Annotated in this window: 191 protein-coding genes and 1 tRNA gene (1 of these 192 running past the window's edge); 106 read left to right on the plus strand and 86 right to left on the minus strand. The window is 39.7% G+C overall.

Annotated elements, in window-relative coordinates; translation table 11 throughout:
• Both NXS00_RS10330 and NXS00_RS10335 read left to right on the plus strand, forming a co-directional pair.
• Nucleotides 1-843 carry the 3' portion of an AI-2E family transporter gene (locus NXS00_RS10330; protein WP_258099111.1) on the plus strand. It extends 240 nt beyond the left edge of the window, so the window shows 843 of its 1,083 coding nt (coding positions 241-1,083); the start codon falls outside the window, past its left edge; its stop codon occupies nt 841-843.
• Nucleotides 844-899: 56 nt separating this feature from the next.
• Nucleotides 900-1,652, plus strand: a complete 753-nt coding sequence (locus NXS00_RS10335; RefSeq protein WP_258099112.1) for a hypothetical protein — start codon at nt 900-902, stop codon at nt 1,650-1,652.
• Here NXS00_RS10335 and NXS00_RS10340 read toward each other — a convergent pair.
• The 4 genes from NXS00_RS10340 to NXS00_RS10355 all read right to left on the minus strand — a co-directional run bounded on the left by NXS00_RS10340 (nt 1,636) and on the right by NXS00_RS10355 (nt 5,220).
• Nucleotides 1,636-2,658, minus strand: coding sequence for a hypothetical protein (locus NXS00_RS10340; protein WP_258099113.1), 1,023 nt, complete (start codon nt 2,656-2,658; stop codon nt 1,636-1,638). The two genes, NXS00_RS10335 and NXS00_RS10340, sit on opposite strands and share 17 nt — an antisense overlap.
• A gap of 23 nt (nt 2,659-2,681) precedes the next feature.
• Complete coding sequence (locus NXS00_RS10345) at nt 2,682-3,143, minus strand: glycine zipper domain-containing protein (RefSeq protein WP_258099114.1); 462 nt, start codon at nt 3,141-3,143, stop codon at nt 2,682-2,684.
• An 84-nt stretch (nt 3,144-3,227) separates the two neighbouring features.
• On the minus strand, nt 3,228-4,400 hold the full coding sequence (locus tag NXS00_RS10350; protein ID WP_258099115.1) for an MFS transporter: 1,173 nt from the start codon (nt 4,398-4,400) through the stop codon (nt 3,228-3,230).
• 130 nt (nt 4,401-4,530) lie between these two features.
• Nucleotides 4,531-5,220 carry a TVP38/TMEM64 family protein gene (locus tag NXS00_RS10355; RefSeq protein WP_258099116.1) on the minus strand — a complete coding sequence of 230 codons (690 nt, stop codon included), beginning with the start codon at nt 5,218-5,220 and terminating at the stop codon, nt 4,531-4,533.
• A 149-nt stretch (nt 5,221-5,369) separates the two neighbouring features.
• Between NXS00_RS10355 and NXS00_RS10360 the strand changes: the two genes are divergently transcribed.
• Nucleotides 5,370-5,915: an REP-associated tyrosine transposase gene (locus tag NXS00_RS10360; RefSeq protein ID WP_258099117.1), complete on the plus strand. Its 546-nt coding sequence runs from the start codon at nt 5,370-5,372 to the stop codon at nt 5,913-5,915.
• A gap of 71 nt (nt 5,916-5,986) precedes the next feature.
• On the opposite strand, the gene NXS00_RS10365 is transcribed toward NXS00_RS10360, so the two are convergent.
• Nucleotides 5,987-7,627: a MutS-related protein gene (locus NXS00_RS10365; RefSeq protein WP_258099118.1), complete on the minus strand. Its 1,641-nt coding sequence runs from the start codon at nt 7,625-7,627 to the stop codon at nt 5,987-5,989.
• Between the two features lie 534 nt (nt 7,628-8,161).
• Nucleotides 8,162-8,722 (minus strand): TPM domain-containing protein, encoded by a 561-nt coding sequence (locus NXS00_RS10370; RefSeq protein WP_258099119.1) that lies wholly within the window; start codon nt 8,720-8,722, stop codon nt 8,162-8,164.
• A 298-nt stretch (nt 8,723-9,020) separates the two neighbouring features.
• On the opposite strand from NXS00_RS10370, the gene NXS00_RS10375 reads away from it, so the two are divergent.
• The 4 genes from NXS00_RS10375 to NXS00_RS10390 all read left to right on the plus strand — a co-directional run bounded on the left by NXS00_RS10375 (nt 9,021) and on the right by NXS00_RS10390 (nt 17,712).
• A complete protein-coding gene (locus tag NXS00_RS10375; protein WP_258099120.1) occupies nt 9,021-10,646 on the plus strand; it encodes a tetratricopeptide repeat protein in 1,626 nt (541 codons plus the stop codon).
• Nucleotides 10,647-10,750: 104 nt separating this feature from the next.
• Nucleotides 10,751-16,003 carry a choice-of-anchor D domain-containing protein gene (locus NXS00_RS10380; RefSeq protein WP_258099121.1) on the plus strand — a complete coding sequence of 1,751 codons (5,253 nt, stop codon included), beginning with the start codon at nt 10,751-10,753 and terminating at the stop codon, nt 16,001-16,003.
• Entirely contained in the window at nt 16,004-16,906 is a 903-nt protein-coding gene (locus NXS00_RS10385; RefSeq protein WP_258099122.1) for a PorP/SprF family type IX secretion system membrane protein, read from the plus strand.
• A gap of 260 nt (nt 16,907-17,166) precedes the next feature.
• The gene (locus tag NXS00_RS10390) at nt 17,167-17,712 is read left to right on the plus strand and encodes an REP-associated tyrosine transposase (protein WP_258099123.1); all 546 of its coding nucleotides are present in this window, start codon (nt 17,167-17,169) and stop codon (nt 17,710-17,712) included.
• A gap of 113 nt (nt 17,713-17,825) precedes the next feature.
• Here NXS00_RS10390 and NXS00_RS10395 read toward each other — a convergent pair whose 3' ends face one another.
• Nucleotides 17,826-18,338: a hypothetical protein gene (locus NXS00_RS10395; protein ID WP_258099124.1), complete on the minus strand. Its 513-nt coding sequence runs from the start codon at nt 18,336-18,338 to the stop codon at nt 17,826-17,828.
• A gap of 289 nt (nt 18,339-18,627) precedes the next feature.
• On the opposite strand from NXS00_RS10395, the gene NXS00_RS10400 reads away from it, so the two are divergent.
• From NXS00_RS10400 to NXS00_RS10430, 7 genes are all read left to right on the plus strand, one after another.
• Complete coding sequence (locus NXS00_RS10400; protein WP_258099125.1) at nt 18,628-19,521, plus strand: sterol desaturase family protein; 894 nt, start codon at nt 18,628-18,630, stop codon at nt 19,519-19,521.
• Nucleotides 19,522-19,547: 26 nt separating this feature from the next.
• Nucleotides 19,548-20,069 (plus strand): DsrE family protein, encoded by a 522-nt coding sequence (locus NXS00_RS10405; protein ID WP_258099126.1) that lies wholly within the window; start codon nt 19,548-19,550, stop codon nt 20,067-20,069.
• A gap of 7 nt (nt 20,070-20,076) precedes the next feature.
• A complete protein-coding gene (locus NXS00_RS10410; RefSeq protein WP_258099127.1) occupies nt 20,077-20,706 on the plus strand; it encodes a Crp/Fnr family transcriptional regulator in 630 nt (209 codons plus the stop codon).
• A 77-nt stretch (nt 20,707-20,783) separates the two neighbouring features.
• Nucleotides 20,784-22,508, plus strand: a complete 1,725-nt coding sequence (locus tag NXS00_RS10415; protein ID WP_258099128.1) for a SulP family inorganic anion transporter — start codon at nt 20,784-20,786, stop codon at nt 22,506-22,508.
• Between the two features lie 6 nt (nt 22,509-22,514).
• On the plus strand, nt 22,515-22,793 hold the full coding sequence (locus NXS00_RS10420; RefSeq protein ID WP_258099129.1) for a DUF202 domain-containing protein: 279 nt from the start codon (nt 22,515-22,517) through the stop codon (nt 22,791-22,793).
• Nucleotides 22,794-22,875: 82 nt separating this feature from the next.
• Nucleotides 22,876-24,285, plus strand: a complete 1,410-nt coding sequence (locus NXS00_RS10425; RefSeq protein WP_258099130.1) for an MBL fold metallo-hydrolase — start codon at nt 22,876-22,878, stop codon at nt 24,283-24,285.
• A gap of 156 nt (nt 24,286-24,441) precedes the next feature.
• Nucleotides 24,442-25,188, plus strand: coding sequence for a hypothetical protein (locus NXS00_RS10430; protein WP_258099131.1), 747 nt, complete (start codon nt 24,442-24,444; stop codon nt 25,186-25,188).
• 90 nt (nt 25,189-25,278) lie between these two features.
• On the opposite strand, the gene NXS00_RS10435 is transcribed toward NXS00_RS10430, so the two are convergent.
• The 4 genes from NXS00_RS10435 to NXS00_RS10450 all read right to left on the minus strand — a co-directional run bounded on the left by NXS00_RS10435 (nt 25,279) and on the right by NXS00_RS10450 (nt 28,645).
• A complete protein-coding gene (locus tag NXS00_RS10435) occupies nt 25,279-25,563 on the minus strand; it encodes a GIY-YIG nuclease family protein (protein WP_258099132.1) in 285 nt (94 codons plus the stop codon).
• 207 nt (nt 25,564-25,770) lie between these two features.
• A complete protein-coding gene (locus tag NXS00_RS10440) occupies nt 25,771-26,214 on the minus strand; it encodes a hypothetical protein (protein WP_258099133.1) in 444 nt (147 codons plus the stop codon).
• Between the two features lie 14 nt (nt 26,215-26,228).
• Nucleotides 26,229-27,263, minus strand: a complete 1,035-nt coding sequence (gene cydB / locus NXS00_RS10445; protein WP_258099134.1) for a cytochrome d ubiquinol oxidase subunit II — start codon at nt 27,261-27,263, stop codon at nt 26,229-26,231.
• A complete protein-coding gene (locus NXS00_RS10450; protein ID WP_258099135.1) occupies nt 27,263-28,645 on the minus strand; it encodes a cytochrome ubiquinol oxidase subunit I in 1,383 nt (460 codons plus the stop codon). Before NXS00_RS10450 ends, cydB begins: the two co-directional genes overlap by 1 nt.
• A gap of 182 nt (nt 28,646-28,827) precedes the next feature.
• Between NXS00_RS10450 and NXS00_RS10455 the strand changes: the two genes are divergently transcribed.
• The 10 genes from NXS00_RS10455 to NXS00_RS10500 all read left to right on the plus strand — a co-directional run bounded on the left by NXS00_RS10455 (nt 28,828) and on the right by NXS00_RS10500 (nt 36,043).
• The gene (locus NXS00_RS10455) at nt 28,828-29,403 is read left to right on the plus strand and encodes a YeeE/YedE family protein (RefSeq protein ID WP_258099136.1); all 576 of its coding nucleotides are present in this window, start codon (nt 28,828-28,830) and stop codon (nt 29,401-29,403) included.
• A gap of 13 nt (nt 29,404-29,416) precedes the next feature.
• Nucleotides 29,417-29,830 carry a DUF6691 family protein gene (locus NXS00_RS10460; RefSeq protein ID WP_258099137.1) on the plus strand — a complete coding sequence of 138 codons (414 nt, stop codon included), beginning with the start codon at nt 29,417-29,419 and terminating at the stop codon, nt 29,828-29,830.
• A 4-nt stretch (nt 29,831-29,834) separates the two neighbouring features.
• Nucleotides 29,835-30,848 (plus strand): c-type cytochrome, encoded by a 1,014-nt coding sequence (locus tag NXS00_RS10465; protein WP_258099138.1) that lies wholly within the window; start codon nt 29,835-29,837, stop codon nt 30,846-30,848.
• Nucleotides 30,845-32,179, plus strand: a complete 1,335-nt coding sequence (locus tag NXS00_RS10470; RefSeq protein WP_258099139.1) for an OprD family outer membrane porin — start codon at nt 30,845-30,847, stop codon at nt 32,177-32,179. The genes NXS00_RS10465 and NXS00_RS10470 overlap by 4 nt, the downstream gene beginning before the upstream one ends.
• 133 nt (nt 32,180-32,312) lie before the next feature.
• Nucleotides 32,313-32,705, plus strand: a complete 393-nt coding sequence (locus NXS00_RS10475) for a T9SS type A sorting domain-containing protein (protein ID WP_258099140.1) — start codon at nt 32,313-32,315, stop codon at nt 32,703-32,705.
• 405 nt (nt 32,706-33,110) lie between these two features.
• A complete protein-coding gene (locus NXS00_RS10480; protein ID WP_258099141.1) occupies nt 33,111-34,520 on the plus strand; it encodes an MBL fold metallo-hydrolase in 1,410 nt (469 codons plus the stop codon).
• A gap of 145 nt (nt 34,521-34,665) precedes the next feature.
• Nucleotides 34,666-34,962, plus strand: coding sequence for a hypothetical protein (locus NXS00_RS10485; protein WP_308708918.1), 297 nt, complete (start codon nt 34,666-34,668; stop codon nt 34,960-34,962).
• Between the two features lie 100 nt (nt 34,963-35,062).
• Nucleotides 35,063-35,395: a rhodanese-like domain-containing protein gene (locus tag NXS00_RS10490; RefSeq protein ID WP_258099142.1), complete on the plus strand. Its 333-nt coding sequence runs from the start codon at nt 35,063-35,065 to the stop codon at nt 35,393-35,395.
• Between the two features lie 13 nt (nt 35,396-35,408).
• Entirely contained in the window at nt 35,409-35,801 is a 393-nt protein-coding gene (locus tag NXS00_RS10495) for a rhodanese-like domain-containing protein (RefSeq protein WP_258099143.1), read from the plus strand.
• 2 nt (nt 35,802-35,803) lie between these two features.
• Nucleotides 35,804-36,043, plus strand: coding sequence for a hypothetical protein (locus NXS00_RS10500; protein ID WP_258099144.1), 240 nt, complete (start codon nt 35,804-35,806; stop codon nt 36,041-36,043).
• Nucleotides 36,044-36,142: 99 nt separating this feature from the next.
• Here the strand turns inward: NXS00_RS10500 and NXS00_RS10505 are convergent, their stop codons facing one another.
• Nucleotides 36,143-36,520, minus strand: a complete 378-nt coding sequence (locus NXS00_RS10505) for a VOC family protein (RefSeq protein WP_258099145.1) — start codon at nt 36,518-36,520, stop codon at nt 36,143-36,145.
• Nucleotides 36,521-36,690: 170 nt separating this feature from the next.
• Here NXS00_RS10505 and NXS00_RS10510 point away from each other — a divergent pair, with 170 nt between their 5' ends.
• From NXS00_RS10510 to NXS00_RS10545, 8 genes are all read left to right on the plus strand, one after another.
• Complete coding sequence (locus NXS00_RS10510) at nt 36,691-38,541, plus strand: helix-turn-helix domain-containing protein (RefSeq protein WP_258099146.1); 1,851 nt, start codon at nt 36,691-36,693, stop codon at nt 38,539-38,541.
• Nucleotides 38,542-38,640: 99 nt separating this feature from the next.
• Nucleotides 38,641-39,630 (plus strand): NAD(P)-dependent alcohol dehydrogenase, encoded by a 990-nt coding sequence (locus NXS00_RS10515; protein ID WP_258099147.1) that lies wholly within the window; start codon nt 38,641-38,643, stop codon nt 39,628-39,630.
• 10 nt (nt 39,631-39,640) lie between these two features.
• The gene (locus tag NXS00_RS10520) at nt 39,641-40,303 is read left to right on the plus strand and encodes a DUF4386 domain-containing protein (RefSeq protein ID WP_258099148.1); all 663 of its coding nucleotides are present in this window, start codon (nt 39,641-39,643) and stop codon (nt 40,301-40,303) included.
• 4 nt (nt 40,304-40,307) lie between these two features.
• Entirely contained in the window at nt 40,308-41,738 is a 1,431-nt protein-coding gene (locus NXS00_RS10525; protein ID WP_258099149.1) for an amidohydrolase family protein, read from the plus strand.
• Between the two features lie 48 nt (nt 41,739-41,786).
• Nucleotides 41,787-42,218, plus strand: coding sequence for a hypothetical protein (locus tag NXS00_RS10530; RefSeq protein ID WP_258099150.1), 432 nt, complete (start codon nt 41,787-41,789; stop codon nt 42,216-42,218).
• Between the two features lie 68 nt (nt 42,219-42,286).
• Nucleotides 42,287-43,981 (plus strand): GMC oxidoreductase, encoded by a 1,695-nt coding sequence (locus NXS00_RS10535; RefSeq protein ID WP_258099151.1) that lies wholly within the window; start codon nt 42,287-42,289, stop codon nt 43,979-43,981.
• A 2-nt stretch (nt 43,982-43,983) separates the two neighbouring features.
• The gene (locus tag NXS00_RS10540; protein WP_258099152.1) at nt 43,984-44,580 is read left to right on the plus strand and encodes a gluconate 2-dehydrogenase subunit 3 family protein; all 597 of its coding nucleotides are present in this window, start codon (nt 43,984-43,986) and stop codon (nt 44,578-44,580) included.
• 139 nt (nt 44,581-44,719) lie between these two features.
• Entirely contained in the window at nt 44,720-45,439 is a 720-nt protein-coding gene (locus NXS00_RS10545) for a hypothetical protein (RefSeq protein WP_258099153.1), read from the plus strand.
• 142 nt (nt 45,440-45,581) lie between these two features.
• On the opposite strand, the gene NXS00_RS10550 is transcribed toward NXS00_RS10545, so the two are convergent.
• Both NXS00_RS10550 and NXS00_RS10555 read right to left on the minus strand, forming a co-directional pair.
• The gene (locus NXS00_RS10550; protein ID WP_258099154.1) at nt 45,582-46,877 is read right to left on the minus strand and encodes a sensor histidine kinase; all 1,296 of its coding nucleotides are present in this window, start codon (nt 46,875-46,877) and stop codon (nt 45,582-45,584) included.
• Nucleotides 46,878-47,062: 185 nt separating this feature from the next.
• Nucleotides 47,063-47,791, minus strand: coding sequence for a DUF3108 domain-containing protein (locus NXS00_RS10555; RefSeq protein WP_258099155.1), 729 nt, complete (start codon nt 47,789-47,791; stop codon nt 47,063-47,065).
• A gap of 186 nt (nt 47,792-47,977) precedes the next feature.
• Here NXS00_RS10555 and NXS00_RS10560 point away from each other — a divergent pair, with 186 nt between their 5' ends.
• The 6 genes from NXS00_RS10560 to NXS00_RS10585 all read left to right on the plus strand — a co-directional run bounded on the left by NXS00_RS10560 (nt 47,978) and on the right by NXS00_RS10585 (nt 54,901).
• Nucleotides 47,978-49,003 carry a sensor histidine kinase gene (locus NXS00_RS10560; protein WP_258099156.1) on the plus strand — a complete coding sequence of 342 codons (1,026 nt, stop codon included), beginning with the start codon at nt 47,978-47,980 and terminating at the stop codon, nt 49,001-49,003.
• Nucleotides 48,996-49,682 (plus strand): LytR/AlgR family response regulator transcription factor, encoded by a 687-nt coding sequence (locus tag NXS00_RS10565; protein WP_258099157.1) that lies wholly within the window; start codon nt 48,996-48,998, stop codon nt 49,680-49,682. Before NXS00_RS10560 ends, NXS00_RS10565 begins: the two co-directional genes overlap by 8 nt.
• A gap of 160 nt (nt 49,683-49,842) precedes the next feature.
• Nucleotides 49,843-51,663, plus strand: coding sequence for a CPBP family glutamic-type intramembrane protease (locus tag NXS00_RS10570; RefSeq protein ID WP_258099158.1), 1,821 nt, complete (start codon nt 49,843-49,845; stop codon nt 51,661-51,663).
• A gap of 360 nt (nt 51,664-52,023) precedes the next feature.
• Nucleotides 52,024-52,959 carry a hypothetical protein gene (locus tag NXS00_RS10575; RefSeq protein WP_258099159.1) on the plus strand — a complete coding sequence of 312 codons (936 nt, stop codon included), beginning with the start codon at nt 52,024-52,026 and terminating at the stop codon, nt 52,957-52,959.
• 138 nt (nt 52,960-53,097) lie between these two features.
• Entirely contained in the window at nt 53,098-53,487 is a 390-nt protein-coding gene (locus tag NXS00_RS10580; protein ID WP_258099160.1) for a response regulator, read from the plus strand.
• Between the two features lie 232 nt (nt 53,488-53,719).
• The gene (locus NXS00_RS10585; protein ID WP_258099161.1) at nt 53,720-54,901 is read left to right on the plus strand and encodes an acetyl-CoA C-acyltransferase; all 1,182 of its coding nucleotides are present in this window, start codon (nt 53,720-53,722) and stop codon (nt 54,899-54,901) included.
• Nucleotides 54,902-55,243: 342 nt separating this feature from the next.
• On the opposite strand, the gene NXS00_RS10590 is transcribed toward NXS00_RS10585, so the two are convergent.
• Nucleotides 55,244-57,187 (minus strand): extracellular catalytic domain type 1 short-chain-length polyhydroxyalkanoate depolymerase, encoded by a 1,944-nt coding sequence (locus NXS00_RS10590; RefSeq protein ID WP_258099162.1) that lies wholly within the window; start codon nt 57,185-57,187, stop codon nt 55,244-55,246.
• A gap of 396 nt (nt 57,188-57,583) precedes the next feature.
• Here NXS00_RS10590 and fabG point away from each other — a divergent pair, with 396 nt between their 5' ends.
• The 7 genes from fabG (at nt 57,584) to NXS00_RS10625 (ending at nt 67,499) form a co-directional block, all read left to right on the plus strand.
• Nucleotides 57,584-58,318, plus strand: a complete 735-nt coding sequence (gene fabG / locus NXS00_RS10595) for a 3-oxoacyl-ACP reductase FabG (protein ID WP_258099163.1) — start codon at nt 57,584-57,586, stop codon at nt 58,316-58,318.
• A gap of 9 nt (nt 58,319-58,327) precedes the next feature.
• Entirely contained in the window at nt 58,328-59,314 is a 987-nt protein-coding gene (locus NXS00_RS10600; RefSeq protein ID WP_258099164.1) for a 3-oxoacyl-ACP synthase III family protein, read from the plus strand.
• 3 nt (nt 59,315-59,317) lie between these two features.
• Entirely contained in the window at nt 59,318-60,832 is a 1,515-nt protein-coding gene (locus tag NXS00_RS10605) for a sodium:solute symporter family transporter (RefSeq protein WP_258099165.1), read from the plus strand.
• Nucleotides 60,825-62,294: a class I adenylate-forming enzyme family protein gene (locus tag NXS00_RS10610; RefSeq protein WP_258099166.1), complete on the plus strand. Its 1,470-nt coding sequence runs from the start codon at nt 60,825-60,827 to the stop codon at nt 62,292-62,294. Before NXS00_RS10605 ends, NXS00_RS10610 begins: the two co-directional genes overlap by 8 nt.
• Nucleotides 62,291-63,232, plus strand: coding sequence for an alpha/beta fold hydrolase (locus NXS00_RS10615; protein ID WP_258099167.1), 942 nt, complete (start codon nt 62,291-62,293; stop codon nt 63,230-63,232). Before NXS00_RS10610 ends, NXS00_RS10615 begins: the two co-directional genes overlap by 4 nt.
• A gap of 11 nt (nt 63,233-63,243) precedes the next feature.
• The gene (locus NXS00_RS10620; RefSeq protein ID WP_258099168.1) at nt 63,244-64,680 is read left to right on the plus strand and encodes a hypothetical protein; all 1,437 of its coding nucleotides are present in this window, start codon (nt 63,244-63,246) and stop codon (nt 64,678-64,680) included.
• A gap of 362 nt (nt 64,681-65,042) precedes the next feature.
• A complete protein-coding gene (locus tag NXS00_RS10625) occupies nt 65,043-67,499 on the plus strand; it encodes a TonB-dependent receptor (protein WP_258099169.1) in 2,457 nt (818 codons plus the stop codon).
• Nucleotides 67,500-67,725: 226 nt separating this feature from the next.
• Here the strand turns inward: NXS00_RS10625 and NXS00_RS10630 are convergent, their stop codons facing one another.
• Nucleotides 67,726-68,520 carry a TIGR00266 family protein gene (locus tag NXS00_RS10630; RefSeq protein WP_258099170.1) on the minus strand — a complete coding sequence of 265 codons (795 nt, stop codon included), beginning with the start codon at nt 68,518-68,520 and terminating at the stop codon, nt 67,726-67,728.
• A gap of 236 nt (nt 68,521-68,756) precedes the next feature.
• On the opposite strand from NXS00_RS10630, the gene NXS00_RS10635 reads away from it, so the two are divergent.
• The 3 genes from NXS00_RS10635 to NXS00_RS10645 all read left to right on the plus strand — a co-directional run bounded on the left by NXS00_RS10635 (nt 68,757) and on the right by NXS00_RS10645 (nt 78,288).
• Entirely contained in the window at nt 68,757-75,443 is a 6,687-nt protein-coding gene (locus NXS00_RS10635) for an OmpA family protein (protein ID WP_258099171.1), read from the plus strand.
• A gap of 154 nt (nt 75,444-75,597) precedes the next feature.
• Nucleotides 75,598-76,584, plus strand: coding sequence for a LacI family DNA-binding transcriptional regulator (locus NXS00_RS10640; protein WP_258099172.1), 987 nt, complete (start codon nt 75,598-75,600; stop codon nt 76,582-76,584).
• A gap of 102 nt (nt 76,585-76,686) precedes the next feature.
• Nucleotides 76,687-78,288, plus strand: a complete 1,602-nt coding sequence (locus NXS00_RS10645) for a tetratricopeptide repeat protein (protein WP_258099173.1) — start codon at nt 76,687-76,689, stop codon at nt 78,286-78,288.
• 49 nt (nt 78,289-78,337) lie between these two features.
• Here the strand turns inward: NXS00_RS10645 and NXS00_RS10650 are convergent, their stop codons facing one another.
• The gene (locus tag NXS00_RS10650) at nt 78,338-80,731 is read right to left on the minus strand and encodes an endonuclease (RefSeq protein WP_258099174.1); all 2,394 of its coding nucleotides are present in this window, start codon (nt 80,729-80,731) and stop codon (nt 78,338-78,340) included.
• A 243-nt stretch (nt 80,732-80,974) separates the two neighbouring features.
• Between NXS00_RS10650 and NXS00_RS10655 the strand changes: the two genes are divergently transcribed.
• The gene (locus tag NXS00_RS10655) at nt 80,975-82,435 is read left to right on the plus strand and encodes a hypothetical protein (protein WP_258099175.1); all 1,461 of its coding nucleotides are present in this window, start codon (nt 80,975-80,977) and stop codon (nt 82,433-82,435) included.
• Between the two features lies 1 nt (nt 82,436).
• Here the strand turns inward: NXS00_RS10655 and NXS00_RS10660 are convergent, their stop codons facing one another.
• The 3 genes from NXS00_RS10660 to NXS00_RS10670 form a co-directional block, all read right to left on the minus strand.
• A complete protein-coding gene (locus NXS00_RS10660; RefSeq protein ID WP_258099176.1) occupies nt 82,437-83,489 on the minus strand; it encodes an NAD(P)H-dependent glycerol-3-phosphate dehydrogenase in 1,053 nt (350 codons plus the stop codon).
• Nucleotides 83,467-85,149: a 1-acyl-sn-glycerol-3-phosphate acyltransferase gene (locus tag NXS00_RS10665; protein WP_258099177.1), complete on the minus strand. Its 1,683-nt coding sequence runs from the start codon at nt 85,147-85,149 to the stop codon at nt 83,467-83,469. The genes NXS00_RS10660 and NXS00_RS10665 overlap by 23 nt, the downstream gene beginning before the upstream one ends.
• An 85-nt stretch (nt 85,150-85,234) precedes the next feature.
• On the minus strand, nt 85,235-86,131 hold the full coding sequence (locus tag NXS00_RS10670) for a PhzF family phenazine biosynthesis protein (RefSeq protein WP_258099178.1): 897 nt from the start codon (nt 86,129-86,131) through the stop codon (nt 85,235-85,237).
• A gap of 127 nt (nt 86,132-86,258) precedes the next feature.
• Between NXS00_RS10670 and NXS00_RS10675 the strand changes: the two genes are divergently transcribed.
• Nucleotides 86,259-87,233: a polyprenyl synthetase family protein gene (locus NXS00_RS10675; protein WP_258099179.1), complete on the plus strand. Its 975-nt coding sequence runs from the start codon at nt 86,259-86,261 to the stop codon at nt 87,231-87,233.
• 41 nt (nt 87,234-87,274) lie between these two features.
• Here the strand turns inward: NXS00_RS10675 and NXS00_RS10680 are convergent, their stop codons facing one another.
• Nucleotides 87,275-90,808 (minus strand): DUF8693 domain-containing protein, encoded by a 3,534-nt coding sequence (locus NXS00_RS10680; protein WP_258099180.1) that lies wholly within the window; start codon nt 90,806-90,808, stop codon nt 87,275-87,277.
• 308 nt (nt 90,809-91,116) lie between these two features.
• Between NXS00_RS10680 and NXS00_RS10685 the strand changes: the two genes are divergently transcribed.
• Both NXS00_RS10685 and NXS00_RS10690 read left to right on the plus strand, forming a co-directional pair.
• Nucleotides 91,117-91,545 (plus strand): FKBP-type peptidyl-prolyl cis-trans isomerase, encoded by a 429-nt coding sequence (locus NXS00_RS10685; protein ID WP_258099181.1) that lies wholly within the window; start codon nt 91,117-91,119, stop codon nt 91,543-91,545.
• A 124-nt stretch (nt 91,546-91,669) separates the two neighbouring features.
• Nucleotides 91,670-92,077, plus strand: a complete 408-nt coding sequence (locus NXS00_RS10690; protein ID WP_258099183.1) for a hypothetical protein — start codon at nt 91,670-91,672, stop codon at nt 92,075-92,077.
• 6 nt (nt 92,078-92,083) lie between these two features.
• On the opposite strand, the gene NXS00_RS10695 is transcribed toward NXS00_RS10690, so the two are convergent.
• Nucleotides 92,084-92,281: a hypothetical protein gene (locus tag NXS00_RS10695; protein WP_258099184.1), complete on the minus strand. Its 198-nt coding sequence runs from the start codon at nt 92,279-92,281 to the stop codon at nt 92,084-92,086.
• A gap of 182 nt (nt 92,282-92,463) precedes the next feature.
• Between NXS00_RS10695 and dinB the strand changes: the two genes are divergently transcribed.
• The 10 genes from dinB (at nt 92,464) to NXS00_RS10745 (ending at nt 103,632) form a co-directional block, all read left to right on the plus strand.
• Nucleotides 92,464-93,672 carry a DNA polymerase IV gene (gene dinB / locus NXS00_RS10700; protein WP_258099185.1) on the plus strand — a complete coding sequence of 403 codons (1,209 nt, stop codon included), beginning with the start codon at nt 92,464-92,466 and terminating at the stop codon, nt 93,670-93,672.
• A gap of 35 nt (nt 93,673-93,707) precedes the next feature.
• Nucleotides 93,708-94,331, plus strand: a complete 624-nt coding sequence (locus tag NXS00_RS10705; RefSeq protein ID WP_258099186.1) for a Uma2 family endonuclease — start codon at nt 93,708-93,710, stop codon at nt 94,329-94,331.
• Complete coding sequence (locus NXS00_RS10710; RefSeq protein WP_258099187.1) at nt 94,331-94,951, plus strand: Uma2 family endonuclease; 621 nt, start codon at nt 94,331-94,333, stop codon at nt 94,949-94,951. The genes NXS00_RS10705 and NXS00_RS10710 overlap by 1 nt, the downstream gene beginning before the upstream one ends.
• Nucleotides 94,951-95,571: a Uma2 family endonuclease gene (locus NXS00_RS10715; RefSeq protein ID WP_258099188.1), complete on the plus strand. Its 621-nt coding sequence runs from the start codon at nt 94,951-94,953 to the stop codon at nt 95,569-95,571. Before NXS00_RS10710 ends, NXS00_RS10715 begins: the two co-directional genes overlap by 1 nt.
• 52 nt (nt 95,572-95,623) lie before the next feature.
• Nucleotides 95,624-96,547, plus strand: coding sequence for a hypothetical protein (locus NXS00_RS10720; protein WP_258099189.1), 924 nt, complete (start codon nt 95,624-95,626; stop codon nt 96,545-96,547).
• Nucleotides 96,548-96,599: 52 nt separating this feature from the next.
• A complete protein-coding gene (locus tag NXS00_RS10725) occupies nt 96,600-99,533 on the plus strand; it encodes a DNA polymerase III subunit alpha (protein WP_258099190.1) in 2,934 nt (977 codons plus the stop codon).
• A gap of 69 nt (nt 99,534-99,602) precedes the next feature.
• Nucleotides 99,603-100,379: a DUF3050 domain-containing protein gene (locus NXS00_RS10730; protein ID WP_258099191.1), complete on the plus strand. Its 777-nt coding sequence runs from the start codon at nt 99,603-99,605 to the stop codon at nt 100,377-100,379.
• 50 nt (nt 100,380-100,429) lie between these two features.
• Nucleotides 100,430-101,107 carry a response regulator transcription factor gene (locus tag NXS00_RS10735; protein WP_258099192.1) on the plus strand — a complete coding sequence of 226 codons (678 nt, stop codon included), beginning with the start codon at nt 100,430-100,432 and terminating at the stop codon, nt 101,105-101,107.
• A complete protein-coding gene (gene porY / locus NXS00_RS10740) occupies nt 101,104-102,366 on the plus strand; it encodes a sensor histidine kinase (RefSeq protein ID WP_258099193.1) in 1,263 nt (420 codons plus the stop codon). Before NXS00_RS10735 ends, porY begins: the two co-directional genes overlap by 4 nt.
• Nucleotides 102,367-102,435: 69 nt before the next feature.
• Entirely contained in the window at nt 102,436-103,632 is a 1,197-nt protein-coding gene (locus NXS00_RS10745; protein WP_258099194.1) for a porin, read from the plus strand.
• A gap of 63 nt (nt 103,633-103,695) precedes the next feature.
• Here the strand turns inward: NXS00_RS10745 and NXS00_RS10750 are convergent, their stop codons facing one another.
• From NXS00_RS10750 to NXS00_RS10775, 6 genes are all read right to left on the minus strand, one after another.
• A complete protein-coding gene (locus NXS00_RS10750) occupies nt 103,696-105,087 on the minus strand; it encodes a TolC family protein (RefSeq protein ID WP_258099195.1) in 1,392 nt (463 codons plus the stop codon).
• Between the two features lie 46 nt (nt 105,088-105,133).
• The gene (locus tag NXS00_RS10755; protein WP_258099196.1) at nt 105,134-108,286 is read right to left on the minus strand and encodes an efflux RND transporter permease subunit; all 3,153 of its coding nucleotides are present in this window, start codon (nt 108,284-108,286) and stop codon (nt 105,134-105,136) included.
• A gap of 31 nt (nt 108,287-108,317) precedes the next feature.
• Nucleotides 108,318-109,430, minus strand: a complete 1,113-nt coding sequence (locus NXS00_RS10760; protein WP_258099197.1) for an efflux RND transporter periplasmic adaptor subunit — start codon at nt 109,428-109,430, stop codon at nt 108,318-108,320.
• 88 nt (nt 109,431-109,518) lie between these two features.
• The gene (locus tag NXS00_RS10765) at nt 109,519-109,899 is read right to left on the minus strand and encodes a hypothetical protein (protein ID WP_258099198.1); all 381 of its coding nucleotides are present in this window, start codon (nt 109,897-109,899) and stop codon (nt 109,519-109,521) included.
• A gap of 4 nt (nt 109,900-109,903) precedes the next feature.
• Nucleotides 109,904-110,155 (minus strand): hypothetical protein, encoded by a 252-nt coding sequence (locus NXS00_RS10770; RefSeq protein ID WP_258099199.1) that lies wholly within the window; start codon nt 110,153-110,155, stop codon nt 109,904-109,906.
• A gap of 144 nt (nt 110,156-110,299) precedes the next feature.
• Entirely contained in the window at nt 110,300-110,665 is a 366-nt protein-coding gene (locus NXS00_RS10775) for a hypothetical protein (protein WP_258099200.1), read from the minus strand.
• 151 nt (nt 110,666-110,816) lie between these two features.
• On the opposite strand from NXS00_RS10775, the gene NXS00_RS10780 reads away from it, so the two are divergent.
• From NXS00_RS10780 to NXS00_RS10790, 3 genes are all read left to right on the plus strand, one after another.
• Nucleotides 110,817-111,197 carry a BlaI/MecI/CopY family transcriptional regulator gene (locus NXS00_RS10780; protein WP_258099201.1) on the plus strand — a complete coding sequence of 127 codons (381 nt, stop codon included), beginning with the start codon at nt 110,817-110,819 and terminating at the stop codon, nt 111,195-111,197.
• A complete protein-coding gene (locus tag NXS00_RS10785) occupies nt 111,190-112,587 on the plus strand; it encodes a M23/M56 family metallopeptidase (RefSeq protein ID WP_258099202.1) in 1,398 nt (465 codons plus the stop codon). Before NXS00_RS10780 ends, NXS00_RS10785 begins: the two co-directional genes overlap by 8 nt.
• Nucleotides 112,588-112,732: 145 nt before the next feature.
• Entirely contained in the window at nt 112,733-114,658 is a 1,926-nt protein-coding gene (locus NXS00_RS10790; protein WP_258099203.1) for a peptidoglycan DD-metalloendopeptidase family protein, read from the plus strand.
• 93 nt (nt 114,659-114,751) lie between these two features.
• Here the strand turns inward: NXS00_RS10790 and NXS00_RS10795 are convergent, their stop codons facing one another.
• The 8 genes from NXS00_RS10795 to NXS00_RS10830 all read right to left on the minus strand — a co-directional run bounded on the left by NXS00_RS10795 (nt 114,752) and on the right by NXS00_RS10830 (nt 122,715).
• Nucleotides 114,752-115,978, minus strand: coding sequence for a hypothetical protein (locus tag NXS00_RS10795; protein WP_258099204.1), 1,227 nt, complete (start codon nt 115,976-115,978; stop codon nt 114,752-114,754).
• A 1-nt stretch (nt 115,979) separates the two neighbouring features.
• The gene (locus NXS00_RS10800; RefSeq protein WP_258099205.1) at nt 115,980-116,474 is read right to left on the minus strand and encodes a hypothetical protein; all 495 of its coding nucleotides are present in this window, start codon (nt 116,472-116,474) and stop codon (nt 115,980-115,982) included.
• Nucleotides 116,475-116,495: 21 nt separating this feature from the next.
• Entirely contained in the window at nt 116,496-117,698 is a 1,203-nt protein-coding gene (locus NXS00_RS10805) for an MFS transporter (RefSeq protein ID WP_258099206.1), read from the minus strand.
• A gap of 18 nt (nt 117,699-117,716) precedes the next feature.
• Entirely contained in the window at nt 117,717-118,964 is a 1,248-nt protein-coding gene (locus NXS00_RS10810) for a permease (protein WP_258099207.1), read from the minus strand.
• A 122-nt stretch (nt 118,965-119,086) separates the two neighbouring features.
• Nucleotides 119,087-119,581 carry a DUF3347 domain-containing protein gene (locus NXS00_RS10815; protein ID WP_258099208.1) on the minus strand — a complete coding sequence of 165 codons (495 nt, stop codon included), beginning with the start codon at nt 119,579-119,581 and terminating at the stop codon, nt 119,087-119,089.
• Between the two features lie 84 nt (nt 119,582-119,665).
• Nucleotides 119,666-120,034: a heavy-metal-associated domain-containing protein gene (locus NXS00_RS10820; RefSeq protein WP_258099209.1), complete on the minus strand. Its 369-nt coding sequence runs from the start codon at nt 120,032-120,034 to the stop codon at nt 119,666-119,668.
• Nucleotides 120,035-120,044: 10 nt separating this feature from the next.
• A complete protein-coding gene (locus tag NXS00_RS10825) occupies nt 120,045-122,246 on the minus strand; it encodes a TonB-dependent receptor plug domain-containing protein (RefSeq protein WP_258099210.1) in 2,202 nt (733 codons plus the stop codon).
• Nucleotides 122,247-122,313: 67 nt separating this feature from the next.
• On the minus strand, nt 122,314-122,715 hold the full coding sequence (locus NXS00_RS10830; RefSeq protein WP_444701301.1) for an HYC_CC_PP family protein: 402 nt from the start codon (nt 122,713-122,715) through the stop codon (nt 122,314-122,316).
• A 95-nt stretch (nt 122,716-122,810) separates the two neighbouring features.
• On the opposite strand from NXS00_RS10830, the gene NXS00_RS10835 reads away from it, so the two are divergent.
• Nucleotides 122,811-123,431, plus strand: a complete 621-nt coding sequence (locus NXS00_RS10835) for a CPBP family intramembrane glutamic endopeptidase (RefSeq protein WP_258099212.1) — start codon at nt 122,811-122,813, stop codon at nt 123,429-123,431.
• A gap of 53 nt (nt 123,432-123,484) precedes the next feature.
• On the opposite strand, the gene NXS00_RS10840 is transcribed toward NXS00_RS10835, so the two are convergent.
• The 3 genes from NXS00_RS10840 to NXS00_RS10850 all read right to left on the minus strand — a co-directional run bounded on the left by NXS00_RS10840 (nt 123,485) and on the right by NXS00_RS10850 (nt 125,502).
• A complete protein-coding gene (locus tag NXS00_RS10840; protein ID WP_258099213.1) occupies nt 123,485-124,357 on the minus strand; it encodes an arsenite methyltransferase in 873 nt (290 codons plus the stop codon).
• Between the two features lie 47 nt (nt 124,358-124,404).
• The gene (locus NXS00_RS10845) at nt 124,405-124,734 is read right to left on the minus strand and encodes an ArsR/SmtB family transcription factor (RefSeq protein ID WP_258099214.1); all 330 of its coding nucleotides are present in this window, start codon (nt 124,732-124,734) and stop codon (nt 124,405-124,407) included.
• A gap of 399 nt (nt 124,735-125,133) precedes the next feature.
• A complete protein-coding gene (locus NXS00_RS10850; protein WP_258099215.1) occupies nt 125,134-125,502 on the minus strand; it encodes a DUF3703 domain-containing protein in 369 nt (122 codons plus the stop codon).
• Nucleotides 125,503-125,656: 154 nt separating this feature from the next.
• Here NXS00_RS10850 and NXS00_RS10855 point away from each other — a divergent pair, with 154 nt between their 5' ends.
• The gene (locus NXS00_RS10855) at nt 125,657-126,178 is read left to right on the plus strand and encodes a TlpA disulfide reductase family protein (protein ID WP_258099216.1); all 522 of its coding nucleotides are present in this window, start codon (nt 125,657-125,659) and stop codon (nt 126,176-126,178) included.
• On the plus strand, nt 126,175-126,489 hold the full coding sequence (locus NXS00_RS10860) for a DsrE family protein (protein ID WP_258099217.1): 315 nt from the start codon (nt 126,175-126,177) through the stop codon (nt 126,487-126,489). Before NXS00_RS10855 ends, NXS00_RS10860 begins: the two co-directional genes overlap by 4 nt.
• 130 nt (nt 126,490-126,619) lie before the next feature.
• Here NXS00_RS10860 and NXS00_RS10865 read toward each other — a convergent pair whose 3' ends face one another.
• Nucleotides 126,620-127,402, minus strand: a complete 783-nt coding sequence (locus NXS00_RS10865) for a heavy-metal-associated domain-containing protein (RefSeq protein WP_258099218.1) — start codon at nt 127,400-127,402, stop codon at nt 126,620-126,622.
• A 227-nt stretch (nt 127,403-127,629) separates the two neighbouring features.
• On the opposite strand from NXS00_RS10865, the gene NXS00_RS10870 reads away from it, so the two are divergent.
• Nucleotides 127,630-129,549, plus strand: a complete 1,920-nt coding sequence (locus tag NXS00_RS10870; protein WP_258099219.1) for a methyl-accepting chemotaxis protein — start codon at nt 127,630-127,632, stop codon at nt 129,547-129,549.
• Between the two features lie 152 nt (nt 129,550-129,701).
• Nucleotides 129,702-130,427 carry a carbonic anhydrase family protein gene (locus tag NXS00_RS10875; protein ID WP_258099220.1) on the plus strand — a complete coding sequence of 242 codons (726 nt, stop codon included), beginning with the start codon at nt 129,702-129,704 and terminating at the stop codon, nt 130,425-130,427.
• Nucleotides 130,428-130,429: 2 nt separating this feature from the next.
• Here the strand turns inward: NXS00_RS10875 and NXS00_RS10880 are convergent, their stop codons facing one another.
• The 3 genes from NXS00_RS10880 to NXS00_RS10890 are packed head-to-tail and all read right to left on the minus strand — an operon-like array spanning nt 130,430 to nt 131,815.
• A complete protein-coding gene (locus tag NXS00_RS10880) occupies nt 130,430-130,894 on the minus strand; it encodes a MarR family winged helix-turn-helix transcriptional regulator (protein WP_258099221.1) in 465 nt (154 codons plus the stop codon).
• A gap of 5 nt (nt 130,895-130,899) precedes the next feature.
• Nucleotides 130,900-131,379 (minus strand): glutathione peroxidase, encoded by a 480-nt coding sequence (locus NXS00_RS10885; RefSeq protein ID WP_258099222.1) that lies wholly within the window; start codon nt 131,377-131,379, stop codon nt 130,900-130,902.
• A gap of 13 nt (nt 131,380-131,392) precedes the next feature.
• Nucleotides 131,393-131,815, minus strand: a complete 423-nt coding sequence (locus NXS00_RS10890; RefSeq protein ID WP_258099223.1) for a DoxX family protein — start codon at nt 131,813-131,815, stop codon at nt 131,393-131,395.
• Nucleotides 131,816-131,965: 150 nt separating this feature from the next.
• On the opposite strand from NXS00_RS10890, the gene NXS00_RS10895 reads away from it, so the two are divergent.
• The 3 genes from NXS00_RS10895 (at nt 131,966) to NXS00_RS10905 (ending at nt 135,007) form a co-directional block, all read left to right on the plus strand.
• Complete coding sequence (locus NXS00_RS10895; protein WP_258099224.1) at nt 131,966-132,499, plus strand: hypothetical protein; 534 nt, start codon at nt 131,966-131,968, stop codon at nt 132,497-132,499.
• Nucleotides 132,500-132,826: 327 nt separating this feature from the next.
• Entirely contained in the window at nt 132,827-133,693 is an 867-nt protein-coding gene (locus tag NXS00_RS10900) for a mechanosensitive ion channel family protein (RefSeq protein ID WP_258099225.1), read from the plus strand.
• 63 nt (nt 133,694-133,756) lie between these two features.
• Entirely contained in the window at nt 133,757-135,007 is a 1,251-nt protein-coding gene (locus NXS00_RS10905; protein WP_258099226.1) for a serine hydrolase domain-containing protein, read from the plus strand.
• A 57-nt stretch (nt 135,008-135,064) separates the two neighbouring features.
• Here the strand turns inward: NXS00_RS10905 and NXS00_RS10910 are convergent, their stop codons facing one another.
• A complete protein-coding gene (locus NXS00_RS10910) occupies nt 135,065-136,783 on the minus strand; it encodes a glycosyl hydrolase 53 family protein (RefSeq protein ID WP_258099227.1) in 1,719 nt (572 codons plus the stop codon).
• A gap of 214 nt (nt 136,784-136,997) precedes the next feature.
• Nucleotides 136,998-137,924, minus strand: coding sequence for a 2-hydroxyacid dehydrogenase (locus tag NXS00_RS10915; RefSeq protein ID WP_258099228.1), 927 nt, complete (start codon nt 137,922-137,924; stop codon nt 136,998-137,000).
• Between the two features lie 165 nt (nt 137,925-138,089).
• On the opposite strand from NXS00_RS10915, the gene NXS00_RS10920 reads away from it, so the two are divergent.
• Nucleotides 138,090-138,779, plus strand: coding sequence for a cytidylate kinase-like family protein (locus NXS00_RS10920; protein WP_258099229.1), 690 nt, complete (start codon nt 138,090-138,092; stop codon nt 138,777-138,779).
• Nucleotides 138,780-138,781: 2 nt separating this feature from the next.
• Here NXS00_RS10920 and NXS00_RS10925 read toward each other — a convergent pair whose 3' ends face one another.
• Complete coding sequence (locus tag NXS00_RS10925) at nt 138,782-139,348, minus strand: helix-turn-helix domain-containing protein (protein WP_258099230.1); 567 nt, start codon at nt 139,346-139,348, stop codon at nt 138,782-138,784.
• Between the two features lie 51 nt (nt 139,349-139,399).
• Here NXS00_RS10925 and NXS00_RS10930 point away from each other — a divergent pair, with 51 nt between their 5' ends.
• The 3 genes from NXS00_RS10930 to NXS00_RS10940 all read left to right on the plus strand — a co-directional run bounded on the left by NXS00_RS10930 (nt 139,400) and on the right by NXS00_RS10940 (nt 143,126).
• The gene (locus NXS00_RS10930; RefSeq protein WP_258099231.1) at nt 139,400-139,738 is read left to right on the plus strand and encodes a DUF1801 domain-containing protein; all 339 of its coding nucleotides are present in this window, start codon (nt 139,400-139,402) and stop codon (nt 139,736-139,738) included.
• 111 nt (nt 139,739-139,849) lie between these two features.
• Nucleotides 139,850-141,802 carry a glycoside hydrolase family 97 protein gene (locus tag NXS00_RS10935; protein WP_258099232.1) on the plus strand — a complete coding sequence of 651 codons (1,953 nt, stop codon included), beginning with the start codon at nt 139,850-139,852 and terminating at the stop codon, nt 141,800-141,802.
• 10 nt (nt 141,803-141,812) lie between these two features.
• Entirely contained in the window at nt 141,813-143,126 is a 1,314-nt protein-coding gene (locus NXS00_RS10940; protein ID WP_258099233.1) for a gluconate:H+ symporter, read from the plus strand.
• Here NXS00_RS10940 and NXS00_RS10945 read toward each other — a convergent pair.
• Nucleotides 143,123-145,024 (minus strand): DUF294 nucleotidyltransferase-like domain-containing protein, encoded by a 1,902-nt coding sequence (locus tag NXS00_RS10945; protein WP_258099234.1) that lies wholly within the window; start codon nt 145,022-145,024, stop codon nt 143,123-143,125. The two genes, NXS00_RS10940 and NXS00_RS10945, sit on opposite strands and share 4 nt — an antisense overlap.
• The gene (locus NXS00_RS10950) at nt 145,021-145,716 is read right to left on the minus strand and encodes a 3'-5' exonuclease (RefSeq protein ID WP_258099235.1); all 696 of its coding nucleotides are present in this window, start codon (nt 145,714-145,716) and stop codon (nt 145,021-145,023) included. Before NXS00_RS10950 ends, NXS00_RS10945 begins: the two co-directional genes overlap by 4 nt.
• A gap of 112 nt (nt 145,717-145,828) precedes the next feature.
• On the opposite strand from NXS00_RS10950, the gene NXS00_RS10955 reads away from it, so the two are divergent.
• The 4 genes from NXS00_RS10955 (at nt 145,829) to NXS00_RS10970 (ending at nt 148,272) form a co-directional block, all read left to right on the plus strand.
• Nucleotides 145,829-146,680 carry a helix-turn-helix domain-containing protein gene (locus tag NXS00_RS10955; protein ID WP_258099236.1) on the plus strand — a complete coding sequence of 284 codons (852 nt, stop codon included), beginning with the start codon at nt 145,829-145,831 and terminating at the stop codon, nt 146,678-146,680.
• A gap of 98 nt (nt 146,681-146,778) precedes the next feature.
• Nucleotides 146,779-147,330, plus strand: coding sequence for a carboxymuconolactone decarboxylase family protein (locus NXS00_RS10960; RefSeq protein WP_258099237.1), 552 nt, complete (start codon nt 146,779-146,781; stop codon nt 147,328-147,330).
• 35 nt (nt 147,331-147,365) lie between these two features.
• Entirely contained in the window at nt 147,366-147,740 is a 375-nt protein-coding gene (locus NXS00_RS10965) for a cupredoxin domain-containing protein (RefSeq protein ID WP_258099238.1), read from the plus strand.
• A gap of 85 nt (nt 147,741-147,825) precedes the next feature.
• The gene (locus NXS00_RS10970) at nt 147,826-148,272 is read left to right on the plus strand and encodes an NUDIX domain-containing protein (RefSeq protein WP_258099239.1); all 447 of its coding nucleotides are present in this window, start codon (nt 147,826-147,828) and stop codon (nt 148,270-148,272) included.
• Nucleotides 148,273-148,297: 25 nt separating this feature from the next.
• Here the strand turns inward: NXS00_RS10970 and gnd are convergent, their stop codons facing one another.
• Nucleotides 148,298-149,692, minus strand: coding sequence for an NADP-dependent phosphogluconate dehydrogenase (gene gnd, locus NXS00_RS10975; RefSeq protein WP_258099240.1), 1,395 nt, complete (start codon nt 149,690-149,692; stop codon nt 148,298-148,300).
• Between the two features lie 119 nt (nt 149,693-149,811).
• On the opposite strand from gnd, the gene zwf reads away from it, so the two are divergent.
• From zwf to NXS00_RS11000, 5 genes are all read left to right on the plus strand, one after another.
• A complete protein-coding gene (zwf, locus tag NXS00_RS10980; RefSeq protein ID WP_258099241.1) occupies nt 149,812-151,329 on the plus strand; it encodes a glucose-6-phosphate dehydrogenase in 1,518 nt (505 codons plus the stop codon).
• Complete coding sequence (gene pgl / locus NXS00_RS10985) at nt 151,326-152,045, plus strand: 6-phosphogluconolactonase (protein ID WP_258099242.1); 720 nt, start codon at nt 151,326-151,328, stop codon at nt 152,043-152,045. The genes zwf and pgl overlap by 4 nt, the downstream gene beginning before the upstream one ends.
• 91 nt (nt 152,046-152,136) lie before the next feature.
• Complete coding sequence (locus tag NXS00_RS10990; protein ID WP_258099243.1) at nt 152,137-154,002, plus strand: tetratricopeptide repeat-containing sensor histidine kinase; 1,866 nt, start codon at nt 152,137-152,139, stop codon at nt 154,000-154,002.
• A 93-nt stretch (nt 154,003-154,095) separates the two neighbouring features.
• Nucleotides 154,096-155,238, plus strand: coding sequence for a DUF2911 domain-containing protein (locus NXS00_RS10995; protein WP_258099244.1), 1,143 nt, complete (start codon nt 154,096-154,098; stop codon nt 155,236-155,238).
• Nucleotides 155,239-155,348: 110 nt separating this feature from the next.
• Nucleotides 155,349-155,708: a hypothetical protein gene (locus NXS00_RS11000; protein ID WP_258099245.1), complete on the plus strand. Its 360-nt coding sequence runs from the start codon at nt 155,349-155,351 to the stop codon at nt 155,706-155,708.
• Here the strand turns inward: NXS00_RS11000 and NXS00_RS11005 are convergent, their stop codons facing one another.
• From NXS00_RS11005 to NXS00_RS11020, 4 genes are all read right to left on the minus strand, one after another.
• Nucleotides 155,709-156,059 carry a hypothetical protein gene (locus tag NXS00_RS11005; protein ID WP_258099246.1) on the minus strand — a complete coding sequence of 117 codons (351 nt, stop codon included), beginning with the start codon at nt 156,057-156,059 and terminating at the stop codon, nt 155,709-155,711.
• Nucleotides 156,060-156,203: 144 nt separating this feature from the next.
• Nucleotides 156,204-156,878 (minus strand): carboxypeptidase-like regulatory domain-containing protein, encoded by a 675-nt coding sequence (locus NXS00_RS11010; protein WP_258099247.1) that lies wholly within the window; start codon nt 156,876-156,878, stop codon nt 156,204-156,206.
• Between the two features lie 107 nt (nt 156,879-156,985).
• On the minus strand, nt 156,986-157,546 hold the full coding sequence (locus NXS00_RS11015) for a dihydrofolate reductase family protein (protein WP_258099248.1): 561 nt from the start codon (nt 157,544-157,546) through the stop codon (nt 156,986-156,988).
• A 229-nt stretch (nt 157,547-157,775) separates the two neighbouring features.
• Nucleotides 157,776-158,129, minus strand: a complete 354-nt coding sequence (locus tag NXS00_RS11020) for an iron chaperone (protein WP_258099249.1) — start codon at nt 158,127-158,129, stop codon at nt 157,776-157,778.
• 118 nt (nt 158,130-158,247) lie between these two features.
• Here NXS00_RS11020 and NXS00_RS11025 point away from each other — a divergent pair, with 118 nt between their 5' ends.
• Nucleotides 158,248-158,757, plus strand: coding sequence for a class I SAM-dependent methyltransferase (locus NXS00_RS11025; protein WP_258099250.1), 510 nt, complete (start codon nt 158,248-158,250; stop codon nt 158,755-158,757).
• A gap of 50 nt (nt 158,758-158,807) precedes the next feature.
• On the opposite strand, the gene NXS00_RS11030 is transcribed toward NXS00_RS11025, so the two are convergent.
• The 4 genes from NXS00_RS11030 to NXS00_RS11045 all read right to left on the minus strand — a co-directional run bounded on the left by NXS00_RS11030 (nt 158,808) and on the right by NXS00_RS11045 (nt 162,236).
• Nucleotides 158,808-159,728, minus strand: coding sequence for a mechanosensitive ion channel family protein (locus NXS00_RS11030; protein WP_258099251.1), 921 nt, complete (start codon nt 159,726-159,728; stop codon nt 158,808-158,810).
• Between the two features lie 270 nt (nt 159,729-159,998).
• Nucleotides 159,999-160,577: a hypothetical protein gene (locus NXS00_RS11035; protein WP_258099252.1), complete on the minus strand. Its 579-nt coding sequence runs from the start codon at nt 160,575-160,577 to the stop codon at nt 159,999-160,001.
• Between the two features lie 49 nt (nt 160,578-160,626).
• Nucleotides 160,627-161,655, minus strand: coding sequence for an acyltransferase family protein (locus NXS00_RS11040; RefSeq protein ID WP_258099253.1), 1,029 nt, complete (start codon nt 161,653-161,655; stop codon nt 160,627-160,629).
• A complete protein-coding gene (locus NXS00_RS11045) occupies nt 161,655-162,236 on the minus strand; it encodes an ankyrin repeat domain-containing protein (RefSeq protein ID WP_258099254.1) in 582 nt (193 codons plus the stop codon). The genes NXS00_RS11040 and NXS00_RS11045 overlap by 1 nt, the downstream gene beginning before the upstream one ends.
• A gap of 138 nt (nt 162,237-162,374) precedes the next feature.
• Between NXS00_RS11045 and NXS00_RS11050 the strand changes: the two genes are divergently transcribed.
• Together NXS00_RS11050 and NXS00_RS11055 are read left to right on the plus strand one after the other, a co-directional pair.
• Complete coding sequence (locus NXS00_RS11050) at nt 162,375-164,468, plus strand: helix-turn-helix domain-containing protein (RefSeq protein WP_258099255.1); 2,094 nt, start codon at nt 162,375-162,377, stop codon at nt 164,466-164,468.
• Nucleotides 164,469-164,868: 400 nt separating this feature from the next.
• Complete coding sequence (locus tag NXS00_RS11055) at nt 164,869-171,132, plus strand: T9SS type A sorting domain-containing protein (protein ID WP_258099256.1); 6,264 nt, start codon at nt 164,869-164,871, stop codon at nt 171,130-171,132.
• A gap of 4 nt (nt 171,133-171,136) precedes the next feature.
• Here the strand turns inward: NXS00_RS11055 and NXS00_RS11060 are convergent, their stop codons facing one another.
• Both NXS00_RS11060 and NXS00_RS11065 read right to left on the minus strand, forming a co-directional pair.
• Complete coding sequence (locus NXS00_RS11060; protein WP_258099257.1) at nt 171,137-171,913, minus strand: GNAT family N-acetyltransferase; 777 nt, start codon at nt 171,911-171,913, stop codon at nt 171,137-171,139.
• Between the two features lie 4 nt (nt 171,914-171,917).
• Nucleotides 171,918-173,615, minus strand: coding sequence for a carbamoyltransferase family protein (locus NXS00_RS11065; RefSeq protein WP_258099258.1), 1,698 nt, complete (start codon nt 173,613-173,615; stop codon nt 171,918-171,920).
• A gap of 207 nt (nt 173,616-173,822) precedes the next feature.
• Between NXS00_RS11065 and NXS00_RS11070 the strand changes: the two genes are divergently transcribed.
• The gene (locus tag NXS00_RS11070) at nt 173,823-175,049 is read left to right on the plus strand and encodes an alpha/beta hydrolase-fold protein (RefSeq protein ID WP_258099259.1); all 1,227 of its coding nucleotides are present in this window, start codon (nt 173,823-173,825) and stop codon (nt 175,047-175,049) included.
• Nucleotides 175,050-175,053: 4 nt separating this feature from the next.
• On the opposite strand, the gene NXS00_RS11075 is transcribed toward NXS00_RS11070, so the two are convergent.
• The 5 genes from NXS00_RS11075 to NXS00_RS11095 form a co-directional block, all read right to left on the minus strand.
• On the minus strand, nt 175,054-177,396 hold the full coding sequence (locus NXS00_RS11075) for a methyl-accepting chemotaxis protein (protein ID WP_258099260.1): 2,343 nt from the start codon (nt 177,394-177,396) through the stop codon (nt 175,054-175,056).
• A 108-nt stretch (nt 177,397-177,504) separates the two neighbouring features.
• Entirely contained in the window at nt 177,505-177,933 is a 429-nt protein-coding gene (locus tag NXS00_RS11080) for a DinB family protein (RefSeq protein ID WP_258099261.1), read from the minus strand.
• A 6-nt stretch (nt 177,934-177,939) separates the two neighbouring features.
• Nucleotides 177,940-178,668, minus strand: coding sequence for a class I SAM-dependent methyltransferase (locus tag NXS00_RS11085; RefSeq protein ID WP_258099262.1), 729 nt, complete (start codon nt 178,666-178,668; stop codon nt 177,940-177,942).
• On the minus strand, nt 178,665-179,243 hold the full coding sequence (locus NXS00_RS11090; RefSeq protein WP_258099263.1) for a hypothetical protein: 579 nt from the start codon (nt 179,241-179,243) through the stop codon (nt 178,665-178,667). Before NXS00_RS11090 ends, NXS00_RS11085 begins: the two co-directional genes overlap by 4 nt.
• Before the next feature lie 329 nt (nt 179,244-179,572).
• Nucleotides 179,573-181,006, minus strand: a complete 1,434-nt coding sequence (locus NXS00_RS11095) for an ATP-binding cassette domain-containing protein (protein WP_258099264.1) — start codon at nt 181,004-181,006, stop codon at nt 179,573-179,575.
• Nucleotides 181,007-181,318: 312 nt separating this feature from the next.
• On the opposite strand from NXS00_RS11095, the gene ccoS reads away from it, so the two are divergent.
• From ccoS to NXS00_RS11135, 8 genes are all read left to right on the plus strand, one after another.
• Complete coding sequence (gene ccoS, locus NXS00_RS11100; RefSeq protein ID WP_258099265.1) at nt 181,319-181,495, plus strand: cbb3-type cytochrome oxidase assembly protein CcoS; 177 nt, start codon at nt 181,319-181,321, stop codon at nt 181,493-181,495.
• Nucleotides 181,473-183,656: a cytochrome-c oxidase, cbb3-type subunit I gene (gene ccoN / locus NXS00_RS11105; RefSeq protein ID WP_258099266.1), complete on the plus strand. Its 2,184-nt coding sequence runs from the start codon at nt 181,473-181,475 to the stop codon at nt 183,654-183,656. The genes ccoS and ccoN overlap by 23 nt, the downstream gene beginning before the upstream one ends.
• Nucleotides 183,657-183,663: 7 nt before the next feature.
• Nucleotides 183,664-183,855, plus strand: coding sequence for a CcoQ/FixQ family Cbb3-type cytochrome c oxidase assembly chaperone (locus tag NXS00_RS11110; protein WP_258099267.1), 192 nt, complete (start codon nt 183,664-183,666; stop codon nt 183,853-183,855).
• The gene (locus NXS00_RS11115; protein WP_258099268.1) at nt 183,842-184,792 is read left to right on the plus strand and encodes a cbb3-type cytochrome c oxidase N-terminal domain-containing protein; all 951 of its coding nucleotides are present in this window, start codon (nt 183,842-183,844) and stop codon (nt 184,790-184,792) included. Before NXS00_RS11110 ends, NXS00_RS11115 begins: the two co-directional genes overlap by 14 nt.
• 11 nt (nt 184,793-184,803) lie before the next feature.
• Nucleotides 184,804-186,231 (plus strand): cytochrome c oxidase accessory protein CcoG, encoded by a 1,428-nt coding sequence (gene ccoG / locus NXS00_RS11120; RefSeq protein ID WP_258099269.1) that lies wholly within the window; start codon nt 184,804-184,806, stop codon nt 186,229-186,231.
• 99 nt (nt 186,232-186,330) lie between these two features.
• Nucleotides 186,331-186,765, plus strand: a complete 435-nt coding sequence (locus NXS00_RS11125; protein ID WP_258099270.1) for a FixH family protein — start codon at nt 186,331-186,333, stop codon at nt 186,763-186,765.
• Nucleotides 186,762-187,445, plus strand: coding sequence for a sulfite exporter TauE/SafE family protein (locus NXS00_RS11130; protein ID WP_258099271.1), 684 nt, complete (start codon nt 186,762-186,764; stop codon nt 187,443-187,445). The genes NXS00_RS11125 and NXS00_RS11130 overlap by 4 nt, the downstream gene beginning before the upstream one ends.
• Before the next feature lie 36 nt (nt 187,446-187,481).
• The gene (locus NXS00_RS11135; RefSeq protein ID WP_258099272.1) at nt 187,482-188,339 is read left to right on the plus strand and encodes a TolB family protein; all 858 of its coding nucleotides are present in this window, start codon (nt 187,482-187,484) and stop codon (nt 188,337-188,339) included.
• Here NXS00_RS11135 and NXS00_RS11140 read toward each other — a convergent pair.
• On the minus strand, nt 188,336-189,232 hold the full coding sequence (locus tag NXS00_RS11140) for an ROK family protein (RefSeq protein ID WP_258099273.1): 897 nt from the start codon (nt 189,230-189,232) through the stop codon (nt 188,336-188,338). The genes NXS00_RS11135 and NXS00_RS11140 overlap by 4 nt on opposite strands.
• A gap of 427 nt (nt 189,233-189,659) precedes the next feature.
• Here NXS00_RS11140 and NXS00_RS11145 point away from each other — a divergent pair, with 427 nt between their 5' ends.
• Nucleotides 189,660-191,543 carry a PAS domain S-box protein gene (locus NXS00_RS11145; protein WP_258099274.1) on the plus strand — a complete coding sequence of 628 codons (1,884 nt, stop codon included), beginning with the start codon at nt 189,660-189,662 and terminating at the stop codon, nt 191,541-191,543.
• Here NXS00_RS11145 and NXS00_RS11150 read toward each other — a convergent pair whose 3' ends face one another.
• Together NXS00_RS11150 and NXS00_RS11155 are read right to left on the minus strand one after the other, a co-directional pair.
• Nucleotides 191,544-194,228 (minus strand): ABC transporter permease, encoded by a 2,685-nt coding sequence (locus NXS00_RS11150; RefSeq protein WP_258099275.1) that lies wholly within the window; start codon nt 194,226-194,228, stop codon nt 191,544-191,546.
• The gene (locus tag NXS00_RS11155; protein ID WP_258099276.1) at nt 194,219-194,557 is read right to left on the minus strand and encodes a PadR family transcriptional regulator; all 339 of its coding nucleotides are present in this window, start codon (nt 194,555-194,557) and stop codon (nt 194,219-194,221) included. Before NXS00_RS11155 ends, NXS00_RS11150 begins: the two co-directional genes overlap by 10 nt.
• Before the next feature lie 226 nt (nt 194,558-194,783).
• On the opposite strand from NXS00_RS11155, the gene NXS00_RS11160 reads away from it, so the two are divergent.
• Nucleotides 194,784-195,365 (plus strand): porin family protein, encoded by a 582-nt coding sequence (locus tag NXS00_RS11160; RefSeq protein WP_258099277.1) that lies wholly within the window; start codon nt 194,784-194,786, stop codon nt 195,363-195,365.
• A 158-nt stretch (nt 195,366-195,523) separates the two neighbouring features.
• Here the strand turns inward: NXS00_RS11160 and NXS00_RS11165 are convergent, their stop codons facing one another.
• From NXS00_RS11165 to NXS00_RS11225, 13 genes are all read right to left on the minus strand, one after another.
• Entirely contained in the window at nt 195,524-195,844 is a 321-nt protein-coding gene (locus NXS00_RS11165; protein ID WP_258099278.1) for an antibiotic biosynthesis monooxygenase family protein, read from the minus strand.
• 18 nt (nt 195,845-195,862) lie between these two features.
• The gene (locus tag NXS00_RS11170) at nt 195,863-198,469 is read right to left on the minus strand and encodes an ABC transporter permease (RefSeq protein WP_258099279.1); all 2,607 of its coding nucleotides are present in this window, start codon (nt 198,467-198,469) and stop codon (nt 195,863-195,865) included.
• Nucleotides 198,470-198,787, minus strand: coding sequence for a PadR family transcriptional regulator (locus NXS00_RS11175; protein ID WP_258099280.1), 318 nt, complete (start codon nt 198,785-198,787; stop codon nt 198,470-198,472). It lies immediately after the preceding gene.
• 97 nt (nt 198,788-198,884) lie between these two features.
• The gene (locus NXS00_RS11180; protein WP_258099281.1) at nt 198,885-199,307 is read right to left on the minus strand and encodes a DUF3995 domain-containing protein; all 423 of its coding nucleotides are present in this window, start codon (nt 199,305-199,307) and stop codon (nt 198,885-198,887) included.
• Nucleotides 199,308-199,355: 48 nt separating this feature from the next.
• Entirely contained in the window at nt 199,356-202,073 is a 2,718-nt protein-coding gene (locus NXS00_RS11185; RefSeq protein WP_258099282.1) for an outer membrane beta-barrel protein, read from the minus strand.
• Between the two features lie 192 nt (nt 202,074-202,265).
• Complete coding sequence (locus NXS00_RS11190) at nt 202,266-202,682, minus strand: BrxA/BrxB family bacilliredoxin (protein ID WP_258099283.1); 417 nt, start codon at nt 202,680-202,682, stop codon at nt 202,266-202,268.
• A gap of 132 nt (nt 202,683-202,814) precedes the next feature.
• On the minus strand, nt 202,815-203,150 hold the full coding sequence (locus NXS00_RS11195; protein ID WP_258099284.1) for an iron-sulfur cluster assembly protein: 336 nt from the start codon (nt 203,148-203,150) through the stop codon (nt 202,815-202,817).
• Nucleotide 203,151: 1 nt separating this feature from the next.
• Nucleotides 203,152-203,586, minus strand: coding sequence for a SufE family protein (locus NXS00_RS11200; RefSeq protein ID WP_258099285.1), 435 nt, complete (start codon nt 203,584-203,586; stop codon nt 203,152-203,154).
• Nucleotides 203,583-204,818, minus strand: a complete 1,236-nt coding sequence (locus NXS00_RS11205) for an aminotransferase class V-fold PLP-dependent enzyme (protein ID WP_308708967.1) — start codon at nt 204,816-204,818, stop codon at nt 203,583-203,585. The genes NXS00_RS11200 and NXS00_RS11205 overlap by 4 nt, the downstream gene beginning before the upstream one ends.
• Nucleotides 204,815-206,128 carry a Fe-S cluster assembly protein SufD gene (gene sufD, locus NXS00_RS11210; protein WP_258099286.1) on the minus strand — a complete coding sequence of 438 codons (1,314 nt, stop codon included), beginning with the start codon at nt 206,126-206,128 and terminating at the stop codon, nt 204,815-204,817. The genes NXS00_RS11205 and sufD overlap by 4 nt, the downstream gene beginning before the upstream one ends.
• Nucleotides 206,125-206,880, minus strand: a complete 756-nt coding sequence (sufC, locus tag NXS00_RS11215; RefSeq protein ID WP_258099287.1) for a Fe-S cluster assembly ATPase SufC — start codon at nt 206,878-206,880, stop codon at nt 206,125-206,127. The genes sufD and sufC overlap by 4 nt, the downstream gene beginning before the upstream one ends.
• 18 nt (nt 206,881-206,898) lie before the next feature.
• Nucleotides 206,899-208,344: a Fe-S cluster assembly protein SufB gene (sufB, locus tag NXS00_RS11220; RefSeq protein ID WP_258099288.1), complete on the minus strand. Its 1,446-nt coding sequence runs from the start codon at nt 208,342-208,344 to the stop codon at nt 206,899-206,901.
• A gap of 142 nt (nt 208,345-208,486) precedes the next feature.
• Nucleotides 208,487-208,948 carry an Lrp/AsnC ligand binding domain-containing protein gene (locus NXS00_RS11225; protein ID WP_258099289.1) on the minus strand — a complete coding sequence of 154 codons (462 nt, stop codon included), beginning with the start codon at nt 208,946-208,948 and terminating at the stop codon, nt 208,487-208,489.
• A 153-nt stretch (nt 208,949-209,101) separates the two neighbouring features.
• Between NXS00_RS11225 and NXS00_RS11230 the strand changes: the two genes are divergently transcribed.
• Together NXS00_RS11230 and NXS00_RS11235 are read left to right on the plus strand one after the other, a co-directional pair.
• Nucleotides 209,102-209,247 (plus strand) — tRNA-Asp (locus NXS00_RS11230).
• Nucleotides 209,248-211,604: 2,357 nt separating this feature from the next.
• On the plus strand, nt 211,605-213,293 hold the full coding sequence (locus NXS00_RS11235) for an AMP-binding protein (RefSeq protein WP_258099290.1): 1,689 nt from the start codon (nt 211,605-211,607) through the stop codon (nt 213,291-213,293).
• On the opposite strand, the gene NXS00_RS11240 is transcribed toward NXS00_RS11235, so the two are convergent.
• The gene (locus NXS00_RS11240; RefSeq protein WP_258099291.1) at nt 213,290-214,108 is read right to left on the minus strand and encodes a DUF3298 and DUF4163 domain-containing protein; all 819 of its coding nucleotides are present in this window, start codon (nt 214,106-214,108) and stop codon (nt 213,290-213,292) included. The two genes, NXS00_RS11235 and NXS00_RS11240, sit on opposite strands and share 4 nt — an antisense overlap.
• A 75-nt stretch (nt 214,109-214,183) precedes the next feature.
• On the opposite strand from NXS00_RS11240, the gene NXS00_RS11245 reads away from it, so the two are divergent.
• The gene (locus NXS00_RS11245; protein ID WP_258099292.1) at nt 214,184-215,089 is read left to right on the plus strand and encodes a DUF3078 domain-containing protein; all 906 of its coding nucleotides are present in this window, start codon (nt 214,184-214,186) and stop codon (nt 215,087-215,089) included.
• A gap of 142 nt (nt 215,090-215,231) precedes the next feature.
• Here the strand turns inward: NXS00_RS11245 and NXS00_RS11250 are convergent, their stop codons facing one another.
• Nucleotides 215,232-216,131, minus strand: coding sequence for a mechanosensitive ion channel family protein (locus NXS00_RS11250; RefSeq protein ID WP_258099293.1), 900 nt, complete (start codon nt 216,129-216,131; stop codon nt 215,232-215,234).
• A 17-nt stretch (nt 216,132-216,148) separates the two neighbouring features.
• Entirely contained in the window at nt 216,149-217,315 is a 1,167-nt protein-coding gene (locus tag NXS00_RS11255) for an S-adenosylmethionine:tRNA ribosyltransferase-isomerase (RefSeq protein WP_258099294.1), read from the minus strand.
• Between the two features lie 121 nt (nt 217,316-217,436).
• Here NXS00_RS11255 and NXS00_RS11260 point away from each other — a divergent pair, with 121 nt between their 5' ends.
• Nucleotides 217,437-218,513, plus strand: a complete 1,077-nt coding sequence (locus NXS00_RS11260) for an o-succinylbenzoate synthase (protein ID WP_258099295.1) — start codon at nt 217,437-217,439, stop codon at nt 218,511-218,513.
• Here NXS00_RS11260 and NXS00_RS11265 read toward each other — a convergent pair.
• Nucleotides 218,498-221,341 (minus strand): PAS domain-containing protein, encoded by a 2,844-nt coding sequence (locus NXS00_RS11265; RefSeq protein ID WP_258099296.1) that lies wholly within the window; start codon nt 221,339-221,341, stop codon nt 218,498-218,500. The two genes, NXS00_RS11260 and NXS00_RS11265, sit on opposite strands and share 16 nt — an antisense overlap.
• An 87-nt stretch (nt 221,342-221,428) precedes the next feature.
• Nucleotides 221,429-222,076 carry a response regulator transcription factor gene (locus NXS00_RS11270; RefSeq protein ID WP_258099297.1) on the minus strand — a complete coding sequence of 216 codons (648 nt, stop codon included), beginning with the start codon at nt 222,074-222,076 and terminating at the stop codon, nt 221,429-221,431.
• A gap of 208 nt (nt 222,077-222,284) precedes the next feature.
• On the opposite strand from NXS00_RS11270, the gene NXS00_RS11275 reads away from it, so the two are divergent.
• On the plus strand, nt 222,285-224,783 hold the full coding sequence (locus tag NXS00_RS11275; RefSeq protein WP_258099298.1) for a PIG-L family deacetylase: 2,499 nt from the start codon (nt 222,285-222,287) through the stop codon (nt 224,781-224,783).
• A 137-nt stretch (nt 224,784-224,920) separates the two neighbouring features.
• Nucleotides 224,921-226,600 (plus strand): sodium:solute symporter family protein, encoded by a 1,680-nt coding sequence (locus NXS00_RS11280; protein ID WP_258099299.1) that lies wholly within the window; start codon nt 224,921-224,923, stop codon nt 226,598-226,600.
• Between the two features lie 114 nt (nt 226,601-226,714).
• Here the strand turns inward: NXS00_RS11280 and NXS00_RS11285 are convergent.
• On the minus strand, nt 226,715-227,010 hold a 296-nt coding region (locus NXS00_RS11285), incomplete at its 5' end, for a transposase (RefSeq protein WP_258099300.1).

The following is a 227,010-nucleotide window of genomic DNA, read 5'->3' on the forward strand; positions in this document are numbered from 1 at the left end:
GCATTGGGCTTTGTTTTTTACAATGCCGTGAGCAGTTTCATTGCTAATAGAGATCAAATATTAAATGGTGTAACTGCCGAATTGAAACCAGTTATTGATGAAATCTCTCGATTGCTGGGAGCTGAGATGAATGACGATGAATTGAAATCCTATATTTCCAGAGTTATTCCCACTGACAAGGTGTTGTCCATGTCAGGATCGTTCCTAAATACCATCAGTGGGTTTGCTACGGAGCTGCTGATGACCATTTTGTACTTTGCTGGATTACTAAGTGCAATAGCTGAGTATGAAAAAGTGATCGATTACATCATGGGCAAAAATGGCGAGGAACATTCTGTAGCTTCTGATACCTTCCGCAGAGTAAAGGATTCTATCAGTATTTACATCAAGGTGAAAACCATCGTGAGTCTGTTAACTGGACTTGGTATCGGCTTGGTTAGTTGGTTTTTTGGAATTCAATATGCCTTCTTGTGGGGTATTTTGGCATTTGTCCTGAATTACATTCCGTACGTAGGTTCACTTATTGCCATAGTTCCACCTTTGCTCATTGGTGGATTGACTGCTGATAGTGTTTCTGAGTTTGTCTTCTTATTCATTTGTCTGGAAGCGATTCAGATAGTGATGGGTAGCATTATAGAGCCGAAAATGACCGGTGAGTCATTATCGATTAATACCGTGACCATCTTATTTAGCCTGGTATTCTGGTCGTTTATGTGGGGCACTGCCGGGATGCTACTTTCGGTTCCAATGACTTTCCTGATCAAGGTAATCCTGGAGCATGTCTCGGATGCTGGGTTCTTTGTCCGGTTGATGGATAAAAAGACGGGTAAGGAACTGGGATAAATAATATTACAGGTATTGGTGCGTTGATGTGGTGTGATTAACTAAACCATATCTTGATGAAAACTATTGCCACCATTGCTGCTCTATTTATTGCTATTACATCTTATGCACAAGAAGGTCTGAAAGAAGGCTATAAAATGCTGGGCGGAAGCTTCTCTTTCAATGTTTCGGAATCTGACGATGATTATCTGGATTACTTCATGGTTGATAATGAAAATCGTTATACCTCCTTTGGTTTTAGTCCATATTATGGAAGGTTTTATGCGGATAATCAATTGATTGGGTTGAGGTTTGGCGTATTAACGTCAACTTCAGCTAATCAGTATGTTCGTTATCTTGACAGTACTGAACAAATAGAACGACGTAATTCAACAGACAGAAACTCTACCAATCTCTCATTAGGGGTATTTTGGAGATACTATCTGCCTATGAATGATAAAATAGGTTTTTTAGTTGAACCAGCACTAAGTGGGTATTGGGAGCGTAATGAATATCATTACCTGCTTGAGCACTATCACGTACTTTCTTATGAGCAAAATGATGTCAATGAATATGAGGCTAATTCAACCGGGTATGGTGTGTTATTGTCTTTGAACGCTGGTTTTTACTTTTTTCCATTACCACAACTTTCTCTTGAAGTACTTCTTGGAAATTTTGTATCTGATTTTGCCTTTGGTAAATCGACCAATAAGGTTCTTGATGATCTGGAATTGGAAGATGAACGCAATTATTCCAGCTTTAATATCAACTTTAAAGCAGTAAATTCTTTCCGATTTGATGAGTTGATCCGGCTCAATTACTATTTCTAAGAGCAATTTTTTGATCTAACAGTTCTGTAAAGAAGTTTTTGTCATCAATCGAAAGCAGAATAATAGATCCTGTTTTCTTTAAACCATATGCTCCGGTGATGGTGACCATGTCTTTTAAATGAATAATGCAGTTATGAGATTCCATTTCACCAAGTAATGATAACCGCACAGCATTTTTAGATTGAGATTCGTCCAAATCTTTTGAGGTAGGAAGTATTTGATCAATTAATTCTAGGGGGATAGCAATGTCTCCAAAAAGTCCATATTTAAGAATCAGGTTAGCATCGCTTACTTCGATGAATCGTCGTTTCATAGCCTTCGCATGACCTAATATTTGGAGTGCAGTATATAAACTCAACACAAACAGTACCCATGCTACTGCTTCATTCCAGCGAATGAGAAGGAAATGTAGAGCAATGGTCTCTACCAGAATCATGACAATGATGATGAACATTAATGCCATAGCACCATTCTCTTTATGATAAGTGAACTGATTGTTTCTTGGCTTCGACTTCTTCCAACTGATCAAGGCATAGTAGATCATCCCAATCTCTGTAGCGAGGATATTAGCAACTCTTGCGCTTGGAAGTATCTCTTTGGCTGCAGTCTTGAGTTTGAAGTAATAGTCAGATTCTTCGGATTTGGAAAACGCTTTCTTTCCTTGATTGACCTTGTAAATGACAAGACCCAGGACACTTAATTCTACTACTGGAAGTAGGAAATTTTTGATAAGGTTGAGGTGAAATTGCTTATCCTCGGGAATCAGAAATGTGGCTATAACAATGCCTAAAATGAATACTGGAACTGCAGTGATTTTGGGCGTTTTGGTTTTCCAAATAGCAATCAGATATAGGATAGGACTTGTTAGTGTCAGGTCATAGATGATGCCCATGGCCAATGTATCATCTAATTGAATACTTGAGTATGTCACCAGAAATACCGCAAAAGTGAGTATAGAAACAGGTATTGCTAATGGAAGTGAATTCAATAAACGTGTATTCATCATTCTAGGGGTGAAGAGTTAGTTGGTTACTGAGCCACTTCAATATTGAGTTGACGTCCTTCTTTTCTAGCTTTTTCATCCATCTGCGAGCCAATCACTATTCCGATTGTCATTCCAATGGGAATACCTACCCCTAAGAAAGCCATATTGTCCAGTGTAGAACTGAAAACTACTCCAAATGGTACTCCAAATGAGATTCCAATGGCCATGTATAGATTTCGATAGTAGCCTTTTGGAACAATTTTGACTGATTTTTCTACTTGCTTCAGAATTGCTCGAATTGAATTACGGATATTTTTGGTTAGCGCTTTTTCAGATCCGTCAAATTCGTTTAGCAGTGTGATTTGTGCATTGATAAACTCGATATCTGCCTCCGTCAAGCTTCTCTTTTCCAGAGCGGAAAGAATGTTTGTTAACGAATTAATCTGGTTATTGAGTTTGGTGTAACCAGATTGGGAAGGGTTGATTTGAACAGCAATGTATTTCATAAGCGTTTGGTCGATTGGGTTGAAAACAAGTTCTAACCATTTAGTAGACCAAATAGCTTATTTCTTACACTCCCATTAAAATATTTATACACTAGCCAGCTTTTTCTTTTCACTTGACTTCCGCATTTGTACAATTACGAAAGTCAAGATCACCCCAGACAAGGCCATTGCTGCTCCAACCCAGTCTGCGGATGTGAATCCAAAACCTGCTGCTATAGGCAATCCTGCAAAATAGGCTCCAGAAGCATTTCCCATATTGAAGGCGCTTTGATTGAGTGATGAACCCAACATCTCAGACCCTTTGGCAGAGTTGATCATGGCCATCTGGATAGGAGTAGAAACACAGAAAGCGATTACTCCAATAGAGAAAGTCATTACCAAAACCCATACTTGCGAACTCGCCAGGTAGGTATTCAATGCCAATAATATGGCCATTCCGCCTAGTGCCACCGCAACTGCGTAAATCGGTTGCATCTTTTGGGCGAGTTTGGCTCCAATAAAGTTGCCACAGAACATGCCTGTTCCAGCCAGAATCATGGCATAGCTTACTACCGCTGGATCATGTCCGGCTACTTCAGTTATTAATGGAGCGATATAACTGTACCAGGCGAAGAATCCCCCAGTTCCGATAGTCGTGAGCAAAAAGACCATCCAAAGCTCTAGTTTCTTGAAGATCTTAAAATCGGCAGCCAGAGAGCCACTAGACGAAGGAGGCATAGCTGGCATCCAAAGTTTTACACTCAAAATGGTGATTAATCCGATCACTCCGACAATGAAAAACGCAATGTTCCAATGAAATTCCTGGCCCAGATAGGTGCCAATGGGTACTCCAATAATGTTGGCTAAAGTCAAACCAGAAAACATGGCTGCAATTGCTTGTGCTTCTTTGCCTTTAGTGGCAATTCTACTGGCAACAACTGCTCCAATGCCAAAGAAAGCACCGTGCGGAAGTCCTGATAAAAAGCGCATCATCAAAAGTGTCCAATAGCTGTTGGCAAACCCCGAAAGCGAGTTGAATACGGTGAACCAAATCATCAAACCAACAAGCACTTTGTTTGGAGGCCATTTACTACCGATTGCTGTAAGAAGGGGGGCTCCTACTACCACACCCAATGCATAAGCTGCAATAAAATGTCCAGCTTCAGGAATGGTTATGTCAAGAGCTTCAGCGATTTCAGGAAGAATTCCCATAATCACAAACTCCGTCATTCCAATTCCAAATCCTCCTGCAGCTAATGCTAGTAGCGCTTTCTTCATGTGTCGCTTTTTAGTTATTGAAGATACGATCGATGTATCGACATATTTTTAGCGAAGTTCTTGAGAAACTATGAATTATTGGAAGATCATGATATTCTTTTACAAATAATTGAATGATTTGTACAAATGGTTAGGCTTTTTGTTTTTTCTGATCCCAACAGATGTAAAGTCCAAATCCGACCAAACAAACTGCAGAAGCCCAGATGAATCCGGTTTTTAATCGATCGGTAGAATCTCCAAGGTAGGCTATGAAACCTATCAAGGGTAAAATCCCGATGGTAGTTGCTGCCACGAATTTCCAAAACCGCATAGAAGATAGACCAGCCACGAAACTGATAGTGTCATTGGATAGGAAAGGAGCGAATCGGAAAATGGCAATTATCCAGAAGCCATACTGCTCGAGATAAGACTTCATTTTTTTCTCTGACTTTTTACCAAGCAGTTTCTGTAGCGTGTACTCACTGAGGTAGTTTCCGATGCCATAGGCTAGCACAGAAGCTAACAAAACTCCAGTTATTGCCAATAAGCTACCTTTCCAGGGACCATAAGCTAAGATACTTACTACCATCAATAGCCACGATGGTATCACAAAAGCGAACATTTGAATAATGAATCCGGCAAGAATGATGATGGGGCCCCAAAAAGACAGTTCTTTCACCCAGGCTTGAATCTTATCTTGATTTTCACTCGTGAGTACTTTCCATCCTTCATTGGCAAAATCATGAAATGAGGAGTTGAAAAAATAGAACGCAGCAAGTGTACCTATCAAAACGATGGTTACTGCGGCAGGGATTAATTTGCTTGTACTGATTTTACTCATTACTATTAGTAACTATTGTACAAGGGGATAATGTTTATAAATGCATTTATTTATGATCTCATCCTCGTTTGTAACGAGGATGTATAAAGCAGAGCATTTGTAATGCGACTTATACCAACATTATCATCATTAATTAGATATATTGCTAAATGTCTGGCGACCGTTATCTAATATCTGATCAAAATGCTTTGTATTTTCTAACATTCACTGTAGTGGGTTGGATAGATGTCTTCACTCGAAAAGAATATAGGTTAGATATAGTAAACTCACTTAATTATTGCATTCAATCTAAAGGGCTTACGGTTTATTCATGGTGTGTTATGAGTAATCACCTTCATTTGATTATAAGAGCAAATGAAGGTTATAGGTTGTCCGATATCATCCGTGATTTCAAAAAGTTCACAGCAAAACAAATCCTTGATCGAATTGAAAATGAGCCAGAAAGTAGGAGAGATTGGATGTTGAATCAGTTCCGATTTGCAGGACGCAATCTAAAGCGTATTACAAATTTTAAATTCTGGAAAGATGATAATCATGCTATCGAACTTTCAAGCGGGATGATAGCGGCTAGAATGGATTACATCCATCAAAATCCTGTAAAGGCTATGATTGTAGAGGAACCTGAACATTATTTGTTTAGTTCTGCAAGGGACTATTCAGGAGTGAAGGGCTTGGTAAATATTGTATTTATTTAGCCAAGTTTCAAACTTGATAGTTTATGAATCCGCGTTGCAAACGCGGACTAGTTAGGGGGTGATTGTTTGATCTAGCACTCTTTACTAAGACTCATCGCTTCATCAATTACAGCCTGAGGGTATCCTGAAATTTTCAATAGTTTGATTGCATTCCGGGTGGTTAATGGTCCTTCTTTTAGCTGATGATCAAATACCAACTCGTCATTGGTAATGTCTTCAGTAAAGTGATACAGATCAAAACTGTCCTGAAGTAACTCCACTAATTCCAGATCGTGGGTGGCTACCATCACCAGATTGTTACCTTGATTGAGATGTGAGAGTACTGCTTTTGCCGCAGCGATTCGCTCCAGAGTATTCGTTCCTCGAAATACTTCATCCAGCACAAAGAAACTAGATTCGGACGCTGAAGATTGTTTTAGTAGATCACCAATAACATTCACTTCCTGTAGGTAATAGCTCTTTCCCTGGAAGAGATTGTCATCAATACGGATAGAGCTGGCTACCTTGAGAATTGGAGCTTCAAATGAATCTGCAAAACATAAATGTAGAGTCTGCGCAAGAATCGAGTTGATTGTCAATGTGCGTAAGAAGGTAGACTTACCGGACATATTCGATCCGGTGATCAAGACACTTTTACCATGAATGGTGATGGAGTTTCGGACACAGTCCGGAATCAGCGGATGGTAAATATTGGTTGCTGTTAATTGCTTTTCTTCAGAGCTAAATGTTGGATAGCAGAGGTTAGCATCACTAGTTTGCAGTGAGCAGATAGAAATGGCGGTATCCACTTCTCCAACATATTCAAATAATGTCAGGATTGCTTGTTCTTTTTCTTTCAGTTCCTCCAGTAGTTCGAAAAGTGCAAATACTTCCACCATGAAGAAGTTTTTGAACATCTCAAATAGACCAAAAACGAGAGCTGAAAGCTCATCTTGAACATTGCCTCCTGGTCTGAAGCTAATCAAACTGTATTTTCGTTTGAAACCTTTCAATTTTCCTAAAGCATCAGTGACTTCCTCTTGATACAGTTCAGGATTTGATTGATTGAGTTCTTTAGCTACTATCATTAATTGATTGAGCTGAGGTAGGGACTGCATGTAAACCAGCGTATTGTTCTTATTCCAAAAGTGGACAATCAAACTGATGGTGATTGGCATCAATAAGAACAGCAAGCAAACTGGGTATTTGAAGGAGAGTACGATCAAGCAAATGATTGCTGTAAGGTTCAAAAACAATAGGTTATACCATTTAGGTTTAGCCATTTGCTCTTCTGAGAACAAGGACTGCAGGTGGTAAGCATCCCGATCACTTAGTTTGTGCAGTAACACCTGAGTTTTTTCTCGCAGGGCAGTATTGCTAAAAAGCTCAGTCAGTTTCTTCCATGGATTGGTCAAAGAAGTAGAAGGTTCTGTCAAGACTTTGAACAAATACTGCTGGCCTATTCGACTTGTAGTCCGATCTATAAAAGCAAAAATTCCTCTCAGGTCTAGATCGTTAATGGTCTGCTCGCTAAGTTTATGATAGGGTTTGTTTTTAGCTTGCTCATAATTGGAATATCGTTCGATGAGGTAATAATCTGAAGGATCGTCTTTGGGTTGACCCCAGCTTTTGCGAATCGATTGAAGTGTTTTACGAGCAGTACGCCTTCTAGAAATCATTATGCCTGTAACAGCAATGGCTAAAATGATGATAGCACCAAGTAAGTAGATCATTGACGGTTGATTTTGGGAGGTTAGTAGCTGATAGGAGTGGGTTTATTACAAATTAATTTTAATTCGATTTGCTATTACTCTACCTTGAAGGAATTCAATAAGATCATGAATCCTGTTCTCTTTATTTAGTTTTTTGAGCTGTAATACTTCGATCTTTCCATTATTTAACTTTAATACGAGAATCCGAGCTCTTATTACTACTAAGTACAATGCCGAAAGTCCCATTAGCATCAGAAAAGCATAGATCATTAGTCCCGCAATTTGTGCTTTGGGGTGGTTTGTGGGAAATTCAAAATGAAATGGACCGAAGTAGTAAAAGATTGAATTTGAGATTGTAATAAGTATCAAGCCAAATAGCAGCGTACGAATTGGATATTTTGTCTGTGGGCCATATTTAAATTCTACTGTTTGTAAATCAACAAAGTCAATGCTTTTATAGACCTGGCTATTTTTCAGAATCTGAATTCCTAGTTCATTGATTTTAAATTCTTCGGTGGCGAACATCTTTAGTTTGGATGAATTAAAAACCCCTTGTTATTCTTCTTTTTTTTCTGGTGTCCATTTATTGCCTACTAGGTTAGGATTGCCGTAAATTAAGTCAATCAGTACTTGAGATGCTTTAGTTAATCCTGAGTAGAAGTCACCTTTTCGGAACTCAGGAAGCATTGTACTATCGATTATCTTTTTCGCAATCTCATCACGAATGATTTGCTCTAGTCCATAACCAACTTCAATTCGAATTTTTCGATCTTTCATTGCGAGTGTGATGAGAATCCCATCATTATAGTCTGCTCGTCCTATTCTCCAGTCATTGGCAACATCCATGGAATATTCTTCAATGGTGCGTTCATCTAAGGAGTCAATAGTTAAGATGATAAGTTGTGAGCCAATCGAGTCTTCGAGAGATTTGAGAAGGTCATTCAGTTGGTCTTCTTCCGGGTCAGTGAGGATATCTGCATAATCGTTAACCCTGGCATAAAGGTTAGGTACGTTTAAACTTTTAAATGCATTTGCCCTAGGTTGTTGATGTGTTGTGTTGCATCCAAGACTTATTGATAGAATTAAATACAGGAAATAAAGGGTGTTTTTAATCATTCAGGCTAGATACTAGATTTTAATATTCGGCTATCAATGATGAATTAGCCATTCATAAAATTCAAATTTATTTTCTCTTAGCATCCTTAACAAATAGTTAAGTAAATCAATGAGCTTGAACATTATTTGTTTAGATCTGCCAGGAGTAACAAACTTGATAATTTATCAATCAAGGTTACAAATACAGATTGCTGTTGGTTTCTTGCATGAATTTATGATTATGATGGCAATAAAAGTATTGATCTACTACTTTTAAACAATAAATTGTAAATCACGGTAAGCCTCTCTTTCTCAAATCATGTATCGATCAAATCAGGATATTTTATTTTTTAGAATTATCAATAGCATGAAAATGCATCGAATGCTCCTTGTTATTATCGCTTGTTTGGTTGCTCATTTTGGTTATTCTCAAAATCAGTCAATAATAGATTCGCTTCATCAAGAACTAGTTCATGCAGAGTCTAATGAAGAAAGGGTAGAGGTCTACTATGCATTAAGCTATGAATGGGCAGAATTTAGTTTTGATTCGGCCAATTTTCATGCGCAAGAAGGTTTTTTAATATCACGTAAAATCGATAACCCAAAACTGATCAGTCTTGGTTATTCATCCATTGGAAGTGCCTATTACTGTCAATATGAGTTGGATAGTGCAATTGGTTACTATGACAAAGCGAGAGAAGTCTCTCAACAAAATCAAGATACAAGTGGGTTGGTCAAAGCGACATTCAATATTGGTAACATCTACTTGATGAGCGGCAAACTTGAAGACGCTCTCAATGTATACGAGGAAGCTCAGGGTATTTATAAATCAATGGGTGATCAAATGGGAATAGCAAGAGCTTGGAATAATAAAGCGCTTGTTTTTAGAAGAACCAAACAAAATGAAATGGCCAAAAAGGCACTGCTGGAAGCCATCGACATTTATAAATCAATTGATGAACCCAAGAAAACATATAATGCCTCGTCTAATCTGGCGAGTATTTATTTACTATTGGAAGAATACGATAGCGCTATTCAAGTAGCGAAATCAAATATAGATTTGGCGAGGAGCTTGCAAAACCAATCATACGAATTACAGCCTTTGGTAGTTATTGGCCAGTCTTTTGAGAAATTGGAAGAATTGGATAGCTCGTTCAGTTATTACAATAAGGCTAGAGAATTGATCAATGAATATACACCTACAAGCGATAAAGTTTATGTGTATTTCGGACTTGCTACCTATTACCTCAATAAGGATGAACATCGTCCCGCAAAGCCTTATTTAGATAGCTTGAAAGAATTAGGACCTTTTGATAAAATCCTGAATCTGGCCATCCCTTACTATGAAATGACCGCCAAGTTTCATCGATTGAACGGTGATCTTGAATTGGCATATGCTCAACGATTGAAGTATGAGGAAATGAAGGATAAGTATCATGACCAACAGTTGATAGATCGAACTACGGAATTAGAACAAGTATTTGAAAAGGAAAAAAGAGAACTTGAGATCGCTAAACTCCAACTAGAGAATGAGAAGAAATCTCTGCAAACTGTAGCATTGATGATTATTTCTGGTTTAGCATTGCTAGCACTTATTTTCCTGGTTATTCTCTTTTCACAGCGTCAAGCCAAAAACAAACTGAAACACCAACTTCTCAATGAAGAAATTGAAAGTCTAAGGCTGAGAATAAGTAGAATTTATTCGGAAGTGAAGCTTTCAGAAATTGAAACTGACATTAAGAAAATCCAAACGGCTTTTCATAATGACCTCTCAGAACGTGAGGCAGAAATCCTTCAATTGGCAGTAACCAATAAGACCAATGCAGAGATTGCAGAGAGTGTTCATCTAAGTGTCAACACGGTGAAATACCATCTAAAAAATATTTACAGTAAGATTGGTGTATCCTCTCGCCTTGAAGCTAGACAGGTGATGTCAGAATCCTAAAATTCAATATTTTTTGATCAGTTTTTAGCACAACTACCCGGGTAGGGTGGGGAAATATTAGCTAAATCAATGGTTTTTTGAGCATAATTTTTTGCTCGACCACAATGAAAAACCGTTCGCACCAAGTCATTCATTCGAAGGAATGGATGATGCTTATAGGATTATTATTACTGACTATTCAGGTGTTAGCACAGTCAGCTTCGCCCACCCCTTTCATTACCACCTGGGTGACGGATGATGGTGAAATCACTATACCAACCAATACATTATCTGGTACATATAATTATAGTATCACTTGGACCAACCTCTCCAATTCGGGAGTTGGTGACGGATTTATATCTGGTCAAACAGGGGATTACACCATCACTGGTTTAACCATTGGAGATACTTATGAAATAGCTATTTCGGGTGTTTTCCCTCATTTCTATATGAATAACGGTTCTGAGAAGAATAAATTAATCTCTATAGAGCAATGGGGTGCTTTCTTTTTTTGGTCTTCTATGGAAAGAGCGTTCTATGGCTGTAACCATTTGATAAACAATGCCTCAGATACTCCAGAATTATCAGGAGTAACCAATATGTCTCACATGTTTCGATTAGCTAGTTCATTTAATAGTGATATCAGTACATGGGATGTTAGTAGTGTGACTACCATGAGCTACATGTTCACTGAGGCTAGTTCCTTTAACAATGGTGGGGTTGCACTCGACTGGACAACAGAAACAGCCAATGTGACGGACATGTCTCATATGTTCCACAGTGCCACTTCGTTCAATCAACCAATACATACATGGGATGTTAGTAGTGTCATCACAATGGAGTCCATGTTCTCCTCTGCAGATGTTTTTAATCAAGATATCAGTGATTGGGATGTCAGCAGTGTAACAAATATGAGGCAAATGTTTTTTGCTAATGATGGGTTCAATCGCCCTCTCAATTGGACTAATACGTCCAATGTGACGGATATGACGATGATGTTTCGGTTAGCATTTGCATTCAATAGAGATATCAGCGGATGGGATGTCAGCAGCGTCCTCACAATGGAGCAGATGTTTAATGGAGCATTGGCTTTTAACAACGGAGGACAGGCTCTCGACTGGACTGCAGGCACTGGTACGGCGAATGTGACGAATATGAGTTATATGTTTCAATTCTCCCCATTCAATCAAGATATCAGTAGTTGGGATGTGAGCTCAGTTACGCATATGACCTCTATGTTTAGAAATGCCACTGCATTCAATCAGAGTCTTGTTAGTTGGGATGTAAGCAACATCTCTAGTATGTATCTAATGTTTGATGGAGCCTCCTCTTTCAATCAAAACCTTGGGAGTTGGGACATAAGCAGTGTTTCGGATTTTAGGAATATGCTGGATGGGACCAATTTATCAGTAAGCAATTACGATGCAACATTGATAGGGTGGAGTACGCTGGAGGGAGCTGAATCGCAAATTCGCACCTCTCGAACATTAGGTGCAAGTGGGCTGTATTATTCCTCATCTGCGGCGTCCAATCGAGAGATTTTAACTGATACCTATTTCTGGACTATAATCGGAGATAATCAAGTGCCGAGCCCTGAAATAGCTGTTTATAACGGAGCTGATAATACAGCTCCTGAGCTTACAGCTGCTCAATCTGATATCGTCGATTTTGGAACTGAGATCCAAGGGGCTGATATAACACAGACATTCTCCATTGAAAATGTAGGTACCTTAGATTTAACGATTTCAAGTATTACGGTTAATGATGCTAGCTTTAGTATCAATAGCTCTATTTCTACTATAGTGGCAGGAGCCACTGAAACCTTTACAATTACCTTGTCTGGAGCGAGTATTGGAAGTTTTACTGGTGATGTAAGTATTGATAGTAATGATGCGGATGAAAACCCATTTACCTTTTCTGTTTCAGGGGAGGTTGTAGAGCCACCTGCTCCAGAAATCGACCTCTTTGCAGGAGTAGATAACACCGCTCCATCAATCTCCAATAATCAGGACACTGCAATTGATTTTGGAAGCATACTTCTGGGAAGTGATATCGCTCAGACTTTTGCTATTGAGAATACAGGAACTGGAGATTTAATCATTTCGGATATCACTTCAAGTAATGCATCCTTCTCCATAAGTAGCTCAATTGACACTATTGCTGCTGGAGCTTCAGAGAACTTTACGGTTACCTTGTCTGGATTAACCGCTGGGAATTTTAATGCAGACATTACCATCACTAATGACGATGCAGATGAAGGTACATTTGTTTTTCCTGTAGTAGGAGAGATCACAGCACCTGAAATTTCCCTTTATGCTGGAGCAGATAATGCAGGTACTTCCGTTACCAATGGGCAAACCACCATCATTGATTTTGGTACTTCTGTTCAAGGCACAGATATCGTCCAGACTTTTGCCATTGAGAATTTAGGAACTGCTGATTTAACTATTTCAAATATTACTTCTGACGATCCTTCATTTACAGTTAATAACACTGTCACAACCATTGCTCCTGGAGTTGTTGAGACGTTCACAGTCACTTTATCTGGTTCAACAGCGGGAAGTTTTACCGCTGACATTACCATCACCAATGATGATGCGGATGAGGGGACTTTTGTTTTTTCAATTGAAGGTGAGGTTGTTGAACCAGCTCCTGAGATAGACGTGTTTGTTGGATCGGATAATACTGGTACTACGATTGCCAATGGACAAACTTCAAGCATTGATTTCGGTACTTCGGTTCAAGGAAGAGATATTGTCCAGACTTTTGTTATTGAGAATACAGGTACAGCGGACTTATCTATTTCGAATATTACCTCTAGCGAAGCTTCTTTTTCTATTACTAGTTCAATTAATAGCATTGCTTCAGGAGCAACAGAAGTCTTTACCCTCACTTTGACAGGGACATCAGTAGGTGTGTTTTCTGGTGAAATAACCATCGCCAATGACGATGCGGATGAAGGTACTTTTGTTTTCCCTATTAGCGGTGTGATTGTTGCTCCAGCGCCAGAGATCGATTTGTATGCTGGGTCTGATAATACTGGAGCTTCGATTAACAATAACCAAACCGAAGCAATTGATTTAGGGAGTGTTCTTCAGGGAAGTGATCTGGTTCAGACTTTTGCTATTGAGAATACAGGAACTGCAGACTTATTCATTTCGGACATCACTTCAAGTGATCCATCGTTTACACTTTCTAGTTCTATTGGAAGCATCGCTCCCGGAGTTACAGAGACCTTTACAGTTACTTTATCTGGATCAATGGCTGGTACTTTTACAGCAGAGATTACAATTATTAATGACGATACAGATGAAGGCACTTTCGTATTTGCGGTTGTAGGAGAAATCACCTCACCAGAGATTGCACTATATGCAGGAGGCGATAATACAGGTGCCTCGATTGTCAGTAATCAAACCGCAGCAATAGATTTAGGAAGTGTTCTTCTAGGAAGTGATCTGGTACAGACTTTTGCCATTGAGAATACTGGAACTGCAGATTTGTCCATTTCGGATATTACTTCCAGTGATGCTTCTTTCGTCATTACTAGTTCCTTTAATAGCATAGCTCCGGGAGCGACAGAAGATTTTACTGTCACATTATCTGGGACATCAGCTGGCTTAGTTGCTGGTGAAATAACCATCACCAATGATGATATCGATGAAAGCACCTTCACGTTTTCGGTACTGGGAGAAATTACTGCTCCTGAAATTAACCTATATGCAGGGTCTGATAATACTGGCACTTCGATTGAGAGTAATCAAACTGCAGCAATTGATTTCGGTAATTCATCCCATGGAACAGATCTCGTCCAGACCTTTGTCATTGAAAACACGGGTACGGCGGACTTGACCATTTCTGATATTACTTCCAGCGAGTCGTCCTTTGCTATTGATAGCTCAGTTGATGTCATCGTTTCCGGCGCTACAGAGACTTTTTCAGTCACATTATCAGGAATAGTATCAGGAAGCTTTTCTGGTGATATTACAATCATCAGTGATGACCTGAATGAAGGAACTTTTGTCTTTCCAGTCATAGGTGAAATTGAGGAACTAGCGACCCCAGAAATAGCTGTATTTGTTGGGACAGATAACTCAGGTAAGTCAATTATTAATGGCCAGAGCACATTCGTTGATTTTGGAAGTGTTCTTCCAGGAAGTGAAATCCTTCAGACGTTCGCAATTGAGAACACGGGAACAGCGGATTTATCCATTTCTGACATTACTTCTAGTGATCCATCATTCACTATCAGCAGTTCTCTGTCGACCATCCTTACCGGAGATACTGATACCTTTACAGTTTCATTATCAGGTACGTCAGTAGGTGTGTTTTCTGCAGATATCACGATCACGAATAATGATGCGGATGAAGGAACATTTGTTTTTTCAGTATCAGGAGAGGTTTCTGCTATTCTTCAACCGTCTATAGAGCTCCATGTAGGTATGAGTGATCCTCCGGAGGTGATCCAGGAGAATTCATTAGTTGACATAGGCTTATTTAAGCAAGGGATCAATACGGAAGTGCAGTTCATGATAGCTAATGTTGGAACGGATAGTTTAATCATTAACTCAATCGAATCAAGTAATAATGCAATTCAAATCAATACCTCTCATTGGGAAGTGGCTCCAAATAATTCTGGAGTTTTATCCATTATTATCAATGATTTGAATGTAGGTGCTTTTTCCTCATCTATTACCATTCAATCAAATGATCCAAACAGTACCCTATTTGAATTTACAATTACTGGAATAGTTGAGGAGGAAGAAATAGAGGTGATTGATAATGCCACGGAAGAAGTCATTCTTTCCAATGCCATAGTGGATTTCGGAAGTACTACAATTGGAAACCCTAGTACCCGTTCATTTGTCGTTTTCAATCCATCAAAACATGAGACATTGGAAGTAGAAGAGATAGTCATTGAGTCTGAAGATTTTACAATAATCGGAGAACTCTTTTCTATTCTACCTGAATCATCTGCTGAATTTGATATTCAACTATCGGCAGAAAGAGAAGGATCTAATACTGGTGAAATGACCATCGTTAGCAATTTTGCTGATTTTAAGATTTACTTGATTGGTGAGGTTACTCCAGAGGAATCGTCCCTTAAGGTTTATAATGTGCTCACTCCGAATGATGACGGTAAGCATGACTTCTTTAAAATTTCGGGAATCAACAATTATTTTGGTAATGAAATCTCCATTTTCAATAGAGCTGGAAGATTAGTGTATTACACCAAAGACTATAACAATCAAAATGTACGGTTCGAAGGAGATAGTAACCAGGGAAATAACAAGTCTCTAGAATCCGGTGCTTATTACTATGTCATACGACTTGGGAACGGAGATAAGAAAATAGGCTTTGTACAACTAATCAGGAACTAAATGAAAAAATCACTCGCAATAACCTTGTTTATTTTGCTCGCAGAAACCATCTACGGGCAGAATATCATTCCTCCGCATATGTACTTGATGAATCAAACCATGATCAATCCGGCCTATGCTGGCATTCATGATCATGCAAATGTTACCTTGATTAGTAGGGGGCAATGGATTGGGGTAGATGGTGCTCCTTTTACCCATACATTGGTTGGTTCTAGCACCTTTTCTTATCATAGTGCAATTGGTTTTTCGCTTGTAAAAGATAGCTATGGGATCAACTCCGACACTGAAATTAACCTTCAGTATAGTTATCGAATAGAAATGCATAATTCAGCACTTTCATTCGGACTACAGGGAGGAACCATGTTTTCTTCAGAGGATCCATCCAAACTTAATACCGAGGTGTCTGATGATCCGTTGGTAGGAAGCGGAAGATCTACTTCTACAACTCCTTCATTTGGATTTGGAATGATGTATAAATCCAAACGCTTATACCTGGGTGTAGGAATGCCGAGAATCACAGGTTCAAAAGTGGAAATAGAGGAAATCTACACCAAAGGAGTATCACCAGTTTATAACCTCACCGGTGGTTTGTTCATTAAGTTGACGAATGGGTTGTTGATTAAGCCCTCTTTCTTATTGAATTATCAAGATGAAGAATTGCTGGCAGATATCAATGGGCAGTTGCTGATTGGGGAAAAGGTTTGGCTGGGCTTATCTGTTCGTAATTTAAAGAGAGCAGGATTTAATTTTTTGTATTCAGAGGATGGAAAGTATCATTTTGGTTATTCCTATCAGTTTCCGCTCAATGAACTTGAGGCTTCCAGTTACGGGACACATGAACTGGTGTTATCATTCGATATCAAATTAACCAGACGTCAAGAGTTGGAAAATAGGTTGTTTTAAGGACTGTGGAGGTTGAAAGTGTCGAGTCAACTTACAAACTTGAAAGTTTATCAATCCGCGTTGCAAACACGGACTAGCGATGAGTAGTTATTTTTGAGCGTTTATGATTTCGTAGAGTTTCTTATCATGTCGCTTAGTTCGAAGCTCGTTGCTCAGAATCCTTTACCTCATCCTCGTTTGCAACGAGGATGGTTAAATCTTAGCATTTACAATGCGTTTGATGATTCCTATTGTCAAGACAGATTTCATAGTATTGTAAGATGTCTGGTGACCGTTATCTCATATCCGATCAAAATGCTTTGTATTTTCTTACGTTCACGGTAGTGGGTTGGATAGATGTTTTCACTCGAAAAGAATATAAATTAGATATAGTGGATTCACTCAATTATTGTATCCAATCGAAAGGACTTACGATTTACTCATGGTGTCTTATGAGTAATCATCTTCATTTGATTGTCAGAGCAAATGAAGGATTTAGACTATCCGACATCATTCGTGATTTGAAAAAGTTTACTGCGAAACGAATAATAGATCGAATAGAAAATGAACTTGAAAGCAGGAGAGAATGGATGTTGAATCAATTTCGTTTTGCTGGACGTAATCTTAAGCGAATTACAAATTTTAAATTCTGGAAAGATGATAATCATGTCATTGAACTTACAAGTGGTATGATCGATGGTAGATTAGATTATATCCATCAAAATCCAGTAAAAGCTATGATAGTAGAAGAGCCTGAGCATTATTTGTTTAGTTCTGCCAGGGACTATTCAGGAGTGAAGGGGTTGGTTAAAATTGAATTTATTTAGTCAAGTTACAAACTTGAAAGTTTATCAATCCGCGTTGTAAACGCGGATTAGAGAAAGTTACAAACTTCAGAGTTTAGTAGTCCGCGATGCAAACACGAACTAGCGATGATTAGTTATTTTTGAGCTTTTATGATTTCGTAGAGTTTCTTATCATGTTGCTTAGTTCGAAGTTCGTTGCTCAGAATCCACCACATTGCAGTTGAGTAGCCAACCCCTACAATTACGCTAGTCCAATGGAATCGAAGAAAGGAGATAACCACTAGAAATATGAAAGTTAGGATGATATGAATTGAATAATTTTTCTTCTGATCCAATCTACGTTGAATGATCATCTTGTTTCCTCTTCCTTTTCCGATTCGCTCCTTCGTTTTCTTTACGAACTGATCCACAGAGTAGAATCGGTCTTGGTCAGAAAGGGTAAAACAGATCCCAAATGTTAGTTCTACGTCTTCAAAGAATCTATAATACCGTTTAACTCCTTTAAACGAGTTCTTGATATTGTTCTTTGATGTTGGAGGAGTTAATAAAAAGTCGAGAAACCTAGACTCATTAAATTCTGCATTCGGAGTTTGTCTGTTCCGTTGAAATATTTCTAATGTTTGATATTTCAGTTCTTCAGGTGTCATTTGCGAATGGGAACAATTACCTACAATTTCCGGATATGTGACCATGTCGCTTATCCGCCTTATAATTTGACCTATTCATTTGTATTAATGTTTGTAAATGGATAACCCTTTTTTTAACTACCTCCAAAATAACGGAATCTTTTCCAAATCGCAAGGTTAGTATCTGATCGGCATATTCCCCTTCAAAACTTCCGATCAGCCGAACTAAATTGTTAATTTCAGTGTAACAATTGTTACGATCCAGACCAGCAGCTAATCCGTATCTTTATCCAGTAAATGACGCATAAAGATGAAAGAGTTCATAGATGAAATCATCAATGGGTATGTAGGCTATGCCAATTACCTGTGGCAGGAAATCACACACCCTGCCTGGCACAATTACTTCTATTGGTTAGTAGGAGTATCGTTGTTCTTTTTGATGCTGGAGTGGGCCAAGCCATGGCGTAAAGATCAGGCCAGGTTCAGAAAGGATTTCTGGTTGGACTTCTTCTATATGTTCTTTAATTTCTTCTTGTTCTCCCTGATCATTTACAATGCAGCTTCCAATTTGGTGGTACATTTCTTCAATGATTTGTTAGCATCTATCGGCATCCAAAACCTGGTAGCCTTTGAAGTGATGAGCTGGCCGATTTGGGCACACTTGTTAGTTGGGTTTGTGGTTCGAGATTTTGTGCAGTGGTGGACCCATAGATTATTGCATACTAGCCCGAGACTATGGGAGTTTCACAAAGTACACCACTCGGTAGAGGAGATGGGTTTTGCGGCGCATTTAAGATACCATTGGATGGAAACCATTGTCTATCGTTCTATCGAATATATTCCTTTAGCACTAATAGGTATTGGACTAAGAGACTTCTTTATCATCCACATTTTTACATTGGCAGTAGGTCATTTTAATCATTCAAACATCAAAGTGAACTTGGGCTTTTTAAAATACATTTTCAATAACCCACAAATGCACATCTGGCATCATGCTCACAACATGCCGGAGAGTCATAAAAACGGAGTGAATTTTGGGATTACCTTGAGTATCTGGGACTATTTGTTTCGTACGGATTACATTCCCTATGAAGGGCGAGATATCAAACTTGGCTTTCCTGGTGTAGAGAAGTTTCCTAAAGGTTTTATAGGGCAAAACCTTCATGGTTTTGGTAAGGACAAACCCGAAGAAACTGAGCGTTAATAGCTCAAAATCTTTTACATTTAGATATGCGAACACTTTTCATTTTTGCATTGACTTTGGTCAGTATCTCGGCAATAGCACAAGAGTTGGAGTATCCTGTTATCAAAGGATATGGAGGAGTGGTAAGGGCTCCGGAAGCAATAATGCCCACGGAAGGAGGTAAAATCATTATTGATATAGCCAGTGACCAAACAACAGGAGAAGGAACTAATAAATCGTTAGACCGTGTTGCCAGATTGATCAACCTTTATGGTTTGGCTGGTATACAGCCATCACAGTTGGATGTAGCAGTGATTGTGCACGGAGGTGCTACCAAGACGGTGATTAGCAATGCTGGGTTCAATGAAAAGTATGGGACGGATAATCCTGATTTGCTGTTGATCAAGGCATTGAAAGAGCAAGGAGTCAAAGTAATGGTATGTAGTCAGGCGCTACTGAGACGTGGATTTAAACAGGAATGGCTCAATGAAGAGGTAGACCTGACACTATCAGCTATTACTACCCTGGTAGAGTATCAGCAAAAGGGCTACAGCACCCTTATTTACTAGAAAAACTATGCAAGAACTTGTAAATAAAGTACTCAATAACTCTCAGCTTGAACCTAAACTGGCTGATGAGATCATGACAATTGGCCGTCTGAAAAAGGTGAAGGCTGGGGGAGTGGTCATTAGTCCGGAGAGTGACAGTAATGAAATGCCTATTGTGCTCGAAGGTTTGCTGAAAGTGATGAGAAGAGACCCTAATGGCAATGAAGTGTTTCTTTACTTTCTTGAGGGTGGTGAAACATGCGCCATGTCCATTACCTGTTGCATAGAGGGTAAGAAGAAAGCCTTTAATGTGATCGCTGAGGAGGACTCAGTACTTTGGATGATTCCAATGGGGCATATCGATAGTTGGGTAGTAAAATACCCTTCATTCAGAAAATTCGTTTTTGATGCCTATCAGACACGTTTTGATGAGATGCTCAACACGATAGATAGTGTGGTGTTTTTGAAAATGGATGAGCGTCTTTACAAATACCTGCTCGATAAGAAGCAAGCGTCTGGATCGTTTGTAATCAATAAGACGCATGAGCAAATAGCTAATGAATTGAATACATCCAGAGTGGTTGTGTCCCGATTATTGAAGCAATTGGAGAAAGAAGAGAAAATTGAACAGCATCGTAATAGAATAGAGATTCTCTGATCGTGTGTGACAAATGTTACATCGGACGAGACAGTCAAGGTCTAGTTTTGAGCTTGTAAATTTGAAGATGTAACTACATGAACATAATCCAAAAAATACTACCCATTGCCAGCTGGCTACCGGCCTATAAAAAGGAAGATTTGAGCGGAGATGTCTTTGCTGGTATTACGGTGGGAATCATGTTAATACCACAAGGTATGGCCTATGCATTGATCGCCGGCATGCCTCCTGTGTATGGTTTATACGCCTCTATAGTACCTCAGCTCATCTACGCGATATTTGGCACCTCTCGTCAGCTGTCAGTGGCTCCCGTGGCTATGGACTCTCTCTTAGTAGCGGCAGGAGTTTCTGTACTGGCTACAGAAGGAACGGATGCTTATATTGGTTTTGCTATTTTGCTGGCATTTTTCATGGGGTTATTTCAATTGCTCCTGGGAGTGGCCCGTTTGGGTTTCATTACCAATTTACTCGCCAAGCCTGTAATTAGTGGGTTCACCTCAGCAGCAGCCCTGATTATTGGTCTCAACCAACTCAAATACCTACTGGGAGTAGAGCTCGATAAAAGCAATAAAGTATATGAAATCCTGTGGAGTGCTATCCAGAGTGTGGAGCAAACGCATGTCATCACACTCATTATTGGAGTGTTGGGGATTGTGATTATTAAGGGTGTCAATAAAATCAATAACAAAATACCAGGAGCATTGCTGGCGGTGGCTTTGGGAACTATGCTGGTTTATTTCATGAAGTTAGACCAGTCTGGGGTAAGTATTGTGAAAACCATTCCCGATGGACTGCCAGCGTTCAAAATGCCTCAGTTTAGTCTTGGACAGCTTGGAGAACTGGTGCCGCTGGCCCTGACCATTTCGGTGGTGGCATTCATGGAGGCTTTTTCAGTATCCAAAGCTATCGAGGCGAAGAAGAGAAACTATAAAATCATTCCCAATCAGGAGTTAATTGCCTTGGGAGCATCCAATTTGGTAGGGTCGTTTTTTCAAAGTTTTCCGGTGACAGGAGGATTTTCCAGGTCAGCAGTAAATTATCAATCGGGGGCCAATACTCCTCTTTCTTCTATTATCAGTGCGGTATTGGTAGGCTTGACTTTGATATTTCTTACTCCATTGTTTTATTTCTTACCGACAGCAATTCTTGCATCTGTGATCATGGTTGCGGTGGTTGGATTGGTTGATTGGGTATATGCCAAACAACTTTGGAAAGATAGTAAAGTGGAATTTGCGCTGTTGATGGTCACTTTTTTAGTGACTTTGAATTTTAGCATGGTCCCGGGTATTGTGTCGGGTATTGTATTGTCAATTTTGATTTTGCTGTACAAGTTGGCATATCCACATATTGCTCAGTTGGGTCGGGTAAAAGGACATCATGAGTTTAGAAATATTAAGCGCTTTAAAGATCTGGAAAAATGGGAGGGAGTGATGATACTGCGAATGGATGGTCCACTCACTTTTATCAACATTCAGTATTTTAAAGAATACATTGAAGATAGCGTGGAGGAATCCAATGGTCAATTAAAAACCATTATTTTGGATGCAGGTCCAGTGAGTTATTTGGATGCTACAGCAGCGTTGGGATTAAGAGAATTGTTGGTCTATCTGAATGAAAAGAAGGTGGAGCTACTTATTTGTGATTTGATAGGACCAGTACGAGATACACTGAAACGTACTGGTTTGAAAGAAATTCTGAATGAGAACAATGTCTTCTTTGATCTAAGCGAGGCAGTTAAGTTTGTGCAAACGCACCAACACGGCGATTATAAAGAGTATGCATTGCAATCAAATGAAGTTTAATTAGTTATGATATTAAGAGATCATTTAGCATTAGATAGAACAAAGCTTGCAAATCAGCGAACCGTTCTTTCATTTATTAGAACCAGTTTATATTTAGTTATATCTGGTATTGCATTAATGAAAGTGGAGGCTTTGGCAGGTATCAGTTGGTTGGGTTATGGAGTTCTGGGGATTAGCCTGGTCGTTTTAATAATTGGTATTTCCAATTATTTGATATTTAGAAATAAAATCAAAAACGGATATCAGGAGGCAGATGAATTTCAGCAATTAAAAGAGGGTAACTAATGTTACAATCCTAATCATCTGAACATCGTAATTTTGTATCAGTATTACTTAATAAGATCAGTATAGAGCAAAAATATAGAACATGAAAGTAGAACAAATATATACAGGCTGTCTTGCTCAAGGCGCATATTATATAGAGAGCAATGGTGAAGCGGCCATTGTAGATCCATTGAGAGAATCACAGCCATATATTGAAAAAGCGGAGAAGGAAGGAGCTAAGATTAAATACATTTTTGAAACACACTTCCATGCTGATTTCGTGTCAGGCCATGTAGATCTTGCAGCTAAAACTGATGCTACGATCGTTTATGGTCCCAATGCTAAAACCGAGTTCGATATGGTGGAAGCTAAAGATGGACAGGTGTTCGAACTTGGCAAGGTGAAAATCAAAGTGCTGCATACTCCAGGACATACCATGGAAAGTACCACTTTCTTGTTAATTGATGAAGAAGGTAAGGAGCATGCCATTTTCAGTGGCGACACGTTGTTTATAGGAGACGTAGGTCGTCCAGACCTTGCACAGAAAGGATCTTTGACTCAAGATGATTTGGCAGGTTATCTATATGATAGTCTTAGAACCAAAATCATGACATTGCCTGATGAGGTCATAGTCTATCCAGCACACGGTGCAGGTTCTGCTTGTGGTAAAAACATGAGTAAGGAGACTACAGATCTTTTGGGTAATCAAAAGAAAACGAATTACGCTTTGAGAGCGAACATGACTAAGGAAGAATTTATTCAAGAGGTGACAGATGGTCTTTTACCACCACCTCAGTACTTTGCTCAAAATGTAGCTATGAATAAGTCTGGAGCAGTTGGTTTGGATGAGATTCTGGAGAAGGGAAATGTTCCATTGGATGTAGATACGTTTGAAGCAATGGCCAATCATGAAGGTGCGTTAGTGCTGGATACAAGAAAGGCAGTTCAGTTTGCTGAAGCGCATGTGCCAAATTCTATTTTCATCGGTATAGATGGAAGCTTTGCTCCCTGGGTAGGTGCATTGATTCCTGATCTTCAGCAGCCAATAGTATTCATCGCAGATGAAGGAAGGGAAGAAGAGATCGTTACGCGTCTATCAAGAGTTGGGTATGATAATACACTTGGTTTCTTGAAAGGTGGACTTGACGCGTGGAAAGCAGCTGGTAAAGAAGTTGATTCTGTGAAGTCTATTCCTGCTACTGAGTTTGCTGAAGAAATGAAGGCTGGAGACCTGAAAGTGTTAGACGTTAGAAAGCCAGGCGAATTCCAGGCTGAGCATGTAGAAGATGCACAATCACTTCCATTGGATTTTATTAGTGAAAACATGGATAAAGTGAGTAAAAATGAGACGTATCACGTACACTGTGCTGGAGGTTATCGATCTATGATCGCTTCCTCCATTTTGAAGTCTCGTGGCTTTCACAATATAGTTGATATTGCAGGAGGTTTCAAAGCTATTTCTGAAACAGATATTCCTACTACGGACTATGTGTGTCCTAGTACATTAAAATAATTTTCATTCGTACCCTGGTGTAAAAGTCCAGGGAGACTTTTCAAAGTTGAGTAAAAGCGCTGGCCATTGGTCGGCGCTTTTTTATTTTTTATTGATGCGCAATTAAACCTTGGTGTGTAATTGGAATCTAAGGACCAAACGCAACAATAAATAAACATGAAACAAATCAAACTCATCACAAAACTAATAGCAGTATTAACCATCTTCTTTCTAGCATCATGTAGTCAGGAAGATGACTCTACAGAAGAAGTTGTAACGGAACTTGAATCCGCTGAAGATATTGGAGCCACTTTATCAGAGGATCTTTTGCCTATAGTTGATGATGCCGATGAATTGTCTGATAAGGCATCAGATAATGGTAGGTCTTACGAAGTAAAGGCATGTGGAGTGTCTTATGATACCGCATTTACCAGAGAATATGAAGGGGTTTATGTGACAAGTAATGCATCTTTTTCCTACGCATACGAACTGGTCTGTAATGGTGCAATTCCTACTACATTAAATCTGGACGCTACTTCTAGTGGAACCAGAACAACTCAAAGGTTGACTTCTCAAGGAAGTATTACCTCTGAACAGGTTGTGACAGGCATTCAGCCTGGAAGCACCTCTTATGTGGTAAACGGTTTGCTTGAAAGAACTGGTTCAGTAACAGGAGAGAGTAAATCATTTAGCAGCACAATTAACTTGACCATCACTGATTTGACTGTCACAAAGTCAAATCAGCAAATAGCGAGTGGGACCGCTACTGTGACTTATGAAGGAACAACCTCTGCTGGTAATTCGATCAGTAGAACTGCTAATGTGAGTTTCCTGGGAGGAGGAGAAGCTGAATTGACGCTGAATAGTGGAAGAAAATTCCTCGTAAACCTTAGAACTGGTGAAGTAACTGAAATAGAGGATTAAAATTTAGTTAGTTGGATTAGGTTAGGCAACGACGCCAGCTCTTTTGGGCTGGCGTTTTTTATGATGTCACCCTGATCTCGAAAGCTGGCCTTATCTATACCTTTGAGATAATTCTGGAAGTAGATGCCATTGACGATTAATCAAAGCTTCTTTTTTTGCTCTTCTCCAGCCTTTTACTTGCTTTTCGAAAGCTATTGCTTGATTAACATCTTGGAAGTGTTCTTGAATGACCAATTTCAATGGTCTTCTTCTATAAGTGTATGCTTGATGATCGATACCTGATTGATGTTCCCAAAGTCTTCTATCTATATCATTTGTAACACCTACATAATAGGACATATCCGCACACTCAAGAATGTAAACTGTATAGAGCATCCCGATAAATATAGTCTACTATTTTGTCTTATGCTTCGAGAGCCTCAGCATGACAAAATAGGGTTAGTGTTTTTAGAGAGGGTTAATTTCTTCGATCAGCATTAAATAATGCATGCCCGCTAGATAACAAAATTGTCAAAGCAGTTATCGAAATTGTCACCCTGATCCCGATGGCTAACGGGATCGAAGGGTAGACAATTTCTGATCTCAAAAACTAAGTGGTTGATATAAGATGACGACTCTTGTGCGAACGTATTTACCATCTAGCATACCGGGTTTCCATTGAGGCATTCTCGCGACTAACTTTTTTATAGCTATGCCGGTATTGTCTTCATTGTCTTCCAGAATTTTTATGCCGCTTAAACATCCAGAGCGCTCTACAACGGCTGAAATTTTGACGGGATCGGCAATGTCGGTTTTAAGGTTACTTCGTAAATAATTTAAGACGTTAGTGTCAGTACATTCGTATGAGAAGGTGCTGTCATGATCCCACATGGTGAGCTCGGTACATAAGCCAAAGACTGGAGGTTGGTTCACTACGGAATAGATTTCTCCAGATGGGATAGGATCATTACAATTGGTAAGCGCCACCTGAGCAGATGCTATTTGACTGGTTAGCCAGATGATACTTATTAGGATTAAGATTCTCATTTTAGATTGGGTACTTAATAACTCAATTCATCCATTTGAACTTTGCCTCTAAACGTCCAGAATACGAATGTAGTATATGCTGCAACTAGTGGAGTCCCAATAGCTGCAATGACCAACATGATGCCGAGGGTCTTTTCTGATGCAGCACCATTGTAAACTGTGATGTTAAACTCCGGATTACCTTTCGAAATAATAATGACAGGGTACAATTCAATGGCCACCACCATGAGTAACATCGCGATAGATAAACTGGAGAAGAAGAAAGCAAAATTGTACTTCTTCTTGTGAATGAGTCTTGGAATATTGGCAATACTCAAAAATGCCAGTAATGGAACAATGAATAATACCGGAGTTTCCTTGAATCGGTCTGATAAATGTGGAAAGTAGATCAACGTATAAACGGTAGTAATAGCAAAACTTACGATGAAGAAGATCATCGCTTCTTTTACATGTCTGGTCATTTTATCAAACTGCTTGCCTTCAGTTTTCATGATGAGGTAGATGGCTCCATGCATCATGAAAATGGCCAGCGTACATACAGCAACCATTATCGCATACGGATTGATGAATTCTAACCAACTTCCGGCAAATTCCATATCTGCATCTAGAGGCATTCCTTGAAGGACGTTGCCAAGCACAACTCCTAGCAAAATAGCCAAAAACGCGCTGGATAAACTATAAGCAACATCCCACATGTTTCGCCACCATTTCATAGGTTCTTTACTTCTAAATTCAATAGAAATCGCTCTAAAAATCAAGAAGGTTAAGAAGAGCATGAAAGGGATATACATTGCTGAAAACACCGTGGCATATACAATGGGGAAACCAGCGAATAGAGCTCCACCACCAATTACCAACCAAACTTCGTTTCCATCCCATACCGGGCCAATTGCATTTAAGGCAACTCTTCTACTTTTTTCGTCTTTGAAAAATAGATGCCAGGCACCAGCTCCCAGGTCAAATCCATCCAATATGGCATAACCAGAAAACACTGCACCTACTACCAGGTACCACAACGTTGCATAATCAATTCCTAAAAATGTCGCCATTATGAATGTGTGTTTAAAGCTTCAACCATTTCTTTTTGCTTCGGACGTTGATCAATCATCGGACTGTCATCTGGCCCGTGCTTAATCTTCTTATTGAGTAGGTACACAAAGAGTGTGAAGAGCAAACAATAGATTGCCGTGAAAAGTACCAGTGAAAATATCACCTGATTTGCAGTAACTACTTTAGAGAGCGCATCAGATGTTCTTAAGAGGCCATAGACCACCCATGGTTGACGTCCCATCTCAGCAGCAAACCAGCCTGCCTGATTAGCTATTTGTGGGAGCAATACTGCAGCTACCATTACTTGCAAGTACCATTTGTGATCAAAGAGTTTGCCGCGCCACCATAAGAAAGCTCCAAGTAGTGTTAAACCAATTAATGTCATGCCAATAGCCACCATGATGTGGTAAAATTGGAATACTGCATTGACCTGACCAGGAATATCTTCTTTTGGGAAATGATTTAACCCTTTTACAGGCTCATTAAAGTCTTGGTGAATTAAGAAGGAAAGGCCATTTGGAATTTTAATACCAGTTACTTCCTGGTTGTCATGGTCTACCCATCCCATGATGTACATATCTGCAGCCTGCAAACTGTCGTAATGACCCTCCATTGCAGCAAGTTTAGCTGGCTGATTAATGGCAACTCCATCTGCGGATCGGTGTCCAGTAAATAGTTGGGATAAAGAAGCGACTAACGCTACAACTAGCGCTATTTTAAAAGCTCGTTTGGAAACCTCAATATGTCTGTTCTTTAGTAAGTAATACGCATGAACACTTATGATCAAAAATGCTCCTGCTAAGAATGAGCCGATCCAAACGTGGCTCAACCGATCTACACTGGAAGGATTGAAGACCATTGCCCAAAAATCTGTAACCTCTGCTCTGGCTTCCAGCCCTTCTCCTACAATGTGATATCCAGCAGGAGTTTGCTGCCATGAGTTTGCCACTACTATCCAAACAGCAGAGAACATGGATCCAAACCAAACGCCCAAAGTGGCTATGAAATGCACTCGTGGACTTACTCGATTCCAACCAAATAAAAGGATTCCTAAAAATCCGCTTTCCAGAGCGAATGCAAAAATTCCTTCCGCAGCTAAGGCACTTCCGAAAATGTCTCCTACATACCTGGAGTAGGTTGCCCAGTTGGTGCCAAACTCAAATTCCATGACGATACCCGTGGCTACTCCAATACCAAAAGTAAGAGCGAAAATCTTTGTCCAAAATCTTGCTAATCGTTCATATTCGATGTTGCCAGTTTTCAGATAACTCGCTTCGAATATCACCATGATCAGACCCAATCCAATGCTGAGTGGAGGGTATATGTAATGAAATGAGACAGTTAGCGCGAACTGTATGCGGGATAGGATTTCTACATCCATTTTTTTTTGGAAAGTTAATAACCGATCGCCAGAATCTCGAATGAAATTGGGATTGGTTGTACTTAAGAAATTTTGCCTGAATAGAGCTAATCTTTCTCACTTGCTGTGTAACAAATGTTACTTCAAGCGGTAAGTGAAAAATCTACTTTTGAGGCTGAATCACTTGAAATTTTTATCATCACATGAATGAAGTCATAGCGTTTATCAGTCAACCATGGCCATGGTATGTGGCAGGCCCCATCATTTCTTTAGTAATGATCAGCCTCATATTATTCGGTAACTCCTTCGGAATATCCGCAAACCTAAGAACCATGTGCTCTATAGTAGGTGCGGGTAAGAATTGTGAGTTTTTTGACTTTAATTGGAAAAGTCAAATCTGGAATCTGGTATTCGCATTAGGGTTGGTTATTGGAGGTGTTATTGCTCATTTATATTTGACACCAAGTACTGAAGTGAATCTATCTGCTCAAACCATTGAAGACCTGAAAGCATTAGGAATAGAACAACCAGGAACACATCTGGTACCAATGGATGTGTTCTCATGGCAGTCATTATTCACCGTTCGAGGTTTCATTATCCTTGTTGTCGGAGGTTTTTTAATCGGTTTTGGGACAAGGTATGCAGGTGGATGTACATCTGGTCACGCTATCAGTGGATTGAGTGACTTGCAGTTGCCATCACTTATTGCAGTGATTGGATTCTTTATTGGAGGTCTGTTGGTGACCTACCTTGTTCTCCCATTCCTTTATACATTGTAAAACATAGGATAAAATGAAGTTTTTAAGATATATAGTTATAGGAATTGTTTTTGGAATCACATTAGCCAAAGCTGAAGTGGTATCCTGGTATAGAATTTATGAAATGTTCAAGTTTGAATCATTTCATATGTATGGAATCATTGGATCTGCAGTTGTCATTGGAATTGTTGCTATACAAATCATTAAACGATTCAAGATCAAGTCAATAGATGGACAGCCAATTCACATTCACCCAAAGCAGTTTAGCATTCCAAGATATCTGATAGGAGGTATTGTTTTCGGATTGGGCTGGGCGATGACAGGAGCATGTCCAGGTCCAATGTTCATTTTGCTAGGCAACGGAGTAGGTGTTATTTTAGTTGTAATAGGAGCTGCAGTGTTAGGTACGTATACCTATGGACGTCTGCGAAACAAGCTTCCGCATTAAGAAAATGAATACCCAAAAAGCAATCAACACCCTGGTGCAAGCTTCTCTTTTGCTGGTAGTTTCGGTTCTGGTGATTTTCGGATCATTGATGGTTTATTTCATCAATCCAGAATTGTTTCAGACCCAAGAAGTCGCATGGCATGTACCAAATATCAAAACAGAATTGCCAACGGGAAGAGTTGGTGATCAAGTTAAATATGGATATGCACTGGTAACTGAAACTTCCAAGTGGATTGGACCAATGGCGCCTGATGGCAAGCAATATGCTGGCAATAATCTGAATTGCCAGAGTTGTCATCTGGATGCAGGTACTAAAAGAGGGTCTGCATCGTGGATTGGTGTGGTGCAACGATTTCCTCAGTTTGGAGGTCGAGAGAATAAAATCGAAACGATCGAAGATCGAGTGAATGGATGCATGGAGCGAAGCATGGATGGTACAGCATTACCGATTGAGTCCAAAGAGATGCAGGCAATCATTGCTTACATGAACTGGTTAGGGGATGGGATTCCTGAAGACACACTGGATTATTTCAAGGGTTTTGCTAAACTGGAGATACCAGATGAAGCTGCTAGTCCAATAAAAGGTGCTGTGATCTATGAGCAAGAATGTAAAGTTTGCCATGGAGAAAATGGTGCAGGTGTATGGAAGGCAGATTCATCAGGATATCAGTATCCAGCACTTTGGGGAAAAGACACCTACAATCACGGAGCAGGAATGCATAGAGTGTTGACTGCTGCACAGTTTGTAAAAGGAAATATGCCCTGGGGAGTCGCTACGATTGATAACCCTAAACTATCCGATGAGGAAGCGTATCATGTTGCAGCTTATATCAATAGTTTTGAGAGACCTCAAAAGAGCAACACCGATGAAGATTTTCCTAATAGGAAGTTGAAGCCAATGTCTACTCCTTATGGACCTTATGATGATGACTTTTCACAAGAGCAGCATAAGTATGGGCCATTTCAACCTATTGCCAGCTATTACAAAGAGACTTACGATATTAAGAAAAGCAAATGAGATACTTTGGAATCATCGGCTTGTCAATAGTACTAATTGCTAATCTGAAAGCACAGGGCAAATACTGGGGTAAGGTGTCTGGGCAATGGCGCAACTATTACATGGCATCTTGGAACAAAGAAGATTTGAAAGACTTTCAGACTCTTGCAACAGGAGGTAAGCTGAAGTATGAATATAACTTCAAAGAGAAACCCTGGAAAGTGGGAGGAGCTATCTACACAAGTATCAATTTGGGATTGCAGGATTTAGATGTCCCAGATCCGATTACTGGCAAGTACAGCAGATATGAAACTGGGATGTATAATGGTAATAATTTGTCCGATCGATTTATTCTGTTTCCTGGTGAGCTTTATTTGAATTATTCCAAAGGTGGACACATGCTAACACTAGGTAGGATGAAGTTTGTTTCACCTTTTCTAAATCCAGAAGACGGAAGGATGATTGCGACGCTTGAACAAGGATTAACTTATAAGTATTCTAACAAAGGTTTTGGATCTTTTCAATTTGGAGCATTCAATGCGATAGCAGCCCGTTCATCAGACGGGTTTTATGGCATCGGAGAAACCATCGGTTTTTATCCAATAGGTAGAGGTGTGGATGGAAAGGAGGTAAACTATGCCGGGAGTACAGAATCCGATTTTTTATTGACTGGAAACCTGGACTGGAATGTCACTGAAAAAATCAAAATCAATGTTTGGGAGTACTATGCAGACAATGTATTCAATACAACCTATATCAAACCAACATTAAGTTTATCAGACGAGTTGGCCATTGCGGGTGAATGGTTGCATCAGTTTAGAGTAGGAGATGGAGGCAATCAATATGATTCATTAAGATATTTTGCTGATAGAACTTCAAATGTTTTAGGTGCTGAAGTGAGTTGGAAAGCTGCTAAGAAATCCAAGTTTTCCATAGGATACGATCGTATACTTGATGGAGGGAGATTTCTGTTTCCTCGTGAGTGGGGTAGGGAGTTTTTGTTCAGCTTCCAGAAGAGAGAGCGGAGTGAAGGTAGTTCAGACAATCATGCACTGGTTTTTACCTATGATCAACAAATCAAGTTGGGTAACTCCAATCTTAGAAGTATCGCAAGTGTAGGAAGGCATTGGAAAGCTGACTTGACCAACGCAGCAGACAACAAATATGCCGTGCCTGACTATACACACTTTAATTTGGATTTATTCTACACCCACGAAAAATTGAAGTCATTGAAGCCAGAACTACTTCTAGTCTATAAAATGGCGAACGGTACTGTGCCAGATAATCCTAACTTTTACTTCAACAAAGTGGATATGTTTCAAATCAATTTTGTGGTGAATTATAACTTCTAGATTTTGCCTTTTCTCGTAATATATGGACCCTAAAGAGGCATAACTGCAATCAATCTGCGGGTAGGAAATTGGCCCATTTATCTGTTTTAATATTAAAAGAGTCTTGTTGTGGAAAGGTTTAAAGGAAAAGGATATGAGAGCATTATACAACCAAATATCAGGTTTCGCGCTTATGATTGCTTGCATTATAGTTGGGCTTATTCAAATTCAAGCGAATGCTAAAGCCGGAATAGAATCCAATAGCGTGCTCAGGCAGTACCCATTTGTAGGTGGAGAAGACATGAAGAGTTTGGGGATTTATCCAAACCCAGCACATTCATTAGTCCATATTGAAGTTGAAAAACTACTGGATGGGGTAAGCTTACGGGTGATGAACTTAAGTGGCGTTGAAGTAATGCATCAAAACTTTGCTACCTATAACTCATACGAGATAGATTGTTCTAAGTGGTCTAATGGAATTTACATTGTCAATATTCGTGACTCCAATAATACATTATACACAGGTAAATTATTGGTTCATAATTGACGATAAATAAAGGTGATGCATGCAAGTGATGCAAAGTAGCACATGGGTACATGCTAATGAGTAATTAAAATATTTTCAAAAAAATCATTTAGCTCGGTAGGAATTATTGAGACATGCCTGTTTTATAGTTGTCGAGTTATTAAAAATATTTATAACTGATGTTAACCGAACTACACCGTTCCGCATTCATTCATACACGGAATGCGCATAAGTAATCCCTACTTAACGGTGTGTATTTAAGCTGGAGGCCCTGATTTTACCGTCAGGGCTTTTTTTATGGCTTATCAATGATTTTCCTCATTAACTAGCTTGATCCATGTCAGGATTTTGGGTAACATAAGTAACAGGAATACAGTTCGTTACATCCGTATTTTACCATGTGGTTTAACAAATAATATTAATCTCATGAAAGTAGAACAATTATATACTGGATGTCTGGCAGAAGCCGCTTATTACATTGAATCGGATGGAGAAGTTGCGATCATCGATCCTTTGAGAGAGGTGGAGCCTTATATTCAGAAAGCTGAAGAAAATGGAGCAAAGATCAAGTATGTGTTGGAGACTCATTTCCATGCAGATTTTGTTTCAGGACATATAGATCTTGCGAAGAAAACTGGAGCCAGCATTGTTTACGGACCAACAGCTCAGCCCGGTTTTGAAGCCCATGTAGCCACAGATGGAGAGATCCTTCAATTGGGAAGAGTAAAAATCAAAGTATTACACACCCCAGGACATACCATGGAATCTTCCACTTTCTTACTGGTGAATGAAGAAGGAGAGGAAGTAGCCATATTCACAGGTGATACTTTATTCATTGGTGATGTAGGAAGACCAGATTTAGCAGTAAAAACGGATTTAACCAGAGAAGATTTAGCTGGATATTTGTTCGATTCATTACGAAATAAGATCATGACCTTACCAGATGAAGTGATCGTCTATCCAGGTCATGGAGCTGGTTCTGCTTGTGGTAAGAACATGAGCAAAGAAACTACCGATACATTGGGTAATCAGAAAGAGTTCAATTATGCTTTACGTGCTGATATGAGTAAGGAAGAGTTCATCGGAGAAGTAACTAAAGGCCTGGTACAGCCTCCACAATATTTCCCAAAAAATGCGGTGATGAATAAGCAAGGATATGAGTCCATAGATGAGGTGCTACAAAGAGGAGTCATTGGCCTTGAACTAAAGGAATTTGAAGATGTAGTAGCAAGAGATAAAGCGCTTATTCTGGATACTCGTCCAAAAGAGGACTTTGTCAAAGGGTTTATTCCGGGATCATTGTGGGTTGGTATAGATGATAATTTTGCTCCTTGGGTGGGAGCCTTGATCAAAGATTTGAATCAGCCAATTGTGTTCTTGTCACTTCCTGGAAGAGAAGAAGAAGTAGTTACTCGATTGAGTAGGGTAGGATATGATCACGCTCTAGGCTTCTTGGATGGAGGTATCGCCAGTTGGATTGGTGGAGGAAAAGAAGTTGCTACCGTTCAGGAAATCGGACCACACGATTTTACCAATATCTACGACACAGAAGTGTTGGATGTATTGGATGTTCGTAAGGAAAGCGAGTTTGAATCTCAGCACATCAAAGGAGCGAAGAATTTCCCATTAGACTTCATCTATGATAATCTGGATCAACTGGACAAAGACGGAGAATACTACGTGCATTGCCAGGGAGGTTATCGATCAGTCATTGCAACATCTATTTTATTAGCTGCAGGCTTCAAAGAAGTCATCAATATTCAAGGTGGATTTAATGAAATCAAGAAATCCTGCATCAAGGTGACGGCCTATCATGCGCCGGAAACCATGCTGTAGGTAATAGGTTGGTTAGCTTTAGACCGATTGTCGGTTCGGGAGGTTGGTTTGTGGTGAGCCAACCTCCTTTGTTTTATGAGTTAAAATCATAGTACTTTGAAATGCAAAGTAAATTCGTATCTTTGTTTTATTAAATGATAAGAATATGATAATGACTTTTCAAAACAAGCGAATATTAGGAATAGGATTGGCCATCGTATTGTTGCTGATGATTCCTCTGGTTGCTATGCAGTTTTCAGATGAAGTGGCCTGGTCAGCATTCGACTTTCTACTCATGGGAGGTTTATTAACGGCCGTTGGTCTTGCTGTAGAAATTTCTCTCCGTATTCTAAAAACATCTACTCAAAGACTGATAGCCATCGCTGTAGTGTTTATTCTGTTTTTAGTCGTTTGGATAGAGCTGGCAGTTGGTGTTTTTGGTACTCCATTTGCAGGCAGCTGATTTAAGATGGTCTGTGTAACTATTGTTACGCACCAAACCTGTGCAATTGCGTTTCTTTGATTAATTGAATTTGTAAAACAATCATTTAAAGAAATATAACATGTTTGGTCTATTTAAATCTAAGCCTAAGGCCTATCAAAGTGTGAATGTGGATGAATTTAAATCCTTGAAAAAGCAGCCAAAAACGGTTGTTTTGGATGTGAGAACTCCACAGGAAAAAGCGGAAGGAGCTGTGCCTGGTGCTCAACAGATGAATTTTTTCAATCCAAACTTCAAGTCACAAATTGCTAAATTAGATAAGTCCAAGACTTATTTGGTGTACTGCAGAAGTGGTAATAGAAGTAAGAAAGCGTGTGCTACTATGGGAAGTATGGGCTTTGAAAAGATCTATAACTTGTCTGGTGGTATCATCGCATGGAACCTTGAAAACTAAACTAGAGAAGCTGATGAAACTATTGAAATTTGCCTGGATAGCGGTTATTGCAGTGGCTTGTTCTTCTACCTCAACCGAGGCACAGGATTATTCTCGAATAGATAATGCTAAACTTGAAGAATTACTTAAGGATCCCGAGTTGCAGCTCGTAGACGTACGAACTCCAGAGGAGGTAAAAGCCGGATACATAGCTGGTGCAGCGCATATTGATATCTATGATCCTCAATTCATTGATAAGGTTAGTAAACTAGTTAAAACCAAGCCGGTTGCAGTATACTGTGCTGTGGGAGGTAGAAGTGCTAATGCTGGTAGAAAACTTCAGGAACTAGGCTTTACGCAGGTATATGATTTGGCGGAAGGCTATAGAGGATGGGTAAGAGCAGGTAAACCAATTAAAAAAGACTAGTGATGACGAGTAAAACAGAAACTACAGCAGATTCTAAGAAATTGGTTTTTGCTTTTATGTTCGCCATGACTTTGGGTTTGGCACCTTTCGTTCCTGAACCTCATATCTGGGGAAAAATCAAATGGGTGATGGGAGGAGCTGTAGGCATGCAGCCTATGGACTGGTTTGATTTGGTCCTTCATGGCGCACCCTGGGTAAACTTGATTATTCAATTAGTGCTATATATTAAGAGGCGTTTTTAAAACGCCTTTTTTATTGTTCTATTGAACCTTGATGTATAAATTAACTAACTTAATTTAATACATTTATACTTAATGTTGAGAGTTTAGGATTTTAATATTCTACAGCGAAAGACTCACATAACATTTTTCAAAAACGGCTTTTTTCGAGTTGTCTCCTACAATCCACTTCGTGCCATCTGGATCTACAATGCCGATTGAACTATCCAATACTTCACAATTACCCTGGAAGCTGGCGATTGATCTGAACCGGCTCATTCGTTTGTTTATAGCTTCCAATTCTAGTTTGTCAGAGATCTGAAGATGCAGAGTCTGCTCATCCTGCTCCACTTCATGTGATTCTTTGATTTCTAATTGGAAATCATCGAGGTGAAATTGGATATAAAATGGGGTGATTACCTGAGGCATTTTATTGAATAGTGACCTATAAAAGACCAGGCTATTGCTGAGGTTAGTGCTGTTTATTTGGTGTAGAGTCATGGCGAATGATATTCTATAGTAGGATTACGCTACATTGTATTTTATGTTGTACTATTTTCAGAATATTTTTTGTTTTGAGGGAGTGCAAAGTTCTTGATGCCATAGATTCTTTGTTTTTTAAAGAGTGAAATGTTGTGGAATCCTTGGCAAGAAGGAAGTCTGGAGTTTTAATGTTGGATTACGCACCGGAAAACAATAGTTTTAGCTTTCAATCAACCGAATTAGTTCTGAAACCGCCGATTACCTCCATAGTAGTTCTTCCTTTTGTAAACCGTAGTGCAGATGCTGCCAATGAATACTTCTGCGATGGGATGACCGAAGAGATCATTACCGCTTTGGCCAAAGTGGATCAATTGAAGGTGATTTCCCGAACGTCAAGTTTTGTTTTCAAAGGGCAGAATCTCCCTATTTCAGAAATCGCTGCTCAATTGAAGGTAGACGTGGTTTTGGAAGGTAGTGTGCGCATAGGTGGAGATACCCTTCGTGTTTCAGCACAGCTGATCAATGTTGCCGATGATACTCATTTCTGGTCAGAATCGTGGGATCGAAAGATGGACAACTTGTTTGCCGTTCAGGATGAAATCAGCGTGTTGATTGCCGAGAAACTAAGAGAACATGTTGGTCACATGGACATTTCGGATCACCTGGTTCAAAGCCCTACTCATAACCTGGCAGCTTATGAGCATTATTTGAAAGGGCGATTTCACTTGAATAAATGGAACCCGGCTGATATCAATATCGCCATTGATCAGTTTGAATTGGCTATTAAGCAAGATGAAGAACTGATCGAAGCACTATTAGGTCTTGCCGATGCTTACAGCTTTTTGGCTGTTGCTGGATTTGCGCCAAGAGAGGCTTCCTGGATGAAATCTATGGAGGCAGTTGGTAAGGCGAAGAGTTTAGATCCGGATCACGCCGGTCTCAATTACATGCTGGCCAATCAAGCTTTTTTCACTGAAGCTGATTATGCTCAGGCAATGATATATGCATTGAAATCGGTGAAACATCGTCCTAACTATCCGGAGGCGCAGCAATACTTGTCGTTCCTTTTTGGGATAAAAGGGGAGATGGAGAAGTCGAAAGAGCATTTGTTGTTTGCCAAGTCCATCGATCCATTGAATCCTGAAACCCGCTTTTATGAAGCGTATTATCTGTATCGAATGAGAGAGTTTCATCAGTCAACGGTGATATTGAAAGATCTGCTTGCTCAAAATGATAAGAACCTGCCGGCCATGTTTGTCTATATCTACATTCTGATAAAGACAGGAAGATTGAAAGAGGCTAGCGAACAATTAGCAGCTACTTCTGATACACTAATGGCTCCTGATGAGCGATTGGGTATGGCATGTTTGATTTCTGTGCTTTCTGGTGAAATGAATGCAGACGATTTCCAGAAATTGGAAGCATATGGTGATGATCCATCAGCGCATCGGGCACATTCTTATTTGTTTATGGTGTGTGTAGCCAAAAAGGATTTTGATGCAGCCTTTGCGGTATTGGATAAGATCTTTACAGCCAAGTCATCTGTATTGTTACTGACTTTTACTGATCCATTGGCGGATGATATTCAATCGGATGAACGATTTGAAGATTATCATCAACGTATTTATGCACTTGAATCACTTCCTCAAGAACCAATTAAGAAATCGACTGCTGGACCAACCGAACAGGAAGGAAAACAATTATTGGAAAAACTGAAAACCTTCATCAATGAAGAGAAACCTTATTTGAATCCTTCATTGACACTTAGGTCTCTGGCAGAGCAAAATGAGATGCATCCCAATCAATTGTCCTGGCTAATCAATGAATATATAGGCCAGAATTACAATGAATACATCAACACTCAACGCGTAGAACATTTCAAGCAATTGGTTGTGGATCCGGCCAACGCCCATATTTCCCTGGTGGGTTTGGGTTTTGAAAGTGGGTTTAACTCCAAGACTGTTTTCAATACCGCATTTAAGAAAATCACGGGCATGACGCCCAAAGCCTACCAGAAAAGTCAGTCGCAGGAAGAGTAATAAGTTCGGATTTATAATTCCGAACTTCTCCGTTGACATTCCGAACATTCACATTCTTGCTTTTCATTCCCTTTGTCATGAATCTAAAATCAAAAACTCATGACTACTCAGACAATGAAAGCAATTACCGCAACAGGATACGGATCTCCTGAAGTATTTCAATTCACAGAAGTGGCAAGACCAGAACCAAAAGCAGATCAAATTTTGGTGAAAGTGGTGGTGTCCTCCGCCACCACGGCAGATACCATGATGCGAACAGGAAAGCCGTACATCGGTCGTTTATTCACCGGGATTAGCAAACCGAAATTCCCAATACCAGGTACTGGTTTTGCTGGAGTAGTGGAAGCAGTAGGTGCTGACGTGACTACCTTCCAGGTGGGAGATCGCGTATTCGGAGAATCCAAATTAGGATTTAGTGCCAATGCCGAGTTCGTTGCTATTCCTGAATCTGGTGTGGTTTTAAAAATGCCGGATAACATGGAGTTTACAGAGGCTGCTAGTTTTGCTGATGGTCATCTTACTTCTTACCATTTCTTGCATGAGATTGCCAAAGTAAGCCCAGGCCAAAAGGTATTGATCAATGGCGCTTCGGGTGCTTTAGGTGTTTCGGCTATTCAACTGGCGAAGTACTTTGGAGCAGAGGTAACTGCTGTTTGTAGTCAAAAGAATAGTGGGTTGGTGAAGTCGCTTGGAGCAGATTATGTCATCGATTACCAGGTGAATGATTTTACTATAGCTGATAAGCAATATGACTTCATTTATGATACCATAGGGAAGAGTTCTTTTAAAGCATGTCAGTCAGTATTGACTCCTACAGGTACTTATCTTTCACCAGTTTTGGGTTTTGGTTTATTGCTGGATATGCTCAAGTCTTCATTCGGAAAAGGACAGAAAGCCAGGTTTGAAGCAACCGGAGCTAATACGTCTGAAGTTCTGCTTCCTATGCTCCAGGATGTGTTGGAGATATTCAGAGAAGGACGCTTGAAGACTGTAATCGACCGTCAGTTTCCTTTAGAAAAATTGGCTGATGCGCACCGTTACATCGATACGGGTCGCAAAAAAGGAAATGTAATCATCGTTCACGCCTAAACTTACGATCATGACCTTAACCAATAGAAAATATGCAATCATAGCCGGTGCTGCTTTGATGCTCATGGCAGTCGCCGCGGGATATGCTTACGCGTTTGTTTACAGCAGCCTGATTATTGCAGATGACACTCAGCAGACTATCACCAACCTTCAGCAGGAAACAGGTATGTTCCGAAATGGGATCATTGCCTGGGGCTGGATTTTCCTTCTTGATATCATAGTAGCCTGGTCTTGTTATAAGTTTTTTCAGGATACGAACAAAGGCCTATCGATGATGACGGCTATTGCCAGAACTGTTTACACCATATTTCTAGGAGTCGGAATCCTGCAATTGGTGAAAGTGATGGTGCTTTTACCGGCTAGTGATCCACAGGAAATCATGTTTGCGCTTCGCTCTTTTGAGGTGATCTGGTCTTTGGGTTTAATTATATTCGGTGTGCATCTCATCGGACTAGGGAAGCTGGTATTGACAGCCGATTTTATTGCGAATATCTTCGGATGGTTGCTTTTATTTTCAGGATTTTGCTATTTGGGAATCCATTCTGCCAAAGCAGTATTGCCATCCATGGAGGAGGGAATCGCCAAATTGGAAATGATTTTAAGCTTACCCATGGCAATTGGTGAATTAGGATTCGGAGTATGGCTTCTGATTAAAGGGGGAAAGAACAACTAACAACATGAAAATACTCAAATACATAGGAATTGGACTTGGATTAATTGTACTATTGATCGTGTTGACGCTAGGAGTACTAATCATTATTGATGATCTATCCACTAGTTATCTGGAAGTGGATGCCTTGCCTTCTCAAAACAGGAGCTATCTGATCGAACATGTGAATGTAGTACCAATGACATCCGACACAGTATTGCTGAATTATTCAGTAAAAGTAGAGAATGGTGTTATTACAGAAGTTGGTCAACAACTAGCTGATAATGGACTGGAAGTCATTGATGGTGAAGGTCAATATTTATCTCCAGGGCTCATTGATATGCACGTACATGTGTGGGATGAATATGAACTGGGTTTGTATTTGAGCAATGGCGTTACAGCCGTACGGAATCTTTGGGGACAGCCCATGCACTTGCGTATGAAACAAGCCATCAATGAAGGTAAGCTGGTAGCACCGGCATTTTATACAGCAGGACCTAAGTTGACAGGGCCGGAATTCATAGGTGATGACAATCTGCAGTTATTCACTCCAGAAGCTGCTAAGGCTAAGATTATTGAGTATCACGATCGTGGGTATGATCTGATTAAAACCTATTACGGGCTGACTCCTGAGATTTATAATGCAGTGATCGAGCAATGTGATAAAGAGGGTATGGATATTGCTGCTCATCCTAGTCAAAAAGTGCCTTATGGCTATCACTTTCAGCCTCAGATTAAGACGATTGAGCATGCAGAGGATATTGTGCAGCTGGCGCTGGGTTACCAACTGGATAGTGCTGGACTGGAAGAAGTGGTGAAACTGTATGCGGACCATCCTCAGTCTGCTCTGTGTCCCACAACAGTGGTGTATTACAACATTTATCGGTTGCTCACCGAAGAGGGCGTGTTGTCTACCGAAGAAATGGATGGCATCAATCCGTTGATCCGTATGGTCGATAGTCAAGCACAGCTAGATCGCTGGCAAGGGACTAAAAGATATGACTCTACCATAGTGAGTAAGATATTGGCGCAGCACAATTTTCAGGTTATGGCGGTGCAGAAACTCCATGAAGCTGGAGTGAATATTGTGTGCGGAACTGATGCTGGAATTGGGGTAACTCCTGCTGGATATACCATTCACCAGGAACTTCAGTTTTATAAAAATGCAGGTATGAACAATTACGAAGCTTTGAAGACTGCTACTGTAAACGCATCGATAATTCATTCTTTTTTATCAGATCTCGGAACAATTGAATCAGGTAAACGAGCCAATTTTAATTTATCAAAGGAGAACCCATTGGTTAATCTTCAAACATTGCGTAAGCCGAATGTTGTATTCGTTAATGGATTGATGTTGCAAAGAGCAACTCTTGATGAATATGAGATCACAGCCAAAAACAGGTCTAACTTGATCGTATCAGGATTACGCTATTTGGAGAATCTTTTGGTAGAAAAGTAAAAAGTAACTTTTTTAGTGATCTAGACATAATCAACTATCACAAGCCATATGAAACTTATTCCCTATACCTATATAATTGGAGGAATCATTTTTACGATAATCTTCTTACTTAAGATTGACTTTCCTGTAGGTCTGGAAGGCTACTTTCAGCGCACCTATTATATGCAATTTGGAGGAGTAGCACTGGCCGTCGAAATGGGTCTTGCGGGGTATTATTTGCTCCGATTAAGCAAACGAGCCAATTTCATGTTAGCTCTATTCGGATTTTCGGTAGTGCTCGATATCGTTTTTGGTTTGATTGGTGTGTTCTCCAGTATTCTGTCAGGAGTTAATTTTTGGGTTTTTGGACTAATTGCCTTTGAGTCCTTCGTTATTGCATTTTCTAATCAATATAACACTGGGAAAATTGCTGTTTCCAAAGTAGTCATCAGTTTTTTGTTAGGTACTGCTTTCGAGTTATTCTTCAATTATTACTTATAGTCGGCACGACTCTTACTTGGTGTTTTTCTCTTCGAAAAACTGTATCTTGAGGGAAACACAAACCTTTAATGATGCAAGATCAATCGAATACCAACTATTATGATGCGATAGTGGTGGGTTCCGGAATTAGTGGCGGTTGGGCTACCAAAATTCTCGCAGAAGGCGGTATGAAAACCCTGATGCTGGAGCGCGGTAGAATGCTGCGACATGGGGAATACCCCACAGCTGGACTCGATCCCTGGGACATGCCCAATCGTGGCGTCCTCACCCCGGAGCAAAATCAAGAATACAACAAACAGACACGTACAGGCTGGATCAGCTTTGACAATAAGGATATGTTCGTCAAGGATGTGAACAATCCGTATGACGAGGACAAGCGCTTTGACTGGATACGAGGCTATCAGGTAGGTGGTAGGTCCATTACCTGGGGCCGACAAACGTATCGGTTGAGCGATTTGGATTTTGAAGCCAATGCCAAAGAAGGAATAGGAGTGGATTGGCCTATTCGGTACAAGGATCTTGCTCCATGGTATGATTATGTGGAGAAATATGTTGGGATCAGTGGGCAGGCGATGGGTTTGCCACATCTTCCGGATGGACAGTTTTTGCCACCGATGGAGCTCAACTGTGTAGAGCAACATACCAAAGAAATAATTGAATCCACTTTTGATAGCCGCTATCTGACTATAGGTCGGGTAACCAACCTTACCCAGCAGCACAATGGTCGTGGACCTTGTCAATACCGAAATCGATGCATTAGGGGATGTCCTTATTCAGGATATTTCAGTAGCTTGTCTTCGACCATTCCAGATGCAGAAAAATCTGGAAACCTAACGATCAGAGCCAATTCTGTTGTTCTTTCGGTGATCTATGACGAATCTACAGGCAAAGCGTCCGGTGTACGAATCGTAGACGCGGAGACCAAAGAGACTCATGAGTTCTTTGCCAAAGTGATTTTCCTTAACGCCTCGGCCATTGGGTCAACTTCCATTTTGATGAATTCGATATCGGATCGCTTCCCGAACGGAATGGGTAACGATAGTGATCAGCTTGGTCGCAATTTGATGGATCATCATTACCGGGTAGGAGCGATGGGCTTTATCGATGGATTTGAGGATAAATACTACAAAGGTCGTCGCCCGAATGGTATTTACATCCCAAGGTTTAGAAACCTGGATGAAGCCACCAAACGCGATGATTACCTGAGAGGGTTTGGTTATCAGGGTGGAGCAGGCAGAGCTGGATTTGATCAATCTGCTTACACGGATGGTTATGGTGCTGAATATAAGGAGCAACTCATGAAACCAGGTCCATGGAGCATGTCGTTGGTTGGTTTTGGAGAGATGTTGCCAGACCCATCTAATCGAGTGTACTTAAATCATGACAAAAAAGATCCGTATGGCATGCCAACAGTGACTTTTGACTGTGAGTTTAAAGACAATGAGCTGGCGATGAGAAAAGACATGAAAACTTCTGCCGCAGAAATGCTCGAAGCTGCAGGCTTTAGAGACGTACGTGAATACGATGACCTGGGAGCTCCAGGATTGGGAATCCATGAAATGGGTACTGCTAGAATGGGCCATGACCCGAAAACTTCAGTACTCAACAAATGGAATCAGGTACATGGTGCAGAGAATGTCTTCGTGACAGATGGAGCGGCTATGACGTCTTCTGCATGTCAGAATCCATCATTAACATACATGGCACTGACGGCTAGAGCTGCGCATTATGCACTGGATCAAGTAAAAAAGAAAAATCTATAACCATGGAAAGAAGAGAAGCAATGAAAAACATGGCTTTGGCCATGGGTTATACTTTGTCAGCTAGCACTCTGGCTAGCTTAATGACTAGTTGTGGGGAGCAAGTGACCCTGGACTGGCCACCGAAGAATTTTAGCAAGGAGCAAGCTTTGAATGTAGAGACCTTGTGCGATGCGATCATACCTAAAACAGATACTCCAGGAGCGAAAGAACTCGGTGTTCCACAGTTTCTGGATTCGTTTATCGGTGAAGTGATGACAGAAGCTGATCGGGCCGCTTATTTGAAAGAGCTGGATGCGTTCATACAGCTGTGTGTAGACTCGCAAGGAAAACAGCTTTATGCCTGTGATGAAGCGGAGAAAAAAGCCTTTTTGGATGAGCAGAATGCCCAAAACAAAATGAAGTATCCAGGCATCTGGGGAGCGGATATGGTGAAAGCGGATATGCGCAATTTCTTTGGGAAGTTTAAGGATACGCTGGTCTGGGTGTTTTTTACGACGAAAGTAGCAGGAGAGGAGATCTTGCCGTATGATCCGGTACCTGGTGGATATGATGCCTGCTTTACCATTACGCCAGATACCAAGTCCTGGTCATTGGGATAAAAGAGACTTGTTTACTTATTGATTGATAGGAGAGGTCGCAGTAGCGGCCTTTTTGGGTTTTATTAATGGATTGAAAGGGTATATTTGAGTATCTGATAACGTGCACGGTGCTCGTTAGCCGGATGTTGTACACCATCAAATGAAGCACGCAAAATACCTTTTAGCCGTTTTAATTCTCTCCTGCTCTGGTATTAACAGCAAGGAGCTTGCTTTGGAACTGAGTGGAAGGTCATACACGTGGAACATTCAACTAGAAGACTCTGTGATAACTCAACAGCTGTATTTTATCAATGACAGTCTTTTTACATTGGTGACTCAAGGTGAAGAACAGAAATATGCACAATTTGGAAGTTGGAGAGTCACAGGTGACCTGTTTCATGCCTATTTAAATCTAACCGATCCTTTTGGTGAACCCTCATTTCAGGTGAATTCTTGGAACAAGAAAACCTTGAATCTTTCTAATGGCAAGTATTCATACCAAGCTGTCGAGATGAACTATGAAGAATCGACTTTAACTCAAGATATTATCGGTACTTGGATAGAACCATTGGACAGTTTTCCCAGAACATTTCCGGAATTTGAAGAAAGTGGTGAATTTCTAATGAATCCAATTTTCAAATTTAGCATCGACTCTTTCAATATTCGAACAGAAGACTTTAGAAGAAGCGGAACTCTAAAAGTAATTGACGGAACAACCCAACAATTGATTTTGGAATCCGAATCTAATTACATGGACAACAAAATCATTATAGTAGAACAACACTCTCGAAAATTGTTGGAACTCCGATTAAAGAACGACATGGGGCAATGGGATCTCTATAAACTTGAAAACATAAACAGTGTACAACAGGCGCTATGAATGAATGAGGTTTCATCGGTAAGGATATTCTCGTGGGGTTTGGAAAGTCCGCCAAACTGCCTCCTTATGATTTTTGGTGAGGTTCTACTTTGTTAAGTCCTTAAACTATCAATCAATTTATTCTATTGACAGATCATTGATACTAACTCACAGCCGCTTCCACTTGATCTTTTGCAGGAACCTTGATGTGGAAAGAGGTGCCTTCTCCTAAAGTGGATTTCAAAGTAATTTCACCAAGGAGCTTGTGGACTGATTCCTTCACTGTAAACAAGCCAAGTCCAGATCCTCCAGCGGAATTGGAAGCTCTGAAGAACATTTCAAAGACTTTTTCCTGATATTCTGGATCAATGCCACTGCCATTGTCTTCAATGGATAGATGAAGCCAATCGTCTTCTATACCCCCAGATATTTTGATGAATTGGTTGCTCTTGGAATTGTCGTGGTAGCGAATAGAGTTGGTGATGAGATTGTTACATATACCAATCAATCTGCGTTTGTCACTTTCTACTTTCAGTTCTTTTGGGATGTCTAAGATCATTTCTATTCCCTGAGCCTCAGGAGCGTGTCGCAGTAGTTCCCAAATGATCGCAATGGTTTCAGATAAATCAAATTCCTCGTATTTTAATTCGAAGTTTCTATTTCTTGCTTGCTCGGTGACATCTTCAATTAGACCCCATAAGTTTTGAAAACTGTCTCTGATCGTTTCGAGATAATGATCAAAGTTGGTGTGATCAACATTGGGTAAATGAATCAATCTCAGCATGGAGTGAATAGGACCCTTCAAATCATGAGTAATCGTATACGAGTATTTGTCTAATTCATTGTTCAATCGCTGAAGTTCTTCGTTGGTTTTTGTGCGTTGGTTGATGATTTCTTGTAGGTAATCAATCAGTAATTTGATAGTCAAAATGATGGAAATAACGCAGATTACAAAGTCTACCGTTTTGTTAACCTGAAGTGTAGCTTCATCATAAAGTCTAGTTGGTAATAATGAGTATTCTACATAGGCATCCACAAAGTAGAGTCCAAAACTGAGTGTCAAAAGAGCAATTAACCTTGCTCTATTTTCGTGGCCTAAAAGGACATATTCTACTACGATAATGCCCACATAGAAAATTGCAGACATGGAATCCTCAGGTATGCTGGACATCACGATGTAGATGAAGAAATTGAGAGCGACCAGCAAGACTAATAGACCTGCGTTGTGTTTCTCATTTCGAAGTAGGTGCAAAGCAAAACCGAATATCACCACAAAAGGTGTATAGACCCATAGACTATTCGGATAGCCCAAATAGATATCATAAGCTAAGAAGATCAGTGAGCAAATGGTGATTATAACTATAGTGCTAGCTGCAAAGAGAATTCTAGATCGTTCAATATCCGATACAACACGAATATCGCCTAGAAGGAATTTGTGAAACCGATCTTTTTTGAGCATTTAAAATGGCTGACAATTGCTGAATAAATCTATACAAAGATTTTAACTATTGAGGTCTGACTCGACGAATCCAGCTGTCTAGCATGCCATAACCATGAATTTGACTATGAAAAATTGATATGATGCGAAGTAAAATCCGTTAAATGGAAAGTATAAAATAGGTATAGTAAATAACTGAATTGTAGTTATTTAGCCAATAGCAGCTTGTATCTGGTGATGTTGCCATATACTTCTTTCATTTTAAGTACTTTGTGGGTTGTTTGATCGATCCAAAAGTCCGCGCTACTATTCTCTGAATACTTTATGGTCAATATCCAGCAAGTTCGTGCTTCATGATTAAACGTAACATGGCTTTCACTTGTAACCGAATACATATAGTACTGAGGTGGAGTGGATGATCCAGGATGGTAAAAGGAGATTGCAAATTGTTTGTTGTTTTCCAGCGGAAGTAAGGCAAAGGTCTCCAGATCCAATTCCCAATTGAATGAGTGCTTTAAATCAGCAATGTGAGTCGGTTCCCCATTGTGGTGACTGGTATCTGCATGTGAGCGCATTTGATTTTCGACGTATATAAAGTGCTTTTTGTTAGAATTACCATGATCAATAATTTCTTCAATAGGCTCCAGCGTTTTGGCATCTACTGAGATATCATATTGGTATAAGGTTTTGCCTTCTCCGGATCGATTCCATTGTACATTCAATTGATTATCAGCTTTGGAAACGGTTCTGTCCCAGATTTCCATATTGAATTTTGCTTCGCTTTGATCATTTTGAAAATAAACCAAGTAAGAATTAGTCTCGTTGGTGATTCGGTTCATTATCAACTTATTGTTCTGCGTGTTGATCGTCTCGATTTGCGCTGAGCACAAGGTGCTGATAAGGAGAATGGATAAAATGATGAATAGTGATTTCATGATTTTGATTTGTTGATTTGATACAACATTAGCTGGTCGAGAGATTCAGATTAAATCTTTTAAATCCATTAGCCCATATATTCAATGGTTGATGAGATCTATTCATCAACTTGAGTTATTGAATATATCCGGCGAACTGTTGAATATATTTTTGCATGAAGTGATGTATTTCTATTTTGCCAATCGATGTATTCATTAAGTGAAAAGAGACTATTCATACAAGTTCAGATAGGAGCATGGCTGCTGTTACTGCTTGGCTTTTTTGTTTTTTACTGGGCAGAATATCAGGATTACACCAAAAGTCTCTCGCTTGCAGTTCTTAATGTAGGATTCCAAATGCTGGTGATATACAGCGCCTATTGGTACTTAATTCCACTTTTCCTGAAAACCAGGTATCGGATAATTGTGGCCGGCGGAATCGTAATTATTCTGCTTCTGTTGGCTTTTGTTTGGCATGAAATGACCATGTGGCTATATCACCTATTGATGGAAACCAATACGTCTTCCTCTCCATGGTTTATGTATTTATATCGCTTTATTTCTGTTGTATCGATGTTTGCATTCAGTATTTTACTCCAATACACCAGTAGCTATTTTTCTCTTCGTCAGGTACAGCAGGAGCAAGAGTTAGCGCAAAGAAATGCCGAGCTAGATCGATTGAAAATTCATATTCAGCCACATTTTTTGTTCAATACGCTTAATAACATCTACTACATCACCGAGAGCGAATCTCCCAGGTCTGCAGAAATGCTTAGTCGACTTTCAGATATGATGCGGTTTTTTATGGATGAGAGTCAGAAACAAATGATACCCATCAGTGCAGAACTGGCTTTTATTGATAACTACATTGATCTGGAGAATGTGCGTATGAGATTTCCTCTAAAGGTTGAGAAAAACATTTCTATTGACAGGTCGATTAAGGTTGCTCCAATGCTTTTGATTCCGTTTGTTGAAAATGTATTCAAACATGGAATTCAAAAGAATCGGGAAGAGAATTTGCTGAAAATGGAGCTTGTGGAGCAGGATGATAAGATGTGTTATCGTGTGGTTAATATGCAAACCAATGGGTCTAATGCAAATGAAGGCGGGTTTGGGTTGATCAACTTAAGGCGTAGATTAGAACTTCTTTTCGGAGAGGCCTTTGTACTTTCGACTCGCCAAACAACTGAACAATATGAAGCCTATCTAGAAATTCCACTGACTTATGATTAAATGTATAATCGTAGATGATGAGCCTAATGCGGTTGCTCTACTGGAAAAGTACATAGCTCGTTTCGATGAATTGGCGCTGGTAGGGAGCTGTTATGATGGTGTGGAGGCGCTTAGTTTGTTGCGTAATCATACAATAGATGTGGTCTTTTTGGATATCAATATGCCAGAAATCAATGGTATGGAATTGGTGAAGATGCTCTCTCCTAAGCAGCGTGTGGTGTTTACTACAGCCTATTCGGAATACGCCGTGGAGAGCTATGAATACAAGGCGCTGGACTACTTACTTAAACCAATTACGTTTGTGCGGTTCACAGCAGCGGTTCAGAAAATATTGGAAACTGCTCAAGAATCTATTTCGCCGAAGAGCAAGCCGAATTGGTTGTTGATTAAATCCGGAACAGAATTATTGCGACTCAACCCTAAAGACATTCGGTGGATAAAAGGCGAGCGTGAATATGTGAGTATACATGTTGATGGTAAAAAGCACCTGATGTACAAGAGAATGAAAGAGTTGGTTTCGGAGTTGCCAAATACGTTTGTCAGAGTACATCATTCTTATATTATCAACATTGAGAAAATAGAGAAAATCATTGATCACAAGGTGTTTATAGAAGGGGAAGCTATCCCAATCAGCCAGACCTATCGTTCTGAATTCATGAAAATGATCAATAAAGACTAACCATTCAGCTCCTATTTGAATGATGAAATAGGTTGGTGTTCATGAGCTATTGCAAACCTATTTATTTTTTGTTGCTGAGAAGATCATGTAAATATGGTGTTGATGTTTGGAGCGCTGGTTATTTTAGCAACATTCCCATATGTTAACTAATATATAAAGTATGCGTTTTGCCATCTTCAGCATTGCCTGTTCCCTTTTGCTATCTAACTTATTGTGTGCTCAATCATCCAAGCCGCTCAAGGCTGACGACTATTTGAATACACTTAATAATTCTCGAGATGCTCTTTTTGATCAAATTATTGAGGATTATGAAGGTTATTTAGCTAAAAATCCATCAGATGTAGAGATTCGAATTGAACACTGCGAGTTTATCAGGCAAGCTTTTTACGATAGCTATGATGATTACAATCCACTGGAGGAAGAATACGAAGAGAGCGTGAGACTATTGCTTGCTGATTTTCCCACCAATCATCAAGTGTTACTGTATCAATTAGATAATTGTTGGGGAGATTCAGCTATTAGAGTAGGTACTAAGATATTAGATATGAATCTTGAGAACCCGGGAGAATGGGCTGATCATGACCTGGCAATCGTTCATAAACGCCTGGCGAATACATACGATTATCAAGGTACTCCGGAGCAAGTACTTGAACACGCTATGAAGGCCCAGCGATTAAATGATACTCTTGACTTAACCTATCTGGAGGCTCAGCAATATGAAGAAAAGAACCTTTATTCAAAAGCGGTGGAAATTCTTTTGAGTAATGTGGACTCCACAGGAGATGCACAAAACAATTACAGAAAAGCAAGGATGTTGCTGGAGCTTGGTCAGGATAGAGAAGCCTTGCAACTTTTCGAACTGGTGAAAAATGATACATCGGTATACATGGACAATGGAGAGTTGGCTCAGGCACTTATTGTTAATGAAAAATTTACCGAGGCACGGGAGTATTTGTTGCGAGATCTTGAATCTTCATATAACAAGTCGGTAGTGCTTCATGATTTGATTGCATTCGACTTCAAGCATAGTCCAAATGACACATTGGTTTCAACTTATGAACGGCTCATGGATGAAAGTTTTCACAATGACACCTTTGGAATGTATCGGTTTTTATTGCTGTTCAAAGCACCGTTTCAAGGTTGGCGTTGGAATGATTTGTTGAAACTACTCTATTTCCTTGTATTAATAGTTGTTGTGTGCTCTTTGCCTTATCTCTATGTATTGCCCATAGACTTTCTTTCCAGAAGGTTTGGCATTAATCATGATAACACAGCTTTGTCATCAGCACCATGGACCCTTACTGATTTTTGGATTATATCCGCCTTGTTTATTCTTATTGACGTGTTCACCTGGATGCTGTTTAGTTATCCGAACCTACTGGCCAGCTTTTTCAGTGACATGTATATAGCAGAAGACAATAAGATTAGTATTGATCAGGCCAATGAAGCCATTGTGTTCTTCTTGATGATGTTCATCATGGTTGTTGGGTATTTGAAAAAAACAGATTATCAATTTCTACTTTCAAAGCATTGGAAGGTAGGAAAAAGCATTGGTTTAGGGGTTTTATGTGCGTTCTTACTGCGGACCATTTATTTCGCACTATCACGTAAAGGAATTTTGCCAGGTATAGAAATGACGATGTTGAGTAGCGTGATGGATTATTTGAAGTCTATCAATCAATACTATCATCCCGCACTGGCTTTTTTGTTTGCGGTGATTCTGGTGCCTTTCTATGAAGAATACATTTTTAGAGGCATTTTCTTAAATAGTATGGATCGTCGAATCAAGTTTATTGCGGCTAATGTGATTCAGTCTGTTTTGTTTGCTTTAGTTCATGAGAATTGGTCGCTTTTCCTTTTTTACTTCTTTACCGGTTTAATTACTGGATACCTGGTGAAAAAATCAAACAGCCTTCTACCGGCTTTGAGTATGCACGCCACCAACAATTTGTTGGCCTTCATTGCCATAATGAGGATGTGATTATGAATGTCGAAGGATTAAATTTCAGGGGAGTTTCCACCTTTGATGGAGTTGTATCCAACAAATCATGTCTCCTCACTTCTCCCCACGAGTCCGCGTTTGCAACGCGGACTCTTAGATCATCAAGTTTGAATCTTGAATATTTAACCCATAATAGCTCCATTCTGTTTTCAGGGTAATTTAATGTCACTTTAAGTATCGGTGTGCATTACAAATGCTGAGGTTTAACCATCCTTGTTGCAAACGAGGATGAGCATAACTTCTGTACAATTCACTAATTGCAAGCTGTCAATCAAATACTTAAAGTGTTACTTTTTAGCCCTTTCTGCATAATATATATGTATAGATATTAAGTAAGTCATGAAAAATCCGTTTTTAACTGTTAATACTCTAGCTTTTCTAGCTGCAGTATTATTTTCCTGCTCAGAGGCAGACGAAATTTTGGTAGATGAAGAAGTTGATACCAGTAACCTTATTGCCATCACAAGTGATTACTACCAGGATGACTACCTATACTTCTCAGAAACAACGAACTTCTTAGATAGGAAACCGGTCACTATTACATATAGTGATAAAAGTTATGACAGTATGTTTTACGCAGGAGAAATGGTTACTAAAATTTTAGAGTTTGATTCAAATAAAAATCTGGAATGGACAACATTATATGATTATGACCATCTTGATAGAATATCTCTAAAAAAAGTAATGCCTGGTCCAAACAATCCCATTACTGATGTAAGTCGACAAAAAAGTATTTCTTATGATGAGAGTGTTATTAGATCCGAAATCTCTTGGAGTGATGGTGGGTCACATAAAAATACCATTGTTCTAAACGATGAAAGCTTTATGGTTGAAGACAGAATGGAGAAGACTGACAATTCACTTATTAATCGAAACATTTTTGAATATGTAAATGGCAATCTTCTTAAGCATGTTATAAAAGATCATAATGGCGAAGCTATTTACGAACAGACATTTGAATATTTAAATAAGAAAGCATCAAAGCCATATCAGTATAATGCATTTTTATTTGGTAAAGAGTGGCAGAATAATAGTTCGCTTAATAGGCAATTTGGCTTAGGTCAATTTAAATCTTACGAAATAAGTGAAAATTATATATCCCGGTATAATTCTTACTCTTCTGGAACTGGGATTTCTATTTCAAGGACCTTTGCCTACGAATTTGATTCAGATGAAAGAATAACAAAGCAGACTGAAAATATCAGCTGGTCTAGTGGTGAAAAGTATACGATTATCACATCTTACTTCTATGAAAACTCTAAAGGATTGAAATAACCTCCACTTGTCTGCATTTACAAAGCGGATATATAAATTATCAGGTTTGTAGTTAGTCTACCTACATCATAGGAATTGTAAGCCGCATGCTCATTTCCTGTTTTAAGCGTTATCTTTGAGGTAAATTCTCACCTCAGGATGGATCGAATGACCTGTATTGCCATAGATGATGATTCGTTGTTCTTGCGTACGATCAAGTTGTACCTGGATCAGATGGATTGGGTTGTGCTAAAGGAAACGTTTACCAATCCCGTTCGTGCTGCAAAGGGCATTCTACAGTTACAGCCACAATTGATTTTGGTAGATTATGAGATGCCCTTAGTGGATGGGGATTATCTGATTGACTGGATCAAACCCAAGCTCGATCTAATGAAAAGGAAACCGTTTATCGTATTACTTTCCGCAGTGGATGAACCTCCAAAAACACTTCTCAATAATGTGGATGGCTTCATCAATAAGTCCATGGTTCGAGATATTGAAAGTCTGGAGGTGGTGTTGAAAGAGTTGGTACACCAGAAAATCGCCTGAATCTTATCCTTCATTAGTCTGCGTTTGCAACGTAGTATTGGTGCGCATTACAAATGCTGAGGCTGAGGTTTAACCCTCCTCGATGCCAACGAGGATGAGAGTGTATTCTCACTTGACCAATCACTTTTCTACACTCACCAAAACAAAAGTCCACCCCTTTTAAATTTTCCCTCATCAAGGATTCCTGAAGAATTCAGATAGTTTGCTTCCATCAATAAACGATTATTCAAAAATGGAAGAAGTCTATATATTATCAGCTGTCAGAACACCCATTGGCAGCTTTGGTGGAGCGCTTGCAGGACTAAATGCAGTGGATTTAGGAGCCATTGCCATTAAAGGCGCATTGCAAAAGTCAGGACTGGAAGCATCAGAGGTAGAAGAAGTGCTGATGGGTAACGTAATATCTGCAGGTCTGGGACAAGCGCCTGCTCGTCAGGCAGCAATCAAAGCAGGAATTGGAGATAATGTGCCTTGTACTACGGTCAACAAGGTTTGTTCCTCAGGCATGAAGACCATTATGTTGGCCGCACAGAGCATTGCACTTGGTCAGGCTGATGTGATTGTTGCTGGAGGAATGGAGAGCATGTCAAACGTGCCATACTACATTCCTAAAGCACGCTTTGGTTACAAATATGGTCATGGTCAGTTGATTGATGGCTTGCAACATGATGGCCTATGGGAAGTTTACAATCAGTTCGCTATGGGTAATTGTGCAGATCATACGGCTAAGGAAATGGATATTTCTCGTGAAGCTCAGGATGAATACGCAATCAATTCGTACAAGCGAGTGACTTCTTCTTCAGAGGCAGGGAAATTCAAATCAGAGATAGTTCCCGTGGAGATTCCACAGCGAAAAGGTGATCCAGTTGTAATGGATACGGATGAGGAGTTCACCAATGTTCGATTTGATAAAATCCCGGGTTTGCGTCCAGTTTTTAGTAAAGAAGGAACAGTAACGGCCGCCAATGCTTCTACAATCAATGATGGGGCTTCTGCGGTGGTTTTGATCAGCAAGAAGAAAGCTGAGGCATATGGATTGAAGCCACAGATGAAGATATTGGGTTATGCGGATGCTGCCAGAGATCCATTGTGGTTTACCACGGCACCATCTTTAGCGATTCCGAAGGCTATGAAAATGGCAGGAATTGATGCCTCTCATGTGGATTATTATGAAATCAATGAAGCATTTTCTGCTGTAGCGCTAGCGAATATGAAGATTTTGGATCTAGACCCAGCAAAAGTCAATGTCTACGGTGGAGCTGTGGCAATGGGGCATCCACTTGGTTGCTCTGGTGCTAGAATCGTCACCACGTTAAACTCAGTATTAAGTCAAGAAAATGCGCACATTGGAGTAGCTGGAATCTGTAATGGCGGAGGCGGTGCGTCTGCTATGGTCGTTGAGCGTGTGCTTTAATTCTGAACTAAAAAATATTCAAGTTACCGAATGCTTATGGGGTTTTAGTTAGTTGTGATAACACCCTGACATATGTCGTCAGGGTGTTTTTTTGATTTAAAGGACGGGCCTTATTCATTTTAGATTTATAATTTCTAAAAATCAGTAAAGAAATAAAAGCTGTTTGAGACCTAGGAAATCATCAAAAGTTGTGGTCCGAATGAGTTGGTCGAGTTCTTTTATTTCCTGATTTTGGAATTATAAAGCGTTAATAAATGAATACAGCCCTAGATTTTTGCCTACTTTTCATCGATGGAAAAGTAGGGGAGATATTAAGGCTTGTAACTTTGATTGTCGGTAGCTCTATTTTATAGTTAGCTTAGTCTTAATGCACTGATTATCATATTTTATAATTGTTTGATAAACCCCACTTTGCAATTGTTTGACGTCAATCATCCCATTATCAATCTGTTGCTCAAGTACTTTTTTGCCATTCAAGTCATAAATGCTGATTTTGCCATCAGTTATTCCTTGAATGTGAATGCTCTCCGAAGTTGGGTTGGGGTAGATTGCAAACTTCACTTCATCAGTAACTTGATTTTGGATGGATGTTCTCGATCCTGAACTGGTTGTACTGATGGATGCCGTAAACGGAATGTCAAACACCGAGTAATTGATGTTGTCATACCAAAGACTTCCTCCACTGTACACATTCGAATAGCTATACCTAAGCGAAGCATCAGTAAGTTGGAACGTGTAAACCTGATTGTCATCAATGGTTACAGGGGTGGTTAAGGTGATTTCTTGCCATCCAGAACCAACAGAAATACCCGTCTGTGAATAAATAGGGGTACCAGACACAGTATTGCCGGCATAGATATTTAAAGTTGAATTAGAAATAGCATAGACTAGCTTGACTTCCACTGAAACCAATTCACCATCGGCAATGGAGGTGAAGCTTTGTCCCATATTATGAATTGATGTATAGGTCAAAATGCCATTTCCAGATGGTTGTTCGATAGTAACAATAGTTGGAGTTTCGCCACCTCCACCTGAGGATTGAGTAGTTGCATTGACTGTTGAGCTGGTTGCATTATTAGATCCATCGGTTGCTAAAACCTTATAATAGTATGTGGTTGATGCACTTAATCCTCCATCACTGTAGCTGGTACTATTTGCTGCAATAGTCGCTATGGTATTGAAAGATCCCGTGGATGAGTTTGATCGCTGAATGATATAATTAGTTTCATTGGTGGAATTGTCTGTCCAACTTAAGTTGATTTGTGAAGTTGAAACGGAAGTGGCGGTGAGATTGGTTGGAGCAGCCAAAGTGCCACTACCTCCACCTCCTGAAGATCCATCTGTTATGCCGAAAAACTCGGCTGCCCAATACGAAGAGAAGAAGTTTACGTCTGTCGCATAAGATCCGGTGTTTCCTCCCTGGGTCTCACCAGTTCCAGGATCTATGGCAATTGCATGACCCATTCCATTAAAGCTATATGTAGCTACGATGGTCTCTCCTGATCCATTATGATATTCTTTTTTGCTTACAGATGAGTTGCCTTGAAAGGCATTATCTGTAACATCAGCCGATTGGTCTACTCCATGGACATTGGTCCACTGTTCCATGATTTCGTTTTGATTCATGTAATAAACGGTGTAGTCCGAAGTGCCATGAAACACACCTACTTTTGGCCAGGAGCCTGAATGAGAAGAGGCATTTCTAACAAGATTACCAAATTGAGTCGGGGTTTTGTTAATGTTTCCAAACATGGCCATAAATGCATCATTGCTGCTCGTAGCTACTTTATATGGAAGTCCTGACATCACAGCTCCTCCGGTAAACACATCTGGATATGCTGCTAGCATGACGGTAGTCATTCCTCCACCAGCAGAAAAACCAGTCACAAACACCTGACTGTTGTCAATGGAGTAGTTGTTTTTCATGTAGTCCGTCATGTTTTTTAGGGATGCTGCTTCACCATATCCACGGTTAATGTCTCCGGTTTCAAACCAGTTGAAGCACTGAGAAGAGTTATTGGCGCTTTTTTGTTCGGCATAGATGACATAGAAACCATATTCGTCCGCCAGACTGTTCCAATCGCTTTCTGAAGCATAAGAGCTTGCGGATTGTGTGCAGCCATGGAGTACCAATACCAATGGAGCATTAGTAGGCATGCTGCCAGGAATGTGAACATACATGTTCAGATTGCCCGGGTTAGATCCGAAGCTGGATATCGGAGTTAATTGTGCGTGAATGAGGAAAGTCCATAGGCTTCCCAAAGTGAGTAATGCAAATTTTTTCATAGGAATTCATTTTTGGTTTATTCCTAAGAAATTGATCAAATATTGGGTAATTGATTGATTTTCAGCTAAATGAGGGTGTGTGACTTTGATGAGAAGATGTCTTGAAATGCCGGTTATTACAATTAGGAAGACTTTTTTTGGTGTTTTGACTTTCGGGAAGGGATGTTGAAAAAATGTTAATCGCCTGTTTTTCAATTCTGATGAATAATTCAATAGTCATTAGTGATTAAAAGTTGTTTTATTGATCTAAATCATTGTTTATGTTCAAAATCAATTTATAAAATGGTTAAAAGTCCATAGTCTATTATTTGGGATGATTTCTTAAGCGGTTTGACAAATTTCTATTTTTAGCCTAGTCAAATTTTAAAAATCGTAATCTGAATAATAGATATTCTAATGTTAAGACTAGAAAATAAAGTAGCAGTTATCACCGGAGGGGCTGCAGGTATAGGAAAAGCTTCTGTAGAGAAGTTTGTCTCTGAAGGAGCGAAAGTCGCTATCTGGGATGTCAATGAAGAGGCTGGTCAGGCACTTGTTGCTAAATATCCTCATGCAACGATGTTCATCAAAGTAGATACTTCCAACCCTGTTTCTGTTGAAAAAGCAACAGCGGAGACTGTAGCGAAATTTGGTACCATAGATATTTTGATCAACAATGCTGGAATCACGCGTGATGCTACCATCAAGAAGATGACTTTTGAGCAATGGGAGCAAGTGATTAGCATCAATTTAACTGGTGTGTTCAACTGCATTAAGAATGTATCTCCGATTATGATTGAGAAAGAAGGTGGTCGAATTATCAATACTTCGTCCGTTGTTGGATTGTATGGAAACTTTGGTCAAACCAATTATGCTGCTACAAAGTCAGGGGTAATTGGGATGAGTAAGACTTTAGCTAAAGAGCTTGGTAAGTATAAAATCACTGTCAATGCGGTAGCTCCTGGATTTATTGCTACAGATATGGTTCGTGCCATGCCTCAAAAAGTAATTGAAATGATGGAAGGAAAGACACCAATTGGTCGTCTTGGAGAGCCAGAAGATATCGCCAATGCCTATACCTTTTTAGCTTCTGATGAAGCATCATTTATCACTGGTTCCGTGCTGAGTGTAGACGGAGCTGTAACCCTATAACCGACCCAGATGAGAAGAGCAGCAATAACCGGGATCGGTGCGTATGCACCAGATCAAGAAATACCCAACAGTTACTTCAATGATACACTAGGGCAGGATGTAGATGCCTGGTTGCGTGAAAATGTGAACATTACTACCCGAAGATGGTGCACGGAAGATGAATCTGTGGCTGATCTATGTGAGCAAGCAGCTAACGAGGCGATTGCTGATGCTGGAGTGAAACCAGAGGACATTGATTTGATTATCGTTTCAACGGATACTCCAGAGTATATCTCACCTTCTACAGCATCAGTGTTGCAGGATCGCCTGGGATTAAAGAATGCTGGAACATTTGATTTGAATACCGCTTGTGCTGGATTTGTCACAGCAATGGATGTTGCTTCTAAGTATATAAGCTCTGATGAGCGCTACCAGCATGTGTTGGTGCTTGGAGGCTATGCGATGAGCAAATACCTCAATAAGACTGATAAGAAAACGGTAACTCTTTTTGCTGATGGAGCTGGAGCAATTGTGATGTCAGCTACTGAGCAGGACAAAGGCTTGTTGACTAGTGATCTGAAGACTGAAGGTCAATACAATAGCTGGATGGGGATTTATGGTGGTGCAACCAAAATGCCAATCTCTGAAACGGTTCTTGAAAACCATGACCATCAATTGAAATTCGTTCACAAGTTTCCAAAGGAATTGAATCCAAAAATGTGGACGGAGATGGCGAATGATATTTGTGATCGATTGGGTGTAAAACCTCAAGAGGTAGATCATTTCTTTATCACTCAGCTCAACTTCAATTCCATTAATGAAACCATGGATAATCTGGAAGTGGATCGTTCCAAAGCACATATGGTGATGGATCAGTATGGTTATACAGGGTCGGCTTGTATCCCGATGGCTCTTCATGATGCTTACAAAAAAGGCAAGGTGAAGGAAGGGGATCTTTCTATCTTTATTGGATCAGGTGGGGGATTGGCATTTGCTGCCGCAGCTGTAAGATTCTAATCTATGAATAGCCTAGCATCAACCGAGCAAATTACCGCAACTTGGGTAGTTGTTATTCTTTACATGGTCGTGATCTTGTTTTTCGTGGTGCGAGGGGCATTGCGAGTAAAAAGCATCAGCGACTATGCATTGGGTAGCATTACCTTTTCACCTTTAGCCGTTGGTCTGGCACTAGCTGCCTCCATGACCAGCGCAGCGACATTCATCATCAATCCTGGATTTATCGCATTATATGGTTTGAGTGGTGTGCTGTCATTTGGAATAGTCATGCCATTGGCCATATTTGTTTCATTGACTTTGATGACTAAACGGTTCCGAAAGTCAGGAAGCAATGTGAAGGCTTTGACCATGGCGCAATGGATGGGGAAAATGTACAATAGCAATGCCTACGCAATCTTCTTTGCTTTTCTATCGCTGTTATTGATCACGTTCATTGTGTTGATATGCGTGGGATTAACACAAGTCTTATCCAGCGCACTGAATCTTGAGCCATTTTGGGTGTTGTTGGGTGTAGTGGTGTTTGTGTTTGGCTACATGATGTTTGGTGGAGCTAATTCAATGGTCTATACCAATGCCATTCAAGCGACTTTGATGTTTATCGTGGCAATTGTGCTGCTTTCCTCCGGAACAGAGTTTTTTGATAATGGAATATCCGGATTCATGAGCGAATTGAAAGAAATTGGGCCTCACTATGCCAGCTGGACCAATCCGGATAGTTTCCTTTTTAGAGATTACTTTGAGATTATCTTTTGCCAGATTGTGATCGGAATCGCAATTGTTTGTCAACCGCACATCATCACTAAGTCTTTGCTTTTGAAAGATGAAAAGGATGTCAACAAATACCTGATTTATGGAATTATCGTTTTAGCGGTGTTTTTTCAGGTAGTTGTTGTTGGTTTGTTTGCCAGATTGAAGTTTCCTGAACTTACGGTAAATGGTGCGGCTATACCAATGGATGGAATTGTTTCCGCTTATGTGGTAAGTGAGTTTTCGGTTTATGTGACCATTTTGGTGGTGCTGGGGTTGATCTCCGCAGGGCTTTCAACACTTGAGGGGTTGATTCAGTCATTGAGTACGACACTTACAGCAGACTTGATCAAACCAATATTTGGAAAAAGCTTTAGTGCTGATGAAATCAAAAGGTCTAAACAAGAAATTCTTGTCAATAAACTGGTCATCGTATTTCTAGCGGTGGTAGGGTTTTTACTTTCATACCAGCAGATGGTTTCTCCGAATCTGAGTGTAGGGATTTTTGCTCAGAATGGTGTATATGCTTATTTCTCAGCGGCTTTCGTTCCAGTATTTTTTGGTATGTTTATCAAAGAAGCGAAGTTGTCTACCGTGTTCACGGCATCAGTCGTGGCGGTAGTCGTTCATTTCTCTGTTTATTATGGAAAATTCATGCCTTACATGAAAGAGACTGTTAATAATCCAGGAATTGCCAGCACTATTGCGCTTTTAGTTTCAGTTGCTGTGGGCTTGATTCTGCATTTTGGAAGGAGGAAGGCACATGTATAGAAAGGATTGGATTGATAAATGGGCACAGTACAGTCCTGACAAAATTGCGCTGAAAGAATATGAGTCAGGGCTGGAAATAACCTACAAAGAATTAAACGAGCGAGCCAATTTCATATCTAATTGGCTGATCAACGAGAAAGGTTTCCAAAAAGGAGATCGTTTGATGGTCTTGGCTGAGCACAGCATAGAATATGTTGCATTGTTTGTCTGCTCGCAAAAGACTGGTATTATTCTCGTTCCTGTGAACTATCGATTGGCATCAGCAGAAGTTGATTATTTGGTCAAAGACTCAGAGCCTAAGTTTTTACTGGTAGAAAAGAAGTTTGAAAAGCTCATTGCTGGTACCTCTCAAGAAGTGCAACAGCAATGGATGGAAGAATTGCCAACAGGAAGTTTGGATGCTTTTGAATCTACGGAGTTGGCTGAAGAAGATGCGGTATTTATTCTCTACACATCTGGATCCACTGGATTCCCAAAAGGAGCGATTTATACGCATAAAATGCTGCTTTGGAACAGCTTGAATACTTCCCAGAGTCTCGAGTTAACACCTTCTGATCATACCATTAATTGCATGCCGCCATTTCATACCGGAGGTTGGAATGTATTGGTTACGCCGATGTTGCATCGCGGAGCATCGGTGGGTTTGTTAAAGAAATTTGATGCAGATCTTATTCTTCAATTGCTCGACGAAGAGCGGTGCAACTTGTTTATGGGAGTGCCGACCATGCTGAAGATGATGGCTGATAGTCCATATTTTAAAACTGCATCTCTGGAAACGATTAGATATTTCATCATAGGTGGAGAAGCATTGCCACTAAGCGTAATCAATACCTGGCACGGCAAAGGAGTGATGATGCGTCAAGGATATGGATTGACTGAAGTTGGGCCAAATCTTACTTCATTGCATCAAAAACATGCCGAACGAAAAATTGGCTCGATCGGAGTAACCAACTTTTATGTGGATCATGCGATACTGGATAATGATGGGAAACCTGTTTCTGTTGGTGAAATCGGTGAATTTTGTCTTCGTGGACCTATGGTGACTCCCGGATACTGGAAAAATGAGGAGGCGACCAAAAAGACAATAGTCAACGGGTATTTTCATACGGGAGATTTAGTGCGTCAGGACGAAGAAGGATTCATCTACGTGGTGGATCGAAAGAAGAGCATGTTCATCTCCGGAGGAGAAAATGTTTACCCTGCAGAAGTGGAAAGAGTGCTTCGTGAGCATCCGCAAGTAGACGAGGCAGCTGTGGTGGGTGTGTCTGATGCGAAATGGGGCGAAGTAGGGAAGGCTTATTTGTCTGTCAAGTCAGGGGTGAGTTGTACAGAAGCTGATGTGTTGGCACATTGCGTGAGTAAACTGGCCAAGTTCAAAGTACCTAAGTACTTTGAGTTTATGGAAGAAATTCCAAAGAATGGAAGTGGTAAAATTGATCGTAAAAAACTCTCTTCACTATGAATACATTAGGTCTGCTTCTTGGTATATCATTACTCTTTTTAGGAGTAGTTGTGAGAAGTCAAAGCACTGTAAGTGAGGTGATTGCTTTATATAAATATGAGACTAAGACGCTACAGATTGATGACTCCACTTCTGTTGCTTATATCGATGAAGGAGTTGGTGATAGAACTTTGATTATGATCCATGGTTTGGCGACTTATCTGCCTTCCTGGTATCCACAGTTCGATCATTTAATGAAGTCCAATCGATGCATTGTGTTGGATCTGCCAGGATATGGACGTTCTTCCAAAGGAAATTATCCGGCAACTATGTCATTTTATGCCAATGTGATAAGAAATTTCATTACTGAACTTGAAATAGAGAATCCGGTTTTAGTAGGGCATAGTATGGGTGGTCAGATAGCGGTAACCACCGTTTTGGAATATCCTGAGTTGTTCAAAGAATTGATTCTTCTGGCTCCAGCAGGATTTGAGACTTTTACAGATCAGCATGCCACCTTACTAAAGTCTGCAACTACCGTTGATGTGATCTGTGGTGCAACAGATGATCAGGTACGAGCTAACTGGAAGCTGAACTTCTTTGATATGCCAGAGACAGTTGAGTTTATGATCCAGGACCGATTAAAGATAAAAGAAGCTTCTGATTTCAGGCTTTATGGCCAATCTGTAGTGCGCAGTGTTAGTGGCATGTTAGATGAATCCATTTTTGAGCGATTAAAAGAGCTAAAAACAAGAACATTAGTGGCCTATGGTGCCAACGATGCCTTAATTCCCAATCGCTATTTGAATCCTCAGTTGACTACAAAATCTGTAGCAGAAAAGGGAGTGGAGCAAATACAAAATGCTTCATTAACGTTAGTGCCGGAGTGTGGTCATTTTATGACTTATGATCAGCCTGAGGTGGTTAATGAAATTATTGATAGCTTTCTAGAAGAATAATCTGATTCGACGTGGAAAAAATCAAACTGAAAAAATTTACAGCATTTGCTAAGGAGATCCTGCCTCATGAGGCAGATTATTTGCTTGGCATTGAGCAGTTTGAAGACGCCCAGAAAGTAGAAATTCTTAAAAGATTGCGTGATAACGCGCACCAGCAGCAAAATCAAACGGCATTCAATACATCTATCAATAAGCGCAAATATTCTAGCTTGATGGACTGGATTCAGCGAAAGTTGGATGGAATTGATGTAGATAAATACTTCCAATGGATCAATGAGATGGATCGTAAAGTGATTACGGATGCCATCAGCCATGAGGAGGAAAAGGTGTTGCTGCGTCGCATAAAGAACTACAAACACCCGATTCATAACTTCATGAAGTTCTTTGAATTGTCCATCAATTACAGGCATTACCTGTTGATTCGATTGCGACATAAGGACTATCAGGAAGTGAACCAATTCATTGAGAAATACCAGGTCCAGTACGATTATAGTAAGGAAGTTAATGCCAAACTACATCAGGCTACTGTAGATATTATCAATCAGTTCAAAGAGAAAAAAGGTGATTCCCTACACTGGGAAGATTGGTTGTTAGGGCTGTTTGGTGATAGTCAGTTGGATGGATTTAATCGCTACATGGCGGTTGTTCGTTTAACATTTTTGTATTTCAACAGCCGAGAGTTCAATAAACTAAAGCAAGTTTACGATCAGTTGGACGTCCTTTTGGCTAAAGGGATGTTTTATACGCGTCGTATATTATACAACTACTATGCGAACCGCTTGATGCTGCATAGTAAGTTTGATGTATTGCAGCAGGCTGAGGAGTATGGGTATTTATCCATTCGTCAGAAGAACTCTGATCATGTGCAGTATTTGAGCAACTTCAGTTCTATTCTAATTAGAAGAGGTAAGATTGAGGAGGCATTAAACCTGTTGAAAGAGTCATTCGCGGAAGTACAGAAGTCTAGTAATTTCTATCATAAAATTGGCTTTATCTCCTTCTATATCAAGTGTTTGAATCTGAATAACCAGTCTCAGCGAGGTGAGATGCTCGCTGATAGTTTCTTGCGTATACATTCAGATGATATTTTGAATCAACGATGGTATTCCTTCTTTACTGCTTATATACAGGCGTTGATCAAACAGGAAAAGTATCAAAAGGTGCTTCAGACGTTCAAGAAATATGATCTGATCCTCCATGACGAAGAGGATAGTAAGAAGTCCATTTATCTCCCGACCATTCGTTGGTATTATGAAATTGCTCTTCTGAAGGTTGGAAAGATCGAGTCCAAAGAATTGGTTGAATCTATCGTTCAGTTCTCTCAGGATTACCTGGATGATCCACACAAAACATTCATTTTGAATCAGGTTCTTTCTGAGCTTGAGACCTACGTACCGCGTACTGTGGTTATGGCCAAAACTCGCCTTTATCAAAAGGAAAAGGTCTAAAAGTCCACCCATAGTTTTATGATATGCTTTAAAAGACTGATGGATTGTTCTGTTGGGTGAATTGTGTTATTGTCAAAATAATGCTCTTTTATTTATTTAAAAGCTATTATCATCTATTGATATTGGGTGGTTATTGAGAATATTTTAGTGTTTGGATCGAATGAAAGTACTGAATCGTAGAAATAAAGTCCATCCCTTAAATATATAATGTAATCATTTGTTAATCAGTGATATAGGGTTTTTGAGTTGTTATGATCTAAATAAAGTCAATAGCTTCTATTGTTGTGATATTTACATTTAGATCCATGCTTTTTCTAGGTTTATTGAATAAGATTTAAAAAACAACCTAAAAACTTTCAAAAATGAAAAAGACCTTTACCATCTTAGTTGTAGGCATGTTATTTGTCTGCTTTCGGTCCTACAGCCAATCAGCTGTAAGCGGTTCAGTGATGGATATAGAGTCTGGCGATCCATTAATTGGTGCAACAGCCATGTTGAGCGGCACCTCAAAAGGAGCAACTACAGACGCTAGCGGAAAATTCACGATTCAGGGAGTGGAAGATGGTTCCTATACATTGACCATAACTTATGTCGGCTATGCCGAGTTTAGTAAAAAAATAACAGTATCAGGCGCAGACTTGAGCCTCGGAAACTTATCCTTGGAAGAAGCCATATTTGCTTTTGATCAGGTGGTTGTTTCTGGTACCAGACAAGCAGAAAAAGTAACAGAAACGCCTGCTACCATAGAGATTATATCTGCCAAAGACCTTGAAGAGTTACCATCATTTAACCCGGGTGAGTTATTAGCCCGCGTAAAAGGAGTGGATTTTGTTCGTGCAGGGGTAGTAGGTACAGGTATTAACATTAGAGGTTTCAATAGTAACTTCAACTCAAAGAACCTTCAGGTGAATGACGGTCGTTTTGCTACGTTAATTGCGACTGGTCTTCCTATGGGTCCGTTGACCACTCAAGTTAAAGAAGATGTAGAGCGAGTAGAGGTGATTTTGGGTCCAAACGCAGCGCTTTATGGTCCAAATGCTCACAATGGGTTGGTGCATACTATTACTAAAGACCCTAGATCCTCTCAAGGAACGACTGTAGCAGTTGGCGCTGGTAATCAAAGCATGTTCACTGCTAGATTCCGTCATGCTCAGGTAGTTAATGATGTATTGTCTTTCAAAGTATCAGGGGAGTACACCAGAGCCGAGGAGTTTGATTTTGCGGATTCTGTATACATCGATAGAGATGGTGATGGTGTTAAAGAAGGGTACGAAGAGTATAAATTGGATAATAGCATTGAGTTCTTAAGAGGAGAAGCAGCGGCCTATATCAGTTTACCAAATGCTTCTGATATCATCATCTCAGCAGGTGGAAGTAACAGTACGTATTTGTCACCAACCAACGTAGGTAGAAACCAAATTAAGGATTGGAAAATTGGATATATCCACGCTAGGTACACATCTAATAGATTTTTTGCTCAAGTGTATAATACGACTAGTTATACTGATGGTACTTATGCGATTGATCAGCGTACTAAAAACTACTACGCATTTATTGATGCAGGAATGAGTGAGGCGGAAGCTGAACAACAGTCATTGGATAAAGCTTATGGAGCACCATTTGACGATGAGTCTAAAAGACTAAACGCAGAGGTTCAGTATCACGAAAAATTTGGTTCTACAGGAGTTGTTGTAGGTGCGCAATATCAGCGTGACAATGCTAACAGTAAGGGGACTTACTTATTAGATAATGACGGAAATGATCCAATCATCGTCAATCAATTAGGTGTTTATGGTCAAATTGAACAGGAATTGGGTGAGGCGTTCAAATTGACGGCTGCTTTTAGAGGTGACAATCATGAGATCTATGGTTTCAACTTCATTCCTAAAGGAGGTATTGTATACAGTACAGACAAAGGTGCGGTACGTTTGACCTATGGAAAAGGTATTGCAGCTCCAACCATCATCAATATGTATGGTAACCTATTCAATGGTTTGATTTTAGGTAATGCAGAAGGATTTACATTAACAGATGGCTCAAAAGTCGAGAAGCAAAAAGTTGAAAAAATCCAATCGTTCGAAATTGGTTATAAAGGTGAGGTAGTTCCTCGAAAACTATTCCTTGATGCAAATGCTTACTACAACATTTCAGAAGATTTCCTTTCTCCGGTAACAGTTGTTGGGGTTGCTACAGAGCGTGGTGACGAGCCAATGTCTGAAGTACAGTCTGGTTATGGTGCTTATGGAGGCTTAGTAGCCACCTATGTAAACTTTGGAAAAGTGAACACTTACGGATTTGACCTGGGTACCAACGTCTACTTCAATGATCAATTCAACTGGACATTTAACTACTCGTTCTTTGACTATTCTTATGATGAAGATAACCTGGAAGAGAATGATTTCAATGGCGATGGCGTAGTGAATAAACTCGATGTATTGGTGAATGCTCCAAAACACAAATTTGGAACTGGTCTATACTACAGAGGTAAGAAATTGTTTAGCAACATCTATGTGAGATGGGTGCAAGAGTATGATTACTTCTCTAGCTATCAGATTGCAGCCAAAACTCAGGACCTTACCTGGAGAGGTACTCCTGTAGTAGAGAATGCCAGAAGCACTGATTCATGGAATTATGGTCCACTTGGAGGGTTCGTCAATGTAGATCTTGGTCTGGGATACAAAATCAACAGTGTCTTTACTGTGTCCGGTCAAGTAACGAACTTATTTGATGCTGAGTTTAGAGAGTTTACAGCCGCTCCATTTACTGGTAGACTTTACTCTTTGGAGTTGAAAGCGAAGCTTCCAGCTATTGGAAAGTAATTAAAATACTTCTTCATAATGCATTAAAAGGGGCTGTCTCAATAGGGCAGTCCCTTTTTTATAAAAAGAAAGAGGCTGTCTCAAAAGTCTTGACCTATTGTCATTCTGAAACTCGCCGTTCGCATTCATTTCAGAATCTAATTATGAGTAAGAACTTTAAGGATCCTGACATTCCATGTGGAACAAGCTCAGGATGACTTAATAATTGCGACAGCCTCTGTTTGGATTAGTAATTATCACCATCTAGCAGTCGGCCAATTCCGCCAAGAACTGATCCTTCTCCTTTTTGATTTCCACCCACACTTGGTGCACTTCGGATTATTCTGTCAGCTAGTCTTGAGAATGGTAAGCTTTGCAGGTAGACCGTGCCAGTTCCTTGAAGTGTAGCTAAGAACATTCCTTCACCTCCGAAGAACATGGATTTGAGGTTTCCTGATCGCTGAATGTCGTAATCAAGGCTAGGGGAGAACCCAACAATACATCCTGTATCAATTAGCAGCTTTTCATTTTTCAGCTCTTTCTTGACGATAGCTCCGCCGGCATGTAAAAATGCCATGCCATCTCCTCTGAGACGTTGAAGTATGAAGCCTTCTCCACCAAAGAATCCAGACCCCAGGCGTTTATTGAAGGCAATTGAAACCGAAGTTCCTAAAGCAGCACATAAGAAAGCATCCTTCTGACATAGAATTTCGCCTCCTATTTCTCTCAGGTCCAGAGGAATGATAGCTCCAGGATACGGAGCAGCAAATGCTACTTCTTTTTTACCAGAGCCGGTGTTAGTGAAGTGAGTGATGAAAATCGATTCCCCAGTCAGTGCTCTTTTTCCAGCATCCAGAAGTTTGCCAAAAAGTCCTTTGTCGGGCTCTGAACCATCACCCATTTTAGTTTCAAAAGATATATTGCTGTCCATCCAGTTCATGGTGCCAGCCTCAGCGATTACGGTTTCTCCAGGGTCGAGCTCGATCGCAACGGTTTGCATATCATTACCATGAATGACAAAATCTATCTCGTGTGATTGCATATTGTGTTATTTTTTTATGAAATTAGGTAATTGACGGATGTAAATTTTGCAGATGCTTTGTAAGTTGTATTCGCCTTCGCCAATGGTCAACTACATTATTTACCTGCTCATCGGGCACATGATCTTGTTCATCAAAGAATTATGCTCGATAAGCTTATTTATATAGTTTATAAATGATCTTATTGAGAACTTAACTTCTTCAAAAATTGACTAGCGAAACCAATCTAAACACTACAATGAACCTTAAGTTACTGTTAAACGGCTTTTTGGCCACAGTGTTACTTTTTATCTATGTAGAATCGAGTGCACAGGACAGCACATCTACACAACGAAAAGGAGTAGACATCTTTATAACGCAATCTCCGAAAATTATTATATCACTTGATAATACTGTTGATAACAAATGTTATGGTGACAGTAAGGGTGCTATTAACATTACTCCAAAAGGAGGTTTTCCTCCTTACAAGTATTATTGGAGTCATGGTGCCACTACTCAAGATGTAGCAGACCTTGCTGCTGGATTTTATAAAGTAGCCGTTTATGACGGTTATAGTTGTAGTGATACATTGACAGTAGAGGTGAAGCAACCTGAGCCATTGAAGGGAGAGGTGATGAATACCAAGGATATCTTATGTTATGGATACAATCAGGGTATGATTGATATCGAGGTATCTGGTGGTGTTGCTCCTTATACCTACAGCTGGAGTAATGGTGCTACTACCCAGGACTTGCAAGACGTAAAGTCTGGTGAGTACTCAGTATTGATTACAGATGCTAACAACTGTCAAGACATTGTCGTGGCCAGAATTGAAGAGAAACCGCTCATTGTCCGGTCCTTTGACGATCTCTCCAATATTAAGTGTTTTGGTGATGAAACAGGGAAAATAGATATTTCCATAGAAGGTGGTATTCCTCCTTACACCTTCCTTTGGAGCAATGGGGCTACAACGGAAGATATTTCTGGTCTGAAAGCTGGAAACTATGAAGTGACAGTTACTGATGCCGCAGGATGTACGGAAGTTTACGCTGCCAAAGTGAAACAACCGGATCAATTGACCTTAAATATTGACGAGGTTCGTAATGTAAGATGTTATGGTGACGAGGGTGGAGCCATCAATATTGGTGTTTTAGGTGGTACTCCTCCATATAGTTATGAATGGAGTAATGGTATGACTACTCAGGATATTAACGGTGTTAAAGCTGGTAGATATTCTGTTACCGTGATAGATGCTTACGGATGTTCTGGAAGTATGGAGACTGAAATCACACAACCGGAGAACATGGTGGTGGAAATGGTTTCAAGTTCTAATGTATCTCATTATGGTGGAACTGATGGAGCGATCGATATTCGAGTTTCAGGTGGTGTTGCACCATATAAGTTTAGATGGAATAACGACGAAACAACAGAGGATATTTCGAATCTTCCTGCTGGAAACTACAATGCTAAAGTAACGGATGCTACAGGTTGTAGTAAATTCATTCAAGTTGCGATTGAGCAACCAGAACAATTAACTGCAGTAATCAACAGAGCGGTTAACATCAACTGTTTTGGCGATGAGTCAGGGGAATTAGCTGTTGCAATCAGAGGTGGTATTAGACCTTATACAATCTTATGGAATACTGGTGCTACTACTTCAGAAATTACGGGATTGAAAGCCGGAGCTTACTCTGTGACGATAGAAGATGCTAATAATCATTCTGTTCAAATAGATACAGTACTTACAGAGCCAGATGAGTTTATCGCTGAAGTAAAGCAAGTGACTAACATCCTTTGTTTTGGAGAGAAAGAAGGTGCTGTTGATGTAGAAGTTGTTGGTGGAGTTCCTCCATATAAATACTACTGGAGTAATGGTATGATTACTCAGGATATCATTGATGTTCCTGCTGGGAGCTACTCAGTAAAAATATTAGACGCGAATCGTTGTGTGCAGAACCTTGAAGTTGAGATCACTCAACCAGAAGATTTGGGTATAGCGATGGAGTCTTTAGAAAATGTTAAGTGTTTTGATGAAGCAACTGGTTCAATTAATGTGACGGTTACAGGAGGTGTAGAGCCTTATGACTTTACCTGGAGCAATGGAGCGACCACACAAAACATCGCTGACCTAAAAGCTGGTAACTATAAATTGACTGTTCAGGATGCAAATGGTTGTGTGGAAGAGTTCTCCACCAGAATAACCCAGCCTGAATTGCTTGTAATCAGAGAAGAGCAAGTTGGTCATATTGACTGTTTTGGTAATACGAACGGATACATTCACTTGAATATATCAGGAGGTGCAGCTCCATATACCTATGCATGGAACAATGGAGCAACTACTAAGAATGTGAATGACCTGGCAGCCGGTAGTTATAATGTTACCGTAACAGACGCTAATGGATGTCAGGCTACGTATGCGCAGGAGATCAAGACACCTGAAGAATTGGTAGCTACCATAGATGAAACAGTTGATAATGTTTGTGCTGGTGATCTGAAAGGCGAAATCAATATTTCAGTTGTAGGGGGTGTTGCTCCATATAGATATAGATGGTCTACAGGAGCCACTTCTCAAGATTTGGTGAATGTAAAGAGTGGTAAATACTCAGTTCAAATAACGGACGCCAATGGATGTATTGATACGTTGAGTGCCGAGATCAAAGAGCCACCAGTACTTGAAGTTAAAATCGAGTCTACTAATATTCTATGTTATGGAAGCAAGTCAGGTGCAATCAACCTGACTGTGACAGGAGGTACTAAGCCTTATTCTTTTGAATGGAGTAATGGAGCTAAAACAGAAGATGTATCAGCTCTTGGTGCTGGTGAATATTCTGTGATTATCAAAGATGCAAGTGGTTGTTCTAGAATTGAAGATGTAATGATCACTGAGCCTGCGAGATTCGTAGCTATTCTAGAGTCCGAGACACAGATCAAGTGTTACGGTCAAAATACAGGTGCTATCAGAGTTCGTGTGAGCGGTGGAGTAGAGCCTTATACTTATAAGTGGTCTAATGGAGCTACGTCCAAAGATATTCTTGATATCCCGGCAGGGACTTACGACCTATTGGCTACGGATGCAAATGGTTGTACACAATCAATCAAGTCTACGATTACACAGCCTACAGTAGTTGAGTACTCCATCAATAGTGTGACTGATTTAACTTGTTTTGGTGATAATGGAGGTGCAATTGATATCTCTGTAATTGGTGGTATCGGCCCTTATGATTACTTGTGGAGTAATGGAGCTACCACTCAAGATTTGGTAAACGTTCCTGCAGGAAAGTATACTGTACAAATCAAAGAAGGAAATGGTTGTATGAATACTTTGGAAGCTGAGATCAAGCAGCCAGAGTTGTTGATGTTGAAGCTAGATACAGTGGTCAATATCAATTGTTACGGAGACAATACAGGTTCAGTTGGAATTTCAGTAAAAGGTGGTGTTCCTCCTTATAAATACAGCTGGAGTAACGGCGCTACCACTGAGGATATTTCAAATCTAACTGCTGGAAATTATAGTGTTACAGTAACTGACGCACATGGATGTGTGAAATCTGCTTCTACTGTGGTTAAAGAGCCAAATCCATTTGTTGCTACGATTATCGATCAGCAAAATGTGATGTGTAATGGAGATGCTACAGGTAGTATCAAGTTGAATGTAACAGGTGGAGTACAACCATATACTTTTAAATGGAACAATGGTGCAACTGCTCAGAATCTAAGTAATCTTACTGCTGGTAAATATTCAGTATTGATTACTGATGCAATGGGTTGTACTCAAAGTATTGAAACAGAAATTACACAGCCACCAGTGATGAAGGTAGAGTTGGTTGCTGTAGAAGATGTTTCATGTTCTGGTGGTTACAATGGTTCTATCAATATATCAGTAACAGGAGGTAAGACTCCATACAGATATAAGTGGAGCAATGGTGCTACATCTCAGGATTTAGAAAACATTCCTGCTGGTACTTACAAGTTGTATGTGATGGATGCTTATGGTTGTTCAGATGAAAACATCGAAGTAACTGTAGCTGAGCCAGAACCAATTACGGCGAGTATCACAAGTGTTACAAATATCAACTCTTACGGATTAAGTACTGGTGCTATTGACTTGTCAATCAGTGGTGGAGTTCAGCCTTATAAGTATAGCTGGAGTAATGGGTCGACTACACAAGACATAAGCCAGATTCCTGCAGGTAACTACTCAGTATTCATTGTAGATGCTAACGAGTGTGAAGTTTATCTGAATGCAACAGTTACTCAGCCACCACAATTGAACGTGTTGGTAGAATCTGTGCAGAACATCTTATGTAGTGGCAACAGTACAGGAGCTATTAGAGTATCCGTATCTGGAGGGGTTCAACCATATACTTTCGAATGGAGTAATGGAGATTCTACTCAAAACATAACTGACGTACCAGCTGGTGATTACTCATTGACTGTGACTGATGCAAACAACCATCGTAAGATCATCACCTCAAACATTTCAGAGCCTACTAACTTGAATGTCAATGTGGATCACATTGAGCATGTGAAGATTTTTGGTCAGAAAACAGGTGCTGTTGATATCACCGTAACGGGTGGTGTGAGACCATATACTTATCAGTGGAATAATGGTTCATCTAGTCAGGATTTGAAGGAGATGGCAGCGGGTAGGTACGAGTTGTTATTGACAGATGCGAACGGCTGTACCGTAAATACCATTGCTCAAATAGAGGAGCCACAGGAATTGGTAGCATCTATTTCAGATGTAACTAATGTGTTCTGTAATGGAGATAATAAAGGTGCGATTAGAGTTTCTGTATCAGGTGGTGTTACGCCATATCAGTTCAGATGGAGTAACGGTGAGCGTACTCAAGATATCGAAGATGTAATCGCTGGAGTTTATACTTTGAAAATCACTGATGCAAACGGAAGTGTTAAGAACCTTGAAGCAGAGATCAAGCAACCTTCTTCTTTGAATGCAAGCATTACTTCTCAAATTCATAATGACTGTTATGGTGAGCAGCAAGGAAGTATCGCTGTAAGTGTATCTGGTGGTGTTCCACCATACAGCTACTCCTGGAGTAATGGAGCTACAGCAAACAGTATTGAAAGCTTAGCGGCTGGAGATTACGATGTAATCATTAGAGATTCAGTAGGATGTGAGCAGCGTTTAATGGCGACAATCGAACAGCCGGAAGAACTTGTTGCAAAAGTTGAGAGTATCAGAAATATTACTTGTAACGGTGAGGCTGAGGGTAAAATCGAAGTGGATGTCACTGGTGGTACTTCTCCATATAGATTCAAATGGAACAATGGTAGCGAGACTCGTAACTTGAATCAGGTATTGGCTGGAGAATACAGTTTAGAAGTGTACGATGCTAATGACTGTTATGTGAAGTTAGATGCTGAAATTACGGAGCCTACATTGCTTACCGTTCAGCTTGATACGATCGTTCACAACTTGTGTAAGGATGACAAGCAAGGAATGGTTGAGATCTCTGTTAGTGGAGGTGTGACGCCTTATGAATATAGATGGAGTAATGGAGAGCGTTCTGAGGATCTCGTTGACGTAATTGCTGATACCTATACTGTAATTGTAAAAGATGCAAATGGATGTACTCAGGAGTTAACTGCTGAAGTATTGGAGCCACAACTTCTTTCTATTGTAGTAGATTCCATTTCACATGTTCCATGTAGTGGAGATGAGACAGGATACTTCAGTGTGCAAGCTGCAGGTGGTGTAGCACCATACAAGTTTAGCTGGAGCAATGGAGCTACTGGTAATGTTCTTCAAAATGTGAAAGCAGGCAAATACGAAGCGACTGTAACAGATGCCAATGGATGTTCTGCAACCATCTCTGACTTCATCAATGAGCCACCAGCTCTTATCAGTGGAATTAGTGCAATTACCGATATTCAGTGTTATGGTGATAGTTCAGGTGCTATTTACATTACGGCACTTGAAGGCGTTGGCCCTTATGAGTTTGAGTGGAGCAACGGAGCTACTACTAAAGATATCACTGGATTGATGGCAGGAGATTATCAGTTGAAAATCACACAGGGTAATGGTTGTGTTACGTTCCTTGAGGCAACTGTAAACCAGCCAGAGCCATTTGAACTGGAAGTTGTTAGTGTAGACGATGTAACATGTTTCGGTGATCAAACTGGTAAAATTGATATCGAAGTATCAGGAGGTGTGGCACCATATACGTACTCTTGGAGTAACGGAGCTGAAACCCAGGATATAGCGGGAGTGAAAGCTGATAATTACTCAGTAATGGTAAGAGACGCCAATGGATGTTTGTTGACTACATCTCTTGATATCAATCAGCCGAAAGAGCTTTTACTTACTATCGACTCAGTTAGAAACGTAAAATGTTGTGGTGATACCAGTGGTGCGATCTTTATCTCTGTTACTGGTGGTGTTGCTCCTTATAAATACAATTGGAGTAACGGAGCTACTACTCAGGATATCACGAACCTTCCTTTAGGTAAGTACACAGTGACGGTAACAGATGCTGTAGGTTGTGAGGTTTCAACTATCGAAGCTGATGATCTTGATATCTACGAGCAAGTTCTTACAAAAGGTAAATTCGTTACCAACGCGATTCAGTTCGATGTTGCGAAAGCAACCATTCGTCCAGAGTCATTTAGTATTGTGAATAAGATTGCGACGATCATGAAAGAGTATCCGCAATTGACCTTCCGAATTGAAGGACATACGGATGCGGATGGTACTGAGGCTTCAAACCTTGATTTGTCTAAGCGTAGAGCTGCAGCGATTAAAGAAGCATTAGTGAAATTTGGTATCTCTGAAAATAGACTTCAAACTGAAGGATATGGAGAATCCAGACCAATTGCGACCAACTTAACTCAAGAAGGTAAGCAGTTAAACAGAAGGGTAGAGTTCATCTCCTTGACTGGTAACCTATCTGGAGAGTTTGAAAATCTAGAACAAGAAGAGTAAGTAATAGTTCATCACGTTATATGAAAAGTCATCCTTGCGAAAGTGGGGATGACTTTTTTTTACAATTGGAATCGGCTCATTTATTCAATGGTGCATATAGACGCATTGAAAAATCGCTAAATTTGCATTGATTTATCAATTTCCACCACCAGAAATGTCTAAAGTAGCAACCATTAAAGACGTAGCAAATGCGCTAGGCGTCTCCACATCTACTGTGTCTAGAATTCTCAATGGGAAAAATCAGAGCAATAAAGATCTGGTTGAGAAGGTTCAGGCTGTCGCTAAAGAATTAAACTATCAGGTAAACACCGTTGCCAGAGGACTTAGAACCAATAAGTCAGGTTTGATTGGCATCATAGTTCCGGATATCAGTGATGACTTCTTTGCTTCAGTTTTTGCTGGTATAGAAGAAGTCACGGAAGCAGAGGGTTATAACTTACTGATTTGTCAATCCAACGAACGTAAGGACAAGGAGGAGCAGCTTGTTCAGCAGTTGATTGCTTGTAATGTAGAAGGGCTAATGATCTCCGTTACTCAGGAAACAGACTCAGTTGATTTCCTTGATAATTTCGCTAGTATGGGCAAGAAGATTGTGATGTTTGATCGGGTAATTCGTCAGAACACCTATCCTACAATAGAAACCAATGACTATAATGGTACTTTCAATGCTGGCAAGCATCTAGTTAACTCAGGGAGCAAAAAGTTCTTATACATGGGGTTGTTTGAGAATCTGGAGAACAACCGTCAGCGTTTACATGGTTATGAAGATGCCCTCAAGGAGAACGGCTTGGTTTTGACTGGAAAAGCCTATGTTGAGGAGGTTCAAAATACTTCCAATATTCTGGATGCAAATTGGAATGCTTCCATTGATACTGTGATTTGCTACAATGATATGATTGCTGCAGAGACTTTGGCTTATTTCAATAGTAAGGGAATAATGGTGCCAGAGCAAGTTTCTGTTTGTGGGTTTGATAATCGTCCACTATGCCGATATACGCAACCACCACTGACGAGTGTGGTTCAGCCAACTAAAAGACTTGGTGCTCTTACCACTCATACTTTGCTTGGCTTGATCAACGAAACGGATGTGGATCCTATGGAATTAGAAAATGATCTAATTCTCAGAGCGTCAACAAGATAATTTTCTTAAAGCCCGATAGCGTATAAAAGCATTTGAAAAGTTGACTTGTTGATTTTGTATAGGTAATCCATTACTTTAATGATAAGTAATGGTTAACTGTACATGTCTGTATTTCAATTCATTATCGGTTTATTTAGTGTTCTAACCCCGTTCACGTTATTGGGTCAACAGCAAGACCTTGTTCAATTGTCAGACCTTGACTTCAGTTCATTAAATGAAAAGAACGTATTTGAAGATGTGGAAAAGGGCGATTTTGATGGGTTTGATCTGCTAATGGTCATGTCAGATGCTCCTTTAGAGTTAAAGCAGGAATGGCGAGAAAGTTATGATATCAAAGTACAGGATTTAAAAAGCCAGAGTCGGCCTAAAAGCAAATCAAGGAATGCTTACAAAGTATATGAATTTGTTCATGATCATTTTCTGAACGCATATCAACCATTTTCATATTTTGATGAAATATTTGAAAATGGTACATACAACTGTGTGTCATCGGTTGGGCTTTATGGACTCCTTTTTGAGGAACTAGAGGTGCCTTATGAAATCAAAGAAACTCCTACTCACGTTTATCTGGTAGTTCACCCTGAAAAAGAGAAGATTTTAATAGAAACAACAGACTCTGAAAGTGGCTTTAGGCGATTTAGTCACACCTTTAAAAAGTCTTTTATTAAAGATTTAATAGAAGTAGAAGCTATCAGTTTAACTGATCTGCAAGATGGTGTTAGCGCTATTTTTGATAAATATTATTTCACCGATAAGCAATTAGGAGTTAAGGAGTTAGCGGGAATGCAGTATTATAATAGGAGTGTGACCTTTTTAATGGAATATGATTATCGTGCTGCATTTAAAGATTTAAAGAAAGCATACTTCCTCCATCCATCTGAAAAGATCAAAACGATTTTATTGGAAACTGCTCTAATGTGTACGAATGATTGTGATTATTCAGAGCCAGAAGATGTGGCCTTATTGACCATTCTATCTAATTCAGAAACTAAAGCATTTGACAAGCAAGACTTAATTGCTGAGTTTATGCATTTGCTAGAAGTGCAGTTGGCTGAGTTAAACCATACTGACAAAGTTGCTAGTTATTTTCAAATGTTGAGTTCAGAGTTGAAGGACAGTGCATCGGTTTCTCAGATCAGTTTTTACTACCATTTCGAAAGAGGTAGATTATTATACAATGCAGGGAAATACGAGGAGGCATTACCTTTTGTGCAAGCCGCGCTTAGTTTGCACCCGAATCAAATAGAAACACAGACATTAGTAGTGGCCAATTTTCATAATGCCCTTGTAACGAATGTTTGGGGAGTTGATCAATACATCGCTAACATGGAGAACATCTATGATCTATTTCCCCATTTAGAAAGTAATACGGCGTTGGGTACTCTGCGCGCGGAAGTTTATTTAGAAGGGATGAGTGATTGCTATCGAAATGGAAGTGTTGATAAAGCAGATGATTATCGAGGACGATTTGAACAGTTGATGGCCAGACAACAGGATCTCTTAATCGATGACTGGAAAGTAGCTAAAGCATATTCTCAAGCCGTTTTATTCTATTTTAATAATGAGGAATATAGTTCTGCAAGACAGGTGCTGAGCTCTGGATTGAAGTATTTCCCTGATAATCAGGAGTTGCAGCGAAGAAAGAATTATCTCAATAAGTATGACGATTTAAGTTACCATCGAGTTGAAAACTCGGAAAACTAAAAAGCCCGCAAATGCGGGCTTTTCCATTGTATTTGATTGTATCAACTCCTTAGTTGACTATTAATTTGCTTTCATAACTCTGGCCATTTCCTGAGATTTTCAAGAAGTACAGCCCGCTTTCATGGTTCGACAATTGAATCTCACCTCTTAGTGTGTTTCTGTTAGATTTAGCTTCAGATTGCCACATTACTTTTCCATTAAGATCCAGTAGTCTAATTTGGTAAATGCCATCTTGTTTCACTTTCAAATTAAGGTTTACAAAATCTAAAGCCGGATTAGGGTAGATCTCCGTAGTTAATTGAATTGCTGCATTCGTCTTAGCGATGCTATTTGCAATTCGAGCTCCTGAACCAACTATTTCCACCGCATAATCTTCTACTTCACCATAACTGAAGCTTTCACATGAGGTAGGAGAGCCATTGTATTTCATACTTACGCGCATTTTAGTAATGCCTTCTGATGCTGACGATGGAATCGTGATGCTTCCGCTAATGGTAGATTGGAATGCTCCGCTGCTATAAAGCTGCTCGCCAGAGTCCGCAAAGTCTCCATCTCTGTTTAGATCAATCCAGATTCTAAGGTATTCATTGTATGCTCCTGAAGGGAAAGCTGGAGTTAATGAGAAGCTGTAGCTGGAACCTTTAGCAACATTCGTTGAAATGGAAGTGTAATCACCATAACCGCCATCATTTCCACTCGAATTACTAATAGAACCCAGTGAGAAGCTTGAAATATACTCGTAGGAGGAGTTGTTACCTTGTGAACTGCAATAACCTGTTGGCATTGAAGAGCCACCGCCTGAGCCTCCACCGCCACCAGTAGATCCGCTAGTTAATGAACCTAAATTGTCAAAGCTATCTTGAGCTTGTGAAGTCCATTGACTGGCCGAATAAGAACTAGATGGTCCAGTAACTGAACTGTTTCTCTGTAACGTTACATTCTGGGCAAAATTGGATGATCCTCCATTGAAGGTACCGACTATGTCTGACAGGACATTATTTTCAAATAAGCCAACTGGATCGTTACCATTGAAAGTCATTACAGAGCTACCAGTTGTCAAATCTGCCTTTGCAAGAAGTGTTGAGCTTGCAGAAGAATAAACAATCACATAGGTGGATTGCGCAGCAAGTGTTCCTGAAAGGCTTAGCGCAGTGCTCCATGATCCAGCTCCATTTGTCTGCTTTTTCAAAGAATATGCCGAAAGACTGACAGAAGAAGATCCAATATTTGCTATTTCAATAGCCTTGTTGTTGGATGATCCCTCTACATATTCAGAAATGATAACATTGCCAGTGGTGCCACCACCACCGCCTCCGCCACCACCAGACGAGCCAATAGTGAAGGACTGAGTTTCCGTTGAGCTGAATTGACCACCACTGATCAAGGTGCCACCACTGCTAGAGAATTCATATGAACCATTACCGTATGAGCAGCAAATTCCATCACCATATTGATCATTGATGGTGAAATCGTAAGTGCCATTGGTAAGACAAAGCTCCTCCGTATACGTAGAGTTTGCGTTGCTATATCCAGATCCTGAGGCAATAGTTGTGGATCCCTGTTTTAGTGTCCAGGACGTTTCAGCTGGATAGTTATCAGTCACAAGGGTGAAAGTTACTTCAGTGTCAGAGCAAGTGGTGCCTCCACCGCCTCCGCCACCACCTCCGGTGCCTGAGCCCCAGATAGCGTCTACGTATTCAGGATGGTCAATGAAAGGATTCCTGTTGCCCTGATAGCTATAAATGGCATTGTTTCGATTCATTTCTTCTGTAGATACCGGATCTGCAGCATGCCATGCTAGTAGTACGGATTCTACTCCATGATATGGAGACTTGTCAGTGTTTGGTAGCACATCTTCTGTAAGCTCTAGATCTGGTTCTCCGTTTTCTCCTTCATAGCGCACTGCCATGTAAAGAATCATTCTGGCTACATCACCACGAACATTGTTCCCAGGATACCAACTATCAGAATCTGTGCTTGCTGGTGTACTTCCAGAGTAATTTCCTCCTGAATCAGTGTAAGGACTTCCTCCATTGTCGAAAGCTTTGTTGCTTCTAGCAGAGTTGGTAGTTACATCTTCTGCTCTGATATGGTGAAGGTCTGTTCCAGGCCCATTAGATGTTCCAAAGTCTCCACGAGACTTAGCCCAAACATGTTCCCGGTTCCAACCGGCACCACTCGCATACTCTGCAGCAGCGTTCATGGAGAATCGTGAATAGATACCTACAACATTACTACTGTTATTTGGGTCTCTATCTGTTACTTTCAATAAGTCCCATAGATCGCCATAGCTGTATTCTGTATGGCCATCGATAATGTTGTTGAGTTCAGCTTTGAGCGCCTCTCCTGTGAGACCATTCGCTGAGTTGTAATACCCCGATGGGGCTTGTGCAAAAAGCACACCTTGCCCAAGCAAGGAGAGGATGAGTAAGAGTTTTTTCATAGTGAAGTGTGAGTTTGTACAGTCGCTGACGAAAATAATGGATTGTTGTACGAATGAGAGATACAGTATTGACCCGTAGGTAAACTCAATTTGGTCGTTATGAGATTTTCTTTCTGTTAATTATTTAGACTATTCGTTTTGATAAAAGAATTTTTGCTTAATTCGTGAGACTGTGAAACTTTCTGTATGCTAGGAAGATAGAACAGTTCGCCGCCTATAGTAAAGCCAATCCTGCAATATCGTATGGATTTAATACGTGAAATGGCCATGGTCATTGAGCAAGACCGACCTAAGTCGTTTAACCTGCTCATACCAAAAGGGTCGAAACTAAAGCGTCTTTACACATTGGCAATCCAGGAGGATTTTCAAGGTGATACCCATGCTTCCAGGGTGATCTACAACAGTGATCCCGGAGATAAGCGGTTCATCATGCTTAAGGGAAACTTAATCAATAAGCTTTCCGAACTGACATTAACAGCCAATCACTCTGACATTAACAAAAGGAACTTCATTAAGGTCCAGTTTCAGTGCGAGCGTAATCTCTCTATTGCTAAGAAACTGTTGTTTGTCAATGTATATCACAATGCAGAACGTATTACTAAGAAGGTACTAAAACGCGCAGAGAAGTTTTACCTATCCGAAATTGAATTGGAATGCTACTATTTGCTTCGAAAAATCTACTATCTCAAAGGGTATCCGAACGAAGTAGAGAAGTACCAAAAGCTAGCGCTCAGTAAACAGGATGAAACGAAACTGATGGATCAGGCATATGGTTTGGTCCAGATTTCTCTTGCTCATGTGAAGTTCGTTCGATCGCAATCCAATTCACTACAAGCCCTTCTTAAAACGTATGTTTTGGAGATTAAGCGATTTAGAAAGGAATGTGATTCTCCATTTCTAATGCTTTCATTTTTGCGAGTTAAATTGATTCGTGCGCATCAAGCGAACAATTTGAATAAATGGAATAGAGCACTTGAAAAGCTATGGCAACACTTGATTGACTATCCGTTTTTAGAAACAGAACATCTGCTTTTAGAAGTCAATATCGCTGCTGCTAAATACTACATCGCAATCCAGGAGTTTCAGCTGGCAAATACGGTTCTGACTGAGCTTTTAGAGTTTACTTCTTATGAGGCTTTTAATCGGTTTGAGGTGCAAGCGGAGCTCTTTCAACTGTACCTGCATCAGAAGTATTTTGATAAGGCGACTGAGTTGTTAGTTGAAATTCATGAAGAGCCTCGATTTGAAGAATTAGATAAATTGGATCGGGCTGGATGGATGATCAGAGCATCATACTTAAGTTACATACAGACTGTAAATGGAGAACGCAGAGTTGTTCCAGGGTTTCATTTGGATGAATTGCAGCGATTCTATCAGGATTGTTCACCTATTAGCAAGGATAAAGTTGGCTTTAATTTTCAGTTTATGGTCATACGAGCTTTACAGCTACGAATGAAAGGAGTATTGGATAGTGCCAATGAGTCCAATAATTTCAAAGTCTACTATCAGCGATATATTAAAGAAGAAAAGCTCCAACGAACCAAAGGGTTTGCAAGAGCTTTTATAAGAATTCTTCGTTCCAATTTTGATGCTGAAGTAATTGCTCAATCACTTTCGGAGTTTACTCAGGCGCACGGTCAAGATCATGTGTGTCTGGAATATTGTGAGATCATAGATTATCGCTACCTGATCTCTACATTGTAATTTATTCCATATCTATTTCCGCTCTGAATGGAAACTTCATCAAATAGCGATGCGCATCATCTACGCTCATTTCATTTGAAATGATACGGTGTAGTGTTTCTGTGATAGGCACTCTTACTTTATAAGTTCTAGCCAGTTCGTTAATGATATCTATCGTTTTCACACCTTCAGCCACCTCTTCCATAGAATCAATGATGGCTTTGATGTCTTCGCCATGGGCTAATCTGTTTCCCACAGTGAAGTTTCGGGACAAGCTACTGTAGCTAGTAGCCATTAGGTCACCAACTCCAGCAAGACTCAGGAATGCTTGCGCATTGCCACCTAGAGCTTTTCCGATCTGCACCATTTCAACAAGCCCACGACTAATGAACAATGCTTTGGCATTTTCTCCAAGTCCTAAACCTGCAATGGTACCAGCACCTACAGCGATAATGTTTTTTAGAATGCCACAGAGCTCTATACCAATCAAATCGTTACTACCATAGATCAGGAAACGTTCATTTCTTAGCAGAGTCTGTCCAACTCGTATGACCTCATCAAAGTGGCTGGCAACAACTGTTGCGGCTGGCTTTTTTTCACTGATTTCACGAGCCAGGTTTGGTCCAGCCAGACATCCTACGCGAACAACAGAGCTTTCTTCTTTGATCACTTCACTCATCGTGCGCACGTGCTCACGAGTAAGCGGATTTTGATCATCAATTTTGTCTCTATTGACATTTAAGTCAAATCCCTTAGTGCCGTGAATCAGGATGTGATAGGGTTTTAAGTAGGGAGAAAGATCTTTCATCATTTCCCTGAAATTTGCAGAAGGAACAACAGGGAAGATGACATCACAAGACTTGCCTACTTTTTCCAGGTCATCGGTGGCTTCTATATGGTCATGAATAGAGTAACCATTACAAGTGCGTGTTTCATTGATTGACGCAGCTTTTCCTGGAGTACGTGCATAAAGCAGTACATTCTGGTTCTTTTCAGCCAAGATATTAGCGACAGCAGTTCCAAAACTGCCAGCACCTATTACTCCAATGTATTTAGATGTGCTTTTCGAGACCATAACCTTCCATTCTGTTGTGATAGTAATACAGCGTATTCATATCCTGGATGATGACCTTGTCTCCCTTTTTCACCAGTGGACGTTGAGCATGATACATACCAAGGTTTGCTACACCATGCTCAATGGCAAGGTTTGCTTTCTCTTTCATGTGTTCTGCTACTCCCACTTTACCTTTCTTCTCAAGCTTCAAGATGCGCTTTCGTAGTTTTTTCCAGGCTGTTTTGAACTCTTCATAGTCAATCATTGCATCTTCATCAGGAATACGCAATAGATTGTATAGGTCCAATTTTGGGTTCTTTCGCTCCATCATTTTGAATGCGGTGTACGCAACCAAATGACTGGCAAATACCCTATTGTATTTGTGATATTCTTCTACAATTCGTTTCGCAAGGATCCGAACGTACTCTTGTTCTCTTTGATGGTCAACAGTGATTTCACCTTGTGAAATGAAGTAATCTTTCGGGTGAATAATAGCACCTGTGCTATCCAGGCTATGGCCTTCCATGTCTACATAATTGCCAAGGATGTCCATTCCTTTACCAATGGTCACAGAGATGTTAGAACCCTTAGTGAAGAATTTGAATAGGAAGGACGCGATTTTGTAAGAAGTAGTAAATTCATCTGCTTCCTTGTAGTAGCGTTCCTGTCCAGTTCTTTTCAAGTGCTCGTTGATCAAGGCTGGCGCTTCTAAAGTGAAGTTGTAGTTGATGACTACAGGTACGATGAAGATTTTCTTCGCCTTATTCTCAGCATCTTCTTGCTGATACATAATCCGCTGAGCCTCAATGGTCGTGCTTAGCAAACCTAGTTTTAGAGCTTTTTCAATTTGCCCTGATCTGGATCTTGTTCCTCCCGGGAAAAATAAGCTGTGACAACCTCTTCTCAACGCCATGCTGGAGTACGTTTTTAGCGTTTCCAGATACACAGGGTTTTTCTTTCTTCTATCCACCTTGTAAGCACCAAGGCTGTTCATGAAGTAAGCGAAGATTTTCAGATTGAACAAGTTCAGTCCGGCTCCATAGATGAATGCTGGTAATCCAAGAAACTGAATAACCCAACCAATCAGAATGGAATCAAGATTACTGAAGTGAGTTGGTACCATTACCACCGTTCCCTTTTTAGCAAGAGCACGAATGTGTTCTGGTTCACCTACTATATGAATTTTGTCATCGAGATCTAGCTGACGGCTGAATAATGACGTAAAACCTTTGACCCTGGTCGCGTTAAGTAAGCGTGCGAACCCAAAGGTGATGAAAGCTCTGGCGAATCGGTAAGAGTTCTTTTTGAAGTTACCTGCGATCTCATCGGCATAGCGATGAATGATTTCTCGTAAAAGTCCTTCTTCTATTTCTTTCGCTTCAGCAGGAGGGAGTGTGGCGCTATCCACCAATCGATCCTGTATACTTTTCCAAAAAGGCTTTTCGTCTTTTGGATCTACTCTCCACGGGTTGGCTTTCATCCGCAGCTTTTCTCTGTACACAGTCATCTCTAGCTCTTCACGAAGAGACCTGCCACGGGTGATTGTTTTAAGGCTGTCAAATGACTCATTGGTTACCTCGCCAATAAACGCTTTTCTGTCTTTGGCCAATTGGACAATGGGCCATTGCTGCGTTCTGGGGATAATCTCAGAATACCTTACTTTCTCTTTTTGTTTTCTCATTCAAATGGGAATGTCTATAACTACTGGTAGTTAATAACAGCCGCAAGTTACTGGATTCTCCCAAAACTTGTTTTGGAATGTTTTATTACGATTCCAGAAAATGGATGCCTTCACCAGTATAAACACTTTTGCCACTAATTGTTACCTGCTCAAACTCGCCAGATTCGTTTTTTTTCGTATCCAAATAGATTTGGCTGGGTCTACCCATTTCATATCCTTGCAGACTCGTTGCCGGCATTTGTAAAAGATTGTGTTCTGTTAGATAAGAGGCTAATGGGCCATTAGCTGATCCTGTCGCTGGATCCTCCGGGATACCGATCTCCGGGGCAAACATTCTGCCTTGTACATCGCCACCTTTTACTCCATCTAGAGTATAAACGTATAGCATCGCATCCCCAAAATCAGGCTGAACATCCATCCATTGATCGGTTTTCAATTTGATTTTAGATAAAGTATCAACAGACTTCAGTGGAACCAATAGTGTATTGTTTCCACAAGAAACTTCCTGTATTGGAGCATCCACCAAATCAGAGACATCCAGTCCTAATATTCTAGCAAGTAATTCTCGTTTGTCATCATGTCTTGGACCGAATGTAGGAAGAGGTTGGTGCATGGTGACAGACTCTGTCTGATTGTCTTTGAATTGAATAAAGACATCCACAGGACCAACTTTTTGGTTGATTGTAATTTTTTTTAGCTCATTAGCTCCGTGTTCAATGAACCTTGCCAGGTAATATCCGGTTCCTACTGTCGGATGTCCTGCTGTGGGTAATTCTTTGCCAGGAGTGAAAATACGCATGCTGTAGTTTTCTCCATTTTTAGGAGGGAATAAGAAAACCGTTTCTGATAGATTAAGCTCTCTGGCGATGGATTGAAAGAAATTTTGATCAATATTTTCAGCGTCTGGAAATATCGCAAGTTGGTTGCCTCCGTATTTTTTTTCTGTAAATACGTCCAGCAAAAAGTAAGGGGCTTTGTTCATAGCAGCGTCTGAAAATTAAATTTTCTTAAAACTATTAAAACAGTACAGGTCTGACAAAATGTTGCGAAGCTGTTAAAAGCAATTTGTAATGCCAAATGGTAGTGTTAATATTGCAGACCTTAAGATTATGCCACTTAAATTAAACGATATACAAGCTCCTGTTGACAAGGAGATGTCGGAATTTGAACAGAAGTTTCGCAAGAGCATGCGAAGCAATGTGATGCTTCTTGACAAAATCACTAGTTATATCGTGCGCCGAAAAGGCAAGCAGATGCGTCCATTGTTCGTTTTTCTGAGCGCAGGTGCTGCAGGTGGTATTCAGGAATCTACTTACAGAGGAGCTTCATTAATAGAATTGCTGCATACGGCTACATTGGTTCATGACGATGTAGTGGATGATTCTCACTACCGTAGAGGGTTCTTTTCTGTCAATGCTCTTTGGAAAAATAAGATCGCTGTACTGGTTGGTGATTTTCTTCTTTCTCGCGGATTATTGCTTTCATTGGATAACGACGATTTTGATTTACTTAAGATTGTATCCAATGCAGTGAAAGAAATGAGTGAAGGGGAGCTTCTTCAAATGGAGAAAGCCAGAAAGCTGGATATCACCGAAGAAGTTTATTACGAAGTGATTCGTCAAAAAACGGCTAGTTTGATTACTGCGTGTTGTCGGGTAGGTGCTAGTTCTGCAGGAGCCACTCCAGAGGTGGTAGATTTGATGACAGAATTTGGTGAGAATGTAGGAATGGCTTTCCAGATCAAAGATGATTTGTTTGATTACGGTACTTTCGAAATTGGCAAGCCTACAGGAATTGACATCAAAGAGAAAAAGATGACTCTTCCACTAATTTATGCGCTACAGCAAGTGGGTCGTTCTGAGAAAAAGCGCGTGATCAAAATGATCAAACGTAGTGCCGATGAGCCTAAATATGTCAATGAAGTAATTGATTTTGTGAAGGCATCAGGAGGGATAAAGTATGCAACCGATGTGATGAATAATTATCACAACAGAGCCAATGAGCTTTTGAGTCAGCTTCCAGAAACAACCTACCGGACTTCCCTTCAGCAACTTGTGCAGTTTACCATAGACCGTACAAAATAAATCCCCGACCTAACGCCGAGGATTTCATTAATCTTTAATTATCAATTCTTAATAATAAACTTTATCGATTGATTGTCTAATCGCAAGATATAGACCTCATTGCTGTTCGCTTTGAATGGAATTTCTGCTTGATCGTTTTCAAAAATGATCTGATCAGAGTATCTCAGTTTTCCATCCAGTGTAAATATGGCTATTGATTGTTCATCTGTGGCGGGATATGTGATCAATAAACCATCTGTAGTTGGTTTTACGTTTAATAGCGTAAATGTTGATGCTTTCAAAACGTCTTTGTATCTGAATGATAGTGTGAATCGCTGGTTGAAGGTACCGGCATCCGTTTGGAATTGATAAGTCTGCGATTCACTTAATTTGATGGTCTTGCCTTCCAATTGATCAATCAATAGTACTTCCAGATCATCAGTTAAATTTGATAATGTTGCTGTATTGATTTCATACATTTCTTCGGATGTTGTGCTGAATCCAAGATCGACTGAGCGTTCATCTAAATTGATCATTGGAATGCCCTGAATGATAAATTCATTTTGATCAATTAAGCTGTACAATGAAAGTGCATAATCACTAGTCAGCTTTCGAGCGTCCAGGTGATGATCTATTCCTAAAGTTGCATCATTAGTCATACCTACAATTGCCTCGTTGTAAAGGTTATTGCCTACAATCGCTAGTTTAACAATGATAGCTTCCGATTGCTTTCTGTAGAAGTTATTGTCGCTATTTGCATCTGTAGTAATAACCTGTAAGTCTTGTGAGAAAGTAATTTCTCCATCAGCAATCGCTTCTACAAAAACACCCTGGACCGAAGGAATGACTCCACTTTCTGCCGGTGCGGAGCCTTTTACTCCATCAATATTGTCTTCCGTATTATCAGGTTGAATAATGCTAGTAGCTCCAAGGCTGTTTGCAGTAATGAAGTCTCCACCTCGTTTAGAGCCGTTGTTGGACCCACCATCATCCCAGAAGTATACTGCTCCTGAAATCACTGCGGAATTATTCGTCAGAAAGTCTTCAATGCTGATTGCTGCCGCATAAGGATTGGCAACTAACTCAAATTCACCGTCATCGACAGTGTAACTGATATCTCCTGTATTTGGTGTGCCAGTAAACGAAATACTTGGAGACGAGCTATTAAAAGCTGCAAAATATCCTTGCCCAGGAGTCATCGTAGCGATTGAGGTTTTTAGATTGGAAGAATATCCTGCACCATCATTTGAGTAAAGGTGGCTAGCCCCAATACCCTCCAAAATAGTTTCTGAAACTGGAGAGCCAATAATACTATAACCTTCATCACCCGTTGTGTTTCTATTGACTGTGTAGGTTCCATAGTTGATCACATTTCCAAAAATGGCTAATGATGCGCCTGAATTGACAGTTAAAGATGTCCCAGACTCTAATTCTAGATGATTTACAGCTGCATCAGCAGTAATAATAGGATAAGAAGATGCAACAGAGATCACGACATTGTCAGAAGAGGTAGGTACTGCACCGTCTTCCCAGTTATTTGTGTTTTCCCAGTCTCCATCATCACCAAACCCAACCCAAACTTCAGCATCAAGTGTAGTCTGCGAGTTGGCTGCATAGCTTTCCGTTAGATAGATGAAATCCGATGATTCAGTATTGTATTCGAATACATAAACAAAGTAATTGGTATTTTTAGTAAGCCCGGTTACCAATACAGAGTTTCCATTGTCATTGTAGACAACTCGAGCATTGCCGATGGTCGTTGTTTCACCTGAAAAATGAGTTGAAAGTGCAGGATAGTTGGTGTTATCAACTGGGTGTTCGGAATCTTCGATTGGCTCCAATTCTTTCACCAATACTAGGTGATTTGTGCCATCACCATTGGTCCAGGTGATATTCATGGAGTGAGCTCCAATCTGAGTGAAATTGATTGTAGAAGAGGAGGTGGCTGGGCTTTCTAATCCTGCATCACCATTTCTAGTGAACGTGGTGATACCTCCGAAAATATTGTTTGGATCAAACCATGGTAAGGTAATGGTTTGCGTAACTTCATTGTAGCTACCTGGCCCGAATCCAGTAGATGAGTTCGTCTCAATATCAAATTCAGCATCTACAAAAGTATTGATAGTAAGTTCACTACAGGTGTTAATTACGGTATAGGATTGATTGGGGCTAAAATCTCCAAATTCAGCGTAGAGACTACCTGTAATGTCAGAAAATAAATATTCATCGTCTGATAATTGAGTGATACTGATATTAGAGTTGGATGAGCTGACTCCTCCTGATAAAGCAGTAAAAGCTGAACCGGTCCACGTGCCGCCGGTTGGAAGTGAGTTGCTGCAAGCCGATGCACTAACCACATCTGTCTCCTCAGAAAGTGTTCCACTACTTTCAAAGGCAGTTATTTTGTAAAAATAAGTTTCCCCTGAGCCTACTGAAACGTCGTTGTATCGTAAGATGTCGGCATTCACTGTATCGATTGTCGTAAAACCAGAAGACTCATTGAGTGATCTTTTGATGATGAAGCCATCTTCGGTATCGCTGTTGTCTGACCAGGTAAGGTCTATTCGTTCACTAGAAATTCCTGTGGCTTTTACATTGAAAGGAGTTAGGTCGTCGTTGGGTTTGGATTCCCAGCCAAGATCTTTAAAAAGTGCTCGTGTAATATCTCCCACATCATGAATTGCTTCAGCTGAGCCAATTTGTGGAGTCATCAAGGCGTTTGTGGTACCATTATAAGTGGATTCATTCCAATGTGAATAGCTAGAGCCTTGATCAAAGGTGCTTGGTGCATAGATTTTTGCAGGTGTACCACCATTGGCAACTACAGTTTCCGAACCGTCAATGAATAGGTCATTGCTGGTTAGAAAATCATGTAAATCAGTACTTGGTGAAGTGAAGTCTAAAGTTCGATCATTGCTGGTATTCACCACCAAATCATCATATATAAATGGATTGGTCGTTCCAGAACCCCAGGTTCCATTCGTGCCATCAGAACTACCGGAGCCTGTAAAACCTAGTCCATGACCAAGCTCATGTAGTACTACGGATACAAAATCAAACTGACCAGCAGGGACATTACCATCAGTACCAAAGTACCAATTGAAATCTTTATTGAACAATATATTAATGTCTGCATTTCCCTCATCCAGGTCAAAGCCAGCCAGCTTGTTGGCTAACGCTACTGGATACCAGGTGTTGCTTTTAGTGGCTCCACTAAAGTTTCTGAAGAAGTTATTAGGACCAGCTGATCCAAGTACACCATCCTCCAATGATGTAAATGTAAAATCAATTACTATTGGTACTGAAGATGCAATTTGATAGGACCAGATTTCAACGGCATAGGCAAAGGCATTTTGAGCATCTATATCAATATCAGCTGGATAATTGACAATGAATTCTGCAGTAGGGGATATTCTAGCGTCCGTGTGGTCAGGTGCCGGAATGAAAATGTTTTGATCCTGCTCGATTGGAATGAAAATACAAACAGGATGATCTAGTTGTTTGCTTTCTCCATAGTCCTGACCAGCAACATTGTAAGATTGGGTGAGTAAAAGGAGTAAAAAACAAAGGGAGTGATAGGTGATTTTTTTAGTCATATCTATTTAACGGGTAATGAGACGGTGACCCTACAGGTTACAGTTAAATAGCTACGATCACCCAAATATAAACGAAATCTCCTTTGATGCCGGATTTATAGTTCTAATTCCTTGAATTTCAAGAACAAAACAGTTGATTAGTTTCATTCCTTCCTGCATTTGTTAACTTTGCCGGCTCAACCGTGTTATAGGGTTGTGTCCTGTCAGGTTATTAACTGCTATTGATCTTATCAAGTGCTGATGGGAGTGCCTAGTATGCGCATCTGGCGACAATTTGAAATCATTATTTAATTATCAATAAACTAATTATGAGTACAGCAAAAGCGAATGATACCGTAAAGGTTCATTACACAGGAAAGCTTACTAACGGACAAGTATTTGACTCTTCTCTTGAGCGTGACCCACTACAGTTTACTGTAGGTGGTGGTCAGATGATCAAAGGATTTGATGAGGCTGTGAATGGTATGGAGGTGAATGAGAAGAAAACAGTAACTATTCCATGTGCTGAAGCTTATGGCGATAGAAATGATCAACTTATTCAGCAAGTGCCTAGAACTGATCTTCCAGCAGATATGAAGCCGGAGCCAGGTCAGACGTTGGTGGCTACTAATCAGGATGGTCAGCAAACTCATGTTATAGTAAAAGAAGTTTCTGAAGAGAACATCACGATTGATGCGAATCACCCACTTGCGGGTCAGGATTTGATTTTCGAAATCGAATTGGTAGAGATCGGATAATCTTAAGATTTACTAAATAATAGGAAGGTCATCCGGGTTCGGTTGACCTTTTTTTGTGCTTGATTTCCAACTCTTTAGCGGTTTGGTGACTCTTAATAGTGTTATCACTAAACCTATTACCGTAATGAAAAAACTATTCGTTCTTCTTTTGCCGCTCGCATGGTGTTTTGTTGGTTGCTCTGATACAGATGATATTGAAAATCTGGACGTAAATTTCGCAAACAATATTCCTGTAACTACCAACACGGTTAATGCTTTTAGTTATGTGGTGCGGGCCAAAGACTATTCTCAGCAGATTAACTCAAGTTTGAATTTTGACTCTACTGCATTTGTTATGAGTTTGGTAATCGCAGAATACTCGGAGGGTGAAATGGGGCTTGCAGTGTATAATGAGGATTCTTCACAGGTTTATCAGCAGCAAATTTCTTCAAATATGGTGCTGACCGACTTTCCCGAATTTCTACCAGCTGCTCTGGATTTGAGTCTGGAGGATTTTAGTGGAAGCGTTACAGTGACAATAGCTGTTGAGTAGGGTTGCTTAGTTCATACTTGCTAGGTAAAGCTTTCTTGCGGTGTTGTGGTTTTCGTATCTTTTCACAAATTCTTTGCATTCGTCTTGCTCACCTATATGTAGTATGGCCATGTCTTTAAGTACTACTATGTGCTTTTTTAGGGTGTTGCTGTACTTTACTTCAAGGGAATGATTTTTTGCTACTTTTTGAATTAAACTATACATCTCTTTCTTGTTTTTTGTGTTTACTGTAGCAAATAAAGATTGTTCTTATAGATGGTTTGTTCCTTTCTCGTTGACTGTGAGTGATTTCTCGTTGAAATAGGGGAATTGATGTGTGGGTGAATTACCTAGTTATTTAATTACTAATATTTTTAGATAAAAACTAAAATAATTAGATTTGTTGTGTGAATGCAATTTTACATCTCGATCTAGATACCTTCTTCGTTTCGGTGGAGCGATTGAAGAATTCCAATCTTATTGGTAGGCCTGTTTTGATTGGTGGTACTAGTGATCGAGGGGTGGTGGCATCATGTAGTTATGAAGCTCGGCAGTTTGGTATTCATTCAGCTATGCCGATGAAGTTGGCCAGATCTCTTTGTCCAGAGGCGATTATCGTTAGAGGAAATTCTGCTGATTACACCAAGCATTCACGTATTGTGACCGATATTCTTCAAGAGTCGGTTCCTGTTTTGGAGAAGAGTTCTATTGATGAATTTTATGTAGACCTGACGGGGATGGATAAGTTTCATGGCACTTGGAGGCTTGCTAATGAGCTGCGATCAAAGATTATTGAGAATTCAGGGTTACCGATTTCATTTGGTCTTTCGGAGAACAAGACGGTCTCTAAAGTTGCTACCAATGAGGCTAAGCCTAATAATCAGATGCGCATCGAATATGGGCATGAAAAGGCTTTTTTAGGACCTCTTTCTGTGAAGAAGATCCCGATGGTGGGAGATAAGACCTATGCCAAACTGGTGAGTTTGGGAGTTCGTAAGATTCATACGATCCAGGAGATGCCTATTGATCTGATGCAGCGTGCTTTTGGCGCGAATGGAGCAAGTATCTGGCGCAAGGCCAATGGTATTGATCAGTCTAAGGTGATTCCTTATTCTGAGCGAAAGTCTATTTCTACGGAACGTACCTTTGATCGAGATACGATTGATGTGACCAAACTCAAAGGGATACTGACGGCTATGGCAGAGAATCTTGCTTTTCAGCTGCGTAGAGGACAAAAGCTTACAGCCTGCCTGACGGTAAAGGTGCGTTATTCGGATTTCAATACGTATACGTTGCAGTCTCGCATTCCTTATACAGCAGCAGATCATGTGTTGATACCACGAGCTTTAGAGTTGTTTGATAAGCTTTACAATAAGAGGTTGCTTGTACGCTTGATTGGTATTCGGATGAGCGATCTGGTGAATGGTTTTTATCAGATAGACTTGTTTGATGACAGTGAGGAGCAGCTCAATTTGTATCATGCCATGGACCGCATTCGAGATAAGTTTGGTGATCGATCGGTGATGCGCGCTTCTGGTATTCAGGCGAAAACTATTGGTCGCTGGAATCCTTTTACAGGTGAGCCACCACCTCTTCTAGCAAATAGGAGACAGTAATGTTTTAATGAGTAAAACACTTAACTTTATCTACTATGTCCGCATCATACCAACATAAGGAACCCAAAATAGACGATATCTCTGTGTTAGAACCAGAGGCTACGTATTCGTATGCGGATTACTTGCGCTGGTCTTTTGAGGAGCGAGTGGAGCTAATCAAAGGAAAGCTATTTAGAATGTCTCCTGGGCCAAGAAGAGGGCATCAAGGAATAGGCCTTGCTTTGAGCAGTGAGATATATGGTTTTTTGAAAAGGAAACCTTGTAAAGCTTATATGGCACCTTTTGATGTACGATTTCCTAATCAATTAGACGATACCGATGCACAAACATTTACCGTAGTTCAACCTGATATTTGTGTGATTTGCGATCGTTCCAAGCTGGATGATGCAGGATGTAAAGGTGCTCCTGATCTGATCGTGGAGATACTCTCTCCATCCACGGCTTCTAAAGATCTTAATGAAAAGTATCAGCTTTACGAAGAGCATGGTGTGAAAGAATATTGGGTAGTTTATCCGGGAGAAGCGGTTTTGGAAATCTATGAGTTGCAGGAAGGAAAGTACGTTTCTACAGGCAAGTTTGTGAAAGAAGATATCGTGACTTCTAAGGTATTACCTGGATTAGAGATCAAATTGTCTGAAGTCTTTGAAGAGGTTGACTAATGAAAGAGTACCCCCATAAAGAGCCGAAAATAGATGATATCTCTGCGTTAGAGCCAGAGGCTACGTATTCGTATGCGGACTACTTACGCTGGTCTTTTGAGGAGCGAGTAGAGTTGATCAAAGGAAAGCTATTTAGGATGTCTCCTGCTCCGAGAAGGGGGCATCAGGAGATAAGTTCTTCTATTGCACTAGAGTTGCTTTCCTTTTTAAAAGGGAAATCGTGCAAGGCATACTATGCTCCATTTGATGTTCGTTTTCCTAATCAGCCCAATGATTCTGATGCACAGACATTCACCGTGGTACAACCGGATATTTGTGTGATTTGTGATCATTCCAAGCTGGATGATGCAGGATGTAAAGGTGCTCCGGATCTGATCGTGGAGATTCTGTCACCATCTACGGCTTCTAAAGATCTGAATGAAAAATACCAGCTATATGAAGAGCATGGAGTTCGAGAATATTGGGTAGTATACCCAGGAGAAGCGGTTTTGGAAATCTATGAGTTGCAGGAAGGAAAGTACGTGTCTACAGGCAAGTTTGTGAAAGAAGATATCGTGACGTCTAGTGTGTTGCCTGGGTTAGAGATCAAATTGTCTGAAGTCTTTGAAGAGGTTGACTAATGAAAGAGTACATCCATAAAGAGCCGAAAATAGACGATATCTCTGTGTTAGAGCCAGAGGCTACGTATTCTTATGCGGACTACTTACGCTGGTCTTTTGAGGAGCGAGTAGAGTTGATCAAAGGGAAGCTATTTAGGATGTCACCGGCACCAAGAAGGTCTCACCAAGGTGTTATCACGGTCATTGGTAATGAGATTTTTAATTTTCTAAAAGGCAACTCTTGCAAGGTTTATTACGCTCCATTTGATGTTCGTTTTCCTAATCAGCCCAATGATTCTGATGCACAGACATTCACCGTGGTACAACCGGATATTTGTGTGATTTGTGATTTTTACAAGCTGGACGATGCAGGTTGTAAAGGCGCTCCCGATCTAATCGTAGAGATCCTGTCACCATTTACGGCTTCTAAAGATCTTAAAGAAAAGTACCAGCTCTATGAAGAGCATGGTGTGAAAGAATATTGGGTGGTGTACCCGGAAGAGGCGGTTTTGGAAATCTATGAGTTGCAGGAAGGAAAGTATGTTTCTAAAGGCAAGTTTGTAAAGGACGATGTGGTGACGTCTTCTGTATTAGTCGGATTGGAGCTTAACTTGCAAGAAGTTTTTGCGGATATTCAATAGCTGTAATTCACAACGATAATGGTTGTAAATTGCGTGTCTTATTTACGTCGTGATGAAAGTATTATTCTCAACTAGCTTTATTCTGCTATCCCTGATTGGGATGTCTCAGTCCTGGTCTACTAATTTGTCTCTTGATCGAGATATTTCACTTCAACATACTTTTTATATCGATAAAGTGGTTGACAAGCGAGCAGAAGGTAGTTTTATTGAACTGGATCCTGATGTTAGTGTTTTGCTGCAGTTTTATGAGCGATCAATAGAGGCGTCTCCCCAGTCCTCTGGAGTTACAATTTTTCTTAGAGAACTAGCCGTTAAAAGTGGGACTCATTTGGAACTCAATCTGGAGTTTTATTACCAAAGCCAGTTTGTTTATGAGTATTATGGAGATGTTTCTGTGTCTGGTCTATCAGGTTTAGATAATGCGCTCGCTGATTTGCTTCAAAAGGCGGTAGTGGAGTTTGATGTTTCTGATGTGGCTGTGGCTTTGTTTCAGCAGAGAAGTGTTACAGAAGAGCTCGATCGGGTAAAAACAATGCCGGGTCGAAAAGATGGCTATAATTTGCATACTGAGGAAGAAGAGGAGGAAAGCCGAAATGTAATTGCCGTCGGTTATCAAATAGGTGGATTGAATTTAATCGGGTTTGATTATGAGTATAGAGTGTCCGATGTGTTTGGAGTACATGCTGGGGTAGGTTTAGCGGGATATACTGCTGGTTTGAAAATCCATACCAAAAAGCATAAGGACAGTTCCTTCTTTAATTTGAGTCTAAAGGATGGTGGTTTTGGTTTAGTTCGTACGGCAGCTCTGGAGTATGGTGTAAGAATTGTGGGGCGTAATAAAGGAGGTTTTGGCTTTCATGGTCAAGTGGGTTTAGCAAATGTGCTGTACATCGATAGAGAGTATGAAGAATCCATTTTTGGTTTGGATGGTGTGCCTCCAGTAGTACTTTCTATGGGTATTGGGGTGAGTTGGTAAAATTATAAAGCTAAAAATATTAGATAAAAACTAAAATAATTAGCTTTACGGAGTGCTGAACGTTCACTCTTATTTTAGTTTTAAATATGGCTTATTGTCCATTGATAAGCTGCTTGACTGGGCGGTTGAGAATGATCTCAAAACGCTGGCACTCACCGATATCAATAGTACTTCCGGGAGTTTGGAGTTTGTGCGTCAGGCACAAAAGAAAGATATTCGTCCTATTTTGGGAATTGATTTCCGAAACGGAGCTCAGCAACAGTTTCTAGCTATTGCGAAAAATAATGAAGGCTTTCAGTCAATGAATGCTTTTCTATCGGAGCATTTGCATCTGGATAAAAAGATCCCTTCAGAAACTGATCGAATTGCGGATAGCTATATCATTTACCCCCAGACGAACATCCCAAAGCGGCCACTTCTTGAGCATGAATATGTGAGTGTAAAGCCGAGGGATATTACACGAACCATCTTCTTAAGTAAAGTTCCACGTCATAAGCTGGTGACTTGCCCTACGTTCACACTTCCTAATGCAGAGGATTTTGAGTTACACAGTGTGTTGCGAGCCATAGATCTCAATACACTAGTTAGTAAGCTCACTGAGGCGGATACAGCGGATGTTACGGATGTTTTTTTGTCTAAGGAGCGTCTTATTCGGATGTATGTTGATTTGCCGGAAGCATTCCGAAACCTCAAACATATCGTTCGCACTAGTGAAATCTTTTTTGATTTTAGTGAATCTGCTCGTCCTCAAAATCAAGAAACATGGAGTGGCTCTGAGCAGTGGGATTATGAGAAAGTAAGAGAGCTGTGTTTGGAGGGGTTGAAGTATCGCTATGGGGAAAATCCCGCCATGAGTATCAAACGGCGTGTAGTAACGGAGCTTCAGGTCATTCATCAGATGGGCTTTTTGTCCTATTTCTTGATTAGCTGGGATATTGTGCGATATGCCAGAGAGCAAGGATACTTCTATGTTGGGCGTGGTAGTGGAGCGAACAGTGTTGTGGCTTATTTGCTTCGGATCACTGATGTGGATCCAATAGAGCTTGATTTATATTTTGAGCGATTCATCAACTTGTTCCGAAAGAGTCCACCTGATTTTGATATGGACTTTTCGTCCTGGGATCGTGATGATGTGACACGTTATATTTTTGAGCGGTATCCCAATGCGGTGTTGCTAGCTACTTACAGCACTTTCCAGCATCGGGCCATCATCCGTGAAGTGGGTAAGGTGTTTGGGGTGCCAGCTTATGAGATTGAGAAGCTACAAAAGCAGCCGACCCAAGATCTGGATCATCATGCGAAGTTGATTTTGACTTATGGGTATAAGCTCGCAGGCTTTCCAAGTCACCTAAGTGTGCATGCTGGTGGTATTATTATTTCCGAAAAACCTATTCACTATTTCACAGCAACTTCTCTGCCTCCTAAAGGCTTCCCAATCACTCACTTTGATATGATTGTGGCGGAGGATGTGGGGTTGTACAAGTTTGATGTGTTGGGGCAGCGCGGTTTGGGTAAAATCAAGGATGCTCTGGAGATTATCAAAGAGAATCAGCCGGAACGATTGCCGATTGATATTCATGATATCAAACTCTTTAAGGAAGATCCTTTGGTGAAAATCAACTTAAGTGAAGCCAAAGCGATCGGTTGCTTTTATGTGGAGTCTCCAGCTATGCGGATGTTGCTCACTAAGCTCAAATGTGATGATTACCTGACACTGGTAGCTGCTAGCTCTATCATTCGTCCGGGTGTAGCCAAGTCTGGGATGATGCGTGAGTATATTTTGCGGTTCCGACTTCCTGAAAAACGCCAAGAAGCACATCCGGTTTTGTGGAGTGTGATGCCGGATACGTATGGAATCATGGTGTATCAGGAGGATGTGATCAAGGTAGCGCACCATTTTGCAGGATTGACACTAGCTGAGTCTGATGTATTGCGCCGTGGGATGTCAGGGAAGTATCGCTCTAGAGCTGAGTTTAAGCAGGTGAAGGATAAGTTTTTCAATAACTGCCGAAAGAAAGGATATGAAGATCAGCTTACAGCGGATGTCTGGCGGCAGATTGAGAGTTTTGCTGGTTACGCCTTTGCGAAAGGGCACTCTGCGTCTTATGCTATTGAGAGTTATCAGAGTATGTTTCTGAAGTCTCATTATCCACTGGAGTTTATGGTTGCGGTACTCAATAATGGTGGTGGTTTTTACAGTAGGGAACTCTACATTCACGAAGCTCGCATGCATGGTGCAGACATCCAGTTGCCATGCATCAACTGGAGTGATGAAGCGGTTGTGATCAAAGGCAAGACGATCTATCTCGGTCTTGGAATGATCAAAGATCTGGAGCAGCAGACCATTCGTGAGGCGCTAAAAGAGCGGATAAAGAATGGAGTGTATATGTCTGTAGATGATTTTGTTCGTCGAGTCAGTGTGTCGTTGGAGCAGGTGAGTTTGCTGATTCGGATAGGAGCTTTTCGATTTACGGGGAAGGATAAGAAGGCATTGCTGTGGCATGCACATTTCTTATTGGCCAACACAGGGAAAAGCCAAAACAAGCTATCACTGTTCGAGCCACAAGTGAAGAAGTATTCACTTCCGGCCATTGAGCATGAAGAGATCGAGGATGTGTATGATGAAATGGAGTTGTTGGGGTTTCCACTCCATAGTCCATTTTACTTGCTTCGAGAGTATCCGCAGGGTTGTGTGTTTGCTCGTCATCTCAAAGATCAGGTAAGCAAGCGAATCCGGATTCTGGGATATTTGGTTGCGATTAAAAACACAGGGACTTCTCAAGGTGATCGGATGCATTTTGGGACGTTTTTGGATGAAGAGGGAGAGTTCATTGATACAGTACATTTTCCTCCTTCGGCTAAAAAATATCCTTTTACCGGAAAGGGCATTTATCTGCTTCAGGGTAAGGTTTTTGAAGAGTTTGACGCCATTTGCATTGAAGTAGATTACATGGTTCGGTTGAAATATCGCACAATGGATGTTTAATTAAATTTTGGGGTCTAGCTTTGCGCCCTGATTGCAATCCGATACTCAAACAGCATTCGTATTTTCAATATGAGCAACATCCAGTCAATAGAAAAAGCTACTACCCAAATTCGACAATCATTAACAACTCACAAGCTGTATAAGAGCTTGTCCAGCATTGAAGATGTGAGGATTTTCATGGAGCATCATGTGTATGCTGTTTGGGATTTTATGTCGCTGCTGAAGAGCTTACAATTGATGCTTACTTGTGTAAGTGTGCCCTGGATGCCTGCTTCTGACCCTAGCCTGGCTCGATTTATCAATGAGATTGTTCATGGTGAAGAAAGTGATGTGAACGAGTTGGGTGAACCGATGAGTCATTTCGAGATGTATCTTGATGCCATGAAGCAGGCAGGTGCAGATATGTCTTCTATCAATGGTTTTATCGATGATATTCAGTCTGGTGTGCCAATGCCATTAGCTATAGCATATACTGCTATGCCTGTGCAGGAGTTTGTCAATCACACTTTTGGAGTGATCTCAACTGGCAAACCTCACGTGGTAGCTGCAGCCTTCACTTTTGGTCGTGAAGACTTGATTCCAGATATGTTTTTGGAGATTGTGAAGGAGGCTGAAAAAGAAGGTCATTCTTATGATAAGCTGGTTTACTATCTCAATCGACACATCGAATTGGATGGTGATGAGCATGGTCCACTTTCACTTCAAATGATCGAGCGCCTGTGCGGTGAGGACCCTCAAAAATGGGAAGAAGCCGAACAGGCAGCTGTGAAAGCACTCGAAATGAGATTGAAGCTTTGGGATGGTATCGCCGAAGAAATCCAATCAAAAGTTGGCGAATTGAGCTAACATCTTTAAAACTCCCAAATTTCTCCAAAATTGCCTTCTAGGTTTGCCCTATGAAGGTTTTGATCATAGAAGACGAGCCACAATTACGTTCGGCATTAAAAGAGTCTCTTCTCAAAGAACACTATGTGGTGGAAGAAGCGGCTACTTATAGCGATGCTTCGCAGAAGATTTGGAGCTACGAATATGATTGTATCCTGCTGGATGTAATGTTGCCAGGAGGGAATGGCCTGAAGTTGCTGGAGGAGCTCAAGCAAATGGGTAAGCGCAGCAGTGTGATCATTATCTCTGCCAAGGATTCTCTGGATGATAAATTAACTGGATTGGGGCTTGGAGCTGATGACTACCTGACCAAGCCATTTCATATCTCTGAGCTTAATGCCCGAATTAAAACGGTGCTTAGGAGAAATACTTACGATGGTGATGAGGTGATTCATTACGGTAATGTGCAGGTGAATGTGACCAATCGACAGGTCCAGGTTCAAGGATATTCACTCGATTTACACCCTAAGGAATTTGATTCTCTCAACTACTTTTTGCTTAACAAGGAACGTTTGGTGAGCAAGACTTCTCTTGCAGAACATGTTTGGGGAGATTACGTGGATCAGGCCAACGACTTTGAGTTTGTGTATTCACAAATCAAAAACCTAAGAAAGAAACTGCGTGATGCCAAAGCCTCTGTTGAAGTTCAGTCAGTTTATGGAATGGGTTATAAACTCACCCTGCAATGAGTCTTTTACGTTATACCCTCCGTTATTTATCTATTAGTTTGATTGTGGTTCTCACTATTTGGGCAGCAATCTTTTATTTCAGCATGCTCGATGAGGTTTATGATAGCCTGGACGATGGGTTAGAGAATTACAAGCTGTTGATCATTGATCGAGCACAAAGAGACCCTGCAGTCCTGCATCATACCAGTTTTCAGGAGGGTAATTATTATGTAGAACCTATCTCTAAAGAGTCTGCTTTGGCTACTAAAGATTTTTATCGAGACTCGACAATTTATACGATCAATGAAAAGGATTTTGAGCCAGTAAGAGTATTGACAACCACTTTTGATGTGGATGATCATTATTACAAACTGACGGTGATGTCATCCATGGTAGAGGAGGATGACCTGATAGAAGATTTGTTTTTCGCGATTGTTTGGTTGTATGTGTTGCTACTCCTGGTGATCATTTTGACTCACCAATACATGCTGAAAATTGTCTGGAGTCCATTTTTTAAAATGATTGATCGCTTGAAGGCTTTTCGGTTGGGGCATGATGATGGGATTGGTGAAATGAATGTACGGGTGCGCGAGTTCAAGCAACTTAAGCAGTCTGTCGATATGTTGATTTCATCGAGCAATGAAGCGTATCATCAGCAAAAAGTGTTTATAGAAAATGCTGCTCATGAGTTACAAACTCCATTGGCTATTGGGATCAATAAACTGGAGCTTCTGGCTGAGCGAATTGAGGATGAAGATGTGCTGATGACTATCGGTCAGGTGAATGAGGAGTTGCTGCGGTTGAAGCGACTTAATCGAAGCTTGCTCCACCTTTCTAAAATCGAGAATAGTCAATTTGATGAGGTGGAGGATGTGAATATCAATGAGCTGTTGAAAGAGCATCTGGATGATTTTACAGCGCTGGCTGAATTCAATGAAGTGGAGTTGCGAATGATCGAACATGAGGAATGTGTCGTTCGGATGAATCTGGATCTGGCAAAGATGTTAACCACCAATCTCTTGAAGAATGCGATTATTCACAATGTAAAAGGTGGTGTAGTGGAAGTGATTATAGATCGATATTCTCTGCAGTTTATCAATACAGGTGTCGGTGAGTCTTTGGATGTTTCCAGGTTATTTAAACGGTTTTATAAAGGAGATAACAATGTTGGGAATACAGGACTGGGTTTGTCTATTGTAAAAGCCATTGCAGCCTACTGCAAGTTCGAAATTGGTTATCGATTTCTGAATAACACGCACCAGTTTACGCTCCGATTCTAGTAGTATTTTGTATTTCCCAATTCTTTCCAGATTTGAGTTTTTGCTTTGCTGGAATATTAAAATTCTAATATGCATAGCAAGGACAATTCATTCTATTTCCGTTTTCATTTTTTCGTTTTACTAGTACTCACTTCGGCCTTTTCACAGACATTGTCTGCTCAGGATCATGACAAATGGTACGAGAATATTCATTTTGGAGGCTACATGCAAGTGCGGTACAATGGAGTTTATCAGACCAATGATAAACTAGAATGCGAACAATGTGATGAATTTTGGGGAGCAGAAGGTGGTGGCTTATCTCTGAGAAGATTGAGATTTAAATTTTACGGTCAGATCAGTCCACGGATTTACATGTACTTCCAACCTGATTTTGCCAAGTCAGTGGGAGAGTCTATCAATGTTGCCCGGGTAAAGGATGCTTATTTTGATATCGGTTTGGATGATGATAATGAATTCCGGATCCGTATAGGTCAGAGCAAAGTGCCTTATGGATTTGAGGACATGCAGTCTAGTAGTGACCGATTGCCATTGGATAGAAATGATGCCTACAATAGTGGAGTGAAAGATGAGCGAGATATGGGGGTGTTTTTCTATTGGGCAAGTAAGGAGAAGCGAAAGCTGATGAAGGAGTTGAAACCTTATAAACACTCGGGAGATTTTGGGGTGTTTGCTTTGGGGATTTATAACGGTCAAACTGCAAATCATCCGGACCTCAATCATGAATTCCATGTGGTGACTCGATTTTCAATACCCATTGAAGTAGGGAGTCAGGTAATTGAGCCAGGAATGCAGGCTTATACTGGTAAGTTCGTTTTGTTGGAACATAGTCCTGAGTTAGAGGTTGTTGAAGATGGCTATCTCGATCAACGATTAGGGGCTTCTTTTGTCTTGTATCCAAAGCCTTTTGGAATACAAGCTGAGTGCAATATCGGACGTGGACAAGAATATGATGGAGCTTCCGAGAGTGTTAAAGTTAAAGGTCTGAAGGGTGGGTATGTCACTTTTTCCTATTTCATTGAAAAGTGGAATCAAACCTTTATTCCATTCACCAGGTTGCAGTATTATGATGGAGGCAAAAAGCATGAATTAGATGCCAGAAGCTACACCGTGAAAGAGTGTGAAACTGGTGTAGAGTGGCATCCGATGGATCACTTTGAGCTAGTTGTCGTGCACACCATTGCGGATCGCAGATTTGAAAATCATTTGAATCCACTGAATGATCAAAAGGGAAGTCTTATGCGTGTGCAAGCGCAGCTGAAGTTTTAAAAAGTAGTGGCCCAGCAATATTTTGCCAGACCACCAAAAGCAACCATGTTAAAGTTTTACTGATTACCAGCCACCGCCAAGAGCCCGGTAAAGATTTACTTTGGTCAACATTTCCTGAAGTTGTACATCAATGAGTTCCATCTGTGTACTCAGGGTATTTTCCTGTGCTACCAACACCTCCAGGTAAGTTGCTTTCCCTGTTCGGTAAAGTTCTTTGGAGGTTTCAATGGATGCTTCAAGCGTCGCGCTTTGTACATTTTTGAGTACAACCACTTCTTGCAGATTCTGCAGGTTGGTCAGTTGGTTATACACTTCCATGTAGCCCTTTAGCACAGTTTCCTGATAGTTGTAAATCGCATCTACCTGGTTCGCTTTTGCAAATTCAAACTGCGCTTTGATCGCATTTCTATTGATCAAAGGAGCGGCCATCTGACCTACTAAGCCATAAGCAATGGAGGTAGGTGAGCGAAATAAAAACTCAGGGTTGAACGCTTGAAAACCTACACCTGCACCAATACTCAGGCTAGGGTAGAAGGCTGCCTTAGCCGCTTTGGTATCAAACTTAGAAGCCTCCAGCATCAATTCTGCCTCACGAATGTCTGGACGATTCTTTAGCAAATCATTGGGTGAACCAACTGCAAGCGAATCTACCATCATCACGTAATTGCTGCTTCTACTGATCTCTTGCGGAAACCTTCCCAATAGGTAGTTCAGTCTGTTTTCTGTTTCTAGAATTCGCTGAGCTGTTCTTCTGCTTTGTGCCTTGGAGCTAATCACCTGTGCTTCAAATTGCTGTACGGCCAATTGATTGGCTTTTCCAGCTTCCATATTGTATTGAATCACTTCCAGTGCTTCTTCCTGATTGGCTAGCATTTTCTCTACAAACTCTAGCTCCTGATCCAAAGCCAATAGCTGATAGTATTCATAAGCGACTTCAGCTACTAAATTCGTTGTGACGAAATGTGCGCCTTCCACACTGGATAAGTATCTGCTGAAAGCAGCTTTCTTTTCGTTTCTCAGCTTTCCTCTAATGTCGGCTTCCCATGCAGCTTCAAATCCCAGGAAATAATCTGGAATGGTTCGTCGCATTGGAGAGCCGTCCGCGTAGACAGCACCTTCGTTTCCAGCCCAGTCAGCTGAGTATTCAGCCATGTGTTGCGCAGAGCCATTCACTACAGCATCCACAGTTGGAGCAAGGTTTCCCTTAGCGGCAATCAGGTCTGTATGAGACATTTCTATGCGTTGCAGCATTTGCAATCGGTCATAGTTATTGATCAGTGCAGTGTCGATAAGCGCCAATAGGGCAGGATCTTTGAAATACTCCTTCCATTGGCTTGGCTGCCCTGTACTATCGGTATCAGCCACCGGATAATTTTCCGGTAACTGTTGTGTTTTCACTTGAAGGTTGTCCTCATTGACCTTACATGCCTGCATGAGCCATATGCCGATCATCATGATCAAGAGTCTTATGATATGTATTTTATATGATAATTTCATGCGGTTATACCGTTTCAGTAAGTTCAAAATCTTCCTCTTCTTCGCTGCTTTGGCGCTTAAACCGTTCGGATAATAAGGCAAAGACATAGTACAAGCCAGGTATGATGATTACCCCGAATACGGTTCCGAAGATCATGCCGCCAGCTGCTGCCGTACCAATGGTTCGGTTGCCTGTAGCACCAGCTCCTGTTGCTATCATTAATGGAATCAAACCTGCGACAAACGCAAATGAGGTCATCAAAATGGGTCTCAAACGCACTTTTGCTCCTTCTATTGCCGCATCAAATGAACTTGCTCCTTCACGGTTTCTGATCGTGGCAAACTCAACGATTAGAATCGCATTTTTTCCTAATAGTCCGATCAACATGATAGCTGCCACCTGTGCATAGATGTTGTTTTGCAGTCCTGTGATGTATAGGAAGAAGTACGCACCAAATATTCCGACCGGAAGCGAAAGTATTACCGGCATTGGTAACAAGAAGCTTTCGTATTGTGCTGATAGTAGGAGGTACACGAATAGCAGACAGATCACGAAAATGATCAGTCCTTCGCTTCCTGAGTTGACTTCATCTCGGGAGATACCTGCCCAGTCAATGTCATACCCTCTTGGTAGGGATGTTTCAGCAACCTCTTGTACTGCAGCTAGTACTTCACCACTACTGTAGCCTGGAGCAGCATCTCCATTCAGCTCGGCAGATGGATACATGTTGTAGCGTGTCACCTGGTCCACACCATATGTTTTCACAATGGACATGAAAGCGGATAATTGTACCGGCTCTCCTTCATCATTGAAAACATGAAGTTTCAATAGGTTTTCTGGTGTATCCCGATATTGCGGAAGCGCCTGTACCATTACCTTGTACATTCGTCCAAAACGCACAAAGTTGCTGGCATATTCACTTCCCAGTAGTGTCTGCAACGTACCCATGATGTCACTGATGGTCACCCCTTTTTGAGCTGCTCTGTCAATGTCCACTTTCATTTCGTACTGCGGATAACTCGCATCGAAAATGGTGAAAGCATAAGCTACTTCAGGTCTATCCATGAGATCCTGCACAAATTGCTTCACGATTGGCTCCATCTTCTTGATGTCATCCTGACCAGACTTGTCTACTACCCGAACCTCAAAACCACTCGCATTACCATATCCAGGCACGGCAGGAGGAGGAAAGAATTCGATTTGCGCATCATTGATGTGCATGGTGCGCTCTTGCAAAATTTCCATGAGCTCCAAGTCAGAAAGTTCACGTTCCTTCCACGGTTTCAGGTTGATCAGACAGGTACCGTAAGATGCTCCAGTACCATCGGATAGAATGTTCGTACCAGCAAGGGTTGAGATGGACTCGATTCCGTCTACTCCTTCACTTGCTTCACGAACTGCATCTACCACGGCTTTGGTACGCTCCAATGTAGCTCCAGGAGGACAGGTGATACTGGCGTAAAACGTGCCTTGATCTTCCGAAGGAATGAAACCCGTAGGAACCGTTTTTGTCAGCAAACCTGTTGCGATGCAGAAAACAACCAGGACCACAAACGTGAGCACTTTTCTATTAACCACTAGTTTTAGAACTTTAGCATACCGGCTTTCCAAACGTTCATATTGATGGTTAAATCCTTTCAGGAATCGGTTGGAGCTGCCATGCTCTCCATTTTTTGGTCTTTTCAAAATGAGAACACAAAGCGCTGGCGTCAATGTCAATGCGGTAGCACCTGATAAGATGATGGCTGTGGCCATGGTCAGGGCAAACTGTTTGTAGAATATTCCGGCAGGTCCGGACATGAAGGTCACCGGAAAGAATACGGCTGACATGACTAGTGTAATAGCAATAATCGCTGCGGTAATTTCTGTCATGGCTGCTTCTGTTGCATTGCCTGGTCCGCGTTTGTTGCCGACCATTTTGGCATGGACTGCCTCTACCACTACGATCGAGTCATCCACCACAATGCCTATGGAGAGTACCAGAGCGAATAAGGTGATCAGGTTTAGTGAGAACCCAAATAGCTGCATGAAGATGAAGGTACCTACCAACGATACCGGCACCGCCAATGCAGGAATCAAGGTTGATCTCCAGTCTTGTAGGAAGATGAAGACAACTAATGAAACCAGAATAAATGCTTCAATGAGTGTCTTTACCACTTCATGAACAGAAGCATCCAAAAACTTACTGACATCATAACTGACTTCATATTCCATTCCCGGAAGGAATGATTCTTCTTTCAACTGTGCAATTCGTTCTTTTACACGACTTATTACTTCACTTGCATTGGATCCGGGAAGCTGCTTGAGCATGATCGCGGCACTCCATTTACCATTAAACTTGGTTTCTACATCAAAGTATGAAGTTCCAAATTCGATATCTGCTACATCGCTGATTCGGAGGATTTTACCTTCCTCATCCGATTTAATAGGGATTCTGGCATATGCAGACTCTTCCTTGTAGCGTCCTTCATAAGTCAGCGTGTATTGCAACATCTGGATTTCATTTCTATCAGAACTTTCTCCAAGTTTTCCAGGAGCAGCTTCAATGTTCTGATTTTCCAGAGCTTCTATGATGTCATCTACCGAGATGCCATAATTGATCATGCGGTCCGGCTTTAGCCAGATACGCATGGCGTACTCTTTAGCTCCCAGAATATCTGCATACCCAATTCCATTGATCCGTTTCAATTCAGGAAGAATGTTCAGGTCAGTGAAATTGTATAGGAACTTTTGATCCAGATTTGGATCGTCACTGTAGATGTTGAGATACATCAACATGGCGTTAACCTCCTTGGCGATTTTCACTCCATTTTGAGTCACCTCAGGAGGAAGCTGTACGGAAGCCACTCGGTTTTGCACGTTGATAGCAGCCACGTTGGGATCTGTCCCCGTTTCAAATAAGATTTGAACAACTCCCATTCCGTCATTACCTGCATCGGAAGACATGTACTTCATGCCCGGTACTCCATTGATGGCACGTTCCAAGGGAATGATCGCTGATTTGGTTACAGTTTCTGCATTAGCACCTGTGAACTCTACTGTTACGTTTACTTCTGGTGGCGCAATTTCTGGAAACTGTGCCATGGGAAGCTTGGTGAGTGCGATGACACCCAGCAATAGGATAATCACCGCAACCACGATTGACAACACCGGTCGGTGTATGAATCTTGCTGTCATAAAAATATTCTTACGTTATCGTGTTAGATGATTATTTCACAGAGGCAATTGACTTGCTGTCTTTGCTATTGGCACGGCTAATGATGTCTCCATCTCGAACGTGTTGTACTCCTTCAGACAGAATCCAGTCACTTGGCTGCACTCCTGATTTGACAACATAAGAATGAGCAATTCTATGAGCTAATTCGAATGGCTGTGCATGGATCTGATTGTTGTCATCCACAACGTACACATAAGTGTTGCCTTGAATTTCGAAAGTAGATTTTTGAGGAACCATCACCACGTGCTCCAGGGTGTTTTCCCATAGGATTTTACCTGTACCTCCGTGTTTCAGGATTTGGTCATCATTGCTGAATCGAGCTCTGAAAGCAATGTTTCCAGTTGATTTGTCAATCTCGCCTTCTACAGTTTCTATGTAGCCTTCTTTAGCATATTGTGCACCATTCGCAAGGCGAAGTGATACTGCTTGCTTTTGCTCCATAGATCCTGAAGTTACATAGTCCAGATAATCACGCTCAGATACATTGAAGTATACAAATACTTCATTGTCATTGGCAATGGAAGTAAGCGGAGTGCCTTCTTCTACCAAACTTCCCGGACGATACGGAATTCTGTTAATGATGCCATCAAAAGGTGCTCTGATGTCTGTGAACGACAAGTTGAGCTGAGCCAGATCACGGCGAGTTTCCGCCTCTTCCAGCTGTGCCTGAAGTCCTTCAACTTTTGCGGTAGCCAATTCATATTCGGTTTGTGAGACAATGCCCTTTTGCTTAAGTGAACTAATGTTCTTCATTTCTAGTTGGGCAGTTTTCAGCTCCGCTTCGGTAGTTTTCATGCTTGCAGCAGCACTACGAAGATCCTGTTCATAAATATGACTGGATAGACTGAAGAGAAGGTCTCCTTTTTTTACTCTTTTACCCTCATCGGTATGTACTTTCTTTAGATATCCAGTGATTCTGGATCTGATTTGTACATTGGCGATGGAATAGATTTCACCCACATATTCTGTAGTATAAGAGGTGTCAGATTGAATAGGGTGTATTACCTCAAATGATTTAATAGATTCTTTTTTGACAGGTTCTGAGCATGCGGTGATCCAAAAGGATATAGCAATTCCTGTCATCAAATTGATGAAATTTCTCATTGTATAATTAAAGTTAGGTGATGATCAAATGACCATCACCGATTAAAAGCTTGTTTAAAACACTGTTTTAACTGGTTGGGGCCAGTACTCAAGCTTTTGGGGGTGGGGGAGTAATCTCTGGAGAGAATTGCTCCCACAATGATTTATTTCTAGATAAGAATTTTGTTTGAGTGATTATTGAAGGAAATGTGATTTTCTTAGAAAGACAATCATAGAAGTCAAAGCTCTTTTTTACCTTGGATAGACTGCTTTGTTCGGTATCCTGTTCATCGTGCTCTGGAATGGCATTGTCTATATTGGCTATTTCTTCCAACACAATCTCTACGATACTTTCCATGTCATTAACGGCAAGATCTTCCTCTTCGTAATCTGGTTGTCCATCAGGGGCATCCACACTAAAGTTGAGGATGTTCAATGCTACGAACAACCAGATAAATCGAGTAAAAGTGATATGTCGGAAGGTTTTCAAAAGATTAGACCAATTCTCTTGCGATTCTTCCTATTACATTTTCAAGACTTCCTATGTAGGTGGTATACATAACCACCTTTGGTTCAGGGCTGTCATATATATGATGTACGTCAAGTACCTCATAGATTTTTGTTTGCCCATTGTTGTCATTTACAGATATTTTTTCATGAATTCTTGGGAGTTTGAGGAATTGATGAATCGCAGTATTGTTGGTTTTTCCCTCGTCGTTTATTTCAATTAATTCTACAGTTGTCATTATTAATGATGATTTGATTGTTGGATTTTATCCATGACATAGCCGTTTCAACCTGTATGAATAATTCACAGGCAAAACAGAATGCTTGGATGGTTTTAAAATGAATAGATGATTAGGAGTCCTAATCAGAGATAAAATGACAAGCTAGACTTGTGGGGGATGGGGATTCACAGCAAAGTATGGTTCGGAGTAATCCGAAGGTATATAACCAATTGGCTCAAATGTTTTGACAAATGTTTGCGTTTCAAATATGAAAGTCGGTATTGGGATGATATGATTCAGCCCAACGAAACAGGTATTAGCCTCTGGATCAGGTTCGTCTTCTTCAGACATCACATTTCCCTGATCAAGTACTACTTCAAACACTAACTCTATAATGGATTCGATTTCGTTCACATTAGGGTCAAATTGCTCCGGATGATCCGCTACGTCCACAGACAAGTTGATCATGTAAATAGCCAGAACTATTGACACAGTGCGTACTACATATTTATTTATGAATCGAATCATTAGGTTAAAAGTACTACTAAAACGGTTTGATTATCAAATGTCTTTACAGGAAATCTTACTGAAGGAGTATGAATGGCAGTTCAGGGAGCATAATTTGATTATTACTATAAAAATAGTTGTATAACTATAAATATAGTAATATACTTGCTTCATGAAAGCGTTAACCAAAGCTGAAGAGCAAGTAATGAAGTATCTGTGGGAGATGGGTACTGGGTATCTGAAAGACATTGTCGCTCAATACCCTGATCCAGCTCCTGCATATACTACGGTTTCTACCGTGGTAAATGTATTAGTAAAGAAGAAGTTTATCGGATTTGAGACTCATGGCAAGTCGAAAGAGTATCGTCCATTAGTTTCCAAAGAGTCTTATGCTAAGGAGTCTATTGAAGGTATGGTTCATACTTTCTTCAATGACAGCCCTAAGCAGTTTGCATCATTTTTCACACAAGAGAGTAAACTTAGTGTAGATGAGCTTAAAGAACTTCAGGATATGATTGCTGCTGAAATCAAAAAACAAGAGAAAAATGGCTGATTGGCTGATATACCTGGCTAAGGTGATTAGCTTTCAAGCAGCTATGATCATTTTCTACCTTGTTTTCCTAAGGCAGTTGACCTTCTATGGATTCAATCGAGGTTTTTTAATGGGTACTTTGGTACTTGGTTTTATTCTACCTCTGATGCAACTTGAAGGTGAGCCTCTTGATCAAGTAAATGATGAAATCGTAAACCAGGTTGGAGCAACACTTATTGCCAGTCAAATTGAAGTGATTCAGGAGATAGAGCCAGTTACTAATATCAATTGGTCAGTTGTAGTCCTTCTTTTTTATCTATCTGGTTTAGGTATAATGGCTCAGCGCTTTTTTACGAATCTGAATAGGATTCGGATTTTAGAAAATGAATTACCTCTTATTCATAAGGTTGGACTAGTTCAGGTGTTTAGAACTCTATTTACTCAGCCATTTTCCTTTTTCAATTCGGTTTTTATTCCTCGTCAAGTAGAAGGTACTCCGGAAATGGAACTAGTGATGACTCATGAACTACAGCATGTACGATTTGGTCATTCGTATGATCGCATGTTAGTCGATTTCATGATTGTTCTTCTTTGGTTCAACCCTTTCATTTATTTACTGAGGAAGTGTTTGATCGAAGTACACGAATACCAGGTGGATGCTGCAGTTACCAGCACTCCTCAATCAAAAGTTACTTATCAAATGTCATTGGTGAATCTAGCTGGAGGAGGTTTTTCAGGTCCGGTTAACTTCTTCAATTTTTCAACGATTAAAAGAAGAATACAGATGATGAATCGAAATAAATCAAAGAAAGTGTCTTTGGTACGTTTGGTACTCTTGGTGCCAATTTTGTGTGGCTTGATGGTCTTGTTTTCATTCAAAATGAATTCTACCATCAATCAGGTAAATGTTTTACAATCCAATGATGAGAATTCTTTCAAGGAAATGGGAGATGAGCGGCCATCTATTATGCCAGTCGGAAGTGGTCAGGAGTTTCATGTTTCATCTGGAGTTGGGAAACGTACTGACCCAATATTAAAAGTTCAAAGATGGCACTTGGGACTCGACGTATCTGCTAAGATTGGAACAACAGTAATTGCTACTGGCGATGGAAGAGTGGTAGAAGTAGAGAAAAAAGCCACTGGGTATGGCTGGTATATTGTGATCCAACACAGTGAGATGTATAAAACGAGATACGCTCATTTGTCAGCACAACATGTGAAGGTTGGTGAGATGGTTAAAAAGGGACAAATGATAGGTGAAGTAGGGAATTCGGGTAAATCAGTGCATCCACATCTTCATTATGAAGTAATGGAAAATGATGTTCATGTGAATCCTGTTGATTTTATCGAGGATTATGTTTTTTCAGAAGCTTATTGTGAGGAGGAATTGGAATCAATGGATGGCGGTTAATATTAAGATTTTGATAGGTTGAATTGAGTTATTTCTATTCTAGATAGTAGCACGCGTTATTGAAATTTGCTTAGGCAGGTTGATCAATAATTAAAAAAGAATTAAAACAAAGAAGTCTAAAACGAGTACCAGGATGTCTGATTGGATGATATACTTAATCAAAGTGGCCAGCTTTCAAGCGGTGATGGTCATGTTCTACATGATTTTTCTTCGTCGGTTGACCTTCTACGGGTTTAATCGAGCGTTCTTGATTGGAGCCCTTTCAATCGGGTTTTTACTGCCATTGGTACATGTGGAGGACAAACCGGTTTATCAAGCCAATGAAGAATTGGTGAACATGATCGGGACAAAACTAATTGCTGAGCCAATTCAGGTGATGGAGGAGGTTAAACCCTCTTTCGAGATCAATTGGACACTTATGCTGCTGATGCTCTATGGACTAGGAGTATTGCTTTTGACTCAGCGCTTTCTATCAAATTTTAACAAGATCAGAAAATTCAAATATGGACATCAATTAATTAACAAAATTGGAGCAATTGAAGTGTTCAGAACACCTTTTGCCCAGCCGTTTTCTTTTTTCAAATCCGTGTTTATCCCTCAGCAGGTAGAGGAAACTCCGGAAATGGAATTGGTCATGGCTCACGAACTACAACATGTACGGTTTGGTCATTCTTATGATCGCATGTTGGTCGATTTCATGATTGTTCTTCTTTGGTTCAACCCTTTCATTTATTTACTGAGGAAGTGTTTGATCGAGGTACACGAATACCAGGTGGATGCTGCTGTAACAAGCACTCCTCAATCCAGAATTGCCTACCAAATGTCTTTGGTGAGCTTGGCTGGAGGCGGTTTTTCGGGCCCAGTTAGCTTCTTCAATTTTTCAACAATTAAAAGAAGAATACAGATGATGAATCGAAATAAATCTAGCAAAGTGTCCTTAATGAGTTTGACACTTTTATTCCCAATGTTATTTGGGTTGGTGGTATTGTTTTCATTTAAAATGAAATCCAGTGTCAAGCCTTTGATAGAATTGCCGACCAAGGTTAAGGTGTTTTCGGAGGACTTGCGAGGAGAGAAACCTTCGATATTCCCGGTGTCCACAGATGAAGGAAAAATCAAGGTGTCTTCAACGTTTGGAATGCGTACGCATCCAATTGATAAGGAACGTCAAATGCATCGTGGGATCGATATTGCAGGAAAAACCGGGACATCCATAATTGCTGCTGGAGATGGAGAAGTGGTTGAAGTAGAGAATCAACCAAATGGATATGGTAAGTTCATTGTGATTAAGCATGATGACACCTACAAAACCAAATATGCACAGCTTTCTGAGCAGTTAGTTAAGGTTGGTGATCAGGTCAAAAAAGGTCAAAAAATAGCTGAAATGGGAAGTTCAGGGAAATCAACTGCTCCTCATTTACACTATGAAGTAATGGAGAATGGTAAGCCAGTCGATCCAGTTAAGTTTATCAATAACTATTCTTTTTCGCAGGTGAGAATTGAACAGAGTAGGAGTCTTGCGGAAGCTGAAAGAGAGGCTGCTGAAAAACAGGCCTTATTGGCTCGCGCTGAAATGACTGAAGTCGAAAAGCAACGTATAGAGGCAGCGAGAGCACAGCAACTTGCGGAATTGGAAAGAAAAGTAGCTGAAGAATCTCTTCATAGAGAAGCAGCTGACCTTCAAAGGGAAAAGGCTGAGCTACAGCATGAAAAGGCAGAATTGCAACGTGCCAAGGAACTCGAACAACAATCTCTTAAAGAGTCAATGCCAATGATAATTGAAGTTCCGGATGAGGTGGAAGTTATCAAAGAGCAAGAATTTCCTGTTGTTGTGGAGCAACCGTTAGTTCCAGAGGTGCCTGTACGACCAGGAACGCCTGAAATTGTTGAGGAGGAAATCGTTGTAGAGCAGGAATATCCAGTTATAATGGAACAACCAATAATTGAAGAAGTTATTCACGAACAAGAATACCCGGTCATTCGTGAGGTAGATTTGGATAAAGATAAAAACAAGAATAAGTCTAAGGACAAGAGCAAAGAAAAGTCTAAAGACAAGGAGAAGGATAACTAATCCTACCTTTCTGTCGTGTCGACGAAGGAGACTTCTGTTTTATAAAGAGCAAAGCAAAGCAGATCTCTTCTTCGTCGAGATGACACATGAAAATTATAATGTGATTTTAGCCATTTTAATGTTGGTGCTGTCACTAGCTAATGAAGTCCAGGCAAAAAAGACCTCTTGATTCACTTTGGCCATTTGAGGGAAACCACTACCTCTCGACTCACTTGTTTTACTAATGACAACTGGGGCTTCGGTGCTTCCATTGGTGAAGACCTTTTGTGCTTTGATGATGGTCTCTCCATTGTTCTGAGTTAGCCAACTTACCATAGCTGATTGCTTGTTTAGCATCACTAAGTCCACACGACCAAGTGGCATGGACTGATCGAGCGTTATGGATTGACCAAAATTTTCACCTGCGTCATTTGAGAAAATTACTTTCACCTGAGGTTGACCTTTTGCGGCCGTAAACCAGGCAACTCCTAACACATTATCTATAGCGTCAGCTCGAGGACCGTTTACGGGGCATCCAGCGATGTTCCAATTATCCTGAGCTATTGGAGAAGGATAAGACCACTCGCCATTTACTTTACGAGTTACGTAGATATCCCTTATTTCTAGTTCAGAGCGGTCTCTATAAACGAAGACAGGACCTTTAGAAGTTATTGCTCCTCCAGTTTGGCAGCAATCACATGTTCTGTTGTCTAGTTCAAACTCCTCGGAAATGGTACCATCTAAGCCAATTACAGCCGTTCTCAGTGTCATTGCTCCAGCACCATGTCCATGATTGTCATGACTATCTCCTCCAGTATTTCTACCGTCGAGCCAGGCAACTTGAAAAGTACTATCAGTCAAAGGGAGCATAGTTACAAAGCCATGTTCTGTTGGTGTACCATCGGTATGGGGAATGAAGCTTTTTGACCAATCACTTTTCTTTTGAGTAAGCAGGTTGACATCATAAGAGTAAGTTCCTGATGCACTTTTGGCTAAGAAATGAGCCATTCGTCCTTGTTGGGTTGCTGCAATCATCGGGTAATCTGCCCAGTTGACAAACCAATCATCTCCTTGAGCAATTTCAACTGGAGTAGACCATTGATCATTGCTGAAAGTAGCGAATTTCAAAATAGTAGTGTCACTTGTTTTCTCCACCCAGGAATGAAGCAAATCACCATTTTTATCTATTGTCAGATAGGGGAGATTAGCTCCTACCTGATGTGGAGTAGCGATTTCTGTCAGAACTGGTTTAATGGAAGCTGATTCTCTGTTTTCTGGTTGCGAACAGTAAGCTAAAGTACAAGTCAAACAAATAAAGAATGCTTTTGATGTCAATTTCATATTACTGATAGGTCTCTTCTATTTTCTCAACAAGTTTTTCAACTCGTTGAAAATCAGCTTTATTATTTATGATATAGTTTAATTGATACGGCTGTCCTTTATGACTGAACTTGATTTCATTGTTTCCTCCATGATGAATTCCATATACTTCTCTGGACATTCCGGCGTATTCATCTACGTATATTGTTAATCCTTCCAATTCTTTAAAAGGCAGTATTGAGTCTCCTAGCTTAAAACTATTTTCGGTAATGATGAATTGAGCTCCTCTGTCTCCATAAGCGGTGATACCCATATACTTATCATCATAATTTTTCATTTTTAGCAATGTGACTATTAAAGAAATGGCCCCAATAATTGTTACACCAATTCCTAGTACGCCCACAAGGGTTAAATAGAGAATTACAAGAATTGCCAGTATGATTGTGCCATTGTATACCAGTCGTTTTCGAGCTTTTTTCTTGGAGCGCTCAAAAATGTAAGTTTTGTATTCTTCCATTGATAATTGTATTAGTTAATGTCATTTATTAGTCATTCGTATTTGTATGATGATTGCTGAAAAAATAGTCACCAGTCCAATGGAAAGAATGGCTGCATTCAACCCCAAAAGATCTCCGATAATTCCTGAAGCTAATGCCCCTATGGCATAACCTCCATCTCTCCAGAGCCTAAAGATACCGATACTTTTAGGACGTTCGGTAGGTGAGGTATAATCTGCAATGGCCGCTAAGAAAGTAGGGTAAACAATGGCAGTTCCAATTCCTAACAGCACACCAATCGAAGCGATCTGCCAGAAGTGTGTTGAGTAGGTTAAAAGGATAATGGCGAGTCCCTGAAAAAGCATTCCCAGAGCAAGTAGTACTTTTTTAGAATAAAGGTCTGCTAGTTTTCCGGTAATCAATTGACTAACTCCCCATACAGAAGGATAGATGGCTACTAATAGGGCTGTCTGCTCTAGCTTGAAACCTAGCGAGGATAACAGAAGAGGCAATAGCCCCCAGATCATTCCATCATTGAGGTTGTTCACCATTCCTGCCTGTGAAATGCTGCCAAGGTTTGGGTCTTTGAACGAAACCTCCCAAAAGGATTTAGGTTTAGTCAATTGATTTGATTCATCAGTTTCTTGTTTTACATGTAGTCTGGTGTCTTTTACTAGAAAAATAGAGCTTATAAGTCCCAGAATACTCAATGCAATGCCGATGTAGAACGGGTAGGGGATCAGTCCATATTCGCTTGCTATCCAACCACTAAGAAACGCCACTCCACCAACAGCCAGGTATCCAGCAGATTCATTGATTCCCATGGCTAGTCCTCGATTCTTTGGGCCAACAAGATCGATTTTCATAATGACTGTGCTGGACCAGGTTAGTCCCTGATTGATTCCCAAAAGAATGTTAGCAACGACTATCCACCACCAGCTTTCTGCATGGATAATCATAAAGGGTATGGGTAATGCAATGATCCACCCAATAATTAAGAGATTTCGTCTTCCTGTTCGATTGGCAAAAGCTCCTGTGTAATAATTGGTGATGGCTTTCGAGAGGCCAAAGGACACGATGAACGAGAGGATAGCGCTTTTACCGTCGATTCCGAAATTGCTTGCTGCTAAGTCTGGAAGTATGGTGCGCTCCATTCCCACCATGCCTCCAACAAATGCATTGACAATCACCAGTATGGTGAATTGCTTCCAGTTTTCTTTAAGGCCTAGTTGGGGAGTGCTCAATTATGCATTCTGATTTAGCTACAATATTAAGAATTTCAACACCAAACCAACAGCTAACCAGGCATAGGAAGCAAAGGCCAGTACCTTCAATACTTTTTCCATAATGGGACTCTTTGGAGCCATTTCATGGTGATGGCCAGCGTGTTTGCTAGTTTTTGCCTTATAGAATAAGAACCCTGAAAGGATGAGGAATCCAAAGTTCATAAAAGTGGTGTAGTTCCATTGGAAATGTTCTTGCTCTGTAATACTGTTTTCGGCTCCTTGCGGTAATGCTGAGAATAGATCTAACCCATAATGCAGGATTAGGGAAGTTCCCACCAATGCTGAAAAAAGTAGGAATATAATGAATAGTGACATCTTCCAGCCATAGTATTTGGCATTGATTCTAAGGACTGGGAATACCACCAGATCGCTAAAAATAAACGCCATCACGCCAGCAAAACTTACTCCATTGTCATATAACAGTGCAGCCAGAGGGATATTTCCCATCGATCCAATGAAAGTAATGAATGCAACCAAAGGGCCTACCACTACATGTTCTAAAAGAGTGAAAAAGGAGTAATCCCCATCTCCTCCGGTATTGATAAATAAGGTCTGAAAAAAGCTTTGTGGCACGAAGGCCGCTATTAACCCGGCGATAGTGAAACCAATGGTGACATCCTTCCAAACCATGTTCCACTCCATGATGTATTTGTGACCGACCATATCCCATTTGCTGCCTTGATGATCATGGTGGCTATGGTTCATCTCGTGATGGTCATGCTCCTGGTGATTATGATGTTCGTCGTGTTCTGAATTACCTGTGAGTTGATTGAGGTTGTCTTTCGCTTTTTGAATAAGACCATTCGGCTTGATTAAGAATACCATCAGCCATGAGATTAGGATAAGTAGAACACCTCCTGCGTATTCACCAACGATGAACTGCCACCCCAGGAATATAGAGATCACAATTCCTAGCTCAATCACCAGGTTGGTAGAAGCTAATAAGAAACCAATAGAAGCGATGAAACTGGCTCCTTTTTGAAAGAGTGTTTTGGTAGTAGCTAAAGCCGAAAAGCTGCAAGAGCTACTGATGAAACCAAAAAAGGAAGCCATGGACATGCTCTTCAAACTACCATCTCCCATTAGGTTTTTCATCTTGTCTTCGCTGACAAAGACCTGAATTAAGCTGCTTACCGCATACCCAAGAATAAAAGCCCAAAGAGCCATCCAAAAAAATCCTGTAGAAGTGTATGCCGCTTCAGCCCATTTTTCATAAAAAGTCATCTAAAAAGCTGTTGTTGATTGTCAATAGTTACTTAATAACTACCATCAATGGTGATTAGTTGTTTGATGAACTGTATGTATTTACATAGGCGGTTAACATGGTGGTTAACCGCCTTAAAAGCTTAAATCTCTTCCTCTACTTTACCACATTTCAGCATCATATCGCCGAAGTATGGATTTCTAATCTCGGAAGATTTACTTAGCCAGTTAGCTCCAGTATTGTCAAACGCCATAGGGCAGTATTGTACATATACTTTGCTAGTTAACTCAGCTTTTTTCACTTCAGGAATGAAAGCTGTAGTCAGCTCATAGAAGGCTGCACGCTGCACTTTGATGTCCTCACTGCCAGCGATTTTATCAGAGCTAGCAACTAAACTTTCAAACCCAGCTTTTTTCAATTCTGTTGAAAGTGTTGCTGCTGCGTCTTTAGCTTTAGCTGCATCTGTTGCTACAAAAGCGTCTTTCAATGACATGTAAGCATCTACTGAGGCGGATAAGTCTGCTTTTTGTTCTACAGTAACTGTTTCGGCTGTCGCTTCAGCAGTTGAAGATTCTTGTTTCGGGCTAGAGCATGCTAGTAAAGTAGCTGCTAATGCGAGTGTTAAAATAGTTTTCATTGTTTGTTATGTTCAATTTAAGTTCGGATAGATACTGTAAGGCATAAAAAAAGATGGTCGTGAGTATGCTCACGACCAATACTCTTAATGATGTCCATCTCCGTGTGCTCCGTCTTTGCAGCAGAACGGAAGATTTTCATATGCTTTTGCATCTCTTTTGATATCATCGGCATTGTATCCGACTTTAGCAACACGTTTTCTAATGGTTTCAGGAGTGGTCTTCTTATCGTTGTAGACTACTGTCAATATTTTGGTATCAACATCCAGATTGACATCCTTTACGCCTTTTTCGAAAACCAAATCACTCTCTATCGCTTCTTTGCACATTTCGCAAACTGCTGAAGTTTTGATTTCTACTTTGTATCCGTTTTCAACTTTCACTGCCTCTTTTTGAGCAAATACTGCCAGGCTGATGAACAGCAGGCTGAGTGTTGTTATTACTTGATATTTCATAGTGCTAAATTTATTTTCTGTCAATAGTGTATCTAAATCCGGCATAGATCATTCTTCCGGCAACTGGTGCCCATACTATGGAGGCATCAAAATCATTGCCAAAAGGGTTTTGTGAGTCTATGATTGGATTGTCTTGTTTGTAATTCAATAAATTTTCTGACCCTAGGTAGATGCTACCCCATCTAAATCCTCTGCTCATTTGTGCGTTTAGCAGGAAGTAGTCCGGAGTGCTTGACGCTACCTGGAATGCTGATGGTTTGTCAGAAGTATTTGGCAATCTTTTCGTACCAAACCACTGCAAGGTGGCATCTGCTTTCCATTTGTCATATTTGGTCGCATAAGATGCGTTTAGGAATAAACGGTCTTTTGAGATATATGGGATGTTTCTCAAAGTTCCGTTGATGGTCGTTCGGACATCATAATACTTGTAAGCTGTTTTGAATCCAAAGAATTCATTGAGCTGATATTTGGCTTCAATCTGGAAGCTATGAGCATAAGAGTTACCATTCAGATTGTAAATCATTACCCGGTTTGAATTCTGATCCATATCGTAAATCAATTGATTCTGGAAAGTGGTGTAGAAGTAATCACCAATAAGATCGATTTTCTTACCGCCTACTTGCAAAGTGGTGGTGATACTACCGCCCATATTCCAGGAGATTTCTGGATCCAGATCTTCTGTCACCACAAGTTGTCTATTGGAAACCAATGTGTTGATGTTCTCAATCACAGGATTACCAACTCGATACCCACGTCCAATCGCCAATCTAATAGCTGTATTGTCAGAAATCTGGTAGCGTGTATGAAGTCTTGGAGTAACAAAGGTTCCATACAAATTGTGAAAGTCCACACGTCCACCTACGATCAAACTAAACTTGTCTCCTGGTAAGTACGAATATTCAAAAAATGCCCCGGGAACAATCTCCGTTCTGATAAACGCTGAATCAGCATATACTTCATCAAAATCATCGTAAAGTATGCTTGCGCCAGTTTTGTATTGGTGAAAGGTGTTGCCGATGATGTTTTGGTAAATGGCATTACCATAGAGTGTTTTCTCTTTGCCAAAATAAGCATCTCGTCCAAATCCGGCATCAATGTCTGTGTAAGCTCCGGAATAAATGAATCCAAATCCCTGGTAAGGTTTGCTAGGAAACAGAATGCCGGTTTTACCAAATACCTCCACTCTGGTGGTTTGATTCATAAAGCCATATTCTGGCGAGGTTTTGAAGTCTTCACCGAAATCATATCCTAATTGACCACCAGCTTTTTCATCACGCATTACCTGCACACCGATTTGAGACATGATGCGTTCTCCTGTGTATTTGTATCGGTTCATGAAGTTGATTTGTCGGGATTTAGGTAAATCCATAAATCCATCATCATTGCCATCTATTTCAGTCCCTAAATAGTTTGAATGGAGAAGAAACGCGGTGCTCCATTTATCATTCAAGTTGGTGGCGTGGTTGGCATTCATTTCCACTCTTCCAAAAGAATTGACATACCCATTGAGATACAATTTTTCACTGTTCTCTGGCTTTTTAAGTTCTACATTCAGCTGGCCAGTCATCGATTCATATCCGTTGACGACTGTTCCGGCACCTTTTCCTACATCAATGGATTGTACCCAGGTTCCGGGAACATATCCAAGTCCATATCGCCCAATCAATCCGCGGACATGTGGTACATTTTCTCTATTAATTTGTACATATCGGCCGTCTAAGCCAAGCATACGAATGGTCTTTGCACCACTCACTGCATCCGTGAAAGAGACGTCAACAGAAGCATTGGTCTCAAAACTTTCAGACAAGTTACAGCAGGCAGCTTTGGTCAGTTCTCCTGCCGAGATGATCTCTACATGTTTGGCTTCTAACTTGTCCATAAAAGTGGATGAACCAGTCACTACCACTTCATTTAAGGCTTCTTCTGACTCGTCCAACATCACGTGAAGTGGTGAGTTACCCGAAGGCTTAATGATTTTGGGTTCAAATCCCGTGTAAGAGATGATAATATTCGATTGAGCATTTTGAAGTGTCAGGCTAAACTTGCCCTCCACATTAGTGATGACTCCATTTTGGGTGTTCTCTTCCAGTACGGTTGCCCCAATTAGCGGTTCGTGGTTCTGATCAGCGACCATGCCTGAGATGGTTTGCGCTACAGCGAACTGGGCTAGCATACCAAAGAATAGTATGATAAAATATCTAAGTGTAAACATGATTAATCTTTAAATGAAAAATTCGGACAGGCAATAGCAATTGCCTCAATGAACTTCATTGAAAGATTTATAGAAGAAATGACTGAATCAGAACTGGTATGTCCTGCTCAATCAGAGGGGGTTTGTAGTTTTGGTAAGCTACCTGATGTGTGGGAGCTGTCAGAGCATTGAAGTCTAACAGTACATAAGTAAACGCATGTAGCAGGTGAAAATCTGTACCCAGATCAAACGCGAAAGCAGTAGCAGATAGATCATCCACTTTAAACTCCTCATGCGTATCCTTACAACAATTTGGAGGGCACACCTCTTCGTCCATTCCAAGTAAGTCAGCACAGCTTTTACTCTCCTGAAAATATGCTACATCCTGAACACGACCCATGCAATAGTGCTTGTGCATGGTCACGCCCATAGTCGATACTACCAGGAGTAGTGCCATGAAAAGGTGCGCTATTTGCTTAATGAGTTGCATTTACAATACAAATATACGTAAATGTGACTAGTAAGGATTTATATAGTTTTGAGGCTTTGTTATAACATTACGATTACTGCCTAATTTGATTGACTATGGAACTCACTCAAATGAAAACTTGGATTCAACTACTTCTAATTGTTTTGCTGTTTTTTCTTGGAAGCCATCTGATCAGTTTTTTGTCAAATGAAGTGTTCTATACCTGGAGTGATGCTACTCAGGAGTTTGTTTTTTACCCATTGAAATTAATACTATTGATTGTGGGAGGGGTGCTAATTACTAAAAGAAAGCCGTTTGAGTTTCAAAAGGTTACTTTAAAAATGTTTGTTGGCTGTATTTTGCTGTTGTTTCTAACGTGGGTTGTGGCCAATGGGATCAATATAACTATCGACAAGTTTTATCCAGTTTTTATAAATTTCTCAAAAAGTAAATCATCTAGTGAGTTTATATGGATGGTTCCTGTTTTCATAGCTCCATTATTAGAAGAGCTTTTCTTTAGAGGTATTCTTTTTAGACAACTCGAAAGGGTTTTCAATGGGCCTGTAATAGCTATTGTTTTGGGAGGATTGTTCTTTGGTTTAGTTCACTCAAGTCTACCACAAATGATTTTTAATACAATACTTGGAATAGGATATTGTTACGTTTACTGGAAGACAAGAAATATTGGTGTTACAATATTTGTGCATTTCTTACAGAATGTCTTTTTTCATTTTTGAAATGGATAATTGTTGCTAGCTACGTTTACCTTTTCGTAGCTAGCATGGCTATTTCAACAACAACCTGATCCTGGTTCGCAACATGCTTCATCTTTTACTTCTGCTACTTTTGGTTCTCCTCCAGGCTTTTGTGCAAAGACAGTTACTGAGTAAATGCCTGTTCCTCCATTGTTGAAGTTTTGGATTTCCTCAGCGCTAAGGTATTTGCCAAGAATATCATCAGGAATTACAATGGTCTTTTCTTTTTGGATAGTGATGTTGTTAAAACCTGCCGTTTCGATGGCTCCTAGATAATCTGCTTTCTGAATGGCTCCCGCTACACATCCGGCATACATTTCAGCGTCTTTTTGAAGAGCCTCTGGTAAATCTCCAATCAATACGATATCCGAAATGCTAAAGTGTCCACCTGGTTTCAAAACTCGGAAGATCTCGTTAATCACTTTCGGTTTATTTGGAACAAGGTTCAAAACGCAGTTGCTAACGATCACATCAGCAGTGTTGTCATTTACTGGCATGTCATCGATATCTCCTTCACGGAATTCTACATTGTGGAAGCCTAACTTTTCGGCATTCGTGCGAGCTTTCTTGATCATGGCAGGGGTGAAGTCGATCCCAATCACCTTGCCTTCAGCACCCGTTTCGTGTCTGGCAACAAAACAGTCGTTTCCAGCTCCTGATCCCAGGTCAATCACTACATCGCCTTTCTGAATTTGGGCAAACTGAGTGGGTAAGCCACAACCAAGGCCTAAATCAGCATCCTCTACATAGCCTTCAGTATCTGTATAGTCATCCATCATGATGTTGTACACTTTGTTGGAGGGAGTAGTGGCGCCACAGCAAGAAGCTGCGTTTTCTACTTTTCCTTGTTCGGCAATTCGAGCATATTTCTCTTTCACCACGTCTTTTAATTCTTGTTCAGTGTTCATGTCTCTATGGTTTATTGCAATATTGCGATTATTTAAGTCAATTTTTTTTAGCAGCAAGCTGCTTTACTTTCAAAATCATCAAAGATTTGGTTGAACTGATCTTTGATCTCTTTCCATCTTTCTGGATTGATACAATAGTTCACTCTAGATCCTTCAATGTTTCCCTGTATGATGCCTATGTCTTTCAGCTCTCTCAAATGCTGACTGATGGTAGCTTGTGCCAAACCAAGCTCCTGAACCAAATCACCATTGATACAAGCATTAGCCTTGATCAAATGCTGGATGATCGCTACTCGGGCTGGATGCGAGAAGGCTTTAGCCGCTGTAGCAATGTTATTTTGTGTTTCAGAAAATAGATTGGTCTTAGTAACTCCCATTTGATTAATTATATCATTGCAATATTACGATAATAAAGTTGAAAATGTTTACGATTTTAAGATTTTTGTTGCCGGAAATTGAATTGGAGAAAGGAGTTAACACTGAGTATGAGCTATGATATGTATTAGATGCTGTTATGCTGGAATTATTGTTCATTTTTGTCTTGACACAAAAACGGACCAAAAAAGTCAAGAACAATTAATGCTTCCTCGCTATTACCCTCGCACGCCCGCTAATTGTTCGAGCCTTTCCGCGCTTCACCTCCAAAGAGGTGATTTATATTTTCTATTTTGGAAGGATGGCCTTATTCATTTTTTATAAGTGTTAAGAAGTGAATACAGCCTTGACCAATTGACGGTCCGCCGCAGCGATACTTTTGGGTCTAGCCTAAAGTATAATCACAAATTAACTTCTCTAAACATCTCCTGAATATCCACCGGTATTTCCATAGGTCGGAGAGGCGGGACATTTGCGCCACCCGTATTACCAACAGGAATATGACCAACGAATGATTTAATTCCACCAACTAACAATCTTGGAATTTGGCCTAAGATCTCCTTGAAGCTTTTGATTCGATTACCAAACAACAACATTTTCCAATGTACATAGCTGTGTTCGTACGGATAGGATTGTCCAATAATGTGGGCTCGTTCCAGATGATACCAGGCTTGATGCAAATTGTTGGTATACATAGCTTGCTGATAATAAGCTAATTCTAATCGGTAATGCGGACGAAGCTTGGAAGGTAAGGTGACGTTAAATTGCATTGGTTTGTTTTTTAACAAAGTACCTACAATTTCTTATGGATTGTGTTACAGGATTTTGACTCACTTTTTCATAGTTCTGTAACCAATGTTACCTACTTTATAAGAGATACTACGTTTCTTATCATATTTACAATTAGGTGATAAAGAAATTCATATGACACGTATCCTGGTAATTGGTATTACACTTTTGACTCTCGGTCTTACAGCCTTTTCCTTAATTAATGAGAAAGGACCAAATGAGATTGAATCTTCAATCGTTAATGAGGATTATCCCATTGACTTTTCCTTGGAGGACAAGGATGGAAATAAGATTTCATTGAGTGATTATGAAGGCAAAATTGTGGTACTGAATTTCTGGGCAAGTTGGTGTGGCCCTTGCAAGTATGAGATGCCAGATTTACAGAAATTTCATGATGCCAATAAAGATGGAGATATCTCTGTGGTGACTGTTGCTTTAGACAGAACATTCAATACTTCCATTAATTTTATGAACGTGCAGAAATACACTTTCCCTTATTTCAAGCCTGATGGAAAGGTGCCTTCTCAGTTTTCTATCTCTGCCATACCAGTGACATTCATTCTAGATAAGAAAGGAAATATCATCTCCACATATGAAGGAGCTACAGACTTTGGCGCTCGATACTTTCAAAAAGATATCGAACTGGCTAGAAAATGATCTATCAGATAGTTATTCAGGTCGATACCAGTGAGGAGAACCTGTGGAAGAGTCTACCAGCCAGATTAAAAGCCATGCGTGAAGATCTCGGCGAATGTGAAATCGAAGTGGTTCTTCATGGTTCTGCGGTAAAGTCTTTGCTGCAATTGGTAAAACCTATTGAACAAGTATCCATCATTGCTTGTAAACGAGCTTTGAACGGAAATCATATTCCAGAAAGCTTCATACCTTCTTTTGTTCAGGTCGTTCCTTCTGGATTAGCTCATTTGGTTAAGAAGCAAGCTGATAACTGGGCTTATTTGAAAGTTTGATTAAAAGGAACTCACCCCAATGTCGATAATTGAAAATTCTTAAATCTTTCTAGCCCCTCTCTTGCCAAGAGAGGGGTTGGGGCATCCGGCTTTGGGAATGTTGGATTGAAGCATTCCATTCTTCCTAGAATCACAACACCAACAACATCCAGACACCCATTCCAACCATGGCCAGGTCTTCAATGATGGTTACCGTACTCATCGGTAAGTTGAAGACATCACCTAGGCACGCACATTTGATCTTTTTCTTGTTCAGGTTGCTTTGGATGACTCCAATACTACTAACTCCAAGGACTACAACGGTAACAATGTTGGTGTAAAAGGGAGCAAAATTGATCAGGTAAGCAATACCAAGTGCCAACTCCACAAAAGGATAGATTTTACCCCATCCGTTCCATTTAGCCGCAACTATATCGTACATTCGGTAGGAGCTCGCAAATCCTGATAAGTTCAGGAGTTTGAAGAAAGAAAACACCAGGAAGAATCCGGCCATAAAATGGCGCATCCAAAGCATTCCAGAAAAATTATCAAACGGATACTGTACCAATAAACTCACACCAGCGATGAACCCTACTATGATTAATAATGGTTTGTAGGTGCTCAGTTTGATGGGAGGAAGTGAGGAAGATGGTGATTCAGCTTTAGATATAGCTGGTTTTACAATCTTTGGCATGGGAGCCAGTTCCATTTCTTGCTTTTCTGTACTGATGGTGTATTTATCCAGCTCTTTATTGATTGTATCAAGATCTAGTTCACCTTGAGATTCGATAGTGGCTTGAGGATATTCCAGTTGTACCTTGACATTGGAGATATTGCCCTGCTTCTCTAGCGTTTCAGTTACAGTGGCTACACAGCCACCACAGGTCATTCCTGAAACGTTATATTCTCGCTTAATTAGTTCTTTAGTTTCCATATACAAATATCACGATTGCCAGTCAATCTGGTTTTATAGGATTTTGCATGAATGTTATATGGTTTTGATTTTAAAGTAAGTGATTTACCTACGTTGGAATGGGTTTAACTACAAGTTAACTAGAATTAAATCTCGTTCATCGAATGTAGACTCTTTGTACAAGTCTATTCTATAACCTTTGTTCGTATAAATCAAGTAATAGTTTGTACTAATCATCTTGACCGAATATGCTAACAACACTTAACCAGAAGTTTAAAACCCGAAGATATCATGATGAAGTAGTGCGTGCTCTTGATCAGCAAGACTGTATTGCTACGCTTGATCTGGATGGAATGATTACTTATTGTAATTCAAACTTTGCTCAATTAATAGGAGATTCTGGTCACTTGATTTTTACTCATCTTAAATCCGGAGAGACTTTTAAAAAAGAGTATTGGCAACAAATAACTTCGGGTAAACATGTGTCAGAAGAGCTGGAGTGCACTTCAGCAGATAGAAGATATATTAAAGCTTCATTTAGTCCAGTTCTTTCAAAAGGGCATGTTAAAAAAGTCATGCTTCTTGCCTGTGATGTATCAATTCAAAAGAGAGCTCTTCTGAAGGCAGAAGCCATTAATCATGCATTGAATATCAGTTTTCCCACTATTGAGTTTGATGTTAATGGATATATTCAGGATGCCAATCCGATTTTTCTGCGGAAAATGGGTTACAATAACCTCAATGAAATTCAAGGAAAACATCATTCCATTTTTGTAACTGAAGCTTACAAAAAGTCCGCAGAGTATCAGGATTTCTGGAAAAGGCTTAAGTTAGGAGAAATAGAGCAAGGGACTTTTCAGAGAGTGACCAAGTCGGGAGATCTTGTCTGGTTGATGGCGGCGTATTCCCCAATCAAAAACAGAAAAGGAGAAGTGCAATCAATTGTTAAAATAGCCATTGACACCACCAATGAAAAGAAGTCAACCGATGGACTGGCCGATTTAAAAAATACCATTGACTTATCATTTGGCTATATTCAATTCGACCCTCAGGGATATATTATAGACGTTAATGAGAATTTTCAGAGCCTACTTGGTTATGAAGATAAGTCGACTGTGATCGGGAAACACCATTCTATTTTTGTATCAAAAGATTATGCACGATCTGAAGAATATCTGAATTTTTGGAGGTCTTTGAATGCGGGAGAAACGATACAAGGGGAGTTTCAGAGGTTGTCAAAAACCGGACACGATATTTGGATCAATGCCGCTTACACGCCATTGAAGAATGCTGAAGGAAAAGTTACCAGTATCATTAAAATTGCTGCGGACATCACGAGTTCGAAAAATGCTGCTCTTCAGGCGAAAAGAGACTTGAAACAAGAGGTTCTTTACAATCTTAGAGAAATATCCAGTTCCATCAGTCAAATAGCCTCTGGATCAAGAGAACAGGCAAACAAGACGGACTATGCATCTGCTGAGATAGAAAGGGCTATGAATTCGGCAGCGGATGTTGCTTTACGAGCGGAATCTATTACCAATTTGGCTAGCAAAGCGGTAAAGGATAGTGAGCTTGGAGAAGCTACTGTTTCGGATTTACAGTCGACTATGAATAGGCTAAATGAAGTGGCTACGCGATCCCAAAGGGATTTGAATAAGTTCAACGACAGAATGGATCAGGTCAACCATGTACTTCAGGTGATACAGGACATCTCTGCACAAACGAATTTGCTCGCATTGAATGCTTCTATTGAAGCAGCTCAGGCCGGAGAATACGGTCGAGGGTTTGCAGTAATAGCCAAAGAAGTAAGAGTGTTGTCTGAAAATTCACGAGCTTCTGCCAATCAAATAGAAGAATTGATTACAGCTATTCGAGAAGGCTCTAAAGAGGTGGCTATGTCTATGCAAGAGGTAGTAGATGAAGTTTCTGGTGGACTTTTAGCAACAACGAACGTTTCTGAAATATTTAAGCAAATGGCAGATTCTACCAATGAAACCTCGTCTGTTTCTGGTAGTATTTTAGATGCTACTCGATTACAAACCACTGGGATGGGAGCTTTAGTGAAAAGTGTAGAGAGTATTGTCGTAATATCCGAGCAGACTGCTGCTGGAGCAGAGGAAGTTTCTGCTGCTTCTGAAGCATTGCAAAGAGAACTGGATAATTACTAAGAGCAGTTGCAGTGCTTTTACTTTAACTTGTAAAAAGTGTTGTAACCAGGAATAACATATATCACATAGCGTCAAAAATAAAGTCAGTTAAATTGGGTTCGGAGGGAGACCAGGGAAGCCTACATTTGCTCTGAACTAAACCTAATGAGCTTGTGAAATCAACTACCTACCTCATCTTTATGATGTGCGGATGGACATTGTTCGCACAGCATCAACCCGAAACTCACACCTCTCAAATAGAAGGCGGAAACCGCCAATCACCTATTAACATTCAAACGGATGTATGTACTACCGGACAACATCTAGTGAATGCCCATTATGATGTTTCTCATGAGCATGTAAGCCACGGTGCACATACAGTCAGATTGGACTATGATCCTGGAAGTTTTATCATGTTTGATGGAGAAACATATGCCTTCGCACAGTTTCATTTTCATACACCTTCTGAGCATCATATTGACAAAGAAGAATATCCTCTAGAAATGCACATGGTCCATGTGACAAATGATTCAACTACTAAATATGTGGTAGTCGCAGTGTTGTTTAAAGAAGGTGATACGGATCCTTTTATTAGTCACTTTATGCAAGATGTGCCTTTAGAAGTTAGCGAGAAAGATTATCCAACTCATCAGGTAGATATCACCGAAGAGCTACTTCCTGTCGATTTTAGTAATTACTATCATTACAAAGGCTCCTTGACAACACCTCCCTATAGTGAAACAGTAACCTGGATTGTAATTGCAAATACACACCAGGCCTCCGCTGAGCAGATCAATCAACTAAGAGATCTTGAGGGAATTAATAATCGTGAAGTGCAAGCTCTCGAACATCGACAAGTAGAGCATTGCATTTCTGGAGACGTGGGCTTTTTTTTCTAAAATCAAGATAAGCGCTCGGAAGTAGTTGCTAGTGTGCTAATTAGTTTGTGAATAGTCGTCATCATTTGCTCGACTTCCTGAGCGCTTATATCTTCACTCTTGATATTTTCTACTAGTCTCTCAGGGATACAAACAGCTTTATTCTGAAGCTCTTTCCCTGCATTCGTGAGAGAAATGAGTACTTTGCGCTCGTCAGATTCTTGACGAACTCGTTTAACTAGTTGTTTTTGTTCCAAACGTTTCAGCAGAGGAGTAAGCGTATTGGACTCTAATAGTAAGCGCTTACTAATATCAGAAACCAATTGGTCATCCTTTTGCCAAAGTACAAGTAGTACCAAATATTGCGGGTAAGTAATGTCCAATTCTTCCAGGAGAGGAGTGTACTGCTTGGTCATAAGCCGTGAAACAGCGTACAACGGAAAGCAAAGCTGATTCTCTAACCACAATTCTTTGGGACTACTGCTCATAAAGTTTAAAGTTGATTTTTCAAGAATGATTCTATTTTCTCCGGCTTGGTCGTTGGGGCAAATCGCTTTACTGGTTTACCGTTTTTGTCAATGAAGAATTTAGTGAAGTTCCACTTAATTCTGCTGCCAAAGATACCTCCAAGTTGACTTTTTAGGTATTTGAAAATAGGGTGCGTGTTACTACCATTCACATCTATCTTGGCGAACATTGGGAAGGTTACTCCGAAATTGATTCGACAGGTTTCTTCAATGTTCTTAGCATTGCCGGGTTCCTGATTGGCAAATTGGTTGCTAGGAAATCCAAGTACTACAAAGTCTTTGTCTTTGTAGGTTTGATAAAGTGTTTCCAGACCATCGAATTGTGGTGCTAAACCACATTTGGTTGCTGTGTTCACGACCAGAATGGCTTTACCTTCATAGTCACTCATTTTTACCTTATTGCCTTGTAGGGTCTCAGCTTCTAATTCGTAAAAGGACGTTTTCATCTCTCTATTTATATTAATCGTTTCGTTGTTTCCATGCTTTGATAGCCCCAGTGGACCATAGTGCCCACAGGATTAATACTGGCTGAAAGAACAGTCGTATCAATCTTGCTCTGTCTGTATCTAACCCAAAAGCATCAATTCCATTGAGGTATTGTGCGATGTTTCCAGGAAAGATGAGTACATAGAAAATGGCTAATGCTATCCCCACGTAAACTCGTTTGCTTTTCCAGAACAGCATGGTTAGACCAAGGGCTGCTTCGGCAACTCCAGAAAGAATTACTACCAAATCTTTGCTCAGTGGTAACCAATTCGGAACCTGGGCCTGAAATTCAGCTCGTTGAAAAGTCATATGTCCAACTGCGGCCAAAACCATAAAGGCTCCCAGTATGATTCTAAATACTTTTTGTAAAGTGTTTGTTTCAATAAATGTTTTCATATTTAAACGATTAAATCGTGTACGATATAAATACAAAGCTAAGGAGAAAAATGTTTCAGATAAAGAAGTTTTTATTGAATATACCCTCCTCATGGTATTGAGATAATAAGTGAAAGCGAAGACATTTGAAATAATCAAACGAATACTGTCATGAAGAAGCTACTGGTTGTATTATTAATATCTTCACTTTTTCTGTCCTGTAAGGAGGAGTCTGAATGCCAGGACTGGCCAGCAGGCTTTGAGAGTTATGAAACCAGTGATGGCGGTAATGAAGCTTTTTGCACATCACCATTGCTCATAGGATGGAGACCTTCAGGAACCAACGCTGCTGCTTACACATTAGAAATTACGGTGCAACAAGGATTCCATCATTTATTTATTAATAGTAGTGAAGAAGGGTACTTTCAGAAGGGAGATGAATACGATTTGTTTGGGATTCAAGCTTCTCAATTCTATACTGCAAATTCATTTTGGATCAATACCGATGATCAGCATGTTATTGGTGCTATTTATTATTGGTCCCCAAAGGAAGGGACAGTAACAATTCTTGATGCAAATGAAGCAGAGGGTAAGATCTCATTGGTAGCTGAATACACATTAGTCAATTCGAGTGTTACACCAAATGATGAAAGAAGCTTTCGAGTGGAAATCGATAATTATGCCTTTCCATTCAATCCTCGATGAATCCTAATGTCTATTTCTTAACGAGCCATGCTTCCAATACATTGGAATGGCCATAACAAATAAAAGAAAAACGAAAGGTACAACGAATAGCATATCTTGTATTCTTTTTTGTTTCATATGAAGATACAAAAAAAAAGTCTAACCTGAGGTTAGACCGCTTGCAACGCGACTTTCACTTTTTGGGTTGGTGATTACCGCATACACTTGGCACCGACGGGTGTCAGTGGTTTCTGTTCGATTTAACGACTGATCCTTTAATTTAGTTTCAATCGACCTCATAGGATCCAACAAATTTTATAACTCGCAGTTAATAGCTAAACCTAAGACATGAAAGAACGCATCATCGAATCCTTCCAGCAGTTTTATGAGTCGATATTGGATCGATCGCCAAGTATCATTTTGGGACTCATCGGGTTAGTGCTGTTTGTATTGATAGGAATGTTGATAAGAAGTATTGTTCGCAAGCGAGTCAATATTCATGATGTTCTGCTGAAGAACTTTATCTCTCGAACGATCATGATCATTTTTGTGATCATAGGGACGGTCATTTTTCTTAACCAACTGGGTCTTGGTAAAGCAGCAAGTAGCCTGTTGGCAGGAGCAGGAGTGTCGGCAATTATCATAGGTTTTGCATTTAAAGACATTGGAGAGAATTTCCTTGCAGGATTTTTCCTTGCTTTTGGAAGACCTTTTAGTATTGGAGATGTGATTGAAGTGGAAGGGATCAAAGGAATCGTTTCTTCCATGAGCTTTAGAAATACCCAGATTCGCTCCTTTGATGGACGAGATATTTTTATTCCCAATGCCATGTTGATCAAAAATCCACTGACCAATTTCACTAGAGACGGGTTGCAGCGACATGCTTTTGTCGTAGGACTGGATTATGGTGATAATGTAGCTGAAGCAATTGGTACCATAAAAGGTATTCTGAGTCAAGAGACTCGAATTCCTCAGGAAGGGGAATTGGAACCTTTTATTGAGCTAGAAGAGTTTGGAACCAGTACCATCAATCTAAGGGTCTATTATTGGATCAATTCCTTCAACTATACTGACTCATTGGCACTGCTGAAAACTGAAGTAATGCGCAATGTGTTGAATGGATTGATGAATGCGGGGTACACTATGCCTGCAGACATCATAGAATTGAAGATCTATCAGGAAGGGCAGCCAATTCCTGTAAAGGTGACTCAGTAGCAGTTTTTGGGTAAGTGTGTTTTGTTAAGTAGCTTGTAACTGTACTTGCCCAAACCTGATTTTATGAAAAAGCTCATTTGTTTTATGGCCGTGATCAGTCTGATCCTGTCATGTCAGCCATCCAGACAAGAATCTACAGAAGAAGTATCTACTGTTGTCAATGACTTGGCCAAAGCGAGGTTGGATTCGGTTCTACAATCATTTGTTTCTGATAGTATTGTGGCAGGAGTTTCTGCTTTAATCATCGAGAAAGGAGAGGAGGCCTATTTCAATGCATTTGGATTTGCAGATCGCGAAGCTGGAGTTCCTATGGCAAGAAATACCATAGCGACGATCTACTCAATGACCAAGCCTATAACAGGTACCACATTGATGAGTTTGTATGAAGAAGGCATGTTTGACTTGGAGGACTCTTTATCCTTGTATCTTCCAGAATACGCCAACATGAAGGTGGCTACCTTGTATGATGATCAAGAAGTTACGCTTGTGCCTTCTAATCGCCCCATTACCATAGCTGATATTACTCGCCATACGGCTGGTTTCTCCAGAAGATCAGATCTAGGTTTGGATTCATTGAATGCACAGGCTGATTTACTCAATGTAGAGAATACCTTAGCAGAAATGTCCACCAAACTATCAGAGTTGCCATTAGGCTACCATCCAGGTACTCGCTGGGAATATGGGATTTCAGTGGATGTTCAGGCGTATTTGGCAGAGACGTTAGTAGGTAAACCGTTTGCAGAATACATGCAGGAAGCGGTTTTAAGTCCACTTAAAATGACCGAAACCGGATATTATGTTCCTGAAGATAAACGTGATCGAGTAGCAGCCATTTACTATAAGACAGATTCTAGTTTGACGCGTGTGCCAGACGAACAAGTTCATACCATCAATTACCAGCATTGGCCAATGACGCCAGGAGGTTGGGGACTGAAATCAACCATCGATGATTACATGACATTTGCTCAGATGATGTTGAACAAAGGCTCATTGAATGGAGTGACAATTTTGCAACCAGAAACAGTTGAGTTGATGGCTACCAATCATTTGCCAGCTGTTGAGGATAGTTTGTGGTTACCTAGCAAAGGTCAGGTCGGATTCGGAATAGATTTCGCAGTTAGAGTAGCAGAACCCAAATCGGCAGAAGAGAATAATGGTGCTGTTGGTGAGTTTTACTGGGATGGAGCAGCATCTACTTTGTTTTGGATAGACCCTAAGAACGAATTGACTGCTGTTCTTTTTGTACAGGTTTTTCCATTTCAAGGAGAGGTTCACAAGAAGTTTAGGGATGCGGTTTATGGCCCCGCATTCTAAATGTAAATTCCTCACTCAATGAGCATAAAAGCCTGAGTGAGGAATTTTATTATAAATCTATTTTTTTATGAACCTGGTTGTATAAATGCTCTTTTGAGTTTCCACTTTTAAGAAATAAATTCCGTTATATAAATTATAGATAGGTAATGAGGCGTTTGCTGGCTGTTTATCAATAGTTTGAATGGTTTGACCTGCAGAATTGTATATCTGAATCGATACTTCTGACTCATCAGTTGGAATTTGAAGATGAAGATAATCTTCCGATGGATTTGGGTAAACGCTGAATAGCGTATTGTTCTCTAAATCTTTGGTTTCAGCACTTAGTCTACTGCCCGATATAGTAGAAAGAAGCCATTGAGAATTTACATGAGTAGTGTTGCCCCACTGACCACAATTGGCTCCATTGCTAGTTCTTCCCATTCCATCTAGGTACAAACCGGTAGTACGATTTCGAAGTTGATAATAATTGCCACTGTGTTGAATCAATTGCCAATGGGAGTTGTAGTGACTGGTGTTGCTCCATTGCCCTATGTCAGCACCATTGGTGGTATTTCCCATCCCGTCAATGAAAAATCCAGTTCCCCGGTTTTTGAGTTGATAATATCCATTGCCCACATCTACAAGCTCCCATTGAGAGTTTACATGTGTTGTGTTTGGCCATTGCCCTACAGTTTCCCCATTAGTGGTTCTTCCCATCCCATCTAAAAAAAGACCTGTTCCTCTATTTTGGAATTGAACAAATGATGATCCAGGTGATCCTCCTCCTGATCCTTCAAGAAAAGCATCCATGGCGATCGATGGTCTACCGTTTTCAGACCAGGCACCTTTACCGTAGCTTTTCCACCCATTGTAAACTTGAGGTTCCCAGTAGAAGACACCTAGACCATTGGCGTTTCGTGTTTTGTTAAGCATATCTGCGATGAAATCTTTAGTGGCTTGGGGTTCATCTTGTCTCATGCCTATTTCGCAAATCATCACTTCTTTGCCATATCTGGAACGCATGTCTACCATGTTGTTATAGCAATCGTTGGCCAGAGATTGCCAGTTGGAAGGTTCTGGATAGAGGGACATACCTATGATATCAAAATTAGCCCCATTGGAGATGATGCCTCCGATGTTCCATTGATACAGCGCATTGTCATTTCCGTTGGCCAGATGAACAATGGTTTGGATATTGCTATTCACATCCTTTACCGCATTGTGTCCTGAGTTGATCAGCCAGGCATAAGTCTGCATGCTGGTAGACGCTTTTCCATTCTCCCAGAGCATGCCATTGTTTGTTTCATTGCCTATTTGCACCCATTTAGGAGCAGAACCATTATTGACCATAGAGGAGATTAGATCATGAGTGTATGAGTAAACCGCATCATACAACCCTTGCGTGCTGTATCCAGACCAGGCAGAAGGCTTGTTCTGCTGTCCGGGATCCGCCCAGGAATCGCTGTAATGAATGGTTAGCATGATATCCATTCCGGCATTGTTGGCTCTATTGGCAAGCGCTAACATGTCATTTTTGTTGGACCATCCACTAGAAGGGTTTAGCCACGTTCTCAATCGTATAGAATTCATTCCATGATCTTTCAAAATCTGAAATAAATCTTGTTGATTCCCATTGTCATTGTACCATTGGTAGCCGGAGGCTTCCATTTCACTTAGCCAGCTTATATCAGCTCCTTTGGCAAATTGGCCATGAGCTGTAGGAAGCATTAGTAAGCAGAATAGTGTGAGCAACAGCATTTTATAGGTGTTGCTAATCATCATCTTTGTTTTCATCATAGAAAGGTTTTGGTGTTACACTCGGGTTAGGCCCCGATTTTCTTCAAACCTACTCTTGAGAAATAAGAGGGATGGATACTAATCTTACGAATAATGAAAATTATAGCCCATTGATTGATTAAATGATAAAATACGAATAGTCTATGTGTGGATTATTGTTAATATCTAAAATTGGTGTTTAAAAATATGACTTGCTCTTAAGCGGTGCATATCATTAGTAACCTTGAATTACCGACACTTCATGCAGTAATTTTTTACTATGAAGGTGGCGATTCCAGTTTTCTACAACTATATCGACAGCATTAGTAAGTGTAGTAATGGATGCTACGTGGGGGGTAATGGTGATTTTTGGGTGATTCCAAAATGGGTGTTGACCAGGTAAAGGTTCAGTTCTAAAAACATCCAAAAGAGCACCGGATAGTTGACCTGATTCTATCAGTTCCATGAGATCATTCTCCACAAGGTGTGCCCCTCTACCAACATTAATCATATATCCTCCAGGATTTAGAAGAGACATGGTTTGACTATTGAGAATATCCTCTGTATCCGGCGTTAATGGCAGGACATTTACCAGTACATCCGATTGTTGAAGTGCCACGGTCAATTGATCTTGCTTGTAAGTTTGTACACCAGCAATCTTTTTTGGGTTTTTTGACCATCCACGGACATTAAATCCAATTTCCGCTAATTCCTTGGCGATGAATGCTCCTATGGATCCAAGCCCAAGCACTGTAACCGTCGTTTGACCAATAGTTTGGTAACGTTTTGGTTTCCAGGTTCTGGTCAGTTGATCGTTGAAGTATTTGGAAAAATCCCGAAGATAGCTCATCAAACCAGTCAACACATATTCGTAAAGGTCTTGTGTTAGTTGTGAATCGATAATTCTACAAACCTGTACTGAATCCGAAAGTTGCTGACTTTTGAAAATGTGATCTACTCCCGCACCTATGGATTGAACCACTTTAAGGTTTGGGAATTGAGAAAGAGCATCTTTTTCGGGTTTCCAGCAAACTGCAAATGTGACTTGCTCAGGTTCTTTTATTGATGGATAAACTTCTACTGAGGTATTCGGTAATTTTTCTTCTAAAAGTTTAACCCAGGGCTCAGGGTTTTTCTGATCAAATAAGATAGCAATGCTCATACAGCAAAGATGGGTTGATTTGTGTTACAAGTTTTGTGTTCAAGCATCCTCATTGTTTAGAACTTGACTAAATAAGGGAAGTAAAGCACTTTTTGAATAGTTGGGATGTTTACAAGTAATAGGTGAAGGAATCAAAAATGTTTTGAATCTCAAAATACCTATGTCATGAAAATCAATCTTAAAAACTATCTGTCTGATCGAGACAAATCCAATCAAAAAAAGATAATTCCCGGTCCAGTTATTACCATTTCCCGTGCTTATGGATGTGATGAGCATGATCTGGTGAGGGCGTTGATTAAACAACTCAATCAATTAAGAGTATCAGGACTAAAGACTCATGCTTGGAAATATATTAATCAGGAAATAATAGAGGAGTCAGCAAAGCTGTTGAAAATGCAAGCTTATGATTTGGAAAACCGGGTATTGATTCACAATGAGCCTGAGAGTGACTGGTTTGCCAATTTTGATACTCATCCTAAACATTCAGATACCGAGATTATTGACACCATCAAGGACATGATTACCACTTATGCCAAAAAAGGAAATGTAATCATCATCGGTCGGGGAGGAATTGGAGTAGTGAAATCTATTCCAAATAGTCTGCATATTCGTCTAAATGCGTCCTTGGATTACCGCATTGGATTAATCTCCAAACAAATGAACATGAATCCTATAGATGCTGAGGAGATGATTCGAAGTATTGATAATCAACGAAGGAAATGGTCTGAACATCTGGTAGAGCGACCTATTGAGGATGGCGTTTTCGATCTTATTTTTAACACGGAGAGAATAACAGTAGACGAAATGACTGATCAGATAGTGAATCTTTTGACTAGCAGAAAATTGGTCGGTTAATTTTAAATCTTATCAATGGTGCGTCGGTCATTCTCTTTCTGCTTTTTGAAAACGGAAGGAGTCATGCCTGTTTCTTTTTTGAACTGGGTAGACAGGTGAGCTACGCTACTGTAATCTAGTTGAAGAGCAATTTGTGAAAGCGTGAGTTCATCATATCGAAGCAGCTCTTTAACCTTCTCAATCTTCTGAGACATGATATATTTCTCTATTGTAACACCTTCTACAGAAGAGAACAGACGACTGATTGAACTGTAATCCTGATGAAGTTTATCGGAAAGAAATGTAGAGAAATTGGTCTTTAGATGATCTTTTTGGTAATGAATCTGATCAATGATGGCGGCTTTGATTTGGGCAATAATCGCTGATTTCCCGGGATTCAGCAATTCGAATCCTTGATTAGCCAGGTCATCCTGAATTTGCTTAAGTTGTTCATCAGAAGGTGATTGAGCAACTTTTACTTCTCCTAAAGTCACTTGTTCAGGGGGTAAACCTGTTTTTTCAAAAGTGGCAGTGACAGCTGCAATACAGCGAGGACATACCATGTTTTTAACATATATCGTTTCAGCCATATGTAATAAACCAATCTTTCAACTAATTTGTGCTAAGATACCACTAAAAAGATGTCTCCACTTCAAGCCTATTTTGATGAAAAGCCAGAACCTTTAAAAGGTACACTCATGGCTTTGAGAGATATCATACTAAATACTGATAACCGGATCCACATGGCCTGGAAGTATCGAACAGCCTTTTTCTGTATTGGGAATAAGAATCTTTGTTATTTGTCTGTCAATACAACTGGGCAATTATATTTGGGGTTTATTCTAGGATACCGATTAACACATCCGGCATTGCAATCAGAGGGTCGTAAGCAGATCAAAGTATATTATCAGGATCCGGAAATTGATATCAATAAAGAGGAGATAGAGGAAATAATCAAAGAAGCACTGTTTTATTATTGAGTTATAAGACATAATCCATCCAATCCAAGTTCATTTAATGACCATTTTAGGGTTTGTTACTCCACAATAAACTTCTAAATTGAACCTCCATTATTAACACCCAATTCTTAAATGATGAAAAGAATATTTTTTGTGTTGCTAACTCTAGTTGGCCTCAGTGCACATGCGCAACAATATGAGATTAACTCTCCAGACGATAAGCTCTCAATTTTAATCAATATAGAAGATACGATAAGCTGGAGTGCTAAATTGAATAATCAACTTGTTATCAGTGAAACAAAAGTAGCAATGATTCTTTCTGGAGGGAAGAATCTGGGAATTGGTGCCAAAGTGAAAAGTGAAAGCAGAGAGTCATCCAAATCCTATGTGTCAGTAGCTGTTCCTCATAAGGATTCTAAGATTGAAGAAGATTACAATCAGCTTACATTGAGTTTTAAAGGTGGTTACAGTTTGTTGTTTAGAGTGTTCAATGATGGAGTAGGTTATCGCTTTGTCGATTCCAATAAGAAGTCAAGACAAGTAGTAGATGAAGTAATGAATTTGTCCTTTCCGGCGAATACTACGTCCAAATTCCCTCAGGAAGAATCCATGTATTCACACAATGAACGTCAGTATTTAGATAAAAATGTGTCGGATATGCAAGGTTCAGACTTTTGTAGTTTACCAGTATTATTCCAAACAGGAGGAGTGAATGTATTATTTACGGAAACTGCTCTTCACGATTATCCGGGAATGTTTTTGAAAGGAAGTGCTGGTACTACTATGAAGACCCAGTTTCCAAAATATGTTTTAGAAGCTGTTCCAGCCAAGAGTAATGCCGATAGGAATCAGGATCTGGTTAGTCTGGCAGACTATATCGCTCAGGTTTCAAGAGCGAAAGAGTTTCCTTGGAGAGTATTTGTCATTACTCCAGAAGATAAAGGGTTGGTAGAAAGTAATTTGACGTATCTGTTGGCAGAGCATACAGTAATTGCAACTGACTGGATCAAACCGGGTAAAGTGGCTTGGGATTGGTATAATGCGAATAACATCTACGGAGTTGACTTTAAGTCAGGCTTAAATACAGCAACATATAAATACTACATTGATTTTGCTTCCAAAAACGGAATTGAATATGTGATTCTTGATGAAGGCTGGACGAAAAGTACCACTGAGATTTTAGGTTTTAATCCGGATATGGATGTAGCTGAATTAATTCGATATGGAAAAGAAAAAGGAGTTGGGATCATACTTTGGGTATTATGGAAACCTTTGGATGATAATCTGGATGAGATTTTAGAAACTTATAAGAGCTGGGGAGCTAAAGGGATCAAGGTGGACTTCATGCAGCGTAACGATCAATACATGGTTGCATCGTATGAAAAGATTGCAAAGAAAGCTGCAGAATTGGAGTTGTTGGTTGATTATCATGGTGCATTTAAACCATCTGGATTACGAAGAAAATATCCGAATGTCGTGAATTATGAAGGAGTGCAGGGAAGTGAGAACAATAAATGGTCAGATCTCATTACGCCAGATCATAATGTGACGCTGCCATTCATTCGCATGGTTGCCGGTCCTATGGATTATACGCCTGGTGCCATGTACAATGCGAACAAAGACAATTACAATATCAGATGGGAACGACCAATGAGTCAGGGAACCAGAGCACATCAGGTGGCCATGTATACTGTATATGAAGCACCGCTTCAGATGATGTGTGAAACACCATCTAAATATTATGAAGAACAGGAAACAGTTGATTTCATTGCTCAAATACCAACAATATGGGATGAGACAGTCGTGCTAGATGGTAAAGTCGGAGATTACATTGCTGTCGCAAGAAGAAGAGGAGACATCTGGTATATTGGTGCAATGACTGATTGGTCAGAGAGATCCCTGGAGTTGGACATGAGTTTTCTGGGAGATGGTAATTACAAGGCTGAAGTGTTCAAAGATGGAGTGAATGCTGCTCGAATGGCTGAAGATTATGCATTAGAGCAGATTTCAGTATCTTCAGATACCAAACTAACCATCCAAATGTCTTCAGGAGGAGGTTGGTCAGCAATCATTACCAAGAAATAACCCTAATCTGATGTCATTCTTTATTATACTAAAGTGCATTATCATTCTTGTACTACTTATAACAAAAGCTAAGCTAAATCCATTTTTAGCATTTGTTATTGTCTCCATTTATACTGGATTAATGTTAGGTGTACCTTTAAGCGAGGTGACAAATATTATTGAGAAGGGAATAGGAGGAATGCTTGGAGGTCTTGTTATCGTAATTGTGCTAGGCGCCATGTTAGGTAAGTTAGTTGCTGAAACTGGTGCTGCTCAGAAGATCACTAATGTGTTGATGAAGATCTTTGGTGAACGAAACATGCAATGGGCGCTGATGACCACAGGTTTCGTGGTTGGTATTCCGCTTTTCTACAATGTTGGTTTTGTATTATTGGTGCCATTGATCTTTGCGGTTTCCTATCAGTACAAAATGAAAGCTGTATATATTGGTATTCCAATGTTGGCGGCTTTGTCAGTAACCCATGGTTTTCTTCCGCCACACCCTTCACCAACGGCTTTAGTTGGTCAGCTATCTGCTGATATGGGACTTACTTTGATTTACGGATTTTGTATTGCCGTTCCGGCGATTATTTTGGCTGGTCCCGTATTTACAAAAATGATCAAAAACATGGATGCAAAGCCACTAAAAACGTTTGTGGCCGAAACCAAGGAGGAAAAAGATTTGCCTGGTGGGGTGAATAGCTTTCTGTCAGCTCTACTTCCAGTGTTTCTGTTGGGTTCTGTAGCATTGCTACAATTAGTTTGGCAACCAACAGGTGCAGTAGGAGATTGGCTTGGGTTTATTGGGAATCCATCTGTTGTGATGATTATTGCGCTTGCCTTTGCAACCTGGTCCATCGGTTTGAATCAAGGTCATGATATGAAGCAGATTATGGAGTTCTACACTGAGGCGATCAAGGACATTTCTCCAATTCTACTTATTGTAGCTGGTGCTGGTGCATTGAAGCAAGTGTTTATAGCGAGTGGTGTTAGTGCGGAATTAGTTGCCGGCTTGCAGGATTCAGCTATTCATCCGTTATTGTTAGGTTGGTTGATAGCAGGGATTATCCGGGTGGCTATTGGATCCGCAACCGTAGCGGGATTAACTGCTGCAGGTATTATTGCTCCAGTGATGGATCAGATAGGTGCCAATCCGAACCTAATGGTACTTGCTGTCGGTGCAGGTAGTTTGCTTTTCTCGCACGTGAACGACTCTGGTTTCTGGATGTATAAAGAGTATTTCAATTTGAGTATCAAAGACACCATCAAGTCCTGGTCTGTCATGGAAACCATTGTTTCAGTAGTCGGACTTGCTGGTGTGCTGTTATTGGATATGTTTGTTTAACCAAACATATTTCTCGTAAATACAATTTTGATACGCTGTTGGAATTTCTCAATCACCTTGAAGATTTCCTTAATAGTCACCACTTCAATCTTTGTTAGAGATTTGGGATTGACATAGTTGTGAGGTTCATCGTGATCGTGTGCGATTTGCAATGATTGATAGCGCAGACGCATCCCCATTAGGTAATAATAAGACTGCATCAACTCATGGAAGTCTTCTTCTGAGATGACTTTTTCTCTTCTGAGAGCTTCCAGACGTTCACCTGTGTTCGTGGCTACTATCTTGTATTTCAGTGCATAAACGCGAACCAAATCTACGATTGGAGTCATGGCGCGCTTGATGTTGAAGACCTGTTGATCTCCTTTAGTAATCGTTTTAATTCCTTTGAAGAAGGTCAGAGGAGGCTCGTATTGCAATGCATTGTTCGCAAGAAGTGAGAAAAAGTACTCACTTGGTTGTTCCATTTTCTCCATGATATGAGCTTGCAATTCCTTTACCAAAGACTCCTCTCCATAGATATATCGGCAATCAAAGAAAGTAGAGAAATTCATAGCCGCTTCATGATCAGGATTGGCAATCCACTCATTGTAGTTGCGCTTCCAATGAGAAAGTGAATGTGTCCATTTAGGATTCTTAGCCATCAATCCACCAGTACAGAAAGAGAATCCAATATGATCTAAACGTTCAGAAACCAGGTCTGCAAAATGTAGGAAATACTTTCTGGTCTTTTCACGGAATTCATTGGCCTTGTCTTCGTAGATAATCGCATTGTCCTGATCTGTTTTAAGAGTTTGCTCTTTTCGGCCTTCACTTCCCAGAGACATGAACACAAATTTCGCAGGAGGTTCTCCAATTTCATGAATGACTCCTTCAATCACCTTTTGAGCGATCGTGTCGGAGATGTTGGTAATTACCTGGTTCACAATCTCGGATTTCACACCTCTGGTTAACAGTTGGTATACTACTTCCGGAACTTGAGCCCACTTGTTTTTCAATTCGTCTACTGTCAGAGACAAACGCACTGATTGAATAAACACGAACGGAGACTGTGCCTGATCCGATAACAATCTATTTCTAGAGAGCACGCCAATGTCTTCACCATTTTCCTGTACGATGATGTATCGGATCATGTTATCAAACATCAAAAGGACCGCTTCATAAACATAGGCATGACTATCAATCCGATAAATTGGGCCTTCCATGATATCTTTTACAGGTGTTGCTGAATGCATTTGACCACCAATGATCTTATTTCTAAGAATGATGTCAGTGATGTATCCCAATTGCTCTCCATTGTCTTCCACGAAAAGACAGCTCAACTTGTGTTCTTCCATGATTTTGGCAGCATCATGGCAAGGTGTGTTGATATTGCAGCTAATGAGTGGTCGAGGACTCACTGTGTCTAACCTTCGAACAAAGTATCGATCAAATGATAATGCTTCGATATTCATTTCAGGATTCGAAACCAGCCCCATGTATTGCTCATTGAGCATTTCTTTGCCAAAGGCGCTGAGAAAGAACTGATAGAACTCGTTGTGATTTTTACACAACTCTTTGAAATAACCTGGAGGAATACGATAGGCCAGCGTGTTCTTTTGGACCTCTACCGTGAGCATCGATTTTCCTTTATTCAGCAGAGTGGAGAATGCACCGTAAGTATGATGTGGTTCTACATACTGTTTGGATTTTTTCTGATTTTCAGATGTCAGAATATAGGCTTCATAGCGACCAGATACGATGATGTCAAGACCTTCAACATTCGTTTGATTTTGTTGATAGATAAGTTCTCGTCTGTCGTATGATACCTCTTGTATTTTTGATGCTACTGCCTGAAGATCAGCTTCTGGAAGTAGATTGAATGGTTCTGTAGTTTTTAAGAATGTTATTTTTTCACTCATAACCAGATTGATAATAGTCCAATTAAAATGAAAACAAGGATGGGTAATCCACATCCAGCTTTGGATGATTTCTTATCCTTGATATTGATAAATAGTCTTTGTGATGCAATGACTTGCTCATTGATCTCTCCTTTGTCTTTTAGGCTAAAGAAGCATTTAGCTGTTGCTTCTGCATCGTTCAATGCGTTGTGCGTGTCTTCAAGCTTCTCCTTAAACAGTCCAAAATATAGGTCTTCTAATTTAGGATAAGTATTGTGAGGCAATCGTGCATATGCTTTAGTAGGTAACATGGTGCAGAAATGCTTCAAAGGCGAGATGATATTCTTTAGTCCAGATCTGAAAAAAGCCACTTGTACCATCTTGCTATCAAATTCCACAAAATGACCAATGATCATTGGCTTGTATTGTCTCAAATCACTGGCAAAGGCCTTCATAACTGATTTTCGATCTAATCCCTTCGCCTTTAACTCCTCACGAGTGATACCGTGAATTCTTTCTGAAGATTGCTTGATATAAATATCTTCTTCGTAAATGAATAGGTTTTCCTTCTTAACAAGCTTGCCTCCAGGTGTGTAGATCAACCAGGCTATTTGCAATACAAATGGCCAATTATCCAAATCGGTGATGGGAGCATGCAGAGAAGTTGGAATGCCAGAAGTCTCAGTGTCTAAAAATAGCAGGTAGTCATGCATAAACTGACGACAAGTTAGCTAAGAAATTATTTTCAAGTCTCTAAATGTCGCCTTGATAACAAACAGATGAATTGAAATGGCAACTTAGTTCTCATACACGTTAATTGTAGACATGATTCATACCTATAAAGAGTCCATTTCTGGTGCATTTTTCGGTCTTACTTCAGACTATATTCATGATGTAGCTTATTTCAAGCAATACTCCGGATTGATCAATATTCATTGGAATCGGTGTGTACATTCCATCTGGTTTAGATTGGATGGAGCGTTAATGGAGTTGAAACCGGGCCAGATGACAACCACTACATATCTCAATCGGATGGAGTTTGAGTCGGACAGTTCTATGCTGACCACCTTTAGTTTCAATCGTGAGTTTTACTGCATTATTGATCATGATCACGAAGTGTCTTGTAATGGAATCTTATTCTTCGGCAACAATACACCTCCTGTAATTTCATTGGATGAAAGAGAGCAGGTTCGTTTCGATTTGGAATTCGGCATGTTTGAGGAGGAATATAAAACGCGAGATCGAGTGCAGGGAGAGATGTTACGTACTCTGTTGAAAAGACTAATTATCCGAGCAACTCGATTGGCAAAGGTGCAGCTTTGGCCAGAAGGCATTCCTGATGATCAAACGGATTTAATCAGGAAGTATAACGTGTTGGTGGATACCCATTATAGAGATAAGCATTTGGTGGCTGATTATGCGGATTTGTTGTTCAAGTCACCAAAGACATTAACGAACATGTTTAAGAAATATGATCAACCCTCTCCATTGCAGATCATTCAAAACAGAATCGTGTTAGAGGCTAAACGATTACTGATGTATACAGATAAAACAGCTAAGGAAATCGCTCTTGAGTTAGGGTTTACTGATGCTGGAACATTCCACAGATCCTTCAAAAAAGTGACGAACGCTACTCCACAAGAGTTCAAAAAGTCCTTTGAGTTGGAGAAAGTGTAAAACTGCCATTCATTCGGGAAATATTGCCTATTACCCACCTCCATATGTGGCGTAAAATTGAAGTGTAAAACAAAACAATCAATTAAAACACATACAAAATGGAAACTAGAATAGCAGTACCAACTAAAGACCAAGTGTCTGAAACTAACCAACAAATCTTTGATCAACTTCAGGGTAAGCTGGGTTTTGTTCCTAATCTATATGCGAGCTTCGCTCACAATGAGACAGCTCTTGCAGATTACTTAGCACTACAAAACAGAAAGAGCACATTGAAAGCTAAAGAGCGTGAAGTAGTGAATTTGGTAGTATCGCAAGTAAATGAGTGTGCATACTGTTTGGCTGCTCACACGGCAATCGGGAAAATGAATGGCTTTACTGATGAGCAATTAATTGAAATCAGAAAGGGAGAGGTGACTTTTGATGCGAAACTGGATGCTTTGGCAAAATTAACTAAAGATTCAGTGGTTAACAGAACAAGCATCTCGGAAGAATCATTGAATGGTTTTTTCGCAGCAGGCTATACTAATGCCAATTTGGTAGATGTGATCATGGTGATTGGAGATAAATTTATCAGTAACCTGATTTATGGAGCTACTAACATCCCTGTAGATTTTCCAGCTGCACCAGAGTTGACTGAAGCAATTGCTTAAATTTTATTGAATCTCAACACTAATCAGAAAGTAGTATGAAAACGTTTTTGGCACTGATCGTCATTGGTGTGATGACTCACATCTCAAGCGATTTAATGAAACAAAAAACCAAAGTGGTTAAGCTAGAACAAGTTCCAGGTGAATTCAAAACTAAAGAACTAAAGCTAGCTGCTGGGAGACCATATGTTTTTGAAGTAAAAAATGATGGAGTGGATCATGAAGTGGGTTTTGTAATTACTCCAAAGGGCAAAGAACAAGATCAAAATAGTCATGTGACTGAATCTTACCTTTCTAAGACCATTAAGAATGGAGAAAAGGCAGAGTCTGGCACGGTGACTTTAACCAAAGGAGAGTACGTGTACTTCTGCCCATTGAACCCTACACCATCTTATACACTCATTGTAGAATAGATTATTTATTGGTAGATCAATTTTCGCGGAGGCGGTTTCTGAATGGGAACCGCCTTTTTTTATTTGCATGTATTAATTTGGCAGGATGTCGAAACAAGTAGAAGTGACTGTCAGTGGAATCATTTTTAATCAAAATAAGCAGGTATTACTTTGTAAATCACCTAAATGGAATAATCAATGGGTCATTCCTGGAGGACATGTAGAGTATGGCGAAAGGCTTGAAGAGGCTTTGATTAGGGAAATGAAAGAGGAAACTGGACTGACAGTGTATGATGTGAAGTTGGTTAGCCTGCAAGAGAGTATCGCTGATCCATCGTTTCATGAATCCAGACATATGCTTTATGTGGATTTCAGTTGTGCCACTGATCAGAATGATGTGTTGCTAAATGATGAAGCAGATGAATATAAGTGGGTAGACTTTGTTGATGTCCTATCTTATGATTTGGGCGGGTTCTTACCGCAACTTTTTGATCAAATGATCAATAAAAAAGCTCAGCATGAATATCCCGTATATTTTGGTTATTCAAGCTGAGCTTCCTGTTAAAGTTTATGTGGGTTTACCACTCAGTGTGGAATATACCTTCTCTATCTGTACGCTCATAGGTATGAGATCCAAAGTGGTCTCTTTGAGCTTGAATTAAATTCAAAGGCAAGTTGCCAGATCTGAATGAATCGAAGTATGCGATAGCTGAAGACAATCCTGCTACAGGGATGCCACTTCCTACTGCAAATTGAACTACGATTCTAGCATCACCTTCAATAGTTTTAAGCGTTTTAACGAAATCTGGATCCAACATCAAGTTGTGAAGGTCCGGAGTTCTATCATATGCTTTTCTGATGTCTTCCAACAAACCTGCTCTAATGATACAACCACCTCTCCAGATCTTAGCGATGGTCTCCATGTTTAGGTTGTAGTTGTATTCTTTATCAGCAGCTGCCAACTGAGACATGCCTTGTGCATAGGTAACAATGAATGCGAAATACAATGCGTTTTCTAAAGTTTTAGCGTCTGGCTTGTCCTGACCGATAGAAGCCGTATGGTAAACTTTATCCGCTTCTACTCGGTAATCTTTCATAGATGAGATTTCTCTCATGGTCACAGCTGAATCAATAGTTGGTACAGGAATACCAAGATCCATTGCATTTTGAGAAGTCCATTTTCCTGTGCCTTTTTGCTTGGCTTTATCCAGAATAACATCTACCAGGTCTTTGCCAGTTAGTTCATCCTTTTTAGCGAAGATTTCAGCTGTAATCTCAACCAGGAAGGATTGAAGTGTTCCTTTATTCCAGGTGTCAAACAGGGAAGCTAATTTTTCATTGGTATAACCAGCACCTTTTTTAGCTACATCATAGATCTCAGAGATGAGTTGCATTAAGCCATATTCTATGCCATTATGAACCATTTTTACATAGTTTCCGGCAGAACCTCTACCCATATAAGCTACACATGGTTCTCCATTTACTTTAGCTGAAGCAGCTTCAAAAATGGTTTTTACATGTTCGTAGGCAGCTTCACTACCTCCAGGCATAATACTTGGACCTCTTCTTGCACCTTTAGCACCACCAGATACACCGGCACCGAAGAAATTCATTCCTTTCTCTTCCAAATAGGAGATACGTCTTTCTGTATCTTCAAAGAAAGAGTTACCTCCGTCGATGATGATGTCTCCTTTGTTCAAATGAGGAAGCAATGTGTCAATTACGGCATCAACGGGCTTACCAGCTGGAACTAACAACATGATTTTTCGTGGAGTTTTTAATGCCTTGACAAAAGTTGCAGCATCTGTGGTTCCATCGACTCTTACTTGTGATCCTTCTTCCTTAAGAGCTGAGACTTTTTCATCATCTGTATCCAATCCCATGGAGGAAAATCCATGATCAGCTACATTCAAAATGAAATTTCTTCCCATTACTCCTAAACCTACTAGTCCAAAATCGTGTTGTTCTGACATTATGATATAATTTTAGCTTCTATTAAAGGTCCTGCTTATTGGGGTTTTAAACTAAGGACCGGACAGGTTTGTTGTTTTAGAGGCATGAAATTAATGCTTCCAATTTTATAATCGAAGGAATGATAAAAAATGATAACCAGATTCTGGTAATATTTGGTGCTTCGGGTGACCTCACCGCTCGAAAACTGATACCGGCAATCTATAATTTGTATAAAAAAGACTATCTGCCTGAGAAGTATGCGATAGTAGGGGTAGGGCGTACCAGTTATGATGATGAAGAGTTTCGTCAGAAGGCAGTTATAGAAAACGAACATATTAAAAAAGAAGGTGACAAGTCTCTGGAAGACTTTGCGAAGTTGATTCACTACCATTCTTTGGATACTTCCAACAAGGAAGATTATAAAGGGCTTTCTGATAGACTTCATTCTATTGATGATGACTTTGGAACCAACTGCAATGTGATATTCTATTTGTCCGTGCCTCCAAGTTTGTATGGAGTAATTCCTAAACATCTTGCTTATGCTGGATTGAATGAAGAAAAGAGTGGTTGGACACGGTTGATTATCGAAAAACCGTTTGGTTATGATCTAGAGTCAGCAAAAGAATTGAATAAGACTCTTTTAGAAGACTATAGAGAAGATCAGATCTATAGAATCGATCATTACCTGGGTAAAGAAACCGTTCAGAACTTATTAGTCACTCGATTCTCAAATAGCATTTTCGAACCACTTTGGAATAGAAACTATATCCATCGAGTTGAGATCACATCTGCTGAATCTGTAGGAGTGGAGAAACGAGGAGGCTATTATGATGGTTCTGGAGCTTTACGAGATATGGTGCAAAACCATTTACTGCAGTTAATCGGATTGGTGGCTATGGAGCCTCCAGTAAAATCTGATGCTAACAGTATCCGAAATGAAAAGCTAAAGGTTTTCCAGTCACTGAGACCAATGACTCCTGAAGATGTTAAAAACAACGTCATTAGAGGTCAGTATACATCGAGTAAGATTAAAGGTGAGGAGGTAAAGGGGTATCGTGAAGAAGAGGGAGTTGATCCAGAATCAAAGACCGAGACCTTTGTAGCACTTAAATTCTTTATTGACAACTGGAGATGGTCTGGAGTGCCATTCTATATTCGATCAGGTAAGAAGTTGCCTACTCGAGTGTCTGAGGTGGTCATTCATTTCAAACCGAATCATCACCGTTTATTCAGCCAGAGCCAGAAGATCAACTCACAAAACATGCTGGTTTTGAGAATTCAGCCGGATGAAGGGGTGCTTTTGAAGTTTGGTATGAAGGTGCCTGGTCAGGGCTTTGATGTGAAAAATGTCAACATGGACTTCTTATATTCCGATCTGACGGATGCTTATGTACCAGATGCCTATGAGCGTTTGATTTTGGATTGTATGCAAGGAGACGCTACACTGTATGCTAGAGGAGATAGTGTTGAAGCAGCATGGGAGTTCATCGATCCAATATTGAAAGCCTGGAAAGAAGACTCTTCCATTCCAATCTATGGATACCCAGCAGGCACTTGGGGTCCTGAAAATGTTGATGATTTAATAGAAGGTGAGCACATGATGTGGAGATATCCTTGTAAAAACTTAGCCGAAGACGGAATTTTCTGTGAACTATGACGAAAAACGATTTTAGAATATATGATACGCCTCAGCAAACCGCTGAGGCTTTTGGTGATTACCTAATGGAAGAAGCTGCGAAGAAAGAGGTCTTCCATGTAGCATTGTCTGGCGGGTCTACACCGAAAATACTTTTTGATTACCTGGCAACCTCTTATGCTGAAAGTGATGTTTGGAGTAAAATGCACTTTTACTGGGGAGATGAGCGATGTGTTCCACCTTCTGATGATGAGAGCAATTATAAAATGACCAAAGAGCGGTTGTTTGACAAAACTCCAGTTCCAGCAGAAAACATTCATAGAATATTGGGTGAAAATGATCCGGCAGAGGAAGCAGAGAGATATGGGGAGTTACTTCTTGAAAACATGGATGTAAATGATGGTCTTCCTGTTTTCGATATGGTTATACTAGGCATGGGCGAAGATGGACATACTGCTTCCATATTTCCACACCAAATAGAACTATTGGAGTCGAAAAACATCTGTGATGTCGCTGTTCATCCTGATAGTGGACAAAGACGAGTTACACTGAGTGGACCTGTGATAAATGCTGCCCAAGAAGTCATTTTCTTGGTGACCGGTGCCGGTAAAAAGCAGAAGATCGAGGAGATATACAATCAAAATGGAGACTGGAAATCATATCCTGCAGCGCATATCAACTCTGTTGGTCGACAGTTTTGGTATGTTGATACTAATGCAGTTGAAGGTATCGTTTGACATTCTTTAGATTAGCCATATCAATCATCACCAGTAATTATAGGACTCATCACTTATAAAAGTGAGTTTAAAGAATTAACCTATCTCAAATATGAGATTAACCGGATTAATACTGGTATTATTTTTTTCTGTATCAACCTCTGCACAAACTTCATATATTGAAGAGCTAAAGGATAAGTTATCCGATAATCAAACTGATAGTGCTACGGTAATGATCAAAACTACTCTCGCAAGAGAACTTGTTTATATTGATAACTCCGAAGCCTATCGGCTGGTTCAGCAGGCGATTAGTTTGGCTAATGAGAAAGATCTTGAGTTAGAGGGGGCTTATGCACTGCGTATTCTTGGAGTTATTATGCGAGAATATGGTTTTTACATTAAAGGCTCTGAAGTCTTATTAGATGCGAAAGCCATTTTTGAAGAGTATCATGATGAACTAGGAGTAGCTAATTGTTATTTATCTTTAGGGAACCTATATAACTATCTAGGTAATCAGGACTTGGCCCTTTCTAATGAGAAGAAAGCAATTGAAATTTTCGAAAGACTAAATATCCCTGAGCGCTTAGGGGTAGTCTATAATAACATAGCTAGAACGTATTATGTCTTTGAAGGCTATGATTCCGCGTCTTACTTCTGCAAAAAATCAATTGAGGTAAATGAATCAAATTCTAATTACCCGTTGATTCAAAGTAGTTACAGGAATATGGGCTTGATTTTCACTAAAACTGAAAATTATGATTCCGCGATAGCTGCATTTAATAAAGTTTTGGAATATCACGAGAAACAGGGACAATATTCCAATAAATGGGCTGCAGCAGAAGCATACTTAGGGTTAGCAAAAGTTTACATGCTTTCTAACAAAGAAAATCTGGTTCATGACAATTTACTAAATGCAAAAGACATTTGTGTCGAGCAAGGGTATTTGGATGTATTGAAAGAAGTGATTCAAATTACTTTTAAGTATAATCAAGCAATTGGTGATTATGATCAGCTTGACAGAGTATGGACAAGCTATCAAAATCTCACAGATTCCTTATTGTTAATTGAACGCGATAACAAGAAGTATGTCGTTGATTGGTACGAAGAGCGTATACAAAAAGATACTGAGATTGCTGAGTTTGCAGACAAACTAGGAAAGCAAAAAGCACAGATTGTAATCCTGCTTATCACAATGGTGTTTGTTTTGGTGATGCTATTATTATTTATTAACAATGTTCAAAAAGTTCGTAGAATTAATAATGTACTGAAGACGCAGAAAAAGGAGCTCGAAAAACTCAATCAGACCAAAACCAAACTATTCTCAATAGTTGCGCATGATTTTATTAGTCCACTTTCTAATGTTTATTCCTTTTCGAGGTTATTGGTGGAGGATCATAAAATCAATCCTGAGGATCAAAAAATTATAGTACAAGAGCTCAATCAGTCTGTAGAGAATACTATAGGACTTACTAAAAATTTGCTTACCTGGGCTAGAGGTCAAATGGATGGGGAGATTTTTAATCCATTGAACGTGGAAATAGGTCAATTGATGAAATACGTTGTTCAATCCATTTCTAGCCAGGCTAAATCGAAGAGTATTGACATCAAGGTTGATCAAATTGAACCATTAATGGTGTATGGAGATCCTGCTCATCTGGAAGTGATTTTCAGAAACATAATTTCAAATGCTTTAAAATTTAGTCATCCGGAACAGTCGATTGATATTGATATCAAAAAAGAGGGTGATCGAGTAGTGATAAAATTTGAAGATCATGGTGTTGGGATGTCTGATGAGGTGATGAACTCACTATATGAGCTTAAGGAATATCATGACTCCAGAGGAACTTCAGGTGAAAAGGGTACTGGTCTCGGGCTAATCATCTGTAAAGAATTTGTTGAGAGGAATTTCGGAAATATGAATATATCCAGTATTCAAGGCAAAGGCACGGTCTTCACTCTTTCATTCCCAGTGGTTTAATTCCATACATCATTTATTTATGCCCCTTACCATAATTTTGACAGGATAGCTGAATTGAGTGATTGTTTTTATCATAATCAAACCAAACTAATAATGATGAAACAAAAATTGATTTATGCATTGATTGCATTTGTGTGCTTATGCAGTCCTTCCTATGCACAATTAAAAAGTCTTCCGCCGAGTGGAGCGAATCAAAAAAGCGAAATCAAGCAATACATAGGCGGTGTAGCCTGGGTAAAAGTGTCATATGGTAGTCCTGATGTTGCTGGACGTGAAGGAGCTATTTGGGGGCAATTGGTGCCATATGGCATGAATAACCTCGGTTTCGGAGCTTCTTCTGATAACAATCCGTCTCCATGGAGAGCTGGAGCTAATGAGAATACCGTATTTGAAACCTCACATGACTTACAAGTAAATGGTAAGGTGCTTCCAGCTGGGAGATACGGCTTTTTTATTGAGACTGTCGAGAACGGAGATTGGAATTTGATTTTCAGCAAAGAAGCAGATGCCTGGGGAAGTTTCTTCTATACTCCTGAGGATGTTATTTTGAAAGTAGGAGCAACACCTGCTGATCTCGATGAATCGATTGAGTTTTTTTCCTATGAATTCACCACTCGCCAAAATGATCAAACGACCCTGGTTATGAAATGGGAGAAGAAGATGTTGCCGATAGAATTGGTACTAAAAGATGCTAATCAGGTAACTCTGGACGCGCTAAAAAGTGAATTGAAAGATTCTCCAGGTTTTACTTATACCAATTGGGTCAGTGCAGCTAACTGGGCTTCTTCTGCTGGGTTTCATGAGGAGGCCATTCTCTGGGCAGAAAATGCGATTTCATTGCCGTTTATTGGACAGAAAAATTTCACAACACTTTCTACAAAATCTTCGGTATTGCTAAATGCTGGCAAATCTGAAGAATCAATGAAGCTAATGGAGGAGGCAGTGGCTCTGCCTGGAGCTCCTGTATTTCAGGTTCATGCTTATGGAAGACAGTTGATTGCAGCGGGGGAGAAACAAAAAGCATTGGAAGTGTTTCAACTGAATCACAAGAATAATGCAGGAGTATGGCCAACAAATTATGGATTGGCTAGAGGGTATTCAGCAGTAGGTGATTATAAGAAAGCTATTAAATACCTGGAAGAAGCTCTGAAAAAAGTTCCTCCGGGTGATACGCTTAACCCTCCAATTATGAAGGAGAATATTGAGAAGTTGAAAAAAGGGCAGGATATCAATTAATTTAAATCCCCACTACGGTGGGGATTTTTTATCGGCATGAAACTTATATTGGTCGAATGAAGTTCTCATCCTCTTTCGGTATGAGCTAACTTTTGTCTAAAGCCTAAAATATGCCTGTTTCAACCTTCAATTATAAGAATAAGCGCATAGTATTCATTGATTATACTACTTGCAAAACCAAAGAGGAGATGATCGCTACGTTGAGAGATGCATCTGAGATATTCAAGACAAGCCCGGAAAAGGTGCTGTCATTAAGTGATTTTACCGGAGCCTTTGGAAGTAAGGAATTTATGGATGAAAGTAAGCGACTGAGCGTAGAGATATTACGCGCTAAAACAGAGAAAGCAGCTTTATTAGGTATTACCGGTATAAAGAAAGTATTGTTAAAAAGTTTCAATGCCTTTTCAACGAATAAACTGGTTCCTTTCAGTACTAAAGAAGAGGCCTTGGAATATCTCGTCTCAGAGTAATTACTTAACTAAATATTCTTTAGCCGTGTCTTCATCATCAAATGGACGCATAGCTCCTCCCAAAATTCTATTGTATCCTAAAAGCAAAACTTTTTTAGCCCCCGTGATGCCTACTATTGCAGCTTTTGTAGGGATGTGTTTAGTGTCTTTTCCCAGTTGCCTGATATAATTAGTAAACTTAGTAGTAGCAAATGCCTCTGTAATATTAACCAGACGAAGATGTTCCTTTTCATCTTTCATGATCATGCTACGAAGATTCTCTGCTGTGTTCAACATTTGATCCTCTGTTTCTCCTCTATAGTCAACGTAAATTATTTCTTTGCCTTTATGGAAGATCTTTTTAACTGGCATACTTGTGACGGTGAATGATTGAGTTATATGAAAAAATCCACTCTAAACTAAAAATTATGATTGAATTTGACAATAACAGGGAGTCATTAACCTTAGAAAATTGAAGTTCAGAAATAGTAGAATTTCTATAGGTTTATTAATCAATTAGTTAGTGCTGAGAGTAGAGTCCTGTTGGTTCAATTCTTTCTTTTTTAATTTGAATATTGATAATGGAATATCGGTTCTTTGATGAGTTTTGGGTTCAAATCGATTTTTTGTTGAGAGATTTTTAAAGGACTTAATGAGCCCTTTGGAGGGATCGCTGCTGAATATGCTCACACCTTGAGGTCCTCTGATGAAGCTTTTGTAGTTGTCCATACTAGACATTCCAGGTGAATATCCCGATAAATACATGATGGTTGCTAGCCGCATATTTGCCTGTGCATTCATCTCTTCTTTTGTTTCATGAATCTCCATATTGATCAGTTCCTTTTTGAATTTGGCTTCACTTGGGAGCACACCAATGATGACTTCTTCAAGTTCTGTTATCTTCGGATGCAAAAATAATTTTAGGGTGTCTGCTGTCGAATTTGGAAGTAACACCAAATCATCATACATGACATGGGAAATAGTAATTGTTCCTGTTATCAGTTGGTCTAGATGGAAATAGCCGTTGATATTGGATACAGTGCCAAAGGAGTCTGAACGGATATGAGCGAAAGGAACAGGTTCGGATGTTTTGATGTCCAGAATCTGTCCAGTGCTTCTGGTTTGAGCGTGAATCTGGGAAATTGAAAACAAACTAAATCCCAGGGCGAAATACAAGGTGTAGTTAGGCATGGTTTGTTTTTACTAAACAACTCATATCCTGTATGTTAATCGTAATCCTTTAGTTTGTTTTAACAGTTAGCGGTTTGATTTTGCAGGATTTAACAAAAAAGAGGTGGCTAGATGGCCACCTCTTCAGTAATGTATTGCATTCGATAATGAATCATTTGTACACCATTGGAATAGTTGATCCGGTGAAGATGATCTAGTTGAAACCCATCACAGCATCCATCAAATAAATGAATTCCATCACCCAGTAGGATGGGGTTCAGTTTGATAATTAACTCATCAATCATTTGATGTTTTAATAACTGTTTTGCCAACTGACCACCTCCACATAAATAGATGGGTGAACCAACTTGTTCTTTCAGTTGATGAATGGTTTGACATAGATCAGCTCTTTTGATAATCTGTACCTGTTCATGGGAGTTATTAAAACTCAATGTATCAGATACAATGAAATGATTCATATGTGGATATGCGGGATGGCCTGGTTTTAGACCATATTGATATCCATATTCGTATGTGTTGCGTCCCATGATTGTGGTGTCATAGTCTTTGAGTTGATTTAGATAATCGTCAACATGTTCACCACTTTCAATAAAACAGTCAGTGCTACCATCTTTTCTAGCGATAAAGCCATCAAGGGAAGTAGCAACATGATATATGATTGCTCTCATTGAGATTTGGAGTAAAAGTGAAATAGAAATTAAAACTGATAGTCAGATCTATCTGATGTTGAGTAGATAATTACAATCATGATTAATAAAGTTATGATTCGATGAAATAGATAAAGAAATCAGGCATGAGCCTGCTGTTCAAATACACTTACTATTTGCTTTACTGATCTGGGAGGAGTTTCCCGTACGGATGTGTCTTAAAGAATCATAGGGTAAATATAGTAAAAGTTTAGGATCCATATTTTTTCATGTGTTCGACTAGTCTGAATTGTGTGATTCTTTGAATGAGAGCTTTGGGTAGGTCTTCTGTTAATGGGAACTGGACGCTTCCTTTGGATCCCTTGAATTTGGATAAGTCTTCTTTGAATGCTTCAAGTCCTGACGGGGCAGGGTAGAACCCAACATGTTTTTTGAATCCTCCAAAATGAACGACGTTTTTTCCTTTGATTTTATAAGTAGGGATGCCATAACTGATTACTTCTTCAGCTTGAGGTAGCATCTCTTTCAAGATGGTTCGCATCTCTCTTAATCGTATCTGAACTTGTTCATCAAAGCTTTCAATGTATGCATCAACTTCATTCATGGGATTTATTCTTTAAAGACTTTAGTTAACTTATTCAAAGTTATTACAATGACAGCCTTCATGAAATCAGTAAAACCGACAAAGTGAAGGGGTGTTTGCGTCATTGAATTTATAGAAAATGGAGATATCCGAAGCGGCCAGGTTAATTGATTTTCAAGTAGGTAATGGAATCCAAATTTGGGCTGATTTGGGTTGTGGGGCAGGTACTTTTACTTATGCTTTAGCTTCCAAATTGCCGAATGATAGCACGGTATATGCTGTGGACAGAGAAAACCAACATTTGAGAACTACCTATGGTCAGGTAGCAGTTGAATTTGTCCAGTCCGACTTTCAGTCTGGATTGAATAGTCTACCACTACTGGATGGAGTCATTATGGCAAATTCGCTACACTTTATAAAGGATAAAATAACCTTCTTTGATCATCTCAAGAGAAAACTAAAGAGAGAAGGTAAATTGCTCATAGTGGAATATGAAACCAATGTTGGGAGTAACTGGGTGCCATTTCCTATCAGGTTCAATGAGCTAAAGGCGTTGGCGAATCTATCCGGTTTTACGCAAGTTTTGAAGCTTGGTGAAATACCTTCCAGGTATCAAGGATCAATGTATTCCGCCTTGTTGACTATTTAGATATGAAAAACTCCAGCATTTATTTCACTGCTGGAGTTTTTCAGTTTGACTTAAGCCTTTTCTTCTTTATTGAGCTTAAGATGAAGTGGCGAGATCTCATCTCCCCAATAAATCGTTCTGTGTGGGAATGGAATTTCTATTCCGCTAGCATCAAAGGCAACTTTAAGTCGTTTGTTGAATTCTCTACCTACCACCCACTGCTGGATAGGATAGGTTTTAATTCTTGCTTTGATCACGACGGCACTATCTCCGAATTTATCCAAGCCGAAGATTTCCATTGGCTCCATAATTTTGTCCTTATACTCTTCGTCTTCCTTCAGTTTAGCTCCAACGTCTTTGATGATTTCTATTACCTTATCTACATTTTCCTTGTATGCCACTCCTATATCAAAAACCATGGCGGACCAGTCTTTAGTCATGTTCGCTAGTGTGTCAATTTTGCCATTTTGAAAGGTGTGAACTACTCCAGACAAATCGCGAAGAGTTACTGTGCGTAAGTTGATACCTTCTACTAATCCACCGGTTCCATTGATGACCACAACGTCACCAGTTCTTATTCTGTTTTCAAGCAACAGAAAAAAACCTGAAATGCCATCTCTTACAAGCTCCTGTGCTCCAAAACCAACAGCTAAACCCACGATTCCTGCACCTGCTAAGATTGGTGCGATATCCATTCCTAGTTGTTTTAAGAATATGAGTATGAAGACAGCCCAGAGACTAATAATAATGGTCCCTCGAGCAATATTGATGAGAGTGGTGGCTCTTTTTTCTTTCTCAACCAAATTTTCCTGATCATTATGTACAGAAGCGATGATTACTTTTCTTAGTCTTCTAAGAATCACTTTCATTACCCATAATGCGATGAAGAAAATGATGATGATCAGGAACAGGCCGGGTACAGTTTCTATGGCCCAGTTGACTGTTTTGTTGAAGATTGTGGCGTAAAAATCTTCATTGAGTAGTTCTTTCATAAAGCACAATTAAATAAACTCCTAACCCAATATATAATGGTTTGTTCATGTGGTGATCTTCAAAAAATATAAGAATGATATGAATTGTTAGGTATTTGATAAATTAGAAGAAACTAACAACCATTTTTTATGAATAAACTATTTTTTGCCAGTTGCATTGCGCCAATTGTATTTTTTACTGCAACTGAGGTTAGTGCACAAGGAGATTCAAAACCTTAAGATCTCTGTGTTATATTGTTGATGATGTTTCTATTTGTATCCTATCTCCTTTTAATTTTCTTCTGTTTCATAATTTGGGTTGATCATGATGTGCGCTCTATGAGTGCCGGGATTCATGATCCAGGGAGCACCGGGTACAAGTGGAAATGTAGGAAGTCCGGTTGATTCTGCTGTCGCAAAAGGAATATAAACCACAAATCTCAGTTTCGTGTTAACAGGTTCATTGTTGGCATCCAAATCTCCTGAAAGTACATATAGTGTTGTTTTGTCGGGCATTTCCAATTCTCCGGACCTTACTTCCTTCTCACGTTGATCAAAAATTGCTTGAAAATCCATTCCCTGCTTTTTAAGCTCTCTTCCCCGAATCATGAAGGGTTCTAATGATTTGTGATATGCTGCTACACTAAAGTTTGATTTTGTGGGGTCATCTGCCAAGCAAATCATGTCATTAGTACCTTTTCGCAGTGTGACAATTTCTCCTTTTTCATCATAACCCAGCACAGTCGCTCCACTACGCAGATCTTCAGCTAATGGAAGTACGGCTGTTCTTATTTGCCATTCTTTAGTAGGTGCTTGTCCGATGACTAATTGTTGACAGCAGATAGCAAAAATGATCAGGGCGAATTTCATGCGAATTGGTTTTTAGTGTATTACTAAATGTACAAAATTCGCCTCATAATCACTTCATGCCAAACAAGATACGTAAGTATGGAATTCTCCGAATGAGCTCATAAGTGCCAAGACATCCAATGAAGGTGAAAATAGTTACCAATACCAACTGGAGCGTCGTGTCTATTCCTGTTTTGAAAATTAGGGCTGATCCTAAATACAGATAGACCATATGCAGAATGTAAACCGGATAAGCTCCTTGACTCAAATAGTTCAGTGTATTACTTGGTCTATTGAGATACATTTTGCCAAATGCCAGAATGGAGAATATCCAGAGATTAGATTCAATTGACAGCAATGGACCCGGACTTTTTAAATTATACATCCACAGTCGAAGTACAAATAACCCAATTGCTCCTAATAGGAAGACAAAACGCCATTTGATTAGCATTTCCCAGAACTTATCGTCACCATGAATGAAGAAATAACCGCAAATGAAGGCTACCGCTCCAAGTACCCAACCATGAAGTGTAAGTGCATATACCTCGAAGGCAGTTGGATTCACAAGCAACACTTCTCCTATCATCAACGCAATGACAAGCAATAGACCTAATGGTGTTTCGAAAAGTCTTTTCATGAACCTACTCGCTGGGTTGTCCTTCTTCATATAATAGAATAATGGCCAAAGGCATATGATGTAGGTTACTAGATTTCCTAAAAACCACAAGTGACCTGGGGTTGGTGAGTAGGCTAAAGGAATCTCGTAGTATTTTTGGAAAATGAGCCAATGAAGTGGCACGATGCAAAGCAATCCAAAAATGTATGGAACGAGTATTCTTTTAGCACGTTCAAATAGCAATTCCTTCACAGAGCGTTTTTTCATGGCAAAGGCAATACCCATACCAGATACAAAAAACAAGAAAGGGATTCGCCACACATTAAGCAATGACATTGGTGTCCAGAGCCAGGATAGCGATTCATCACTTTGGATGAATGCTATCATGATGCCCCATGGCTGAAATGCTATACCTATGTGGTAGATGAGTAATAAACCAATGGCAATTACTCTCAGCCAATCGATATCGTATCGTCTTTCCATTATGATTTCAAGATTTTTGCTACCTCTGGTCTGGTGCTTTCAATTTTCTGTAGATCAAGGCTGAATCCCATTGGGCTCAATTGCTTTTCCATCATGATGTAGATTCCTTTTACATCTTCAAAAGAGCCTTCAACGGACATAAGAGCCGTGGATCCATAGGTGTTTTTGATGGATTTATCAGCGCCATTTTCTAGAAGAAGTTTAACGATTTCTGTTTCACAGAAAAACGCTGCAGTGTGTAGAGCAGTAGATCCTTCTTTATTAGTGAAGTTTACTTTTACTCCTGCATCGAGAAGTGTTTTGACTATCTCTTCGTTTCCAAATAGAGCCGCAGTAATCAATGGACTAGAACCTCCAAATGGATCAGGTTGATTTAAGTCGGATCCCGCTTCTATATGTTGTTTCACAGCCTCCAGGTTTCCAGTAATCACTGCAGCATGAATGTCTATATCAGGAGCCTTTGCGTTGCTCGCAGATTCAGTAGTGGAAGAAGAAGGCTGACTATTACAGCTAACTAATAGAGTTAGTAATGCAATAAAAAATGTCCCTTTGATCACGTTTTTAATCATTAAAGTTTTCATGTGTTTTTAATGTTTAGTTTTTACAATGAATTGATGATACAAAGGTGAAAAAGTGCTCTGAGGTACTGTTATCAGCTATGAAGCCAAAGATGTTAACTTTCAATCAAGAGTATGATTTATGCTCAAACAGTATAAATTATGATGCAAAACACTATTTTTGATCCAAATAAGCCTTGTTTACCACCTATGCCGAGTGAGTTTTTAAAACGTACTGAAAATGCTGTCTTAGAGCACTTATCCAATGAGCAATTTGGTGTTTCAGAGTTAGCTGATGCAGTGAGCATGAGCCGGTCAAACTTACTCAGGAAGATCAAGGCTGAAACTTCTCTGTCTGCAAGTCAATACATTCGGCAAATAAGGCTAGAAGAGGGGATGAAATTACTCAAAGAAGGGGAGTTGAATGTTTCTGAAGTAACTCACCAGGTTGGTTTTGGAAGTACCTCTTATTTCATCAAGTGTTTTCGAGAGCACTATGGATATCCTCCCGGTACCGTAGGAAAAGAATCGGAACAACCTATAGAGCAAGAAGAACCTGCAGTTGAAAACCAGTTTAAGAAAGGTTGGATAAATCAAGCCTTGCTGGGAGTCGGTATCATCTTGTTGTTGGTGCTTGTGGTGTTTTTCTTTAAAAATGATGATCAAGAGGCAAAGCCGGTAGAGAAATCAATAGCCGTATTGCCTTTTAAAAACCTCAGTGCTGATTCATCCAATATCTATCTGATCAATGGATTGATGGAAACCACATTGAATAACCTTCAGAAGATCAAAGACCTTAGAGTAGTAAGCAGAACCTCGGTGGAGAAATTTCGAAATACAACGCTTACAGTACCTGAGATTTCTTCGATGCTTCCAGTTGGCTATTTTGTAGAGGGTAGCGGACAAAAGGTCGGAGATAGAATACAACTCAATATTCAATTGATAGAGGCTGCCAGGGATAAGCAAGTTTGGTCTCAACAATACAACAGAGAAGTAAATGATATTTTTCAATTGCAGGAGGAGATAGCAAGTAGTATTGTTTCTGAGATTCAAGTTGTGATTACGCCAGAAGAGCGTGAATTGATTGCTTCTATTCCTACAAAAAATATGGATGCTTATGACTTATACCTTAAAGGACGAGCAGCCATAAGAAAAGAAACGATAGAGGGATTGAATGAAGGGATTCCATATTTCAAACAGGCTATTGATTTGGACAATGAGTTTGGTCTCGCTTATGCTTATTTGGCTATAAGCTACTATTATATTGACATATTCAAGACTGATAAGAAGTATCTGGATGATGTGAATAGTTTAGCCGATAAGGCATTGTTTTATGCACCTAATTCGCCTGAAAGCTGGATTGCAAAAGGATCCTATTATCAACAGATTGGAGAGTATAAAGAAACAGAGAAGTACTTTTTGCAAGCTCATAAACTAGCACCAGGATCTTCAGATATTGTCAATCAACTTTCTGATTTCTATACTCGTTATTATCCAGACACCAATAAGTACCTGGAGTTTGCTTTGAAAGGTGTTCGACTCATTTCTAACAGTAAGGATTCATTGACCACAAGTTATTTGTATCTGCATTTGAGTAATGCTCTGATTCAGAATGGCTTTGTGGATGAAGCACTTGTATATGCTAATAAGTGCCTCGAATACTTTCCTGAGAATCCATATGGTTATATCAAGCCCTACATTCTTTATGTGAAAAATCGAGATATCGCTCAAACGCGTAACATGTTGCTCAATGAATTCAAGAAGGATACCACACGTTTTGACATACTTCAAGAAATTGGCAAACTGTACTATTGCGAAGGTAATTTTGATAAAGCCTATGAAGTTTATGATCGATTTATCAAGCTGAGAGATCGATTGGGCATGGATGTTTATCATTTTGAATATTTGAAAATAGCTGATACGTTCATCAGAAAAGGTGAGCAGGAGCGAGGAGAGCAATATATCGAGGGATTCAAAGAGTTTGCAGATGGTGATAAATCCAGGTATAAGGATATTCATTATGTCGCATACTATACCTATACAGGTCAACTAGATAGCGCAGAATACCACATGAAGCGATTCGCTGAACTCGATGGATTTCAGTACTGGATATTGCTATTCATAGAAGATGATCCAGGGATGGCTCCAATCAAAAACAAAAAATGGTTTAAAGAATCACTTTCCAAATTAAGAAACACCTTCTGGAGTGATCACGAAAAACTCAAAGCAAAGCTGGAAGAAGAAGATTTGATTTAATAGAGCATTTAAATAATGGTCCAATTAAAGAGCAAATCTTACCTACTCGTTATATTTCAAACGCAAGAATGACCCTGATCTTAAATGTAAATAAGTCTAAAAATTAAGTCACTAATTCTTTCCAATAGGCTTGTAAAATCCTGATTATGGAAAGTTTCATTTTCCTCAAATTTCTTCACCTGCAATTACCTGTTCAAAATTATATTGATAGGTGATTTCCATAGGTTTTTAGCATTTCGCACGTGATTCACTTACAAGGATTGCTGAATTTTTAATGACGGTAATAAATTGATAATCAATAAGTTGTGATTGATGTGTGGGCTGTTTTATCTTGACTGACAGCTACATCAACCTGTTGAGTATTACTATGTATTAGTCACACTTTTCACAGCATTTAACCATGAATCAATTTGTTATTTTTCGAACAGTAATTGCTACGATTTTTTGCAGTTTCTCATTTGTTGTTTTTTCACAAACTACCTCCTGGACAGGTACTTCAAGTGAGGAATGGAGAGAAGTAACTAACTGGACTAATGGAGTCCCGGATGCAACCAAGGATGCAGTTATAGGTGATGCAAATTTTGTTGGACCCAACCAACCCACTCTTGAAAGAGGAAAAGGTAGTGGAGAGTGCAAGAGTTTAAACATCGGAAGTGGGGTACAAACATGCACTTTGACATCTCTGGATAATCTCTATGTTGGCGGGGATATTACTATTGGAAATAATGGAACTATTCTTCATACTCATAACAATATTTCCCTTACGGGAGATTTTCTAAACTCTGGTGTCTATACCGCTTCTGGTAAAAAAAGAACCGTAATTTTTGAAGGAGAATCACAGATGATTGGAGGATCTAGTTTTACCACTTTTGAACAAGTAAGAATTGAATCGACTAGTACAACTACCTTAGATCAAAACATTGTAATAGAGGAAGAGTTAGCAGTAATTGGAGTTTTAAATCCAACTGCTAGCTTTTCAGTGAGTGGAACAGGAAGCATTGAACTTCAGGGTTTAGGAACCATTAAAGTAATGGCAAGTACTTATGCTGCAAACTATTTGAATTCTGGTGGTTTAACTTTTAAGAAATCTTTGGGAACTGTAGATTATGCTGCTGCAGCAATTGATCAAACAGTTGATGAAACAATCGATTATCGTACGTTGCGAATTTCTGGAGGAATGACTAAAACCTTGCAGGCCAATACAACGGTTCGGAATTATTTGCAGATAGAAGAAGGTACTTTGGATATTGCAACTTTTACAATCGATAGAAACAATAATGGAGGGTTTTTGTCAGTCGCATCAGGAGCTACTCTTAGAATTGGTGGAACACAGTCTTTTCCCTCAAATTATGCTACGCATATTTTAGCCAGTGCAAGTACTGTAGAGTATTACGGTGCTAACCAAGTCGTGGCGTCAGAAGATTACGGTAATTTAATTTTGAGTAGTTCAGGTGGAGCAGTGATAAAAACAATGCCAGTGGATCCTATGACTATTTTAGGAGATTTGACGAGCAGTGCTTCATCAGGTTCATTGAGTTTCACTGCCTCAGGTTCGGTGACTGTTTTTGGTGATGTAACTCTTGGTGCCAATACAATATTTGATGGTTCTACACATGAGCACCAGTTCTGGGGTGACTGGACCAATGAAGGGGTATTTACAAATACCAGTGGTAAATTGGTTGCGAATGGTGGTAACAATTCATGGAGTGGGGCAGGTTCTTTTGCCCTTGGTGATGTTGAAATAAATGCCGCAAAGGTGACTCTAAATGCGGGTAGTAATTTAGATATTTCGGGATATTTTGTTTCAGGTACAGGAGGAAGTTTCACTCATTCCGGTGGGGGTTCAGGAGCTGTGAATATGTCATCATCCAATGATATCCTGGCTGGTAACTTCGTATTAAGTAGCCTGACCATTGAGTCTGGAGCCAGTATCAATGCTTCCTTGGTATTCACTATTTCAGGAGATTTAATAGTTGATGGAGCTTTAAATTGTCAAAGTACCAATCATTTAGTTTTTACAGGTGTCAATAAAGTGGTCTCGGGATCAGGTGCTATTCAGTTTAACCATCTATCCATTCCTACAGGTAGTAGTATTACTACGTCAAAAAGTTTATCAATCGGAGGCAATGTGCTGATATCTGGAGCTTTTACCGCAACTGCTGGCACCATAACATTTAATGGGAATTCAAATCTATCAGGGACTATTAGTGTCTTTGACTTATTAGTGGATAATGCTTCCAACCTTACAATGGGTGTTGACGCTTCACTGAACATCGCCGGAACGGATGGTGTAATTGGTACAGGTATATTTGATCCTACTTCTAATATTCCAAATACGGTAGCATATAATTCTTCAGGTGCACAAATTATTTCATTTAGTGATTTTTATAATCTCAGTTTTTTGAATGGAGATACTAAGAGTACTTCGGCCGGAATTACAGTGTATGGTGATTTAATTATTGGTACCGCCACAACTTTTTCAGGAAGTACGTTCAGTCATACCATACAAGGTAATTGGAAGAATCAGGGTAGTTTTTTGCCTGGGTCTTCTACCATCATTTTATCTGGATCAATCAGTAGTACAATAGATGGTGTTACAACTTTCAATGCTCTTACAGTCAATAAAACGGATGATCACGAGTTAACATTAAATAATGATGTAACAGTTGCTTCGCTGGATATGACTGCAGGTCTAATGAGGACCGGAGCTAGTTCCATAACTATAACTTCAACCAGAGTTGGAAATGGAATTATATTGGGAACCATTACTCGTCAGCATGCCTTTACCACAGGTACAAATTATGCCTTTGAAGGACCAAATAACTTTATTCAATTTGCCGCGATTGTTGGAACCATTAATGAGATTACTGTGGTAGTAGACAATGAATCACCTTCAACCTTTCCATATAGAGAGTCAATAAATAGGGTGTATGATATTGCAGTATCAGGAGCCATTACTTCTTATTTGGCAACAGTAAGATTTCATTATGAAACAGCAGAGTTAAATGGGAATGACGAAAATAATTTGTCATTGTGGAATGATCAGGGAATTACCTCATGGATATCCCTTGGTTTACTTAGTAGTAACAGTGCATTAGATAACTGGGTCGAGCAGACAGGTTTAGGAAGCCTGGAAAATAAGTGGTCTTTGTCGGATGGTCTTAAAGTGCTGAGCTGGACCGGGATTAATAGTTCATCTGTCTCTGATCCGGGCAATTGGAGTCTTACTGCCGGAGTGACTACTGCGCCTCCAGGTCCTGATGATGTTGTAGTATTTGGAGATTTTGCATTTGCAAACCATCCTGTTTTTGATGCTAATACTACGATCAAACGTATGATTTTCGAGTCTACCCAACCAACTACAGTGTCGATAGGTGCGGGGGATACTTTGATTATTTCAGGGGATATTTTAGGAGATTGGACATTAGGAAATGCAACACACGCTATCAACGTAGGTGGAGAAGTATTGATGGTTAATGGGAATTTGGAATTAAGTGATGGTACAACTGGTCATGCGGTAAATCTTACTGCGACTAGTGGTTCTATTAGTGTGTTAGGTAATTTCATTCAAGATGGAGGTTCAGTTGTAAGCTTTACCAACACTGCTACTTTACATGTTGAAGGAGATTATCTGTATGGAGATGGGACATTTGTTTCAGGCAATAGTACTGTAGTTTTTGACGGTGCCAACAATCAATTGGTTGCAGGTCTAAATTACCATCATTTGACAATCGATAAAAGTAGTGGATTAGTGACTACTGGAGATGCCATTCAGGTTAATGGAGATTTTCTTCTTTCGGATGGAGAATTTAACCTCGATCATAACCTCGATCTTAACGGTGACTTTACTGTTGATACTGGAACTATTTTTAACTCTGGAAATGGAAATAGCATATCGCTTGCAGGAAGCATGCTATTCAATGGAACTTTTAACTCAGAGACTACCAATTTTATTCTTGATGGGACTACAGATCAAGACGTAGTATCGGCTACTTTTTACAATATAGAAGTGAATAAAGCTTCAGGAGTAGCCAATATGGTGGGTGATATTTCAATAAAAGGTAATGCTCAAGTGAATAATGGAACTTTAGATGTTGGGACCCATTCAATAACTCGTACATCCAGCGGTGGAGCAGCTATCATAAGTTCAGGAGGAACAGCACTTTTTGCTGGAGGGAGTACTCAGGTGCAAAATTTTGCAACAATGATCATTGACCCGGCAAGTACAGTGCATTTTAATGGGTCAATTTCCCGAGTTATTCCTCCATTTAATTATGGAAATCTTATTATTTCAAATGCAGGAACCAAGTCTTTGATAGGTAATACCGGTGCTCAAAGTCTTACGGTAGAATCAGATGGAACACTCGATATTTCTGGGTATTCATTTTCATTGGGAGGGGATTTGACAGTTCTGGGCGAACTGGAAACAACTGATAGCTATTTGGAGCTCAACGGTACTGATGATACAATAGAAGGAACCATAACATTTGATGCAGTGCAGATTAATGGAAGTTACGATTATGTATCAGGGAGTCCAACCTTTGCAGGTCATGTAGAAATAGGCTCAACTGGAGATCTTGACTTAGGAACAGCAACCGTTGTAGTTTCTGGCAATTATATCAATAGAGGGATCACACAGTCTAATGGTGTAGTTACATTTACAGGCACTCAACAACAAACAATCAGGTTGCTGAACGCTATATCATCTTCTTCAACTGGTGTTATCAATTTCAACGGAAATGTTGCTCCGGTGTTGAGTTCTACCTCATCACCTCAATACGCCACAGTCAACATCAACAATACGGCTGGTATCACACCATCTTCACCATGGACTGTGGAGGTAAATATGAATATAGCGAGTGGAGCATCTTTTAATGGCGGATCGCTTACTCATACGATCAAAGGGAATTTTAACAACAATGGGACTTTCACAAGTGAAGGAGTAGTGAATTTTAATTCAATTAATTTTCCAACATCCATTACTTTAGGAGATGATTTTACCACCTCTGGGCTGGTTGTTTTCGGAGGGGATCAAGCGGTTACGCTGACTGATAACACACCTCAGTTCAACCTTGTAACCATCTCCAATTCTAACTTATCTGGAATATCTGCAAGCTCTAACTGGCAGGTTGAGAGTGGCTTATACATAGATTCTGAAGGTACTTTTAAAGCGGGATCGTTTTCGCATACCGTTTCTGGAGATTTTGTAAATCAGGGAATTCTGGATGGGGAGTCATCTACAATGATTTTTGATGGCAATACTGGTTCAGATGTGATTGCAGGGAGTGGTGTTAGTACGTTTAATCATTTGACAATTGCAACCGGTACTGTTCTAGAAGTTCTCTCTTCCATACAGGTTACTGGTGATATGGTAAACAATGCTACTACACTAGATCTTGCGAGTAGTGTGGTTGAATTTACAGGCACTGAGGTTTCCAATATCTCTGGAAATGCAATCAATTTTAATGATATGGTTATTAATAAAAATGGTAATTCTGTCGAATTGGGTGTGAATATAAGTGTAGATAATACAGTATCAATGACCGATGGGTTCTTGGATTTGAATGGAAATACTTTAACCATTTCTAATCCAATATCAACCGCAATCAATAGGACTAATGGGTTGATTTTAAGTGAGCTTTCAGATAATACAAGTAGAGTAGATTGGGCTGTAGGTACAGAATTGGGCGCTCATGAAATTCCTTTTGGGAATGCAAGTGGAGATTATATCCCATTTGTTTTTGATCTTAATTCCGGGGACGCGGGATTGTTGTCGGTAGCCACTTATCCAACTGCAACTAATAATTTGCCTTTGCCATCGGGAGTATTGCATGTTAATCGCGGAAATTTTGATAACAGTGCTAATGTAGTTGATCGCTTCTTTCAAATAGATCTATCTGGGGATACTACTCCAAATGCATCCATTACTTTATCTGCATCTGCATCGGAGGTTGGGTCTATTATTAATTTGGTAGGCCAAAGGTGGAATGGCACTAATTGGGATGGTCCTCTTCCAGGGCAATCTAATACTTCGAATTCTGTGACTATTCCGAATGTTACACAGTTTTCGCCTTGGGTTATGTCAGGAAATGATACGCCTCTCCCTGTGGAGTTGGTGGCTTTCAATGCTAATCAAGTGAAAGAAGAAGTAAAACTGGAATGGCAAACCGCTTCTGAGCAAAGCAATAAAGGGTTTTTTATAGAGAGATCAGATGATGGTCATTTATTCCACAGCATTGGCTTTAAAGAAGGAAAAGGTGACTCTAAGGAAATAGAGAATTACAGTTTTGAGGATTTTGATCCGATAAAAGGCCTTGGTTACTATCGATTAAAGCAAGTGGATTTTGATGGCGCTTTTGAATACAGTGCTATTAAGTCAGTGATATGGGAAGGTATCAATGATAAATCAATTTCTGCGTACCCGAATCCCCTTAAAGGGTCGTATTTGAAGTTGCATTCGAGTGGTTTTAGTAACACAGAAATTCAAGTTTTAATCAGAGACTTAAACGGTGAGCTTGTGATGAAGGAGATTATTCATGTGGACTATGATCAGGAACTATCAGAGTTATTGTTGCCTAAAGATTTGGCAAAGGGGCTTTATATAATTGAGTTTACACAAAATGAGTTTACACTTCAAGAAAAGTTATTATACCAGGGTCTTTAATTTTTTAAACCTTTAATGCAAATTCATAATACTTCGTATGTCTCACAAACCCCATTTTTTCATAAATACCAATACCATCTTCTGTCGCTTGGAGAATTGCGGTTTCATATCCTAGACTCTTAGCCTTATTTAGAATGTAACTCATCATAGAAGAACCTATTCCTTTTCCACGATAACTTTCTAAGGTGGCTAAACCATAGATGCCAATGGTCTTCTTATCTGTTGGAAACAACTCAACAGTAGATACAGGCACACCATCGAAGTGGTGAATCAGTAAAATGATTCTATTAGCTGAATCCAGGAATGATGCCTTAGTCTGCTGATAATATGTGATTACATTTTGATCTGCAGGTGTCCAATTGCTGGCCAATACTTTGGAGTATGAACCCAGTAATTCAGTAGACGTGACTTGTTGAATGTTGGAGTGAAGGGGATGTGATTTGTTTTCATATTTAGTCAGGTCGAGAGTCATCCCAACTTCCTCACCCTGCACACTAATACCTAAGTCATTAAAGTAAGATGAAACTTTTGAGGTCAGGTTTTCATCATTGATCCAAATACAAAAGTCTAAATTTTGATTTCTGTAGTGATTTATTCCTTGTTCTAATTCTGCTTTTTGAAGGTCACTTCCATTGGTGATATGGAGAATATTGAAGGTATCACAAGAAAGGCCACTGTCTACGAAAGTCAGGTTTGATGATTTATGAACATGCATACCATCGGTTAATTCGGGAACCATGTTAGCATGAAGGTTGAAGTTGGTTTCTATTGCTGATATCATCTATTTATTTGGTAATTAGATAGTTGCCTATGAATAGAGCGTCAATTCCAGTGCTGTAGAAACATTTTATCGCGTCACTAGGAGTGTTAACAATTGGTTCACCCATTACATTCATGGAAGTATTCAATACGATTGACTCCCCTGTAATGGTTTCAAATTCTTTTATTAATTGCCAGAATAACGGGTTTTGTTCTTTTTTAACCAATTGCGGACGAAGCGTTCCGTCTTCATGAACCACGGCAGGAATTTGATTTATCTTACTTTCCACACAATCAAAGGAAGCCATCATAAAGAATTCGTCTTTGCTGTCAAGGAGGTATTTGTCCCTGCTCTCAAATAAGAGACTTGGGCAAAAAGGCCTGAAAGATTCTCTGAATTTGACTCGTTCATTGAGTATGGCTTTGTTTCCTTTCATTAATGGACTCATCAAAATGGAGCGATTACCTAATGCTCTAGGTCCGCTTTCCATTCGTCCCTGAAACCATCCAATGATTTTGTTTTCAGAGAGTAGTTGAGCTGCAGTTTTTGCAGGTTCATCCAGGTATTGATAGTTGAGTTTAGATAGCTGCAAGTGACCTTCGATCTCTTTATTGGAATATTCAGGGCCTCCATAAAGTGAGTCTAATGTACTTCCTTCAAATGAATGATGTTTGTAATATTCCAATAGCGCAGCACCAACTGCTACTCCTGAGTCTCCTGGATTCGGATAGATGTGTTGTTTTTCGATGCCAATAGACGCTCGGTTATTCCAAAGTCGTTGGTTGAGTTTTACGTTGAGCATAACTCCACCAGCAAAACATGTCTTTTTTATCCCAGTTTGATCTACCCAGCCTTTTACGAGTTCGATGACCGATTCTTCTAGTTTCCTTTGAGCCTCTGCTGCGATGTTTTCTTTCCCATATTTCTGAATGAGCTGTTCTACTTCCGACGATTTGGTCAAATGATATTGACTTGCACCTTTTTCATTCCAAACATAGGGAGCCCCTAAATCAACTTCCTTCTTAAGTTCTGTACCTTCAAACTCTGGGAAATATGGATCGAGTAAGCCTTTACATACATTGTAATCTCCATATGGAGCCAATCCCATAGTTTTCCCTTCGCCATCACCGTGGATCCAATGTAAACCTTCAGTGACGAGACTATACGCCCATCCAATTGCCGCCTCACTTCCATATTTTTTAAGTGGAGTAATTTGATTGCCCTCTGCCAACCAGACTGTTGTGCAGGTGTTGTCTCCAATTCCATCAATGGTGAATATCAGGTGTTTGTCAGTATCAGATTGCGTGTAATAAGCACTTGCGGCATGACACAAATGGTGATCATATGATTTGATTTGTCCTTCATATTGAGCGAAGGCTTCTTTATAAATTGGAGCTCTCAGCCAGCTAGTGTCGAATGGTGATCGAAACATTAGTTTGAACACCTTTCGAAATATGCGTTGTTTCCAATTGAAGCTCTCAGAGATATTGAAAATGGTTTTGAGCCCATCTGGAATTTGTAACCATGGAATGCTCACATAGTCAACATCATTGATTGACTCGAGTCCAGCTGCTGCCAGGCAATAATGTATAGCATTTAGTGGAGTATCTCCGCTATGTTTTACTCTATTGAAACGTTCTTCCTGTACGTCGGCAATGATTTTTCCATCTACAATTATAGCTGCGCTTGAGTCATGACCTTCATGTATACCCAGTATTGTCATTCGGATATTTTTTGGAGTATTAGTTGAATCACATATATTCCTTTTAGGAATCAAAACAGGTTGAAAGTTAATGATTCATTCATGTATATGAATCTGAAAACTAACACATCTTTCGAATCCACAGAGTGTTAATGTTCTGTTAATGATGGGCGGCGAATCAACCTGGGTTATGATGAGTCGTTTGTTTGAATTCATAACCTTACCTATATGATCCATAAAGTATTGCTGCTGACTCTTTTCAGTAGTTTCGTTTTTAACCTGGCTGGTCAAGTGCACTTTGAAAACCATTCCATTTATTCTCAAAGTATTGGAACAGCAATGCAGCTGCAAGTCTATCTTCCTCAATCGTATTCAGGCAATTCTAAAGACTATCCGGTTGTTTATGTTCTAGATGGGCAATGGTTCTTTTTCAATGGTGTTGGTATACAAGAGACATTAAGAGGAGAGAACGTAATGCCTGAAATGATCGTTGTAGGTGTCGACTTTCGAAATAGACCGTTCCGAGATAGCTTACTTCAGGCCAATTGGAAAGGAGTTGTAGGGTTTGTTCAAAATGATGTTCCTAATTTTATTAACGACAAGTACCGAACTTCAAAAGAGCAAGTCTTATTTGGATGGGAGCAAAACGCGGCTATTGCATGTGAAGCATTATTGACTGAAAAGTCTCCATTTTTAGGAGCCATTGCTTCCAATGGAGGGTTTGCAAATGAGCAAATGTGGTCTAATCAGCAGGCTTCTAAAGGAGTTAAGAAATACTTGTTCATTGCCAATTCTAAATATGATGTCTACACAAGAGCAAGCGGGTATGAATTGGTCAATCAACTTGAAAAACACCCATTGAATAACCTGGAGTGGACTTTTCAATCTTTTGATGACGAGGTTCATGAGTCACTTCCTTATGTCTCATTGTATAGAGGTTTAAGGTATTTCTATCACAACTATTCAGCTTATATCATTGCGGATACTCATGAATTTACAGAGAGGGGTGGCATGCCAGAATTGAAAAGATATTTTCAGGAACGCGGAGAGCGTTTCGGTTTGGACACCGAAGTTAGTGCTTCGACTAAGAATATGTTGATTTGGCTGGCATGGAAGCAAGATGATTTTGAGTCGTTCCAATACTTTATGGATGAGTTCAAGGAAGTATTGACAACTAGAAGATATGCATCAGCATATTGGCAACATCGGTTAGGTAGCTATTATTTAGCTAATGATCACTTTCAGGAAGCTATTGAATATTTCACTAAGGGGATAGATCAGTATCCCGATCGAGCTTATTTGTCAACCATGTATGCAAAACGAGGTGAAGCATTTGCTCGATTAGGTGATCGAGTAAAAGCCAAAAAAGACTTTAAAGCGGCTATTTCAATTGCAGAAGAGTATCAGGAAGATGCTCTTGAAGATTATAAAGCCCTACTAAAACAACTGAATTAACGCATTATAATTCAAACTTTCTGAGTCCGGTTTTCAGCGATAGTGCAATAGCAGCTAGTTCCTCAGATCGGTTGTTGAAGTTGTTCATTCCTGCTGATAGTTCAGATGCAGAGGAGGCCACTTCTTCTGATCCGGCTGCTGTTTGTTCTGCGATCACCACGATGCTTTCTATGATTTTTACAATGTCTTGGAGGTCAATCTTTTGTTTGCCTGCAGACTCCAGGATGTCTTCTGATACAGCAAGAATTGATTCTGCCAGACTTGTATTGTCTGTAAACGCTTTTGCTGCTTCTTTGGAAGCATTATGACCTTTGCTCACGTTATCGGCCATTTCAGCCATGGCTTTGTCGGTCCCTGCGGTTTCTTCTTGAATGGTTTTTACTATATCTGCAATTTCTCGAGTTGAGGTTTTAGCAGACTCGGCTAGTTTTCTAATTTCTTCAGCAACCACGGCGAATCCACGACCAGCATCCCCTGCTTGTGCAGCTTCTATGGCGGCATTCAGTGCCAGTAAGTTCGTTTGTGCCGCGATCTCATTGATTACTTTAATGACTCGATCAATCTCTCTGGATTTGGCCACCAAAGACTGAATAGAAGAATTTGTTTCTTCTGAGCTTTGTGAGATCAATTGAATGGCTGCTTCAAAGTTGGTTACGATCTGTTTCCCTCTGTTGCTGTTTCTGATACCATCTCTAGATTTATCAAAAATGGATTTTGAAAGCTCGTCGGTCTTGTCAGCATGATTTAGGATTTGCTCCACTAGCGTAGATGCTTCGTCTACCTTGTTTAGCTGACGCTGAGAACCCTGGCTCATTTGTGAAATAGCACTTGCAATTTCTGTAGTGCTGTTCGTCATTTCTTGGCTGGAAGTTAACATCTCATCAGAAGCACTTCCGATGCTTTCTGCATTGTTTGAAATATGAGCCAGGATTTCAACTAATTGATCTAATCCTTCATTGAAGTTGAGCATCATGGCTCTGATATCTCCATTGGCATTGTCATCAAAACGCTGTGAAAGATCACCTTTTGCCAGTGCTTTAGACATTTCATTCAGTCGGAGAATTGGCTGTGTGAAGGATACGAGTAAAGTGTTGATAGCTTCACTGAGATCTAACCAGGCTCCTGATTTACTAGTAGAGTCTACACGCAATTTTAAATTTCCTTCTTCACTCACCGAGTAAATCACTTCATTGGTGTTGGCAATTACTTTGGCCAGATTGTCACGCATTTCAATTAATGCTGAGCCAAGGATATCGTCATCACTTAAGAGTTCAAATTCAGCATTCAGGTTTCCTTTACGCACCTGATTTGCAAATTCAGTTTTAGCTATAAGCCCATCAGTTAAAGCATTCAATGCCCGGTGTGCTTGCCCCAATTCATCTCGAGAATTTACACGTTGCCTGTTGGGGAATTTACCTTCGGATAATAAGATCGCGTTCCTGTTGATCAAATTGATATTTCTGGTGATCTTCTTGAGGTGTATCATCAAAATGAATACTCCTATGGAGGTAATGAGCAACATCATTATTAACAACCCGATAGTACTTTGTCTCACTTTTTTATCCACCATTAGACTACTTCTGGAAATGAATTCGTTTAGAAAAGGAACCATTTGATGAATGGAGGTTCTTAATTCTCCATGTAAACCATCCTCTTCAGTTAATCCAATTGTTTGTTGAATGGCAACAACCCGTGTGAAGAGTTGTTGATAAGCGTCTAATTTGTTAAGCAGCTCTTGTCTGGTAGTTCTGTTGACAACTCGTTGATTCAAGTGATTCTGAAAGTCATCAATGCTTTTATTGAACTTACTCAGATATTGTATATCGTTTCTTAGGAAGAAATCTTTCTCATGCCGTCTAAGCATTAGCATGTATGCTGGATCATAGGAGGTTTTAGAATCTTCTACTTCATGGATAGCATCTCTCAACTGGCCAACGAGACCATCATCTTTAAAGCCCTTGATACGGATTTGATTTGCTAGCTGATTGAAAAGTTTGCTGTAATCGCTAAGTAGAGTTTTAGCTGTTTCGGCTTCTTGCTCATCTACACGATGCCTGGAAACCAGGCTATCTAATGATTCCTTAAGGTCGGCAACAATTTCATGATGCTTTGATAGGTATTCACTCTTGCCGGTGGTAATGAAAGATGAGTTTTTGTATTCTCTGGCTAAAAAATCCTTTTCATGCTTTCTTAATTCCAGAACTTCCAGCTTCATGCCAATCAAATACTTCTGAAGATCTTCATAATCTAGAATATTCCTGATGGTATAGTAAGTCCATAATCCAAATATCAGCGCTAAGCCATAAGGAATCAGAAACTTACCTGTAAGTCCTTTAAAAATGTTCATGGTTGGTTTGTCGATAGCTGACGCGAATTTGGGTCGCACCTCATGATAAACTAAGAAAAGCTGTGTTATCGTTGGATTAAATTCGACAAATGGCTCAAAAACGTTGACCTATGAAAATATCTGATTTAAATGATGCTGTAAATGATCAAAATAGTCCTCAGCAAGGTATTGATAGGTGTACGTTTCTTTATTGATGATCACAGGATGATCTGCATGTTCATCAAGTGAATTGTCAAGAACGTTCAATAATGACAAATTCAGAGAATACCACAAATTCAGAGTTTCTGCCCAGCTTTGGTTTTGATAGCCACGCACATTTACCCACTTATCCTGGTCATAAGTAGTAATCTCATAGGGCTTATCACTTTGCTGTAGATGCATGAATCGGTAATAGTTGTTGATACAACTATCGCAAAGATGTCCGAGGATCTCTTTTTTGCTCCATTTCTTATCATCAAGCTTGAGACTCACCTTGGATTCATCCAATTTCTTCAAGCGATCATACGCATCATTTACCAGAGCAAAATAAGCTACCATTACCGTTTAGTTTACATATCCAACACGAAGTAATGTAGGAAAAGTTGCAGTTATTTCTGAATTCCACAATGGTAAAAGTTGATCATACAGCTGTCTAGTTGGATCCTCCATTATTTGCGATTTCATGTACTTGATTGCTGACCATGTATTGATGTATTGGATGAAATGATCCAATTGCCATTTCACTTGAAAATGAAAGGAAGGAGCATTGATTTCATTGAAAGGAAAAGGAATAGTTTGGTAATGCTCATCAATATATTTGCGTTCTGGTTCCCAATAATTTTGAATAGATGAGTAGAATTGATCTATTACTTCATTGATAGGATCATTGACACGAACTAGTCCATAACCAGTCACAACCATTACCCCATTTGGTTTCAATACTCTTTTAGCTTCCTTATAAAATTGTTCAAAATTGAACCAATGAATTGCTTGCGCGACTATTATTAGGTCAATCGAGTTGCTTTTAATTGTTGTGCTTTCTGCCGGTTGAACCAGATAACTGACATTGGATAATTTAGGAGCCATTTGCAGCTGCTGTTCACTAATGTCTGTAGCGATGATTTCTTGGAAATGGGGAGCTAAAAGTTGAGTGATCTGGCCTGAGCCGGCACCACAGTCCCAGGCTGTATGTTTTACAGAGACTAAATCTAATATATAGTCAATTAGCTCTTGCGGATAAGATGGGCGATAGTGAGCGTATTGGTCTGATTGGCTTGAGAATAAATCTTTCATTTCTGTGGGTTTCTTCTCATGAAAAATAAGGTTCCTCCGTTTGGTTGATTCCATTCATGATAGGTTTCAAAACCAAAGTATTCATAGACCCTTTTGTTTCTTGGTACGGATGTTTCCAGGTAGATTGGTAAATCATCTCTAAATGACCAGTTGAATATTTGCTCTTTGAGTTCTAGAGCGGCAGTGGTTTTTTTGCCAATGTTGGTCGCACCAAAGAACCAGAAGTACAGAAACCTGCCATCTTTAGGTCTCATTTTCTTGACATAAGCTTCTCGTTTTAAGACATCTGAAACTCTTGAGAGTCCAATGCAATTGAAGACTAACAGAACTTGATACCAGATATCTTGTATTCCTTCTTTTTTAAAGTTGTAGGGATAACAAATGGCCACTGCTTCCTGATTGCTAGATAATAAGACGCCATTTCTCGTTTTGGCGGTCTCATAGGCATAGTGCGCAAGAGCTCTTAGACTATTCTTCTTTTTTGGATTGATGACAGAAACCACACTTGGATTATTATGGAAAGATTCCTCGATGATTGCGGTGACTTTTTCTTTCTGACTAGTTCCGTTATTCATTACTGAAAATTGAGATGTTTTCAATTCAAATCCAACCAAACGAATCATAAGTGGTGTCTATACCATTGAACAATTAATTGTCAATGAAATGGGAGAACACCCCTAACGCAAAGACAGAAGTTTTCAATATCAAGGGATGTAATTGCTACTACGAATTTTGAAGAACAGCTATAGATACTAAAGTAACTTTCGAGCAATAGTGAATTAGGTTATATTGTTTGGAATGAGGAGGCCGTATCAAGATTAAATTGAACGGCCTCCAGTTTTTGCATTCAAGATTGTTCTCATATGGTTTTCCAAAAACGATTAACCTATTAGGTCATCTTCTTTTATATCCTGTGACCGTCTTTTAATTCAATGACCTGATTGACACAGGATGGAATCTCCTCTTTATAATGTGTGACATAGATCAAGGTGATATTGCTTAAGTGACTAATCTGATCTATGATTTGTCTGATATTCTCAGTTTGTGACTGGTCCAGTCCCTGACATGGTTCATCAAGTATTAGCAAAAAAGGTTTTTTGATTAATGCTCTACAAAGTAGAACCAATCGCTGTACCTGAATGGAGGAGTTTTTGAATAACTGTTTAGAATATGAATCAATCTGAAGAAGCCTCATCCAGTTTAAGGCATCATTTTCATCTGCAGGCGTTAACTTCCTTGCAAAAGGACCTTCTCTTAGTCCTGATAAGATTACATTTAAACAGTTCTGAGTGGTTTTGAAATAGTGAAGAAGCTCTGGAGATACAAACCCTATTTTTGCTTTGGTATCCCAGATTGTTTCACCAGAACCTTTTTTTCGGTCGAATAAGGAAATGTCGTTGGCGTATGCTTGGGGATTATCTCCGTTGATCAAACTCAGTAAAGTGGATTTTCCAGAACCATTCGGGCCTAAAAGCGCCCATTTGTCACCTTGCTGTACGGTCCAGGTTATGTTCTCAAGTATCTGTTTAGCATCATATCTTATATTCACATTGTTCATCTGGACGATATGATCGAATGTTTTTGGCTCACTCTGAAGAATTAACTGTTGAAGCATTTCTTTATTGATACTCAATGAATTGGACCTGGCTTGTGGTATGGTATCAAATTCATAGGGAGAATAGCTTCGGATAATCTGATGTTGATCCATTGTAATAATCCTGGATAGGAGAGGTGGTGTTTCATGATGATCAAGTGTCATAATCATCTGAATGCCGGATGCAGAGATTTGTTCCAAAACGTTCGTAAAGTCTTTTCTGGCATTGGTATCCAATCCGATTAGGGGATCTTGTAGCAACAGTAGTTTCGGGTTTTTCAGGAGTAAGATGGCTATTCTGAGTCTTTTGGTTTCTCCATTGCTCAATTTGATCACCTCTTCATCAATTAGATGTTCAAGTTTAAGGAGCTGTGAAACGTTATCTAAATTCCAATATCCAGGATTTGACTGTTCTGCTGAGGTATTCAAAACTTCCTGAACGGTTGGAACATCTTGCATCATGGTAGAGTTGAAACGCTGTTGATAAAATAACTCACCAATCCCCGCTCGATTTTTAAATTGATATCCTGGAGTCAATAGTGCCTTTTCTGCTCTTGCATAAGGCATATCCATGCATCCTTCGGTGATTGACATCTCTCCATTAAGTACACGTATCAATTCAGTTTTACCTGAGTCAGCTTGCCCTATTATTCCCAGGTGCTGCCCTGGTTCAATGGTCAAACTCAAGTTTTTGAAGACTTCAGAATTGTTGTGTCGTACGGTGATGTTTGCTAGTTGTATCAATAGAAAATCCTTTTAAACCTACAGGCTAATTAAGCATGTAGTAGTTAGATATGCATTGAATTCTGAAATTAAGTTGTCAGGTACCCACTAGTTTCCACCATTGAGTTTCATTAAGTCCAAAAGTTGCATTTGCTGTATTATGATGAATATCATGTACTTGTAAAAAGGGTGTGAAGTGACATTCATCAGTTTTTAAGATGACTTTTAGTGAATTGGATAGCCATGATTGCTGTCGCTGATAAAAATCAGATTATTTCCTGAAACCCCTCATAAGAAACCCTTCCAGAGCCGAGTAATCTTGCTGTCATAATTATGAGTGTAATAATAATATTGATCGGATTTAGTTTGATAGTGGCCTCTGGCTTTCTATTCGCCTTCATCTGGGCCAACCGCAGTGGCCAGTTTGAAGATGACTATACTCCCTCCGTGAGAATATTATTCGATGACGAACCTAAACAATCTCAGCATGTCAACAGAGACAATGACTAAACAGGAAGGCAAGGCGCCGGCAGCAGACGGTGGGCTTGACACTTTTTACTACGACAACTCGACTGTTCGTATGTTCCTGATCGCAGCAACGATATTTGGTGTGGTAGGGATGTCTGTCGGATTACTGGTAGCTTGCCAGTTCTTTTGGCCAGACCTTAACTTCGGAATCCAATTCACCACTTTCGGACGTGTAAGACCTCTGCATACCAATGCAGTAATTTTTGCATTTGTGGGAAATGGTATTTTCGCAGGTGTTTATTATTCACTGCAGCGCTTGTGTAAAGCAAGAATGTTTAGTGATCTGCTCAGTAAGATTCATTTCTGGGGCTGGCAGCTAATCATTTTGGCAGCAGCTATCACACTTCCTTTAGGCCTAACTTCGGGTAAGGAGTATGCCGAGTTGGAGTGGCCGATTGATATTGCCATAGCATTTATCTGGGTAGTGTTTGGGGTGAACATGTTTGGAACCATCCTAAAAAGACGTGAAAGACACCTTTACGTGGCTATCTGGTTCTTCATTGCCACATTCGTAACTGTAGCCATGCTACACATTGTAAACTCATTTGAGTTGCCAATTTCTTTCATGAAATCTTATTCATGGTATGCAGGTGTGCAGGATGCATTAGTACAATGGTGGTATGGACACAATGCGGTAGCATTCTTCCTAACCACACCCTATTTGGGATTGATGTACTACTTCATTCCTAAAGCTGCGAATAGACCGGTCTATTCTTATCGTTTGTCGATTGTACACTTCTGGGCATTGATTTTTATCTATATCTGGGCAGGACCTCACCACTTGTTATACAACTCTTTACCTAACTGGGCACAGTCTTTAGGTACGGTCTTCTCCATCATGTTGATCGCTCCATCTTGGGGTGGTATGTTGAATGGTTTACTTACTCTAAGGGGTGCATGGGACAGAGTGCGTGAAGATCCAATTTTGAAATTCATGGTGGTGGCTGTCACCGCATACGGTATGGCTACATTCGAAGGCCCAATGCTTTCATTGAAAAACTTCAATGCTGTAGCGCACTTTACTGACTGGATCGTTGCTCACGTGCACGTAGGTGGTTTAGGGTGGAATGGTTTCATGACATTCGCCATGCTGTACTACTTGATCCCAAGACTATACGGAACACAATTGTTCTCTAAGAAATTAGCCAATATACACTTCTGGATCGGTACAATGGGTATTATTTTCTATGCACTTCCGATGTACTGGGCAGGTTTTGTACAAAGTTTAATGTGGAAGCAATTTGCTCCAGAAGGAACCCTGGTTTACAGCAACTTCCTGGAGACGGTAACTCAAATTCTTCCAATGTATCAATTGCGTGCATTTGGTGGAGCACTTTACTTGACTGGTGTATTTGTAATGATTTACAACCTGGTGAAAACAGCGCAAGCAGGTTCTTTCATCAAAGAAACGATGGCTCAGGCTGCACCACTTGCTAAGGATTATGTACCTGCTAAAAATGAGCACTGGCATAGAAGAATCTTCGAATGGAGACCTGTTAACCTTCTGGTATGGAGTTTAATCGCTGTAGCTATTGGAGGAGTAATTGAGATCGTTCCTACTTTCCTTGTGAAGTCTAACGTGCCAACTATCTCAAGTGTAAAACCTTATACTCCACTGGAATTGAATGGTAGAGATATCTACGTGAGAGAAGGTTGTTATACCTGTCACTCACAGATGATCCGTCCATTCAGATCAGAAACTGAGCGATATGGTGAATATGCAAAAGCTGGAGAATTTATTTACGATCACCCATTCCAATGGGGATCTAAGAGAACGGGGCCAGACTTGCTGAGAGTAGGTGGTAAGTATCCGCATAGCTGGCATTACTACCACATGTTGGATCCGACTAGTATGTCACCAGGTTCTATCATGCCGAGATATCCATGGTTGTTTGAACAGAACTGGGATAAGGAACTAACACCGGCTAAGATTGAAGCGATGCAAACACTGGGAGTGCCATACGAAGAAGGTTTTGCTGATCAAGCAGTTGCTGATGCTGAAAAGCAAGCTGCGGAGATCGTAGCAGATCTGGAAACACAAGGCGTGAAAGTAGTTTCAGAGAAAGAAATAGTAGCCTTGATTGCTTATCTACAGCGAATAGGTACAGATATCAAGAAGGTTGACGAACTAACTCAAAAATAGACTCACCATGCTAAAATTTGTAAAACATCACATGGAGACCATAGCGGGAATTGAGATTTTCCCGCTCATCTCTCTAATCATATTCTTTTTATTCTTCGTGGGCTTGTTCATCTATATCGCTCGTGCTGATAAGAAACAGATCAATGAAATTTCAAGAATTCCTTTAGACTCTAACGCTGACAATCATGAACTTTCGTAAGCTATTCACTACACTGATGGTTTTGGCATCTCCGGGACTAACGTTTGCTCAGGAGGGTCAGGATCTGAATTCACTTTATGCTACTTACCAACTGGAGATAGTGGTGGCAGTAGCTGCAATCGTATCAATTTTGGCTTTGATTGCTTTGGTTACAGCGCTTTATGCCATGAAAGCTATGGCAAGAGGTAGAATGTCTGCCGAAGAAGAAAGCTCAATGATCTCGGTGAAACCGGGCGAAGAAGGTGTGACCTTCTGGAGACGGTTCTGGAACAGAATGAATGACTCTGTGCCGGTTTCCAATGAAGAAACGATCATGACTGATCATGCTTATGACGGCATTCGCGAATTAGATAATAGTCTTCCTCCCTGGTGGCTATATGGTTTCTACATCACCATCATTTTTGGGGTGCTTTATGTATTGAATTATCATGTGTTTAAATACAGTCCACTACAGGAAGAAGCTTATAACATGGAGATGGAAGAAGCCGAAGCACAGGTGACCGCTTACCTCGCTACACTAGATAATTTAATTGATGAAACTTCTGTTACATTCAGTGAAGAAGAGTCTGATTTAATTACAGGAAAAGAGCTTTTTATTGCTAAATGTTCAGCGTGTCATGGTCAAAATGGTGAAGGTGGCGTAGGACCTAATTTAACAGATAAATACTGGCTGCATGGTGGGGACATCAAGTCAATCTTTAAGACCATCAAATATGGTATTCCATCCAAAGGTATGATTGCCTGGGAAGCACAGTTGGTACCTAAAGAAATGCAGCAAGTGGCTAGTTACATCTATACGTTAGAGGGAACTGAGCCTGCTAATCCTAAAGAGCCGCAAGGAGATCTTTTTGAAAGAGAAGAGACTTCAGATGGGGAAACGGATGCTGTGGCAGAAGCTGAAGCCGAAGAAGGCCAGCTTCTCGAAGCTGGCATGTAAACACCAGGAAAATGCAAGAACCTACCATTACAGAAATTTACGACGAACAGGAAGAGGAATCGTATAGAGACCATATTTCCACCGTCGATGAAAGCGGTAAACGCGTTTGGCTTTATCCCAAAAAACCGAAAGGTCGCTTTACCAACTACCGGCAGTTAGTTAGTTACCTATTATTAGGAATATTATTTGCCGGTCCGTTTATCAAAATAGGGGGGCAGCCTCTATTGAAATTTGACATTATTGATCGTGAATTTGTGATTTTTGGTCAGGTTTTCTGGCCTCAGGATTTTCACCTCGCTGTGATTGGGATGATTACCACCATCGTGTTCATTATCCTCTTTGCGGTGGTTTACGGACGTATCTTCTGTGGATGGATTTGTCCACAAACTATTTTCATGGAGCATGTTTTTCGTCAAGTAGAGTTCTTGATTGAGGGTGACTACATGAAGCAGAAGAAGCTCGATAAGCAGGAATGGAACACCGAGAAGGTAGTCAAAAAGACATCTAAACATGTCATCTTCGTTCTGATCTCTGCCTTTATCATGCACACTTTCGTAGCCTACATTGTAGGAGTGGATGATCTATGGTCGATGATTGGAAATGGTCCAGCCGAAGAGCCCCTTGCCTTTGTAGCCATAGTAGTGTTCACAGGTTTGTTCTACGGCGTATTTAGCAAAATGCGTGAGCAGGTTTGTACGACCATTTGTCCATATGGACGTCTTCAAGGTGTTCTACTGGATAAGCAAAGCATAGTGGTTGCTTATGATCATGTGAGAGGAGAGTCTAGAGGTAAAATCAGAAAAGGTGAAGATCGAGTGGAGAAAGGTTTAGGAGACTGTATTGATTGTCATCAATGCGTTTATGTATGCCCTACAGGAATTGATATTCGTAATGGAACGCAGCTAGAGTGTGTCAACTGTACTGCTTGTATTGATGCGTGCGATTCCATTATGGATAAAATTGGCAAGCCAAGAGGGTTGGTACGATATGCGTCTGAAGATAATATCGCGGAAAACAAACCTTCCAGGTTTACTGCTCGAATGAAAGCCTACACGACTGTTTTGTTCATCTTAATTGGTGTGTTGGTTACGTTGTTGTATCTCCGTTCGGATGTTGAGACAACCATTCTGAGAACACCAGGAATGATGTATCAGGAACGAGAAGATGGTACCATTACCAACTTGTACCAGCTTAAAATGGTCAACAAGACAGCTGAAGATATGCCTATAGAGTTGAAGTTGGAAGGCATAGATGGCAAGTTAGAAATGGTAGGTGATAACCTCATGTTGAAAAAACAAGACCTTGGAGAAGGTGCATTCTTTATTGTGCTTGATCCATCGAGTTTGACAAAAATGAGCACTGATATCAAAATTGGAGTGTATTCCAAAGGCGAGCAAATAGAAACAGTAAAAACCAGGTTCTTAGGGCCTGCTATTTAAAAAATACCTTCGGAGCGTTGATCCGGGCTTTTAACTGCTGGTAGGTTCTCCCGGTAGCCCCGAAGGTTCCTTTTATTGAAACTAAAAAATCATAAAGTCATGAAATTTAATTGGGGACATGGTATTGTAGTTGCATTCGTGCTGTTCTGTACGTTTGTGGTTTCTATTGTTGTAAGAGCCTTTCAGGAAGATTTTGATCTGGTCTCTGAAACCTACTATCAGGACGAGATAGCTTACCAGGATAGAATAGATAGTAAAGCCAACCTGAAGGCTTCTGGTCAAGAGTTGGCAATTAATCAAAATGACTCGCAAGTAGTGATGACCTTCCCGGAGGAGTTTAGTGCCGCCAATGGAACGGTTAAATTCTACTATCCTTCCAGAGCACTTTTTGATAAGGAATTTCCGATAAAACTAGTAGATAATCAGCAGGTTATTGCCAAAAATGAATTGGCGAAAGGCCGCTATAAAGTTCAAGTGAGCTGGAAAGTTGGCGATGATCAGTTTTATCAGGAAAAAGAACTTTTTGTGAAATGATTGGGGCATTTCTGATCGGTTTGTTTGGAAGCTTGCACTGCGTTGGAATGTGCAGTCCATTGATGCTGTCCTTTACACCAAATCGAGGAAGAAATGCTTTTTATTCCTTCTTTATATACCATTTTGGTCGACTGGTTGTCTATTCTGTTTTAGGAATTCTCTTCGGCCTTATTAGTAGTTCAGTTAGCTTTTTCGCTTTTCAACGATACTTTTCTTTAATTCTTGGAATTATCATTATTGCCATTTTCGCCTTTCCTAAGGTTCGAAATCAATTCGAAGGATGGTATTATCATTCCAAGTTTTATCAGGTGATTAAATCATCCCTCGTTAAGCAGTTTGGAGGCAAGTCCAAATGGTTATTTAGTGGTGTTTTGAATGGGTTCTTGCCTTGTGGACTGGTCTATTTAGCAGCAGCAGGGGCAATGATGACACATTCAGTGTTGGATGGCGTTCAATACATGTTGCTGTTCGGATTAGGGACAATTCCTTTGCTTGCTGTGGTGAAATTTGGAGCAGGAGCCTTTCCTAAATTACTTAAGAGTTTCAATAATCTGACCACCCCGATTGCTTTAATTGCTGGGCTTATGATGGTGGCCAGAGGCTTTTTGGTTTCCGAACCAGATGTGAATCAACTGATCAAGGCTCAAATCATGAATGTGGTTTCCGCTTGTGGATTCTGAGTTTGCTTTGTGATGTAAAAGTTGTTTCTTGCTTTCATGCAGAAACTGATCATTTTCATTCAACTATTGTTCATTTCATTTGGTGTTTTAGCTCAGCCAGGTACTGAGGTGTTTCTTTTTGAGATCAAACAAGGGAAGAGTTCACTGGAACTCCGTAAACCCATTAATGTATCTGACAATAAAGGATATGATAACCAACCTTCATTTACTGATGACGGTCATTTGCTGTATACTTCTTTTCGAGATGGAAATACCGATTTAGTAAAATATGATGTCAAATCTGGGACTAAAACGTATCTAACAGAGACTTCATCAGGAGAGTATTCTCCAATACAAATGCCTGATAAGAGTAGTTTAAGTACAATTACATTAGAAAATTCAGGCAGACAATTGCTTTGGAAATACGATCTGGATGGAAGTTTACAAGGTGAGGAACTGATTCCTTATTTGAAAATAGGTTATCATACATGGTTAAATGCTGATACGTTATTTGCCTTTGTGCTCGGGGCACATTCCACGCTACAATTGATTGATCTCTCCACGCAAAGAGCTGAAGTGATTACAGATGACATAGGTAGATCTTTGCACATCATCCCGGGCTCGAGTGCTTTGTCTTATGTGAAGAAGAGTGAGGGAGACTGGAAGATTATGAAGTATGATATTTCGGCTGATTCTTCTTTAGTAATTACCACTACTCAGCCTGGGGTGGAAGATATGTGCTGGTACGATGAAAAAACCATCATTATGGGCAAGGGCGACCTACTTTATTCGTGGACTGAAACAGGTGGATGGCAACAAATAGCTAACCTGTCACTTTGGAAACTATCAGGAATCACCAGACTAGCGGTGAGCCCTGATAGAAAATATCTTGTTGCAGTTGTAAATGAATATTAAAGCAGTGCAGCACCGAAAACACCAGCGCTATCACCTAATTTAGGCTTGATGATTGGGGTTGTAAAAGTTGGATTGAAAACATTTTTACGAACAGATTCTACTCCTTCATTGTACAACACATCGAGGTTGCTTACTCCACCACCTAAAACGATTACATCTGGATCTAATACATTGATGATATTCGATAGACCAACTCCAAAGAAATGGATCAATCGGTCTATGGTTTCTTTGGCTATCGGATCAGTACCAGCTTTGTAGTCAGCATAGATGTCCTTAAGGGATCTTTTGTTACCTGATTGTTCAAAATAGTAGCGTTCCAGGTGTGGTCCTGCTATAATCGTTTCGGTACATCCTACTTTTCCGCAGTAGCATTTGCCTCCACTTTCATGAAGTACGGTGTGACCCCACTCACCACCAATTCCATGTCGACCATTATGAGCTTTGCCGTTAAAGACTATACCGCCACCACAACCTGTTCCCATGATTACCCCAAAAACAACTTTGGCCTCCGGGTGTTCATCAGCTACAGCACCCATAGTTGCTTCTGCAAGGGCAAAACAATTGGCATCATTAGCGATTTTCACAGGCATTCCAATAGCTTTCTCCAGTTCTTTATGAAATGGTTGGTTGTTAATCGCTTGGGTATTACTTCCTTTTAGTAATCCAGTGGATGGATCAACAGATCCAGGGGTGCCAATACCTAAGTTTTGAGGTTTTTCTCCTACTTCTTTTTCAAGAATAGAAAGAAGCTTTTCTATTTGACTTATAATATGTGGCATGCCATTGACCGCTTCTGTAGGAACTCGCTCCCTAGCCAATACCATATGGTTTTCATTCAATACAACTCCTTCTATTTTTGTGCCACCAAGATCAATTCCCCAAAGTAGTCCCATGTATATTGTGATTTTCGTATTTATAGATGTCTAAATTAACCCAAATTTGGAAACCCTCAAGTATATATTTCATGCGTTGGGATGATCTATAAAAGGAGTGACTTGCAATAATTTATATATCATTTGAAATACTTAACATCACATAATTCCTGTTCATCGTATTTATTCTACCAGTCAACGATTATATGTGGCACAGGTCAATATTCTTGTACATCTTTGACTTGAGTTTTTTCATAGTGGAGTTCGCTTACCTTTCGGGATTAGGTTAGGTTCAAAACATTGAAAGGTAAGCTGAAGCGTCCTCAGGAGTGGGGACGCTTTTTTTTATCCTGTTCACTTACTTATAATTCCAGATGATTTAAATCAGATTGTGAACTTCAGTGAGTTTTAGTATTTTACCTAACTAGCTGAACTTCTTGATTTTAAAATGATTCCAAAGTCTATAGCGACTTTATTTTCCAGACCTGGTTTTATAGGTTTACTAACCACTATATTGCTCGCAACTATTGGGTTTAATACTACCTACCTTAGTTACAAAGTTTCAGAAGAGAGTGATCGAAATGAATTGCTTGGGTTATTGGGCATTATGGAGTCCAATTTGGAGCAATATTTAAGTCACTGTAAGTCCGCTGCTTTGATGATGGCATATACCATCAATGATCAAGGTGAGCCTCAGGATTTTGATTCTGTAGCGATGCAATTACTATCCAATGATAGGTTTGATGTCATCGAGTTACTACCAAATGGTGTTATAGAATATGTTTATCCGCTAAATGGAAATGAATCCGTCTTGGGTTACAATATATTAGAAGATCCTAATCGAAATCTGGAAGCACTGAAAGCCAGAGAACTGAAGCAGATGTATTTCGCTGGTCCCATTCCTCTGAGGCAAGGAGGTAATGCTATAATTGGACGACTACCAGTTTATATAAAAAATGAATTTTGGGGTTTTTCAGCTATTGTTGTCAATACTGAGAAATTTCTGAATTCGTTAGGAATAGATGAATTGAATAAAAACGATCTCTTAGTTCAATTGTCCAAAGTCAACCCAAATACGGAAGAAGAAGAGTTTTTTCTTCCGACTATTGATGGATTTCCTGAATCTAGCTCTAAAAAAGTATCAGTACGGGAAGGTGATTGGAATATTTACCTTGGATTTAAGAATAATACCAAGTCCGTATATGCAGTCGTTCCAATGGCTGTTCTTAGCCTGTTGCTGGCATTAATTGGTGGCTTTTTTGTGATGGAAATTCTTAAGAAGCCATCTGAGCTAGAAGCGCAAATAGAAAAACATCATGTGGATTTACAATTAAGTGAAAGAAAATATCGATCGTTTTTCGAAAATGCGGCTATTGGTGTCGCACACATCAACCCTGAAACAGGAGAGTTTTTAAGTGTTAATGAGAAGCTTTGTAACATACTTGGTTATTCTGCCAATGAAATGAAGCTGTTTACTTTTAATGAACTTACACACCCTGACGATTTGGAGTTGACAAATCGAAGGCAAAAAGATATCATTAGTGGTAGCATTCGAGAATTTAGCATTGAGAAGCGTTATATCGGTAAAAACGGGCAGCAAGTCTATGTGAATGTGACCGTTTCACCACTTTGGAAATCTGGAGAAAAACCCACGACAGTTATTGTGTTGATAGAGGATATTAGTTCCAAGAAAGATATGGAACAAAAAGTCTTGGAAGGATCCATTCAGGCGCAGGAAATCCAAAAGAATCGTATTGCTCTAGAAATCCATGATGGGATTGTTCAAGAGTTAGTGGCTAGTGCTATTCATGCAGAGAGTCTGGAGAAGTTAAAAAATAACCCTTATGAATTGTCCCACCGAATAACTGCTTTGGTTGCCCTGATCAAGAAAATTACCAATGATGCTCGAGATGTTTCACACAATCTGTTATCTGCGGATGTGAGCACTATGAAAATGTCAGAATTATTTTCTCGTCTGGAGCAGCAATTAAAGTCTTTGACGTCAATTGATTTTCGAATGGAAGTGCACATACTCAATGAGGAGGATATTTCTGATGAGATAAAAATCAATATTTTCAGAGTCATTCAGGAGTTATCAACCAACATAATTAAGCATTCCAAAGCCACATTTGCTTCAATTACCTTAGAAGAGATAGCAGATGATTTATTTGTCAACGTAAGAGACAATGGAGTAGGAATGAATAGCCAATCCACCATAGGTATAGGTACCTATACGGTTAGAAATAGAATAAGTAAAATAGGTGGAACACTTCAGTACAACCATCCCGATAGTGGTGGTTTGGAAGTTACCTTCAGTGTTCCACTGGCATGATTATTCGGTTTTTAGAATCACTGCTGGATTAACTAAAGCTGCTTTTATTGTTTGAATTCCTACGCTCAGGACGGTAACTAATATCACGACCATTGCTGGCAGCATTATCATCCAAATAGTGATGGAAGTGCGATAGACAAAACTGTCCAACCAATCCGATACAATTAAGAAAGTACATGGAATAGCAACCACAGTTGCAATGACAATCAAGATTCCAAACCGGTAACCTATGTTAATAGCAATATCTCCAGCTGAGGCACCCAGAACTTTTCTGATTCCTATTTCTTTATTTTTTGTTTCTATGATGAACGCTACCATTCCGATCAGACCAAGACAACCGATTAGGATGGCTATCGAAGTAAATACTTTAATCATTGTACTAAGCCTCATCTCTGATTGATACTGCTCATTAAACCGATCATCTACAAAACGGTAGTTTAAAGTGTTATCCTGATCGAACTCATACCATAAACTTTCAATATCTGCTAACGTTTGAGAGTGATCATCACCAGTCAACTTTAAGCAAATAGTTCTCATATTGTCACCTTTCATCATGATCATTGGAGTAATGGAAGTGTGCATGGATTCAAAATGAAAATCACGCGTAACCCCAAGTATTCTTCCAGCTTTGAAGGTTTGGTCGTCGTAATTGCCATAATTTATTTTTTGACCAATAATATCATTCGGATTGTCATAACCTAAAGCTTTTGATGTGGTTTCATTAATCAGGTAGTAGCCTACACTGTCTTCAATCATATCCATATCAGCAGAGAAATTGCTTCCTGCAACCAGCTCTATTTGAAAGGTCTCAAGGAAATCGTCATCTACCCAAATAAAAGGTAGACGAAAGTTCACGCTTGCCACACTATCTCCTTGATTGAAAGATGCTCCCCAGCTATCCGCCAATCTTCCGGTTGGAATCCTGGAGGCATAAGCTGCTTTTTCCACATTAGGATGGTTTAGCAATTCATTTTTAAAGGTTGTTAGGTTGCCAATGTTTCTACTCAACCCAACAGAAACTAATTGTTCTTTATTATATCCGGGATCAGAGTTCTGAACAAAGTAGAGTTGGCTTTCAATCACTGCCAGAGCGAATATTAGCGCGATGGTAACTGCATATTGAAAAGTGACCAGCCAGTTTCTAAAGTTCCACTTATTACTATTGATGGTTGATTCACCTTTAAGAGCTTGAGTAAGGTTGATTCTTGATAAAAAGATCGACGGATATGACCCTGAGAAAACGGCTACCAATACCAACAGCAATAGCAGTCCAATTAATAAATCCATATTTCCAGCAAATCCAAGACTTAATGATTTACCCATGAAATCATTGAGATGAGGCAAGGCCAATTCGGCAAGAATCAACGCAATTGGAAATGATAAAATGTTGACTAAAAATGCTTCAGTTAAGAATTGCTTCACAAGAGTAGATCGTAAAGCACCAAGCACTTTTCTCACGCCTACTTCTTTCATTCTTCTACTGAAATGTGAAGTAGCCAGGTTCATGTAATTGATACATGCTACGATTAGTAATAAAATAGCTACTGTTCCAAAAATATAGACCTGCTGAATACTGCCATTGGTTTCAATTTCTGACTCCAGATTAGAATGCAGGTGAATACTCTTTAATGGCTGCAGAGCGAAATCATAGTAGTCCTTTGCATCTCCACCTTGAGCAAATTGACCAACATATTTGTCAAAGAAAGCATCCTTTTGATTTTCAATTGCGACAGGATTAGTGCCTTCCTGTAGCATGAGATAAGTAAGCCAGTTGTAATTTCCCGTGACATTGCTCATAGAAGATTCACCGAAAACTTGCTCAATGAACCGAATAGGAGCGAGGTATTCAAAGTGAAAATGCTGATGTTCTGGCATGTCTTTCATGACGCCCGAAACGGTGAACGGTGCATTCAAACCATCCCTTTGCAAAGTTACACGCTCTCCTATGACGCCTTCTGTTTGCCAATCATTACCAAATAAGCGAATGGCTGAAGTCTCTGTAAGAACCAATGATTGTTCTGTATTAAATGCAGTTTCTGGACTTCCTTCAATAAAAGGAAAAGTGAACATGTCAAATACATCAGGATCTGTGAAGATGACTTGCTCAGCTGGGAATTTTCGATCACCGACTAGTAAATCAGGGAAAGCCCAGGGGTAGAATCTGGTTGCTTTGATGACTTCTGGATAATCCTCTTTGAATCGCTCAGCATGGCCTGCTGATGCAAAAGCCCAATGTCTGCTAAGAGCACCCTCAGAAGTAAAGTTTTTGATGGTTAAGCGATAAATGTTATCAGCATTTTCATGATGCCGGTCGTATTTCAGTTCATCTTTGATAAATAGCGCAATTAGTACAAATGCAGCTACTCCTGTAGAAAGTCCGAGTACGTTGATCACCGTACCCATCTTGTACTTCCACAGATTCCTTAGTCCTATTTTGATGTAGTTTTTGAACATTGATATTTCCTTTTGAGTTGAGTCGATTGGTTTGAACGGCCTGATAATACCAGACCGGAATAATTTCACAATTTGCCACCAGTACCATCCAGAGGACGAGCGATTGGGGTTGAGTTCTATGCGATCATAAAACTCCTCCTCCAGGTCACCTTGGATGTCTTCCAGGTATTGAGGTTTGCAAAACCATCTTAATAATTTGGTGGCAAGTTGTGGTGGTTGATTTACAGCCATGAGAATTCAAAAACCGTTTTTGGAATAGCATTCCACATTTGGTTACGAGTTTCTTTGGAGTAAGCCAGCGCTTGCTTACCAAGATCTGTTATTTCAAAGTAGCGCTTTCTTTTACCCCCTCTTTTCGCTGTACTTTCTCCAAAAGTCGAATGTAGGTAGTCCTTATCTTCCATTCTTCGTAAGGCCGTCTGGAGCGCTCCTACACTCACCGTGCGTTGGAGTCTTTCTTCAATATCCCTCTTGATAGAAACACCATAGGCGTCTCCATGCAATATGGCTACAGTTAAGAGTACAATTTCTTCAAATTCACCTAGTTGATAATCCTTCATGAAGTAAAATTCCTAAATGTATATTAAATATAAAATTCCTAAACGTAGTTTTTATCGATGGGTTGCATCTTATGAATAATTGAAAGGGATGATGAGAACTTGTAAAATGGCAATTAGATTTATGCCAGAATTAATTGAGGTATTTCTGTATAACACATTGCCGGTTTATCCGTTTTAAGGATAATGCAATTTGAAATGCAGTGATTTTTTAAAACAACAGCACAATATGAAAAAATTAATTTTTACTCTAGGATTATGTTTGGTTGCTATAGCAGGGTTTTCTCAAGCTAAAGCAGAGTTAGGATTAAAAGGTGGATTGAATTTTGCCAATGTAAATGCAGATGAAGTTACTGGACTAGATTACGAGTCTAGAACTGGCTATCATTTCGGAGTATATTCTCTAATAAAAGTAGCAAGTTTTGGTATTCAGCCGGAAGTACTTTATTCAGTTCAGGGAACTACTGTTAACATTGATGATCTCAATGAGGAATTTAAGAGTGATTTTCATTACTTGAATGTTCCTGTAATGGCAAAGTTATATTTACCATTAGGTCTTAACCTACAAGCAGGGCCTCAGTTTGGCGTGCTTCTTTCTGCAGAATCTGATGGAGACGATGTAAAAGAGGAATTTAAGAACGCTGATATGAGCGCTGCATTAGGCGCAGGTTGGGATGCCCCATTTGGTCTTAGAATCAATGCGAGATATATTATTGGATTGAATGATATCTCTGAAGATGGAGACTCTGAAGTTCAGAATAGAGTTTTCCAGGTATCATTGGGCTATAAACTATTCGGCTTAGGTAAGTAATCCCAAGCTGATGAAAGTAAAAAAGGCTTAACATTCAGTTAGGCCTTTTTTATATTGACATGACGAATAGTAGCATCGCTACCATAATTCCTGTGATTAAAATGATAGGTCGGTGAATTGGTTTCATAGTCTTAAAACCATACAACGACACAATTCCCTTATTCTTTTAGAAAAGAATAATCTCTTTCTACTTTGGCAATTCTGGTTACATACTGTGCATACCAATTTTTAATACCTGATTGCTGAGCGGCAAGATGCTCAGTATTCGCTTTCCAATTCTTAATGGATTCTAGGTCTTTCCAGTAGCTAACAGTTACACCAACTTCATTACGAGCAGATTCTACTCCTAGAAAACCAGGTTGCTCATGTGCCAGTTCTACCATTCTATCTGCTGTTTCTCCATAGCCAGAGTCTACTTCTGTACGGATACTGGAGAATATTACTGCATAATAGGGTGGTGGCGGTGTTTTGGCTAGCATGCTTTTTTTGTGCCAAAACTATTCATTTCTTAAGTACTTGATAGGGTTGGTACTGCTGATTTTAAGGGCGCTTCTACCAATGGTCAATATACTGATAAGAATAACCACAATTGATGGAACAATGGCATCAAGGATGTTGAATGGAATTTGATAGACGAATTGTTCCTTCCATATTTTGCTGAAATAGATGGCTGAAGGAAGTCCGATTAATAAGCCAAAACCGATATAAAGGGCAAACTGCTTGAAAATTAACTGGAGAATTCCATAACGAGTGGATCCAAGTACCTTTCTCATACTGATTTCTTTGGCTCGTTGATCAGCCATGAACAAGATCATGCCTAGTAAACCAAGACAGGTTATTAAGATGCCTAGTCCTGCAAAGACACTGAATTGCGATAGAAACTTTTGATCACTGGTGTATAGGTTATCAAAAGTCTGATCTACAAAGTAGAAAGTGAAAAATTCATCAGGAGCAAAACTCTTCCAAACTTTTTCCATTCCACCTAACGTTTGTGAAATATCTGAACCTGCTACTCTAACAATGATGTTGTCATAGCTAAGTCTTGATCCAGCTTTAGTTTGAAAATACACTACTGGTTCAATCTTCGACTTGAAGGAATTGTAATGGTAGTTTTCTACAACTCCTACCACTTTGTGTGGAACTTGGCCAATAAAGATCTCTTGGTTGATCTCAAAGTTAATTCCTAACAGATCTTTAGCCGCTTCGTTGATTACTACTTCACTATTTTCTTGATAGAGGTTATTGGCTAAATAGGATCTACCTGTTAGAAATCGAATATCCAACAAGTCGAAAAAGTTGTGATCAGCAGATACTTCATGGATGGCAACTGGATGATTTTTTGAGTCTTCATTCCAGTACATCAGATCTGTATTATTCATTTCACTAGGCAGCGACTCACCCGATAAAGTAGCCATTTGCACACCTGGAATGCTTAAAAGCTCATTCTTGATGTCTGTGATTTTTGATTGCAGGGATCGGTCCTCTACTTTGATACTGACCAGTTGATCAGAGTCAAACCCTAACGACTCTGAAACAGCGAATTGTACTTGCTTGTAAATCGTGAATGTTCCACAAATCAAGAAAACTGCTATAGCAAACTGAGTGGCAACTAGTATTCGTTGAAATTTGAGTTTCTGTCTGATGTTGTTTCGAATGGCAGAAGTATTGCCCTTTATCTTGCTTAGGATAAAGGCTGGTTGTAAACTAGCTATTAGGCATGTTGAGAGAATAATAAGTAAATAGATGCCAATTGAAGAGAGCTGATAAATGGTGTCTATTGGTATAGGTTTCGCAATTAATGATTGATAAAAAGGCCATAGCACGAAAGTGAGAACTATTCCCACTCCAAATGCTATAGATACAGCTAGTAGAGATTCTAGAATGAATTGAGAAAATAGTTCTCGTTTTCCGGCTCCAAGGATTTTATTGATAGCGACATATTTGCGCCTTTTATTGACCGTGGAAGCCATCATGTTGAGGTAATTGAAGGCAGCAATAATAATGATCGCTATAGCGATGAAAGATAAGGTGATGACGTAATCGATATTACCCGTAGTTCTGGATCCACTTATTTCATTTGAGTATAAGTGAACTTCTTTCAAAGGCTGAAAATAGAAGGATATTTTACTAATATTATCAGGACCCAGTGCTTCTTCAATGATAAGTGGAATACCTGCTTGAATTCTCGATAGATCACTTTCCTGGATTACTGCGTAGGTATGAAGCCAGTTGAAGCCCCAATGATTATTGAATTGTTTATACAAATCAAAGGCATTTTGAATGGATCCTACGAGTTCAAAAGGTAGGTCAGAATTTGCTGGCAAATCTTCGAATACACCATCTATTTTTAAACCATAGTCTGCATTGCCATCGTACACCTTGATTTGTAGTGTTTGACCAACTGGATTTATGTCTCCAAAGTATTTCTTTGCCGTACTGGCAGAGATAACCACGCTATTTGGACCCTTGAGTACGTTTTCCGGATCACCATATTTAAATGGAATAGTGAAAGTGGTGAATATGCTACTGTCTCCCCAGTAAAAGTTCTCTTCATAATAGTTGTTTTTGCCAATGCTTGAAACCACTGGATCTTGTCCAAACCTTGCAAATTGGATTGAACCGTCAAATTGTTGAAGAAAAGCATTGGCAAGTGGGGAAGGAGTAGACCGAACCATCTCTCCTGATTCCTTGTAATTTTTGATGACTCTGTAAATGTTTTCCTTTTTACTGTGGAATTGGTCATAGCTTTTTTCATAGCTGATATAGCTATAAATAAAAATGAATGCGGTAAAACTTATCGTCAGTCCGATCAGGTTAATCGCTGTAAAGAGCTTATTGTTTAGGAGTGCTTTTACACTCATTCTGAGTTGATTGTTAGCCATAGTTGAGTTAGTTAGTCCTTTGAGTATATTTTGAGTTGATTTGAGTTTTCTTAGTCTAAAAGATCCAAAAAGTACTTTGAGTGCATAAAAATGCATCTGTTTATAAGTGGAATTAGGAGACCTTAGATCACACCATTCATACAAGTCACCAATAATTTCATCTGCATAGATTTCTTTAAGCAGATGATCGAGAAGCCAAATGATGTACTTAGGAGGATTCATCTAGGCCTTTGGCATCAGGTTCCACAACTTATCTCTTAATGTGCGAGCATTTTCAAGAGTTGCTCTACCATCTGAAGTGATTCTATAGAGTCTTTTACTTCTACCACCACGCTCTTTACTCGCTCCACCTACATAAGAGGATACAAAACCTTTTTCTTCCAACCGATAAAGTGCGGTATGGATGGTGCTGACGGTTACTGTTCTGCCGGTCTGTTCTTCAATTTCCTGAAGAATAGAAATGCCATATGCGTCACCATCGAGTATCCCTACCATCAGTAGAATCAGTTCCTCAAACTCGCCAAGATGTGTTCCTTTCATATTTAATTCGTATTTGCCAAACAAATATGATTATTAGATACGTAAATGTCAAACTAATGTTTTATTCCATCTGAGTGAGAGAACTGCTGGATAAGATTTATTGGTTAATTAGTAGGTAGAAGCCTATAATGCCTATGATAAAGCAAAGAGGGGAGAAGAACTTGGAATCCATTTCAGCAAATTCGGTTCCTTTTACACGCTTAAAAGCGCCTACATATTTGAAATCACCGAGTGCCCTTAAGACGAAAATACATGGAATCGCCCATGCGCCAATAGCGTTTATTTGTTTTGGCCAGTTGATTGATAGCAACTGAGAGTTGTTCAAATAGAATAAGCCAAATAATGACAATCCAAGAGCCACAATTACTGTCGCTGCTACTCCTGGAGCAAATATGAAGTTGCCATCTTTATCTGTTGGAATGGCTTGAGAATGTCCCCACTTACCTCCAAAAGCCCAATAGATATGTATAGCAGCCAAGAAAAAGAAAACAGTACTAAGAAGAAGGTTTGGAAAAAGCATGCGATTGATTTTGAAGCAATGTTATGCTTTCACCTAAAGATATCCTAATCAAATATCTTCAAAATCTTCCATGGTTGTTCCTGCATTGAAGTGGCGAATGTTGTAAGTAAATGTCAACATGAAATAACGCTCCAAAACAGTTGATTGTCGGTCTTCTACATAGAGTTCCGTGATGTTTCTTCTAACGTTGTTGTTCTGCTGAAACAAGTCATAGACGTTGATACTTATCTCTGCCAGGTCATTCTTAAGGAATTTTTTACCAGCACTCATATTCATCAGCATATAACTATTGTCATAGCCTGCAGAAAGCCCCGTATTCACCTGATGTCTTAAGTCCATACGATAGACGATTCCATCAAGAAATACCCATCTGTATTTGAAGTCAGTAGTTTGATTATAATAATTATTGTTAAGATTTGGTCTTAGCGTATTTTCAACCACATTATACCCTGAGCGAGTAGAAACATTGAAGTCAAGGTTTTCACTGATGTTACTTGATAGGGATACTCCTAATCTATAATTAGTGTTGTTGGAGAAATTGATCAAATCATTGATCTGTCCTGGTCGCTTCGTAAAGTCTAAGGATCCAAAGAATCGAATATTTGACTTGATTAGCTCAATAGGCTCTCCATAACTCATATAAGTTCTGTATCGATAGTAACCGTCTACGTTAACAGGTCTGTTCAACTGAGAACCCGTCTCTAATGTGATGCCTTCTGTGACTTCTGTTGGTTCTTCTGCAATAAATGTAGAGTTGGTGATTAAGTCACTAGTAATCCATGACTCCAGGGAGGCATAAAAGGATTTACCCGTCTCCATGTTGTTTGACCACATTCTGGCTCTCGACCAGTGATTAAAACTTTGACTAAGATCGGGATTACCTACACGCAATTGAAGTGGGTTGGAGTTATTTACGACATCCTGTAAATCACCTATTGAAGGTTCCTGTGTCCATGTATGGTAATTGAGTTCTATACGTTGATTTTCATTGAATCGATAGTCCACTCTAGCTGATGGTAAAATGCTTTGAAACCATCTGTTTTGATCAAAAGGTTTAGGAAACACCTGGTCATTTTGCATATGAGCAAGCTGGTACTTTGTTTCTAATTGGAATTTTAATTTTTCATAGGAGTATTGGTATCCAACTTCAAATTGTTGTCTTAAGTAGCTATTTTCAAAGGTGTTACTTAAAGCTGTGTCCAATTGGCTGTATTCCTCTATAGAGTTTGCTTCATAAGTTAATTGATCAGAGTCATTCAAGCGATCACCAATTTGGTACTCCAGCTCTAACATGCTTCTTTCTCCAACTGGTTCAGTGTAAGAAGCTTGCCATTCCCACGATACTCCAGTTCTTTCTCTTGTCGTCTGTTGATCTAATATGACTGTGCTGTCTTGCTGATAGTAATTGTTCTCAGCAAGTCTGCTGGACAAGTCTTCGTTCGTGTGAAATCCAGTATGAAGTCTGGTGGTTAAACTGCGACCTTTTTTATCAAATTTATGGCTATAGAATAGGTTGTTGTCATAGTCATAGTCCTGATAACGACCATTTGAGTTGTTGTCCGTTGAGTTGATAGAATCCTGTCCAGAGGTGGTTAATCCTTGGAAGTCATTGATTGTTTTTTCATGTCTAAATGACAAGTTAGGACGCATCAAGAAGGTATTTTTTTCATTTGGCTTATACTCTAGTTTGAAATTGAAACGGTGAGCTTGATTGATTCTGTTATAATAACTGTCTTCTTTGTAAACCTGACCAGAATCAGAAGCAACCGCATAGTCTCTGAAGGTGTTTCTTGATTCCTCGTTATTCTGATGTGAGAAATTGTAGCTTCCGTGTAGTTCAAAGTTCTTACCTAAATCATCGCTAAAGTTAACTCCTACATTGTTGGTCTTGATTAATCCATTTTGGGTTCTTGAATCACCGAGGTTATTGGGATCAGAGGAATAATTTACGGTGTTAATATTGTTGCTTAGACCAGTTACTGTGATTCTTCGGTCATTATTAAAGAAATTAACACTTGCACCAGCTTGATAGGTATCGTTGGTTCCTACTCCAGCAGTTGATTTTCCAAACTGTCCAATTCTACGACTAGGCTTGGTGATTATATTAATAGTTTTTTGAGACTCACCATCATCAAAACCACTTAAGGCAGCTTTGTCACTTTTCTTATCAAAGATTTGGATGTTGGCAACCACTTCAGCAGGCAGGTTTTGCAGTGCTGCTTTTACATCACCACCAAAGAAGGGTTTCCCATCCACTAAAATAACTTGGACATCTTCTCCGTTAGCCTGAAGTTTCCCGTCTACTGTATTTATACCTGGGAGTTTTTCAATGAGTTCCTGACTGGATGCATCTGCGGCAGTTTTATAAGCTTTTGCACTGAATTGAGCAGTATCACCTTTCTGCATGGCAGCAACAGGCTTACCTTCAACCACCACTGCTTCAAGTTCTTGAGTACCTTCACGTAATGTTAGATTGCCTACATTGAGACTTTTATCTACAACTATAGTTTGATAAAGTGTTTCAAACCCTACAAAGTCAACTTTCAATAAATAAGCACCTTTGTTTACCTCTCCAATTCTAAAACCTCCATTAAGATCAGTAACAGTTCCTTTTACAAGTGAACTATCTTTTGGATTGCTAAGAACTACGGTAGCTCCAGGAAATGTCATTCCATCTTCATCTTGTACGATTCCGGAAACGGTATTTGACTGTGAATATCCAGCGATGGTAATAAATAGCGCAGACACGCAAATGATAAAACGCATATCGTTTTATAGTTTGATTAGTGAGACTTTGAGCTTTTTGGGTTTGGGCTGCTTATAGCTTCAATAATACAACTAGATTTTGAAGATAGTTTGAAATTGTAAACGTAATTTATACGTATATAGTTTGAAATAATAAAAAAATCCCTTCAAGAATTAACTCGAAGGGATTTAATGAATGAGATTAAATAAGAATTAACACAATTCTTTATAAACTTCTACCAGGTGATTAGCAATCATTTCTGCTGATCTACCTTCAATATGATGTCTTTCTACAAAGTGAACCAACTCACCATCTTTGAATAACGCTACAGATGGAGAAGAAGGAGGGAAAGGAAGAGTGAATTCTCTTGCCTTAGCAGTTGCTTCCATATCTACACCTGCAAATACAGTTGCTAAATGATCTGGCTTCTTCTCGCTTACGTTGAGAGAATGAATCACACCAGGTCTTGCAGTTCCAGCAGCACATCCACATACCGAGTTGATTACCAATAGGGTAGTTCCTTTATGGTCAGATAGGTGGTCTATTACTTGATCTGCAGTTTTGAATTCTTCGAAGCCTGACTCAGTCAACTGAGTTCTCATTGGGGCTACTAGTTCTTCTGGATACATATCTTATTAAATTACAAATAACAAAGTTTCAATTACTATAAATCCAGTATCTGATCACAGCTAACAAGTTATTTCCTGACTAATTTGGAGGTATACACTAATTAGTTGTTTTAAGATATTGGAACTTTTTTATCACATAAATCCAAGCTCTAGCTTGGCTGCTTCAGACATCATATCTGTAGCATACGGAGGGTCAAATGTAACCTCTACAGTTACGTCATTGACATCCTTCAGTTCCTTGACATTCATCTCAATCTCTCCAGGAATTTCTTCTGCTGAAGGACATGCAGGTGAAGTAAGTGTCATCAAAATGTGTACATTGTTAACTGGGAAAATGTTGATTTCATAAATCAAGCCCAATTCGTACACATCTACCGGAATCTCCGGGTCATATACATTTTTGATAGCTCTTACGATATCCTCTTTAAGAGCTAAGTCATTATTCGTTGTGTTAGTTTCTTCAGCCATTTTATGCGCCAGTCTGCGATTTAGAACCTAAAGCCAATGCATAAAGTTTCATTTGCTTGATCATTGCGGCAAATCCATTGGAACGTTGTGTTCCGATGAATCGATTCATGCCAATTTGCTCTGGAAAGTTGATTTCAGCATTCATGATATTATCAGGAGTTTCTCCATCCAATACACGCACTAGCAAACTCACTAAACCTTTGGTAATGGCCGTGTTGCTATCTGCTTCAAACTTTACATTGCCATCTTCTTCAGATGCCATCAGCCAAACTTTAGATTGACATCCTTTTACTATGCTGTCATCTGTTTTGTTGGCTTCACTCATCTCAGGAAGCTGCTCACCAAGCTCCATGATGTAGTTGATAGTCATTTCCATGTCTCCATCGAGCATTGAAAATTCTTCAACTATTTCTTGTTGCTTATCGGCTATACTCATTTTCTAAATTTCTTTACGATATCTGTAAGCGCTTCCGCGAAACGCTCGATTTCTTCTACGGTGTTGTAAACAGCAAAAGAAGCTCTAACAGTTCCTTCAATGTTGAAATGATCCATCAAAGGTTGTGTACAGTGGTGTCCTGTTCTTACAGCGATACCTTTTGCATCCAACCACATACCCAAATCAAATGGGTGTACACCATCTATAAGGAAAGAAATGACACTTGCTTTGTTTTTAGCTGTACCGATTGGTTGGAAACCATCAATATCAAACAAAAGCTCTTTCCCTTTAGTTAAAAGTGCTTGCTCTTGTTCATGAAGGTATTCAAAACCTATTTCGTTCATGAACTCAATAGCTGCTTTGAATGCTACTACATCCGCAATGTTCGGTGTGCCCGCTTCAAACTTGTAAGGAATGTCGTTGTAAGTCGTTCCGTTGAATGTTACTTCACGGATCATTTCTCCACCTCCCTGATACGGATCCATTTTCTCAAGAACCTGACGCTTACCATACAAAACGCCTACACCAGTTGGGCCATACATCTTATGAGCAGAGAACGCCATCCAGTCGCAATTCAGCTTCTGAACATCCAATTTGTGGTGCGGTGCAGCCTGAGCAGCATCAACTAATACTTTCGCTCCAACTTTATGAGCCAACTCGATCATCTCTGGAACAGGATTAATTGTTCCTAATGAGTTAGAAATATAAACTGCAGAGACAATCTTAGTCTTTTCAGATAGGAGAGAAGCAAATTGATCAATGGAGATTTCTCCATTTTGATCCACTGGAATCACTTTCAACGTAGCTCCAACTTGCTCACAGACCATTTGCCATGGTACGATGTTGCTGTGGTGCTCCATTCCAGTAATCAACACTTCATCACCCTCTTTTAAGAACTTTCGTCCATAAGCTTGAGCAACCAGGTTGATCCCTTCACTCGTACCCTTTGTGAATACGATTTCTTCAACTTCATTAGAGTTGATGAAATGGTGAACGGCTTTTCTAGTAGCTTCAAAACCAGTAGTCGCACGCTCGGCCAACGTATGAATTCCTCGATGAATGTTGGCATTGTCTTTCTGGTAGTAGTTTACCAAAGCATCAATGACAACCTGAGGAGTTTGAGAAGTAGCCGCATTATCAAAATAGATAAGCGGCTTTCCATTAACTTCTTGATTGAGAATCGGAAATTGCTTTCTGATTTCGTTTACTGATATGTCAGTAACTACGCTCATTTCAATTTATTTAGAATGATCTCTTCGATCTCTTCTTTCATTAAGTCATTTTGAAGCTCATTCAAGGCTTCATTAGCAAATGCATTCAAGAGCAAAGCTTTTGCCTGAGGTTTGTTCACACCTCTAGCTTGAAGGTAGAAGATAGCATCTTCATCTAACTGACCAGTAGTACATCCATGTGAACACTGTACATCATCCGCCCAAATCTCTAACTGAGGCTTTGTATTAATCGTAGCATCATCAGAAAGGAGAATGTTGTTGTTTGACTGGAATGCATTTGTTTTTTGTGCGTCCGGTCTCACATAGATTTTGCCGTTGAATACACCTCTTGAGTGATCATCTAAAATTCCTTTGTATAGTTCATTGGAATAGGAGTGAGGCTTCAGGTGATCTACTGACGTGTTATTGTCAACATGTGACTTGCCACTCAACTGGTACAAGCCATTCATGTGACCTTCACAGTTCTCTGCATCAATGTTGATGTATACATTATTTCTAATCACAGCACCTTCAAAAGAGAAGGTGTTGGTGTAGAATCTTGAATCCTTAGCTTGATGAGCATAAATGCCTTCCACCGCATAAGAATTGGTTTCATAATTCTGAAGTTTCGTAAAACGAACTTCAGCATTTGCTTCAACCATCGATTCTACGATAGAAATATTCAATGTATTGTTATCACCATTGAAGAAAGTCTTTTCGTAAACTCTGGTTCTAGAGCCGGTAGAGCCATAAACAAAGACTCTTGGGAATATTACAGCTTGACTTGCCGAAGCATCTAAAAACTGGTAGATGTAAGTGTTTTTGTTATCTGCGTTTTTGGCAGACTTGATGAAAACACCTTGATTGAAGTAAGCCAAATTCAGTGCTGCAAATGGATCAATTTGAGAACCATTCACCTTACCCAAATTATCTTTTAGCTCAGGATGTTCATTAATAGACTGTTCATCCAGAACTCTAATCGTCAAATCTGAAGAACCGCTTACGATTTTAGAGTAATCATCAACGAATATTCCGTTGATGAATACTAAGTGGTTAGCATCTTCCTCGTTGTAAAATTTTGCCTCACAATCACTTTTTGTTAAGGTAGAAGCGTTTTCTACTGTCTCTATATCGAAGTTTTTTTCGATTGTTTTAGTGATAGGTGTGTATTTGTATGCTTCTGATTTTCGCTGAGGCAGACCTAAGCTTTTGAAAGTCTCTGCTCCAGCCTTTTTAATTGCTTTAAGAGAGCTTGCATCCGCATAGTGTTGGTCTAACCAACCATCGAAATCAGCTAGCAGTTGATCTTCTAGTGTTAGTACTTCACTCATAGTGCAGCTACTTCTTCTTTAATCCAATCGTAACCTTTTTCTTCTAGTTCAAGCGCCAATGTCTTATCGCCAGACTTCACAATTCTGCCTTTGTACAGTACGTGTACAAAATCAGGTACGATATAGTCCAATAATCTCTGGTAGTGAGTTACTACGATAGATGCATTATCTGGACCTTTCAATTTATTCACTCCATCCGCTACGATTTTCAAAGCATCAATATCTAATCCTGAGTCAGTTTCATCAAGAATAGAAAGCTTTGGCTCCAACATAGCCATTTGGAAAATCTCGTTTCTTTTCTTCTCACCACCGGAGAAGCCTTCATTCAATGCTCTGCTTAATAAAGCCTGATCGATATCGACCAACTTCATTTTCTCTTTCATCTCCTTAAGGAAAGAAACAGCATCAAAAGCTTTAAGACCTCTTGCTTCACGTGTTTGGTTAACAGCTGTCTTCAAGAAGTTTGTTGTAGAAACACCAGGGATTTCTATAGGGTACTGAAATGCCAGGAAAATACCAGCATGAGCTCTTTCTTCTGGAGCTAGTTCTAAAAGATCATCGTTCAAAAAAGTCACGGACCCTTCAGTTACTTCATATTCTTCTCTACCTGCAAGTACAGAAGCCAAAGTACTCTTACCAGAACCATTTGGTCCCATGATGGCATGTACTTCGCCAGCTTTTACTTCCAGATTGATACCTTTTAATATTTGTTTACCTTCTACAGAGGCGTGAAGATTTTCTATTTTTAACATTTTTCGATCGACTTTTTCTTATCCAACACTACCCTCAAGCGTAAGGGCTAACAACTTCTGAGCTTCCACTGCAAATTCCATAGGAAGTTTGCTCATTACTTCTTTCGCAAAACCATTCACGATCAAAGCAACAGCACTTTCCTCATCGATACCTCTCTGCTGACAGTAGAAGATTTGATCTTCTCCGATTTTCGAAGTAGTCGCTTCATGTTCTACCTGGGCTGAGTTATTTTCTACATCTATATATGGGAATGTGTGAGCACCACATTTATCACCCATTAACAAGGAGTCACATTGTGAGAAGTTACGCGCATTTTCAGCACGCTTCATAATTTGAACCTGTCCACGGTAACTGTTTTGAGATTTACCTGCCGAGATACCTTTGGAAACGATTCTTGACTTGGTGTTTTTACCAATGTGAATCATTTTAGTTCCCGTATCTGCTTGCTGGTAGTTGTTCGTAACAGCCACAGAGTAGAATTCTCCTTGTGAATTGTCTCCTTTAAGGATACAAGAAGGGTATTTCCACGTTACAGCAGATCCAGTTTCTACCTGCGTCCAGCTGATTTTAGAATTGTCGCCAGCGCAGATACCTCTTTTGGTCACGAAGTTGTAAATACCACCTTTACCTTCCTTATCTCCAGGATACCAGTTTTGTACAGTAGAGTATTTTACTTCTGCATCTTTTGCAGCATAGATTTCTACAACAGCAGCATGCAATTGATTCTCATCACGCATTGGAGCAGTACATCCTTCAAGGTATGAAACGTAAGATCCTTCTTCAGCTACAATCAATGTTCTTTCAAACTGACCTGTATTTGCTGCATTGATACGGAAATAAGTAGATAACTCCATTGGACATCTTACTCCAGTAGGGATGTAACAGAATGATCCATCAGAGAAAACTGCGGAGTTTAGTGCTGCAAAGTAGTTGTCCGTAGCAGGTACTACAGAACCAAGATACTTCTTTATGAGCTCTGGGTGTTCCTGAACTGCTTCGCTGAAGCTACAGAAGATGATTCCTAGTTCAGAAAGAGTTTCTTTGAAAGTAGTTGCTACCGATACAGAATCAATCACTGCATCTACAGCAATACCTGTTAATCTCTTTTGTTCTGTAAGAGAGATACCAAGTCTTTCAAAAGTCTTTAATAATTCAGGATCAACCTCATCGAGGCTTTTAGGCTTCTTATCCTGCTTAGGAGCTGAGTAATATTTAACACCCTGATAGTCAATTTCAGGGTATTTAACATTTGGCCATCGAGGCTCTTCCATCTCTGTCCACTTTTTGAAAGCTTTAAGTCGCCATTCGAGGAGCCATTCCGGCTCCTCCTTCTTGGCAGAGATGAATCTTATGATATCCTCGTTGATCCCCAATGGAGCCTCATCGGCTTCAAAGTCTACGGACCAGCCGTGTTCGTATTCTTTTGAGGTGAATTCCTCTAATATTTGGTCGTCTTTGCTCATATAAGATTTCGATTCCTACACTAGTGTTTAACAACTTACTGAGCTGTAAGTTTCGCAAAGTAAACACTTATTTATATCAGTTCTAAATTAAGAATCGAATTAAAGCGACGATTGTGGCTTATTTGGTGATAAGCTTAAGTTATCAGAACTTGAGATGTCTATTTAGACTTTCTTCAAGAGAGATAAGCGTTTCAGTTCTTTCAATACCTTCTACCTTCTGAATTTTATCATGCAGAACATCTTTCAGGTGTTTAGTGTCACGGCAATGAATCTTTATAAAGATGTTATAGTTACCTGTGGTATAATGTACTTTAACTACTTCAGGAATATCTTTTAATTGCTCCACTACAGCATCATATAAAGAAGACTTTTGAAGATAGATACCCATAAAGCATGTTACATCATATCCAAGCTTTGAGTAGTCCATTTGAAGAGTGGTACCTTTTACAACACCCATTTCTTCAAGTTTCTTCATTCTTACATGAACTGTTCCTCCCGAAACAAAGACCTTTTTAGCTACCTCAGTGTATGGAATTTTGGCGTCTTCCATCAATAAATTAAGGATTTTAAGGTCTACATTGTCAATTTCGTAATTTTTACTCATCTCAAAAAGTGCTATTTTCTAATAATGCAATATTATACATTCAATTTTAAATGACATCTAAATATTTACCAAATTTATTAAAATATTTTTAAAAATATCAGAAGTCTATTACTTTTGAATCATCAAACAATCGCAAAGCAGTTGCGATCATACTGTAAGGTGATGAAATTGGCAGACATGCCCTCCTGTCTCGGGGGTGGAGATAAGGGATAAATCTCTGATCACGATAAATTACTCCGGTAATTTATCGTGGCGAGACTAACTGCTCCGTGGAGGTTCGAATCCTTCCCTTACAGCCATCATTTTTGGGTTAATGTTGTTTATTGAATCTGGTCGAGGTAGGGGTGCCTCGACCTTTTTCTTTTTATAGCCCTCAAGAACTTCCTTTTTGTTTTATCCAGCATCTTATTGCTCTGAGCCTGGAGTTTCTCAATCATATTTCTCATTCAGTATTTAGATCTTACCTTGCTACAAGTTCCGTTATTGTCTCCCGAGAATTCACACGTCTCAATTGTCTTATGAGACCTCTTTTACATAATCACATAATTACAACTTCTCTGTGAAGGTTCGACTCCTTCCCTTATAGCTATCATTTTTGGGTTAATGTTGTTTATTGAATGCGACCGGCTAGGTCTGGTCGAGGTAGGGCGTACGGCTAGTAGGTGTCTGGCTACGCGCCCCGAACTAGGCGTTCCCTAACTTTTTCTTTTTATAGCCCTCAAGAACTTTCTTTTTGTTTTATCCAGCATCTTATTGCTTTGAGCCTGGAGTTTCTCAATCATATTACTCATTCAGTATTTAGATCTTACCTTGCTACAAGTTCCGTTGTTGTCTTCTGAGAACTCTCACATTTGGACTGTCTTATGAGATCTCCTTTACTTATTTATATAATTGCAACTTCTCAGTGAAGGATTGAATCCTTCCCTTACAGCCATCATTTTTGGGTGAATGTTGTTTATTGAATGCGACCGGCTAGGTCTGGTCGAGGTAGAGCGTACGACTAGTAGGTGGCTCTGTTATTATCATTGAAGTGTTCTGAAGTTTTTACTGTAGCCCTGGATACGGATTTCTTCAATGTAGTTGTAAAACCATTCTTTCTTCATAGCTAATTTTTTCATCTACTAGTTTTTGACTCCTTATATAAGGTGAAATGGTCGTGACTGTCAGTAATGGTGTTAAGTTCTAGATGTTCATGTCAAATTCTTGTGCACTTATAATAAATAGGATGGGAGTATAGATTTGGTAATTCTAAATCTGTATATCTCTGATCCTTGATCAAAAGGATAGATAAAAAACTGAGTCGTGTACCTCGGGAATTACCCATAGACAGATGCCTCCATTTATATACCTATATATAATGTCTGGAAAGATTGTTACGGTAATTGATGCCGAAGGTTGATAAGTGTAGTTTCCTAATTATGAAATGGACTTCTAATTTCTTCTGTAAATGGTCGCTTTTGTGTTTCTCACTTGTTTTCCTTTTGGAATTGATAAAAATTCAACGGCTTCTAAGCAAATACTGAGGTTTTGGGATAATTGATCATGATGGGAGGATTGGGAATTATGTTTTTTGTAAAAATCGATGTGAATTTGATTGTCATTTGAGAGGTGTGATGAGGGTGATTTGTGAAATATATTGAGGAAAATCAAAGAATTTTATTCTTCAATAAGATGATAATGCCAAATTTTGGTTGGATTTGTATGCTTGCAGATTAAATGAAATCTAATTTCAGGCTTTAAAATGGGGGTAAATTGTGAAAATTATAATTTCGAATACCGATTTTGAGTTGATATGTAAATCTTTTCAAAAAGCATTAATAAAATTTTAAAGATTGAAAGATGGTGGTAATTTTGAATCATCAAAACAACGCAAAGAAGATGCGTTTACACACTGTAGGGTGATGAAATTGGCAGACATGCCCTCCTGTCTCGGGGGTGAAGATAAGGGATAAATCCCGCGTGTTTCACGATTATATGCACTAGCATGTAATCGTGAATCACTGGGACTAACTGCTTCGTGGAGGTTCGAATCCTTCTCCTACAGCTATTTTTGGGTTAATGTTGTTTATTTGAATCTGGTCGAGGTAGGGGTGCCTCGACCTTTTTCTTTTTATGGGCAATCGGTTTTGAGAAAATGTTTAGAATATTTATGAAGCTTTTCAATGTCGAGGCACCTGGATGCCTGGCTACGCGCCCCGCAACCTTTTTCTTTTTATAAGGTTAAGCCACAACTACGCGCCCGAACTAGGCGTTCCCGGCCTATTCTTTTTATAGCTCTTTAACTTTTCAGCTCTCTTTGAATATTCAGGTCTCATGCGACCTTATCTTTTCAGCTTTGATAGTTTGCTTTTTCACGGTAACTGCAATCTCATTATTCTGTAATTTTCTTATTAAAACTAGTTTGATGTGATTTTGAGGTATTGACAATTGTCGAAATTGGTAATTCTCATCTCTTTTTAATGACTAATTAATTATTGTGAAAATCATATTAAATGGGTTATTCGGTTTCATTCCATATGCTAAATGATCCTATCAATTGAAATAAACTTTGGTATTTGTAGCTATATGCAATGAAATTGTTAGTCGCACAGGGGTTAGCGAATTTTCACAGATATGTAGGTTGACTTATATTTAGATCAAAATCAATTTTCCAAAAATGAGCAACAAGCCCTGGTTAGAATCTTACCCTGCAGGAGTACCCCAATCAATAGATGCCGATAAGTATGGTTCTCTAGCTGATTTATTCACAGAATCTAGAAGAAAATACAATTCGTTGCCAGCTTATGAGAATATGGGTAAAATCATATCTTTTGAAGAGTTGGGTGAATTGTCGGATCGTTTTGCATCGTATTTTCAAAATGATCTTGGACTAAAGCCAGGGGATAAGATAGCTATTCAGCTTCCTAATGTGATACAAAACCCTGTTGTGATGTATGCTGCATTAAAAGCAGGTTTGGTTGTCGTTAATACCAATCCTCTGTACACGCCATCAGAGATGTGTCACCAATTCAAGGATTCTGGCGCCAAGGCAATTGTGGTATTGGCTAATTTTGCTGCTAATCTAGAAGAGATTATTAAGGACACCTCCATTGATCATGTGATAGTAACAGAACTAGGAGACATGATCGGTGGTTTAAAAGGAAGTTTGGTCAACTTCGTTGTGAAGAAAATCAAAAAGATGGTGCCGGCTTATAACTTACCTGAAGCCATTCCATTCAAAAAGATATTAAAAGAAGCTCGTTCAGAGTCGTTTACAGCTCCTGAAATTAAAGCTGATGATTTGGCCTTTTTACAATACACCGGAGGAACTACAGGTGTATCTAAAGGAGCAATGCTAACTCATAGAAATCTTATTGGAAATCTCCAGCAGATTGAGTCATGGTTAAAACAAGCTAACCCCGTAGAAGGAAAGGAAATCTTTATAGCAGCACTTCCACTATATCATATTTTCGCTTTAAATGCTCATGCTTTATTGCCAGCGAAGGTTGGAGCCAAAAATGTATTGATTACTAACCCTAGAGATATGAAGGGGTTTGTAAAAGAACTTAAAAAGCATCCGTTCACCTTAATTACAGGTGTGAATACACTTTTTAATGGGTTGCTCAATACTCCAGGATTTGCTGAATTGGATCATAGCACCATAAAGGTGGCATTGGCAGGTGGGATGGCGCTTCAGCGTGCGGTTTTTGATAAGTGGGAGCAAGTGACTGGTAAGCGAATTGCCGAAGCATATGGCTTAACAGAAACATCACCTGGTTTATGCATCAATCCATTATCAGAAGGTAATCGAGTTGGAACTATCGGATTGCCATTGCCTGATACAGATGTGAGGCTTTTAGATGACGAAGGGAATGAAGTTGCTGAAGGAGAAAGAGGAGAATTGTGCTGCAAGGGGCCTCAGGTATTTGTTGGATATTGGCAACGAGAAGAAGAAACGAAGAGTAGCTTTATCAATGGCTACTTCAAGACAGGTGATATCGCTACGATGGATCCTGATGGATACTTTAGAATTGTAGATCGAAAGAAGGAAATGATTCTTGTTTCTGGTTTCAATGTATATCCCAATGAAGTAGAGGATGCAATAGCCAAACATCCTAAAGTGTTGGAAGTAGGAGCTATTGGTGTGCCGGATAGTAAATCTACCGAAGCTGTGAAGGTGTATATAGTAAAAAAGGACCAATCACTTACAGAAGAGGAAGTTTTTGAACACTGTAGAGAGAATTTAACCGGATATAAGCGACCAAAACATGTGGCTTTCTCTGCTGAACTTCCAAAATCCAATGTAGGCAAAATCCTCCGACGAATTATTAAGGAGGATGATGCCAAAGTTTGTACATACGATTAAATCTTAAGAAGTCCTTCTAATTTAGAAAATGGAATGGTTAGATCTGTTGGCCCGTTAGCATATGGGGCTATCTCATAGCTGTTGTAATACAGGATCATTCCATTGTTACTAAACCCTATTGCTTCAGGAAGGCTGAATTCATCATTTTCAAAAGTGAAACCATAGTCTGAAAAAGCGTTTCCTTCTGAGATTTCATAGTATTCTCTGAATTCGGCTTCAGCAATTTGAGTGATTTGTTTTTGATTTTTAATGATATCCTTAAGGTCCAAAGGTTTTTTATCCCCTTTTTTAAGGTTGATATAAGTAATGGTGCTGTTTGGATGAGCACCACCCGTATAGCTAGAAGTACTCATTTCTAGTGATACAAATTCTGCTGTTGAATAAGACGTAGAAACGTTTATGGACAGGTCCCAAGGAGTTTGTGATTCCGGAAAACTGGCCACGAATTCCTCGTAGGATTTAATAAACAGATTCTCTAATTCTTCTATTGATTCAGAACCGTCAGCTTCCATGATAAAATCTTCACTGAGTACTTTAACTATCTGATCTTCTACAATTTTATTGAAATTGGGAAACGATTCGAATCGTGGATAGGTGATTGAAACAGTTGTGCATGGTTCTGCATTGCAATTTGATTTTTTCTCTATTTCTATTGTTTCTGCAGCTTCTATAACATTTTTAGATTCTTTAAAAACAATACTGTCAGAAGCGGGTTGTTCTTGCTTTGATTGCTCAACAGAACATGAGAATTGAATAAAAAGTAAAAAAAAGAGATATTTAAACGAGTGCGTTGTATGTTTTAACGAGTTGATCATACTTCTTGCAGATTATTGGTTTTTTTTGTCTTGTCTAACGATTTAATCACAATGTCTAATAAAAGTCAAATGTATATGAAATTCAGATTACCCTTGGTGATAATTCTTGTTGCCACATTATTTACTGCTAGAGCTCAAAATGCAGATACTACTTATTGGACCTCAGGCGGATTTGTAGCTCTGACATTTTCTAATGTTACCTTAAGTGATAGTTGGTCGGCTGGTGGAGCTGAAAACATGTCAATAAATGGAGCAACAGGATTATTTGCTAATTATGCAAAAGCACGAACTACCTGGGAGTCTTCTTTGGATCTGGGATATGGAATGATCAATCAAGACAATCAAGGTTTTGAGAAAAGTGATGACAAGATCAACCTTGTAACCAAGTATGGCTATCAAATAAAAGAAGGTAATTCGCAATGGTACTTCAGTGGTCTTCTTGATTTTAGAACACAGTTTGCCGAAGGTACCGTAATTGCAGCTGATGGGGTGTCAGATAGTACAATTTCCAACTTTATGGCACCAGGTTATCTGACCGTTGGTTTAGGTATTGACTATAAGCCTAATAAAGTAATATCATTTAACTATATCCCCTTGACAGGTAAGTTTACATTTGTCAACGATCAGGCCCTTGCAGATAAAGGAGCGTATGGAGTAGATCCTGGTAAGAAGTCTCGTGCAGAGCTTGGTTCTTTCTTAAGAATTAAATACAAAGATGAGGTGATTACTAATGTGAATCTTGAGTCTCGTTTGGAGTTATTTACCAATTACATTGAGAGTTTCGGAACCATTGATGTTAATTGGCAAAATACGATCGTGATGAAAGTAAATAAGGTGCTTTCTGCTAATTTATTTACCCATCTTTTGTATGATAAAGATATCAAGACAGAAACTGAAAATGGCCCTGAGGCAAAGGTGCAATTTAAAAGCGTTTTTGGTGCAGGTCTAGCTTACAACTTCGGAGCGCAGTTAAGCAAGTAAACGTTTAAAACATGCCAATTATCGAAACATACCAATGATTATACGGTATAATTTCGGCTAACGATAAAATCTTCGTATTTTTACTCTTGTAGAAGTATGAAGAAGTGTAACAAGGTCTTTCTTTTTTTAGAGGAAGGCCTTTTTACTTTCCATCAATTCCAATAGGTCCCGATTTGATATGAATGTCTCTCTGAGGGAATGGGATTTCTACATTGTGCTCCTTGAACTTTCTGAATATTTCAAAGTATAATTCTGATTTTAAAATACGCGGTTTGTCCGTGTGGGTACTTGTCCATACAGCAAGAAAGAAATTTAACGAACTGTCAGCGTATTCATCAAATAGGACATTGGGTTCGGGTTTTTTAAGAACATGTGGGTTCTTATCTGCTACTTCAAGCAGTATTTTCTTAATCTTATCCGGGTCTTCATTGTAGCTTACCCCAACAGGGATTCTAAATCGGATATTTCGGTCATTATGACTCCAATTAATGACTCTGCTGGATATGAATTCTGAATTAGGTACAATGATGGAAATATTGTCATTGGTCAAGATTTGAGTAGCTCTAAAGGATATGCTCATTACATTGCCTTGTACATCACCTACGTCTATACGGTCCCCAACTTTGATTGGTTTTTCGAACAGGATAATTACACCAGAGATAAAATTGTCAGTGATGTTCTGAAGACCAAATCCAATACCAACACCCAAAGCACCTGCTATGAATGTAAGTGCTGTCATATCAATTCCAGCAGTTTGGATGATAACAATGGAGCCAACGACAATGAAAACAAATTTGGTTACTGTGCCAACTGTTGCTCTGGCGCCAGGTTCCATAGATGTGTTGACTAATATTTTATCAACAAGAATTTTTTTGATTCGTCTGGCTAGAAATGTAAGAATGACGAATGAAAGAAGTATGTAAAGAATCTTTCCAAGACTGACTTCATTGTCTCCAAGTTTAAATAGTGATTTTGTAAAGAGATGATAGATGCTGATCATTAGATCTTTCATCTCTGCCCACACGTCATTGATGGCTTCCATGCGCTGAATATAACGAATTAAGGTATAAGAAGAGAACTATCTCCATAACTAAGGAATCGATAGTCATTGTTCATTGCTTGATCATAAACTCTCTTCCAGTTATTCCCTATTAAAGCTGCTACCAGAAGTATAAGTGTCGAACCCGGTTGGTGGAAGTTGGTGACAAGTCCATTACAAACTCTGAATTGGTATCCTGGATATATGAATATTTCGGTTTGACCGATGACTGATTGTTGGTTTTTGTGTGTTAAGTAATTTAAAATGTTTGTCAGGCTATTTTCCAATGATATGGGGGACTGGTAACTATAGGCTGTTTCTTTTTTGATAAAGAATTCAGCATTTTCGTCCTCTTCTAATAATTGTCCAAACCAATACAAGCTTTCTAAAGTACGCATGCTAGTTGTACCTACAGGTATGATGGTTTCGTTTTGCAAAAGTGTTTCAATATTTGATCTGCTTACATGTACCTGCTCTCGGTGCATTGGATGGTCTTCTATCGTTTCAGACTTGATAGGCTGAAATGTGCCTGCAGATACATGTAGCGTTAAAAAATCCTTTTGAATTCCCATAGAAGCAATAGAGTCCAATACACGGTCTGTAAAATGTAAACCTGCTGTAGGTGCTGCTACTGCTCCTTCATTTTTAGAGTATACAGTTTGGTATCTTGGAACATCTTCTTCTGTAGCTGATCGCCCAAGGTATGGAGGGAGAGGTATTTGCCCTATCGCTAAAAGGATCTCAGAAAATGTTAAGTCAGACGACCAATCAAATCTCACCGTATCGTGAGTCAATCGTGTAGATTGAAAAGTATCGCCTGAAAGGTTAATGGTCAATTCTGTGCCTTCCTTCCATTTCTTAGAGTTTCCAATCATGACTTTCCAGGTGGTTGATAGCTTGCTGCTCATTACCTGTTCATGAACATTGGAAGGAAGAATAGGTTCAAGTAAAAAGATCTCAATTCTAGCTCCAGTTTCCTTATTCATAATCAGTCTGGCTGGTATTACTTTAGTGTCATTGAAGACTAAAAGACTCTTTTCAGGAAGCAGATCTGGAATTGTAGAAAACTGATGATGATGGATTTCACCTTTGTGATAATACAGAAGTTTTGAAGCATCTCTTTCCTTTAGTGGATGTTTTGCTATTCTCGAATCGGGAAGATCGTAGGTGTAATCTTGAAGGTTCAATACAGACCAGTTTTAAACTTTAAAACAAATTGGCCTTCAAAGAAAATGTAGAATCTTGAACTTTTGAGAATATTTTGAAGAAAGCTTCAAACCTTTAGCTTATACAGTTAATTTACCGTCTATGAACTTAGAATCAACAGTAAGAACGCTACATTTCAAATTTGATGCAGGTACGTCCAGAGGAGTGCTGAAGGAACATCCGATTTGTTTGATTAAAGTTTCATTGCTGGACAATCCCAATGAGTTTGGTCTTGGTGAAGCGGCACCATTAGAAAAACTCAGTGTAGAGACGATTGATGAAGTGGTGGATTTTATTCCTGAGTTGAGAAAAAGGCTAATGGAGGAAGAACTTCCCTTGAGAGAGGAGGAGGTTTATTCTGTAGCAAGTTCATTAGTGCCGAGTTCGCTCCCAAGTTTAAGGTTTGCACTGGAAACCGCAATGTTAGATCTGTTAAATGGAGGTGTGAGTAGAATTTATGAAAACAAGTTCTATTCTGCCGAAAAAGATATTCCAATCAATGGATTGATCTGGATGGGAGAGCCTGATTATATGAAGGAACAAATTGATAGGAAACTTCATGCAGGATATAAGTGTATCAAGCTCAAAGTGGGGGCAATTGATTTTGGTCAAGAGTTGGCCGTATTAGAATACCTGCGTAATAAATCTTCATCTGTAGTCATTCGAGTAGATGCAAATGGAGGGTTCCCAACGAATGAAGTCTTTTCCAGGCTCTCTGAGCTGGAAAAATTGAAAATTCACTCCATTGAGCAACCAATCATGGCAGGGCAATTTGAGGCCATGCAATTGATTTGTAAAAAAACTGGTGTGCCGGTAGCTCTTGATGAAGAACTTATCGGTTATCACGAGCAGAGCAGGAGAATGGAACTACTTAAGTTGATTCGACCTCAATACATTATTCTTAAGCCAACATTGCTAGGCGGGTTGAGAGCTACCATGGATTGGATTAAAATAGCTCAAACTTTGGGAATCGGATGGTGGCTTACCTCTGCTCTGGAAAGTAATGTGGGATTAAATGCTATCGCACAATTCGCAGGTGAGTTTCCGGATGCGGGTTATCAAGGACTTGGTACCGGGCAGCTTTATGAAAACAATGTGTTATCACCTTTAGAAATTAATGGTGAGTTTTTGGGATACAATATTTCAGGTAACTGGGAAAAAATTCAGTTTGATTCATAAGGCATTTCAACTATTATACTAGTGCCCTTACCCGGAATACTATGGAGTTCAAATGTGGCTGATATGGCGTTGGCTCTACTTTTCATGGAAGAGAAGCCAAGTCCCGTGAACAGCATATCGGTTTTTTTCGTGTCGAATCCGATGCCATTGTCATCAATACTCAAAATGATGGTGTTATTATGCTTCATTAATTGTATCTCTACTTCAGTTGAACGAGCGTATTTCAAGATGTTATTGGTGGCTTCCTGGCAAATTCTGTAAAGTGAAGTGGCTTCTGCAGGGGATATGTTGTCATCATCAAGATTGTGAAAAAGTCTAAATGAGGTAGTAGAAGAACGATTTAGGTTTTCGATCATGTACTCTAGAGTCTCAATTAACCCGAAATCCTGTATAGATTTGGGCATGATACTGTGTGCAATGAGCCTAGTCTCTGCTACACCATTCTGAAGTGTTTCCAGAGCATTGGTAAATAGATTATTTAATTCGTCGTTTATTAAAGGACCTACTCTAGTTTGCAATTCTTGAAAAGTAAATAAAGATGAAACTAAAGTTTGTTGGAGACCATCATGAATGTCTCGGGATATTCGAGATCGTTCGGCATCTTCAGCTTTTAGTGTCGCAGATATTATTCGATCTTCCACACGGACTTTATCAGTAATATCCGTCATGAATCCCTCAATGTAAATTTTGCCATCAATTTCAACGAATCCACCTCTTTCCCAGACCCAAAGGATTAATCCTGATCTGTGGTTGAGCCTATAACTGATTTCGTAACCTCTATTTTCTTCTGCAGCTTTGTATATTTCAGTGGTAGCCAGGTCCAAATCATGATCATTGATAAGGTCAACATATTTTATACCGTCTTCACGGTAAAACTCTTCAGCAGAGTAGCCTGTAAGGTTTTCAATTTGATCACTTACAAAATCAGGGCACGCCGTAAAGTCTAATGGAAATCTAAAAACGACTCCAGGGACACTTTCTATAATTTTTTGAAGAGACTGATTTGCTTCATGAAGTCGAAATTCTTGTTGTTTTGATTCAGAGATGTCAACTACTGTTCCAATGACTTCTACAGGGTTATTGTTTGGGTCACGCTTGGATACAATTGTATAAGTTTCAATAAATAATGTTTTTCCACTTTTGTGAAGAAGCTTGTTATAGGTTACTGCTATGTCACTCATTCCGGATTCCATTGCTTCTTTTGGAATTTTCTCGGATCGTTGTTGTTCATCTGGATGAATGATGACTTTTATAATTTCTTGATAAGTGAGAGGTAGCTCATTTCTTTCGTACCCAACCAGAGCAAGGAGCTTATCATCCATTATAAATTCATCGGTAATTAAGTCGTGTTCATAAACACCGAGATTTGCACTTTCAAGTGCCAGGTTCAGCCGAATCTTGTTTTCCTTTTCTTTTGTAATATCAAAAGCCATCCCTGTATAGATGGTTTGACCTTTAATACTTTTCACATCGATACTATATTCTTTTAACCAAACCCAATGACCGTCCTTGTGTTGAATCCTATATTCGATCACTCTGGTATCTCCGGGTTTAATACCCATTGCATGGTCAATAAGTCGCTGTTTATCATCAGGATGAAATTTTGAAGGCCAAAAGTTTTTAGTCCGTACTAATTGTTCCACGGTATAACCTAAAATTTCTTTTGCTTTACCAGAATAAAATAGACCAATGTCCGCAGTTATGTTATACTGAAAAATGATAGCAGGTGCTACACCTATTAACTCACGGTACCTATTTTCACTTTCAATTAATTGCAATTCTGCGAGTTTTCGGGAATTGATGTTTTGGATAATGCCTATGAGTTTTAGTCCCTCCTTCGGGTTTTCTTCAACTCCGGTACCATATAATTTAACCCATATATAGTGACTCTTGTCAAAAGTCATTTTCACATCAATCTTGAAAAAATTAGATGATTGAATGCTATCAAAAGAGTGGATAACTCGTTCTTTAAAATCTGGATGAACAAGCTCAATAAAGGAATTCCAATGAACCGGGAGTGATTCAGACCTAATTTTGAGCAAGTCAGGAGTTTTAGATATCCACCAGAATGTTTTGGTTGTGAAATTGTATTCCCATTCTGCCATCAGGGCCATGTCGAAAGCTTTTTGAAGCTTTTGGCTATGTATTTCTAGTTTTTGATTTTGTGTGATGAAATCACTAATGTCTCGCGTATAGCAAGCTGCACCAATGACGGTTTTCTTTTTCTTAATCGGTGTAACAATTAGGGAATAGTATTTACCATTGGTTGGGTCAGGACGTTCAAAATTGTATTTTTTCTCAATTCCTTTAAAGGCATGTTGGTATGCATTTTTCCAGAATTTTAAATAACCTGGATCGTATTCCGGATATAGTACATTGTCTCCTTTTTTGATCGTTTTTTTCCTAAAAGTCTCAACATCATCCTTGAAAGCCTTATTGTAATTTACGAGTTGATATTCTTTGTTAATGATCCACATTGGTTCGGGAAAAAAGTCACTTATGTCAGAAAACCATTTAGTGGGATCCGGGGATTGATAAAGTGGGGTGAAGTGAATAGATCGAAATGGACTTTTTGATAAAACTTCTGCTTTTATTCGATAAGGGAAGCCGTTAATAATGTGTTCTGAGTTTGTATTAAGTAGGATTTCACCAATAAAGAAGTCTGTGATTGGTTTACCTTCTAAACTTTCGGTTTCAAATAGATCACGCGCACTTTGGTTTGCAAGTGTAATAAGACCATGCTCATCTAAAAGCATTATGCTTTCAGATGAGTGGTCAAAAATTTCTCTATAAATCGCTAAATGATCTATCCCAGTGTTATTACTCATGGGTAATATCTAGTGTAAGTTGTTGAAAAATAGGCATATACCTAAATCATGACAACTAAAATAGACATAATAATAGGGGAAAAGGATCTATCCAATATTGTGCTCTATTGCATAAACCACTAAGCCGGCAATGTTTTTACATCCGGTTTTTTCCAATAAGTTTCTTTTGTGAGCATCAACTGTCCTAACACTGATAAAGAGTGCATCCGCTATTTCTTGATTGGAATACTCTTTTACAATCAATTCAAGGACTTCTTTTTCGCGTCTTGTTAGTGGTGTTTCCAATGTGAGACGTTTGGAGGGCTTTTTCTTACCAGCCATATTATCCATGATGATTTTGGTTACTTCACTTGAGAAGTAGTTCTCATCACTTAGTATGGTGTCTATAGCTTTAAAAATCTCACTTTTATCAGCATTTTTTAGGATATATCCATTCACTCCTGCCGACAGCATGTGCTTGATGTGTTGGTTTTCGCTAATCATCGTTAGCGCCATGACTTTTTGTTCGGGCTTAAATACTTTGAGTTCTTGAGTAAATCGTATTCCATCCATTTCTGGCATACTGATGTCTGTGATTACAATATCATAATCGTTTTCTTCCAGTAATTTGAGAGCTTCTCTGGCGGAGGCAGCTTCGGCGGCTACGGCATATTTATCATTCCCTTCAAAATACAACTTCAACCCATCTCGGATAATCTTATGATCATCTACGAGAAGAATAGTGTTTTTTTCCATTTCGATGGTAGTAGTTTGTGTTCGCAATGTTTTACCAATCAAATAATCAATTCCCCTTTTACCTTAATAATCATAAATTACACAATAAATGGCAATTTTCCGACTAAAATATTGTCTACTTTTCAGTTTGGAAAGTTAGAGAGAAAGGTAGGCGTGAAATAAAATCATGTTATACCTGTATTTGGAAGAAACGGATTGACTCATCAAAATGAAACAAAAGCACCTTTTTATATTCTTATTTCTTCTTGTATATGCTGGAAATTTGAGAAGTCAGGTAATACCAAGATTCTCTTCATCCAGTATTGAACAAAGACTGGATAAGTTAAATACTCTTGGAACAGCACTTTATATAGCGGCACATCCAGATGATGAAAACACTCAGTTAATAGCTTATTTAGCAAATGGTATGCATTTGCGAACCGGATATTTGGCTGCTACAAGAGGTGATGGAGGTCAAAACCTTATAGGAACTGAAATACGTGAAAAACTTGGAGTAATTAGAACTCAAGAATTATTAGCTGCAAGAAGAACGGATAATGGGGAGCAATTTTTCTCCAGAGCAAATGATTTTGGTTATTCCAAGCATCCAGATGAAACATTTGCCATTTGGGATAAGGAAAAAGTCCTTGCTGATTTTGTGTGGGTTATTAGGAAATTTAAACCTGATGTGTTGATTACAAGATTTTCGCTCCAGCCAGGGATCACCCATGGTCATCATACTGCCTCCGCCATTCTGGCAATGGAAGCATTTAAGGCGAGTGGAGATCCTAAAAGATTTCCAGAACAATTGAAGTATGTGGATACCTGGCAGCCAAAGCGCATCTTCTGGAACACTAGTTCTTGGTTTTTTAGAAACTCAGGGCAAACATTTGATCCAAAAAATTATCTAAAATTAGATGTAGGGCAGTACAATACATCACTAGGCTATTCGTACACTGAGATTTCAGCTCTTAGTAGAAGCATGCATAAGAGCCAGGGATTTGGTAATTCAGGTTCTAGAGGATCAGAATATGAATATTTCAAGCAGTGGGGCGGAGACGAGGTTTCTCAAGGCTTATTTGAAGGATTGAACTTGTCCTGGGATCGAGTTGAAGGAGCTGAAATTGTTCAACAATTGTTGGCAGAGGCTAGAGATGGATTCGATTCTAAGAATCCACTGCAAATAATGAATAAGTTATTAGCTGCAAGATCTGCATTGCTTACACTTCCAGATCAATATTGGAAAGAAGTGAAATTGGCAGAGCTAGAAGAGTTGCTATTAATTCTTTCTGGCACATACTTAGCACTAAATGCTGAAAGCCCGGCGTATTCACCTGGAGATTCTGTTCAGATAAACCTGGAAGCTGTTAATAGATCTTCAATGAATTGGGAGCTAGAGGCGGTTAGGTTTTCTTCAAGTAACGAGCGGATTCTTGTTGGAATGAAGATGGAAGACAATCAGAAAATCAATTTGAGTTATCAAGTAGCTCTTCCGATAAATACTTCATTTACAAATCCTTATTGGTTGGAGGAAACTGCGTCAATTGGTATGTATGCTGTAAGCAACCAACTGTTGCGCGGATTACCTCAAAACCTGCCTGCCATCACTGGTTATGTGACGTTGAAATCTGGAGATCAAATAATTGAGATTCCTGTTCCGGTTAATTTTAGAAGAACGGATCCGGTCAAGGGAGAGGTAGTTACTCCATTGATTATCCAGCCAAAGGCTATGTTGAATTTAAAATCTCAGTCGTTGATTTTTTCTGCTTCTGATGCCAGGCCTGTAGAAGTAACTGTTATCTCAGGAACCGATAATTTTTCTGGGAAACTAGAGTTGGATGTTCCTAAAGGATGGAGCTTTAGTCCAAAATCATTTGATGTAGCTCTTTCATTTAAGAATGAAGAAAGAGTATTTGAGTTTATGTTAACTCCACCAAAAGGAGAGTCAATTGGTACTATTAAGCCATTTTTAGTTGCTGGTCAGGAGACGTTTAATCGAGAAAAAGTAGTGATAGATTATGATCACATTCCTCTTCAGAATTTGTTTCAAGTTTCAGAGAGCAAAGTGGTAAAGCTGGACGTTAAAAAAACAAACGCTAAAATAGGCTATGTGATGGGTGCAGGAGATGAAGTTCCTGATGCACTTAGAGAGATTGGTTATCAGGTTACATTATTGGATAAGGACGACATCTTTGCTGATCGTTTGGCTGGTTTTGATGCTATTTTGATAGGAGTACGTGCTTTCAATACTTTGGACTGGTTGTCTTTTAAGAATACCGAATTATTTCAATTTGTAGAAAACGGAGGTAACCTAATTGTTCAATACAATACTAGTCATCGCTTAGTAACAAAGGATGTAGCTCCTTATGAGTTGAAACTTTCTAGAGACCGTGTAACAGTAGAGGATTCTGAAGTAAAATTCTTGAAACCAAATCACGCGGTATTGAATAGCCCTAATAAAATCACAATGAATGACATGGATGGCTGGGTGCAAGAGCGCGGACTTTATTTTCCAAATGAATGGTCTGATGAGTTTACGCCGATTCTTGGTATGAATGATCCAGGAGAGCCCCAGTCTGACGGCAGTTTGCTAATTGCTAAATATGGAAAGGGTTATTATTGCTATTCTGGATTGTCATTCTTCAGAGAGTTGCCTGCTGGAGTACCAGGAGCATATAAGCTATTGGTTAATATGATTTCATTAGGAGGTAAACAAACGAACCCATAAATCAGACTTATGTCAAAATCTGAAAGAGAATTGGATACCCCACCATATTTCTCAAGTTGGAAGACTATCTATTGGTTGGTAACAGCATTTCTAGTACTTGTTGTAGTTGTATTGTCCATTTTTAGTGCAGTTTATCAATGAATACACTAGATCTAATTGTGCTGTTCGGTACACTGTTGTCAATTGTTGCTTATGGAGTGTACAAAACCAGAGGGCAAAATAACATTGAAGGGTATCTATTAGGTAATAATTCGCTTGGCTGGGGTACCATCGGACTGTCTGTGATGGCTACACAAGCAAGTGCAATTACTTTCATTTCTACTCCTGGTCAGGGTTATGAAAGTGGGATGGGGTTTGTTCAGAACTATTTTGGTTTACCAATCGCATTGATCATTGTTTCTGCTGTTTTTATCCCGATTTTTTACAAGCTAAAGGTTTACACGGCATATGAGTTTCTGGAGTCGAGATTTGATTTAAAGACCAGAATGCTCGGTGCATTATTGTTTTTGATTCAAAGAGGACTGGCTGCAGGTATTACGATTTATGCTCCGGCGATCATACTCTCTAGTATATTGGATTGGGACCTTACCATGACCATTTTCATCACAGGAGGTCTTGTGATTGTCTATACTGTGTCAGGAGGGACCAAGGCCGTGAGTATTACCCAAAAGCAGCAGATGGCTGTTATCATGGCAGGAATGTTTATCACCTTTGGGGTGATCGTGGCTTATATTACTGATTATGTATCGTTTTCTTCTGCTTTAGACGTTGCGGGAAAGCTGGATAAACTGAATACGGTTGATTTTGATTTTAATGTTGAGAAACGATATACGATTTGGTCAGGACTTACTGGAGGTTTGTTTTTAGCCTTGTCTTACTTCGGAACTGATCAGTCACAAGTTCAACGCTACTTAGGAGGAAAGAATATCACAGAGAGTAGAATGGGGTTGATGTTTAATGCCATTCTGAAGATACCAATGCAGTTCTTCATTCTGCTAACAGGGGTGATGGTTTATGTTTTCTTTATTTTCTACACACCGCCTGTTCATTTCAAAGATGTATCAGTCCAAAAGTTAAATGGCACGCCTTATGAGCAGCAGTATCAAGAGTTGTCAGCTAAATATGAAAATCAACTTTCTGAGCGTAAGAATCAAGTACTTCAATATGTACAAGAACCTAATGAATTGAATGAAGCCAAAATGTTGGCAGCGGATGAAGCTTCGAAGACTGTGAGACAAGAAGTGAAGGACTTGTTAGTAAAAGCAGATCCTACAATTGAGACGAAAGACTCAGACTATGTTTTTCTAACTTTCATTCTCACTTACCTACCACACGGTTTAATTGGTTTGTTAATAGCAGTAATTTTTTCAGCAGCTATGTCGTCTTCATCATCAGAGATTAATTCTTTGTCATCAACCACCACGGTTGATATTTACAGAAGACTAATTAGTAAAGGTGAGTCTAAGCATGATATGCTGATCTCTAAAGGATTGACTTTGCTTTGGGGGATATTGGCTATCTCTTTTGCAATATTGGCGAAGAACTCGGAGAACCTTATTGAGGCCGTGAATATTGTAGGTTCCATCTTTTACGGCACCATTCTTGGGATTTTCTTAGTGGCTTTCTTTTTGAAAAAGGTGCAGGGAAATGCCATATTTTGGGCTGCCATGATCGCACAGATAACTGTTATTGTATTTCATTTTCTGACCGTCTATGATGTGATCACTTTAGGCTACTTATGGTACAATGCTATTGGGTGCTTGTTGACCATATTGCTAAGTGGACTTATTCAGTTGGTCTTGCCGCGAAAGGCATAAAAAAAGAGGCCGTCTCAAAAGTATTTGAGTCGGTCTTTTTGTTTGTGGAGTTTTTTGGAGAAGATTCCTCAGGTTGTTTGGAGATTTTTAGAGAAGAGCAATTGCTTGCTAGTGTCAAGCGGCCTTCTTGGCCAGATTGTGAGCTATAGCGAGTAATCCTGCCTCTATTTCCACCTTATCGGTGCCTTTAAGCATAAATCTGCGGAAGCCTCGATTGTGTTTAATGGCTGCAAAGACAGCCTCTACATCCCAAGGTCTTTTGGATCTATGAGCTAATCCTTGCTCAGAGAATAAGTTTTGCCTCACGTTCTGCTTATGCCTCCTGAGGTTATGATTAATTTCAACGATTCGATTGCCTTTACTCTTGTGACAAGAGCCTCTCAAAGAACATCCATTGCAGTTTTTAGCCT

This window comes from Marinoscillum pacificum, assembly GCF_024714495.1.
GTDB classification, from domain to species: domain Bacteria; phylum Bacteroidota; class Bacteroidia; order Cytophagales; family Cyclobacteriaceae; genus Marinoscillum; species Marinoscillum pacificum.

Excerpts from the sequence above, each read along its gene's own strand:
- NXS00_RS10335 (WP_258099112.1), top strand. The coding sequence starts at position 900 with ATGAAAACTATTGCCACCATTGCTGCTCTATTTATTGCTATTACATCT.
- NXS00_RS10340 (WP_258099113.1), bottom strand. The coding sequence starts at position 2,658 with ATGATGAATACACGTTTATTGAATTCACTTCCATTAGCAATACCTGTT.
- NXS00_RS10345 (WP_258099114.1), bottom strand. The coding sequence starts at position 3,143 with ATGAAATACATTGCTGTTCAAATCAACCCTTCCCAATCTGGTTACACC.
- NXS00_RS10350 (WP_258099115.1), bottom strand. The coding sequence starts at position 4,400 with ATGAAGAAAGCGCTACTAGCATTAGCTGCAGGAGGATTTGGAATTGGA.
- NXS00_RS10355 (WP_258099116.1), bottom strand. The coding sequence starts at position 5,220 with ATGAGTAAAATCAGTACAAGCAAATTAATCCCTGCCGCAGTAACCATC.
- NXS00_RS10360 (WP_258099117.1), top strand. The coding sequence starts at position 5,370 with ATGTCTGGCGACCGTTATCTAATATCTGATCAAAATGCTTTGTATTTT.
- NXS00_RS10365 (WP_258099118.1), bottom strand. The coding sequence starts at position 7,627 with ATGATCTACTTACTTGGTGCTATCATCATTTTAGCCATTGCTGTTACA.
- NXS00_RS10370 (WP_258099119.1), bottom strand. The coding sequence starts at position 8,722 with ATGATTAAAAACACCCTTTATTTCCTGTATTTAATTCTATCAATAAGT.
- NXS00_RS10375 (WP_258099120.1), top strand. The coding sequence starts at position 9,021 with ATGTATCGATCAAATCAGGATATTTTATTTTTTAGAATTATCAATAGC.
- NXS00_RS10380 (WP_258099121.1), top strand. The coding sequence starts at position 10,751 with ATGAAAAACCGTTCGCACCAAGTCATTCATTCGAAGGAATGGATGATG.
- NXS00_RS10385 (WP_258099122.1), top strand. The coding sequence starts at position 16,004 with ATGAAAAAATCACTCGCAATAACCTTGTTTATTTTGCTCGCAGAAACC.
- NXS00_RS10390 (WP_258099123.1), top strand. The coding sequence starts at position 17,167 with ATGTCTGGTGACCGTTATCTCATATCCGATCAAAATGCTTTGTATTTT.
- NXS00_RS10395 (WP_258099124.1), bottom strand. The coding sequence starts at position 18,338 with ATGACACCTGAAGAACTGAAATATCAAACATTAGAAATATTTCAACGG.
- NXS00_RS10400 (WP_258099125.1), top strand. The coding sequence starts at position 18,628 with ATGAAAGAGTTCATAGATGAAATCATCAATGGGTATGTAGGCTATGCC.
- NXS00_RS10405 (WP_258099126.1), top strand. The coding sequence starts at position 19,548 with ATGCGAACACTTTTCATTTTTGCATTGACTTTGGTCAGTATCTCGGCA.
- NXS00_RS10410 (WP_258099127.1), top strand. The coding sequence starts at position 20,077 with ATGCAAGAACTTGTAAATAAAGTACTCAATAACTCTCAGCTTGAACCT.
- NXS00_RS10415 (WP_258099128.1), top strand. The coding sequence starts at position 20,784 with ATGAACATAATCCAAAAAATACTACCCATTGCCAGCTGGCTACCGGCC.
- NXS00_RS10420 (WP_258099129.1), top strand. The coding sequence starts at position 22,515 with ATGATATTAAGAGATCATTTAGCATTAGATAGAACAAAGCTTGCAAAT.
- NXS00_RS10425 (WP_258099130.1), top strand. The coding sequence starts at position 22,876 with ATGAAAGTAGAACAAATATATACAGGCTGTCTTGCTCAAGGCGCATAT.
- NXS00_RS10430 (WP_258099131.1), top strand. The coding sequence starts at position 24,442 with ATGAAACAAATCAAACTCATCACAAAACTAATAGCAGTATTAACCATC.
- NXS00_RS10435 (WP_258099132.1), bottom strand. The coding sequence starts at position 25,563 with ATGCTCTATACAGTTTACATTCTTGAGTGTGCGGATATGTCCTATTAT.
- NXS00_RS10440 (WP_258099133.1), bottom strand. The coding sequence starts at position 26,214 with ATGAGAATCTTAATCCTAATAAGTATCATCTGGCTAACCAGTCAAATA.
- cydB (WP_258099134.1), bottom strand. The coding sequence starts at position 27,263 with ATGGCGACATTTTTAGGAATTGATTATGCAACGTTGTGGTACCTGGTA.
- NXS00_RS10450 (WP_258099135.1), bottom strand. The coding sequence starts at position 28,645 with ATGGATGTAGAAATCCTATCCCGCATACAGTTCGCGCTAACTGTCTCA.
- NXS00_RS10455 (WP_258099136.1), top strand. The coding sequence starts at position 28,828 with ATGAATGAAGTCATAGCGTTTATCAGTCAACCATGGCCATGGTATGTG.
- NXS00_RS10460 (WP_258099137.1), top strand. The coding sequence starts at position 29,417 with ATGAAGTTTTTAAGATATATAGTTATAGGAATTGTTTTTGGAATCACA.
- NXS00_RS10465 (WP_258099138.1), top strand. The coding sequence starts at position 29,835 with ATGAATACCCAAAAAGCAATCAACACCCTGGTGCAAGCTTCTCTTTTG.
- NXS00_RS10470 (WP_258099139.1), top strand. The coding sequence starts at position 30,845 with ATGAGATACTTTGGAATCATCGGCTTGTCAATAGTACTAATTGCTAAT.
- NXS00_RS10475 (WP_258099140.1), top strand. The coding sequence starts at position 32,313 with ATGAGAGCATTATACAACCAAATATCAGGTTTCGCGCTTATGATTGCT.
- NXS00_RS10480 (WP_258099141.1), top strand. The coding sequence starts at position 33,111 with ATGAAAGTAGAACAATTATATACTGGATGTCTGGCAGAAGCCGCTTAT.
- NXS00_RS10485 (WP_308708918.1), top strand. The coding sequence starts at position 34,666 with ATGATAATGACTTTTCAAAACAAGCGAATATTAGGAATAGGATTGGCC.
- NXS00_RS10490 (WP_258099142.1), top strand. The coding sequence starts at position 35,063 with ATGTTTGGTCTATTTAAATCTAAGCCTAAGGCCTATCAAAGTGTGAAT.
- NXS00_RS10495 (WP_258099143.1), top strand. The coding sequence starts at position 35,409 with ATGAAACTATTGAAATTTGCCTGGATAGCGGTTATTGCAGTGGCTTGT.
- NXS00_RS10500 (WP_258099144.1), top strand. The coding sequence starts at position 35,804 with ATGACGAGTAAAACAGAAACTACAGCAGATTCTAAGAAATTGGTTTTT.
- NXS00_RS10505 (WP_258099145.1), bottom strand. The coding sequence starts at position 36,520 with ATGACTCTACACCAAATAAACAGCACTAACCTCAGCAATAGCCTGGTC.
- NXS00_RS10510 (WP_258099146.1), top strand. The coding sequence starts at position 36,691 with ATGTTGGATTACGCACCGGAAAACAATAGTTTTAGCTTTCAATCAACC.
- NXS00_RS10515 (WP_258099147.1), top strand. The coding sequence starts at position 38,641 with ATGACTACTCAGACAATGAAAGCAATTACCGCAACAGGATACGGATCT.
- NXS00_RS10520 (WP_258099148.1), top strand. The coding sequence starts at position 39,641 with ATGACCTTAACCAATAGAAAATATGCAATCATAGCCGGTGCTGCTTTG.
- NXS00_RS10525 (WP_258099149.1), top strand. The coding sequence starts at position 40,308 with ATGAAAATACTCAAATACATAGGAATTGGACTTGGATTAATTGTACTA.
- NXS00_RS10530 (WP_258099150.1), top strand. The coding sequence starts at position 41,787 with ATGAAACTTATTCCCTATACCTATATAATTGGAGGAATCATTTTTACG.
- NXS00_RS10535 (WP_258099151.1), top strand. The coding sequence starts at position 42,287 with ATGATGCAAGATCAATCGAATACCAACTATTATGATGCGATAGTGGTG.
- NXS00_RS10540 (WP_258099152.1), top strand. The coding sequence starts at position 43,984 with ATGGAAAGAAGAGAAGCAATGAAAAACATGGCTTTGGCCATGGGTTAT.
- NXS00_RS10545 (WP_258099153.1), top strand. The coding sequence starts at position 44,720 with ATGAAGCACGCAAAATACCTTTTAGCCGTTTTAATTCTCTCCTGCTCT.
- NXS00_RS10550 (WP_258099154.1), bottom strand. The coding sequence starts at position 46,877 with ATGCTCAAAAAAGATCGGTTTCACAAATTCCTTCTAGGCGATATTCGT.
- NXS00_RS10555 (WP_258099155.1), bottom strand. The coding sequence starts at position 47,791 with ATGAAATCACTATTCATCATTTTATCCATTCTCCTTATCAGCACCTTG.
- NXS00_RS10560 (WP_258099156.1), top strand. The coding sequence starts at position 47,978 with ATGTATTCATTAAGTGAAAAGAGACTATTCATACAAGTTCAGATAGGA.
- NXS00_RS10565 (WP_258099157.1), top strand. The coding sequence starts at position 48,996 with ATGATTAAATGTATAATCGTAGATGATGAGCCTAATGCGGTTGCTCTA.
- NXS00_RS10570 (WP_258099158.1), top strand. The coding sequence starts at position 49,843 with ATGCGTTTTGCCATCTTCAGCATTGCCTGTTCCCTTTTGCTATCTAAC.
- NXS00_RS10575 (WP_258099159.1), top strand. The coding sequence starts at position 52,024 with ATGAAAAATCCGTTTTTAACTGTTAATACTCTAGCTTTTCTAGCTGCA.
- NXS00_RS10580 (WP_258099160.1), top strand. The coding sequence starts at position 53,098 with ATGGATCGAATGACCTGTATTGCCATAGATGATGATTCGTTGTTCTTG.
- NXS00_RS10585 (WP_258099161.1), top strand. The coding sequence starts at position 53,720 with ATGGAAGAAGTCTATATATTATCAGCTGTCAGAACACCCATTGGCAGC.
- NXS00_RS10590 (WP_258099162.1), bottom strand. The coding sequence starts at position 57,187 with ATGAAAAAATTTGCATTACTCACTTTGGGAAGCCTATGGACTTTCCTC.
- fabG (WP_258099163.1), top strand. The coding sequence starts at position 57,584 with ATGTTAAGACTAGAAAATAAAGTAGCAGTTATCACCGGAGGGGCTGCA.
- NXS00_RS10600 (WP_258099164.1), top strand. The coding sequence starts at position 58,328 with ATGAGAAGAGCAGCAATAACCGGGATCGGTGCGTATGCACCAGATCAA.
- NXS00_RS10605 (WP_258099165.1), top strand. The coding sequence starts at position 59,318 with ATGAATAGCCTAGCATCAACCGAGCAAATTACCGCAACTTGGGTAGTT.
- NXS00_RS10610 (WP_258099166.1), top strand. The coding sequence starts at position 60,825 with ATGTATAGAAAGGATTGGATTGATAAATGGGCACAGTACAGTCCTGAC.
- NXS00_RS10615 (WP_258099167.1), top strand. The coding sequence starts at position 62,291 with ATGAATACATTAGGTCTGCTTCTTGGTATATCATTACTCTTTTTAGGA.
- NXS00_RS10625 (WP_258099169.1), top strand. The coding sequence starts at position 65,043 with ATGAAAAAGACCTTTACCATCTTAGTTGTAGGCATGTTATTTGTCTGC.
- NXS00_RS10630 (WP_258099170.1), bottom strand. The coding sequence starts at position 68,520 with ATGCAATCACACGAGATAGATTTTGTCATTCATGGTAATGATATGCAA.
- NXS00_RS10635 (WP_258099171.1), top strand. The coding sequence starts at position 68,757 with ATGAACCTTAAGTTACTGTTAAACGGCTTTTTGGCCACAGTGTTACTT.
- NXS00_RS10640 (WP_258099172.1), top strand. The coding sequence starts at position 75,598 with ATGTCTAAAGTAGCAACCATTAAAGACGTAGCAAATGCGCTAGGCGTC.
- NXS00_RS10645 (WP_258099173.1), top strand. The coding sequence starts at position 76,687 with ATGTCTGTATTTCAATTCATTATCGGTTTATTTAGTGTTCTAACCCCG.
- NXS00_RS10650 (WP_258099174.1), bottom strand. The coding sequence starts at position 80,731 with ATGAAAAAACTCTTACTCATCCTCTCCTTGCTTGGGCAAGGTGTGCTT.
- NXS00_RS10655 (WP_258099175.1), top strand. The coding sequence starts at position 80,975 with ATGGATTTAATACGTGAAATGGCCATGGTCATTGAGCAAGACCGACCT.
- NXS00_RS10660 (WP_258099176.1), bottom strand. The coding sequence starts at position 83,489 with ATGGTCTCGAAAAGCACATCTAAATACATTGGAGTAATAGGTGCTGGC.
- NXS00_RS10665 (WP_258099177.1), bottom strand. The coding sequence starts at position 85,149 with ATGAGAAAACAAAAAGAGAAAGTAAGGTATTCTGAGATTATCCCCAGA.
- NXS00_RS10670 (WP_258099178.1), bottom strand. The coding sequence starts at position 86,131 with ATGAACAAAGCCCCTTACTTTTTGCTGGACGTATTTACAGAAAAAAAA.
- NXS00_RS10675 (WP_258099179.1), top strand. The coding sequence starts at position 86,259 with ATGCCACTTAAATTAAACGATATACAAGCTCCTGTTGACAAGGAGATG.
- NXS00_RS10680 (WP_258099180.1), bottom strand. The coding sequence starts at position 90,808 with ATGACTAAAAAAATCACCTATCACTCCCTTTGTTTTTTACTCCTTTTA.
- NXS00_RS10685 (WP_258099181.1), top strand. The coding sequence starts at position 91,117 with ATGAGTACAGCAAAAGCGAATGATACCGTAAAGGTTCATTACACAGGA.
- NXS00_RS10690 (WP_258099183.1), top strand. The coding sequence starts at position 91,670 with ATGAAAAAACTATTCGTTCTTCTTTTGCCGCTCGCATGGTGTTTTGTT.
- NXS00_RS10695 (WP_258099184.1), bottom strand. The coding sequence starts at position 92,281 with ATGTATAGTTTAATTCAAAAAGTAGCAAAAAATCATTCCCTTGAAGTA.
- NXS00_RS10705 (WP_258099186.1), top strand. The coding sequence starts at position 93,708 with ATGTCCGCATCATACCAACATAAGGAACCCAAAATAGACGATATCTCT.
- NXS00_RS10710 (WP_258099187.1), top strand. The coding sequence starts at position 94,331 with ATGAAAGAGTACCCCCATAAAGAGCCGAAAATAGATGATATCTCTGCG.
- NXS00_RS10715 (WP_258099188.1), top strand. The coding sequence starts at position 94,951 with ATGAAAGAGTACATCCATAAAGAGCCGAAAATAGACGATATCTCTGTG.
- NXS00_RS10720 (WP_258099189.1), top strand. The coding sequence starts at position 95,624 with ATGAAAGTATTATTCTCAACTAGCTTTATTCTGCTATCCCTGATTGGG.
- NXS00_RS10730 (WP_258099191.1), top strand. The coding sequence starts at position 99,603 with ATGAGCAACATCCAGTCAATAGAAAAAGCTACTACCCAAATTCGACAA.
- NXS00_RS10735 (WP_258099192.1), top strand. The coding sequence starts at position 100,430 with ATGAAGGTTTTGATCATAGAAGACGAGCCACAATTACGTTCGGCATTA.
- porY (WP_258099193.1), top strand. The coding sequence starts at position 101,104 with ATGAGTCTTTTACGTTATACCCTCCGTTATTTATCTATTAGTTTGATT.
- NXS00_RS10745 (WP_258099194.1), top strand. The coding sequence starts at position 102,436 with ATGCATAGCAAGGACAATTCATTCTATTTCCGTTTTCATTTTTTCGTT.
- NXS00_RS10750 (WP_258099195.1), bottom strand. The coding sequence starts at position 105,087 with ATGATGATCGGCATATGGCTCATGCAGGCATGTAAGGTCAATGAGGAC.
- NXS00_RS10755 (WP_258099196.1), bottom strand. The coding sequence starts at position 108,286 with ATGACAGCAAGATTCATACACCGACCGGTGTTGTCAATCGTGGTTGCG.
- NXS00_RS10760 (WP_258099197.1), bottom strand. The coding sequence starts at position 109,430 with ATGAGAAATTTCATCAATTTGATGACAGGAATTGCTATATCCTTTTGG.
- NXS00_RS10770 (WP_258099199.1), bottom strand. The coding sequence starts at position 110,155 with ATGACAACTGTAGAATTAATTGAAATAAACGACGAGGGAAAAACCAAC.
- NXS00_RS10775 (WP_258099200.1), bottom strand. The coding sequence starts at position 110,665 with ATGATTCGATTCATAAATAAATATGTAGTACGCACTGTGTCAATAGTT.
- NXS00_RS10780 (WP_258099201.1), top strand. The coding sequence starts at position 110,817 with ATGAAAGCGTTAACCAAAGCTGAAGAGCAAGTAATGAAGTATCTGTGG.
- NXS00_RS10785 (WP_258099202.1), top strand. The coding sequence starts at position 111,190 with ATGGCTGATTGGCTGATATACCTGGCTAAGGTGATTAGCTTTCAAGCA.
- NXS00_RS10790 (WP_258099203.1), top strand. The coding sequence starts at position 112,733 with ATGATATACTTAATCAAAGTGGCCAGCTTTCAAGCGGTGATGGTCATG.
- NXS00_RS10795 (WP_258099204.1), bottom strand. The coding sequence starts at position 115,978 with ATGAAATTGACATCAAAAGCATTCTTTATTTGTTTGACTTGTACTTTA.
- NXS00_RS10800 (WP_258099205.1), bottom strand. The coding sequence starts at position 116,474 with ATGGAAGAATACAAAACTTACATTTTTGAGCGCTCCAAGAAAAAAGCT.
- NXS00_RS10810 (WP_258099207.1), bottom strand. The coding sequence starts at position 118,964 with ATGACTTTTTATGAAAAATGGGCTGAAGCGGCATACACTTCTACAGGA.
- NXS00_RS10815 (WP_258099208.1), bottom strand. The coding sequence starts at position 119,581 with ATGAAAACTATTTTAACACTCGCATTAGCAGCTACTTTACTAGCATGC.
- NXS00_RS10820 (WP_258099209.1), bottom strand. The coding sequence starts at position 120,034 with ATGAAATATCAAGTAATAACAACACTCAGCCTGCTGTTCATCAGCCTG.
- NXS00_RS10825 (WP_258099210.1), bottom strand. The coding sequence starts at position 122,246 with ATGTTTACACTTAGATATTTTATCATACTATTCTTTGGTATGCTAGCC.
- NXS00_RS10830 (WP_444701301.1), bottom strand. The coding sequence starts at position 122,715 with ATGCAACTCATTAAGCAAATAGCGCACCTTTTCATGGCACTACTCCTG.
- NXS00_RS10835 (WP_258099212.1), top strand. The coding sequence starts at position 122,811 with ATGGAACTCACTCAAATGAAAACTTGGATTCAACTACTTCTAATTGTT.
- NXS00_RS10840 (WP_258099213.1), bottom strand. The coding sequence starts at position 124,357 with ATGAACACTGAACAAGAATTAAAAGACGTGGTGAAAGAGAAATATGCT.
- NXS00_RS10845 (WP_258099214.1), bottom strand. The coding sequence starts at position 124,734 with ATGGGAGTTACTAAGACCAATCTATTTTCTGAAACACAAAATAACATT.
- NXS00_RS10850 (WP_258099215.1), bottom strand. The coding sequence starts at position 125,502 with ATGCAATTTAACGTCACCTTACCTTCCAAGCTTCGTCCGCATTACCGA.
- NXS00_RS10855 (WP_258099216.1), top strand. The coding sequence starts at position 125,657 with ATGACACGTATCCTGGTAATTGGTATTACACTTTTGACTCTCGGTCTT.
- NXS00_RS10860 (WP_258099217.1), top strand. The coding sequence starts at position 126,175 with ATGATCTATCAGATAGTTATTCAGGTCGATACCAGTGAGGAGAACCTG.
- NXS00_RS10865 (WP_258099218.1), bottom strand. The coding sequence starts at position 127,402 with ATGGAAACTAAAGAACTAATTAAGCGAGAATATAACGTTTCAGGAATG.
- NXS00_RS10870 (WP_258099219.1), top strand. The coding sequence starts at position 127,630 with ATGCTAACAACACTTAACCAGAAGTTTAAAACCCGAAGATATCATGAT.
- NXS00_RS10880 (WP_258099221.1), bottom strand. The coding sequence starts at position 130,894 with ATGAGCAGTAGTCCCAAAGAATTGTGGTTAGAGAATCAGCTTTGCTTT.
- NXS00_RS10885 (WP_258099222.1), bottom strand. The coding sequence starts at position 131,379 with ATGAAAACGTCCTTTTACGAATTAGAAGCTGAGACCCTACAAGGCAAT.
- NXS00_RS10890 (WP_258099223.1), bottom strand. The coding sequence starts at position 131,815 with ATGAAAACATTTATTGAAACAAACACTTTACAAAAAGTATTTAGAATC.
- NXS00_RS10895 (WP_258099224.1), top strand. The coding sequence starts at position 131,966 with ATGAAGAAGCTACTGGTTGTATTATTAATATCTTCACTTTTTCTGTCC.
- NXS00_RS10900 (WP_258099225.1), top strand. The coding sequence starts at position 132,827 with ATGAAAGAACGCATCATCGAATCCTTCCAGCAGTTTTATGAGTCGATA.
- NXS00_RS10905 (WP_258099226.1), top strand. The coding sequence starts at position 133,757 with ATGAAAAAGCTCATTTGTTTTATGGCCGTGATCAGTCTGATCCTGTCA.
- NXS00_RS10910 (WP_258099227.1), bottom strand. The coding sequence starts at position 136,783 with ATGATGAAAACAAAGATGATGATTAGCAACACCTATAAAATGCTGTTG.
- NXS00_RS10915 (WP_258099228.1), bottom strand. The coding sequence starts at position 137,924 with ATGAGCATTGCTATCTTATTTGATCAGAAAAACCCTGAGCCCTGGGTT.
- NXS00_RS10920 (WP_258099229.1), top strand. The coding sequence starts at position 138,090 with ATGAAAATCAATCTTAAAAACTATCTGTCTGATCGAGACAAATCCAAT.
- NXS00_RS10925 (WP_258099230.1), bottom strand. The coding sequence starts at position 139,348 with ATGGCTGAAACGATATATGTTAAAAACATGGTATGTCCTCGCTGTATT.
- NXS00_RS10930 (WP_258099231.1), top strand. The coding sequence starts at position 139,400 with ATGTCTCCACTTCAAGCCTATTTTGATGAAAAGCCAGAACCTTTAAAA.
- NXS00_RS10935 (WP_258099232.1), top strand. The coding sequence starts at position 139,850 with ATGATGAAAAGAATATTTTTTGTGTTGCTAACTCTAGTTGGCCTCAGT.
- NXS00_RS10940 (WP_258099233.1), top strand. The coding sequence starts at position 141,813 with ATGTCATTCTTTATTATACTAAAGTGCATTATCATTCTTGTACTACTT.
- NXS00_RS10945 (WP_258099234.1), bottom strand. The coding sequence starts at position 145,024 with ATGAGTGAAAAAATAACATTCTTAAAAACTACAGAACCATTCAATCTA.
- NXS00_RS10950 (WP_258099235.1), bottom strand. The coding sequence starts at position 145,716 with ATGCATGACTACCTGCTATTTTTAGACACTGAGACTTCTGGCATTCCA.
- NXS00_RS10955 (WP_258099236.1), top strand. The coding sequence starts at position 145,829 with ATGATTCATACCTATAAAGAGTCCATTTCTGGTGCATTTTTCGGTCTT.
- NXS00_RS10960 (WP_258099237.1), top strand. The coding sequence starts at position 146,779 with ATGGAAACTAGAATAGCAGTACCAACTAAAGACCAAGTGTCTGAAACT.
- NXS00_RS10965 (WP_258099238.1), top strand. The coding sequence starts at position 147,366 with ATGAAAACGTTTTTGGCACTGATCGTCATTGGTGTGATGACTCACATC.
- NXS00_RS10970 (WP_258099239.1), top strand. The coding sequence starts at position 147,826 with ATGTCGAAACAAGTAGAAGTGACTGTCAGTGGAATCATTTTTAATCAA.
- gnd (WP_258099240.1), bottom strand. The coding sequence starts at position 149,692 with ATGTCAGAACAACACGATTTTGGACTAGTAGGTTTAGGAGTAATGGGA.
- zwf (WP_258099241.1), top strand. The coding sequence starts at position 149,812 with ATGATAAAAAATGATAACCAGATTCTGGTAATATTTGGTGCTTCGGGT.
- pgl (WP_258099242.1), top strand. The coding sequence starts at position 151,326 with ATGACGAAAAACGATTTTAGAATATATGATACGCCTCAGCAAACCGCT.
- NXS00_RS10990 (WP_258099243.1), top strand. The coding sequence starts at position 152,137 with ATGAGATTAACCGGATTAATACTGGTATTATTTTTTTCTGTATCAACC.
- NXS00_RS10995 (WP_258099244.1), top strand. The coding sequence starts at position 154,096 with ATGATGAAACAAAAATTGATTTATGCATTGATTGCATTTGTGTGCTTA.
- NXS00_RS11000 (WP_258099245.1), top strand. The coding sequence starts at position 155,349 with ATGCCTGTTTCAACCTTCAATTATAAGAATAAGCGCATAGTATTCATT.
- NXS00_RS11005 (WP_258099246.1), bottom strand. The coding sequence starts at position 156,059 with ATGCCAGTTAAAAAGATCTTCCATAAAGGCAAAGAAATAATTTACGTT.
- NXS00_RS11010 (WP_258099247.1), bottom strand. The coding sequence starts at position 156,878 with ATGCCTAACTACACCTTGTATTTCGCCCTGGGATTTAGTTTGTTTTCA.
- NXS00_RS11015 (WP_258099248.1), bottom strand. The coding sequence starts at position 157,546 with ATGAGAGCAATCATATATCATGTTGCTACTTCCCTTGATGGCTTTATC.
- NXS00_RS11020 (WP_258099249.1), bottom strand. The coding sequence starts at position 158,129 with ATGAATGAAGTTGATGCATACATTGAAAGCTTTGATGAACAAGTTCAG.
- NXS00_RS11025 (WP_258099250.1), top strand. The coding sequence starts at position 158,248 with ATGGAGATATCCGAAGCGGCCAGGTTAATTGATTTTCAAGTAGGTAAT.
- NXS00_RS11030 (WP_258099251.1), bottom strand. The coding sequence starts at position 159,728 with ATGAAAGAACTACTCAATGAAGATTTTTACGCCACAATCTTCAACAAA.
- NXS00_RS11035 (WP_258099252.1), bottom strand. The coding sequence starts at position 160,577 with ATGAAATTCGCCCTGATCATTTTTGCTATCTGCTGTCAACAATTAGTC.
- NXS00_RS11040 (WP_258099253.1), bottom strand. The coding sequence starts at position 161,655 with ATGGAAAGACGATACGATATCGATTGGCTGAGAGTAATTGCCATTGGT.
- NXS00_RS11045 (WP_258099254.1), bottom strand. The coding sequence starts at position 162,236 with ATGAAAACTTTAATGATTAAAAACGTGATCAAAGGGACATTTTTTATT.
- NXS00_RS11050 (WP_258099255.1), top strand. The coding sequence starts at position 162,375 with ATGATGCAAAACACTATTTTTGATCCAAATAAGCCTTGTTTACCACCT.
- NXS00_RS11055 (WP_258099256.1), top strand. The coding sequence starts at position 164,869 with ATGAATCAATTTGTTATTTTTCGAACAGTAATTGCTACGATTTTTTGC.
- NXS00_RS11060 (WP_258099257.1), bottom strand. The coding sequence starts at position 171,913 with ATGATATCAGCAATAGAAACCAACTTCAACCTTCATGCTAACATGGTT.
- NXS00_RS11065 (WP_258099258.1), bottom strand. The coding sequence starts at position 173,615 with ATGACAATACTGGGTATACATGAAGGTCATGACTCAAGCGCAGCTATA.
- NXS00_RS11070 (WP_258099259.1), top strand. The coding sequence starts at position 173,823 with ATGATCCATAAAGTATTGCTGCTGACTCTTTTCAGTAGTTTCGTTTTT.
- NXS00_RS11075 (WP_258099260.1), bottom strand. The coding sequence starts at position 177,396 with ATGAACATTTTTAAAGGACTTACAGGTAAGTTTCTGATTCCTTATGGC.
- NXS00_RS11080 (WP_258099261.1), bottom strand. The coding sequence starts at position 177,933 with ATGGTAGCTTATTTTGCTCTGGTAAATGATGCGTATGATCGCTTGAAG.
- NXS00_RS11085 (WP_258099262.1), bottom strand. The coding sequence starts at position 178,668 with ATGAAAGATTTATTCTCAAGCCAATCAGACCAATACGCTCACTATCGC.
- NXS00_RS11090 (WP_258099263.1), bottom strand. The coding sequence starts at position 179,243 with ATGAATAACGGAACTAGTCAGAAAGAAAAAGTCACCGCAATCATCGAG.
- ccoS (WP_258099265.1), top strand. The coding sequence starts at position 181,319 with ATGAGTGTAATAATAATATTGATCGGATTTAGTTTGATAGTGGCCTCT.
- ccoN (WP_258099266.1), top strand. The coding sequence starts at position 181,473 with ATGTCAACAGAGACAATGACTAAACAGGAAGGCAAGGCGCCGGCAGCA.
- NXS00_RS11110 (WP_258099267.1), top strand. The coding sequence starts at position 183,664 with ATGCTAAAATTTGTAAAACATCACATGGAGACCATAGCGGGAATTGAG.
- NXS00_RS11115 (WP_258099268.1), top strand. The coding sequence starts at position 183,842 with ATGAACTTTCGTAAGCTATTCACTACACTGATGGTTTTGGCATCTCCG.
- ccoG (WP_258099269.1), top strand. The coding sequence starts at position 184,804 with ATGCAAGAACCTACCATTACAGAAATTTACGACGAACAGGAAGAGGAA.
- NXS00_RS11125 (WP_258099270.1), top strand. The coding sequence starts at position 186,331 with ATGAAATTTAATTGGGGACATGGTATTGTAGTTGCATTCGTGCTGTTC.
- NXS00_RS11130 (WP_258099271.1), top strand. The coding sequence starts at position 186,762 with ATGATTGGGGCATTTCTGATCGGTTTGTTTGGAAGCTTGCACTGCGTT.
- NXS00_RS11135 (WP_258099272.1), top strand. The coding sequence starts at position 187,482 with ATGCAGAAACTGATCATTTTCATTCAACTATTGTTCATTTCATTTGGT.
- NXS00_RS11140 (WP_258099273.1), bottom strand. The coding sequence starts at position 189,232 with ATGGGACTACTTTGGGGAATTGATCTTGGTGGCACAAAAATAGAAGGA.
- NXS00_RS11145 (WP_258099274.1), top strand. The coding sequence starts at position 189,660 with ATGATTCCAAAGTCTATAGCGACTTTATTTTCCAGACCTGGTTTTATA.
- NXS00_RS11150 (WP_258099275.1), bottom strand. The coding sequence starts at position 194,228 with ATGGCTGTAAATCAACCACCACAACTTGCCACCAAATTATTAAGATGG.
- NXS00_RS11155 (WP_258099276.1), bottom strand. The coding sequence starts at position 194,557 with ATGAAGGATTATCAACTAGGTGAATTTGAAGAAATTGTACTCTTAACT.
- NXS00_RS11160 (WP_258099277.1), top strand. The coding sequence starts at position 194,784 with ATGAAAAAATTAATTTTTACTCTAGGATTATGTTTGGTTGCTATAGCA.
- NXS00_RS11165 (WP_258099278.1), bottom strand. The coding sequence starts at position 195,844 with ATGCTAGCCAAAACACCGCCACCACCCTATTATGCAGTAATATTCTCC.
- NXS00_RS11170 (WP_258099279.1), bottom strand. The coding sequence starts at position 198,469 with ATGAATCCTCCTAAGTACATCATTTGGCTTCTCGATCATCTGCTTAAA.
- NXS00_RS11175 (WP_258099280.1), bottom strand. The coding sequence starts at position 198,787 with ATGAAAGGAACACATCTTGGCGAGTTTGAGGAACTGATTCTACTGATG.
- NXS00_RS11180 (WP_258099281.1), bottom strand. The coding sequence starts at position 199,307 with ATGCTTTTTCCAAACCTTCTTCTTAGTACTGTTTTCTTTTTCTTGGCT.
- NXS00_RS11185 (WP_258099282.1), bottom strand. The coding sequence starts at position 202,073 with ATGCGTTTTATCATTTGCGTGTCTGCGCTATTTATTACCATCGCTGGA.
- NXS00_RS11190 (WP_258099283.1), bottom strand. The coding sequence starts at position 202,682 with ATGTATCCAGAAGAACTAGTAGCCCCAATGAGAACTCAGTTGACTGAG.
- NXS00_RS11195 (WP_258099284.1), bottom strand. The coding sequence starts at position 203,150 with ATGGCTGAAGAAACTAACACAACGAATAATGACTTAGCTCTTAAAGAG.
- NXS00_RS11200 (WP_258099285.1), bottom strand. The coding sequence starts at position 203,586 with ATGAGTATAGCCGATAAGCAACAAGAAATAGTTGAAGAATTTTCAATG.
- NXS00_RS11205 (WP_308708967.1), bottom strand. The coding sequence starts at position 204,818 with ATGAGCGTAGTTACTGACATATCAGTAAACGAAATCAGAAAGCAATTT.
- sufD (WP_258099286.1), bottom strand. The coding sequence starts at position 206,128 with ATGAGTGAAGTACTAACACTAGAAGATCAACTGCTAGCTGATTTCGAT.
- sufC (WP_258099287.1), bottom strand. The coding sequence starts at position 206,880 with ATGTTAAAAATAGAAAATCTTCACGCCTCTGTAGAAGGTAAACAAATA.
- sufB (WP_258099288.1), bottom strand. The coding sequence starts at position 208,344 with ATGAGCAAAGACGACCAAATATTAGAGGAATTCACCTCAAAAGAATAC.
- NXS00_RS11225 (WP_258099289.1), bottom strand. The coding sequence starts at position 208,948 with ATGAGTAAAAATTACGAAATTGACAATGTAGACCTTAAAATCCTTAAT.
- NXS00_RS11235 (WP_258099290.1), top strand. The coding sequence starts at position 211,605 with ATGAGCAACAAGCCCTGGTTAGAATCTTACCCTGCAGGAGTACCCCAA.
- NXS00_RS11240 (WP_258099291.1), bottom strand. The coding sequence starts at position 214,108 with ATGATCAACTCGTTAAAACATACAACGCACTCGTTTAAATATCTCTTT.
- NXS00_RS11245 (WP_258099292.1), top strand. The coding sequence starts at position 214,184 with ATGAAATTCAGATTACCCTTGGTGATAATTCTTGTTGCCACATTATTT.
- NXS00_RS11250 (WP_258099293.1), bottom strand. The coding sequence starts at position 216,131 with ATGGAAGCCATCAATGACGTGTGGGCAGAGATGAAAGATCTAATGATC.
- NXS00_RS11260 (WP_258099295.1), top strand. The coding sequence starts at position 217,437 with ATGAACTTAGAATCAACAGTAAGAACGCTACATTTCAAATTTGATGCA.
- NXS00_RS11265 (WP_258099296.1), bottom strand. The coding sequence starts at position 221,341 with ATGAGTAATAACACTGGGATAGATCATTTAGCGATTTATAGAGAAATT.
- NXS00_RS11270 (WP_258099297.1), bottom strand. The coding sequence starts at position 222,076 with ATGGAAAAAAACACTATTCTTCTCGTAGATGATCATAAGATTATCCGA.
- NXS00_RS11275 (WP_258099298.1), top strand. The coding sequence starts at position 222,285 with ATGAAACAAAAGCACCTTTTTATATTCTTATTTCTTCTTGTATATGCT.
- NXS00_RS11280 (WP_258099299.1), top strand. The coding sequence starts at position 224,921 with ATGAATACACTAGATCTAATTGTGCTGTTCGGTACACTGTTGTCAATT.